Source organism: Hirschia baltica ATCC 49814 (genome assembly GCF_000023785.1).
Lineage (GTDB): Bacteria > Pseudomonadota > Alphaproteobacteria > Caulobacterales > Hyphomonadaceae > Hirschia > Hirschia baltica.
The window spans coordinates 1,439,830-1,670,515 of sequence record NC_012982.1 but is presented as its reverse complement, the minus strand read 5'-3'; the positions used below and the strand labels follow the sequence as shown (position 1 = coordinate 1,670,515).

The following is a 230,686-nucleotide window of genomic DNA, read 5'->3' as shown; positions in this document are numbered from 1 at the left end:
ATGTAATGACTGCACCTTTAGGGCCAGACGTGAGCTTGGAAATGCCAAGCTCTTTACACATATTTTTAACAGCAGTGACCTCAAGCAATTGCTTGGTTTCATCTGGAAGTTCACCAAATCGGTCAATCAATTCGGCTGCAAAGCTTTCACGCTCTTCCTCAGTTTCAAGATCAGACAAACGACGATACAATGATAGACGTTCAGTCAGATCAGCCACATAATAATCAGGGATAAGAACAGCAGCGCCAAGATCAATCATTGGTGACCAATCATCAGATGGTTCTACTTCACCTGTTTTAAGCGCATTTACAGCATCTTCCAGCATTTGTTGATACAGCTCAACACCCACCTCGCGCACATGTCCCGATTGTGCATCCCCCAGCAGGTTACCCCCGCCCCGCATATCTAGATCATGGCTAGCCAGCATGAAACCAGCGCCAAGACTATCAAGCGATTGCAACACTTTTAGGCGTTTTTCAGCTGTCTCTGAAAGCACCATGTCTTTTTTCGTCGTCATATAGGCATACGCACGAAGTTTAGAGCGCCCTACACGACCACGAAGTTGGTAAAGCTGAGCCAAACCAAATTTGTCAGCTCTATGGATAACGATAGTGTTGGCACGCGGAATATCTAAGCCAGATTCCACAATCGTTGTTGCAAGAAGAACATCGGCTTTACCATCATAAAAATCATTCATAATGTCTTCAAGTTGGCCCGATGCCATTTGTCCATGCGCAGACAAGAACGACACTTCTGGAACTTGCTCACGTAGAAAACGCTCAAGGAATGGCAGATCAGACACACGAGGCGCAATAAAATACGATTGACCACCTCGATAACGTTCTCTCAGTAAAGCTTCCCGCACAGTCACCGGATCAAACTCAACCGTATATGTACGCACTGATAATCGATCGATTGGCGGCGTGGCGATAATGGATAGATCACGAATACCCGTAAGCGCCAATTGCAGTGTTCTAGGAATAGGCGTTGCAGAAAGAGTTAGCACATGAATATCGGCTTTCATCTCCTTCATGCGCTCTTTATGCTTAACCCCAAAACGCTGTTCTTCGTCTACAACCAGCAAGCCAAGACGCTTGAATTTTACTTGTTTTGAAATCACTGCATGTGTGCCCACAACAACATCTGCGTCACCGCTTGCAAGCATTTCGCGTGTCGTGGTTTGCTCTTTTGCCGATACAAACCGCGAGAGCTGCCGCACCTTGATTGGCCACCCCTCAAACCGCTCTTTGAACGTTCTATAATGCTGACGTGCCAATAGTGTTGTCGGCGCGATAATAGCGACCTGCATCCCGCTCATTGCCGCAACAAAAGCTGTGCGAAGCGCGACTTCAGTTTTACCAAAGCCGACATCCCCACAAACTAAGCGATCCATCGGCTTACCCGATGCTAAATCACTCAGACAATCTTCTATAGCATTAAGTTGATCATCCGTTTCTTCATATGGAAAACGTGCACAAAACTCATCAAACAGACCATCTGCATCAGCAGTTTTCTCCGCTTTTCTCATTTCGCGTTCTGCGGCAATGCGAATAAGGTCGCCTGCCATTTCCATTATATTTTTCTTAGCTTTAGCTTTGCGAGACTGCCATCCCGCGCCGCCCAGCTTATCCATCGATCCTTCACCGGAATCTGCACCGTAACGGCTGATCAACTCTATGTTTTCAACGGGTAAAAGAATCTTATCGCCACCGGCATAAACTAGCTCTAAACAGTCATGCGGGGCTGATCCAACATCAACAGTCTGAAGACCCTCATACCGACCCACACCATGATCAATATGAACAATCATATCACCGGGAGACAAAGCGGCCGCTTCTGCAATATAACTAGCCGTTTTCCTCTTACGTTTGCGTGGTCTTGCCAGCTTATCACCCAGCATATCTTGCTCGGCGATGACAGCTAAGTCAGAAAACGTAAAACCAGATTCCATGGACGTTTCAACGATGACAGGTGCATTTGCAGCTTTCGCTGCTGACCAATCTTCAGCGCTCCGCACCTCTGGCAATCCATGATCTGACAGAACAGTTTTCAAACGATCTGCTGATCCCGCTGACCAAGCTGCAAACACCACTTTTCGTTTATTGGCTAAATGTTCTTTTGCTAAACTCACTGCTGCATCAAAAACATTGGCTTCTGGATTGGACCGTTCAACCGCAAAATCTTTGCCTGCGCGAGCACCGACAAATAGAACATCCTTCTTTCCTGGATTTTCAGAAGGATGAAAACGAACCACCGCACCTGAAGATCGCGTTAATTCAAATTCGTCTTTGGAAAGATAAAGCTTGTCAGGAGCCAATACTTTGGCATCCATGACATCACCGCCAGCAGCATGAACGCGGGTTTCAAAATAATCTTTAGCTTGTGCAATCCTATCCAACCCTACTGTTTCAGCCTGATTATCAAACCCTAACAGCGCATCATTACCGGCATATTCTAAAAGCGTTTCCAGCTTTTCGTGAAAAAGAGGAAGCCACTGGTCTATACCCTGCCTGCGTATTTTAGCGCGTGCAGCTTCATAACTAGGGTCACCACCTGGTGGCCCAAAGCTCTCAAGATAATTTCGACGAAATAAAGTAAGCGCTTCATCTGTGAAGAAGATTTCACTGACTGGTGCGAAAGCTATTTCTTTAAGATCGTTTGTAGACCGTTGGCTTTCAGCATCAAAAGAGCGGATAGATTCAAGATTATCTCCAAAAAAATCCAACCTCACCGGCTCAATTCTATCCGGCGGATATATATCGACAATACCACCGCGAATGGCATATTCACCCGGCTCACGAACGATGTCGGTTCGCGTATAACCATTAATCGTCAGATAATCCTGTAGTGCTTGCTGATCAACATCAGCGCCTATCCCGGCAGCAAAACTGGCTTCTGCCATTTTGGTAACAGGTGCAACTCGCTGAACAAGCGCATGAGCGGTCGTGACGACAAGAATTTTCTCTTTAGGATCTCTGTGAGATAATCTTGCAAGCGCAGAACAGCGCATAGCCGAAATGTGCGCCGTTGGGCTAACGCGATCATAAGGCAGACAATCCCAAGCCGGAAAATTGATCATTGCCATATGTGGCTGGAAGAATTTTGCTATTGATAACACTTGCAGAGCTTGGCGTTCATCACGCGCAACATACACGCCAACGCCTTTGCGTTTATTGATAGCTTCAACAAACACACGCACGTCCGCTCCAAATGGAGATTCATACGCGTCGATGGGCGCTTTTAGCCCTGCAATCGTATCCCAAACTTTCATTATATTCGTGGTCTCTTTTTATGAACTGCTAAAGCAGTCCTTTCTCTTTCATATGAGTGGGTAAATCGAATGCTTTCAGCATATCCATGACTTTACCTTGCAGCATTTCAGGTTCCTGCTCGCGACCAATAATCCAGCCATAAACATCTTGGTCGTCAGTATCGAGAAGTCGCTCGAATTCATCCAGCGCTTTTTCATCCATTTGATCGAGATGCTTACCTGCAAATTCACCCATCATCATGTCCATTTCTTTGAAACCACGATGGTTGGCTCTAAAGAGGAGTTTACGTCTGCGGGCGTCCATGTTCATCATCTCCTAAATTCGAATAAAGACACATAGGCATGTTTGAGGTAATTGTCAGGTCGTATGCGTCGCAATACCGTGAATTTATTTATGAGACCAGAAATCCTCTTTCCATTCTTTAAGGACCTCAAAAGCCTTCCTGGCATTGGTCCTAAAACTGCTCCACTCCTCCAAAGGCTGGTTGGCGGTGATACGGTATTGAATCTATTGCTGCATTTGCCGATTAATTGGATTGACAGAAGTGTCCGCGATTCATTCTTTGAAACAATTGTTGGTGAAATCGCAACAGTACGCGGTGTTGTTGATTCTGTCTTTGCTGGACAAGGTAATGCACCAACCCGTGTTCGCTTGTTAGACGATACTGGTTTCTTGACGCTGGTTTTCTTTCGCGCACAACCTGCTTGGTTGCAAAAACAGTTTCCAATGAACCAGGAAATGATCGTGTCTGGGCTGATCGAAGACTTTAACGGCCAGAGACAAATGGTGCACCCTGATCATGTCTGCAATCCAGCAAAGGGAGAAGAACCACCTGAAGTGGAGCCTGTGTATCGCCTGACTGCAGGTGTAACTTCCCGTCTGCTCCAAAAAGCTATTTCGGCGTCATTAGAAAACCTTCCTCAATTACCTGAGTGGATTGATCAAGCTTTCCTTGAACAAAAAAAATGGCCAAGTTTTGTAGATGCGCTCAAGCAACTCCATCAACCTGAAACATTAGATCAACCAGCTCTAAATCTTGCACATGAACGGCTGGCATATGATGAAGCCCTTGCTCGTGAATTCGCACTGAATGAAATTCGCCTCAATCGCCAAAAAACACCAGCAACTCCCATCCCCCGACACACTCACGCAACAAATAACCTACTCGAAGCCCTCAAATTCTCACCAACGCACGCACAATTGCGTGCATTTAAAGACATCCAAACTGACCTCGCACGTGAGCTTCCAATGCGCCGTATGCTGCAAGGAGATGTTGGAACAGGGAAAACACTCGTGGCCGCGCTTGCCATTGCTCAGGCAGCTGCTTCAGGTCAATTTTCGGCTTTTATGTCACCTACTGAAGTCCTTGCCCGTCAACAGGCTACTGCCTTACAAAACTTTTTAAAACCAATCGGTTATCGCTGCGAAGCCCTTACCGGAAGAGATAGCAAAAAACGCCGAAAAGAACTATTAGATGCAGTTGCCGCTGGGGAAATACACTGTCTTTCAGGCACTCAAGCTTTATTCCAAACGGATGTTCAACTTCCAAATCTAGGCTTGGTAATCATCGATGAACAGCATCGTTTTGGTGTAGCAGACAGGCTAAAACTAACCTCCAAAGGCAATGCTCCTCACATGTTGATGATGAGTGCAACACCCATTCCCCGTTCCCTTGCCGCCGCAATCAATGGTGACCTAGACACTTGTATTTTGGATGAAAAACCTCAACAAAGGAAACCCATCACAACACGCGTTGCTTCTGAAGAACGCATTGAAGATGTCATGATTGCTGTTGCAAAAGCAGCAGACCGCGGCGAACGCGCTTTCTGGGTATGTCCTGCAATTGATTCTGAAACAGCAGAAGATGCGTCCGTGATTGCGCGTAAGGAGATACTTCAAAAATATGTAAAACACCCCGTTGCCCTTGTTCATGGCAAAATGGCACCAGCAGAAAAAGATGCAGCCTTAGATGCTTTTCGAACGGGCGAAGCTAGTGTTTTAGTCGCAACGACAGTGGTTGAAGTTGGTATCGACGTTCCTGAAGCAACCATAATGGTTATTGAGCATGCAGAAGGCTTTGGCCTTGCTCAACTCCATCAGCTTAGAGGTCGTGTCGGACGTGGAGATAAAAGCTCTTCTTGTTTACTTCTATACAAACCGCCCTTGTCTGAAAGCGGTCAAAAACGTTTGAACACTTTGCGAGAAACTGAAGATGGTTTTCTAATTGCTGAGGCTGATTTTAAACAACGAGGCCCTGGGGACCTATTAGGGTTAAAACAATCAGGACTGCCAAACTTTAAAATTATAGACCTAACTCGTCACATTGAAATGTTCCAACTTGTTCGCAACGATGTGAAACAGCTACTTTCTGAAGGCCCAAATTCAAATCCTCCTCGGACAGAAGCAATAAGTCTTTTAAATGAATTATTTAAAACCGATATCGCTATAAAGTACTGAAAATTAAATCTTTTCAGACGGCACACCAAGGTCTTCTGTGTTTATCTCATCTTCAGTCAACTTTAGCTTCTCATCACCTGCTATTGATGCCACTGGCGGTTTGTTTGCTTTTGAATTACCAACTTCTGGAACCACTAAACCTGCTGATATTATGAGCTTTGCACCCTCTTCAACAGACATGTCCAAAACAACAAGATCATCACGCCGGATGTAAATTAAGAATCCCGACGTCGGATTTGGCGTCGTTGGTACAAATACACCTACCATACCCGGCATTTTTTTTGCCATATCGCCTCGAACCGATGCAGTTATGAAACCGACAGCCCATGCACCTTTTCGTGGGTATTCAAGCATCACCACTTCTTTGAAATTATCTGTCTGACTTGCTGCCAATGTTTCAAATATCTGTTTTATTGCAGTATATATATTACGAACAAGCGGAACACGACCAATAAGCCCTTCACCTGCACCAACTAAGGAACGGCCAATCAAATTCGCCGCTATTATCCCGACAAACAACACACTAACAAAAACAACGATTACCCCCAGTCCAGGCAATGCAAACTGAGTGTAAGTTTCAGGGTTCCACTGATTGGGAATCAATGGTTTTACTTTGTCATCAATGAAAGTAATGACACCCCAAATTAGACCAACAGTAATCGCAATCGGGGCAGTTACGACAATTCCAGTAAAGAAGCGAGAGCGCAACCAAGCCAATGGACCAACTCGTTTTTTTGGATTTAGATGAAACAAATGTTCTTCTTGTTTTGTGGTGTTCTTTTTAGACTTATTGAACATTTTACGCGCTTTACCCTATCCATCTCAAAGAGGTGACTTAAACGAAAACCAAACTATGAACCTATATAAGAACTGCTTGTGCAAGTTTCAAAAAGCGATCCCTAAGCATTGGTTAAAACACCATAATTGCAGCCGAAATATAGCAATATTCAATTAAATGGACATTTCTTCGTATTTTTATATTTTTTTAATCTCAATTCACGTGCCGTCGATTGTGATAGCTACACAACTAGCATGGTTTAAATTACAATATATTGTATATATTTGAAGAATTAGAATATCCCACTTGAAGGATTGAGCTTTTGGTTAAAAATTTTACTGGTTTAAAATTCACAGCTCTCAAATCGTCAAATTCAAAATTTTTGATTATTCTAACACTGTTAGGCTTTCTTATTTTCTGTACGTTGCTCTATTTGATAATTTATATGAGTGGAGCCAATGCTCGCTTTTTAAAATCAATAGAGCCTATTTCGTCTTTCACTCTCCCCAAAAGCGAACGCCCTGATTATCTAGCTCCAAGATCATGGGCACTATATCCTGAAACAAAGCCCGATGGAGCTTGGGAAACTCCTTGGGGCGTAGATGTTTTCTTTATTCACGGAACGACATCAGCCTCATCAGATGGATGGAATACCAATATTGACAATGTTGACTCAAAATTGCGTTTGCAATCTGAAATGCTTCCCAATTTTGCAGGGCCTTTTCAAAAATTTGCGCCAGTGTATGCCCCATTATATCGTCAGGTAACGCTTCACGGCGAGTACAATATCAATGAAAATTCTCAAAAAGCATTTAAACTGGCGTTTGATGACATCGACTCAGCTTTCCAAGTCTATATGGAGACGAGAAACCAAGGTAGAGCTGTTATTCTTGTTGGTGTCGGGCAAGGTGGCCTATATGCAAGGCGATTATTAAAGAAGCAATTTCAAACAGATCAAATGCAAAACCGTTTAGTTGCAACCTATTTAATAGAATCGCCGACTTCTGAAAAATTGTACTCAAACAAAAATAGCCCTTTTGAAATATGCTCTACTGATGAACAAACAGGATGCATCGCATCATGGAACACTATTAATGAAAATGATGTGGCGCGTACTAAGAACATTCTTTCACGCGCTGTTTATTGGGATGAGGCAAACAATATCGCACCAACAGGAGATGCAAAACTTATTTGTTTCAATCCAAGTATGGGAAATACAACGACTGAGTTAATTGGAGAAAAACTTCATAGAGGATCGGTAAATGCCAGCGAGCTTTTACAATTAGACGAAGCGGAAATAGTGGAAAATGCTATATCCAGCCAGTGTGTAAATGGTTTTCTAGTTGTAAGTCATACAAAAAATCAAAGTTTAAATACGCCGCCAAATAGTCTGGCACGCATGTTGGCACCACCTTATAATTTATTCTATTCTGATCTGGCGCATGACGCTGCTAAACGCGCTCGTATAACCAGTGCTTGGCTGGATAAGTATGGAGCAAAACCCGCACCTCCTCTTCCGCCAATTGAACGCATTGAAATTGCGCCTATTAATAAAATAGAGAAAATACTTGGCACAGAATAAGATAGCTTTTGTCGAATTCCGAAACTGTTAGGATACCTAACATCGTGCAGAATCCTAAACCATTGGAAATAGAATATGAATAAGCTCCCTCTTTCAGTCTTTATTATTGCAAGAGATGAAGCCGACCGTATTCTTCCTGTCATAAGATCTGTTATTGATTGGGTTGAAGAGGTTTTCGTCATAGACAGTGGTAGCACAGATGACACTGTAGAAGTGTCACGTAATGCAGGTGCTGACGTCGTTTTTAATGAATGGGCGGGGTATGGTCCTCAAAAAGTTTTTGGGGAAACACTATGCTCTCAAAAGTGGCTATTAAATATTGATGCTGACGAAGAAGTTAGTGATAGCCTTCGCAGGGAAATCACTTCAATGTTTGAAGGTGGACAAGAACCACCTCTGGCTGCCTATCAAATTCCTATATTAATATGCTTTCCATTTGATAAGGGGCCGCGCCCATTTGCTCCTTCAAACGATCCGATTCGTCTCTACAATCGAGAAAAAGCAGGCTTTAAATCTGAATTAGTGCATGATTCAGTTGTTCTAAAACCAAATGAAGTCAGCGGAAAATTGAAACATCATATTAATCACCGTTGTTTCCGATCTCATCACCATGCAATTGAAAAAATCAATCGTTACAGTAGCATGCAGGCAGAAGACATGATTAAAAAAGGCCGAAAACCATCGGTTCTTAGACTTCTAACTGAACCTATGACAGCCTTCCTTAAATCAATGTTTCTTAGACGATATGTTCTTTTTGGGGTGAATGGCTTCACCGAAAGCGTAATCTATGCGTTTGCACGGTTCATTAGATTAGCAAAGGCACGTGAAGCATGGAAACAACATGAAGCCAATCAGTCGCCAAGAATGCACGATTAGCTTCTAAAAAGTAATGAAAATGCTGCGGCATCTTTAGGAAAATTTCCTGCTTCCATACCAGACACCATAAGGCCTGAAACTGAAAGAACTAACCCCCAACACATAGTTGGAATCATGACGACAACAACAGCAACAACTGCTGATCTAATGAGCGTCGAACCAGCTCCACCCGGATCTTCTCCACCCGCGGCTTCCATGGCTCGAAGGATTTTCTCACCAAACACCATACACAAAACACCAATGGTCGGAAAAATTAACCCAAGCTCATATTGTTTAAAATAAACCATTAAAGCAACAGAAAGAGCGCAACCTAAAACAATAAGTATAAATAATATCGCACCAGACCATAAAGCCCTAAACAACTGCTTCTCGAGCGTATGCATGTGCACTCTCCTTTGGTATCCAAGGAATATAGCACATGCTCGTAAATTTTCGTTTCAAATAATGTTAGGAAATTATGAGAGGCTGTTAAACATCAAAATCCAGTCCGATGGCTGAAAACCTCTCACGACTTTCAGCCCATTTTTCTGAAACTTTCACGCGTGTAAACAAATGGATCGGCGTTTCAAAGATTTCTTGAAGATCCTTCCGCGCTTGCTGACCAATGTCCTTTATCGCACGACCACCTTTTCCTAGCACAATCTTTCTGTGTCCTTCGCGTGCAACATAGATAATCTGATCCACGCGAATGGAACCATCTTTGAAACGTTCCCAATTTTCTGTTTCAACGGTCATTTGATATGGTAATTCCTCATGCAAACGAAGCATAAGTTTTTCACGTGTTACTTCTGCAGCCAACAAACGGGAAGGCATATCTGCGGCCTGATCCTCCGGAAATAAAAAAGGACCGACGGGCATATTCCCTGCTATGTGATCCGCCAGTTGGCGGACGCCGCCGCCTCTTAGGCCGGAAATCATGAAGACATCTGAATACACACCTTCGTTGAATAATTCTTTTGAAATGGGTATGAGATCTTCGCGATCAAATAGGTCTATTTTGTTCAGTGCAAGAATTGCTTTTCGTCCAGACGCCTTCAGATCATCAATGATACGCTGATCATCAATTATCGTTTTTTTGTCTGCACCCGTGACCTTATCGTCAATCTTATGAGAACGAGAACTTGCATCAACAAGGTGAATGATTTGATCTGCACCTTCAGCTCCATCCCAAGCAGATTTCACCATAGCACGATCTAAACGGTGCTTTGGCGCGAAAATTCCGGGGGTATCCACGAGGACAACTTGAGCATCACCGCGCATCATCACACCACGCACTTGAAACCGCGTTGTTTGCACTTTGTGCGTTACAATTGAAACCTTTGCCCCAACCAACCGGTTTACCAATGTGGACTTACCGGCATTAGGCGAACCGATAACGGCTACAAAGCCAGCTCTAGTTTCACGAGGTTCCTGAAGGCTAGCTTCAATATCTTCTTTTTCGTATTCTTCTGGCTTATCGCTCAAGAAGTTTCTCCAACATTATTTAACATTGCACTTGCAGCAGCTCTTTGAGCTTCCTGCTTAGAAGAGCCTTCACCTTTTGCAGGTCTGACACCTTCGACACGCACTTCAACAGTAAAAACAGGTGCATGATCAGGACCTGTACGATCAATATTCTCATAGTTAGGCGCTGGCCGCCCATCACCTTGCGCCCATTCTTGAAGGGCTGATTTAGGATCACGAGGTACATCCGTGAGCGTCTTAAAATACTCTTTCCAGTATTTTACAATAAAGCGTTCAGATGCTGCTAACCCAGCATCAAGATAGATAGCACCGATCAAAGCTTCAGTAACATTCGCAAGCAAAGACGGTTTTGTTGTACCACCAGCAGAACTCTCAGAGGCATCCAATATCAAATACTGCCCCAAATTAATTTCAGCAGCGATTTTCGCACATGTATCACGACTAACCAAAGCATTCAAACGCGGGGCTAATCCACCTTCCCGCTCTTTTTCAAAACGCGTAATAAGCTGACTAGCCGCTACGAGACCAAGCACTCGGTCCCCTAAAAACTCTAGCCGTTCATTACTCCAGTCCGCAGCCTCGCCCGGCACAGCACTCGTATGCGTAAAAGCGCGATCTAAAAGACTTACATCTTTGAACTTGATACCGGCAATTTCCTGTATCGTCGCTCTAGCATCATTGTTCAATCTAGGCGGCGTTGACCGACGTACTCGATCTCTATTTCGACGACGTTTGCCAGTATGGCTTGAATTCGGTCTCGGCATTTACGCCCCTTGCACAGCAATAGCTTCGATAATCACCATAGCTTGAGCGTAGGGATAATCGTCTGTTATTGTCAGATGAATATTCGCCTTCATACCGTCTGGTGTCAGCTTTTCAAGGTATAGTTTTGCACCGCCAGAAAGTTCGAGGGTCGGTGCACCATTTTCCTGACGGGTGACACCTATATCCTGCCACCCAACGCCATTGCGCCAAATACCACTACCAAGTGCCTTAGCGCACGCCTCTTTAGCAGCAAAACGTTTTGCATAAGTATCTGCACGCCGTTTGCGACCATCAGCTAATTCTCTCTCTTGTTTCGTGAACACACGCTGCGTAAAGCGATCACCAAACTTAGACAGCGATTTTTCAATTCGCCGTATGTCAGTCATATCCTGCCCAATGCCCAATATCATGCTCAGGCACGCGCCTCATCAATTAACTCGCGCATGTGGCGTACCGCTGTTTCAAGCCCAACAAATATCGCCTCTCCAATTAAGAAATGCCCGATATTAAATTCGGCAATCTCAGGAATTTTCGCGACGGGGCCAATAGTATCATAAGTTAGGCCATGCCCAGCGTGAACTTCAATACCCCGACGTTTACCTTCAGAAGCAGCAATTTTCAGGCGCTCAAGCTCAATTTCTGCTTCTTGTGTTTCACCCGCAAACACGTGTTCAACATATTTTCCGGTGTGTAACTCAATGACGGGCGCGCCAATTGCTTCGGACACCGCAACCTGAACTAGGTCTGGTTCTATAAAGAGAGATACTCGAGAACCATTATCATTGAGACGTCGCACAAAGGGTGCCACGGTGTTATGAAGCCGTGCAACATCCAAACCACCTTCAGTCGTGCGCTCTTCACGTTTTTCTGGTACCAAACAAACGGCATGAGGCTTGAAATCTAACGCAATTTTCAGCATCTCTTCAGTTGTGGCCATTTCCAGATTTATAGGAAGTGACATTGCGCCACTTACTGCTTCAAGATCACCATCGCGAATATGCCTGCGATCTTCTCTTAAATGTATAGTTATGCCATCTGCGCCCGCATCCCGAGCAGCTTTTGCAGCCCGAGCAGGATCAGGCCACGCCCCTCCACGCGCATTTCGGATGGTTGCAACATGGTCAATATTCACCCCCAAGCGCGCAAAAGGTAATGCCATCTATTTTAATCCTCGACTGCCTGGCTTTATTGCAGGAATTTTCATTAGCTCAGGTGGTAAATCATTTTCATCATAGTCTGGGAAATCTACCGCAGCTAAGGAAACGAGTGGCAAGCCAACATCGGCTTCCCCATTGGAGCGATCAACGACACATGCGCCCCCGATAACATCACCATCGAATAAATTTAGAGCGTCAAAGGTTTCATGCATTGAAAGGCCAGTTGTTACAATGTCTTCGACAACAACCACGCGTTCACCCTTTTTAATATCGAAGCCACGACGCAATGTCATTTTACCATCTTGTCGTTCTGTAAAAATGGCACGACAACCAAGTGCGCGCGCTGTTTCATACCCCGGAATTAAGCCGCCTACGGCAGGACCACATACGACATCAATCTGGCCAAATTTTTCTGTCAGTTTTTTCGCTAATGCAGAGCACAGTGTTTCAGATGTTTTAGGATGAGAAAACACCAAAGCTTTTTGCAAGAACACAGGGCTTCTGCGTCCTGAAGACAAAATAAAATGTCCTTCAAGTAACGCATCCACCTTGCGAAATTCATTTAATACTTCTTCTGTGTTCACTTGCTTTTTTCCTTGTCTGAATCATTTTTGACTTTGCTATCATGTTCTAGTGAGCCACGAATACGATCAACGCTTTCAACAGCACTCAAAGCCCGAAGTGCTGCCAAAATTTGCGTCAATCTTCGCTTATCTTCAACTTCAACATCAAACTGAAAATCAAAGAAATCTTCATTCCGGTTTTTTATGGCGATATTGATAATATTACCATTAGCCTCTGAAATTGTTTTACAAACGGTCGCCAATGACCCTCGTTGATTTGATAGAGCAATAAGTATCCGACTAACCGCGAAAAAATCTGTGGACGCGATTGGACGCCAGCTTAGGTCCATCCAAACTTCTGGCTGACTATCAAAATCCATCAGTCTCTGACAATCAATCACATGAACATCGACACCCTTACCTGCTATTTGTACGCCAACGATACGGTCTCCGGGCAAAGGTGAACAACATTCAGAAAGATGCAAAGCAACACCAGGTATCAATTTTTCACCTGATAACAATGACTCCGTTTCATCGTCGTCAATTGCATGACGCCCTTCAAGCATCTCACTTTCAATGTGTTCAGGAAAGGTTTTTGATAATATCTCTTTGAGGTCTATAAATCCACGTCCCAGCTCTTCAAGAAGTTCCTCTGTTGTTGCCATACCACTTTGGACAGCGATTTGCCTGAACTTAATGTCAATTGGATCAAGCCCAATACGGCGCAATCCTAAATTCAGCTTTTGCCGTCCAAGTTTTGTAAACTCTTCTTGCTCTTTATCTCGTGTCAAACGACGTATCGCTGAGCGAGCCCTTCCCGTTACAACAAGACTACGCCAATTCGCCGGTGGCTCGACTCGCGGGCCACGTATAATCTCGATTGTGTCACCATTTTGAATCAATGTACGCAGCGGTCGCTCAATTCCATTGATGCGAACACCGACACATTCATCCCCAACGGCGGTATGCACCGTATAGGCAAAATCTAGGGGCATTGCGCCATCTGGCAACTTCACAAGACGCCCTCGCGGGGTAAACGCAAACACAGTATCTCGGAACATTTCCATTTTGGCATGCTCAAGAAATTCTTCTGGATCCGCACCATGTCCAAGCATATCAGCAAAGCTTAATAGACTATCTTCTGGATCTAGTCCTGCCTCACGAGCGCCATCCTTATCGAACCCGTAATTTTTGTTTTTATACCGCCAATGAGCAGCGATTCCTCGCTCTGCGATTTCGTCCATTTGTTTTGTACGAATCTGCAACTCTACACGCCGGTTTCCGGGTCCTTGAAAAGTTGTGTGTATGGATTGGTAGCCATTAGGCTTGGGAACGGAAATATAATCTTTAAATCGCCCAGACAGCGCAGCCCAATGCTGATGGGCAATACCCAAAGCGCGATAGCAATCTGCAACCGATGGCACAATTAATCGAAAAGCGAATATGTCACCTAAATCTTTGAATGAAATCGCTTTATTTTCAAGTTTACGCCAAATGCTATAGGGGCGCTTTAATCGTCCCCGAATATCGCCGCTTATCCCATTTACGCTCATTAGAACTTCAATGTCAGATTGGATGCGCTCAACATCTTCAACAGCATCCGCTGCCATTTCAGCCAATCGTCTTTCTATAGTTTCGCGTGCTTCTGGGTTTATGACCGCAAAGGCGATGTCTTCAAGCTCTCCAGCGAAAATAGATAACCCTGTTCGGCGTGCCAAAGGCGCATAAATATCTATCGTTTCTTGCGCAATGCGTATCCTGCTTTCAGGCTTTGGCATAAATTGAATAGTGCGCATATTGTGAAGTCTATCGGCGAGTTTGACGAGTAGAACACGTATATCTTTCGTCGTCGCTAATATGAATTTTTGAAAATTCTCTGCTTGTTTAGCAGCCCGGCTCGACGATTCTAATTGCGTGAGTTTCGTGACACCATCTACTATTTCGGCGATGTCTTTACTGAATAATTCTTCGATCTCTTCAAGCGTTACATCAGTATCTTCAACGGTATCATGGAGTAAGCCCGCGATAATGGTTGAATAATCTAGCTTAAGGTCGGTAAGAATTCCCGCGACAGATACAGGGTGAGCATAATACGGATCACCTGAGTGGCGTGTTTGCGCGCCGTGACGGACCATCGCAAATACATATGCACGATTGAGCGCGTCTTCATCCGCGTCTGGCTGGTATGCGAGAACGCGCTCTACTAATTCATACTGACGTAAAAAACGACGCCCTTTGCCTGTGGGTAGGCCAGGTTCGCGCAAGGCGGCATGGAGTTCTGACGTATCGTCAGCCATTTCGCCTCACTTTAGTATTTAGTAACGGTCTTCGCGTGCGTTCTCTAGCTCTGCTTGATACGCACGGATAACATCTTCTTCTGAACGTGTAGGCGCTGCCTGGAGAGCCAAACGATCTTCTTCTTTTTCAGCCTCTTCATTAGGCCGAACTTCTTGAAGCTCAGAAACATAGCTTTCTTTGACCAGGTCAAGATCCACGCCGTCACCAGCAATCTCACGTAGAGACACAACAGGATCTTTATCGTCATCACGATCTACAGTCATTTCCGAACCAGCACGGATCATGCGAGCGCGGTGACCAGCCAACAAAACAAGCTGAAAGCGGTTAGGTACTTTTTCGATGCAATCTTCGACGGTGACGCGTGCCATATATATGTTCTCCTGCCAAACGAACTGGATAAGCCAGTTCTTAACCAGACTCAACCCATTAATCATCGGTATTTTCATATAAATGCGATCAATTCATGACTATTTCAATTATTTGATATCAAAACGGTCCGAATTTTCTGCACGGCCAATGTTTTTGAGCTTTATGAACCATATATTCAATTGATGCCTCTTTTAATGGATGATGCCAATCAGGTGCAATTTCCATCAACGGCGATAGGACAAATGATCGAGTATGCATACGTGGATGAGGCAAAATCAAATTACTCTCATCAGTTGAAATTTTGACCTGACATCGAAAATCAATCAAATCTAAATCTAAAGTACGAGCACCATTTTTTTCTGTTCGAACCCTCCCATACTCATCCTCTATTTTAAGTAGCAAATGCATTAGTGCTTGCGCGTCATCGCAAATAAGGGCTAACTCGACCACAGCATTGAAAAATTCACCAAGATTAGGGTCTGGCCACGCGGGGGACACCCAAATACTAGATTTATGCAATGTTTTTATACCGGCACACTCAAGAGTGCGCAGGACAGATTGAAACAGGCCCGCACCTTCAAGCTGCTGTTCCTCATGATCAGTAAATGCGGAATTGCTTCCCAAGGCGACATATACGCCTCCCTGTCCGCGCCCATTTATAGTGTTGTCATTTGTACTAACCCGTGTTGTAGGGAGCAACATTTGTATGGCCTTTTATAAAGATGAGCGGATAGCCCTGTTTATTGACGGTGCAAACCTATACTCTGCCGCAAAAACACTAAACGTTGAACTAGATTACAGACGACTTTTGAGCGAATTTCGAAAAAAGGGCCGCCTACTACGAGCCTATTACTATACTGCTTTAATCGAAAATGAAGAATATTCGCCAATAAGGCCACTCGTCGACTGGCTACAATATAATGGCTATAATGTCGTCACCAAACCTGCCAAAGAATTTACTGACGCAGCCGGCCGTCGCCGCGTCAAAGGTGATATGGATGTTGAAATCGCAGTTGATATGCTCACATTGGCCGACAAACTTGATCATGCCATTTTGTTTTCTGGAGATGGCGATCTGACCGTTCTCGTAAAAGCTCTTCAAAACCGAGGACTACGCGTGTCTGTCGTCTCTTCCGTAAAAACACAGCCCCCCATGATCTCAGATGATTTAAGGCGCTCAGCAGACAATTTTATTGATCTAAGTGACTTAGTCAAAATAATTGGTCGTGAAAATGACGAATTGGAGGATGAGGAAGACTAGCTAACAATTTAGTCTAGACAATTCTTGTATACAAATCTGTTTGTAGGCCGCAATGAGACAACCAACAGAGGCTTCATGACTGAAAATTTTCCACCAGAAGCTCCTTCTGATTGTGACAGGTGTCCACGTCTCGTGGAGTATCTAGAAGAATACCGTGCAAAAGAACCTAATTGGTTTAACGCGCCTGTACCCTCTTTTGGACCATCAAACGCAAAATTGCTTATCGTAGGCCTAGCACCGGGTGTTACCGGAGCCAATCGGACAGCGCGTCCGTTCACGGGTGACTATGCTGGCGACTTGCTCTACGCAACGATTGAAAAATTCGGGTTTTCTAAAGGGAAATACGATTCTCGTTCAGATGATGGCCTAGAACTCGTAGACGCTATGATTACAAATGCGGTGCGCTGCGTCCCGCCTCAAAACAAACCTACCGGCCCAGAAATCAATAATTGCAGACCGTTTCTTGTTTCCAGAATGCAGCACCTACCACAACTGAAAGTCATATTGGCGCTTGGAAAAATCGCTCACGATTCAACAGTTAGAACGCTTGGTGGCAAATTATCGAATTACAAATTCGCCCATGCCGCTATCCATAAGCTTAACGGCCCCAATGGCGCACTAACAATGATAGATAGCTACCATTGCTCTCGCTATAATACGAATACGGGTCGCCTCACCACTGAAATGTTTGAAAACGTTTTTTCACGCATTCAATCCGAAATCCAAAAACAAAAAGCCGCACTTTGATTTTCAAAGTGCGGCTTTTATACCAAATTCAAACCAGACTTAAGTTAGAAACTTTTCACGAGCGCATTGATCTGAATCAACTCACTCATCAGTTTTTCAAGTTCAGATAAAATAACCATATTTGGTCCATCTGAAGGTGCATTGTCCGGATCTTGGTGTGTTTCAAGGAAAACACCTGAAACACCAACAGCAACAGCAGCCTTAGCAATAACGGGAACATATTCACGTTGACCGCCAGTGGAACCACCTTTTCCACCCGGTTGTTGGACGGAGTGAGTGGCATCAATAACAACTGGTGCCATGGCTGCCATTTCAGGTAGGCCGCGCATATCAGTCACTAATGCATTATACCCAAAAGAGGAGCCACGTTCTGTAAGCAAGACATCCTTTGCCCCCATAGAGATCAGCTTGTTTACGACATTTTTCATGTCCCAAGGTGCGAGGAATTGGCCTTTTTTCACTTTTACAACAGCACCAGTCTCCGCTGCAGCTTGTAGCATATCTGTTTGACGGCAAAGAAATGCTGGTATCTGAAGAACATCAACAACCTTGGCCACTTTTTCACACTGATCCGGCAAGTGAACATCGGTCAGCATTGGCAATCCAGTTTTATCCTTAACTTCAGCAAAGATATCTAACGCTTCATCTAGCTCCAGGCCGCGATAACCCGACATGCTCGTCCGGTTCGCTTTATCAAATGAAGTCTTATAAACGACTTGTGCGCCCAATTTGTCAGCTATTTCTAGAATTGCATTCGACATAAACAATGCATGTTCGCGGCTTTCTAAAGCGCAAGGCCCAAGAAAAAATGTCAGAGGAGCATCCGGTCCAATTTTGATATTCCCACGCGGGCAAGCAATTTCGACGGTAGAATTTAGAGCTTTAACGCTCGATGTGTCGCTCACAGCAGACTCCTCAACTTATAAATTTCTAGGCGCTATGTATGCATTCTCACACCAAATGGAAAGCCAAACCATCATATTGATATCAGAAACGCCATAGTAAACGTTATTCATTTGCCTATCATAGGGTGTCATCCAGACTGTTTAAAAGGAATTCTTCTGTGAATATTTTCAGACTAGCAACGCCCGCCGATATTGACGGCTTAGCTGCTCTTACCAGCTCATTAGGGGCCGGCCTCACAACAGTTCCTCGTACGCCTGAAAAAATAGCTGCTTATATTGATGAAACTCAGCGCTTTCTATCTGGCGACGAATCCGCAAACCGGATTTTCTTCGTTGTCGAAATGGACGGAAAAGTCGTCGGTATGTCAGCGATATTGCCCAGGCTTGGTCGTGAACGCCCCTATTGTAGCTTTAAATTGAGCCGTCACACACGGCGCTCTACGACCCCGAGCTTAAAAACAGCACATGATAGCCTACAATTTTCAACAGAATTCGATGGTAACACAGCACTCGCTACTCTGTTCCTCTCAAAAGAAGTGCGTGGCGGCGGTGTTGGTAGATTGCTCTCATTAGGTAGGTTGGCATTCATAGATCAACACAGAGATTTTTTTTCCAAAACTTTGATGGCCGATATTCGAGGATGGCTTGACGAAAATGGTGAAGCGCCATTTTGGAATTTTATCGCATCAAAATTCATAGACCTTCCATTTAAGGAAGCAGATGAACTTAGCTCTGAAGATGGACGCTTTATAGCTGAATTGATTCCAAGTTTGCCGATTCTCTTAAACCTCCTGCCCCCTGAGACACAGGACTTCATTGGACGACCTCATCGTTTGTCGGGCAAAGCTATGGACTTGCTTATGAATGCAGGTTTCAAAAAAACAGACCTATGTGACGTGTTTGACGGTGGTCCTGCCATTGAATGCGAGATCTCGGACACATCTATCGCAAGAACAGCAGTTCGGACCCAAACTTTGGATGACGATGTAGAAGGCGATTATTCCATGCTGTTCTCTGGTCATAAAACCGACTTTAGAGCGACAATTGCAAAAGCAGACCTTCGAAACAATGTGGCTCCCCAAAGCGTTGCCAATGCTTTTGAACTATCTGAAACGGCAAAACTTTGGATCGCTGCAACACGCCATAGCGACCGACTTGCCGACCTTGCTAGTGCCAACAAATAAGGAATTGCCATGACTCATGAAATCAATATCGACGGACTTGTTGGCCCAACGCATAATTATGGCGGCATGTCAGTTGGAAATTTGGCTTCTAAATCCAACAAAGGCCAAATTTCAAATCCGCAAGGTGCAGCCCTACAAGGGCTAGGAAAAATGCGAAAACTGATTGATTTGGGACTTACTCAAGCAGTTATGCCGCCGCAAGAACGCCCCTTCATGGCAGGTTTGCATAAGCTTGGCTTTACAGGCTCAGATGTTGACGTATTGCAGGCAGCTTATAAAGCAAGCCCAGTCCTAGTTAGTAATTACGCATCCGCTTCTTGTATGTGGACAGCAAATGCTGCGACGGTTTCGCCAAGTTGCGATACTGCGGATGGAAAGGTTCATTTCACACCAGCAAACCTTTCAGCAATGCCACATCGCAGTATTGAAGGACCGCAGGCCGAAACCATTTTGCGCAAATTGTTTGCTGACGAAAGCGCGTTTTCGGTACATGAAGCATTACCCGCAAACACGCTCTTTGGTGATGAAGGTGCTGCCAATCATAACCGTCTATGTAAAACTCATGCCGATAAAGGCTTAGAAGTCTTTGTTTACGGACGCGAAGCGCTAAACAATAGCGAGAATGTCGCTAAATTCCCTGCACGCCAAACATTAGAAGCGAGTCAGGCTGTTGCTCGTTTTCACGGGCTTAATGATGCAACCACCCTTTTCGTTCGTCAAAGCAATCGCGCCATTGATGCAGGCGCATTTCACAATGATGTAGTGTGTGTCGCTAATGGTCCGGTTTTACTGTTCCATGAGGCTGCTTTTGACGATTTAATTGCTTTGCAGGACATTATTCGGCGCAAAGCGGAGCCTTTAGGTTTTGATCCGGTTTTTGTGACTGCAATGAACAAAGACTTTCCTATCGAAGATGCTATCCAATCTTATTTTTTCAATAGCCAATTAATTACCCTGCCAAATGGCAAAATGGCGCTGATTTTACCTGCTGATGCACAGGAGAATGCAGCATCGAAAAGCTTTGCCGATGCTTGTGTGGCGGGCGACACCCCGATTGAGCAGGCTATCTACATGGATTTACGCCAAAGCATGCGTAATGGCGGCGGTCCTGCATGTCTGCGTCTTCGGGTCCAGCTCACCGATGACGAGCTCGCTAAAATGCACCAGCCAGCCATTATGTCCCATTCAAAAATAGATCGCTTAGAGACCTGGGTAAAAACCCATTATCGCGAAGCACTTGCGCCTGCTGATCTTGGCGACCCAAAACTGCTGAACGAAACGCGCGCTGCTTTGGATGAACTGACTCAGATCATGGATCTTGGGTCTATTTATGAATTCCAAAAGGCCGGAGCATATTCATGACATTAACAAAAGAAGATATTTTCGCGTTGGCAAAGAAGACTTCTGAAGATGTCACGGCTTTAGATTTAATTCATTCACGACATGACGCAATGATCGCAAAAACGGTTGAATGGGCTAAGATTAATACAGGCAGTTGGAACGCTGTTGGATTAGAAAGTTTCGCTCCCCTATTGGTGGAAGCTTTTGGCGAACTAGATGCCGTAGTAGAATCGCATAAAACGCCTGCCATCGAAAAGATAAACAACCAAGGCGACAAAACCTATTTCCAATCCGGGCCAGTTATCACTGTTACGTCTAGATCAGATGCACCTGTGCAAGTGGTTATGACCGGACATTACGATACTGTTTTTCCCGAAGGCACATTTGAAGACATCAAAGATATTGGTGATGGAAAGTTAAATGGCCCCGGTCTAGCCGATATGAAGGGTGGAATTGTTGTGATGCTTGAAGCATTAAAGGCTTTTGAAGCAGGCCCACACAAGGACAAACTAGGCTATTCAATCACGCTTAGCCCTGATGAAGAGACTGGAAATTTTGCAAGTGCGCCCTTTATTGCGAAAGCAGCTAAGACTGCACATATCGGCCTTACCTTTGAACCCGCTATGGAATCGGGTGCTATGTCTGGCGGCCGGAAAGGCTCTGCAATTTATGACATAGTCTTTAAAGGCCTAGCCTCCCATGCTGGACGCGCACCAGAGGCTGGTCGCAGCGCTATACTTGCAGCCGCAGAATTTGCTTTAGGTGTTGAAAAACTTGATGCCGCAATGGATACGGTAACCTTCAATGTCGGCGCAATAGATGGCGGCAATGCCGTAAATATTGTGCCTGACAATGCGGTGCTAAGATTGGGAATACGCGCACCCGATCAAACACGTGCTGATCTAGCAGTACGCTCCCTTCAAACCCTATTGAAGAAAGTTCTTAAACGCGACGGTATTTCAGCACAAATGATTGGCAGTTTCTATCGCCCACCTAAGCCACGAAATGCTGCGCAATCACGCCTTTTCGAAGTTGTAGATGCAACAGCAGGCGCACTCGGGCTGTCACTCACATTCCAAGATACCGGCGGTGTTTGTGAAGGCAATAACGTCTTTCAGGCCGGCACGCCCAATATTGACACACTTGGTGTTCGCGGCGGCAACATTCATTCGTCTGATGAATTTGTTGTTCTCGATAGCTTTGCCGAACGCGCAGGACTGACCACGCTCATACTGAACCGGCTTGCAGATGGTCGAATAGACGCTGCACACATTAAATCGCTCATGGATTAAGGGCTAAACCAATGACATTAGATACATATATAAATGGGGTCTGGAGCCAAGGTAACGGATCTGCTTTCGACAGCATATCACCATCAGATGGTTCGGTTGTCGGTAAATACCAGGCAGCGGATGCCGACCAAGTGAACAACGCTACAGCAGCAGCTCGCAACGCATTCGATACTTGGTCGTTAAAACCTCAAGAAGAGCGCGACACAATCTTAAAAAATTACGCTACCGCGCTTGGAAACCGTAAACAGGAAATAGCGGACGCAATTAGCCGTGATATGGGTAAACCTGCGTGGGAAGCCATCACGGAAGCCGGTGCAATGATTGCCAAAATTGCAGGGTCCATGACCGCTCAAAATGATAGAGCTGGAAGCTGGACAAAAGAAGCTGATTTTGGAGCTATATCTCTGACACACCGCCCCTTTGGCGTTATGGCTGTCTTTGGTCCATTTAATTTCCCCGGCCACCTACCAAATGGTCACATCGTTCCCGCACTCCTCGCTGGGAATACGATTGTTTTCAAACCTTCAGAACTCGCGCCCGGTGTTGCTAAAATTATGGTGGACGCTTTTGATGAAGCAGAATTGCCAGCTGGATGTTTAAACGTTGTCCAAGGCGGACGAGACACAGGTCAGGCACTTTTAAACGCAGATATTAATGGTTTGCTTTTCACGGGTTCACACCATACTGGAACGGCATTTCACAAGCATTTTGCAGGTCGACCAGATATTATGCTCGCGCTTGAAATGGGCGGCAATAACCCGCTTATCATTCACAAAACAGATGATATTGAAGCCGCCGCAGAAATTGTCTTCCAATCAGCCTTCGTAACAACTGGCCAGCGCTGCACCTGTACACGACGCTTAATTTTGCCATCTGAAAAGCAAGGCGATGAAATCCTTGCCGCGGTTATTGGTAAAATTGATGCAGTCAAAATTGGGCCGTGGGATGGGAAAGATGTCTATCTTGGCCCTCTGGTGTCTGCGCGTGCAGTAGAACAAGCAATTGCTTTCCAGAATGAACGCGTTGAACTCGGCGGAAACCTCATAAAACCTCTTTCAGATATGGTTGAAGGCACAGGGATTGTGCGCCCAGGAATCATTGATATGACGGATGCTGAAACGCCGCCAGATGAGGAATTATTTGGACCATTCCTGCAGGTTTACCGTGAAGATGATTTAGATAAAGCAATCAAATTAGCAAATGCGACGCGCTTTGGATTATCTGCGGGCGTCGTGACGTCTGATGATAGTGTTTGGGAATATGCACAAGCGCGCCTCAGAGTGGGTATTTTGAACCGCAACCGTCCAACAACAGGTGCTTCTGGTGCTATGCCATTTGGTGGCCCCGGCCTATCAGGCAACGCACGTCCAAGTGCATATTATGCAGCAGATTATTGTGCTTGGCCCCAAGCGCGCCAGATCGGTTAAATAGAACAAAAAGAAGGGCATCAACAACGCGTTGATGCCCTTTAAAAGGCACTCTATTGGAACCGTAAATTAATCTATGCAGCCAACAGGATTTAGCATTTTCAAACACTTCTCTATCGAGTGATTTTGCTGCATCTCATACAGTGCAAAAGGGTCTTGCACTGTTGCGCCCAGATCTTCCTCGAACTGTGCTTGATTGGCATCCGACGCATAAAGCTTTTCGTCATTGGAAGACAGATTTGATCTAAATATACCGGCTGCACTTACAGGAAGAAAATCTTGATAGGTAATGGGTATAGCTTCAACCAGTCCGTCACTTATTAACGCCTCCAATGATTGACGCAGACCACCGCTATTTGCGTCGACTTTGCCTGCTTGCGTGAGTTGATAATAAAAATAAGCAAGACCTTCTTTTCTCATGACGTCCCAATCATCTGGAAATGCCTGAAACTCATCCTTTAGAATATCAAAATAGCTTTTGGATTCAGGTGTATCCGTTTGTGATGATTTGTTTTTTGCGTTTGCAAGGAGTTCATCATAAAGCGCACGGCCTTTGGGCGTTAGTGCTATTCCACGCTGCTCTATCTCTCCAAATCGTGCAGTGTGTTTTCCCATAGTGTCTTCATCATTTTCGTCAGCAAATTTAACGGCTTCGTTCAAAGCTTTGAATGCCGTTTGACGCAATAAGATTGGACACTTTCTTAAGGGCGGGCCTTCGATAGAATCTTTAGGGTTCAAACCTCTGAGTGGCATACGTCTTTGCGCTTCATCGATATCAAGAACACGCGGTGTCAGATGATTGATATGCGGGCCGGCAAAGCTCACAATATCAGCAATAAGCGGATGCTGATCTTTTAGTGATTTGTATGTTGAGACATCAACACATGCCTTTGAATGCCAACGGAAAGTTTCCAACAACTCAGAAACAAACTCCTCTGCTTGCGAGTGAGATAGGCCTGACTTTATTTCAGCCTGCTCAATAAGCTCGATAGCCCTATTCGTCACGATTTGACGTTTGGACAGAATATCACCAGCAATATTTCTTAGCTTCTCGTCTGCAATGTGGTCTAACCGCAATAGTGAGGTAAAAATACGAAACGGGTTTTTGGCGAGCGCGTCGGCTTTTATGGGACGAAATGCTGTTGAATGGACAGGTAGGCCCGCAACAGAGAGGTCATAATACCCCACTGGAAACATTCCCATCACCGCAAAAGCGCGGCGTAATATGTGTAATTCTTCCGGTTTTCCTACCCGGATAGCACCATGACGTTCAGCATTTAAGGTGGAGATACCGCCTTCTGCTTCTATTTTATTTCTTACTTCAGAATTTTGAGCAATCGTTTCAGAATTGACGTCATCAACAATATCAACAAGGTCCGCATAGGCAGGGACTTCTTCGCGATACATTTTAGACATTGCAGCAGTAAAATGCTGACGGATATGGTCTGAACTTACATGTGTTTGAACCATAGCTATTCATAAACCTTTTCGGTTTTGCTTATGCTGCCTCGCTCATCTCTTCGCAATCCGATATGCTTATGTTCATCTGGGCGTGTCCAGTATCGCACATTTGCACCGTCATTCTCTGTTAGGGCTGTTGCTGCTTGAACATTTAGTGAGACAGATGTTTCATCGCATTCAAACTCACCAATCACAGCCCTAAAGCTGGACAATTTGGTAGAGCTGACCATCATCAATTTTGGGTCAATTGGTATGCTCTTGATGTTCAATCTGACATTCCGACTTTCGCGGATGGTTGCAAGGTCTTCAAATGAGGCTGACATGATTGGTCCAGCGTCAAAAAGGTCGACAATTGCAGTTTGTGAGAAGCCTTCTTTCATCAAGAGATGATAAGCGCCCACACCGCTTTCATGTGGTTGACCTATAGCTTTATGCGCTTCAGGCGGAAGGTTTTCTATGACAATAGGAGCTGTCGGTATCACTGCTTTCATGCCTTCATCATCGGCATGCGTGATGAATTCATCTGCTTCTTCAAAAGTCTTTTGTAAACGCGCTTTATGGACGCTTGAATAAAATGGTGATTTTCCGCTCGCATCCTGATTACCGCGCAATTCGGCAATGATTGGACTGGAAAATACTTCTGGGGCTGTCCCGATCAACATATAACGTGATTTAGCCAGATATCTGCCCAAACCGCCTTTACGATGCTCAGGATGCATAAAGAGAGACCCTACTTCCGTTGCACCGTCAAATGCGTGATCTGGGTCCAAATACAGAGCATTGCGAACATCTTTTGTCGGGTTTCCACGTCCATCTTTCATCACAAAATCGACAAATGGACGTTCAATACCGATTTTTGTTTTCACAGCGGCGCAACCAACAACTTTGCCCGTATTTAGCTCTTCCATCACCAGTAGGAATTTCTGAGATTTCTTTACATCTGGGTTTGCGAAACTCTCCATGGAAGCGTCAATATAACGCTTCAAATATTCCATATTGGGCTGTAAACTTGTGAAACCGGGTCCAGAGATTTGAGCAAGCGCGAAAAAGCCTTCAAGATCTGATGGATCAATCGCACGCACGACATATAATCCTGAGATAGATGACATGTTAAACCAACTCTTTCTCAGATTCCTGTGATTTCACGGATATCAGCGCTTTTCTCAAACGGTTGATCGCTTCTTCGACATCTACTGATGATACATTCAGAGCGGGAGCGAGACGCACAACATTGTCACCTGCAACCCCGATTAAAAGCCCCAAATCACGCGTAGCATCGCGCACAGCAATGTTGGAAACTGCAAGTTTTGCTCCTATAAGAAGCCCCTTACCGCGCACGTCTACAATTGAATCTGAAACCTCAGATTTAATAGCTTCAAAGCCATCACGGATCTGTTCGGAAACAGTTTCAACATGGCGAAGAAAATTGGGTTTGGAAATATGATCAAGAACGGCATGGCCGACAGCAACGGCTAAAGCATTGCCGCCATATGTTGTGCCATGTGTACCGGGCACCATATATTGCGCCACTTCTTCGGTTGAGAAAGTCATCCCTAGAGGAAAACCTCCCCCTACGCCTTTCGCGGTAGCCATCAAATCTGGTGTCGCATCTTGGGCCCATTCATGGGCAAATAGTTTACCTGTACGCCCTGCGCCGCATTGCACTTCATCATAGATTAATAATGCTCCAGCTTCCGTACAAAGTTTTCGCATCAATGTGAGGTCAGCAAGTGGAACGGGACGCAAGCCCCCCTCACCTTGAACAGGTTCAATTATAACAGCAGCTGTTTTGTCACTTAAGGCATTTTGAAATGCATTCATGTCTCCAAATGGCAATTTGGTATATCCCGGCAAAGCAGGACCAAAGCCTTTTAGATAATTTGGATTACCAGCAGCGTTTATCGTCGCATATGTGCGTCCATGAAACGCGCCATCAAAACCGATAATTTCGATTCGATCCGGCTCACCTTTTTCAAAATGATAGCGTCTTGCCGCCTTCAACGCGCATTCAACAGCCTCTGCACCTGAGTTCGCAAAGAAGATTCGGTCGGCAAAACTAAGTTCACAATAACGGTCAGCAAGCTCAGATTGACCAGGCACATCGAACATATTAGACAAATGCCATAGTTTTTGTGCCTGATTTTCGAGCGATTTTATCAAATCGGGGTGTGCATGTCCCAAAGTGTTGACCGAAATACCTGAAATAAAGTCTAAATACTCCCGTCTTTCTGTATCCCAGAGACGGACACCCTCCCCACGTTCAAATTGAATTGCTGGCGGTGCATAAGTTGGAAATATGTGACTACGACGTTGCATAAACTTCTCCCGTTTGGACTAAGCAGAGCAAATTTAAGAAACAAAAAACAGTATTCTTTTGTGCATATTGGGGTGGATTTTTATACTATTTAATGCTTTTAACATTCGCATTGCGAAATACGAGGATTCGAATGTCAATTACTGAAAAAGACGACCAGCTTATAAATGTCTTGCGAGAAAATGCACGAATGAGTGTTACAGATATAGCCTCCACCCTAGGTGTATCGAGATCTACTGCACAGAAACGATTAGAAAAAATTGAAGAAGCAGGCGTAATATCTTCTTATACAGTCGTGCTATCTGAAGCCTACCAAAAAGCACGTGTTCGCGCGCATATATCCGTCACGCTTGACGCTAAGAAGACTCACAGCGTCATTGCAAAGATCAAAGACAATACGTCTGTTGAAGAAATTCATTCAGTAAGTGGAGATTATGATCTCATCGTTATTGTGTCATCTACAACCGTCGAAATGCTCGACAAAGCCATTGACGGCCTTATCGAGATTGATGGAGTCGAACGCACAAGTACAGCTGTCATCCTATCTACTAAGCTAAAACGCTAAAATAGTAGCTTAATCTAGATTAAGAGCGTCTATTGCTTTGCGGGCTGCATCAGCAAGCTCGGGGCGGCAGATCAATAGATCAGGAAGATAAGTATCATCGCAATTATATTTGAATTCTGATCCATCCATGCGGCAGGTGTGCAATCCTGCTGCATTTGCGACGGCGATTGGTGCACAATTGTCCCACTCATATTGCCCGCCAGAATGCAGATAAATGTCTGCCTCGCCGCGCACAACAGCCATTGCTTTAGCACCAGCTGAGCCCATTGGAAGCAATTCAGCTCCCATAGCTTCGGCAACAGCTGTCGCCTCTTTACCAGGGCGAGAGCGTGACACCAACATTTTGGGCGGGTTATTCATCGGTTTTAGTGCAGGTGGCTGATCAGAGCGCAAGACTAAATCCATCCCCGGCAAAGCAACAGCTCCGATGGACGGTTTTCCATCTATAGATAGTGCGACATGCACCGCCCAATCAGTACGCCCTTCGCCATATTCGCGCGTGCCATCAACAGGGTCGATAATCCACACGCGTGACTTTTCAAGGCGTGATTTATCATCCTTACTTTCTTCAGACAGAACCGCATCATCTGGCCGCTGGTGCGCCAGTGCCTGCATCAAGAAAGCATTTGAGGTTTCATCCCCTGTTTTTCCTAATGCTTTTCCGTCGACTAGCCCCGACGCACGAACTTCTAAAAGTATCTTTCCCGCAGCGTCAGCAAGCTCTGCCGCTAATTGCGCATCACTTAGTTCACTCATAATGCCATCAACTTTTCAACGATTAGATCAGCGGCTTCATCCGCAGACATTTCAACGGTGTTTACCCGAATTTCTGCGTTTGCAGGGGCCTCATAAGGACTATCAATACCCGTGAAGTTTTTCAGGTTTCCAGCGCGCGCCTTCTTATAAAGTCCTTTAACATCACGCTGCTCCGCCACTTCAAGCGGTGTATCAACAAACACTTCGATAAATTCACCTTCAGTGAAAAGGTCACGCACCATTTGTCGTTCGGCTTGGAATGGCGAGATGAAGGCTGTCATGACGATCAAGCCAGCATCCGTCATGAGTTTTGCAACCTCACCCACGCGGCGGATGTTTTCAACCCGATCAGCATCGGTAAAGCCAAGGTCTCTATTTAGCCCATGACGCACATTATCACCATCAAGCAAGAATGTGTGCTTACCAGCAGCAAACAGTTTTTTCTCGACAAGGTTTGCAATTGTTGATTTTCCTGAGCCAGACAAACCTGTGAACCACAATAATCGCGCGGTTTGGTTTTTCTGGGCCGCATGAGCCTCACGATCAACATCTACAGCTTGCCAATGGATGTTCTGAGACCGACGCAACGCAAAATGGATCATACCTGCGGCAACTGTCGCATTCGTCATTCGGTCTATAAGGATAAACCCACCCATATCAGGATTATCGCTATAACTTTCAAACGTCACAGGTTTAGACGTTGATATGTTACACACACCGATAGAATTTAACTTCAAAGTTTTTGACGGCAACTGACCTGCGGTATTCACATTCACTTCATATTTGGGTTCAGTGATTGTGGCAGATACGGTGTTTGAACCTATCTTTAAAAGATACGGACGTCCTGACAGCATTTCTTCTTCTGCCATCCAGACAATTGTTGCTTCAAATTGATCAGCAACTTCAGGCGGCGCATCAGAAGCAGCAATGATATCTCCCCTAGAACAATCAATCTCGTCATTGAATGTCAAAGTCACAGATTGACCGACAGTCGCCACTTCAAGATCACCATCCATCGTTACAATGGACTTAATGGTAGATGTTTTACCCGATGGGAGTACCCGAATAGCGTCGCCGGGACGAACAGTTCCAGATGTTATCAGCCCTGAAAAACCGCGAAAATCCAAGTTTGGACGGTTTACCCATTGCACAGACATGCGGAAGTCGCGTTCTGCCATCAGTGTATCATTGAGCGGTGCTTCTTCGAGGTGCGAGATAAGTGTCGGACCAGTATACCAAGGTGTTGCTACGCTTTTGTCGACAATGTTGTCACCAGCAAGGCCCGATATCGGGATCGCGGTAAAAGCAGACATACCAATTGAGTCAGCAAATATTTTGTAGTCCGCAACAATTTCGTTGAATCGCTCTTCTTTATAATCAACAAGGTCCATCTTATTGACGGCAAGTACGACATTTTTAATGCCCAATAAGTTCACAAGGTAGGAATGGCGTTTTGTTTGTGTGAGAACACCCTGACGCGCATCAATCAAAATAACAGCAAGATCAGCCGTAGACGCACCTGTCACCATATTGCGGGTGTATTGTTCATGTCCTGGTGTGTCAGCAACGATAAATTTGCGTTTTTCTGTCGCGAAAAAGCGGTAAGCCACATCAATAGTGATACCTTGCTCGCGCTCTGCTGCTAATCCATCAACAAGCAGTGCAAAATCTATTTCTTGTCCTTGTGTACCGACAGATTTTGAATCATTTTCTAGGCTTGCCAACTGATCTTCAAAGATCATTTTTGAATCGTAAAGCAGACGACCGATAAGTGTAGATTTTCCATCATCCACAGATCCACATGTGATGAAGCGCAACATGGATTTATGCTGATGCTTTAGAAGGTAGGCATCAATATCCTGCCCTATAAGGGCTTCGGCTTCATAAGCTTTATCGGCATGAGTATTTGTTGTTTCAGTGGTCATTTTAGAAATACCCTTCCTGCTTTTTCTTCTCCATAGATGCTGATTGGTCATGGTCAATCGCACGACCTTGTCTCTCGGAAGTCGTTGTCAGGAGCATTTCTTGGATAATCTCTGGAAGGGTTGCCGCTTCAGACTCGACCGCACCTGTAAGCGGGTAACAACCAAGCGTTCTAAAACGAATAGACTTCATCTCAGGCACTTCACCGTCTTTAAGCGGGAAACGTTCATCATCAACCATGAGAAGCATGCCATCGCGTTCGACTGTTGGACGCATAGCGGCTTTATAAAGGGGAACAATGTCGATGTTTTCTAGGTGGATGTACTGCCAGATATCTAATTCAGTCCAGTTGGATATTGGGAAAACACGAATGCTTTCATCTTTAGCTTTGCGCATATTATACTGCTTCCAAAGCTCTGGACGTTGGTTTTTCGGGTCCCATCTGTGATTAGCTGTTCTAAACGAAAAGATACGCTCTTTTGCGCGAGACTTTTCTTCATCACGACGTGCGCCACCAAAGGCTGCATCAAAGCCATATTTTGTAAGCGCTTGTTTTAGCCCTTCTGTCTTCCACATATCTGTGTGAAGTGAGCCATGATCAAATGGATTAATCCCTTTTTCTTTAGCTTCAGGATTTTGATAGACAATCAACTCCATGCCTGCATCTTTTGCTGCTTTCTCTCGCAACTCATACATGGCTTTAAATTTCCATGTTGTGTCTACATGCATCAATGGAAATGGTGGCGGGGATGGATAAAAGGCCTTTTTTGCAAGGTGCAGCATCACAGCGGAATCTTTACCCACTGAATACAGCATCACCGGCTTTTCAGCCTCAGCTGCAACCTCACGCATGATGTGAATGCTTTCAGCTTCCAAACGCTGAAGGTGCGTTAGACGATCTTTGGAAATTTCGTTCTTCGACATTTATTCATCAATCTTCTTCGATTGCCACGCCTATCAATAAACAGGAGCAACTTTAATCTAGCTATTTGATGAAGAGATAATCAGTCGTCCAAAGTGACACAACTAGAATTACTTCTATTCCACTTATGTGTTATATTAGCGAAACTCAACTGATGTTCACCCCACCCAAAACTCAACTAATCTCTAATTGCAATATACAATTCCGTCAAAGTATTGGCCTTTGTTTCGATTGTTTTATTTTAAATAAAACAGAGACCAGAATAATAAATATCCTGATCAGAGAGTTTTAGTATAGAAATTCAGTTTTGAAGGGATTGTTATGCCTCTTCGCGCGTCATTGAAACAAAGACATCTTCTAGATCAGCCTCTTCTGTGGCGAGATCTTTAATACGTACTCCAGATTCACGCATACGATTTAATAGATCCATGACACGAGTCTCGTTTGCTCGATAGGAAACAATCAGTGCTCCGTCTGGGCGCATAGCAATATCCAAGTCTTTTAACGTTTCCGGTATTTCATCAATTGCCGTTTCTGGATGAACAATTAATTTTTTTCGATCCATGCGAGACAACAAAGTATCCGTACTCTCACACGCAATAACTTCTCCATGATTGATGATCGCAATCTGGTCGCACATCTCTTGGGCTTCTTCAAGATAATGCGTGGTCAGGACAATTGTTGTCCCTTTTGCGTGTAATTCTTTTACATATTCCCATAATTGACGACGCAGTTCTACATCTACCCCAGCTGTAGGTTCATCAAGAATTAGTATTGGCGGCGTGTGCACCATTGCTTTTGCAACCATCAAACGACGCTTCATTCCGCCAGAAAGTTGACGTACATATGCATCTTTTTTGTCGCCAAGCCCTAGCGCCTCAAGAATTTCATCTGATCTACGCTCTTTTTCTGGCACACCGTAAAAACCAGCCATAAGCTCCATACTTTCACGGGGTGTAAAAAATGGATCCATGTTGACTTCTTGGGGGACGACACCCAATGCAGACGCGACTTCACGAGGGTTCGTATCCAGATCATAATCCCATACTTTAACTTGCCCTTCGGATTTATTGACAAGTCCTGACATGATATTGATCAATGTTGATTTTCCAGCGCCGTTTGGCCCCAACAATCCAAAAATAGAGCCGCGCGGAATTTTAAGGTCAATCCCCTTGAGCGCACGCTTTGCTTCCATCTTCCCTTTGGCTTCATATGTTTTTTGAAGCCCTGTCAATTCTATAGCGAAGTCTGGAAAAGTGTTTTGAGAATTCATGTTTGGCTCCACTAACTTAGGGCGCAGCTGTAAATAATACCTGCTATTGTTTGTCATACACGTAGGTGAGAAGATGCTTCGTTAAAAGGGGGACGGTTATGATAAGATTCATTCACACGAAATATGTAGCTAAAACTTGCAGAATAATCATGCTCAAATAGTTTTATTAAAAGAATTCAGAGCCGTTATGCCTTTTCCAACTACAAATAGCTTGCTAATTGCATCGTAGTGGAAAGACAGAATCTTTCAGATCGACCCAAGCGACGAGGAATCAACCATAAATGTCACGCAAGTATTTTGGAACTGATGGAATTCGTGGGCCTGCCAATAAAGGCACTATGACACCTGAAGTCGTGATGCGGCTGGGAATGGCGTCGGCAAGCTATTTTAAACAAGATAATGAGCGTCGCCACACCGTTGTTATAGGAAAAGATACTCGCTTATCAGGTTATATGATCGAACCAGCACTTACCGCTGGATTTACAGCCGCTGGAATGGACGTGGTATTATTTGGACCATTGCCAACTCCTGGTGTTGCAATGCTTACACGATCTTTACGTGCAGATCTGGGCGTTATGATTTCAGCTTCTCACAACGCTTATCAAGACAATGGAATAAAACTATTTGGACCTGACGGTTTTAAGCTATCGGATGAAGCCGAACTTGAAATCGAATCGCTTATGGAACGCCCAATGGATGCAGATTTGGCTGCGTCTGCCAAACTGGGTAAAGCGAGCCGAATAGATGATGCACAATCTAGATATGTGGAAATCGTAAAAGCCACCTTCCCGCGCCGTCAGCGCTTGAACAAATTGCGCATTGTCGTCGATTGCGCACATGGGGCAGCTTATAAAGTCGCGCCTAAAGTTTTATACGAGCTAGGCGCAGAAGTCGTTTCTTTGGGTGTTTCACCAAATGGTTTTAACATCAATGAAGAATGCGGCTCAACTGATACGCGCGCGCTTTCTGAGGCGGTCTTAAAATACCGGGCTGACATAGGTATTGCACTTGATGGTGATGCTGATCGCGTCGTTTTATGCGATGAAAAAGGGATCATCATAGATGGTGATCAAGTTCTTGGTTTGATTGCTCAAAGCTGGAAAGAAGAAGGCAAGCTGTCCAAACCTGCGATATCAGCAACTGTCATGTCTAATCTTGGACTAGAAAACTTCCTAAAATCAATCGGCATTGAACTTCGTCGTACAAAAGTGGGAGACCGCTATGTTGTTCAGGATATGCGTGAAAACGGGGTAAACCTTGGAGGTGAGCAATCTGGTCACGTGGTGATGAGTGATTATGCAACAACTGGTGACGGTCTCGTCGCAGCTTTGCAAGTTCTTGCAGTTGTTTGCAAAACAGGAAAGCCAGTATCTGAAGTTGCTCATGTTTTCGATAAAGCACCACAACGCCTCGATAATATTCGTTACTCAGGCAAAGATCCGCTTACAACTAAAGCTGTTAAACAAGTGATGAAAGATGTTGAAGAAGAATTAGGCTCTAAAGGTCGTCTTGTTGTTCGCAAATCAGGAACGGAACCTCTCATTCGGGTCATGGCTGAAGCCGAAGAGGAATCCATGATGAATAAGGCGGTTGAAGATGTCGTTGCTGCGGTCAAACAAGCAATTGGATAACTGACAGAGTGAGTTTAGCATTGACGCAAAGCACAAACGCACTCTACCAAGAAGAAAAGTCAGCAACCCAAAAATCAGTTTTATCATGACACAAACACAAGACACAGATATTCAACACGAAATCATTGTTATCGATGGCCACAAGACCTCTTGTGATGGTGGTGGCGGAGCACTTGGTCATCCATTGGTCTGGTATGACATGGTCGAGGACGACATCGTCGAATGCAAATATTGCGACAGACGCTTTGTTCTTAAAGGTAGCGAGCAAGATCCAACTAAATAATAGTTGAAGACATATACGCAAAAAGGACGTTGATAAAATCAACGTCCTTTTTGTTATGCGGCTTTATTGAAGGCGCGTGACGTCAAATCCACCATCTTTCAACATTTGAACCACTGATTTGTCGCCAACAAGGTGAGCTGCTCCCACCGCTACGAAAAAGACGCCTTCTTCTTTTTCAACAACTCTATTCAACTCCACGACCCAGTTTTGATTCCGTTTTTCAAGCATGACTTCCATCATTTCATCAGAAGCCATTGAAGGATCAGACATTACGATGTCATGAAGCCCTGCAACATCTCCAACGACCCACGCATTGTCCATTGCGATAATTGTTTTGCCTATATCGTCGATTTGGCGAACCGTCTCCATCAACATATTCACTTGAACACTTTGATCCAAGTTTGCCATGAAAGAGAGCTGCTCTTCTGCGGTTTCAAAATACCGCAACTCTTTTCCTGCAGCTTTTGCTTCTGGGTGCAAAACCTGCTCGACACCAGATTCAGGGTCCTGCCCCATTGATTCGATTGTTTGTAATGTGATCGCCATTGCAGCGAACCATGGGCGCATTTTAGCAATAGCTGCGCTTGGCAAATTTAGGGTTTTAATCGCTTCCACGATTTCATCACGTTCTGAGGATGACAAAATAGAAAATAGATCTTCACCGATGGGCATAAAACCCAATTTTGATATTGCTCTTACTAAGGCGGGGTCTTGCCCAGAGACATCCGCTTCAAAATACACAATATCGGCTTGGTCGAAAATTTCGTTGAATTTGGTATTACGCCAAACCAGACTTGGCGGCAAAACATGCACTGTTCCAAAAAGATAGACAGTCGTGTCTTCATCTCCAGTGCGCCAAATCGCTGGGCCTTGAGCTTCAGTCGCACCATCATTTAGCTCAACTTTTTCTGCTGAACATCCTGCGGGAAGAATAAACAATGCCAACGAAGCCAAGATACCTATTAGATTTTTATTCATTACCCAGTCTCCAACTTCTATTATCGAACGCGTTGCGTAGCGCGCTTTTGGCAATGTCCACCACTATTTGGTTTTCCTACCTTGATGAATTTCCGACAAACAGCCTACTAGATAGGCATTTACCTAACTAATAACCAACTATTTCTTTTTGAATTTGACCGATTCAGCTTATAGGGTCAAAACTATTCCCGTATAAAGGGATAAGACGCACACTAGAACTTGCAAAAATGCTTAGTAATCGAGCCTATACAAATTAAAAACTTCATCTATAAGGTAAAAATGATAGCGCGATCATTTTGGTCTGTTTAGATAGAATTCTACCCGAATTAGTATTCTGATTGCGCCAAAATACCTTTGTCGAAACATGACATAGACTGATTTGAAGAGCGAGAAACCTGATGGCTGAATTCATTCCTGTAGATCCGTTTGATATAGTAATCTTCGGTGGAACCGGCGATCTATCCAAACGAAAACTAATTCCTGCACTATTTCATCGTTTCAAAGACAATCAAATTCCCGATGTTTGTAATATCGTGGGAACCGCTCGTAGTGAATGGACGCAAGATGAGTTTATTGCGTTTGCCCGTGAAGCTTGCCTCGAAGCCCAACAAGGCGAGTTAAACGACGAAAAATTTAACAATTTTGCGAAATTGCTTCATTACGTCCAAATCGACGCGACGGATCCTAAGTCAAACTGGGCAGACCTGAAAAAATGTGTTGCAAAAGATGATCGCCCTCGTGTTTTCTATCTAGCGATGGCTCCCCGTCTCTACACACCATTATGTAAAAACCTCGGCGATAAAGGTCTAGTGACCCCGACATCACGTGTGGTGCTGGAGAAACCCATTGGCCGCAATTTAGAAACAGCGCAAGAAATCAATGCTGGTGTTGGAAGCGTCTTTGAGGAAGATCAAATCTTCCGTATTGACCATTATCTCGGCAAAGAAACAGTTCAAAACCTTTTGGTATTACGTTTTGCGAACATGCTGTTTGAACCGTTATGGAATAGAAACACAGTCGATAATGTTCAAATCACTGTTGCCGAATCTGTTGGGTTAGAAAGCCGTGCGGATTACTATGACAACTCCGGTGCGCTAAGAGACATGGTCCAAAACCATCTATTGCAACTATTGTGTTTAACAGCAATGGAACCACCTAACTCACTTGACGCTGATGACGTGCGGACTGAAAAAATCAAAGTGTTGCGTGCGTTAAAATCATTTGATGCAGCTTCCGCGCGAGAATGCACTGTTCGCGCACAATACCGCGCGGGCACGATAAACGGCGCAACTGTTAAAGGGTATAAGGACGAACTTCCCGAAGAAAAGAAAAGCAGCCGGACCGAAACTTATGTCGCCCTAAAGACTGAGATTCAAAATTGGCGCTGGCAAGGCGTGCCTTTCTATCTGCGTACGGGAAAACGCTTACAATCTCGTCAGTCGGAAATCGTGATAAGATTTAAACCAGCTCCACATTCAATTTTCGGAATGCAAAGCGGTGCATCACCAAATAAGCTAATTATCAGATTGCAGCCCGATGAAGGTGTTCACCTATTCTTGCAGATCAAGGAACCTGGTCCGGGTGGATTGCGCGTAAAATCTCTACCTCTCAACCTATCTTGGGCTGACAATTTCATGATACGCTATCCAGACGCTTATGAACGTCTATTGATGGATGTCGTGCGTGGAAATCTTGCGCTATTTATGCGGCGTGAAGAAGTTGAACAAGCTTGGGTGTGGGCAGATTCCCTACTCGCAGCTTGGGCTGACGATGATAGACCTATGGAAACTTACCCTGCGGGTAGTGATGGTCCCTCCACTGCAGACGTGTTGCTTGCAAAAGACAATCGATATTGGAAGCGCTTAGACTCCGCTGAATAGACATTCAACATAAAATCTAGGCCACAGATTTGGAGACAGTCCCATGGCAGTTTCACCGATAAATAAAACAATAGCCGACGTAACAGACCGGATTATCAAACGCTCTGAAAAATCGCGAGCATCCTATCTATCATTGATGGACAGTCAGCGACCGACAGCCTCGGCGAGATCTCGTTTAACCGATGGAAACCTCGCTCACGCATCTGCTGCTTGTCCCATACATGATAAAAACGCGATGTTGGGCGCTGAATGGCCCAATATTGGTATTGTGACAGCCTATAATGATATGCTCTCCGCTCACCAGCCTTATGAAAAATATCCAGATATTATTCGGGCAGCAGCCAGAAAAGTTGGTGCGACGGCTCAAGTTGCTGGTGGGGTGCCAGCAATGTGTGATGGTGTCACTCAGGGGCAAGACGGCATGGAATTGTCGCTTTTTTCTCGTGACACCATAGCATTGAGCACCGCAGTGGCATTAAGCCACTCCACTTTCGATGCCGCATTATATCTTGGAATATGTGATAAAATTGTGCCGGGTCTGCTTATTGCAGCTGTACGATTTGGCTGGCTACCCGGTATATTCGTGCCTGCAGGGCCAATGCCTTCTGGTCTGCCCAATCCCGAGAAACAACGTATTCGTCAGCTATATGCAGCAGGCGAAGTCGGGCGAGACGCACTTCTAAAGGCGGAAAGCGAAAGTTATCACACTGCCGGAACATGTACATTCTACGGAACTGCAAATTCCAATCAAATGATGATGGAAATGATGGGCTTGCATATTCCTGGTGCTGCTTTTGTGCCTCCTGGTACAAATCTTCGTACTGCCCTGACGGAAGCAGCGGCTCAACAAGCTGCAGCTATATCTCATATGAAAGGTGAAGCGGCATACACACCAATTAGCAAAGTCATCGACGAACGCTCAATTGTGAACGCGGTCGTTGGCTTGATGGCTACAGGTGGCTCTACCAATAATGCTTTGCACATTCCAGCTATCGCTCGGGCAGCAGGTATCCTGATAAATTGGTCTGACTTCCAAGATATAGCTGATGTCACACCACTTTTATGTAAAATATATCCCAATGGCCCTTCTGATGTGAACCATTTCCATGCTGCAGGAGGAATGGGTTTTGTTGTTCGTGAGCTTCTTGCTTCTGGCCTCGTTCATAATGATGTAACAACTGTTGCAGGTGATGGCGGCTTAGAGCGCTATTGTGAAGAACCAACTATGAATGGTGAAACGCTCACATGGAAAGCTGCGCCTGAAGAAAGTTTAAACGAGGACGTTCTTCGTACAAAAGACAACCCTATGGCGAAAGATGGTGGTTTAAAACTCATAGACTGCCCTATCGGCCGCGGTATTATTAAAATTTCAGCAGTAAAAGAAGAAAATCGGAAAGTTTCAGCTCCAGCAGCTGTGTTCGATTCACAGCACGCCGTTAAAAATGCTTTTGAAAAAGGTGAACTACACCGTGATGTTGTTATTGTGGTGCGTTTTCAGGGACCGCAAGCGAATGGTATGCCTGAATTACACGGCCTCTCACCTATTCTGGGGCTTCTTCAAGATAAAGGCTTTAAAGTTGCCCTTATTACAGACGGTCGCATGTCTGGAGCTTCTGGGAAATTCCCAGCAATAATCCACATGGGACCAGAAGCTCTTGCAGGGGGACCAATAGCCAGCATCCAAGATGGTGATCTCATTTCGCTTGATGCAAATGCTGGGACATTAACAGTTCAACCCGACGACTTTCTCTCTCGTCCACGGGCCACTAGAGAAAAAGACCCTGGTATTGGTCTCGGTAGAGAAATGTTTGCAGTTTTCCGCAACGTTGCTGAAGAAGCGGAAAAAGGTGGCGGCATTTTTGGTATAATGGACGCTTAAACAAGATGGGAAAAGTCGTGTCTGAGTATGTAGTTGTCGGCGATGTAGGTGGCACAAATGTGCGTTTTGCTGTTTCAAAAGACCCTCGTCGCTACGGAGGTCCAACAAAAATTGAGCACTTTTGGAAATCTCCCAATGTAAAATATGAGACGTTTTCAGACGCATTAGATGCTTTTCTTGCAACAATAGACATCAAGCCCAAAAGAGCTGTTTTTGCCTTGGCTGGACCAATCCGTAACAACACTGTGACTTTAACTAATCATTCTAGTTGGCAAGTTTGCGGAGAAGAACTCGCAAAGCAATTTGGAATGGATCAAGTAGACCTTCTCAATGATTTTGCAGCAATGGCTCGCTCCATCCCTGAATTAGGTTTAAATTCTGATGGACAAGGATTGAAAACAATCTGCGAAGGCATTTCGGCACCCGGAAGACCCATTATCGTCGCTGGGCCCGGAACAGGGTTTGGGTTTGCGACACTTATTCCAAATGAAAATAAAACATGGCAAGTTCTACGTGGTGAGGGAGGCCATCAAGCTTTCTCACCGACGACAGCGCTAGAAGCAGATGTCTATAAGAGGCTTTTAGAAAAGGCGTCCTATGTTTCTATCGAATCAGTGAGTGCCGGTGTCGGGTTTAATCAACTTTTAGAGACCATGTTCGAAGTTTTTGGACAGACTCCTGAGAAACTTTCCCCTGCGACAGCACATGAACGTGCGAAATTAGGTGATAAAGTATGTGATGCCGTTTGCAGGATGAGAGCAAACACCGTAATGACGGCATACGGAAATGCCGTTTTGGCTAATGGTGCAAAAGGTGGTGTTGTTGCTGCGGGCGGTGTAACGACTGCTCTGATCGACTACATCAGCGCGCCAGAAGCCTTATCGCGCTTTTTCGATCGTGGGCCTATGTCATCTTATATGACTGATGTTCCAATATATTTAATCACCAGCGCCGAAGCGCCATTGTTGGGCGCAGCAGCATACTAAACGGATTTTGATATGACATGTGATATGAAACCAGTCTTGGAAGCTCTTACCTCCGCCCCTGTTGTTCCAGTGTTAACAGTGTCAGATGTCAGACATGCTGCTCCTCTTGCTCAAGCACTTTATAAAGGTGGTGTAAAATTTGTTGAGGTCACTTTAAGAACAGACGCGGCGCTTGAAGTCATTTCTGAAATGAAAGCTGCACAGCCTGAACTTATCGTCGGTGCTGGAACTATTTTAACGCCTGCCGATCTTGATGCCACATTAAAAGCTGGTTCTGAGTTTTCTGTTTCACCAGGTTGTACTCCTAAACTCGCAGCTGCACTTATTGAATCAGGCGTTCCTGCTTTCCCAGGTATAGCAACTGCGAGTGAAGCTCTTCAGAGAATGGAAGAAGGCTTTGAAGTCGTGAAATTCTTCCCAGCAGAAAAAATTGGTGGAGCGAGTGCACTTAAAGCATTGGTAGCACCCCTTCAAAATTTGAAAGTCATGCCAACAGGCGGCGTTAGCCCAAGCAATATGATGACGTATCTTGCAATACCAAATGTAGTTGCCGTCGGCGGTGGCTGGTTGGTAAGTGATGCTGCTTTAGCAAACAATGATTGGGATGGAATTGAAGCCACTGCCCAAGAAGCCATGAAAATAGCCAACAACTAAACTTTTCCTAGGACATCCCAATGAGCCGTTTTGCCTCCCCGACAAGCCGCCGTGCAAAAATAGTCGCGACACTAGGTCCTGGAAGCTCCGCACCCGACACAATCCGCCTATTGGCTGAAACTGGTGTAGATATTTTCAGATTGAATTTTTCACACGGCGACCATGAAGGACATAAACGTAATTATGATTATGTTCGTCTGGCTCAGGAAAAAGTTGGCCGTCCTTTAGGCGTACTTGCAGATATGCAAGGTCCCAAAATTCGTGTTGGGAGCTTTCCTGAAGGATATATCCGTCTCAGCATGGATGAAGAAATCAAACTTGTTCCAGGCAAAAAGTCTGATGAAGAGAATGTGATCCCAGTTCCTCACCCTGAAATCCTCAAAGTGATGGAAGTGGGAGACCAAGTTCTAGTTGATGATGGGAAAATTGTTCTAACCGTCACGAAAGCTGGTGATACACCATGGGTAAAATCTGACATACCTTGTAAAATTGGTGATAAAAAAGGGTTTACATTGTTAGGCAAAGCTCTGCCTGTTCCCGCACTGACCCCTAAAGATAAAGATGACCTTGAGTTTGCTTGTAGTTTGGGTGCTGACTTCATCGCGCTTTCTTTTGTTCAAACCCGTTCAGACCTTGAAGAAGCTCGTGCTTTAATGAAGGGACGCGGTCGTTTGGTTGCAAAAGTTGAGAAACCTGCAGCTATTGAAAACCTTCATGACATTGTTGATGGTTCAGATGGTATTATGGTCGCCCGTGGGGATTTGGGAGTAGAATATCCGCCTGAAATGGTGCCTATTCTTCAACGTCGTATTGTTCGTGCATCTCGCGCAGCTGGAAAACCAGTTATCGTCGCCACGCACATGCTGGAATCTATGGTGGAATCAGCTTCACCAACACGGGCAGAAGCCTCCGATGTTGCCACTGCTATCTACCAAGGTACTGATGCGATTATGTTGTCATCTGAAACTGCGGTAGGTCGCCACCCTGCAACAGCCGTTGCGATTATGGACCGCATCGTAAAAACTGTTGAAAATGATCGTGAATACGAAAAATCGTCAAGTAGTTTTGCCCCAAGCAGTGACAGTGACTCTATGGATGCTGACTTTGTGGCGAATGCTGTTGAAGATATGGCTACTCATAATAATTGTGAAGCCGTTTTCATTTCTACAGCTCACTTCTCTATCATCTCAAGGTTCTCACGCGCACGCTTGAAAAAACGCCTAATTGCGCACACGCAAGACAAAACCAAACTTGGACACATGTCCCTGTTCTGGGGGGTAGAGCCGCTTTCTAGTGCCGGTACGATGAGTGATATTGATTTGATCACAACGGTAAAAGAGCAATTAGGACCGGATGTATCCGGCAAAATAGCATGTGCATTCCAAACCAAAGGGCTTGATGATAATCTTGCTTGGCGCCTTGAGGTCGTGAACGTTTAATTCAACAGAAAGCCATTTCGCCACATTGACCAATACACAAGCGATTGATGCAAACACATCAAATTCCACACCTTTTCAGGAGGAGAGTGTTTGAAAGTATTGGTTATAGGTGGCGGAATAGCCGGATTGACGACAGCATTATGCTGCGCTGAACGCGGTATGCATGTTGTCATATTCGAACAGGCTTCAGAATTTAAAGAAGTTGGAGCGGGCCTTCAGCTAAGCCCTAACGGCACCCGCGTCCTATATAAGCTGGGGCTTCAAACACAGTTAGAAGATTTAGCATTTAGACCTAAATCGCTTGATATGAAGCTGGGTCATTCAGGTAAAAACGTTTTTTCAATTCCTCTAACTGACACTGAGACAAAGTACGGCTCACCCTATCTTCATATCCATAGAGCTGACCTTCTTTCAATCTTAGAAAAAGAAGTCAAAAATTCTTCCAAATGCGAAATTTATACTGACCACAAAGTCGTAAAGCTTGTCGAGAATGGGGAAAGCGCTTCAGTCACCTGTTCTAACGGGGCCGTGTATAATGGAGATGTTGTAATTGGTGCTGACGGTATTCATTCTATCGTTCGCGAACACATTGTAGGAAAAAACACCGCTCGTTTCACAGGTAATCTCGCTTGGAGGGCCGTCATTCCAACCAAAGATTTGCCCAAGGACTTAATTCCTCCGTCGGCTACCGTTTGGACTGGTGATAAACGACATGCTGTGACTTACTACCTAAGATCAGGTGAGCTTGTAAATTTTGTCGGAGTTGTTGAACAAGAAAGTTGGCAAAAAGAGAGCTGGACAGAACGCGGCAATCCGCAAGATTTAATTCAAGATTTCTCGAGCTTTGCTCCAGAAATACGAACACTCACCCAATCTATTGATTCATGTTTTAAATGGGCATTGCACGATCGAATGCCATTAAAAACTTGGACAAACGGTCGATTGGTCGTGTTAGGAGACGCTGCACACCCTATGCTTCCGTTCTTGGCGCAAGGCGCAGTTATGGGCATTGAAGATGCGGAAATTCTTGCCGCATGTTTAGAAAATTATTCTTGGTCTGAAGCCCTTAAAACTTTTGAGAAAATAAGAAAGCCGCGAACCAGCCGCGTCCAAGCGGGAGCCCGTGCGAATATGAACTTATTCCATCACGGCCAACCAATATCCCGATTAATTCATTACAAACCAATACAGATTGCTGCCCGATTATTTCCTAATTTTATAAACAACCGCCAAGACTGGCTATACAAATACAAAGCAGAAAACCCCAATTAGGAGATTAGAACTGTGTTAATTCTCGGCTAAAACACGAAAGCGATTGAACATCCGCTTTAGCAGTTGTACCGTGCCGATTAATGGGTTTTTAATAATTGTTGCAAATGGGACATCACCAACATGGTAATGACAATTCTGGTATTAGTTTGCGCAGTACTTTTGTTAGTATTGATCGGTCTCCTGATTTACCGAGCCTCCCGCACATTTGATGCAAACCCAAACCACACCTATGTGGTCCAATCTCAGGGCGAGATAGTCGGCGCGCTCAGGGAACCAGCGACACTGTGGGACCCGAAAATGTCAGTTTTACGAGACAAAGATGCTCCTGATATCACTTACCCTTCGCGCAAATCACAGACTGGTGAGTTTTTCACAAAATCTCTTGTAAATCGACGTACGGGTCGAATTTCATTGACTGTAAACACTTGTACACCCAAGCCATTTAGAAGTTTAACGCTCGACCGTCACCAATTGGAAATAACAGCCAATGTTGTCTTTCGTCTGGACATTGAACGTATCCATATTTCCAGCCAATTAGATAATTTTGGTGCTACTTTTGCCAACCGCATTGAAAATCTATTTGATAACGAAATTACACGATGCAATGACGAAGATATTCGCGCGCAACAAACTCGTATTGAACAAGCTGTCACACAGTCCTTACGGGAAATTGAAGAAGAATCCAAAGATGGAAACATGCTAAATGGCATGCCGCTTGGTATAAAAATATACGAAGCCAATTTCTCTTTTGTTGAAGTTGATACAATGGCTGAGGCGCAAGCTGCGCAGTCTGGGCCTGATGGTCGCCCTATTGGTCCGATTTGGATTGACCAACAACACATAGATAAACTTGCAGACACACTTGCGAATAGAGACCCAGAAGTCCGCAAAGCAGTCATGCGTATGATTGAACTTCAAACACGCCAAAATGTTGTTGAAATGCTGTGCAAATCTGGTGGTCTTGTGGCCTTCACAGCCAAAGAGCTAGGGCTGAACGATGTTCTAAGCGATGCCAAAGAAGAACGCGGTGGTGCAAATCGTATGACGGCACCTAACAAGACCAATGGTACGACTGCTCCAACACCTGATTTAGGCACTGATGCAGAAACAATTTCAACGGAAGAATCAAGTGCATCACGGGAAGTCGTTGAACGCGATTATTACGGGCGTCCCATCCCCAAACAGTAGAAATTATGCGTTTCAGTGGAATATTGAAATTTGTTTTCATCATATTAATCGCGCACAACATATTGATGGAAAACGATTTTGCAGACCTCTACTGCATTTAATCATTAAAATTTAAAATTGATTCCGTCTTATTAAGATTACGAAAACTACCTGAGTTCATTCTGACCCCTAAATAGTTTTGGCTAAATCCAATCATATGGGGGATTGAAATGAAATCATACGAGGTCTTAGCACGGCGATACTGTGCTTTTCTGGGTGAAAACCCTGATGAAGAAATAGAAGGTCTTCCAGTATGGCGCATAGCGCTTGCAGACCTGGAAGCAGCTATCAATGCTCTGGAGACCTTCGGTGTGTCAGCCAGATCACCGATGAATGATCACGAAATTCTGATTCCAAATGATGGCTCAGGAAACAAACCGGTGCCTCGACCAAATGGTCCGAAACTACGTCGAGTGGCTTAGTATTTATGGATTTCACTCTATTTCATCATAGATGATTACATTTTAAACTGAACGAATGATGCTTGCTATTTGACGAACCATAGCACGATCTTGTTCCTTCGTACTTTCATCTAACTGATCATACTCGACAAGACAGTTATGCAGTCTTGCTTGATTGTTTCGAACTGGGTCATATTTCCAACCATTCAACAACCGATCAAACATCCACCGTTTGTGCTGCAATTGCGCTAGTTTTTCAATTTCATATACATTGTCCAAATCGAGAAAATTGGCAGCAGCTTCGGGCAAATCTGTGCATTTATAGGAATGCCCTCCCTCACTCCCTTTTTCCAACCAAGCATTGAGATCAAACCCAGCTGCATCCAACGTTGCTCTAATGTGGCCAGCTACTCTCCGATTTGCAACGCGAAATTCTTCTTCTAATAAATCCCAGTCATTTGAGAGAACTTTGGCTTTATTGGTTTTGTTGAGCGTCTCTATATAGGTCTCATGAAATTTACGAGGTATCTCATCATAATCTGGGGTTAAAAGCTCAGTGCCATCCATCCCGTTTTCCCATGATCCAAAAGGAATGAGCGATAACTCGCTTAAAATATTGTGAGAATTGCATGTGTCAGAGGCATTCGCTTTCTGACCCAATTTGCCAGCACCCTGCCGCACTTTTTTCAATCCAGAACCTTCAGCTGAATTCACAAAAATCGGCGCATCAAACCATCCTTCTCGTTCTGCTCTATCTTTAATTGCAACAGCGCTGACCAATGGGTGCTCTTCTTCCTCAAGTGCGATATAAACCGCACATGCAGGCATGTCTTTACATCTTTGGATCAGATGCGCCTCTATCGTCGGAGACTTCAATGTGAGTTCACCTGCCATGAAAGCAAAGTCGACATAATCACTTAACCCTGGATGACGCGCCTTAAATGCCGCTGATTGTTTTTTGGCGTCTGGATCGATAATCGTTACAGCCATTCTGGCGGGCGCGTTGGATATCGACGTTATCAAAAACTCTCTCACCAATGCTTGCCCAAGATACCCAAAGCCAACAATAATAATATGCTGCACATCGGATTGTTTTCGACGCGCTAAAAGATATGGTGGATGAGCAAGCATAACCTCTCGCGCCGCACCAGAGACAAAAGAGAATGGCTTTAGATGCGTTGCAGGATCAGCTTTGCCTATACGTTCCAAAAGCCATGGGTCTGTAATATGCGCAAGAATTTCCGTGTCAGGATAGATATGAGCAATCTTTTGCGCTTCTGACCATGTTTCGACATCGCTGGACATCGCTACAATAACACGCCTTGCTCTACTGACTCCCGCTTTGACAAGATCAACTTTTAACCGGCCATCTGGCTTAAGCGTGTTGTGGCCAACATTACTATTTGTAATATGTGTGACTTTAACTTCTGCAAGAGTTGCATATTTTTCAGCTAGTTCATCATCTCCTAAAACGACATCATGATTTTTTCTCGCCCACATAAACAATCTTGATGCTTTGCCGCCGAGCGCAAAAATAAAAATTCTTCCAAACATCAATACAAAAGCAAATGAACCAAATAGGCGTGCTATTTGAAGCTTGGGAGGCATATCTTGAAGAGAAGTGGAAATATAAATATCTGACGCAAAAATAGACTTTACGCTCAATTGCACAGCTTCGATTATCGTTTGCCAGTTTCTGTCTTCATGGCTTCGCGGCACAAAGCCTCCACTACTCGGATCAAGCTGCCAATTCATCCACCCCAAATAACCACACACAATGGAAACTGAAGATACAATTACTAACAAAATCCAGTAAAGAAATGCAGACCGGTGAAGTCCAAGACTTTCAAATCGACGCAGAATAAATCTAACAAAAAGCATCACTATCCCAACGCGGATTTAAGATCGACTAAAATAAAACGAATTTATTCAGTATATCATACATATAGTCAGCACTCGTCTCTTCATCTTCAGAGTTTAGCTGAATCAATATATCGTCAAGACGAAAATATTCTCAAGGAGCTTTTATGGTCCAAGATTCCGAAGCTGAAATATTAGTCATTGCTCGTGTTATGCATGAAGCGGTGAGAGCTTTCCAAGCTGCGCACAACCAAGAAGCAATCCCTCATTGGAAAAAAGCTCCCAACTGGATGAAAAAAGCTTCTGTTGAAGGGGCCCGATTTAGAATTGAGAATCCAGATGCGTCAGAATCCGCCCAGCATGATCAATGGATGCAAGAAAAAAAAGACAATGGATGGGTTTATGGGCCGATAAAGGACCAAAAAGCCAAAACACATCCTTTATTGATACCTTATAAAGAACTTCCGCTAATAGAACGACAAAAAGACGCCCTAGTTGCAGGAATTATAACTGCTCTTACAAAAGCACTTTGAAGGGCTTTATCTATTTCGATTGGGAAGGATTTTGACCGCATGCTCTTTTAGCAAACTTATACTTGCCCAACTGACCAGTCCTGCAGAAATAGGATAGGCGTAAGCCAAGAATGCTTCACCCCAGTGATGCCCCAAGATATTGCCAATAATTGTACCCATTGGTGTGCTGAGAGCTGCTGCGAAAATTGCAAGGGTCAATGCAGGTATAAGGCGTTTCAATAATGAAAAGCACAAGATAAATGTAATCAGTCCTTCTGGCAGTTCATGCAGCACCAATCCAATGCCAGCAAATATCCCGCCTTCATGACTATGCCCAAACGACACAACGTAAATCATTCCATCTAAAAAGGAATGAAGAGCAATCGCAATTATTGGTGTTAATGTCACATGCCCAATGTGCTGAGTATCAACATGACCGACCTTATCCAAATACAAGCCCAACAAAAACCCTAGGCATATAAATAAAGATGCCAAAATTCCAAATGAAAGAGACTCAGGCAAAAGATGAGTTATAGCAATTAGACCTAACAAAAAACCTGCTAATATTGCCCCTATATGACTAAAACGTTCAGCAATAGTTCTGTTGAATGCTGCCAGCATGATACCGAGAAAACAGATTATTCCAGCTAATATTGAAAATGATAAAGCTATGGGAATGTCGAATTTGTTCTCCAAGATATGCACGAGATTTTCCACGTATTGAACTGAGCCCTTTTTCTTTTACTGAACTGAATTGCGTCGTTTTGTGCCACCATAGATTTATGGCCTTAACACATTTAATCGTTATATAGTAACACTATACAAAATGAGCAATCCACAAATACCTCGCACCGTAATATTACGTTGAAAAGTTGTTATATTCCAAAGGCTATTTGCATGACGACATTAGATGAGGCGATCCGAATCACCGACTTGAAATTTGGCTGGAAGAACGATCAAACTACTCTCGCTATTCCTAGTCTAGTTATTGAAAAAGGAAGTCGTACATTCCTTAAGGGCGATAGCGGTAGTGGAAAATCAACTTTACTCGGGATTATTGCGGGCATTTTAATACCGCAATCTGGCTCAATTGAAGTTTTCCAAGAGAATATCGTGGATTATTCCTCCTCCAAACGAGATAAGTTTAGAGCAGAACAGATGGGAATAATTTTTCAAATGTTCAATTTACTTCCTTATCTTTCGATATGTGAAAATATCTGCCTCCCATGTCGTTTTTCTAAATCCCGTGCCCGCACTGCTAAAATAGCGAATGGCACGATTGAAGAATCTGGCAAGGACCTCCTCAATCAACTTGGGTTAGATCCTAATATATATTGGAGCCGGCCAGTCTCAGAACTCTCCGTCGGTCAACAACAAAGGGTTGCAGCTGCCCGTGCGCTTATTGGTGGGCCCAATCTGGTTATCGCGGACGAGCCAACTTCAGCACTTGATACAAAGAACCGAGATAGCTTTATAAATCTGTTATCGGAAATAACCACAACTCATAATTCAACATTGTTATTTGTGAGCCATGATGAAAGCTTAGCTAATCAGTTTGAACACATTATCGACCTCTCTCAAATCAATCAATTCTCGGGAGAGTTGATACAATGAACCGCACAACCATTCTAAATCTCGCTTGGAAAAGCATTCTAGCCCGAAAAACAACGGCATTACTCACAATCATAGCGGTCTCATTGAGCGTTGCACTTTTTGTAGGGGTCGAAAAATCGAGACATTCAGCTCGTGCTAGTTTTGAAAACACAATATCTGGAGTCGACGCTATAGTTGGCGGCAGAACAGGGCCAATCAATCTCTTGCTGTTTTCTGTTTTCAGAATTGGTGATGCCACAAGTCCAATGTCTTGGGATTCATATGAAGCTATTGCCCATAGGCTTGATGTCGCATGGTCAATTCCCATATCTCTTGGCGATAGTCACCGCGGCTACCGTGTGCTGGGCACATCTTTAGATTATTTTGAGCACTACAAATATGGCAACAGCCAGAACCTAGCACTCAAAACTGGTGAACTTTTCAACCCACACAAACTTGATGTTGTCATAGGGTCAGATATTGCACGTCGTCTGGATTATGGTCTGGGTAAAAAAATCATTCTTTCGCATGGGATAGGTGATGTTTCATTCCATAATCATGATGAACACGCCTTCACGGTCGTAGGGATTTTAGCGCCCACAGGAACACCGGTAGATAAAACAATTCATGTGAGCCTTGAAGCAATAGAGACGATGCACTCAACGCCTGCTTCAGCTCACGCTACCCATGATGATGACGTAGAAAGCCGCGATGAGCACCACACTGAGCATGAGCATGAGCATGAGCATGAGCATGAGCATGAGCATGAGCATGAGCATGAGCATGAGCATGAAGTAGAACACAAACATGTTGAACCAGATACAATAAATGCAGCATTTATCGGGTTAAAATCGCGTGCTGCTGTCCTCAGGTTCAATCGCGAAGTCAATACATACCCAAATGAAGCACTTCTCTCCATTATTCCAGGAATGACACTCTCCTCTCTTTGGAGCATTGTCGGTTCAGCGGAAAAAGCGCTAAGCGCAATATCATTTTTCGTTGTCATTGTAGGGCTAGCGACTATCTTGATTACAATATTTACAAGCCTCAAAGAACGTCGCAGAGAAATGGCAATTCTGCGCGCTCTTGGTGCTGGTCCAGTCCATATATTTGCATTGATAATAACTGAAGCAATGCTCTTGGCTATTTGTGGAGCTGTTTTAGGCGTAGCCCTCATTCATTCCATTTTATTCTTTGTGGCCCCAATAATCGGTGCTCAATTTGGATTGACGTTAATTGGTATGCAGATCGGTGTGTTGGAATTTGCAACCATCATAATTGTAACATTGCTATCGGCAGTTATGTCTTTATGGCCGGCAGCACGTGCCACACAGAACACTCTTGCAGACGGACTTACAATCAAGGTCTGAATCATGACATATTTAACAGCTACCTAATCAGCATTAATTGTAGAAAGTACACAAATGCGTTTTAATCATTTATTCGTTGCTGCACTTGCTTCTTGTTTATCAATTGGCGGTCAAGCTTTTGCTCAATCGGCCTCAAATTCAGAACCCAGTGCAGAGCAAACTGAAATAGACCCGCTTGCTTACGTTTTACCAAAAGACAAAGACGAAACGTTTGAAATCGGCTGGGATGATCTTTTACCTCCCGGAGAAGCCGAGCGCACTGCTGCACAAATCCAAAATCAAATGCAATCGTTGTTTAATGTGACTGAAGGCGGCGAAAACGACGTTGCAATGCAATTTGGTACTCACAATACAGTGAAAATTTTGGACGGTCACAAAATCCGCATTCCCGGTTATACAGTTCCATTTGAATTTGGAAAAAATGCCAAGATCAAGGAATTTCTACTTGTCCCTTATTATGGTGCTTGTTTGCACGCACCACCGCCTCCGCCTAATCAGACAATATACGTCAAAACAGACAAGCCGATAAAACTAAAAGACCTGCAACAAGCCGTCTGGATTGAAGGCTATGTCCATATTGATAGCACCTACACCGATTTGGCAGAAGCTGCATACACCGTTTCCCTCACGGATTTAGAAGTCTATGACAATTAACAGAACACGCGTATTTCAAAAAAAACTATAATCCCACCAAAATTGTTGGAATTCCTACTTGCTCTCCCCTAGCAAAACCCGCTAGGAGAGTATTCTTGATCGAGGAGAGGTGGCCGAGCGGCTGAAGGCGCTCCCCTGCTAAGGGAGTATGCGAGAGATCGTATCGAGGGTTCGAATCCCTTCCTCTCCTCCAGTCACACACCAAAGATATGACAAGTTCGATCTCTCTCAATAAAATCTTCAAGACATAGTCAGATTAAACCACTCATTTTCGACTTTACCAGTTTTGGTAAGTTGGAAACATGAAAACCTACATCTATAGATGCTTTAGAACCTCGCCAAAAATCATTATACTCGTGAACATATTGTACGTCTGATTTCCACTCTGATTAAGAAATGTGAAAAACTAATTAGATGAACGTAGCGTTGATATTACGCTTGAAACATTATCCCATCACCCTTGTCTGATTTTGATTAGTATACAATGTCGGGTTGAAAAGAATTGCGGCAGCTGTTTTAACATTAATTGATGCAAAATTTTCACAACCACTACTTTATATCAGCTGCTAACATCTCAGTAACATTATATCTTCAATGAGATTGAAATGGCATTGCCAAGCACATTATATGATAAACTAATCGATATTCACACTGTATGTAAGCCAGTAGCGTCAGATCAGGAAATTTTACTGTATATTGATCGTACGGTCCTGAACGAATACACAAGCCCGCAGGCCTTCACTGGAATAAGAAACGCGAGCCGAAGTGTATATCGACCTAAAGCAGCACTCGCCGTTATCGATCATGTTAACTCCACCCACCCTAAAAGAACGACGACATCCTCTTTACAATCAGAGAATATTCAAATGTCTTATTTTGAAAAAAATTGCTCTGACTTCAATATTGAGTTATTTGATATTTATCATAAAAATCAGGGTATTGAACATGTAGTCATGCCAGAACTTGGTTTAGTTTTACCCGGTCTAATTATTGCTGCAGGCGATAGCCACACGACAACATATGGAGCCTTCGGTTCCATTGGGTTTGGTATAGGTACGTCTGATATTGAGCACTTATTGGCAACTCAAACTCTGCCGTACCAAAAACTTTTGAACATGAAAATAAACATAAGTGGGGAGCCACCAGCAGGAATATCCGCCAAAGATATTATCATGTCTATAGTCCGCAATATAGGAGCGGACGGAGCGCGGGGTTATGCTGTCGAATTCACAGGCCCTGCTATCACGAAAATGTCCATAGAAGGCCGTATGACCGTCTGCAACATGGCAGTTGAGTGCGGAGCAAGAGTCGCATTAATAGCACCAGATCATAAAGTATATGAATACCTAAAAGGTAAAACTCGCGCGCCACAAAACGAGCAAATGGATGAGGCAATACTTTATTGGCAAACTCTTCAAAGTTCACCTGATGCGATATTCGAAAAAACTATAGATATAAACATTAGAAACATCGAACCAATGGTTACTTGGGGAACTAGCCCAGATCAGGCTGTCCCCATTACGGGTTTCATCCCTAACCCGCAAAAAAGTAAAGATCCGGCAAACCAAAAAGCTATGGAACGCGCCTTAAAATATATGGGGCTTAAGCCAGGCACGAAGTTGACTGATCTTACTATTGATTTTGCTTTTATCGGGTCCTGTACGAATGCACGAATTGAAGACCTTCGTGCTGCTGCCAATGTTCTAAAAGGCAGGAAAATTGCCCCACAAATACGCGCAATGGTCGTGCCTGGGTCCAGCCAAGTTCGACAAATTGCCGAACAAGAAGGCATAGATAAAATCTTTATTGATGCTGGATTTGAATGGCGACAATCTGGCTGCTCAATGTGTCTAGCAATGAATGACGACATCATTGCCCCCGGGAAACGGTGTGCCCCCAGTACAAATAGAAATTTTGAAGGAAGACAAGGTGTAGATAGCCGAACACATTTAATGAGTCCTGAAATGGTCGCCGCCGCCGCCATCTCAGGTCACCTATGTGATGTAAGAAATATGCAGCCTACACATGCCTTTTGAATCATTCCTCCAGCATACAGGCATAGTGGCTCCTATGCCTGCCCAAAATATTGATACAGATACCATTATGCCTAAAACCTTTCTCAAAGGAATAGACAGAGAAGGTTTAGCTGAAGGTGTTTTCTATAACTTGCGCCATGACAAATTCGGGAAAATTAATCCAGATTTTATATTGAACAAAAAGCAATGGTTGAATTCTAAATTCATAGCTGCAGGTCCAAATTTCGGCTGCGGATCAAGCAGAGAGCACGCTGTCTGGGGACTACAACAATTTGGAATAAAGGCCATTTTCGCCTCATCATTTGCTGGCATATTCTTCGACAATTGCGCTAGAAATGGTTTGCTTGCTATCGAAATAAGCGAAGCCAATGTGAAAACATTGATGCATTGCGCAAACTCAGGTCGGCAACTCACAATAGACTTGAAAAGTCAGACAATCGAAACACCAGATACGACGATCAAGTTCGATATCAGCAACAAACGCAAACACATGCTTTTGAATGGGTTAGACGCCATAGATATGACGCTTGAGCGAAAACATGAAATTGATGCCTTTCAAGCAAAATACCTTACTAAATTTAGCTGGCTGACCTGAAACACTCGAAGGAATTTAATATGACCCCCCCCAAAAAAAGGTCGTCATCACGCAAAAGTTTTTCGACAAAGCAGCAATAGAATATCTGCAGACACACAAGATAGAGGTAGTTTTGCCGAAGCTACCAGTGGGTAAAACAGAAGCACAACTTGATAAAATAGATCTGCACAGTTTACTTGAAGGTGCCGGAGGTTGGATTGTTGGTCACGTTCACATTACGAGAGACGTGCTCGAGGGCCTCCCTGATTTAGCTATTATATCGCGACGCGGTGTAGGTTATGAAAAAGTGGATACTATAGCTGCAAAAGAATTGGGAAAAGTAGTCACCATTGCAGCAGGTGGAAATGATGCCTCTGTCGCCGACCAAGTCATCGGCATGATGATTTCTGTTGGACGTAGATTTCAGGAAGCGCAAAAATCAATGATCAAAGGTGAATGGGGCATACTTGTAGGAACGGAGCTTTTCCAAAAAAAAGTGGGGATTATTGGTTTTGGACGAACAGGTCGCAGTCTTGCCCAAAGGCTCAAAGGTTTTGAGGCACAAATATTAGTATCTTCACCAAGGCTAACGACACAAGACATCGAGGATTACAATTTATTGCAATCTGATCTTGATACCATCTTACGCGAGTCTGATTACATATCGATTCATGCCCCATTAACACGCGAAACTCATCATTTGATTGATGCAGAAGCATTGGGAAAAATGAAATCATCAGCAATATTAATAAATACTGGTCGAGGTGGATTGGTTGATGATAGTGCATTGCTTCACGCGTTAGAAAATAATCAAATCAGAGGTGCTGGTTTGGACGTGTACGAAAGTGAAAATGACCCATCCAAAAAAGCTATAACAAACTCCCTTTTATCGCTTCACAATGTTATCGCAGCACCACATGCTGGTGCGTCGACGGAAGAAGCCCTTCAACGCACCAATATGATCGCAGCTAAATGCGCAGTTGATGTCATATTAAATCGCAAACCTCCCAAACAATGTGTGATTGTTGATGGACGCAAACTGTAAGGATTTATCAGTTTCAAAATAGAAACTGAATATAGTCTCTACTATTGCAAAGATTTTAAAACCTTGCTCCATAGCCTTTCGGCCGCTGGCGATTGCCTAGCTGCAGCTCTCCACAATCGTATTTCGACAGGTATTTGTTGGTCAGATGCGCGAACCAACGAACCAGTTTCAAGATCATCAGCCACAATACTTAGGACAGTCCAAGCAATTCCTCGCCCCTGTCTGGCCATTGATGTCAACACACTCGCCAAATGAGATGTAAAAACAGGCTGTTTGCTAGGTGTGTCGATATTATCATCAAGGACGCACGAAAGTATTTTTCCCAATCCAGATTCAGGAGAAAAGCTCAACAGCGGCAAATTCCGGGGTTCTACAGTTTCTTTCAATTTCAAAGAAACGACAGGCAATAAAATGTCCTCACCTAATTTTACTGATTTAAACCCTTGCCCCAATTGAAGATTAGAATTTTCATGATGATGGCAGAGTAAAAATTGAGACCTACCTTCTTGCATAAGTTTTTCACACGCTAACATATGGTCTGCAGTAAGTTTCAAAGTAGTCGAAGCTGGCTCATCCTTTTCTAACTTCCGCAACCAAGTTGGAAAAAACGTCAAAGATAGAGCATGCGTTGCAGCAAAGTGAACCGTTTCAATTGAAGCACGTTCAATTGCACATGCTTCATTGCGACCTGCTTCAAGAGACCTAATCACCTGCTCAGCTACAATTGTGAAACTCTCGCCAGAAGGCGTCAATTTCATGGTATGAGTATCGCGATTTACAAGAGAAGTACCGACCCATTCTTCAAGTGATCGAATACGCCTACTGAAGGCTGATTGTGTAATATACCTGCGCTGTGCCGCTCGAGAAAAGCTACCTGCATCAGTAAGCTCCAGAAAATCCAACAACCATTCTGAATTCATTCAACCTCCTTGGCATGCTAGGGCTAAAAACATGATGCTCTATAAAGATCTATAACTAGTTGCGATTTAGTCAGAGGAAATGCAGCCAATCATACTAGATGCACTTCCGATTATCCGAACACTTCCTACCTAAAACGAGTACCAACTCGTAAAACTGTTCTAAAGTAGAATACTAAAAAGATATCCGGCCAAAAATAGAACTATCCCGCCTCCAATGCGTGATGAAATTTGCGCAAATGGATACAAAGCCATTCTTTTAGATGCACCCAACACTTCTAGATCTCCACTCCCACCTCTGTTAGCCATACACAGCCCTGCAGCGATCGCGGCTTCGATGGGGAAGAACTTAAATAATCTTGCACTTAGCCCTGCGCCAAGGCTGGCACCTATAACTATTGCTGCTGAAATAACGACATTTTGAATACTAAAGGCAGTAATAAGATCATTTAGGTCTGTCATCAAACCAACTGCAACCAATACCAAGACAATGAATGTTCTCATCCCCCATTCATTCACTAGCGCCAACGCGGAAACCAGAGACTTAGGCAGTAAATCCGAGACATTCAAGAAAACAAAAATCAAAACTGCCCAAGCAAAAAGGTGAACTTGTGGAAACAAAGAATATAACAACATCGCAAGTAACAACATTGCCACTGTAAAAAACAATGCACTGAGTGTACTCATTTCTTTGGTTGGTTCGGAGTTTTCTGTTGCGGGAGCTAACTCTTGAAAATTTTCATCGTCACTTAATTTGCCGTTTCCTGTCCAAGCTGGAAATGCTTGTCCGATTTTGTTCAGTACAGATGCCATCAATATAGCGACCATGTTTGCAATGGTTAAAACAGAAATTGCAAAACCATAATATTTTGCACCATTTTCTCCAGTAGCGTCAGCGTAAATTTCTGACATTGGTATCGCCCCTGCTCCATTACCTCCCCCCATAATTGGAAGCACATAATGGGTCACTATTCGTGCTGGCTCTACTTGAAAAAACCATCCGATAAGAACGCCAAGTACAACCGCACCAGAAATTGCAAAAAATATTACAGGCACCAATCCGACAACAGAGCGCATCAAAGATTTGCGATCAACTGAAAGTATCGTTCCCGCAACCAACCCAACTAGCAGGAGATACAAAAAGCGGTTGTCGATAACCGATGCTGTCAGAAACTCGCTTTCTTCTTTCGGTATAACACCAAAATGTACCAACACAGCACTCCCAAGGAATGCCATAATGAGTCCACCTCCCGCATACTCTTTCCAGATCGGTAATTTTTCACCAATCGAATATAGAACAAATCCGACAGACCACATAAGGGCAAACGCCCCAGGCAGACCTGCTTCCTGAATATGTCCAGAGATTAGAAAAATAGCGCTTAAGATAGCCATTATTCCAAAAGGAACGATAGCTATTCCAGCTAATTCAAACTCTACAATTTTCTTTATACTAGCGGTCAAAGTGTAATTCCCAAGTTTCAAAAATCTATAGGCCATGGCCACAAGACGCAGCTGTAGCAAGAATGTATCTGGCAATTCATTTCTTTAACTGCGCTGCGCTATTCAATCGATTGAACATCGCCCAGCGCAATTAAATTAAATCACATTTTCATTCACGAAATTCAGATATACCAATCAGTATGTATAGCTGGCTGTGAGACCTATTTGCCGAGGTGCGCCATATTGAGCAAACAGGGATGGACCAAGGCCCACTTGATGAACTCGATATGTTTCATCGGTTAGGTTTCGTCCCCAAACCTGAATGGAGAAACTGGTATTTGGCTCATATGTAAAAAATGCATCTAAAAGAGTTCGAGCTTTACGTACTTCCAAGTCATTATTGCTATTATCATCGAAAATTTTGCTCTGATAATTTGCATCCAAACCGATTTTGAAAGCCCCCCAACTAAACTGGTCTGAGTTATAAGCGGCAGAAAATGAAGTTGCATGCTCCGGCGTACGACTTAGTCTATTGCCTGCTAAATCGTCGAAGACTTCAGTTCCATCAGCAAGAAATTCACTCGTTTCAATAAACTGATCAAACGTAGCATCCAGATAAGTATACAATAAGCTGAGTTCAATATTATCTGTCGCTAAAAGCCGGAACTCAGTCTCAATACCATGAATCGTTGCATTTCCAGAATCTACAACAACGCGTGCACCACCTGAATTAGGAGTTGCATCATCAACAGATTGAATGGTTTGCAAGTCAGAGTAGTCTGAATAAAACATCGATACATTTGCACGCGCACGCCCATCAAAAAAATCTGATTTTACACCCAATTCATAATTCAAGACTTCCTCAGGAGCGACAGCATTTCGAGCAGTCGCAGCGTCAGGTTCTTCCTGAAAAGCACCAGACTTGAACCCAGTTGACACATGCCCGAACAAAAACAAATTATCACTTAATTGGTAATCGGACCCGATTTTCCATGTCCATTTTTGCTCGTCCGATATTCCAGGGTCGCCAAAAGTTGTATAATTATCACCCGGGGAAATAGCTTGGAAACGCTCTATCTCGTATTCTTTCGTTTCATCAGTGAACCTCAATCCCGCAGAAACATTCCATCGATCATTAATTGCAAAAGTGCCTTGACCGAAGATAGCCAGACTGTCTGTTTCATTCTTTGCTCTATATGTCTCGAGCGCGACAGGGATTAAAACGTCTGTTCCACGTAACCGATCAATTTCATCCTTCAGCACAAATACACCACCTACCCAGCTAAATGGTCCATCAATATTAGACGCCAATCGAAACTCAGCCGATAAAGAAGACGCGTCCTCCTGTTTTATGAGGCCAACTCCAGGAATGCCTAAAGCACCAGAAAATCCTGTTGCGGCATTACCAGCGACGTCGGTCCCATCTAAATCTTCTTCCGTGGTATTATCCAATGTCAAATATGAAACATACGTTGTAAGGTCAGCCCAGCCTAAAACACCCGTATTTAACTCAAGCTTGCTACCCCAAGTTTCTCGCTTCAAAAAATTATTGGAATCCGGATTTGCGTTCGTATCACTATCAACATCTTCATAATTAAATGGAAGCAAATTAAATCTAGCTGCTCCTTCAGAATCATCTTTCGTACCGGCTATGGAAAACAACAAGTCAGACGTTTCGCCTATATCAAACAAAGCATGGAAACGACCACTGAGACGATCTTCATCTTCAAGGGGCGCACCCGTATGAAAGTTTTTTCTGAACCCATTATTCTTCTTGGAACTTAAAGAAAGACGTGTCGCGACATGATTCCCTACAGGGGTATTTACAACAAAGTCAAAATCACGCTGACCAAACTCAGCAATGGTCGCTCTGGCTTTCAACTCGAACTCATCTTTAGGCTTGGCAGTAATAAAATGAATTGCTCCACCAACAACATTCTTCCCCCAGAGCGTGCCTTGCGGCCCTTTAAGCACTTCCAATCGTTCAAGATCAAACGCATCTACAGAAAGCATCGCCCCCCGGCCGATATAGACCCCATCAACAAACACAACAGAAGATGGGTCAGAGCCGGCTGACTGGTTCGAACTACCAATCCCCCTGATAAATGGCCGAGGTGTTGTTTTAGGAAATGCATCAATCGTCAACCCTGGCGTAGAATCAGACAATGCCTGAATATTATCTAAGCCTTTTTGATCAATCATTTCCCCAGAATAAGCAGTCACAGTTACAGGCACAGATTGCAATGTTTCTTCGCGCTTCTGAGACGTAACAGTCACTGTTGGTAGTGTTCGGATTTGTTGCTTTTGTGAAGCTTCTATTTCCTGAGCATTCCCAGGCAAAACTCCACCTAAAAACAGACTACTAAATGAGATTCCTGCGAGTAATTTTGCCTTTGTGTTGGACATAATGTTTCCTCCCGATATTTTTTTATTTGTTTTTTTCCACGCTATCAGAGAGCAAATGAGTTCTGGTGTATGAAATTTTACAAAATCTCAGAAAAATAAAAGGGAGGTACAGACGCTCATTGCAGCCTCGAATACATTAACCTATGCTTGGTCAATCAAAGAATTGAAATTCTATTCTACAATTTGTATTTATGTTTTTAGAATGATCTTTTGAAAACACTATTTCTATTAAATTTACATCGAATAGAAAAACAGATGCTTTGCACCAAACCACTCAATTTTGATGAGGTTTTCAAATCTAACGATTCAAACAAAAGCGTGAATTAAAATGCACATATCTACAAGACATAATTGGTTTGAAGAACTCTCTCCACCTGCAAAAGCCGAATTAACGAAACATATGAAAGTCATTTCATTTGCAGCTGGAGAACGTATCTTTGATACGGGCGCTACGGCACCAAACATATATCAAGTTCAGTCTGGGTATGTTAAATTATTCGCTGAACTTGAAGATGGTACAAATACTCTTTTAGCAATATATGTCCCAGGAAATATTTTTGGAGAGACACCTGTAATTTGTGGGCGTCCACTCAATCATACGACCATTGCCGCAACTGACGTTACGCTAAACCATATTCCCAAAGTTGATTTTGAAAGCTGTTTTAACCAATATGGTGAAGTTTCGAGAATTCTTTGCAAAAAACTAGCGTACATATTATCCTACGCTATACATTTTAAAAAAGCAAAAGCTCTCTACCCTATTTCCACCCAAGTACCATTAGTCCTCAAAAATTTGGTTGAATGCAGCGGCACAAAACGAATAGGCACCTCCCAAGAGATAGATATACCTATAACTATCGAAGAAATATCTAACTTTCTAGGCGTTACCCGGCAAACGGTTCAAAAAGAAATTACAACCTTGAAATCAGAAGGCATAATATCAAAAAATCTAGGTTTCTGGAAAATAGTAGATTTTCCAAAGCTTGCTGCTAAAGCTATGAAAACAGATGAGCCTAATTTACAAATATTCTAGTTAATATTTCGAATTCAAGCCACTACATAGATCTTTGTTGAGTACTTAAACCTCAAATATGCTCCTCGACCATATCATGTAAATGAACTTCAGATTCTAATAAATCAAAATGTATATTTCGCATTTTGTATGATTTCATTCTTTAACAAAGCCACCTTCAAAAGCATAATCAGCGTCCATCTACAGTTTCAAAATGGATTTGCTGCCCAATGACATACAATTGCTCCAGAAGTGAAGAATTTGCTATAAAAGTAAAGTTCTCCACCATTGCAAACGTCTTTCCTCAAACAACACTTAGCAAGTCATTTTGCGAATACATCAACCAACCCAATTTAAACTCAATTCAAAATTGGCGTTGAAAATAATGACAACAAAAATTTGAAACTTGTAGCTTCTATCCCTGCGCAACTTTCAGATTTCACAAACCAATAATTGATGAATTGTGCCCTTATAACTGCGAAAGATTGTCCATAATTATGAGTATTCCCTCCACAAAGCCAATAAAAATCATTGTTCCATGCGGCTCTCTAGGTGCTGGTGTTCGCGAAGAAGAGATAGAATATGGACTAGCTAGAGGTGCACAAGCAATCGCTTCAGATGCTGGCTCGACTGACAGTGGTGCTGCTTATCTTGCTACAGGCAAATCAAAAAATAGCCGCGGAGCGGTAAAAAGAGATCTTACCATCTTGATGCGAGCGCATGCCAGAGCAGGAATTCCAGTCATTATTGGAACCTCAGGACAAGCAGGAGGAGATCTAAATGTCGATTGGACTCGAGACATTTTGCTTGAAATCGTAGAAGAACTAAAAATTTCTCCTAAAATCGCGCTCTTATATAGTGAACAATCTAAATTTGATATCAAAGCCTACAATTCTGACGGACGCATCAAGCCCCTCTCTCCTCTCGGGGAATTACAAAATAAAACAATTGATTCATGTGACCACATCGTCGCTCTGATGGGAGTTGAACCCTATATTGCTGCGCTGGAAGCAGGTGCTGATGTCATATTGGGAGGCCGTTCAACTGATCCTGCCGTCCTTGCAAGTTTCCCTATTTGGAAAGGTGCAGGATGGGCACCCTCATGGCATGCAGGAAAAATTGGCGAATGTGGTGCACAATGCACTGAAAAAAGAGATGCTGCTGGCGTTCTACTAACAATAGATCACGACAGCTTTGAAGTTGAACCACTTTCAGTCGATAATTATTGCACACCTCAAAGTGTTGCCGCTCACATGTTATATGAAAATACAAACCCTTTTTTACTAACTGAGCCTGGCGGGGAACTTGATGTCAGTGATGCCAAATATGAAAAGATTCCTGACGGAAATGGTGTAAAAGTAACAGGAGCAAATTGGCACAAACGCCCCTATACAATGAAGCTTGAAGGGGCCGGAGGCGGAATGTTTCAAACAATAATGTTTGTGGGTATTCAGGATCCGGATGTTCTAATTGATGTTTCTGGGTTCCATGAAAGATTTGAAGAAGCACTTAATGCCAGAGCAAAACAATCTATTCCCAAGGAAGAGATCGATAATTTTCATATTTCCGTTCGAATGTATGGTTGGAATGCAATCGACGGTGCCCCTGTTCCGAAAGGTACTCCCCCACCCCGGGAAATAGGTGCTATGTTCGTCTCCACAGCGAGGACACAAGAGTTAGCCAACTCTATTGCACATGCCTGTAACCCATATTTTTTCCATTTTCCTGCTGATATGAATAAAGAATTGCCCAGCTATGGTTTTGCATTTTCTCCAGCTGATATCCCTCGCGGTCAAATTTTTGAATTTAAGCTCAATCACGTTATTGAAGTAGAAGACCCATTACAACTTGTGAGAACAATTTGGACTAAAGAACTTATTTCAGCAAACACGATATAAAAATACAGGAACAATAGTATGACCCTTTTACGCGACGTTTGCGAACACATCCGATCAAAGCAAGCTGGCCCATTTTGGGTAACAATCGACATATGGTTTAACAGTCGTGAAAACTTTGAGCGCTTTAAAGACAGTTTGGGAATTGCCCCAGATGTGTTCGAAAAACTCTATAATACAGATAGAGAATCAGTAAAAAAAATTGAGGTCGCAGATTTCAATCTTGTTAAAATTTCATACCCTCGTGCAACCCCACAAGGCGGAATGATAGAAAGAGATTTGCATTCTGGACAACAATGTATGCGCCTCTTGAATCAAAAACTCGACTAACGAAATTTTCCTCAACTCGACAATGCACTGCAATGTTTGCTTTTATCAGCAACCAGCAGTGCATTTTTTCTAATACTAGGAAACTTTAAATTTCACGAAACATCAATCGGAATGAACCAGAAGCATTCGCAACTTCTGAATCAAAATCAGCGGATGAAAGTTGAACCGAGATCTGTTGATCAGTCCAGTCCATATAAAACACATTCGCGTTGGCAGTTAAGCGACCATCCAGCCATTCACTTCTAAATGCAAGCTCATAATTCATCGCGAATTCTTGATCAAACGAGAAAGATCTAGCACGCACTAGGTTTGCCCCCTCCAGAACGATAAGCACGTTGCACGATGAAACTCGTCGAAATGTCCGAGTTCCAGTTCCATGTGACACCAGCTTTAGGCAAGAACGCTTCAAACTCTTGAGATGCGAAAGGCGGGTTACCAGAAGCTGCGTCTACCAAACTGAACAGATAGGCGGTTAATTGAGACACCACAAACCCCAGAGTTGGGTCGACGGTTGAATAAAAAGCGGCATCTGGAAGGTTTTCAGCACTTTCAACAGTAATGGTACTCGCAAAATCATTTGATATCTTTTCAACATTATAACGGACACCAAAGTGAACGGTTAGCTGATCTGACACACCATGGCGACCATCAGCAAAAAGTGCGGAACTCGTCGCAGCACGAGGGTCAGTCGTATCCGTTCCCAGCAAAATAGGGTCTGCAGGCCCGTATATTGAAAATACAGTGTCTGCGAAAGCAGCTGGCAACCCAAAACTACCATACTCGGTTGGCGCTGTTAAAAGGTGAAAAAACCATTGACGTTGATCGATACGTCACATTGGATGAATGATATCGAAATTTGTGTATAAAAAATGTAACGAGTTTATATCCGAAATCCCCAGTCTGCAGCCCGCTGACCCTCACCCCATCATCATTCAGCCCAAAAGATCCGCCCCGTGCGGGATAAACACAGGGCGGATACTCTCAATTATAAAGCTTTAGAAGTTAACCCAAAGCTTCAAGTTGAATCGACGTGGTTGCCCAGGAAACAATGATAGGAAATTTGCAGTGATAGTTTCCTGCTCGGTTAGGTTTGTACCGCGTAATTCCATACCCCACTCCCCTGTTTCATGGACATAACCGATCGAGAGATCGACATAATCCTCTGTTGGAGCACGGGAGGTGTTCAATGTGGAGACGTAATATGGCTCATTGTGGCGATACGCCAATGTAGACCGAACATTACCACCCAAGGCCGGAACAGCTTGATCGTATGTTATTCCACCAGCAAGCTGGAAGTCAGGCGTACGAACAGGCTCGGTATCTAAGGTTACCTGTGAACTATCTGGCACACCCGGTGTTGTAAGAACAGAACTGTACTTCGCATCCATAATTGCGCCATTTAAGAAACCTGAAAAGTTATCGTTGAAGACATATGCTGTCTCAAATTCAAGTCCTTGCGCTTCAAGTGTTCCAGCATTACGCGCCAAGCTAACAATTGCACTCTCTCCAGGAAGAATCACACCAGATGTAATTTGAAGATCTTCTGTTTCAATAGAATATAAGTTTGCATTCACACGAAGTCGGCTATCAAAAAATTCACCCTTCGTACCTAGCTCATATGACCAAGTGATTTCTGGATCAAATGGCAACACACGGTTAGGAGATGGTGCATTTCCATTCCAACCACCTGATTTGAATCCATTCGTCGCAGAAGCATAGAACATAAGATCTTCTGTCGCTGTATAAGTCAACGCGATACGAGGAGTTACACGATTCTCTTCAAGTTCTAAAGGAATTCCCTCAGCAACTAGATCCGCACTTGTGAACCCCATACCATCAAACCGCGCTGAACCATGGAAATCGAGGTTCTTGCGTTCATATGTATAACGAGCTCCCAATGTAAGAGTAAGCTGATCCACAATGTCATAGTCACCTTGCAAATACACCGCCGATGTCTCCACATCGTGTGTAAATGTATTGGAGGACAGAGTCACATATCCTGTAGGATCTACGCTAGCGTTAGCAGAAAACCCGTTGGTATCATAATCTGTGGACTCATTTAGATAGTAGAAACCTGCAACATAGCGAAAGCGTCCACCAAACAGAGAATCATCCCATTTAATTTCAAGTGATTCTTGTTCGTTTTGTGTATCGTCCGCAAGAATATAGCCTGCGTATGGATTCATAGAACTTCCGCTGTAATTATTGATGTAAGCGGAATCAAAAGAACGACGCCCAAAGATTATATCGAGCGAACCTGTATCGGTTGCAGCGTATGAAACTTTACCACTCAAACCGATTGTTTCAGTCAACGCACAGTTGCCGGCCTCTTCGATTAGAAGGATATCCACAACATCCCCATCACAATCAGTTTGCGGTAAACCATTGTAAGTATCGTAAAAAACTGGAGTTGTCGTAGTTTGATACGTGGATGATGCTTCAGGCAAACCTACAACACCAAGATATGTTCCGGTATCAGAAAAATATTCCACCGCTAGATCGACAGTCAATTTGTCTGTAGGCAAAAGACGTACATCACCGCGCAAACCGAAATTCTCTGCACCATTTAACGTATCTCCGGTGGCTTTGTTGTCTAAAAAACCATCGTCAGTTAAGTAATATCCAGAAACTTTAGTTAGGACTGTGTCCGAGACCGGTGCATCTATTGTACCTTTCACCAAATAACGATCATATGAGCCTGCGGAAACTTCAAAATTTCCTCCAAACTCTTCGCCTGGTTTAGCCATTATTACGTTAACAGCACCACCTGTTGTATTACGACCAAACAATGTTCCTTGAGGTCCACGCAAAACCTCCACACGCTCTGTATCTAGAAACGCATAATTATTTGCATTCTGACGAGCGATATAAATATCATCAACATAAGATCCCACTGGTGGATCGAACGTTGCAACTGATTGTGTATTACCCAAGCCTCGAATCCAATATGAATTAGCAGATGCAAGGCCAGCATTGTGAGATGCAATCATGGATGGAACATATTGTGCCAACTCCATAGTGTCATTCAAGTTTAAATCCGCAATCAACGTTTCATCAAACGCTGTTACTGGAATAGGCACATCTTGAATACTCTCAGTTCTACGTTGTGATGTCACAACAATAGTACCTAGTCGAGCTTTCCCGTCCTCGACAACTTCCGTTTCGTCCACGTCTTGCGCTGACGCAACCCCGCCCGCAGCTAGTATTGTAATACTAGCAACAGTGCTCATAGCTATATTTTTGACGCTCAGTTTCATTCCCGCTACCTTCTTTGCTTAATTGCTCTTAGGCAAGCAAATCTCCCGCCCACCGACTTTAAATATTGATATAACATTATAACAATTTAAATGTCATAGAAATATAACAAATGACCAATATGAATCTGTCAAGTCGTTGTTGCATATATTTTGCTAAGAAACTTATGCTGACTAATTTTGCACCACTCCAATTTTCTAGAGTTAAACCTTCACACTATTTCATCAGCATGAGCAGCTTTTAATTTTGGATATTTACCAAGAAGCAAAAGCAAAGCACCACCTGAAACGACGGCCATTGCGCCTCCAACAAGTGAGAATGAGTAAGTTCCAATTGTATCGTAGAAATGACCATATACGACCGGTCCCAACCCGCCACCGAGCGCTATAATTGCGTAAAAGCTACCATAAATCAGACCATACTGACGCTGACCAAAATACCTATTAATTAAATAGGCAAGTAGATCAAACTCGAAACCAGCGCCAAAACCTATTCCAGCCACAGCTAACGTTGCCATCATTGGGCTGACCTCAGAAAGAGACAGCACCCAACAACTTGCCGCAGGAATAAGTAGAATTAAAAAAGCACAGAGCGGAGCCCACACTCTATCAAGCATCCACCCCCCCATTAGCCGCCCAGCAATAACCGCTAAACCAAAACTTGCAGTTATCGCCCCTATCTGAGTCAACGCAAACCCATGAGTTCGCAGTATATTTTCTAAATTTGGGGTTGGTGCCGTGAGTGAGAATGCAATGAGTAGAAACGCACCTGCAAGCAACCAGAAATTCCGCTGCATTAACGCCTGCTTTAAAGTATATCCTTCGATATTTTCACGCTTCCCATTTTTGCCAAAATCCACCGACTGTATCTCATCTGGTTTCTTAAAGGACCTACGTTCTTTTAAAAAAAGAAGCACAACCGGCACACCAATCACTATCGGCAACAATCCAATTACAATAAATGCTGCCCGCCAACCAAAGCCTTCAATTAACCAAGCAGCAAATGGCTTAATAAGAAAACCTGTAATCCCTGTGCCAGCACTCGCTAGCCCAAGAGCTAACCCTTTGTGCTTATCAAACCAGCCATTCACAACATATGTCCAAGTCGCTGAGAGCGTACCCGCCCCTAGCACCGCCATCACAGCCCATTGAATATAGAAGATAGTCAAAGAACCCTTGTTTAGCGAAAGGCTCATAAAGCACAGACCGAAGCACAATAATGAAACTGAAGCCACCTTACGAGCGCCAAACAAATCGACAGCATATCCAGCAAATGGACTAACAATCATCACAACAATTGATTGAACAGCAATACTGCCCATCAATGAGGAAAAACTCCAACCGAATTCAGATGAGAGCTCCGGAGCAAACATACCGATCGTGTAAAAAGGAATAGGACTAAGCCCGACCGAAACGCCGATCATTGCAGCAACTACAACGAGCCATGCTCGCATTTGATTTGAACCATCCGCAGAGGTTTGGGAAACTTTTTCAAAAATAATATCACCGTTGAGACTAGACGTACGACCTCATTTATCGCACCAATAGTTATATTCTTATACCATTTGGTCATCATGCAAAGCTTTTTTTGTTGACTTTATGAAATAGAGAGCACGCAAACATGAATGATCAATCCCCTAACACAAACGCACAAACGCTAGGCATTCAGCGTGCCTACGTCCGTTCAGGGACACAAAATGTGCATTACCGAACAACGGGATCAGGGCCAGCCGTCGTGATGCTGCACGATTCACCAAGGTCATCTCGACTACATACGCAAACTATGCGCGCATTAGCTAATCACTTCACTGTCTTCGCATTAGATACACCCGGGTATGGTAATTCTGATCCACTACCCAAAAAGCAGCTTGCAATCTCAGACTTCGCGATAGCTCTTCATGATACCATACAGTCTTTGGGACTAGATGGTGCTCCAATTTACGCCACACACACTAGCGCAAAAATTGCTCTAGAATATGCTGCCAATCTAGCAAGCCATACTCATTTAATACTAGATGGCCTGTCGATTCCTAAAAGCCCAACGTCATCCGCATTTATAGACGCTTATATGCGCCCCTTTCAAAAGGATGACGCTGGTGGTTTTATTGCAAATGAATGGACGCATATTCGTGATATGCTTCGCTGGTTCCCCTGGTTTTCACCCTCCACACAAAACCGAATGCAGCTGGAAGTTAACGCAAACTGGATACAAGAATATACAATAGACCTATTTTCCGCAGGGCCACACTATTCCGACGCTTACGCTGCAGCGATGCGATACAACCCACTAGAAGCGCTAAGAAAAATTGAATCCCCAACAACGATAGGCGCACGCATCGATGATGTACTATTTGAAAGTTTGCAGCGCATTCCGAGAGAAGAAAACACCAACCTCGAAGTTGCCAAATTACCTGCTGATACTTCAGGCTGGTTAGATTGGATAATCAGCGAATTAAAAAAAGGCACCGTTACACAAAAAAAACAGCCAAGCAGCGTAAAAAAGACAGTCGGCAAAAGTGTCTATATCAACTCAGTAGCCGGTCAAATGCATATACATCAACTTGGAGAACATCCAACTGATACCATTCTTATACTAGACACGCCGACTTTAGTGCTTGGGCAGAGTTGGGCCGAGCAGTTGAAGGAAGACTTCCATATTCTTTTGCCTGAATTACCCGGTTTTGGAGAATCTGACCCTTTTACTTCTCCATCAGCAAACGCTTTCATAGATTCTCTTACTGACACTCTTGATGTGCTTGCAAAGGATAATGTTACAATCTTGGCGACTGGTTTATCTGCTCCACTTGCCATGAAGCTTGCAGAATGTTCTTCAGATAAAGTTTCTTCAATTATAGTCGACGGCGGCATTTCCGTAGCAGCATTTCCTGAGCCAATTCATGCTACAGATTTTACACCTCATTTCGATTTCAACTACTCTGGGTCTCACTTGCATGAGATTTGGCACATGCTTAGAGACAGCCAGACAAATTGGCCTTGGAACAATCGCCAAAATACCAGCATAAGAAAACTTACCCCCCTAATTAAACACGAAAATCTGTATGATAGTTTCTTGGGGATACTCAAACAACCAAAACACTATGCTGATGCGATCGATACTTGTAGAGAATTGGCGCATTCGCTGCCAAAGCTCCCCCATTCCAAGATGCTGTTTTTACATCTCGATAATGATCCAGCCTATATCGAAGTCGAAAAAATTGCGAGCACAATGCACAACGCAATTCTTCGAAAGCGTCCTCCATGCACGAAGGATGCAGCACTTATCGTGACTAATTTCCTTGAAAAATAAAAAATCTATATTGCCCTAAATGGAGCCTAAATTTATGTCCCAATCGGATGATCACATTTCTGAAACCGCCCCTCCTCCAAAGTTAAGGGCTGGTGCCTCGGATATTTCGTGGCCAAACCGCAGATATGCTTGGTATGTGGTTGCACTCCTTACATTAGCTTATGCTCTTGCTATTTTGGACAGGGTTTCAATTGCACTTTTGATTGAACCACTGGAAGCTTCATTACACATAACAGATACTCAATTTGGCTTGTTGCAAGGGTTAGCCTTTAGTTTGTTTTACAGCGTTCTAGGTTTACCTATTGGATTGCTCTGCGACAGAACAAAACGTACTCCCATTCTTACTGCAGCCCTTGCACTTTGGAGCCTCGCTACTATGGGGTGCTCGCTTGCAACAACCTTCGAAGAACTATTCTTCGCCCGTATTCTTGTGGGTGTCGGAGAAGCTGCCCTTGTACCTGCCGCGGCTTCTCTTATCGCAGATCTGTTTCCACCTTCAACCCGTCCTAAAGCATATGGTGTTTTCGTAACAGGGAGCTCTCTTGGTACAGCCGCAGCTTTTCTTTTCAGTGGATTATTTCTTCATCTATCACATGGATTAATCAATGACATACCTCACCTAGCAAGCAATTTTCAAAGCTGGCAACTTGTCTTCATAATGTGTGGTATGCCGGGGGTAGCTCTATCTCTTATCATGCTGCTCACCATGCGCGAACCTAAACGCCAAGGTGTAGAAACGACTAAAACTGAATTTAGTTTTAAGCCAATTTTCAAACTCTTTTCAAAACAACCAGTTGCATTTGCCACTTTAATAGGCGGTACAGTGCTAAACCTTGTTTGTGTATATGCTATTATTGGCTGGCTTCCGGCAATGTTCATAAGAGTTCACAATTGGGAAGCCTCAACCGCTGGCCAAATACTTGGATTGGTCGGATTACCAATCAGCTTATTTGCAGCAGCTAACAGTGGCTGGGTAATTTCATGGTTAAATAGCAAAGGTCGAACAGACGCCCCAATGCTTGCTGCCGCCGCATGCGGGATTTCCATGCTGATTTTCGGTACAGCAACCAGTTTGGCTCCGACAGGCCTACTTGCTATCATCGCATATGCCTTGAACGCATTATTCGTAAATTGGAATATCTCTGCTGTCTATTCCGGCGTCTCTCAAATATCTCCTAATCAGCTTCGTGGACAGGTTATGGCTCTGCATACAATTGCATCAAGCCTAATCGCCATGACAGCAGGAAACTTCTTTGTCGGTTTCCTGACAGATACGTTTTTTACTTCACCTGAAGGTATTTCATACGCCCTTGCAATCGTCTTTTTTACGTGTGGAACTGGCTCCGCTATTCTACTCACATTGGGACGTCATGCTTTCGCAAAAGCTGTAGCTGCAAACGAAGAAAAAGTAACATCCAATGACTAATATCAAAACAGAAACTATCCAGCAAACACACCTTAGCGAAACAATGATGCAAGACTTAATTGCAGTGCTTGGCGAAAACGGATTACTAACAGATGATGCTAGTTGCACACTAAACTCATCTGATTTGCTAAACCAATCTGGACAATGCTCTGCCGTCATAAGACCTGCAAATAAAGAAGAGTTGTCTAATGCCGTCAGCATACTCTCAAAAGCCAATATAGCTATGGCCCCCCGAGGCGGTGGACTGACGTATGTTAATGGTTATACGATGCCTAAAAACGGCTTTGTTTCAGTGGATCTTGCGAGAATGGATCGCATCCTCGAAATAAACGAACGCGACCTCTACATAACCGTTGAACCTGGAGCAACTTGGAGACAAATCTACCTCGCATTAAAGCCGAAAGGATTGCGTTTGCCATTCTTTGGAACTTTTTCAGGACGGGGCGCTACTGTCGGTGGCGGATTATCTAATGGTGCTCTTTTTTTAGGCACCGCACGATATGGCTCAGCAGCAGAGATCGTACTCGGTATGCAAATTGTGACGAGCGATGGCTGCCTACTTCGAACTGGACAACTAGCTGTCAAAAATGCAAAATCGCCTTTCTTCAGAACATTCGGGCCAGATATGACTGGAGTTTTTGTACATGATGCAGGTGCACTCGGAATAAAAGCGCAAGCCACCCTTCGTATGATACGAGAACCAGCCGTAACTGAATATCTTTCCTTTGGGTTTAAAGATAGAGCAGCAGCTGTAGAAGCTTTATCTGAAATTGGACGTAGTGAAGTTGCAGAAGAAGCTTATGTAATGGATCCCGACAAGACCAAAGCAGCTCTTTCAGCCGATACCGACCTTGTTCGTGATGCAAAAATGCTGGCAAAAGTTGTGCAACAAGAGAAGAACATTTTCCGTGGCATAAAAGCAGGTACGAAACTCGCAATATCTGGACGAAACATCGTTGAAGATGGATGTTTTTCCATGCACTTAGTACTGTCAGGTCGCAGTCGCCACGCAGTTGTACAAGATATGGAAATAGCGAGAAAAATCGCAGCGACCCTAAACGGTGAAGAATTGCCAGATTCTGTACCTCGTGCTGGTCGAGCCGACCTGTTTCCACCTTTGGACTCTGTTTTGGGACCAAATGCTGATCGTTGGATAGCGTTAAATGCAAAAATAGCTCACAGCGAAGCGCCAAGCCTCGTTGATGCTGTAGAAGCTTGCATTGATAAGAATATGAACGCCTTCAACCAACACGGTGTTGTTGTGTCAAGATTATTAACAGTGATAAGCAATCACGCTTTTAGTTACGAACCTGTCTTCAATTGGCAAGATTCATGGCTACCAATGCACCATGAAAAACTTAGCCCTGATGCCAAAAAGAAACTGACAGAGCCCAAACCAAACCCCAAAGCTAGAGAATTAGTCATGAATGTTCGTCAAGAAATAATTGATATATTCAGAGACTTTGGAGCTGCATCAAATCAAATTGGACGAACTTACCCCTATGCGGAAGTCCTTCATCCAGAACCCCTCAAATTACTACTCGATATTAAAGGGTCGGTTGATCCCCAAAATATTATGAACCCCGGTGCCTTAGGCATAAAGTAGAGAGTAGAAAATGAGTAGACCCCATATTGAATTTATTCAAACTCAAAATGTCGATTGGCAGTTAACAGTCGATGGAACATCTATTAAACTTCTAAATGCTGCACCGGGTAGTACTGATTCTACGTTATTGGTCAGGTATCCTCCCGGATACAACACTCCCTCTAGTATCAAAGATATGCCAGCTGAAGAGTATTTTGTACTCGAAGGAAGCCTTTTTATAGGGAATAGATTTTGTGAGCTTCATGCGTATGGTTTTCTACCCCAAAATGATCGTTCTCCTGCACGTTCTTCAGAAAAGGGCGCTACAGTCTTAATTTTCCGTCACGCTGAAAATGATCCTAATTGCCTATCAGATATTGCAGATCAGATCGAAATAGACACTCCCAAAATGCAATGGGATGTCTCAACATATGATCCGAAACTAAGCCACCTTCGCTTAGCACGAAAAGTGTTGCGCCTTGGTCCCAATGACAGCTGTCGTACTTTCTTGCTAGCGGGTATGCCCCATGGTGTACCAGATGATACAAAACTTCCAAGTGAGACACACGACCATTGTGAGGAAATGTTTATGATAGATGGCGGGATGTGGACGCCAGAAGGCTTAATGCATCCAGGTGCATACTTTTTCAGGCCTCCTCACATTGTCCACGGACCACATGTATCGGAGTTTGGATTTTTTCAAATTATGCGCTCACCTGGAGCAAATAAAATTGTAACCCATTGGTCAAAGGACAAACGGCCTCTGCCTATAGGAACCCCATACGCTCCCACTTTACCTATTGGTTCTCCAAAAAATTGGGGACGACCATATAGTATGGGCTCCAAATTTTAAAGCCAGAGCATTCATTCTAAAACTTTTTTAAAGGGCCACCGACACGTGGCCCTTTATAATTAATTTCAAAGTATAACTTATGATCTCGTAAGTTCCACAAGTTCATACCATGTCATCATGTACCCATCTACTCCACCCTTTAGAAAAATAGCATCCTCATCCGCAGTAACCCAACAGTGATAATCTGGATGCGCCTCACCACTCAACGAAATCATACCACCACTTTCATCAGTAAAGCGGTAATGATAGGCATCAAAAGTTCCAGCTTTCACAGTTACTTCTTCTTGTCCCTCAAAGACCAGCTCCATATTCGCTTCAGCAATTAACGGCGGTGATGCACCACGATGATCTGATGATGGAAGGAATGTTCTCAATTTATGTGTATGCGGGCCTTTAGATCTATCTACTTTCTTGGTAATATAAGCGTCACCGGCAATAGGGTGGGTTCCAAAGCCATCATAATACCCATTTGTTGGAACTTTCTGAGAAACACGACCGATAGATGGTCCGAAGCTTTCACACTCGATATGGTCGTCGAGCATTCGGAATAAACCTGCTCCCATAAATTCATCTCCAATCGTCAGACGCACAAAGCAGTCCATCGGATTGTCGTTTTCATCGACACTATATGTAATATCTCTCAAAACTGTTGGATCGGGATCTTCCAATTCACAACGAGCGCGTAGTGTTCTTTTTCCATCCTCATGCACAGTGAATGTAAAAAACTCTCTTCCCCGCTCTTCACCTTCTCTTCCCGGTTTGCGAGACGTATAGAGGATTTTTCCGTCTATTGTTCTGTGTTTCATAGAACACTCCTTTCATGTTAAAATTCAATTGTTACAAAGGTGTCGCGAGACCAAGATAGCTGGCCACTAAAACAAGTCCCCAAATCACCAACACCGCTGGTTGCGTCTGAGAAATAACATTTGCAATAGCTTGGTCTGAGTCGGGAGATGGACCGTCCATTTTCATTTCAGCAATAGCTGGACCTAAAGGCTTCAACATTCGCCGAACTATTAGCCCCATTAGAACACAGAGCGACAAGGCAATCATTTTGAAACCAATGAATATCGGAACATCTATAAATTTGATGAGACATGCCCCACCCGCAAGCAATAAGCCAATAAAAATCAAGTATCTGACTGCTAGATCAAGCTTGCGAAGAGATTCGCTCGGCCCTCCGTGACGTACGTGAAGCAACCAAGCTAGACCTAACCAAGCAAAAGCAAGAATCCACATCAACAGCATAAGTATCGGAGAAATAAATAACCAGGATTTTACTACTGCAAGAGTTAATCCTGTAGGGAGAGCAAGAATCAGTGCTGTCCGAGGGGCCATATCAATATCATTTAATATTTTTAGAGCCAACATTCTTTCAGAAACAGAACGTTTTGGATCAACAAGGAAACGCGAACCATAAAATGCCCCCAAGTCACCACCTAACCAATATACAGGTATCAAAATATGCAAAAGTGTAAGGAGCGCGATTTGCATTATACTTGCTCCTTTACAAGCTGAGGCAATTCACAACTAAAAAAATCCGTCATGACTTTTTTCCGTGTAGTCCCAAATTCATCCGCATCAAATCGAGGCAAAGCTTCAAAGCGTCCCCCCTTTAAGGCCTTTGCAACCTTTTGAGATGTCTCAAAAAGTGGATCATTTTCTCCCGCCAAAATAAGAGAAGGAACTGAGATAAGCGGTAGCCGTTCCCCAGCACCCCAACGAAAAGCAGCCCTGTAATTAAGGTGATAAGTTTCGCTAGCTTTTAGGACTTCAAGGACCCAAGCCCTAATATCCTCAGCGCTCCCAAGCCCATTATCACGCCGTCCTGCACGAGTTCGTTTATACCAAGGAAAAAAGAGATATTGATCACGACAGAACTGAAATATTTTGGATAAGTATGCTCCTTCAAGGTCAGCAGGAAAAGGAAACGCGTAATTTGCCATCAGATCGTCTAACTCTTCTGAAGTTAGTACCATCACCCCATCGATTATTAGGCGGTTGATTTTTCGAGGTGCAAGGATAGCAAGTTCAGCAGCTATAGTTCCGCCAGTGTGTGATCCGTAAAGGTCGACTTTTTCAAAGCCCATCACCTCACAGAAATTTAAAATGGAATGTGCCAAGTCAATTATCGTCGGCTCATCAAGCGGCAATGCATCACTATCACCATTACCAGGTGTATCTGGCGCTATGACCAACCGTGAATCGGAAAAATCTGAAATCAATTTTTCCAGCTGACGCGAACTTCCAGGAGACGCATGCAATAAGAGCAATGGTTTTCCTTCTCCAGCAGTACGATAATGTATCTGTCCATGCTCCACATCCACGAAGTGTCGCCGAATTTTATCTTTATACGTCAAGCCTACTCTCCTAAATTACATTGAACTTTCAAAATCATTGGGCACGTTCGATAACTTCCAACAAAGCCCCATCAGGTGACTTCATGACCCCAGTCATTCTGCCTTCATACAAGGCTCCATGACGTCTGACTGGTGAACAATCCCAATGTCCTTCCAACCGGCTAAAATCTGGATGTTCAATAGTTGTAATTGCTACTCCCGGAGGCAGTTCCCCTTGATGCTTTTCTCTCTCAGTCACTTCGCTTGGATATTGATCCAACTCAAGAAACACCTCTCCCCGCCATTTCACGGTTACAAGCTCAACTTTTTCATCTTCATGCAGGTCGAATGCGAGTGAAATCATTGAATAATGGATAGCAACAGGATCAATCATTTCGAAACCGAACACGCGCTCAATCCAAGCAATAGATTCTCGCAAATCGCGACATGCCAACACCATTATAAAAGGTCGATCGACAAGGGATTGTGGAACAGGAAGGCCCGTAGAGGGACCATCAGCTTTTATTTCCGTGAGATATATAACTTCATTATCTGGACCTCGCACTTGCATAGGTTTTACGGTTGGAAATCCATCTAAAGGCTTGGGTGCACCAATAATTTCAAAGGGTGATTCCACCATTCGTTTATTGACTTCTTCAACATCCTGTACACAAATTTCTGTCGCCGCCCAACCAAGCGTTCGGATTGGAGCGTAAGACTCGACTGTATCGCCTTGAATCAGTCTTAAAAAAACCTTCTGCCCAGAAGCAGGTTGCATAATTACGTACGGTTTTCCCGCACTGTTAGGTGCTCCCCAACTCGCAGCTAGACCAGCATTAATATTGCCGGTTTCAACAATTGAATACCCAAACCAAACTTCATATCGTTTGGCTGTATCTTTGACATTTTGAGCGATTAAGGTAGCGCATTTCAATAAGGTCATTTTTATTGTCCACAATTTGTGCCAGCAATAGGCAGCTGTTATCTATTCTTCATCACCTCAATGATGAGCGTTCAGGTCAACTCAAAGGTAGAGCCAAGGTCGATTGCGCCTGTGTTCTCGACGAAAGGCTTCAATCTCAGGCATATTTTTTCGAGTAAGTTCGATTAAATCTAGCGCTTCTAAAAGCATGGTTTGAGCACTACATTCTAAGCTAAATTCATACTCTTGCTCATCGACTGACAAACGCATGGATCGCATATCTAACAAGAAATCTTTTCCAGCTTTGGCTTGAATAGCTAACTCATCGATCGTTTCCTGATTGAGTACCACAGGAGCAATTCCATTTTGAATGCAATTTGCTCTAAAAATCGGTGCGAATGATGGGGCGATAACCGCTCGGAAACCATATTCAACAAGTGCCCACACAGCATGCTCTCGGCTTGAACCGCACCCAAAGTTATTGCCAGAAATTAAAAATTTCGCAGAAGAATACTGCTTCTGATTTAATTCGAATTCTGGATTTGGTATTCTCGTGTCCTGTTCGAGATAACGCCAGCCAGCAAATAACCCTTCAGCCAAGCCAGACTTTGAAACCGACCGCATCTCTCTGGAAGGAATGATAGCATCTGTATCTATATTCTCACGCACCAAGGGAACTGCATGTGATACAAGCTTAATTAGAGGTTTCATAAAATTCCTCCAAATCTTCTAAGCTTACAATACGACCCGCAATAGCTGACGCCGCGACTATTTCAGGAGACGCAATATGTGTTCTTGTATTAAGTCCTTGTCGACTCTCAAAATTCCTATTGGTCGAGCTAATTACCCTTTCCCGAGGACCAAAACTTTCTCCACCAGCAAAAAAACACATCGAGCAACCGGATTCACGCCATTCAAACCCAGACTCTCTAAAAATTTCATCCAATCCTTCAGCTTCGGCTTCTCGTTTAACTTGAGTAGATCCCGGTACACATATTGCGCGTACATTGGCTGCTATTGTCTGCCCTTTCAGGACCGCAGCAGCCCTACGCAGATCAGAAATACGACTATTCGTACACGAACCAATAAAAGCACCATCAATCGAAAGCTCTTTGAGTTTTTTTATACCCGTTAATCCCATATATTGAATGGCACGATCATACGTTTCACGACCATCACCTAATTTAAGACTCTCAAATTCTGGAATTTCTTCACTAATGGAAATGGCGTGTTGAGGACTATTCCCCCAAGTAACCATAGGACCTATTTGAGATGCATCGAACTGAAATGAAGTATCAAATTCGGCCTCTGCATCACTTTTTAGAGAAAGCCAATATTCGCTGGCCCTATCCCAATCTTCACCTTTTGGAGAAAACGGTCGGTCTTTTAAATAGGTCAGACTTTTATCATCTGGGGAAACAATTGCAGTAAAAGCAGACAGTTCCGTTGCCATATTGCAGAGCGTCATGCGGGCTTCCATATTCAGCCCAGAAACAGCTTCTCCAGCAAACTCGATAATGTGTCCCTTCGCACCAGCTGATCCAAGCTTACTTACTATATATAAAGCCAAGTCTTTAGCCGTAACGCCTTCGGACAAAGTCCCAGTTATATTAATCCTCATGTCCTTAGGACGTTTCATCCGAAGAGTTGCAGTTGCCAACACATGCTCAGCTTCAGTCGAGCCGATTCCCCAAGCTAATGCTCCAAAAGCTCCCTGGGTACAGGTGTGACTGTCTGGACAAACTAATGTACAGCCAGGCAAAACAATTCCTTGCTCAGGTGAAATGACATGAACAATTCCTTGGCGCGAATCATCCATATCAAACAATGTTATCCCGCCGATTTCAGTTTCTTCGCGAAGAGCTTGTAGAAACTCTTTGCCCGTCGGCATCATCGTATCATCAGTCCTGTTAGGAAACGTATCGACGATATGGTCCATCGTTGCGAAGACGGTCGAAGGAGCAAGCACATCCCGCTCCTTTTCACGAAGCCCTTTTAGAGCCACACCACCAGTTCTTTCGTGCAGCAAAAGACGATCGATTGCGAGAAGTTCGACATCACTATCGAGCGATGTCACAACGTGTTCATCCCAAATTTTTTGAGCAAGGGTTCGGGGTATTGATGGATTGTTCTGCGGGTTCATATAATTAACAATTCAAATTCCTAGTAAACGCATAAAGACAAAACTGATCACTCAATCATCTGTCTTCATTTTCGTTTCCTTCTAGCTGAACAATTTTTTGAGCACCCAGCTCATGAATGCGTTCTTGCGTAATCCCAATTTCCTCTAGGATATCTGCAGTATCCTCCCCGGGCTTACGTAAGTTCAATCGAACGCCTGGTAACTTGCCATCCATTTCCACTGGAACTGCAGGCAACCTTATTTCGTTTCCATTTGGTAAAACTAGATCCAATAAAGAACCGTTTGCATTAAGATGCTCATCTTCTAGCAAATCTTCAGGTCGGGCTATTGGAGCAAACGCAACAGCCGCCTCATTCAATTTCGCTAACAGGGCGTCTCGAGAGAAACTTAGAAACAACTCTCGGATTTGTGGAAGCAACTCTTCCCTCGCGCGGACTCTGTCATTATTTGTTTTGTATGCAGAGTTACTGGCAAGATGCATCAACTTAAATGTCGATGTAAAAGCTTCCCATTGAGAATCACTGACGACACCAACAAACACTTGTTCACCAGGAGAAGATGTCTCAAATACATCATAAATAGCCCACGCAGACGAACGCTCAGGCATAGGATTCGGTGCCACACCTGTTACTGCCATCTGAGCAATGTGCTGACCAACCATAAAAGAAGTGGTTTCAAATAAAGATGAGCATACATTTCCACCAACACCTGATTTAACTCGACGTTGTAATGCTGCCAAAATACCTATAACGCCAAACATTCCACCAGTTATATCAATAACTGATGCGCCTGCTCGCAGTGGTCGCCCAGGAGGCCCGGTCATATAAGCAAGCCCCCCCATCATCTGCGCCACCTCATCCAAGGCAGCCCGTTTCTGATAAGGGCCATTGAGAAAACCTTTAGCCGAGTAATACACAAGTCCAGGATTGCTTGTTGAAAAAACCTCTGGCCCAAGACCTAATTTGACCAGAGCACCCGGTCTGAAGTTTTCAATAAGTACATCTGACCTATTCACCAATTCCTTTGCAATTTCGATCCCTTCCTTGGATTTAAGATCGATTGAAATACTTCGTTTATTACGATTAAACATCGAGAAATAGCCCGACCCTGAACCAAGTAGTTGTCGTGTTCTATCGCCACCAATTGGCTCTACCTTTATAACCTCAGCACCAAGATCTGCTAAGATTACACCTGTTGATGGTCCCATGACCATATGACTGAATTCGACGACCCGAACACCTGAGAGTGGAAGTTCATCGTGATCATTATCAAGCTGCATTTTAAAATTCTCTCTCGACTCTATTCATTTAATTGTTATAGTTTAATACCAAATGGATCAACCGGAAAATGCAAATGAATATTTTGATCAGTGAGGTCGGCCCTAGAGACGGACTTCAAAATGTATCGTCAATTATGCCTACAACAGCCAAAAAAGCTTGGATTGACGCAGCTTTCGCCGCTGGCATTCGGGAGATAGAGGTCGGGAGCTTTGTTCCCGCCAAGCTGCTTCCACAATTAGCTGATACAAATGAAATTGTATCCTATGCAAGGCAAATTGAAGGATTAACAGTAGCTGCCCTAGTTCCGAACAGTCATGGAGCGCGCAATGCTATTAATGCAGGCACACATAAAATAACTTTGCCTCTTTCTTGCAGTGAATCACATAGCATTGCCAATCTGCGCCGCACACACGAGCAGGTGTTGGCAGAAGCGCGCAGTATTGCAAATATGATAGCGGAGCTACCAGCAAAATCTCGACCACATTTCGAGGGAAGTTTATCAACGGCCTTTGGGTGTACAATTGAAGGCAATGTTCCAGAAGACAAAGTCATAGAACTCGCTGAAGCACTCATGGAAGCAGGTTGCGACGAAGTTGGTCTCGCGGACACAACCGGTTATGCCAACCCAACGTCGGTGAAAGAACTTATCAAGAAAATATGGGGCGCTGTGGGGCAGGAAGCACTCACTGGAATACATCTTCATAACACTCGGGGGCTAGGTTTAGCAAATGCTTATGCAGCCTTAGAAGTTGGTCTAACAACTTTCGATAGTTCATTAGGTGGACTAGGAGGCTGTCCCTTTGCGCCGGGTGCAAGCGGTAACCTTGTCACTGAGGATTTAGTCTATATGTTTGAAGCTATGGGAATTTCTACGGGTATAGACTTAGAAAGTCTTTTCTCAGTACGTCGCCTTGTACAAGAAAGTCTACCAAGCGAAGAATTCTATGGTTTCGCACCAGAAGCCGGGCTTCCATTAGGCTTCTCTCCTACCACACCTTCTCTCCCTAATAATCAATTAGCAGGATCACGTTCATGAGTATAATTGGCACTAAGATGGTTTCAGATGGTCGTACCGCGAAGCAAATTTTTGAAGAAGTCATAAGCAATCCCTCGCGTGCCAAATTTGGTTTTGGTGATAAGCTTGCTATAGTTAATGTCGACATTCAAAATGCCTACACTCGGATAAATGAATTCAGTACAGCTTACGAAACTGACCCTCGGCAAATCGAATATGTGAACACTATTTCGAATTTAGCGCGGCAAAAAGAAATGCCTGTTATCTGGACGCATGTTGCATTTGCAGACAATGCATCCGACGCAGGCATTTGGGGTACAAGAACAGATACCCCCGACTCCCTTCAAAATATCAAATATGACAGTCGTCGACATCAATTCGATGACAGATGCGATATCCATAAAGATGATACTATTTATACAAAACGTATGCCATCGGCATTTTTTGAAACACCTCTACAAAGCCTGTTAGTTTGGTTAAAAGTAGATACTTTAGTTATCACCGGTGGCAGTACTTCAGGCTGTGTTCGCGCAACAGCTGTTGATGCATTATCACGTGGTTATCGCGCGATCGTTCCTATCGAAACGTGTGCAGATAAACATGAGAGTTTTCACTTTGCGAATTTAACTGACCTAGCGCTGAAATATGCAGATGTTGAGCCTGTAGAAACAGTCGTGAATTGGCTTGAGGCTCAAAAATGAATAATGGACAACCAGACCCTGGTCTCTATGAGTACAATGCTTACAGGAACCGTCCTAAAATAGAATGGCCTGATGGTAAAACTGTCGCTGTATGGGTATCTCCCAACCTTGAATACTATGAGTTAGATCCACCGGAAAATCCTATCCGTAAAAGCTGGAAAACTCCAGCTCCTGACGTAACTGGCTATTCTCATCGTGACTATGCCAATCGTGTAGGACATTGGCGTATGGCCGAGGTGATGGAGCAATATGGCTTTAAAGGGTCAGTTTCACTTTCAGTTGCCCTGTGCCAGCACATTCCAGAAGTCGTAGAACACGCCAACGAGCTAGGTTGGGAATTTTTTAGCCACGGTATATATAACACACGATATTCATATGGCATGAGTGAAGAACAAGAACGCACCATAATTGAGGACTCGATCAAAACAGTTAAAAACGCCACGGGACAAGACATCAAAGGTTGGTTAGCACCAGCATTAACGCATACACCAAGAACACTGGATCTCATTGCAGAATATGGTCTTACATACACATGCGATCTATATCATGATGATCAGCCTATGCCTGTATCTGTCAAATCCGGTAAACTAATATCCATGCCCTATAGCTTGGAAGTAAATGATCATTATGGCTTCTTCATCTATAATATGAGCCCTCGAGAATATGCAGATACTCTTATCCGTCAGTATGAACGTTTAGCGGCTGAAGGCGAAAATTCCGGCACAGTAATGTGCATTCCCTTACACAGTTATCTTATAGGTCAACCACACCGAATTGGACCATTCGCCGAAGTACTTCGCTACATCAAAGAGGATGGACGAGCTTGGATAACTCAAAGCGGTGACATAGCAGACCATTATCTTGCTAATTATTCCCATTTGGCGGGAGCTAAAAATGACTATTGATAACTCCTATATGATATACCGAAATCGTCGACGCGGTATGGATCACGACCTTTACAAATGGTCGAACATATTTTCTCGCCCTCCTTTAAAATGGCCAAATAACAAAAACGTACTTACTTGGATTGTCATTAATTTAGAATGGTTTCCAATTACGCCAAATGACACCCCATTCAAAGCGCCGGGACATATGCAAACAGCCTATCCTGATTTTAGGCATTACACATCTAGAGACTACGGTAATCGCGTAGGAATTTACCGCTTACTAGATGCACTAAAAAAAATTGACGCGAAGGTTTCTGTTGCCGTTAACAGCGCGATTGCTGAACGTTACCCTCAACTAGTAGCGGATATTTCCGCTGACGGACATGAAATCATTGCACATTCAACCGACATGAATGCAACCATTGCATCTGGCGTTGCGATAGAGCAGGAAGAAGCGCACATAATTAGATCTCTAGCCGTTATTGAAAAAGCCACAGGCAAACGCCCCATTGGTTGGCTTTCCATCGCGCGCTCTCAATCATTCAACACCCCAGAATTACTAGCTAATGCAGGCTTGTCATACATGTGTGATTGGGTAAACGATGAACTGCCCTATCTGATGAAAACCAAAGCTGGCGAAATTTTCAATTTCCCTCTGAATCATGAATTATCAGATCGACAAATCCTGAATGTCCAACAACATTCTGTAGATTCCTATGTGCAACAAATCAAAGATGCTTGGACATGGCTCAACTCTGAATCGAAGCAATATGGCGGGCGCATTTTACCACTAAACATAACACCATATATAATGGGGCTTCCCTATAGAATGGAAGCATTTGAACAACTTTTGTCTTGGCTAAAGACTCAGGAGCAAAATGACTTTGCAACGGGTACAGAAATACTCGAGACCATTAGTGTAAACTAAAGCATCACCGAATAGAAAGCATGTTTCAATGAGCAAGACTCTATATGAGAAGCTGTGGGATTCGCACGTGGTTTGCGACATCAGCACAGATGCTACACTTTTATATATTGACCGGCACTATCTTCATGAAGTGAGCACCCCGCAATCTTTTGAGGCACTTAAAACAGACGAATTGAACGTCAGGCGTCCAAAAACAAATATTGCAGTCGCAGATCACTCTGTTCCGACCATTCGTAACGGTCGCCCTATTGCAGACCCACAAGCTGCTGCTCAAATTGCCCTACTCGAAAGCAATTGCGAACATTTTTCAATCCCGTATATTCCTCTAGATAGTGATGAACAAGGAATTGTTCATGTAATAGGACCCGAACTAGGTCTCTCTTTGCCTGGAATGACTATAGTTTGCGGTGATAGTCACACATCAACGCACGGTGCTTTTGGAGCGCTTGCCTTTGGGATTGGTGCCAGCGAATGCGGAACTGTAATGGCAACACAATGCCTATTACAGAAAAAATCAAAGACAATGCGGGTGCACTTCACCGGTCAATTGCAGAACGGAGTTTCAGCAAAAGACCTTGCTTTAACCCTGATAAAAAAAATAGGAACTGCTGGTGCTGTAGGATACGCAATAGAGTTCACCGGACAACCAATAACAAACCTTTCAATGGAAGGTAGAATGACGCTGTGCAACATGGCTATAGAAGCCGGATCACGTACAGGTCTAGTAGCACCAGACGACATCACATTTGAATACATAAAGGGCAGACAAAATGCCCCGAAAGAAATAGACTGGAAACATGCACTCAAGCTTTGGAAATCTCTTAAAACAGACACTGAAGCACACTATGACAAAGAAATACAATTGTCCGTGGATGAAATAATTCCTCAAGTAACCTACGGCACGCGACCTGACCAAGGCCTTCCAGATGATGGCCACCTACCTTCTGGAAATACCAATGAAATCAGAGATGCATTGTCTTACATGGGGTTAGAACCAAACGCTGCTTTTTCAGATTTCAAAATTGATTATGCTTTTATTGGAAGTTGTACCAACGGCAGAATAGAAGACCTTCGAGCAGCCGCGTCTCAAATTCAAAATCGACACGTAGCAGAGGGTGTAATAGCACTGGTTGTTCCTGGCTCTGGCTTAGTTAAAAAACAGGCCGAAAAAGAAGGGTTAGACAAGGTATTTATTGATGCTGGATTTGAATGGCGCTCTCCAGGTTGTTCGCTTTGTGTCGCCATGAATAATGATCGCCTTCCACCAGGTAGTCGGTGCGCATCGACTTCCAATCGCAATTTTGAGGGCCGTCAAGGCGCTATGTCTCGTACGCATTTACTAAGCCCAATAATGGCGGCAGAGGCCGCCATTGCCGGTCACATTGTCCAAATAAAGAACCCCAATTGATGCAACCTCTTACCGTTATAAATAGCACTGCTATATCACTACCGGAACCTAACATAGATACGGATATTATATACCCAGCTCGCTTTCTAACTGACACTCGAAAAATTGGGCTTGGTGAGTATGCCTTTTACGATCGTTGTGCAAATGATCCTAATTTTCCAATTCATCGAAGAATAAAACAAGAGATTTTAATCACTGGCGAAAATTTTGGCTCAGGCTCCAGTCGAGAGCAGGCACCCTGGTCTTTAGCTGACCTTGGTTTGAGAGTACTTATCGCACCAAGCTTTGGAGACATTTTCTACGGAAATTGTTTTAGAAACGGTCTTCTTCCAATCCGCCTACCATCATCCGTTATTAACGAGCTTCATCAGTTTGCAAAAAAACAGGTTGTATTTGAAATAAATCTTATTGACTGCGAGATTAAACTCAATGTGGAAAACCGATCTGTTCAATTTGAAGTGCCATCAGATGGCCGAGAATCATTGCTCAATGGCTGGAATGAAACCACACGCATTCTTGAAAATTATACCAATGACATAATCGCCTTCGAGCAAAAGCAACGCTCGGACCAACCCTGGCTCTGGAAATAGAGAACCCTATGACTGACACAAGACTTAAAGATAAACTCCAGAAAGAAGACTTTTTTGTCGTTCCTGGAATTCACGACATGATTACCGCTGTCATAGCGGACCGTGTTGGCTTTGATATCGTTTACGGCACAGGGTATTGGTTAACCGCCTCCAGTTTAGGCTTGCCAGACGCTGGAATCGCTACCTACACGCAAATGTTGGATCGCATGTCGACACTAAAAAAGACAAGTAATGCAGCTTTGATTGCGGATGCTGATACTGGATTTGGCGGCCTGCTAAATGTTGCTCATACTGTGAAGGGATACGAAGCAGCTGGAGTATCTGCCATACAAATAGAAGATCAAGAATTTCCCAAAAAGTGTGGGCATACTCCATTCAAACGCCTCATACCCATTGAAGATATGGTTCGTAAGATTCAGGTAGCTTCAGATACAAGTGAAAATATGCTTGTTATTGCTCGAACAGATGCACGCCAATCTGAAGGCTTAGACGGAACACTTAGAAGACTGGAAGCGTACGCTCAAGCAGGTGCTGATATTCTCTTCCCAGAAGCGTTGACCAATGAAGAAGAAATGCGCAAAGCATGTAAAACATTTGATAAGCCAGTCATGGCCAACATGGCAAATGGGGGGCTGACACCTGTTCTCAACGGAAACACCTTAAAAGACATCGGCTATGCATTTGCTATTTACCCTTCTTTGACAAGTTTGATCTCAGCAGCAGCTGTCGAACAATCACTCATAAAATTACGTGACAATTTGGATGGTGAACCGGCTGACATGAAAATGTTTGATTTCAAAACTTTCTGCGAAATGATCGGCTTTAAAGAAGTCTGGGAATTTGAAAAAAAATGGGCTGATTAATTCGGTACCTATGTAAAATAAAAGCCCAGCCAGAATTTTCTGGCTGGGCTTTTATTTTATAACTTTTAATTCCAGAATGCTTCCTATTCCGCCGCTACATCAACTGAAGATTTCCATTGTGGTCGTTTCGGAGCTGGAAGCCCAGTCTCTGATTCACAATTCATTCGCAGTGTCTCAATATCTGGTCCATAGTTAAAGACACCTAACGCAGGACGTTCAGCCTTTATCTTCGCTCTTAGCATCTCTGTTCCATCAGGATCTACATTCCCTTCAGAATCAACAACAACACCATATTTTTTAGCGCCTTCAACTGTCACAAGACCTTGTATGACTTCTTGTCCCACTAATGCCGACTCACGGTCCAAGGGGTCACCCCAACCTCCTCCCCCCCAAGTGATAAAGTGCAGCACATCGTTTGCTTCTACAGCTAAGTCTTCGATCTTATTAGATATAATCGTCTGCGTTCCGTCTGATTTTTCTAATATTTTACGCGCACGCGCCCCTGGCTCACCGCCGTTCACACCCCAAGGAGGCACAAACCAGCGGTCGTCATGTATTGCAATTTGTCCTGGCTCAAGAAAACGGTATGACATTTTAATACCATTGCCGCCTCTATGCAGTCCAGCACCCCCACTATCAGCCACGGTCTCATAGTTTTCTATTACCATCGGAAAATACCGTTCTAGAAACTCATTCGGTATATTGGTAAAACCTGGCCATAAAGAGTGACCGTCAGGACCATCCCCTAATGGTCGACCAGGTATGCCTCCAAAGCCTATCTGGAAAAGTTGGAAGTATTCACCTTGCTTGTCATAACCTGAATAAAATAGGTGTGGTGAAGACGAAAACCCCGCAGCATTCAAGAATTCCGGTGTCTTCTGTCCAAGTAAAGCCCCTAGAACATCAAAAATTCGTCCTAACGCATGTGTGCGTCCGGAGAGGGCTGCAGGGAATTTTGGCTTAAGCAACGAGCCTTCAGGAATTCTTACATCTATCAGATCATAAAACCCATCGTTAAACAAAATTTGTGGGTCAAAAACCATAATCATATATATGCCGAAAAACATTCTCAGCATATTTTCATTTAATAAGAAATTTATGGATGCTGGACTCTGAGGGTCAGTACCATCAAAGTCAAGGACAACTTTCTCGCCTTCTCTCCACATTGTACATTTGATTTTGTATGGTCCGAACCCCATACCATCATCACAAATGTAATCTTCGAAAGATACAGGCTCTTTTCCAATAGATGAAGCTATAAGCGACTTCATTGCTTTATAATTTCTCTCGAGAAGTTCTTCACAAGCCGATACTAATACATCATCGCCGAACCGATCAGCCATTTCAATCACTCGATTGCGAGCCACTTTACATGATGCAATCAAGGCATTTAGATCCGCAGAACACCAATCGGGTGTACGGACCTGATGCATAATTAGTTTAAATACATCTTCGTTATATTGACCTTGTTTGTATAACTTGACTGGAGGTATACGCACTCCCTCCTGAAAAATACTTGTGGCGTCAATTGGCATAGAGCCCGGTACCTTCCCCCCAATATCTGATTGATGACCAAACATAGAAGTGTAAGCAATAAGACGACCATCTTTGAAAACAGGTAATAGAACTAGCCAATCATTTGAGTGACTAATTGCGCCACTTACTGAATATGGATCAGACAACATAATCAAGTCACCGTCTTCAACAGTTCCGTCATATCCGTCAAGGAAAGCACCTATATAACTCCCAAATTGACCGACAATCATTCTACCTTTGTGGTCAGCAATAAGTGGAAATGCATCCCCCTGCTCTCTAATACCCGGTGACATAGCTGTGCGAACCAACGTTGCATCCATTTCCACACGGGCGTTACGCAAAGCATTTTCGATAATGTCGAGAGTAACGGGATCAATATCAACCTGATCAAAGGGCGCTTCATTACTTTGAATAATTTGTGCCATCTGAGTTACTCCTTCAATGTAATTAAAATATTTCCAACTGAATCGACCGTCGCTTTACAATCGTCTTCAACGAGGGTTGTAGAGTCCATTTCCACAACAATAGCCGGACCTAGAATTTGATCTCCAGCACAAAGGCGCGAGCGCTCGTAAATTGCTGCAGACACCATTCCGCCATTTATCCAAAGCTCATGATCACGTATCTTAGCTGCAGACGGGTCTCCTGTACCTTCAGGTAATTTTGCTGCTTCAAGATCTGGAATAGGGCCGAGAGCAACTGCACGCAGGTTAACAATCTCATGCTCACTATCCATATTAAAGGTGAAAAGGCGATTGTGCTCCTCGTCGAAACGACCCGTTAGCCAAGACACTCCTTTTTCTCTTAAGTCTTCAGCACACAAATCCATCGGCACTTCGAATGCCTGCCCAGAATATCGCACATCAACTTCAAAAGTAACTGTAATATCGTCAGCATCGACACCTTCTTGTAACAACTCAGCTTTCGTTGAACCGGCCATTTCCTGCAAAATAGCTATAATCTCTGTTTGAGAGGTATTCGACACAAGTTTAGAGAACGATCTGGCAGCCTCGGTACGCATTCGAGTGGTTGCATCCCCCAGAGCACACAAAACGCCAGGAGATACAGGAGATATTGCGGGCCAACTCCCCATTAGTTTGGCCACAGCATTAACGTGCAAAGGACCAGCTCCCCCAAATCCCATTACTGCGAAATCTCGTGGGTCATATCCTTGTTGAACAGATACCATACGAAGAGCGCCAAACATATTCTCATTAACGATATCTATTATGCCGCGAGCTGCTTCATATAATTCTATTTTCAGAGCATCAGCGATTGTTTGAACAGCGGCTTTCGCACCTTCACGATCAAGCTCAAATGAACCACCCAACAAAGATTCAGGCAAATAGCCTAAGACAACATTTGCATCTGTCACGGTGGGTTGCACACCACCTTTACCATACGCGACAGGTCCTGGTACTGCTCCTGCGGACTCAGGTCCGACACGAAGCGCTCCTGTCAATTCTGGGACATAGGCAATCGAACCACCACCAGCACCAACTGTTTTAACATCAAGTGCAGACGCCCGCACAGACAAGTGTCCCACCTCAGTCGTCCTAACGCGTCTAGCCTCCAGGTTCTCAATCAATGCGACATCTGTAGAAGTTCCGCCAACATCTAAGGTAAGAATATTTCGAACTCCTGCATTTTTTCCTACCCAAATGGCTCCTGTGACGCCACCAGCCGGTCCAGACATGAGAAGATTCACCGGATGCTCTTCAGATTTTTGTGATGACATTAAACCGCCATCAGATCTCAACAAAGATAGGCGAGCATTCATGCCGGACTGAACAAGACTTTCCCTCAAATTTCTTACATAACGTCCCACAACGGGTCGAACTGCTGCATTAGCAACGGTTGTCAAAGTACGTTCATATTCCTGCATTTCCGGCAAAACCTGATGACTAAGAGAAAACGGGATGTCTGGAAGTATTTCTTTGATAAGCGTCCCAACCTGCCGCTCATGCTCGCCATTGAGATAAGCATTCATCAAGGAAACCGTTACTGCTTCAACATCACGATTTTTCAACAATTCAAGTTGAGCTCGAATATCAGCCTCATCGACAGGCCGGAATTCTTCACCCTTGGCATTCATACGGCCTTTTATTTCGAATGTGTCTTCCAGTGCAGCCATAGGTTCAGGTTTTGGCCATACAATCCAACCAGCAAGCCCACCTGGAACAAAACTGCGGGCGATCTGCATCATTTGCCGATAGCCCTCCGTCACGATTAATCCAACTCGGGCTCCCTTTCCTTCCAGAACAGCATTGGTTGCAACCGTTGTTCCATGCAACAGAACATCAACATCCGACGGCTTAATACCAGCTTGATCGCAGATCGCATTTACGCCAGTTAATATACCAACAGAACTGTCCGCAGGGGTTGAAGGGGTTTTATGACGCCAAAATTTTCCATCTTTCTCACTAAACAGAAGGAGATCCGTAAACGTTCCTCCAACATCAACACCTAGACGATAGGCCATTTGCAATCCTTTTTTTCTGACGAAACTCTATCGTGATACTCAATCACGCCAATTTTCACTTTGCAGGGTATCTCTTGCTGTCAGCTGAGATCTACGACGACTTTCCCCATTGATCGCCCTGACAAGAGCCGATCAACAGCGTCATACACACCATTCAACCCCTTAAATTGCGGCTCATCAAAAGTGACTTTGATGTCTCCTGCAGCAAACCTTTCAAACAACCAGGTACGCGCATCCGGCCAGTGATCAGTTAGTAATCCATTCATAAAACCACGTACTGATGCGCCTTTATAATAAAGTTTATTGGCTATCCGTGGGGCCGTAACAATTTCAGGTTCTCCTTCAAGGTCCTGAGCAGCTCCCCCAACAACTAACCGCCCATGAACAGCGATATTATCTAGAAAAGCATCGAATATGCTTCCGCTAACTGTATCTACGGCGACATCAAGGCCATCTTTGAATTCCGTACCGAGCACGTCTGCTACCGACTCGGTCTTGTAATCAATTACACGATCTGCTCCCAACCCTCGAACAAACTCTCCTTTAGTTTGCCCACCACAGACTCCGACTATTCTGCAATCATGCAGCTTTGCAATTTGAACAAGTAAATGTCCTAGCCCACCTGCGGCGGCGGATATTGCTACTGTTTCTCCATTCGCTAAAGCACCTGTCTGCTTAAGAGCTACATAAGCAGAAACCCCAGTTGAAGCTAAGACGAGCCATTCTGGACGAGTGTCTGGCACTTTCACAAAATATGATGCAGGTGCTGTATTCCATTGTCTGTATCCTGAGGGAAATCGAGTTGTAACAACTGCATCACCTTCAGATAAGCCGACAACACCTTCACCGCATGCTTCAACGACTCCTAGCGCTTCAACACCTGTCAAAGTAGGTAATTGCACAGAAACATAATCAACAGCGTTACGAGCAATCTGAGTGTCAAAAATTCCATTGATGCCGCAATAAAGGTTACGGACTTTAACCTCACCTAAATCAGGATCACGTAATTCTTGGCTTACTATTTTACTTGCTTCTCTAAAGGTACTGGCAAATTTCTGTAATTGAATTGCTGTGTAATTCGTATTCATGACAAGTCTCCGCGTGCTGGAAGTCCAAGAACTCCGGGATTAAGAGTTCCATTTGGATCCATCACTCGTTTGACCGCATTCAGTATCTCAATAGAAGTCTCATCGCGTGAATTCACGTAGGGATAGGTCCGGCCAATTTGAAAATGTCCGCAACCATATTTTTGAAAAATATCCAGAAGCTCTGAACGCAACAGTTTAACCAAATCAGTTGCAGCAGGGTTTTCCTGACGTTTGGTAAGCTTCTGGATATGTGAAGCCTCCATCCCGTCTTCATGTATCTCCCGCCATCCTTGTGGCCAGAAATAAACTGGTTCTATTATCAAAGCATTGGTCGACATAGATGTGAACAAAAAGCCAGTTTGCACACTCAAAGCTTTCATTTCTTCAGCATGAGCATCATATGCAGCTTGTACTTCATCAAAAATAGCCGGTGCATTCTTAAGAGAAGCTACACAATGAATAGGAACCCACGCTTCACCTGTTGGGCCAACCATACTATTTAATGCAGGAAATGGCATTGAACGAATTATTTTAGCAATTGAATTTTCGATCTTCTTTCCATTGAATTTCTGAACAATTCGTTCTGCCTCGCTCATGTCCCATTCAACGCCCGCACTTGAGCGGCCTTCACAAATGACATGAAGAGGATATTCATCAACTCCAACAATGTTTCGTCCACTTACAGCGATCTTAGAAGCGGACATAAGTCCTTTGAGTAAAGATTTTTCTTTGCCAACAACTGCCCCAAGTGTTTTCACATCAGCCGTTAAGCTGGCGCGCGTTAATCTAACTTTTGTCAAACCTGGATCAAACGCACAAAGTTCACAGGCAACTCCGGCCCGACTGAGTTCAGCCATAGCAAGCAAAAGATCTTCACCTGTCTTAAAAGAAAATGACGATTGCAGGTCATGATTTGGCATTGTCATTAGACGAAGTGTAATTTCTGCCTTAACCCCCAAAGCACCACAATCACCACAGAACAATCCTGCTAAATCTGGACCAAAGTGACGATAAAACGGCTCATCACCACCAACTCCGCGCGCACCAGTTCGGATAACAGAACCGTCAGCCGCCACTACAGTCATTGCAACAACACTCTCACTAGATGTACCGTGATGAGCAGCTCCGAACATCGCATTTAATTGTGAAATACCGCCACCAATAGTCGACTTCAACCCAGACATGGGCCCCCAAAATGGCGTCCTCAAACCCAGTGGATTTAAAGCATCATTCAATTGCTTCCACGTCACTCCAGATTCCACAGTGACGGTCATATCATCACGACTAATAGATAAAATCCGGTTCATACGGCTCATATCTAAGGATACTGTTCGAGGACCGGCTGGCACATAACCACCCGTATAGCTCATTCCGCTGCCTCGCGGCGCGATAAATGCACCAGCTTTATGGCTTAACGATAAAACCTCTTGTAGCTCCTCCAGAGAACCTGGAGACACAACCATATCGACCGTATGCTCAATTGGCAGCCATATGTCTTGACTATACAAATTTCGCGTTTCTGCATCAGTTTTAACATTCTCCCCTCCAATTAGAGAGGCAATGTCCAAGGCAAGCTTGGAACCATGTATCAACGGCACGGTGTCAGACATCTCAAAATCAACCAATTCTACAATCAAATCTCATTTGTACTAATGTTATGACATATTAATATTACGCGCAAGCACGAAAATGAGATGAATCTATTTCAGGCTAATTTTCGTGCAATCTTGGCTGCATTTTTTCCAGCAATGCCACCCAATACAACAGCAGTGGTCAATCCCATTGCAGGCAAATACCCCCAAGAAGACGGGCCAGATACAGATCTTGCTGCACCACCACCGGCGAAAAGGTTAGAAAACGAACGGCCGTCACGGCGTACAACCCTAGCCTCACTATCTATCTGTAAACCGCCCTGAGTGTGATATAGTGCACCAGTCACACGTATATAGTGAAAACTTTCAGAGAGTGCTGATACTGAGTTTGACCAATTACGTCCCAAAGAATCCGCTCCACCGTTTTCTACAGCATTACGAATTGACAGAAATGTATCTCTCAGACTCTGTTCAGATACACCCATTCGATCAGCCATGATTTCGATACTAGAAGCAGTTTGAATAACACCCAGCTTTTTTAATTCCTGCATTTCAGGAATATGCTCACATTCCCCACAAATACGGGCGTCAAAAACAACCCATCCGGTCCCGCCTGGCTGTTCCGATAAAGGCAAAACCATACCAGCAATATCATCCGACTCGTCAGTAAAACGCCTTCCAAGGGAATTCACAATTACCCCCCCTTCTATAAGAACATTTGGAGGTACAGAGATTCCAACAGGATCCGCCAACATTGCATATCCTTGATAACTACCCATATCTCCAACAGCCGCACCAAGACGCTCACCGATTAATACAGCGTCGCCTTCGCTACCCTCATGTCCATTAAATCGGAATGCTTTGGTTTCCGGCATGAATTTTTGCGTCATACTTTGATTTGCGCCAAACCCACCACTTGCAAGAATAAGCGCATCACATCCAATAGTTTGCGATTCACCATCTCCACCTTTAATGACAGCCCCAATAATTTCGCCATCATCACCAATGATTATATCTACCAGTTTCGTATTAAGCAGAACATCAACCTCGACATCACTTAATCGGCGATGAAACCACTGCACCATATCTTTACCAGAATGCCCCGCCCAGCCGTGTATACGAGCGCGTGAATTGCCGTAAGAAGGCTTAAATCGCAGATCAAGCGTCCATGGGAAGTTGTGACGCTGGACCAACCACTCTAAAGTTTTTGCAGACCCTTCAGATATTAACCGACTTATGACCGGATCCGCCATTCCCTTAGTCTTTTTTTGAATATCTTGAAAAAAGATTTCGGGACTATCTTCTATTCCCGCTTCTCGTTGAAAATGCGTTCCTGCAGCGCAAAAAAGTCCCTGTGACATACCTGTCGAACCAGTAGGATTGTCATCTTGCTCTATAAGCAACGGCTCTAATCCAGCATCCCTTGCTGCCAAAGCTGCCGCAGCACCGCACGCCCCGCCCCCCACAATAAGGACAGGAACTGAAAATTCAAATGTTTGCTTCATTATCGAGCTAGCTCATCGCCAAGGTCTTCAGAAGCAACATCAGTATTAGTTGCTGATGCTTCACCCCGCTGCTGAAGAACACGAAGTACACGCGATATGTATTCTTGAACCCATAAAGCTCGCTCGTCAGCAGCCTGCTTATCTGGAGTGTAATTCTCCACTTCTGCTCGCGTCAGTATACCCTTACTCTCAAGCAGTCGTTCAAGTGTATCTATTCGTTGCCGTGCAACTGTGAGCTCTTGCGAAACAGAAAGCGTTATAGCCAACACTGTTTCAACATCCTCATCCAAAAACCAAGGGCGTTTACCTGCTGGTTTTGCGCCAGCTTCACGAAGTGCAGCTTCAATGCTCATTACACTTTTCCTCCGATAACATGCCAAGCAGCTTTACGTCCAAAATCTTCGCTTTCATCTTCCGCTGCATCTGGAAACAATTCTTTATCCACCACGCCTGTCACTCCGCCGTGAATAATATTTTTAGCGTCAAACCCTGCATCGACCATCTGTTGAGTTAAGTCGATTTCATGCATACGACTCCAAAAAGGCTCATTGTTATAAAATGCATCCCAATCACGCATTGTTTGCTCAAAGATCGGCATGTTTGAAGTATATTGAGGTTGTTCTACATGAAGAACAATTCCACCAGGCTTGAGAAGGCGGCGCGTTTCATTGAATATATTTCGTAGAGCACTAGAAGAAAGCTCATGTAAAAACATAGTTGTTTGAATCCAATCAAAACTTGCATCTGGAAAACGCGAAAGATCCTCACCACTTGCTTGAACGAAACGAATATTTTCAACATTAAGAGACTTAGCTCTAGCAAGCGCGTATCTAAGTACCGGCGCCCCAACATCCACCACAGTCATTTGAGCATCAGGATATGCTTCTGCAATCGGCAAAGAACTATGGCCGACAGTCCCACCGATCTCTAATATATTTTTGGGGTGAAAATCCGGTAAATTCTTCTTTACCCAATTAACTACAGCCTTCCCACCGCCATCAGAATACTTCCCGAGCAATCCTGCTGTCGTCACAAACCCAGCATGATCGTAATTAGCACCATTTGTAACATCTCCGGCAAAATACTCACTGTGGTAACTTCCAGGCATACAATGGTGATCAACGCCCGAAACATATCTTGGAATAACAATCTCGGAATCTAACTCTAACCTATCATCATCGTTTGTAAGCTCTTTAGCAATTTCAGCTAATCGTTCACGCTGGCGTATCGCAGTCCATCTACCAGCCTGTTGACGCTGCTCCATAGTTGCTCGTCGTACCGCTGACCAGAAGCAAAAAATCGAATTTTCGAGCAAAGCTTTTCTTGCCTCATGACGGTTTGAGATGCCGTGCCCATGTTTTTTTTGAAACTTTGGTTGAACTTCTGTTTCATACGCCGCCCTCACACCAGGAACGATGCTGGTAGATAAAAAACGATTCATTTGAGCTAGGTAATTTATTCTTTCAACTTCATCATGGCTTGTCTCAGGAAAAACCGCATGACGACCAACAACACGATAATCTGGCGGCCCCTCATATACATGTGGCGAAGATTGAGAATTATGTTCCACGACAGGTTTCCTTTTTGGTATAATGATATAACAATATGTGCCAGACAAAACTCAATATGACAAGAGGGAGCACACTCATGAGAATTATCGTTCTATTGAATCTCAAACCTGGAAAAGATGAAGCTGACTATTTAAAGTGGGCAAAGGAAACAGATCTTCCAACTGTAAACAGCTTAGCTTCCGTCAAAAACTTCCAGATATTGAAAGCAATTTCACTCCTTGGAAATGATGGCCAGCCACCTTACCAATATATTGAGATCCTAGACATAGCAAACATGCCACTCTTCACAGAGGAAACACGCACAAATGTGATGACTAAAGTTGCAGCTGAGTTCAATGAATGGGCAACTCCAACCTTTATTATTACCGAAGACTTGAGTGATGCATCATGAGTAAACGTTTTCTAGGTAAAACAGCCGTTATTACAGGATCAGGCAGAAAAAATGGGCTTGGTGAAGCTATTGCTATAAGGCTGGCATCCGAAGGCGCAAACATAGTCTTATCCGATATCGGTAGTTCTCGTGATATGGCTACCCCAAAGAATATGATTGGTGAACAGTCTGAAATGGAGCAGATCACTGAAACACTTCAAAATCTGGGCGCGAAAGTCACTTCAAAAGTGTGCGATGTCCGAAACCGAGATGAGGTCTTTGCACTTGCTGATCACGCAGCCAGCAGCCATGGGAGCCTAGATATTTGGGTCAACAACGCTGGTATAGGTTATATTATGAAACCGCTGTTAGAAGTCACGTCTGAAGACTGGCGCGCAGTTATTGACGTAAATTTGACTGGTGCATTTTTTGGCACCCAAGCAGCTGCGACACAAATGATTCAGCAAGGCAAAGGTGGCCGCATCATCAACATAGCCAGTCAAGCAGCTAAAAGCGGCTTCCATAGCGCACAAGCCTACACCTCATCTAAGCATGGTTTAGTCGGTCTTGCCCGTTCTGCAGCTATCGAGCTTGGTGAACATGCTATAACTGTAAACAATGTCTGCCCAAACCATGTTACAACAGGACTGGGCGCTTGGCAAAATGAGTATTTTGCTGAAAAACAAGGCAAGACACTAGAACAATATATGAAAGACATGGCTTCCAGAATACCTCTAGGTCGTCCGGGCCTCCCAAACGATACGGCCAATGCAGTAGCATTTTTATGCAGTAATGAAGCAGAATATATTACTGCAGAATCCATGAATGTTTCAGGCGGTGAAGAACCACACTAGAACCACGAATAGGCGGCGGTTTTTCACCGCTGCCTATAAAAAATTTCAATTTTCTAAAACAGAAACAAGCTCTTGATGAACATCGCTGATGAGTTCGATTTTTTCTATAAAGTGAGTAAGCTTTAAGTCCGCTTCATCTATACCACCATATGACAAACATGACCTCACCTTTTCGAGGTGCTGCTTCCTAGAGAGAGGCCACTCAGGGGCCCCAAATTGTTTGTCAACTCGAACCTCAATCCTCCGACCGTTCGTAAGTTTCGCAATTCCAACCGCCGGAGCAAATGCAGACCAATCTGTTGTTCCGTCACTTTCAACAAATATCTTCTCGGATAAATTCAAAAGCTTTGGATCGTCCAAGTTAGAGCGGGTAAAGTCGGATAACGATACCCCCCCCTTATGCAAAACATTTGCACCGAGCCAAGCAAAACAAAGTCGAGCATAGCTTACACTCATACCGGAAAAGGGTCGCCTACCCACCAAACGTTCAATTAAAGGCGGCGCTCTATAAACAAACCGATCCAGTGACTCTGTTGTTAAATTTTCGCTTTCAACCATGTTTTGGAGCGCTACTATTGCTCCATGCGCAGCCCTTCCTGTCGGAAACGGCTTCCAACTCACTTCTTGAATTCGATGATACCCTTCTTGAATCTTTAATGTAGCATTTAAATCCGCATCATTCTCAAATAACGAAAAATAGCCAAACGGTCCTTCTAACGAATTGGATGGAGCTGGAAACCCAGCAACTGCCAAATCTACAGCTTCTATTGCTGAGCGAGCTGCTCCAGCAACCTGCAAGGCAAGAGTTGGTTTTCCTTCAACATGAGCCTGCATGGTACCACTACAAAAGGACAAGGCATGCCCGAATGCTTGCCGAACAACATTATACTTCAATTGCCGCATGTGAGAAACCGCAATGACCGCACCGAAAATCCCTGCAGTAGCGGGGCGAAAGAATTTCAAACTGCCATTTACTGCAACACCTAAAGACGCAACGACTTCTACCCCCGCAATGAGAGCCGCTAAAAATTGTCGACCATCAACAGGGGCTTCACCCGCTTCAGCTAACAAAACGGAAGCAACAGAAGCCATGGGATGCGCTACGGCTGGTTCATGAACACAATCAAATTCCTGACAATGAATCTGGTAAGCATTTACAAACGCAGCATAAGGTGCGGCCAACCGCACCCCGGACCGACCTAAAAGAAAAGAAGAACCATCTCCGCAACTCCATTTTTGTGCTTGCGCACTAACAATGTCGGCTAAAGGTTCATTACGTCCCGCCACACCAACCGCCAATGTATCATGAAGAAATGTCTTCGCAGCAACACGGCTGGCATTTGATATAGCCTCCCAATGAATAGCAAGAGCGCCCTCAATCAATCTTTGGGTTGCATTTTCGCTCATAATTCAACAAGCACTTTTCCCATATGCCCGCCAGCTTCAAGGTAAGAATACGCTTCAGGCGTTTGCTCAAAAGGAAAAACTCGATCGATAACAGGCTCAATCTGATTTTCCGCTGCGGCGTTTACCAAAGCACAAAGCATCTCACGACTTCCAGCAGCTACTCCATATAGGCCTAAGTTTTTACCTATAATTGAGCCATAGTTTGCTAACCCCGTCGTCGCGGCACCCGCTAAAGCACCAATAATAGCAATACGGCCAAGTGGAGCTGCTGCATTGATTGATTGAGCTAAAGTCGCCTGCCCCGCTGTATCGACCACAATGTCTGCTCCACCGTTCAAAGCATCAAAAACAGCAGCTCCCCACTCAGGGGTTTCGCGATAATTCACAGTTACATCTGCACCAAGCCTCTTCGCAGCATCCAGTTTTTCATCACTAGAGGATGTAACGCACACTTTTGCTCCGTGCATCTTGGCGATTTGCATGGCAGCAATAGAAACTCCACCAGTTCCAAGCGTTACAACTTTGTCACCAGCTTTAATTTTACCAATTTCTACCAATGCATTCCAGGCTGTCAGCCCAGCAGCAGATAAAGGCACCACTTGTTGATCGCTAAGTGAATCAGGAACCTTAACCAAAGCGCTTGCAGGTATTGATACAAACTCAGCTAACCAACCATCTTCGGTAACACCTACATCACGCGCAAAAACAGCTTGAAAAAAAGGACCTCGGCTCCAAGACACAAAGTGAGGTGCGATAACGCGATCACCTTTAACAAATCCAGTTACATCCGAACCAACTTCTTCGACGCAACCAACACCTTCAGAGTTAGGAATTCGGTCTGCAGGACGTTTAGGTCCATATTCACCACAAATAATCCTAACATCGCGATGATTTAAACAAACCATCTTCACTCGGACAATTACGTTGCCTGGCGTCACTTTTGGCTCAGGCACTTCAACTGCAGTTAAAGACGAAATCCCAGCCTGCGCTCCAATGTGATATGCTTTCACGACGTTCCTCAATTCTAGACTAATATCAATTTTTGCGGCTTCTGGCTAAATTCGCCAGAATTAGCATCATTTGTATTATAAGTATACCAATTGAAGCTTTGTGTCACTAGTGGTGTGAATTTAATCGAGACATCTTTGAAAGTATTATTTTGTAAATTAACTTCAATCGTCTAAAGCCGATCCATGCAACTCAATTCTGATGTTAAATTTATCAGCTCTATAATTGGCGACAGTAACGAGAAAAGGTTGCTCATCCTTATCATAAACTGTTCGACCTATTCGCAACAATGCATCGCGAGGCTCAAGCTCTAAAGCATCTGACAGGCGTGCATCAGCTAAAATAGCGCCAATAGTCTGCTCTGCCCGTTCAGCTTTATAGCCAGCAAAATCGAGGACTTTAAGAATCGGCATTTTGGACAAATTAATCGCGGTGATATGCTCAGCTAGACGAGCAGGAACATAACTCACGACATGCCCAAGCGGCTGCCCATCCATGCACCGAATACGAATAGCACGTACGACAGGTTCGCCTTTTTTTAACTGTAAAGCGCTTGCAATGGTAGGACTAGGAATCTCCTTGACAACCTCAACAACATTAACAGTGGTGCCTGCTCCCAGAGCCATAAGCGAGTCGAGCGCCTGATTTATATCACCTTCTATAGGTTTAGCAGGTGATCTAAAGATAACTCTAGTTCCAAGCCTTCTACGACGTTCCACAAAATTGTTCTGAGCCAATTCATTAAGAACCCGACGCGCTGTTATCCGCGAGACGCTGAATAATTCTGTCATTTCTTGCTCAGTAGGAAGGACACTACCATATGGTCTCTGGCCACTCAGTATTTCGTCACGAATCTGCAAATATATCTGATGATAGAGCGGCATCGGTGCATCTCGATCTACGACGGTTTTGCGTTCACCTAGATCTTTAGGTCTCTCATCCCTAACCACGAATTCCCACTCCTTATATCAATATTTCGTCCCCCATTATATTAATTAAGGAATCGAACCACTTCCATCAATCATTCATTCTAAATATCGATTGAGATGTCATTCATATATTACATATAATATAGATAAATAAACAACAATGTTACCCAGAAGATTGGTCCATCCAGATTGTAAGGCCACAGAAAAAGCTTGAAATAATCCAGTTACTCGAAATTCAAGTGTTTCTACTTTTACCAGATATTGCAGCAAAAACTGAATACGCAGCATCTAGTACATTCGTTCCAGGACCAAAGATATCTATAACACCAGCCTCTTTTAAAAAACTGTAATCTTGTTCTGGAATTACTCCTCCAACAAATATTTTTATATCGTCTCGACTTAACTTCTTAAGAACATCTATTAATTCTGGAACCAACGTCTTGTGCCCTGCGGCTAACGAAGAAATACCAATAGCATCAACTTCACTGATAATTGCAAGCTCAGCGACTTCATCTGGGGTTGAGAATAGATCCGTCATGTTCACCCCAAATCCCAAATCAGCAAAAGCAGTCGCAATAATTTTTGCGCCACGGTCATGTCCATCTTGCCCCATTTTTGCGATCAAAATTCGTGGTGCTGTGCCCTTTTCATGCTCATATTTTTGTATATTAGCTTGAATATTTATATAAATGGGATCTTCTTTATATGCATCTGAATACACGCCCTTTATCACACGTGTAATCGGTTGGTGCCGCCCAAACACGTCTTCCAAAGCGTTAGAAATTTCACCCAATGTAGCCCTCGCTCTCGCGCACTCAACAGCCGCTCTTAAAATGTTTCCATTCCCGTTTTCAGCGATATCTTTCAACTTTTCTAACGTTGAGTTACATGCTTGTGAATCTCGAACAACCTTTACTTTATTTATACGACTAATTTGGCTTTTACGAACAGCTGCATTATCTATTTCAAGAATATTAATCGGATCTTCTTCTTCCAACCGATATTTATTCACCCCGATAACAACATCTTCCCCTTTGTCGACACGGGCTTGTCTCTTCGCAGCGGCCTGTTCAATCTTCAGTTTCGGCAAACCTTTTTCAATAGCTTTCGTCATGCCACCTTCAGCTTCAATCTCATTGATCATATCCCATGCCTGATCAACTAAGCCTTGAGTAAGTGCCTCAACATAAAATGACCCTCCCAACGGATCTACCACGTCAGTCACACCTGTTTCATATTGTAAAATCAATTGAGTATTTCGAGCAATCCTAGCTGATGTTTCAGTTGGCAACGCAATAGCTTCATCGAAACTATTTGTATGCAATGATTGAGTGCCACCTAAAACTGCTGCCATTGCTTCGTAAGCGGTTCGCACAACATTATTGTATGGATCTTGTTCCGTCAAAGAAACCCCAGAGGTTTGACAATGCGTCCTAAGCATTTTTGATCTTTCAGATTTTGCTCCTAGATTTGTCATAATCTTTGACCATATCTGACGTGCAGCCCTTAATTTGGCTGCCTCCATGAACACATTCATGCCTATACAGAAGAAAAAAGATAAACGCCCAGCAAACGCATCAATATCCAAACCTTTCTTCTTAGCTTCCCTTACATACTCCATTCCATCTGCAAGTGTAAAAGCCAACTCTTGCGCCAATGTCGCCCCTGCTTCCTGCATATGATACCCAGAAATGGAAATGGAATTATATTTGGGCATGTCTTGAGAAGTGTATTCGATGATGTCCCCAATAATCCGCATGCTAAACTCAGGCGGGTAAATAAACGTATTCCTAACCATAAACTCTTTAAGAATGTCATTCTGGATCGTTCCCGAGAGCTTGGAGCGATCAACACCTTGCTCTTCCCCTGCAACAATAAACATTGCTAACACAGGTATAACTGCACCATTCATAGTCATTGAGACAGACATTTCATCCAACGGAATACCGTCAAACAATATTTTCATGTCTTCTACAGTATCAATTGCAACGCCGGCTTTCCCTACATCACCTGCAACTCGAGGATGATCAGAATCATATCCTCGATGAGTTGCTAGATCGAATGCAACTGATAATCCTTTTTGACCAGCTTTTAGATTTTTTCTATAAAACGCATTGCTCTCTTCAGCAGTAGAAAATCCAGCATACTGGCGGATCGTCCATGGTTGATTCGCATACATAGTGGCGCGTACACCACGCGTATAAGGTTCAAATCCCGGCAGTTCTTTTTCAATGGAATCTGGAACATCTCGTTTCGTATAAACTGGTTTTATCTTAATCCCTTCAGGAGTTGTTTTATTCAAGTCATCAATTTCGCGTCCCCGCAACTCTTTAGCACCCAGCTCATACCAATCTTCTAATGTTGGGACGTTCATTTCACGAACTCCATAATAACATCATCCACCGCTAAATTTTCACCAGCCTTGACGCTTATTTTAGATATGACGCCTTTCCTCTCCGCACGCAGAGTATTTTCCATTTTCATCGCTTCAACAACCGCAAGTGCCTGACCATCTTGTACTTCTTGCCCCTCATCGACGAGGATAGACACAACAACTCCCGGCATTGGACATAATAGCAAGTCCGAAGTATCCATCGGCATTTTTATAGGCATTAATTTTGCCAATTCACCGCCACGTTCCGTTCTTACTTTGACATCATATTCACATCCACGATGCCATATAAAAAAACCTTCAGGGCGAGGTTTAACATGGAAGCTGAAGCTCTCCCCATCGACGACAGCTTGCATCAGAGGCTGACCAGGTGACCAGTCTGTTGATATCTGATGATATTGAGAGTTTTCAACACCTTCATCTCTTATTTGGGAAACATATCGGCCATCTTTACGATCAATATCTATATTTAAGGCCTGATCACCAACCTCCACTTTCCAACATTGAGAAACTTGTCGACGGTGATTAGCTATGCTCCCAGATATTTGAGCTGCTCTCTGTTCTTTGAGCATCTGCATCAATGTGCAAATCGCGCCAATTTTTCTCTCACTATCTTTAGTAGGCACCCCTCCTTCAAAACCATCGGGGTATTCTTCGGCGATAAAAGCTGTCGTTATATTTCCACTTTCAAAGCGAGGGTGGTCATACACAGCCTGCAAGAAGGGAATATTGTGACCAATTCCTTCAAGTTCAAATATATCAAGTGCAGACCTCATTGCACTTATACTCTCTGCTCTTCCTTTTCCCCACGAACATAGCTTTGCGATCATTGGATCATAGAACATCGAAATTTCACCGCCTTCATATACGCCAGTATCATTTCGAATAATCGTACCATCCATATACAAACCTTCTTGGGGCGGCCTGTATCTTTTTAAACGACCAATAGATGGTAAAAAATTACGGTATGGATCTTCAGCATAAATGCGGCTTTCCATCGCCCAACCATTTAATTTCACATCACTTTGTTTAAAGTTCAATTCATCGCCATTAGCTGAGCGGATCATTTGTTCCACAAGGTCCACTCCAGTAATCAACTCTGTCACCGGGTGTTCAACTTGAAGCCTTGTATTCATTTCTAAAAAATAGAAATTTTTGTCACCATCAACAATAAACTCAACAGTACCTGCACTGTCGTAATTAACTGCACGCGCTAGAGAAACAGCTTCTTCACCCATAGCTTTACGTGTAACTTCGTCCAAAAATGGAGATGGCGCTTCTTCAATTACTTTTTGGTTGCGGCGCTGGATAGAACATTCACGTTCACCTAAATAGATGATGTTTCCATGCTTATCACCCAATACTTGAATCTCTATGTGTCGAGGCTGAGTTACAAATTTTTCGATAAAAATCCGGTCATCGCCAAAGCTGCTCTTAGCTTCGTTTTTAGAAGACTGAAAGCCCTCTCTCGCTTCTTCATCATTCCAAGCAATGCGCATTCCCTTACCCCCGCCACCGGCGGAGGCTTTAATCATTACCGGATATCCAATTTTATTAGATATCTTAACAGCGGCATCTGAGTTCTCGATCAAGCCCATATGTCCCGGTACCGTTGAAACGCCAGCTTGTTGAGCCAATTTTTTTGATGTTATTTTATCCCCCATAGCTTCGATAGCTTTGGGGTTTGGCCCAATAAAAGCGACCTTCAATTTGGCAAGCTTTTTCGAGAACTCAGAATTTTCAGAGAGGAAACCATATCCAGGATGCACAGCATCTGCACCCGATTGTTTAATCGCCTCTATAATCTTATCAATCACAATATATGATTGATTAGCCGGTGGCGGGCCAATATGAATAGCTTCATCGGCCATTTCAACATGTAGTGCATTTTTGTCTGCGTCAGAATAAACAGCAACGGTTTTAATTCCCATTTTCTTAGCTGTTTTGATGACCCGACAAGCAATTTCACCTCTATTTGCAATGAGTATTTTCTTAATCATAGAGGTAAATTTCCGTGTTTTTTCCATGGGTTACTGATTTTCTTATCTTTCAGTAATGCAAATGCCCGACTAATCCGCCGTCTCGTGTTATGTGGTTGAATAACGTCATCAATGTAACCACGCTCAGCTGCTCTAAATGGAGACAAAAACGTCTCTTCATAGTCAGCAATATGCTGGGCTGTTTTGTCTTCATTTTTTAGATCCTGACGATGCAAAACTTCAACAGCCCCTTTAGCGCCCATAACTGCGATTTGAGCTGTCGGCCAAGCGTAGTTGATATCCCCACGCAAATGCTTGGATGCCATAACGCAATAAGCACCCCCAAACGCTTTACGCGTAATCACTGTCACCTTCGGAACAGTCGCTTCACCATATGCATATAGGAGTTTGGCACCATGTTTGATGACGCCGCCATACTCTTGAGAAAGCCCAGGTAAAAATCCAGGCACGTCTACGAATGTTAAAACTGGAATTTCAAAACAATCACAAAAACGAACAAACCTTGCAGCTTTACGTGACGCATCACTATCAAGGCATCCTGCCAATACTGTTGGCTGATTAGCAACGACTCCAATTGTCTGCCCCTCAATGCGAACAAACCCACAGAGTATGTTTTTCGCAAAGTCTGCCTGAATTTCAAAAAAGTCGCTTTCGTCAGCCACTTTCTCTATCAGTTCACGCATATCGTAAGGAAGGTTAGGATTTTCGGGTACAAGCGTATCTAGACTGTCTTCAATCCGGTCAGAACAATCAAAGAAAGGTCGACTTGGCGTGCCCTCTCTATTGTTGAGAGGTAGAAAGTCAAACAATCGCCGAATCTCGGCGATAGCCTCCATATCATTGTCATAGGCTCCATCTGCAACTGACGATTTGGACGTATGCGTTTTTGCGCCCCCCAATTCCTCAGCTGTTACGACTTCATTGGTGACAGTCTTGAGAACATCAGGCCCGGTTAAGAACATATATGAGCTATCACGAACCATAAAAATGAAATCCGTTAACGCAGGCGAGTAGACCGCTCCTCCAGCTGATGGCCCCATAATTACACTTATTTGCGGGATAACGCCCGAAGCAAGTATATTGTTCTGGAAGACATCGCTATATCCAGCGAGTGCTGCTACCCCTTCTTGAATCCTCGCTCCACCGGAATCGCTAAGACCAATAATAGGTGCGTTATTTTTAAGAGCCATTTCTTGAATTTTGCAGATTTTTTTTGCGTGCGTTTCAGATAAAGAACCTCCATAAACGGTAAAATCTTGCGCATACACAAACACTTTTCGTCCGTTGATCGTTCCCCATCCCGTAACAACGCCATCACCGGGGATATGGCTTTTATCCATACCAAAATCTGTTGAACGATGTTTGATGAACATATCAAACTCTTCAAAGCTATCGATATCAAGCAATAGCTCAAGGCGTTCGCGTGCTGTCAATTTCCCTCTGGAGTGCTGGCTGTCTATCCGCGTTTTGCCTCCACCGAGACGAGCCTCTTCGCGACGCACCGATAATTGCTCAAGTATAGATTGCATACAAATCTCCAGATCCAACAATCCGAGACGTTAATGCGCACAGGCTCAAAGGAAGAGCTTTTTCTTGCGTAATTGCATTTTTGTTGATTTAACTCAATTAACAAAAGTTGATGTGTGCGAGTATTATGAAAAAACCTAAATTATTCATTGGTCACAAAATCCGAGAAGCTCGGTTAAAAAACCAGATGACGCAAAAAGCATTCGCGGAAGCTTTGAATGTCTCAACAAGTTATCTAAACCAACTTGAAAACAACCAAAGGCACGTTACCGCAGGGATATTACTCGCACTTGCTCAAACGTTTGGACTAGACCTTAAAACTTTGGGCGGGCGTGAAAGCGACATCCTCTTCAATGAACTTAAGGAAGCTTCAAAGGATGAACTCTCTCATTTGTCGGAAATAACGGAGAGAGAGTTAGCACTCGCCGTAAAACATGCCCCCCAATTTGCGGCGGCTTATTCTCAACTCTACAAAACAGCAAACCAACTAAAACACTCATTGATAGAATTTGACCAAGCAAAAGCTGATTTGGGGTTATTCCCCACACCATATGAAGAAGTCAGGGATTATTATCACTCAATAGACAATTACATTGATGAGATTGACAAAGAGGGTGAGAAACTTTCTCAGATAACACATGATCCAACACTGCCAATATTTGATAGATTACAAAAATATCTACAAGACACCCATCAAATAAAGGTCATCTTTGGCGGCAGTGCTGATTACCCAAACTCTATTCGTTATTTCGACACATCGACAAAAACACTCCACTTAAACCCTTCCCTCCCTCGCTCTAGTCAAACCTTTCAAATCGCGTTCACCATTGCCCTGATTGAGCAAGACCAACTGCTAGACCAAATATTATCAAAACTAGAATTCAAGCATGAAGAATCCTATCAAATCTGCCGAATTGGACTGGCAAACTACTTTGCGGGAAGCGTTCTTCTTCCCTATGAAAGCTTTCTCGAAAGAGCTAGGCTCGAACGATATGATATAGACCTACTTCGTCATCACTTTGGTGCCAGTAGAGAACAAGTTTGTCACCGACTATCAACATTACAAAGACCCGGAAATTTAGGAATTCCATTCTTCTTTGCTAGAATCGATCAAGCCGGAAATATAACAAAACGCCATAGCGCAACCAAATTGCAATTTGCCCGATTTGGCTCTGCTTGCCCACTATGGAATGCTCACCAAGCCTTTAGCTCAGGCTCTGAAATCATTCGACAACTCGCCCAAACAAGTGACGGAGAACAATATCTCAGTTTCGCATTTGAAGTACAATCAAGGTCTGGTGGCTTCAAGGACCCCGTAAGGCGTCACGCGCTCACATTAGGCTGTGAGGTAAGTTATCTTAAGCAAATCGTCTATGGCGATGGCCTAGATGCAAAAAATGAAGACAATTTCGATCCAATCGGTATTTCATGTAGGACTTGCGAACGCAAAAAATGCCACCAAAGATCCATTCCTCCATCAAGACATCAATTCAACGTCAATATTAATCAGAGAAACCTATTGCCATACGAATTATAGGGCGTTGCCTGACAGGAACGTATGAACAGAATATTTTTAAATGAAGATTTCTAAAAACTGATACGATGAAAACATACACCGTCTATTTTAAACTACCACTAAGACTAGAAAAGTTTGACTTTGATAATAACAAATACCGACAATTGAAAGGTAGAAAAAACATCTACCAAGCCGCCGCGCAATTTTGTCTCAGTATCCTTCAATTGATTGATTTTTCACTCCATATACGCTTTCTATGTCCTAAAAAGGATGAGTTTTTTACAAATACACAAGAAGGCTCATTTATAAAATAACAAATAAAAACAATCGGGACGATCAATTATGGGCTTCACATTCAAAACAACACCTCAGATTCGATTTGAACGAAATGGTGCAGCAAATATAGGTGCACTTGTGAAAAGCCGAATGTCACGCCCTCTTTTTGTGACAGATAAAGACATTCTAAAATTTGGTTTGGCTGAAACAGCCTTCACCAGCCTCAAAGAAGCTGGGGTTGAATTTGAGGTTTTTGATGGCGTGGTCGCTGATCCACCTGAAGCTGTGATAAACGAAGCAGTCGAATTTGCCAAAGCACACAACACGGACGGCGTGATTGGTTTAGGAGGTGGCTCATCATTGGATACAGCCAAACTCATCGCTGTACTTTTGAAAGGCAAACAATCCCTTCACGATATTTTTGGTGTTGATCAAGTTGAAGGCGACCGATTACCCTTAATTCTTCTTCCGACAACAGCAGGAACGGGCAGTGAAGTGACTGCTATTTCAATTGTTACAACAGAAGATGACCGTAAAGTCGGCATTGTGTCAGATCAACTCTATGCTGATGTGGCTATCGTCGACCCAGTGCTGACAATGACAGCTCCACGTAAGGTCACAGCAGCCACAGGTATAGATGCGATGGTACATGCCATCGAAGCGCATACATCTGTTAGATTGCGTAACCCTTTATCATCGACATTGGCCAAACAAGCCTTACAATTGATGTCAGCCAATTTAATCAAAGCATGTGACACTCCAGATGATATTGAAGCCAGAGAGGCTATGTGTATTGGAGCAACTTTAGCTGGGCAGGCATTTGCAAATGCACCGGTCGGCGCAGTCCACGCAATGGCATACCCGCTGGGTGCTTTATTTCATGTGCCGCATGGCGTTTCCAACGCGCTCATGCTCTCTCCTGTTCTAAAATTCAACTGTGAGAAAGCAGCCGAACAATATGCAGAATTAGGCCCTTATGTCGGTGTAAAAGCCGATGCGGATGCGTTTGTTGAAAAGATGATTGATCTTTGCAAACAAAGCGGTGTGCCACTCAAATTGCGAGATGTTGGCGTCAATCACAATGACTTACCGCGTATGGCGGAAGATGTAATTGCAAATACACGCCTCATGCAAAACAACCCCAGAGAAATGAGCTATGAGCAAGCATTGTCTCTGTACCAAGAGGTGCTTTGAGAGAATGGCTGGCCTATATAAAGGCCAGCCAATTACTATTATCTATTTGAAATAAATACGATTATAAAATCCTAAATGAGCTCACCATATCAAATTGATAAAGTGATTTTAGCTGTTTTCTAAAACTTCCGAGCATGCTCAGGTAATGCGCCAATTTGAGGAATTTCAATTTCTCGGACCATTCCTTTATGACGTTCTATCGCCCAAATCTTACGGGTATTTTTATCGGGGGAGAATGAGAAAGCCTGCGCCTCAGATTTCAGCTGAATTGTCGCCACATGTATCATGGTTGGCCCCATAGTCGGCATAGCCAATACATACATTTCCGGTTTATCATGCCCAAGAATATATAATAATCCGTCCGGTCCTAGAGCACCACCAGAAGCCGCATAAGGTGCCATTAAATCAGAGGCGTTTTTTGGGAACATCCAACCACCGGTGCGTCTCCATTTTTTATCAAAGGTTACAACGCTGGAATACTCATACCCCTTATGAGCAAGCCCGCCATTTTTAGAATAGTGAGCAAAACCAGCAATATAGCCATCTTCAATTTCATCAAACCATGTCAACGACCCCTCATCCCGCATTCCCAAAGAATGTGTTTGGATGTGCTTTAAGGTTGTCGCATCAAAAATTTCAATTGATGATCCCATAGGGGTTTGAGAATAATTTGAGTTCGCACACCAGATCTTTTGATAGCGTGCATAACAAGAATTCATATGCCGGATCAGCCCTTTATGAGGTGCAGTAAATCGTGCAACGATTTGCCCAGTATCACGGCGGTATTTTCCAATCACTGTGTTATCTATCGGATAGAAAAAATCAGCATCCACTGCGACCCCTTGATCAGCTTCCGGAGCAACATATTCTCTCAAAGTTGTAGCGACAAATTGTTGAACTGGTGGTGGAGTATAGGTGGTGATGTCTTCAAGTTCTGTGATTGTGGTATCAAATGTTTGTTGAATTGGTGTCGAGGTTGTGCAGGCAGCAACCCCAAACGCAGCTATCAAGACAATTAAACGATGCATTGCAAATTCCTAAAAAAGTAACCCACCCCGATTCCGGGGTGGGGTGATATTTTAATCGTTCGATTTAGAAGCCGTAGCTCAATCCAACATACACAGTACGACCCACATATTCAGCTTCAGTATTGCGAAGCTCAGATCTGCCTTGGAATTCAGTTGTCGGTTCGTCATTCAGGTTCACACCTTCAACAAAGACTTTGAAATTTTCCATGACTTCATATGATGCTTTTGCATCCCAACGACCAAACTCACCTTGATCCAAATTAAAGTCTGAATCTGATAAATTAATATCAGTTGCAAAGCTATCATTGTAAGCATAGCTGATTGAAGCATCGATACCGTGGTTTTGATAAAAAGCAGAGAATGCGTAGGAGCGTTCCGCCTGATTTAGCAATGGCAAAGTTTCACCATTCACTTCCGTTTCACCATCAAGGAATGTTGCAGAAACAGATGCACCAAAACCAGCTAGCGATGCAGGCAAGAAATCATCAAATTGGGTTTGAGCAATAAGCTCAAGACCTTTCAATTCACTTGAACCTGCATTTTGAGTTGTAGACACATTCAGCTCTTCAAGCCCAAGACCATCTACATCAATAGCACCGGTCAACCCACGAGCTGCAAGCGCTGCATTGATTTCAGAAACACCATTATATTTTTCGGAAAGACCAACAATGTCATTGGAGATATCTTTGATAAATACAGATGCTGAAAGCAAAGTAAGTTCGTTTGGATACCACTCAATAGATGCATCATAATTCCAAGAAACACGAGCCTCTAGGTTTGGATTACCAATATTGAGAGACCCTTGCCCTGCTTCATCTGAGAAGGAAGAACGCGGTGCAATTTGATCAAATTCAGGACGCCCCAGCGCACGTGTCACAGAACCGCGAACTTTCAGGCTATCGGTAACATCCCAATTGGCTAACAATGCTGGAAGTATGTTGACGTAATCACCACCATCCTCAACTTCTTGAGCGTTACCATCAACAAAGAGATAACCTGAGCTATCAATGTCTGTGGCTTCTACGCGAACACCACCGATTAGTTCAACACCGCCAAAATCATGACTTCCCATCACATAACCAGCTAATACGTTTTCAGTTATGCCATAATCAGATGCAAATTCAGATGAGAAATTATTGCCTTCGTTTAGTTCAAAAAATTCTGCATTGTTTGGGTCTGCAATAAATGCATTCATTGCATCGATATCCATAAGGATATTAGGACGACAACCACTTTCAATACAGTTTGTGAATGCACCATTTGTGAAACTATCTGATGATCCCAGATTCAGGTCGGATGCGCCGCCATCATAACGTGTGAGACTGTAATCCCATTCACGTTCAGTGCTCCGATACTTCATACCCGTTTTAATTTGGGTTTGATCATTCATGTCCCAAGTGACATTAAATTGCGCAGCAAGCGTGTCTTCTTCCATAGAACTATTTTGAAAGCGCGCACGGTCAAAATTGATAAAGCTTGGATCTTGGCGGTCCGGTGTACCAGCATCAGGTGTGATGGTGACGAGACCATCGCCATTGATTGTGAAAGTGTTTGGACCAAAATCCTCACCAGTTTCCCATTCCCAATAGGAATAAGGCTCTTCTAAGCTATTGGAACCAGAGTTTACTTCATAATCTATAGTCAAAGCATCTACGATATTCTCACCACCAATAGCGAAAGTGAAAACTTCTTTTTCAGGTTTTTCTAGGCGAATATTGGCTTGGATAGCGTTTTCACCAGACGTTCCTGATTCAGCACTTGTGAACACAATATCATTGTCAAAAACTTCGGCGTAACGATTGCGGTGCTGAAACTCTTCCCAAGTTGCATAAAACCCACGTGCGAAATATTTTGAGTTATCTGTCGGACGAAACTCAAGAACCCCATTCAGGTTTAAACGCTTGCGTCCAATAACATAGTAATTGTTCTTAACGGCTTCAGGCGCATATCCACCCACAGAATTTGTCGCTGCATCAGCATCATATTTTGCCCAATCATCCTGATAAAAACCAGGCGCAATATATTCACGGTCTGAAAGAGAGCCAGCAATCAACCATCCAAATTTTTTATCATCAGTCTTACCAGCAAGAGTGGCATCCAAACCATACGGGTTTGTTCCACCATATGCGTTATCTTGTGGTTCAATTTCTTCAAACCCGTAACGAACATTTGCATAACCATAGAAGTTTTCTTCACGGTCAAACGGAGATTTTGTCTCGACATTAACCGTACCACCAATACCTTGTGCATCCATGTCAGGTGTTGGGGCTTTGATCACCTGAACAGCGCCCAGCACACCGCCGGCAATGATATCTAGAGGCGCTTGACGCCCACCGCCTTCGACTTCTGGAGACCCTAGGTTTGCACCATTAATTGTGACATTATTAAGCGATGGGTTGATACCGCGAATTTGAACATAACGCCCCTCACCTTTTTCAACGAGCATGGATACACCCGCAAGCCTGTTTAGGCTTTCACCCACATTCTTATCTGGCAATTGACCAAGTTCATCCGCACTTAAAGCCTCAATGATTTGAGATGCGTCGCGCTTGTCCATGATGCCCTGCTTACGTGAAAGAAGAGAACCTTCAATCACAATCGTGTCCATCATTGATGTTTCGTCTTCTGTGGACTGAACGCTCTCTTGCGCGAAAGCGGGCAAGGTAAAAGCTGTAGAAAGCGCTAAAATAGATGTTTTAATCAGAGCCGTCTTCAAGACTAGGTTTTTCTTAGACATGGTATCCCCTCAGGTATAAATCAGAGCGGGTCAATCGCGCTCCAACCTTTAAGACGGAAGGAATTTCGCGATCTGTTTGACAGTTTTATGAAATGAAGTTTCGACCTCACGGATCAGAAAAATTCTAAAACCCGTAGCTCAACCCAAGATAAACAGTGCGTCCTACATATTCATGCTCAGTGTTCCAGCTTTCTCGACTGCCCTGAAACTCTGTTGTGGGTTCATTGTTGAGATTAACGCCTTCAAGAAATAATTTGACCCCATCGTTAAACGTGTATGAGAGCTTAGCATCCCAACGCCCAAATTCGCCTTGGCTTAAATTATCGTTTGGATTGTCATGATCAAAACGCGTCAGATAGCTGTCATTATAGGCATAGGAAATGGAGGCATCTGTCTTTTTATTTTGATATAAGAAAGACAATGCATATGTGTGATCAGCTTGATTTAGCAATGGAAATGATTGCCCATCAATTATTGTTTCGCCATCTAAAATGGTTGCATTTGCCGCTATGCTAAAACCACGAAAGAGGGATGGAAGGACAGAATCCAACCTTGTATTTAGCCCTAATTCTATGCCGGTCAAACGGCTACTTCCAGCATTGATAAATGATTGTATTTGTAAATTATCTAATCCACTTATCTGGGCATCGCTAATAATGTCTAATCCGCGCACATTCAATTCTGAACGAATATTATCTTCGCCGGCAATTGTTTGTGAAACCTCTACAATGTCGTCAGAAATATCTTTGTGAAACACATTCACATACAGCAATGACAAATCATTTGGATACCATTCAAAAGATGCATCATAATTCCATGATACACGCGCACTGAGATCAGGATTTCCTATCTGTAAGACTTCTCCTGCCTCATTCTCATACAAGTAAGAACGAGGTGCGATATCTGTATAATCTGGACGCCCTATTGCGCGAGATACGCTGGTGCGGACAAGCAGATTATGGTGCAAATTCCAAGTCGCGATAAGACTTGGCAACCAATTTGTATAATTGTCATTCTGTTTGATTAGTTTAGCTGCACCATCTGAAAGCAAATAGCCGGATGTTTCTACTTGCGTTGATTCAATGCGAAGCCCTGCAATTATATCAACAAATGAAATCGCCTTTTTCCCCATAAGATATAGCGCAAAAACATCTTCCTCTACCATGTAATCAGATGAAAACTCAGCCTGAAACTCCCCCTCTTCATCAAGTTGGAAATAGAGTGAATTAGAAGTGTCAGCATAGAATGCTTCTAAGGCGTTGATGTCCAATAATATGTTGGGGGCGCAAAGGCTCTTATTGCAGTTTTCAAAAGCGCTATGTGTGAAATTTGAGGAAGTTGCCAAATTCAATTGCGATATTCCAGAGAGGTAAACCGGCTCTGAGAAATCACGTTCACGGTGCGTTGAGCGATATTTAATGCCCGTTTTCAATGATGTATTAGCGCTGGAGAACCATTCTAAATCTCCACGAAAAGATGAAGATGTCTCCTTCATCTCACTTTCCAAACGATCAAGCGTTTCTAATTTAAAATAAGTCGGTGATTGTCGGTCCAACGCTTCTTCTTGCGGCGTCAGATGCACAATCCCTTTTGCATCTATAATGAAACTTTCTGGACCAAGAATAGGATCTGTTGCAAACTTCCAAAATACATTTGGTTCGGATATCTGGTTCTGGTTTGAGTTCAATTTATAACTCAAAACGAGGTTATCAAGATGATGTTCACCACCGCCAGCAATGGAAAATATCGTCTTTTTGGGTTCTTCAAGCCTCAGGTTTAGATTTGCGGCTACATTCTCCACTTCGCCAGTAGTAGGCGTAGTGAAGCTAAGCTCTTGTCCCAAAACTTCTTCATAGCGATTGCGATGCTGAAACTCCTCCCAGCGCGCCCAAAATGTTGTGGCATAAAATCTGTTTGTGTCATTTGGTCGATATTCTAAAACGCTGTTCAAATTGCGTCTTTTGCGGCCAATCACATAATAATTATTTTTGATCAGATTCGGAATTGCCCCAGTCTGATCTCCTGTTTCAGACGTGATCTGAGACCAATCATCCTGATAAATACCTGAAGCAACATATTCTCTTTCAGACATGGCTCCCGACAATAACATCCCCCACTTTTGATCCCTTGATTTTGCCGACAATGTCGTTTCCAATGCGAATGGATCAGATCCTCCATACGAATTCTCTAATGCTGAAATCTCTTCAAACCCATATTTAGCAGATACTTGCCCATCAAAATGACTGCTGCGGTCAAAAGGTGATTTTGTTTCGACATCCAACGTTCCACCGATACCCTGCCCATCCATATCGGGTGTTCGAACTTTTCGGATAACAACGCCGTCAACCACACCACTGGCAATCATATCCAAAGGGGCCTGACGACCGCCGCTCTCTGTCTCTGGCGACCCTATATTCGTCCCGTTTAGGGTTATATTATTAAGTGTTGGGTTGATGCCGCGAATTTGGAAATAACGTCCCTCTCCCTTTTCAACCAACATAGATACGCCAGGAAGCCGATTTATACTTTCACCGATATTGTTGGAGGGAATCTGTCCCAATTCATCGCTAAAGACACTTTCAGTAATTGTATCACTTAAGCGTTTGTTTTTCAGTGATCGAATATTTGACAGCATACTCCCCTTAAGGAGAACTGTATCCAGCACAAGTGGATCTAACCCTGTAAGAGCGATTGCTGAGCTCTGATCATTACCCTTATTGGCTAAAATTTCTGAGGGAAGCCGTGGGGCACTATTCTCTTTAGAATCTATTGAAATAGCTTCAATTATGTAAGAGCCAAGCTTATCTTGGTGAAAGCGTAATTGAGAGCCAGACAGGGCAGCTTCTAAAGCTTCTTGCGTCGTGAACTGCCCCACAACATAACCATTTGTTTTGTGGGCGGTGTCCTTATTCCTAAAAACCACATCAACATCATAGATCTTGGCAATTTCAAGGAGTTGGTCTGACAATAAGTCAGGCTTTAAATCTAACCAAACTGAGTCTTCTGCATGAGCAGGCAAAACAACATTGATACAAACGACACTCGCCGCCAGAAATAAATTCCGAAACATGCAAAGCCCCTCTTACATGCCTCTTATTATTCCAGAACTGTGTCAGTTATTTATCAGTCGCTTCGGTTCTTGAAATTTCGACCTCTCCTAGTGTATTTTTATGCACGTCGAGGCTGAAAAGCTCAGCTAAAGTATCAGAGAAAGCGTCTGGACCAGTAATTTCATACACGCCGGATACTTTCTCTGCTCCTAAATCAGGGTCATTCAGGATAATTCCGGCCTCAAAATAGCGATTAAATTCATCCACGACTTCAGAAAGCGACACATTGTCGAAATAGAGTTTATTTTCTCGCCACAGCGCGATTTTGCTTTCATCGATTGGGGCCAACTCCAAACGTCTGTCTTTCAAATCAAATGAAGCAATATTCCCCCTGCCAACCGCTGTGACCACATCATCATAATGTATCTCAACCAAACCAGTTTCAACGCTTAGGTCTACTTTGTTCTCTTGTTTATCAATTTCAAAAGACGTCCCTTTAACGACGAACTGCACGTCACCGGAATCAATGATGAATGGTTTGGATTTATCATGAGCGACATCCAAAAACACGCGACCACTCTTTAACGCCATCAAACGAGAGGATGATGTCTGTTCAAAAATAGCTTCGGACATACTGTCCAACCAGATACGGCTCGTATCCGCCAGTTCATAATTATCAACTCTGGTTTGGATTGCCTCCAGATGTATTGGAGCCTGTTGGTCATCGTTTCTGCCAATTTGAGGCACGAGAATGATAGCTATCGCTAATCCAGCAGCGATCAAAGCGCCCCATTTTGCATATGATGTGGACCGTTTAGGCTTGCGATTAAAGGCAATGACCTGACCTGTATTTTCGGCTTTTTGTTCAGCGAGAGATAAAAGCGCATAATATTGAGCAAGCGCTTCTGTTGCCATTTTATCTTTTGCCAACCATGCCTCAAACTGAATTTGTTGACTGTCGTCTAAACCGACTTCTAACAGGTTCGCCCAATCAACAGCTTCAGCCAGAATTTGTTCTGAAATCACTTTATTCTTATTTATTGTCATGATTTTGCCCAGACATAATTCATTAGTTTTGTATGCGACCTGTTGATGAGTTTCCTCACTCGCGCAATCGAAACATCTAGCTCCTCAGCAACTTGAGGCAATGTTCTTGATTGAACACGATGTAATTCAAAAGCATCACGTTCATCTTGCGGCAATTTTTGCAACCCTTCCTCAAAGCGACGATAGGATTCTTTTCCAGCAAGCTTATCATCAAGAGAGGTATCATCATTTGTCAGCGCTAAATCATAGATGGGAACATGCATTCCCGACTTCCGAGTGTGCGACGCCCTAAACCAATCAGACACTAAATTTGAAGCCATTGCGAACAAATACCCTTGGACGTTTCTACGTTCGCCTTCGATAGAAGAGGTAGTCAGAATTCTAGCTGCTAAATCATTTAAGCAATCTTCAGCATCTTGGTCAGAGGGCAATCTGGACCTTAAAAACCTCTTTAAAGCAGGTCGCAAGCTCAAATAAGATCGCATAAGATCGCTTTGAGTTTCCATCCTGTGTACTTTCTCTACTAACTGGACCATCCAACCCGCTTCGTCTGAACTCGCTTTTTAACAATTTGCAACTGTTTCAAATGGCAAATGACCAGCTAAATCTACAATTCACAAAACCTTCACACAAGGAGACAGTTTTCATCCGTCTTACATTCTTGAGGTGATATAATTTTGCTTTGATGATTTTTGATCTTCTAAATATCCATTTAGTTTGACGCGATTTCATACTGCCAAATTCAACCGCGCTTTAACCAATCCTATTTCCGACTCTAGAAGGGCAGTACCAAAACTTACCTTCCACTGAAAATAGTAAAGTCGATCAGCCTCTCGTTTTTAGGTCGTTAAAATTTTAAATATCTAGCTTTTTCTGCATATTTGAGAATAATTCGCAGTTGCATATGCGCTACGAAAAGAGTAGACCCTCCCCACGGCCACATGAGAATGATTATTAATTGCCTTTTGGGCAAGAGGGATAAAATGATAAAGAAACTGGTATTTCAAAGCGCAACCGCTATGGCCGTAGCATTGGCAGCACATCAAGTTGCATCGGCACAAGAGATTGAAAACACATCAGCGCAAGTATCCGATGGGGAATTTCTAGGGACACTTACTTTGGGGGAAAGTAAGCGTGACGTCCAAACAGACACCGCGACGCCCGTCACAACAATTGATCAAGAGGAAATCGAAGACCGCCAAGCAGGCACAATTGCTGAATTAATTGACTCTGTGCCCGGTGTTTCACTTGTGAACGGCTCGACCCCGTCTGGATCAGGTATCAATATTCGTGGTTTCGGTGCAAACGGCACCTACGGTACGGATCAAAAAGTAGCCATTCAAATTGATGGTGCCAGCGTCGGTTCTGAAGAATTATATCGCATTGGAACGCAGCTTTATACTGATCCAGCTTTATTCAAGAGTGTAGATGTCATTCGCGGAACGGTAGGTAGTTTCGAATACGGGTCAGGTATTGTCGGTGGTGTCGTCAAACTAACAACGATTGATGCCTCTGACATGATCAAGGACAACAAATCATTCGGTTTCCGTCAAACCCTCGGTTACGCCTCCAATGGTAATGGTTTCAATTCTTCTAGTACACTCGCACTTCAGCCCACTGAAGGGTTTGAGCTTCTAGGGAATTTCTCTTGGAAAGAGCAAGAAATACAAACCGACGGTAGCGGCAATGATATTACCAATACAGAATTTGAACTACCTTCATATTTGTTGAAAGCTAAATACAGCGCCGGATCACACAGTCTCGCTGCTAGCTATACACAATCTAATTCAACTGACCGTGATGTGCCATATGACTCATTTGGTTTATCAGGCGGCGGATTTGGTAATGTTGATAGAGACATCTCAACACAATCAGCTTCTTTGACATACAACTATGCGCCTGAAGAAAATGATCTAATTGATCTAGATGTTATACTTACTTATGCAAACCAAGAGATTGATCAGGAAAGTGTGAACCCTGGCGGATTTGCAGTTATCAATGCAGATCACCAATATGAAACAACAAAACTGACGGTCAAAAACACCTTTAATCTAGGTACTGAATCAATTGATCATGATTTAAGAATTGGTGCAGAAATAATCCAGAAAGATCGGCTTGATGCATCTTCTGCACCCGGCGGAACGGATGATCGAGTCGCACTATTCCTTGTTGATACAATCGACTTGCTAAATGGATGGAGCTTCTCTCCGGCTGTTCGCTATGAAACATCCACTATTGATGGCACACTCAATGATGATAGCGAGATTTCCTACGAAAATGATGCGTTAATGGGCGGCGCATCATTACGATATGAATTCTCTTCCGGATTTGCACTATTTGGGAGCTATGCACACACTGAAAACCTCCCAATTCTTGATGACCTAGAAAACGCTGTATACATGGAGCAGCCAGAGGTCGCTGATACATATGAAATCGGTACATCTTATGATCGAAGCAACCTTTTCACTGAAAATGACAATCTGTCATTTAAGCTGAACTATTTCGATACAACGCTTGAAGATGTTACCTCATACTCAGGTGTCACAGAAGTTGGTCTAACAGGATTTGAACTTGAAACATCTTATGCTCTTTCGAGCGGTTTCTATTCTGATTTGAACGCAACCATTTTTGATGCAGATGAAACGACAAGCTCTGGCAATCAGGTTGATTGGCGAAATTCTATCGCAGACAATGTACGCTTTACCCTCGGGAAACGCTTTGGCAGACTCATAGATGTAAGTGGTGAGATCGTCGCCGTTGATGAACTCGATACAAATGGCACAATCGATACTGGATATGTAACTGCGAATTTGCGCACGACCATTACGCCTCAAAACGGTTTCTTGGAAGGCTCTTCATTGCGGATTGGACTAGAGAACGCTCTAGACCAAAAATACACTCCAGCAATAGCGACACGTCCTGCGATCGGTCGCAATTTGAAAGTGACAATCTCAAAAGCGTTCTAATTTAGAAACGAAAACAGGAGCGACCAACACAGGGTCTGCTCCTGTTTTCAACATTCATATCTTAGAGCAATTCTTATGCATCCAATCGGAAATTCGCAAAATGACTTCAGGTAGTTCTTACTTTAGCTCTTTTGGTAAAATTTATGAAATGGGCGGGCCTGTGCTCGTTATTCTGGCTCTAACCTCAGTCCTTACATTCACGCTGATCCTTTATAAACTTTGGCAATTTTATACCAATGAGATTGGTCGACACAAATTACTAAAACAAGCCTTATTTCAATGGGATAATGGGCTGAAAGATCCGGCAAAAAGTGCGCTTGAGCCGAGCAAGCATTGTCTAATGCCCATGATACAATTGGGTATGTCGCTTCATGGCCGTGAGAATATCAACAAACGATTAGAATCTGAGGCTGAACAAGCTTTTCAACCATTTGAACGAGGGTTTCGAACGTTGGATATGGTTGCACAACTCGCGCCCCTACTCGGCCTTTTTGGAACCGTTCTTGGGATGATCGAAGCTTTCAGAGCATTGCAAGGCGCAGGCTCCCAAGTTGACCCAGCCATTCTTGCGGGTGGTATTTGGGTTGCTCTCATGACGACTGCTGCGGGATTGGCCGTCGCAATGCCGACATCAATTGCACTCTCTTGGTTTGAGGCTCAAATGGACAATGAACGTCGCTTTGCTGAGCACGCCATATCCACACTAGACACCCCTCAAGCTGCAGAACCCCAAATCAATACAGCAGAGGTTTCGCAATATGGCGCTTAAACGTGCGTATGTCCGCAAGCGAACATCAATTACATCACTCATAGATGTAATTTTTCTTCTGCTGCTTTTTTTCATGCTGGCATCCACATTCACAAAGTTCTCAGAAATCGAAATCAGCAGCGGTTCTCAATCAACATCATCTGTTCAAAATGAAGACATAATACGGCTCAATATCGGCGCTCAAAAAGTAACGTTAAACACGAGCGAGCAGTCTGATGATTTAGCTTACAAACATATTCGAGCTTTAAAGGCGAAGGGCCGAACTTTAATTGCAATATCGGTAAACGAAGATGTTTCAACCCAAAGACTGACAACGGTATTAACTCAGCTAAATGGCATTGATGGACTTCAGATAAATGTAATGGAGCCGCAATGAGAAAAGTTCAACGCGCCTCCAAACGTGAACCGATTATATCATTGATCAATATCGTTTTTCTGATCTTGATTTTTTTCATGGTCGCCGGCTCGCTTTCTGGTCCCAAACATGACTCTTTGGAATTCACTCAAACATCAGATCTAGACTGCTGTGTTCCTCCTGATGCGCTCATAATATTGCAAGACAATTCGCTATCTCATGAAGGGCAGGACAATGTTAGCTTGCATCAATACCTGCAGAGCCAGCCACCTGAAACCTCGGTGATAAAAATCCTTCCCGACAAAAACCTACCAGCGCATGACCTATTAAATCGGATCAAAGAAATTAAGACTCAGGGCGCTTTCCAGATAGTCATAATGACGGAGAATATTTCCCAATGACCCGTTCTAAAATTTTAAAAGCGAGCGTTTGTTTTACATTTGCCTGCTCTGCACATGCTAGTCTGCTCATAATTACCCCGCAAGCAGAACCAGAAACGGCGTTAGTCGCTGGCAGTTCGATGAGTGTAAATTGGAATAGTTCTTTCAACATCCCTCACTCAGTTGAAGCAACCCCATCTACGAAAGCAGACGACACAGAGGAGCCTACACAAAAAAGCCCACCTCCACCTCGCAAACAGATCAAGGACACAAAAACATCAATCAAACCTCCGGCAGCCAAATCAAAGCCGCCTAAGCCTGTAGAATTAAAGCCAGAAATTCCACAGGATAAGATTGCAATTCCCAAGCTTCCTGCAACGCCTCTACCGAAAACCAAAGCTGCAGTTAAAGAGAGCGTGGAGACACCCCCAACATCCAAACAAACATCTCAAACCGACACGACAAAAACGAACGATCCCGAAAATGCAAAAGATGCAGGTAAAACCTCATCATCCGCAGCAACACATAAAAAACATCCCAATGATGAAACCAAATTGGCAGCATCAAAAGCACAAAACTTCTCTAGTGCAGCCACACAATCAGCACACCGCAAACACAATAACACAGCAGTCGGCAACGCGGCAGAAAGCAATTATAAAGGTCTGGTATTGCAGCACTTAACACGGCGCAAAAAACCGCGTGCAACCAGCCCCGGCTCAGCATTCGTTGCATTCACCATCACACATGACGGTCAAATAGATGCAATTTCGATTTCAAAAAGTTCAGGATCAAACCGGTTTGATAGAGAAGCTTTGAAATTAATACGCAGAGCAAGTCCATTTCCCCTTCCTCCCAACAAAGCAAAAACTAGCTTTACTGTGGAAATAAAAGGCAAATAGAGGTCTCAGCACCTCTCATTTGTATCCAACTTATTCTATGCCTCAAAACAAAGGGTTCTAATCACGGCCACAGTGACTAGAACCCTCATTTTGTCGCTGCAATTATCTGAAAATATTCATGAAAATCGCAGCCACAATTTCAAACCGATTTACAAACGCAAACTTTTAGTATGCGTCTTTTTCGTCAATTTCATTGACGACACCATCAGCATTTGAATCTAAACGACTAAACATACGAACACCTGAAGCTTGGAATTCTTCTCGGGTGAGAATGCCATCTTTATCCGCATCCAGAATACCAAAGCGCACATATGCTTGCTTTAACTGCCTGTCACGTTGTTCAGCTAAGTCCTGAGCTAAACGGGCTTCATATTCAGCAACATATTCATCAACGAGAACCTGTTCGTCACTATTTGGGTCTCGTGCATCAAAACCAGCGTCACGTACTTTTTTATACTCTTCCTGACTGACATTTCCGTCTCCATCTGCATCATATGCATTGTAGAAATCAGCCTTTGAATGCCCACCACCTTTGGACACGCGTTTTGGTTTTGCATTTTCTTTATCTTTTGATTTTGTTTCACTTTTTGCACCAGTTACAGTTTCGGTGACTTCAACAGCTTCAGGAGCAGAAGCTGCAAGATCTGTTGTCGCGCATGCTGCTAAAGCAAAAACAGGTACTGCCCCTAAAAGGACGGATTTTAGAATATTCATAGGATTACCCCGATAATTAAGAATGATTTGATTAGCGTGTGACTTCGAAGGTCAGAGAGGTTGAATAGCTTCGAATATCTGTTTCCGAACCTGCAGGTGCCTCAGCACGATGACGCGTATACAAAAGATATACGCCAGGTTGCTCAAGGCTAAGATCTAGAATCCCATCTGAGTTTGTTGTGACTTGTTTCTTACCTTTATCATCGGAATAATGACCACCTTCACGCAGTAATTCCATGTCCTGATCAGCCATTGGCTGGCCATCAAAAGTCACTTTTAATTGAAAGCTTTCACCGACATACAATTCATTGGGGTGGCTCAGTGGATGAAATACCAAGCGGCCAATAGTTTCATTCACAGCACTATCTGTTGGTGCCCCTTTAGAAACATAAACATTGGCAACAGTCGCGGTTTGTGAGGTTACAAATGTCTCACCTTCGGCTAGCTCAACCTCAGCACCATTTTCACCGCGAGCAGCTTTAAGCTCTCCCGTTGCAGTCTGAATCATCTTACCTTTCCGGCCAAGACGCTCTCCCGTTGAAAATTTATAAGTTCCTGATTGGCTTATGGTATTTTCAAGAATTGTCGTTTGTTTCAATTCTACAACATTGTCATATGAATAGCGCACACCATTGGGCGCGATATAATGCCAATCACCTGATTTCACACCGACTTCAGGGTTTGAAAAATCTTCAGTGAATGAAGACTCAATTGTGATATTCTTACCTTGAGTAAAATCAAATGCATTAGGCCTCATAAAAGACGTATGTGCATATGCAGATGTGCTGCCCAAACACCAAATCCCGACACTAATCAAAGCCATTTTTTTAAACATAGAATTCTCTCCAATTTCTCCTAAACGTTCTTGTCAGACATATTTTGAGAATGCAAGTCATTATCATTATTTACATAGGCAAAATCATTGAATTTTTCTATTTCACGACACAAAAAAGGTGAGTATCCCGATAAAGAAAACAACACTTGCCCCGACCAGCTTCATGCTTGTTACCAAACGAAAACGCATCGTGAAAAATAGGAAAAAGCCAATAAGTGAAAGCGTCATGATAAAGACAGCAATTACATCAATCACAAATCTCCAAACTTTCCCGGCCTCTTTGCCGCGATGGAGGTCACGTATAAATCCACTTACGTTTGAACGCTTTGTTTCAAGCCGAGCCAAACCTGAATTTAGATCGATATGAGCGGTCGTATCCCCTTTTACGCCTTTAAAACGCAACATGGCTTCATCTTCAAATATTTCAGCATTTGCAAATTCCCCAGAGAAATTTGAAGCTTTCCTCAAAGCACTCTCCAAAAATTCTTCTGGATTGTCTTGCGCCAAAACATGCTCAATACTCTCCATAGGTAGAGAGACTTCCTGACTTATGGGTGTCGCTTTTGTTTTCAGCCATTCCGGATGATTGAGTAGCAAGCCAGTAACAGAAAAAAACATGAGCGCCATAAATGCAAAAGCAGATAGATAGTTATGAGCCGCTCTAGCAAATTTATAGATGACCGCTTTCTTTAATTTAGGTATCCTGAACCTATGAACCAGCGTTAGCGCATTATCAGTCATGAGCTTTTAGTCTTTGAAAAATCTATAGATATTTTACCAAGCTCAGACCCTGGGTCCACCGTCCAAACATCTGCTGTATTTGAGAGATTCACTGGCAATTTTACATATTGATGTCCGCCATGCTCTCTTGAGGCTTCAATATGTAGTATGTATTCACCCTGCTCTACTGGACGCCCGTGATCATCAACACCATCCCATTCAATATCATACACTCCCGGCGGTTTGGTTGGACGGGCTACATGATCAATCACCGCTGGCTGTTTTCTGCCAACACGGCGCCAATGAACATAATTTTCTTCAATCCATCGGGGACTATCGCCCAACATAAGCAAATGCTTGACTGGCTTGTTTTCAGCATCTGTCACCCAAGCAACGATATATGGATATTCATAATCACTGATATCGATTTCAGGCACGCTGTATTTTACACGCATTTTCCAATCAGGAGCCCATGGATTTTCAACACCTGCCTCAGCCGCGGTAATTACCTCAACTGGTACTCTTAATCCTTCCCACCCTTTACTTTTGAAAAGCGTTCCTCCTTTAGAAAAAATAAAGGTTTCAATACCTTCGTGAGTATTTGCATAAAGGAGGCTCTGCGAAATACCCATCACAGAAAAAGCTGTCGCTAAGGCATCGGCTTCCTCAGCAGATGGTGCAATCACTGAAACATAATCAACAATTTCCTGAGGGCGACCATTAAAAGGCGACACAATATGCGAATATGTCTGCCCAGATATGTTAAAGTCTCGTTGTCCTGCACCGCTTGTCGCTATCGCAGCATTTGCAACCCGCACCAAATCGTCAGGTGTTGAATTATCAGCACTATTTCCGGATGACACACCTACTTTTACAGCGCTCTCAGATAACTTTCCTAAAGTGCGGATATCACCCCCGATGTTTAGGACGACGCCCTGTACTCCATCTATTGCAAGTGCCGCTTGCGATGCTTTATCTATTATCTTCCCTTTAGCCACCGCATCAACATTGAGCTCAACACCTTCGCTCAATTGTACAAAACTGTTGGATTTAATGTCGATGAAGTTATTCAAAGCAACTGCATCAAGGAGAGGTTTGATTTCAGAATCACTTGGAAGAACCCCTGATTTTTCTGAATTTTTCCAAACCTTTACAAGCTTGCCCATTCCGCAATGCAAAGCACCATTGGTTTTCTCATGCCATGCTTTGCAAGCTGTAAGCAGCTCACTTAGCTCGGATGATACTTCTAATGATTTTCGATCGTTCAAGACAGCCAGTTCTGCATGACTATCTCTAGAGCTAAATATCTTTTCCAATCTGGATATTTCTGATCGCGCTTGCTCCCAAGCAAACTGCGCGACTTCTTGAGAGCTCGCCTCAACTGTCATTTTCACTTCAGTTCCCAAAACATGGTCAGCTTGGAAACTGTACTCATTCGCCAGGGCTGGCTGAACAATAGATGCCACCATAGCGGCTGCAATCACGCGTGAATAATTTGGAAAATACCGAAACGCCATTTTTTCTTCTTTTGAACTTGAAACATTTGACTTCGCAATGTTCACACAGGAGATTTCCCGATCGAAACACCACTTACTTGATAACAATTCTCATTCTCATGAAGATTAGTCAACTATTGCAATTGATTATTATTCTTAATAAAGGCGTTAGTCGTATCCAAACCCAATTTGTCAGCATTTACTTTTATTGCTGCATTACAAAATCAAACACTTTACATGATGATTTTTTGCGCTATATGGAAATTTACCAAAGATCGACCCAGAGACGATGAGTAAGCAAGGAGATCAGCGGTTCGTAAAGTTACGAGTTTCTCGTTTTTTGTGGATTTAGCTAGTGCTTACAATTTTCATCTTCGCATCACTTGATGCTCTCTCTGCGGAGGTCGCTTATGCCCGTTCCCCAGACCGTTAGCAAACCAAGTGACACGCCTGACAAGTCATTTATTGACGCAAAAACTGTGTTTAAACAAACTGGTACTAACCCTGCCCTAGGTCATGGAACTATCCAGACATCGACAAGTCGCGCATTGCAAAACTTCATTGCTGCTTATGATGGACCGACACCTCATCTTGTTGTTGAGCTGGACGTGGTTGAACGCAATTATAAAGCGCTTAAAACTGCATTGCCGCGGGCTAATCATCATTATGCGATCAAAGCGAATCCTCACCCTGATCTGCTTAAACGTTTGAACAAATTAGGATGTTATTTTGAATGTGCTAGCATTCAAGAAATCGACATGTGTCTGGCCGCTGGCGCGCAAGCAAAAGATATTCTTTACGGAAATCCGCTAAAAAAAGCGAGCGAAATCAAAGCTGCATATCAACGCGGCGTTGAACAATACGTTTTTGATGCAGCATTAGAATTAGACAAAATCATCACGCATGCACCGGGTTCAAAAGTGATTTGCCGGATCACGACCGATGGATCAGGTGCAGTTTCTCCTTTGTCTATCAAGTTTGGATGCCCTCCTGAAAAGGCCCTTGATTGGCTTTTAAAAGCTAATTCTAGTGGTTTGATTGCACACGGAATTTCATTTCACACAGGCTCTCAACAGCTAAACCCTGCTTCTTGGAATGCGCCAATACGCGCGGCTGCTGAAGTGTTTGAGGCATTGCGCAAGCAAGGCGTAGACACAATGAAAGTGCTCGATGTTGGTGGTGGTTTCCCGACAAACTATCGAAAAACTGTGCCGCCAATCACGACTTTCTGTGATGCTATTGCGCATTATGTCGCCAAGTATTTCAAAACAAATGCGCCGCTTATTTACACAGAACCAGGTCGCTATTTGCCAGCTGATGCAGGCTTCATTTTGGCAGAAGTGGTTTTGGTCGCCCCTAGCCATACCAATCCTGATATTCGTTGGGTCTATCTTGATATTGGCCGCTATGGCGGATTGGTAGAAACGCAAATTGATTACCCGGTTTATACACACCATGAAGGCGAAGTTGGTCCTGTGATTATGGCAGGTCAGACATGTGATTCTAATGATGTGATCTACGCTGAAGAATTTCGCTATCATTTGCCCAAAGCACTTACCCCCGGGGACCGCGTGATCCTCGCCCATACCGGTGTTTACACCACCACTTACTCAACCACGCTCAATGGTTTTCCAAACCTGACTTCCCAATGCATATAATTGCTCAATGCATCCTATTTGAAGGATTAAACTCGATGCATACAATATATCCTGAGACCTTTATCAAAGCGCACTGCCCAACTCATTTGGACAAAAGCAAACTTCCTACTCCAAAAGACATCGTGAAGAAAACAACACAGGAATTTGGTGTTGGTATATTTGCTGTTCGCGCTTTCAAACGCGGTGAAGTGATTGGAAGCTTTGTGGCTGAAGAAACAGATCAATTGCTACAACACTCATTACAACGTGCACCCAATGACAATTTGCACGACCCCTATTTCATTGGGATGTTGCTTCACAGCTGTGATCCAAATGTTGTGCTAGATATGCATGATCAGAAAGTATTCTGTGTGCGTGATATTGAAGTCGGTGAGCCATTATTCATGGATTACGCCTCCACAGAAGATGTATTGTTTAATCAGTTTGCTTGTATGTGTGGATCTTCAAACTGTCGTCATTGGGTCACTGGTCGCGCCGAGCTTGTCAGTGCTGATGGGCTTGCCTACATACACAATATGACTCATTCAAATGTGATAGCCATAGAAACACATGAGGACTTTGTCCATGCCGATGAACTTGAGGAAGTAGCGGTATATGGGCCGGCTCAACTCAAACAAAACGTCTTCGATGCCAGACATAATTAGATTTCAATAGTCAAGTTTGAAAGCCGAAATCACCAAGGCATTCAACTAACAATTATGAACCTTTCCCACGCGACAGAGCCGAATGGTTTCTGTCGCGTTTGGGCTTTTACGCAATATTTGGTTTACGGGCATTGAATTTGCACTATTGAACAGGAAACGAAAATTCACACTCGATAAAAGTTACTTGTTCAATGTCTGCTGTCTCTTCAAAAAACAATCAAAAATTTGCAGTTCCAAGTTTAACAAAAGAGACATCGCAATCTATAAAAATAGCCCGCGTTTTATGCATATTTTTCATGATCTACGTGCACGTAAACCCTGGCGTAGCTGCGTTCGCTTCATCTACAGAAGCCGTTCGTTTTTTTGATGAATTCAGATTTTTTCTTGTAAATTCAGTTGGCAGAGCTTCGGTTGCACTTCTTTCAATCATTTCGGGGTTTCTGGTTGTTTTCAGCCTCAGGAAAGCTGAGATACTTAAATTTGTCTCGCAAAAATTTTCTTCCCTGATAATTCCACTCATTTTTTGGAATGCCTGCTTTCTCTTCATCGTTTTTGTAATCGATAAATACCTGCAAGCTGGTTATTTGGAGCAATCACTCGGAGAGACTTTTAGCCTTTTAAAGCTAGGCGAGTATCTCATGGGAATAACGCAAGCACCTGTAAATATTTCACTTTCATTCCTGAGAGATATTTTTGTATGTGCGCTCTTCGCCCCAATACTTGTCATCCTATACCAGAAATTCGTACCCGCATTCATCGGTGTTGTTGCCGTATTATACGTTTTAGGTAGCTTCACTGCTCTTTTGATCACACCCAATATTTTGTTGTTTTATGCGATAGGCATGTTCTTGTGTTTACGTGGCCAAATTCCTAAAATTCCACTTTATCTAGAGGTTTTATCTTGGGCGTTATTGGCCGTTATTAGTCTCTTTATACTTGGAGATTCTCTAGATGTAGCCCGCGACATCTCCGAAAGAACAATAGACTTAGAAAAAAGAATTGAACTTGCTTTCCTATTGATCAGGTTTCCAGCCGCTATCGCTTTTTGGGGGCTTTCGATCCGCATATCCAAACTAAAGATTTCTCATTATATCTTAAAACTTGAACAATTTATCTTTATCATCTTTTGTTCCCACGTTTTAATCCTGACAATATGCTGGGGTGCGTGGCAAAAGTTGCTGGGAGGGTATTACGATCCCGCCTATCCTGTGTTTTTCCTACTTGGACCAATATTAGTTGCAATAATTGTTGTGCCTGTTGCAATCGTTCTCAACAAATTGCTACCGCCAGTTTTTGCACTGATAAATGGTGGTCGTACCTTGCCACCAACACGCCAAAGCAGATTTTAACCCTGTAAAATGCAGTGATTTAAAAAGGAAACGAAAGTTGGTTGTTCACAGTATCAGAACCACTCTCAATCAATCCTGTCAGCGTTAAACCTAACAGTCTGATCGGTTTGATCGGCCTTGGAAGATGGCCCAACAATAATTGGGCTGACACGTCCAAATGTTCGATTTCGGTGATGGAATGCTCTAAAGTATGAGATCGTGTAATCTGTTTGAAATCAGAAAATTTCACCTTCAACACAATTGTATGTCCAACTGCATTGGCACGCTCAATACGTTCCCATAACAGGGTGATCAGTTTTTCTGTTTCAGTGAGAATTTCTTCTTTTTCAAAGAGATCTTTTGAATAAGTGCGCTCTACACCCACTGATTTTCGTATTCTATTGGGCTGAACAATTCTATCATCCTTCCCACGTGCCGCAGCATAATAGTAATCCGCGCTATTCCCAAAATTCTGCCTTAGCCATGATAAATCTGCTTTTTTTAAATCAGCACCTGTTAGAATCCCAAGACGTTCCATTTTCTTTGCCGTGACTGGACCCACACCGTAAAAACGACGAATGGGTAAACCAGCCACAAATTGCTCTCCGCTCTTTGGGGGTATCACACATTGTCCATTGGGTTTGTTTTCATCGGATGCAAGTTTGGCAATAAACTTATTGTATGAAACCCCAGCTGAGGCTGTCAGCCCTGTCTCTTTCAATATCTCGGCACGTATCTCCATTGCGATTTGCGTGGCCGACTCAATGCCCTTTAAATTATCCGTCACATCCAAATAAGCTTCATCTAAAGATAGAGGCTCGATCAAGTGCGTGTATTGAGCAAAAATATTTCGTATTTGGTTGGATACAGATTTGTAGACATCAAATCTTGGAGGCACAAAAATCAGATCGGGACATCGTTTTTTAGCAGCAACAGAAGCCATCGCAGACCGCACGCCATATTCACGCGCTTCATAACTAGCCGCAGCCACCACACCGCGCGCTTCGCCACCACCGACAGCGACTGGCTTTCCTCGCAGTGTCGGGTCATCCCTTTGCTCAACGGATGCAAAGAATGCATCCATGTCGATATGTATGATTTTGCGCGAATATTGCTCAGACACGTTTTAATCTCGTGACATCAAAACAAAATATTATTTGAATAATATCAGACATTTATCTTCACTTTTTCTTCGCGCTATAGCTGCCATTACCAACAACTATTCTGGGCTATCCATAGCAAGAATAAGCTGGCTAAAGCCTTCAATCATCAAGTTGAAATTTTTTATAGACAATCTTTCATTAGTTCCATGTATGCCATCAATGTCATGCACAGAATAATCAACGGGCGTGAAGCGATACACATTGTTTGAGATTTGGCTGGCATAGGCTGCGTCTGTACCGGCTAGGACCAGCGCAGGCACAGGACGTGCGTTATCGCCCGTTTTATTTGCCAATGCCGCTAATAATGCAAACGGCCGATTATCCGTGGGCGAAATAGGTGAAGGTTCGCGGAAAATCCCTTTATTTCTTGCTTGAATACTCACCCCTTCAATTCCACCAATAACATTCTCGACATGCTCTATAACATCACCCGAAGAATCCTCAGGGTGAATTCTAAAATTTACTGTTGCAGTGGATTTTTGTGGCAGCACATTCTCTTTAACCGAACCAGTAAGCATGGTGGGAGCAGTCGTTGTTCTGATCATTGCATTCATGGATGCTATTTCACCAAATTGTGCATTCACTAATCCGCCTGTGATCCACGTATTGGCTAAAACAAACCGCTTCATGAAGGACATTTCAGGGGCTACAGCTTGGAAAAAATCAGACACTTGCTTAGAATTTAAGTGTGATGGCATTTGCGTTTTTTCTAGTGCTAATAACGCTTTAGCCAGCTGAATATTAGCTGAGTTTTTGGGTGGCAAAGACGAGTGCCCGCCAGCTGATTCAGACGCCAGATCTATGGTCATATAGCCTTTCTCAGCTATCCCGATCAGGCCTAGTGGAGCATCAAATCCAGCCATATCATTAAGAACAAAAAAGCCTTCATCAACCACCATTTCAGGACTAATTCCGCGCTCGCTCAATAAGCCAACACCAGCCTCGGCACCCGTTCCTGCGACTTCTTCATCATGTCCAAATAATAAAATCAGTGTTCGATTAGGCTGAAAATTAGACTTTATCAGCGCTTCAACTGTTTCCATAATTCCAATTATGGATGCTTTATCGTCTTGTGTGCCTCGCCCGTATATATACCCATCTGCGATATCACCAGAAAAAGGTGGACGATCCCAGTCGCTTAAAGTGGCGTCGTCAACAGGAACGACATCCTGATGTGCCATTAACATAAGCGGATCAAGAGATTCATCTCGGCCTTGCCACGTGTACAATAGACTATAATCAGCCACGTATTCACGCTGTAGGTTTTGGTGCACTAACGGGTATTCAGTTTCCAGAAAGGTGTGAAATTCCAACCATGGCTGAGCCGCTTCTAGCGTTGCCGGATCACCTCGATTGATCGTTATGGTTTGAAAACGCACAGATTCTTGTAAACGCCTGATTGCTTCGGGCTCGTTATAGGACACTGGCGCAGGAAGTTCTACGAGAGCCATCTCTTCACTAGTTCCGTAGGAGAAGGTTCGGATCAGCATTATGGCAACAATCAAAACAAGCGTGATGATAAATCCATAAATCACTTTGAAAAGCATGCGTCATTCCTCCTGTAAGGCCGTTGTTTTAAATAAGTTTCATTCGAATAAAACGGACATTCATTACACACAAAAGCACCCCATAAAGAATGTCACCTTCTTCAGAAAAATGGCAACCACCCCGCAAAGGATGATTGCCACCAATTTAACGACTAATTATTCAAACCATTACCAACGTTTGCGAAGTGTAATCCCGTATGTTGCTGGCGCATTTGGATATCCGTTTACTGAACCAGCTTGCGCTGTTGTCGGGAAAGCAGATTGAGAGAATTCATGGTTGGTGATGTTACGTCCCCAGAAACTCGCTTCAAATCCATTATCCATACTGAATCCCAGTGATGCATTTAGCAATTTCACTTCTCGGCTCATAAGGTCAGCCGATACATTATCTACAATCTGGATTTCATCTTCATATTGATAGTCTGCGCGGATGAAACCCATTATGCCTTGTGAAATCTCCTCTTCAAACAATGCTGAGAATGAAAGAGACGTTGTGTGGATACCAGCTGGCTGTTCACCAGACAGATCTGTCGGACCACCAATTCCCGGAGCATTCTGGAAGTCTACATATTCTGGATTTTGCACTAATCCAGCAAACCCAAGCGTCAATTGATCAATCGGCATGTAAGTCGCATCAATTTCAATACCTTGTGTGGTTTGTTCACCCGCATTTGCCAACACAAACCCAGTTCCTTGGAAGATTGTAGATTGGAAACCTTCAATCGTCTGGTCAAAGAGCGCGATGTTCACTGTACCTCGGTCAAAGACTGCTTTTGCGCCGATTTCAAAAATTTCAACTTCTTCAGGAGACGCAAACCGTGTACCCGCTCCGCGATTGTTCGGAATTAGGCCAGCATTGCCTAGAGCAGCTGCATTCGCAGCTGTATATGAGCTATCGCGGGTTAAGTTCCATGATGTCGCTTTAAACCCTGTTCCATAGCTTGCATACACATTGATATTATCCGTCGCATCATAAGCTGCACGCACAGTGTAGGAAAGCTTGCTATCGCTAGAGGTACCATCTTCAAATGCGTTTGGAAGTGCAACAAATCCCGGAAGGAATTGTAACGGAGCCAAACCGCCAGCAATAGATGGTGCAAGTGATGTTCTTAAATTCGCTGCAACGCCCTGTTCAGTTGCAGGTGTATTTGCCTGTATAGCTGCAAATTGAGCCGCCGCGACAGGATCACCTCCCACTAACGCAGCCTGCCATGCACCTATATTTGCCGGTGTCGCATCTTGCCCAACCACTGCTCCAAACAAGGTTCCGAACACAAGATCATCAAATTGGGCAGGGACTAAACCGCCTGTTAATTCAGGAAGATCTAGTGCACGGAAAACATCCGGCGTAACGACTGCAGGGTTTGTGAATAAAGCATTGAAATCAATTGATGAAAATAGGTCGTTATTGACAGCAGAAGCAGTCACTTCTTTCTCATCATTCACATAACCCAGCCCTGCCGTCAAAGTCAGTTTATTGGTTGCATACCAGTCAACTTGACCAAAAATGTTATAACTCTGGTTTTCTTGTGTGAAGGTTTCAAAAGTTCCCGTTCCGGGCTCATGAAATTGAGCACCACCTAGCAATGGTTCAATGGAAGAAATCAATCCACCTGCAAGAGCATCAGCATAAGCAGCAAATCCGGGCCCATAAGTTACATTGCTATTTTTATCGAGCGACTCGTCATAGTAAAAACCACCAACAAGCCAATCTATTTTTTCAGATCCACCAGCAAGTCTAAGTTCTTGCGTAAAAGTATCGATTTCCCATTCATTTATATTGCTTGCAATGAGAGGTGCACTTGTAAAGTCGACATCACCATCACTTGCTGATTCCTGATTACGTACAGAAGAAATAGACGTTAGAGTTGCCCATCCCAAATCCCAATCAGCTTGAGCTGAGACACCTGAATTCTCAACCTTACTCCGAGGCGTAATGTCCACAAACGTCTCATAACCATATGGGTTTGTTGGGATTTCACCGCCTAAAGCTTCTATAACTGCGCTAGTGGGACCGTTTACATAATTTGGTGTGTAACAACAAATTTCGTCGATCTTGTCGTAATCTGCGATCAAACGAATCGACAAATCATCACTTGGTTCAAACAATAACTGCCCTCGCACCATATTGCGGTCGCGGTTGTTTAAGTCTTCTCCAGTGGCAAGATTATTCACATAGCCATCGCGCGTGTTTACAGATCCTGCAAGCGAGAACGCCAGACTTTCACTTATAGGGCCTGATACATAAGCTTTAGCGATTGCTTGGTTATAATTTCCGTAAGTCCCTTCAATTTTACCTTCCCAATCAAAGGCAGGTTTTTTAGTCACAAGGCTAACAACACCTGCGGAAGCATTTTTACCAAAAAGTGTTGATTGAGGTCCACGTAATACTTCAACTCGTTCTACATCTGGAAAGTCACCCAAACTGCCTGCAGACCTTGTGCGGAAAACACCATCAATAAAGACAGCAACTGACGGCTCGATTCCAACATTGTTACCGCCGTTTCCAAATCCACGGATACTAAATGTTGTGTTTGCTGCACGCTCCAGCTGACCAACGCGTAAAGAAGGAACGATAGACTGAAGATCCATAACATCGACAATCTGCGCCTTTAGCATTTCTTCGCTATCAACAACAGATACAGCAATAGGTACATCTTGCAATGTCTGTTCACGCTTTGTTGCCGTTACGACAACTGTACCCAAAACATTCTTACTTTCCTGTACATTTTCTTCAGGGGCACTTGTTGTTTCTTGCGCGATTGCCGCCTGTGAAGACAATGCCATCGCCATAACTGAAGCAGACGCAATTATTGATTTACGCATTTTTATTTCCTCCATTATTCGAAACACGTGCCTTGGCCGGTCTCGTAATTATTTTTATGAATCAAGCATAAACGTGGAAAATATTACCAGTCTTATCATTGTAAGGCGAATTATTTATCACCTCTTGCAATTACCCGTAGTTGTGACAGTTTTATCACTATACACAGGCCAGTTTTTAGATTGGGTTGGACAGCAAAATAATGTTTCATACACCTGATACGACTTCTAAAAATCCCGCAGATTTGTTTCAAACCCTGACGAAACAGGGAATCGGAACAAATTGGGGTAATTTCAATGAAACGGTAAGCCGTTCTCTTGGCGACATTGGAGCGACACGGGAGTTTCATTGCGATTACATGCATGGAAATTCTAAGGTTTTTCAACCAATGCAAGGTGTAACCATCACCATGCAAACAATCGTCGTCACAGACCCCAAAGAGACAATAAAGCTGACTTTATATCCGTCTGACAAACTCTATATAAATGTCGTTCTTGAAGGTGAATTCAACCTGCTCACAGATAAAACCGCTGCGACGATTAAAAAAGGATCTTACCTACTTTATCGCCAAACAAGAGAATCACACTGCGACATCCAGATAGATCCAGCTAGGCCTCTGTCTTTAGTTTATCTCGCTTTTTCTCCTGAGTGTTTAGAATCGATTGCTCAAGTATTAAAAACACCTGTCCCGAAAGTTATCAGAGCATCGGAAATGCTAAAATTATGGGGCAAAGAAACGCCAATAGTCGGCACAAACACAGCCCTCCTGAGGTTTGCAAAATCTTTGGCTGAGACATCTGATTATGATAAATTGTGGCCTGTTTTTCTAAAGAGTAAGATTTCCGAACTTTTTTGTATCCTAACGGCATTTGATTCTCTCATCAGCGAAACACTGGTAGCACCGTCCCAAATCTCCAGTTTGAATAGAATTAGCAAAGTGTTGAATCTATTTTTAGAAGATCACCTTCAAATCCCTTCATCCTCGGCAATTGTAAAATCGCTAGGGTTAGAGAAACAGATATTAGACAAGGATTTTGAAGATGTTTATGGATTAAACTTCCCAGATTATTGCAATGTCATCAAATTCCAGATGGTATATAGGCGCCTGTTAAGGTCAAACATCTCAATAACAGCATTAGCTTATTGGGCAGGTTACAGCCACACAGCAAATTTCTCACGTGCATTTCAAAAACACTTTGGTGTTAGCCCTCGCACGGCAAGACTTTCTGCTAAAGATACTCGACATGTTTTCGATAAAGAAGACTAAATGTTTGCTAAGGACTGAGACACTCGCATAAAGATGCCCATCTTCGAGATTGGCATTGGCGATGCATTAAAGCCAATAGTTCAGACCAATAAGCGATTACAAGTCAGAATTATTATTTTGATTTATTAGGATGTTATTTGCGATAATCATTCTCCTCTCCAAGTCCGCAAACTTAGAGAGGAGAATGGCGCGAGAGACGGGGTTCGAACCCGCGACCTCCGCCGTGACAGGGCGGCACTCTAACCAGCTGAGCTACTCCCGCGCATCGCCCAAACTTTGAAATATCATTGTTTGGAGCGCTGTGTTTAGTCTTTAACGCCCCTAACCGTCAAGCACTTATTTTTCTGAAAAGTGCTTTTTTTCAAATTATTTTATTGCCCCTCACAAGAAGTCGCTCCACCGACAGGAATTACCATTTTCCAACCATCTGTGCTGTTTAAACGAATTGAAGCTTTTGTAATTTGTGAACCTCCTTCACTAGGAGATGCTTCGTTAATCGTCACTTTCATCTCGACATTGTTAAGCGGCGACTGAAAAACTTGTTCAGTATAGTGAAGATCCACCACATCACCTTCTGTTTTAGTTCTGATCAAAATAGTTTCTTCGCCATTTAAAATCACTTTCGCAGTCCCCTTGGCCGCTTCAGCGAAAAACACAAACCTTGGTTCCGGTCTGGAAGCAAAAAGGAACAAACCACAATCACCGATATCCAAAGTTTGCCTTGGCAATTCCCCTAATTCGTAGAACTCATCAAAATCATTTTCGACTTGGGTTTGAGCAGGTGGTTCTATTTTTTTTGAAGCCGTGGAAGCACACCCCCCAACCAACACCAAGAAACTCATCAATCCTATTTTGGCTATTGATTTACGCATATTGAAATTCCTTCCCAAACAGGTGGTATTTATGGTGTTTGTGTTTCGACAGAAGACAAAGAATAGTAAAATTCATCCGAAGCAGCCTGCCCTTTAAACCCATAGCTAATCAGGGCATTTGAAAGTCTCGGATTTTGAGTTTTAACGCTAGCTTCAACATCATATGTGTTGTCGCTTCGCAAAACGGCTTTCGCTGAAATTTCATCTAGTCCAGTTTGGTTTTGCAGAGTGAGTTCATAATCATCTCCGACACAAACAATACGGCCGTCCATCGCAGGTCCATCCCACGCCCAAGAGCGCCCAACGACAGTCAAAAGATCAGTTTTCAAACCGCCTGCAGCTTCTATGCAATTTCCTGCAGCACCAATTTTCAAATTAGAGATGGATAGGTTCAAAGTCGACGGTGATCGTCTCAACTGCGCATCGAGATGTTTGAATGTATTGAGTTGAATTCTCGCAAACGCGTCTTTTATTTCTAATTCTCGGTTCAGCCCTGTAACAATCAGGCCTTTTCCATTACCAGCGGCACCGACAAACTCAAAAGACGCTGCCGGTTTCAACTGCAGCAAGCTTATTGCGTTCAGGTTTAAATTTACTTGCCCTATTGCCTCACCGCCAACATGGACATCCGACAGGCTACCACGCCAAATTGTTCCGACAGCCCGATCAAATTGAATCCCGTTAGATTGTAATCCAATCGCCTGTGTCACAACACGCAAAGGCAGATAAGCCAGCAAAGCGATGACTAAGGCCACCACAAAAAAAGAAAAACCAGAAAGCAAGCGCATGCCTGTTAATTCCCCCGACTAACGAGTACATTAGCATTCACTGTCACTGTATCCTTATTCATTCGGATGGATGCTTTATTGACGGAAATGCCATGATTGATTTCAAGGTCAGTCAGCCAAGCATAAAGTGACTGAGGATCAATTTCTTCAATCCATAATGTCAGATCACCATTTGATGTTGGTTCAATTCGGCTGATATCAATACCAAATACAGCAGAACTATCGGATACGACCCCTTGCACAGGTCCAGCTGAAACCGCGTTTACCTGCCGAGGACTATTTTCATACACACGTAATGTTTGAACCACTTCTGAATGCGAAGAAGCTTGAGACAAATACCGTTTTGAAGCACGGTCACGAAATTCAACCGAAGGCCCAAAAATAAATTGAAACAATACGATAGTCAGGGTCAAAACAAGACAAATGCTCAGTAATAATTTTTCCCTCGGCTCTCTCGCAGCCCACCAGTTCTTTATCATTACAATGTCACCGTAATTTCTCCGGCGCGCCGGTTTCCTATTTGCCTAGAACCACCTTCACGGAACGTGCCACCCAAATTCTCAATTATTTCTCTAAATTGCGTGAGCTGTTCATAATCTTCATAGACAATACTTGCCTGAATTTCTCTGCGCCGCGCATCATATCTCAATGCATCTAAGCTAATACCATCGACATCATTAATGCCCGTTGAGATCAGCCCTGATAATTGCAAAAAGGCTGATGCTTCACCATTGCCAGAGGTCAGCGTCTTTAGCTGTGCCTTGGGGTTTACGATTCGCTTCACATCAGGAAAAACACGTTTGACATCTGCTTCTATGGTCGCTTGCAGGGCTTTTGCTTCCCGATTAAATGCAATACCTTCAACGAAATTAAACGCTGCCATCGCCAGTATCGCAGCGGCGGCCAAACCAACCGGCAAACGCCACTCTTTTAAATCGAGTTTCCCACCTAAATTGCGCGCTTCAAACTGTCCTTGCTGAAGTGAGAATTTTTCTTTGACAGCCTGCACTGCCAAAACATCTAACGGGTCCACGCCGCCTTCTGAAAAATCACGATAGGATAATTGATCCAATTCCGCGATATTATCATTCTGACTAACGCCCGAAGCAATTATTTTATCCAACAATTTTGAGTCAAAACCAGTATCAAAACAAGCACCCCAGTGCCCGTATCGAAAAACGCTTCTATCCACCAAATTTGCGCAACTTATTCTCGCGTCTTCAATTGGTAGACAAAAATAATCAGGAACAATTTTCGTAGCAACAAGCCCTGCCCGCTTCACGGTATCAGACCAATACACCATTTTCTCATTGGTAATCACACTTAGTGTGTAGCGTTTCGTACCCGTATCCCCATATGCAATACTAACATGCTGATCCTCTATTTCTGCGCTCACATCATCTTCGATAGCAAAGGGAGCAATAGAGCGTAATTGCGCGTTACTTTTAGCCGAAAGTGGTGTCCTGAATGACGCAATTTCCTGTCCCTTTAAGACAAGGATAAATTTATCATGTTTGACACTAGATAAATCCTCAAACGCAGATTCTCCACGCGCATGTATTGTTCCTGTTTCAGACACAACACGCCAATCACAGCTCTGACCAGGGTCTTTTTTTGCAAATGCGACAAGACAATTACCCATCAGAAACTTCCATATCTACGTGAAATGACCGTGATGTCCCCGCCCTGGGATATTTGCAAGATAGAATGCAAACTAATCATGGTTTGATAATAGCTAATTTGCGCATTCAATTCAAAAAAATCAGATGCAAGCGCATAATACTGTCTTTGTTCTATTGGCATGGCATCTTCTCCAAATACAGACAAAGAAAAAAATTCATCTAAACTGGAAAAACCACTGACAGGCCTTTCAGCGAGAATGTTATTAACTGCCACCTCATCAAACTGCTTTCCCAAATAGCCTAGAATAAGCGGTAAATCCTGTATTGTCAGTGTGTTCACATTCAACTTGGTCAAATTCAAGCTAGGCCGCACACACAACCATGGCCGTAATTTTTCAACCATATCTGGCTCAAACCCTTTAATCACCTTCAGTTCGCTAACATCTGCCAATAAGGTTGAACCCGTTCTATAAGGAATTGCGGATATCGCATAATCAGCATCTTCAGCGCCCCCATATCTGGGGGTGGAGTCAGTATCTATCCAATCGACCACACTGTTTGCCAAAGCAATAGATTCTGCATTTGATATGCCTGTGTATTCAAGAAGATTGGCGAACTTCTCAATTGATACCTCATCAGCAATCAAGGTCTCATTGTCTTCAGTCTTCACAAGCGCATTCAAATTGAAGCAATTTGCTCCGTCTTTGACCTGACCTTTTATTGTTCCCCCATCAATTGGGAAAAACAACGGTTTTTGTGTCCATCCGTCCAGTTCTGGATAGCGAGCATTATCTTGTCCTGAATTTACTTTTCGAGCAGCTTCAATTGTGGACATGGCCAGCTGTTCTGCTCCCAGCGCATACAGTCTAGCTTGCTCTCTCTGGCTGAGATTACTGGTGAGTTTCATTGAAAAACGTAGATTTTCTATGACGGCAAGCGCTGTAATAGACATAACCGATACAATGAGAAGAGCCGTTATTAATGCAGCCCCACTCTGATCTAAATGCACGTCCTTGATCGTGTTCTGAATACACTTCTTAAGCATGTTAATACCCCGCCGGAGTATAAAACAGCATACGGACAGGACCGTATCGGGCTGAATGCAAGATCAAGCCGACAGCAGCGGGAGCCGGTATTGCATTGGATGCAGACATTTGCCCAATCCATTTATCTGTCCACAATAAGCCATCATAAAACTCAATCTGCGCAGAAGCGAGATTGGTCAATAATTCTCTTTCTAAAATCGGCGTATCGGTTGCAGCATCCACTCTAGACCTTGTTCTTCTGCTAAGAACACCATTTTCAAAGCGATATTCAACATGCTGCAATGATGAGGAAGCGGCGGTCAAACCAGGCATTTCATTTCCGTTTCGCACAAAACTCATCAGGGAGACATTATCAAGGTCTGCTCCACCGACAAAAACACTTTCAGCTTTAAAGCCAAATTCGTCTCTTGCAGTTCTTGAAACGATTTGCGCAAGGTCATTTTTGATAATTGCTCTTGCTTGCTCAATATCTTGAACTTCTTCAAGAACATATTCGAGCGTTTCTTTTGATGAAAGCGTATCATCAAGCATAACAAGCCCCATCACAGATAAAACACCCATGATAAAGGTCGCTACCATCACCTCAATAAGTGTAAAACCTGCCTCATCCGTCATCACAAAGACTTCCGTTTAAAGGCAAATAAGACAGTCTCTATATTTTCGGAATCAAGCTCATCTGGCTCATACACTCTTGTTTCGATTTTTATCTGCTGCAGCAAAGGATTGGGCGTTGTCGATATTGTTTTGCGCCAAGTCCATTCGCGCCCACCAAGTGCTATTCGTCCGCTGGACTCTCCATTTTCCAAAGGCTCTCTTTGAATTAAGGTCATAGTCATTTCATTGTCAGCAATAATGGAGGCCAGCATTCGGCGTTCAATAGCTGCAGCACCGCGACTATTTTCTGAAGACACGTGAATTAAACCAATAGCAGCAATCGCAAAAATGCTTAGAGCGGCCAACACTTCAATTAAAGTGAAACCATCATCGTTTTGCTTGTTCAGCAAACCTTGTTTAGAAAGCGATACAGGCAACGTCATCTAATCACCCGTTCTGCCACAGGTATAAAGATCAATTGCCCGCTTGCATTCAACTTGTGCACTGAATCAAAATCAGCGGCGGTTATTTCTATTTCCGCAGGTGTTGCTTCCCCAGTAGGAAAAAACACTAAAGGCGGTTGAGCTTGAACATCTTGATCTTCAGTGAATTTTCTCTCGGTCTCCATACCTAATAGAGTTACGCGCACGGTCAGATCTTTGGTCTCTTTGCTCTTTTCCAAAGCGCGTGATGTACCATTCAAAGCAACCCAATCGCCGCCATGATAGCGTTCAAATAAATTCATGCCCTCAACATGGGTCCAGCTTACAGCTTCCCCGCTTGCTATCGCTTCACGCGACAATGAAGCAATTGCCAAGGTCAACTGCTCAGCCTCTGCTCGGCTATCGGTCTGGCGCTCAGGCATAGACATGACGACGACACCCGACATCAGCCCGATGATAAAAATAACGACAAGCAATTCGACAAGCGTAAACCCAAACTCACCTTCGTTTTTGTGAAGAGGATTTAGTTGGTCCAATTTCCAATATCCGCATCAAGTTCTTCACCGCCCAGTTGCCCATCAGCTCCTAGTGAATAGATGTCGATTTCGCCATGTTCGCCGGGGTAAACATACTGATAAGCATTATTCCAAGGATCCAATGGTAGACGTTTGATAAAACCACCTTTGGGATATAGCGCCGGATTGGATAAATCATCCGGTGCAGTAACCAACGCCTCAAGCCCCTGCTCTGTCGTTGGATAATCGATTAATTGCAGCCGGTAGCGGTCTAAACTGCTTTCAAGAGCGGCTATATCTACTTGAGCCTTTTTAACGCGAGATGTATCTACATTACCCATCACGTTTACAAGCACGACTGTTGCGAGCAATCCCATGATGAAAACAACAACCATCAACTCAACAAGTGTAAACCCTTCCTCACCTGTCTCTACTGGAGACTTGTAATCCTCATCGATACGCTTGTTTGCATCTTGTTTTATCATCACCATCACCTTCTCCATGCCAGCTATATCAATGCGCCGGAATTCAATTGTAATATCGGCAGCATAATCGCCAATATTATTAACATCACCAAACCACCCATCACGACGGTAATCAGTGGCTCTAATAGTCCCAGCGCAACACCGGATGTTTTTTCAAAATCCCGCTCAAGATATTCGGCGCCCTTATCAAACATAGCACCAAGATCACCACTTGCTTCACCACCAGCCGCCATATGCGTCACAAGCGGTGGGAAAGCACCAGTCCGGGCCATTGACTGGCTCAGCGAACCACCTTCACGAACATCTTCAATAACTTTCTCGACTGCATCGCGCAAAATCAGATTAGGTGTGGTTTCTCGGGACGCTCTAAGACAATCAAGAACAGGTGCCCCCGATGATGCAAGTGTCGCAAAAGTTCTAGCAAACCTTGCTGCGGCAACACTTCTGACAACTTCGCCAATAATCGGAAGCCCAAGCACGAGACTATCCAAGCGCCGTTTAACAGCATCAACTTTACTCATATGACCCAGAACAAACACACCAACTGCACAGGCACCAAACAGAACCAACCCATAAGCTTGCAAAAATTCTGAAATATTCACCATGATTTGCGTCAAAAGCGGAAGCTTTTGGCCCATAGTATCAAATTGCTCAACAACACGAGGAACCACAAAAACAAGAAGCGCAACCACAACCATCAATGCGACGACCGCAACAACCATCGGATAAATGAGCGCAGACACGACTTTACCGCGCATCTCCTCGCTTTTTTCCTGATAATCAGCCAACCTTGCCATAACAGCGTCTAATGCACCCGCACTTTCACCTGCCGCGACTATCGAGGTATATAGCGGCGGAAAGGCGCTGCTTTGACTCGACATAGCATCAGATAAAGGCTGACCTTCAACCACATTGGACCTGACATCCGCTAAAACTGAACGCACCGCATTTTTTCTGGATGTATCACCCACAGCCGCCAACGCTTCTTCAACTGGCGTCCCAGAGGAGATCAGCATAGCTAATTGTCTTGTTAGTAATACATTGTCTTTAATAGATAATTTTTGGCCGCGCGTTTCTTTTTGGGCTTTAGCTTTGCTCGTTTCCACATTGACAGGCGTTAAACCTTGCCGGCGCAACTCTCTTCGAGCTGATTTCAATGTATCTGCTGAAATAACGCCTTTTTGCTTTTTTCCATGAGCGTCAAGCGCCTGATATTCAAACGCTGCCATCAGAGTCTCTCGCTTGTCTTACCACACGCAGGACTTCTTCAGATGAAGTCAGGCCATTACGAACATGCTCAACTCCGCATGCTTGCAACGTCGTGGAATTTGAAAAAGCATAATTTTCAATATCTTGTTCTCGCGCATTGTCGTGGACCATACTCCTCAACTTGGCGTCCATCTCGATTATTTCATAAATTCCTAGGCGCCCTTCATACCCCTGATCATTACAATGCTCACAGCCTTTGGGGTGATACAAAACATCAACTTGATTGCGCGATAAACCAAGCAATTCTAGTTCGGCATCTTCAGGCTTGTATGGAACACGGCAATGAGAACAGAGCCGTCGCACCAAACGCTGAGCGACAACGGCTGTTAAGGTTGAAGACAGCAAAAATGGTTCAACCCCCATATCCCGCAATCGTGTCACGGCAGCTGCAGCAGAATTTGTGTGCACTGTGGACAACACCAAATGCCCCGTCAAACTTGCTTGCACCGCAATTTGGGCCGTCTCGCCGTCGCGGATCTCACCAATCATCACAATGTCTGGGTCTTGTCTAAGTATCGCGCGTAAACCCGCAGCAAACGTCATCCCGACCTTTGTGTTGACTTGCGTCTGGCCAACACCGTCCAATCCGTATTCAATAGGGTCTTCAACCGTCAAAATATTGCGGGACTGATCATTTAACAGCGTTAAAGCTGCATACAATGTGGTCGTTTTACCAGATCCAGTCGGACCGGTAACCAGCACAATTCCATTTGGCTGTTTTAGAGCTTTCTTTAAGGTCTGGAGCATTGCCTCAGGCATGCCCAAGTCTTCCACATCCAGACGCGCAGACTCTTTATCCAGCAACCGCATAACCACGCGTTCGCCATATCTTGCAGGCAATGTAGAAACCCGAACATCAATGGGACGTCCGCCCAAAGACAGAGAAACGCGCCCATCCTGAGGAACTCTTTTTTCTGCAATATCAAGACGCGCCATAACTTTGATACGAGACACCAGCAGAGGCGCAACGCGGCGTGATGGTGTGAGAACTTCTCTCATCACCCCATCGACGCGCAAACGCACAGACAATCGATCTTCAAAGGGTTCAATATGTATATCAGACGCTTTGGTACGTACCGCTTCGGCGATTAGTCCATTGATGAGCCTGATAACAGGGGCGTCATCAGAAGTGTCCAGCAAATCGGCGTTTTCAATCAAACCAGCGGCAAGACTATCTAAATCACCTCTTTCATCCAATGCATCATCTATGTCGGATGAATTAATACCATCACTTGAGTAGATTTCAGATAAATAGCGATCAAATTTTCTACGGTCTAATTCTACGATTGTGAGAGGCTGATCAGCGATGCGGCGGGCTTCAAGAATCGCTAAGGGGTCAGCATCTTTACGCATGCCCATGCACGCAGTTTCACCATCAAGATAAAGGACTAATCCTTTTTCTTTTGCAAAACTATAATTCAACCGCTTTTCGGCGAAAACACTCACACGCTAACCTCTACTCAACAAAACACTATTCTTCGGTATCGACCCCTAATACCTCTTTCATAAACACATCTAAACCCGCGCGTTCACTGCGAGACGCTGACATTTGTTCTTGGCGAATATATCTATATTTTTGATCCGTGGCGCGCTGCATGGTTTCAGCATCACGTACAATAGTTGGTTTCAAAAACACCATCAAATTGGTACGTTTTTTTGTCGTTCCTTCCGAAGAAAACAACCGCCCAACCCCTGGAATGTCACCCAACAAAGGTACTTTGGAAATGTTTAGTGTTTCTTCTTCTTGGATCAAACCACCAAGCACGACAATCTCACCATCATCAGCCAAAATCGTGGTGTTAATCTCGCGATTATTGGTAATGAAATCTGTGCCGTCTATTGAGTCAAATATAGATGAAACTTCTTGGCGTAAGTTCAGTTTAATACTGTCGCCTTCACCAATTTGAGGTTCAACCTCCAACGTCACCCCAAGCGGTTTACGTTCAACCGTCCTGAATGGATTGGAATTGTTCGTTCCCAAGGCTTCACCCGTTGTGATCGGGACTTCCTGACCAACTGTGATTGAAGCTTTTTCATTATCCATCGTCAAAAGGTGAGGCGTAGAAAGAACATTAGATGTAATGTCAGAGTCGACCGCATTTATAATCGCTCCAAATATTGTTCCATCTGATGATTGCCCACCAATTCCAAGCAAACCACCTGCACTGCCTAATAATGAGCTGATTGCAGCGCTACGAAGTGATGAAACAGTTTCCTCACCAACAGTGTCTGAATCCAGAGCAAGTGCCCCGGCCAGAGATAAGACATTCGTTGTTGATCTTGTGAAATTCGTTGCCGCAAATGGAGTTGCAGAACTACCTGAACCTGACAGCACAAACTCAAGACCTAATTCACGCGCTGCATTGTCAGATAACTCAACAATAATCGCCTCAACAAGTACTTGTGAACGGCGTTGATCCAGCTCTTCAACCACTCTCTCTAATTGGCGCAGCACCATTGGGGACGCACTCACAACAAGAGAATTTGTGGGTTCATAAATGGCAATTTTTGGAACGCTCGACGCGTTGGCACCAGGTCTGGCTTGTTCTGCTAATCTCTGCCCCATCATTTCAAGAATAGGTGCTATATCTTTCGCTTCGGAATGCTTCAAAGATAGAACTTTTAAAGATGCATCATCTTCCCTGTTGGCGACATCAAGGTTTCGCACAATCTCATGGACTTCAGCGACGTCTTTTATGTCACCTTTGACGATCAAAGAGTTATTGCTCTCTACCGCAGTTGCCGTGACCTTAAAGCCAGCTGAACCACGTCCCGTACTCTTCATACTATTGACAGTATTTGCCATTTCTGTGGCCGACATATTTGTCAGCGCTATCGTCAAGGTTTCAGATTGATCTTCATCTATCTGCGCAACGACTTTGCGAACCCTTGAGATATTGGCTGCATAATCAACGACAATCAGCGTATTTGACTCACCACTTGCAGTCAGTTGCCCCTGCGGGTTAGTGATCGGTTTAATCATTTTAGCTGCTTCAGTCGCGTCAAAATTACGCAAACGAATAACTGCCGTTTCAAATTGATCACCACCTACAGATGGACGCGCTAAACCAGCCTCCGCAGACGCTGATTGTTCGGGCACAATTTTATAAACACCGCCACGTGAGGGAATGGCTGTAAATCCATGTACTCTCAAAGTAGAGAGAAAAACCTGAAACACTTCTCTATTCGTCAATGGTGTCTGAGAGGAAACACTTACGCGCCCTCTCACACTTGGATGCACAACAAATGTATGACCAGTGATCGCTGATACATCATCTATCAATACAGATATATCGACATCTTTGAGATTCATGACGTGAACGCTGGTTCCATCCGCGCGCACGCTGGTTTCACCTAATTCATCGGCGATCGCTTGCTGACCCATTGGCGCAATAAATCCCCCAAGCATGGCCAAAGCTGCGCCATGTAGAACCTTATTTCTTTTTGAAACCATAATCCCTACTCACCCGCTTCAACGTTAATCTAGCACGTTGATTGTCAGCCTCACTGGTTGCCCATTTCGAATAATATGTATGACCACTTGAGAAGACTTCCCTAAGGAATCCAATAAATCCTCATAATCGGTCGTTTCGTTCAAACTGAAATCATCTATTGCTTTAACAATATCTCTCGCCTGTAAGCCAGATTGAGAAAAAATCTGACTATTCAAAGGAGAAACAGATACACCATTCACACCATCAAACACGACCGGCTCAAACCGAGCCCAGTTCATAAGATTTTCTATATCTGATCGCGCCATACTGGCGTCTAAGAACTGCGTATCAACGACAATTGGTATAGACGTTTCAGTCCGTTCGTCTGAGTTCGTTTTTAAAATCTCTGCTCGATCAGGTGTAGACCTCACAACGCTTTTATTTTCCGCAGCCAGAGATTTTATGCCGATATTCTCATCATGAAAGTTTGATAAGCGCTCTACGCGGCCGGCACGCGATAATAAAACGCCATCCAGATATATGCTTTTGACTGTTACGTCCTGAAGACCCGATACCGCATCACCTACGAAATAGCGTTTCTGAATATCTTTTCCGGTAGAAATAAAAGCGACGCCGCTACCCTGCCCATCTGCACGCACACCGTTAAGCGTTATATCTAACTCAGTTTCTGGCGCATCCGGGTGATCTTCCAATATCAAGTCAATATTTTCTTCACCTTGCACAGTTTTAAAGGGAGTCACACGCGACAACATGCTCACATCAATAGCACTTATATTATTGCGACCAAGTTGCGCAGGTGAGAGGCTTGGCATTGCTACCCCTCCATGAATACCCGCCAAAATGAGCCAGAAAAAACGCGCACAAACAAAGGCTATTGCAATGATCGAAAAAGCAACCAACAAAAAGCGAACCACACGCTGTATCAGCGGAGACACCATTTCGAGATTGGAAACGCTCAATGACATACACTGTAACCTTTTGACCTCTGCTATGTCTAAAGCAAAGACCGAACTTGAATATTGGACAATCAATTCTCCAATAAATGAAATCTATTCGTGAAGAAACACTCTTCTACTTAATAGTCTATCTAAAAAAGTAGCTACAAGACACTAATATCCTGTAGCTACTCAAAGTTAAGTCTCTAATAAACTTAGAATACCACTAGAACTTAGCAGTTACGCTTGCGGAAATACTTGTTCCACGATCGTAAGTGTAGAAATCAGTTTCACCTACATCACCTTCACTGACTTGAAACTCTTTATGTTCCTCATCAAGAAGGTTTCTAGCGCTCAAGCTGAATGTAAAGTCACGTCCCACGATTTCTACATCATGTTTGTAAACAAGATCCAACTGAATGCCCGGGTCTTCAACGATATCAGGAACTGTGTTTCCTGCGTTGCTTAGACCACGTTGCAGAATACGTTCGTCTACCCAACCAGCAAGCAATGTAAGTTGGTCATTTGGACCTTCCCAACCAAATTGCAAGTTCAAGATGTGCTCTGGTGTACCCTGTAGTTTGGCACCATCCAAAGCAAAGTTTGAAGCTGAAACAACTGTACGAGAAATCGGGTCATACAATGTTTCGCCAGCTTCAGCCTGAACCTCTGATTGTGTGTATGTATAGTTCGATGAGAACATCCAATTGCGATCAGCAAACCACTGACCAGGAATTGGCATGTCAAACTGCGTGCGATATTCTAATTCACCACCCAATAACTCAGCCTTTGGTGAGTTAATAAATGTCGTTTCAAACACAAATGTTGAAGTTGAGAATTGAACTTCTTCAATCGGATTCAAGATCTCTTTATAGAAACCAGCAATCGACACAAATTGGTTGCGACCGAAATAATATTCCAATCTCGCATCATAGTTGGTCAACTCACTGTCGATCAAACCATCACTACCACGATATACGCGATCTGTATCTGGATCAGTATAACTTGCACGTGCCAATTCACGGAATTGAGGACGCGCAATTGTTTGAGAGTATCCCAAACGTAGCTGCAAATCATCCGCGAAGTTCCAGTTGATCAATGCACTTGGAAGCAAGTATTCATTTTCCAAGTTCACATCACCCGTACCCGGGTTGCCAAAACGGTCGAATGTACCAACAGTTTGCTCGGCTTCTTCGTAACGTACACCCAGTGTTGTTTGGATGAAGTTAGTCAAATCAACTTCAGCTTCAACATAAGCAGCCGAAACATCTAAAGAAGCTTTGTATGAGTCAGTTGTTGACGGAAGTTCTTGCAGAACAAAGCGTGCGTTATTGATATTGTCAGGTGAGAACAAATAGTCAGTTCTTGCTTCTTCAACATCGTCTGGCAAAGAGTTACCACCGGCAAAGCGGAAACCGTAAAATTCATAATCACGTTCAGTGGAAGAGTAATCAAAACCACCAGACAATTGCATTTGACGATCGCCGTCAAAATCAACAGTGTAAATTAGGTCACTTCCAAAGCTTCCTAGTTCATCTTGAAGGTATGAAAAATTGATGGAATTTGCATTTGCCAATGAATATCTTGGCACACCATCATCACCATAAAGACGACGAACTGATCTTTCATATGGTGCATCACGAGATGATTCAGAAAGAGCCCCTCTCCAATTGAATTGGAAATTGTCTATTTCGTGCTCTCCACGCAATTGGAAGAAAGTAAGCTCGCGCTCATACCAACCCGTAGATTCATCAAAAACAATACCAGTACCCGGCGCGTTAAAGTCACTTCCAGTATCTATTTGCGCTTCTTTAGTTGTCGAGTGAACATAGAACAAAGTTGCAGCAACCTGGCTCATATCCCAATCAAACGTCAAAGATCCAAGCGCATTTGTCGTGACATCCATGGCTGTTTCAAGCGTGTTGATCTCTGAACCTAGCACACCACCTTGCACGAATTGGCGCGTAATATCTTTCGTTGTCCATTCCTGATCATAGCCTGCAACACCAACGAAACCAATACCTACTGAACCTAACTCATAATTACGTCCAAGAGAGATTGAACCTTCATAATTTGGTCCAAGCTTTCCGTTTTGAATAACGCTTAAAGGAGAGTTTACAAGGCTCTCACCAACCGTTTCTATTTCAGAATCGCTAAATTCTTCAAGACGTTGATCAGAGCTCAATACTGTCTGAAGAGCAGAAGGGATTTCACGCAATCCATCATCATATCCCGTCCAATCAGAGTCACTACCACTTACGAAATAACCTTTTTCGGCAGTCGTAACAGTATCACCACTCACACCAAATTTTAGTGTGGTGAAGTTTTCAGAAGGACGAGAAATCGTCTTTAGATTGATTAGACCACCACCAAATTCACCCGGCGCAGAAACAGAGAATGTCTTCTCTACAGAAGCACCTTCAAGAATGTTTGATGGAAACAAGTCCAAAGGAACAGTTCTTCTCAAAGGCTCAGGACTTGGCAATTGAGAACCGTTCAACATCGAAGCAGAGTACCGGTCACCAAGACCACGAACAAAAGCAAACTTATCAGAAACAATACTCAAACCACTCAAGCGTGTAAGAGCTAGAGCCGCGTTTGAATCACCAGTCCGAGCAAGATCATCGGCAGAAAGAAAAGTTGCAACTTGAGATGTTTCACGCTGTGGATCAGGTATAAATTCACCACGGATTACAATCGTATCCTGACGCGCGGTATCTACGTCGTTTGCTTCTTGGGCTGAAACAGCTGGAACAGCTAGCACAGCCAAGGAAGTCGTCAATAAAAGTCGACATGTATATTTTGATAACATTGGAGGTGAAACCTTTTAAAATTTCGAGCCCGATCCGATTATTCGCAGTATGAGCGACAGTCGCAGGCTAATTTAAGAAACGAAAAATTCCGGAGAAAGAAAAACACCTCTCTCCGGAACAGTTTTCAATTAGGCTACTAACAAGGGTCGCTAGCTTCCAAACCGCATGACCAGCCTTTCCACCAGTTATCATCAGCGTCTTTAACAGCACCAATGTAAGTTGTGGCTTCTAGGTCAGCATCAACAGTCGATGGGTCCATCGCAATTACTGCATTCTCAGCAGCACCATTCACAAAGATGTTGGACAATGTTGTTGATGCTTCTGAGTTGTTTGCATCAGCTGCAACAGCAGCAGCTGCAATACCAGCTTCAGAGTTTGCGGTGTCTAGTGAAGCCGTACAGTTAAACAATACTGATTGGAAACTTGGGTCAGCACTTGCTGAGTAAGATCCGTTGCCGTCACCGGCACTTGCTTCAAAGCGGAAACACTCTTCATTGTGGTTTACCACACCATTCATGTATTTACCGATTGTTCCAGTGTTCAAACGGAAAGCGTTTCCATTGTCACCAGTTGAACCAGATACGAATGTGAAGTTAGCAATTTTAGCATCAGAGAATGGTGCAACATATCCACCAGCACTTGAAGCTTCTACAATGTTGTCACCACCATCATCGCGCTGCACAACGATAGCGTATTGAATTGTACCGTTATAACCATTGTCAGTGTCGATTGAGTCGTCATCATTACCAGTCAGAACAAGGTGTTTAACGTTTACTTCACCACCGAAGAATTCAACACCATCATCTGAGTTGTTGTGAACTTGGATGTAATCAACAACAGTACCTGAACCAACACCACCGAATGTAATACCGTTCAACTCGTTACCAGAGGATATCTCGTTACCCGCGTGCTTTACAACAGTGTACATAATAGAACCACTACTATCTGTTGAAAGCGCTCCACCATAAATACCGTCTGGAGCTGTCACACCCTCTACAGCATTCACACAACTTGCTGTTCCTGGTGTTGTTACACCTGGACAATTGTTGATTGGTGCACGTCCAAGAATAACCAATCCACCCCATTCACCGATTGCATTTTCAGCATCGATTTGAGTGTCTCTTAGGTCTGCTTCTGATGTGAATATAACTGGGTTTGCTTGAGTTCCGTTTGAGTTCAATTTAGAACCACGGTTTACGACTAGATAATCTGCACCAGAGTTACCAAAAATTGTCACTCCAGATTCAATTGTCAGAACAACAGCATCACCATCAGTTGCAGTGCCATCAGCACCGACATCGACACCGACATCAACACGTCCATCCAACTCATAGATGTTACCACGTGTAAGGCGTGTGTCTTCATTCACAGTACCAGAAACACGACAGATATTCTTGCCATCAAAATCTTGGCCACTGTCTGTTGTACCTGTCGGACAAGACACATCACCAAATAGTCCAAACGTCCAACCAGTTGCCCAGTTGTCAGTCGCTGATTCAGTCGCACTAAATGCACCAACATAATCTGTTGTGATAAGGTTAGAGTTCACAGCGTTAGGATCAGCAGCTGTTACACCAGCCTCTGCTGTTCCTGGGAAGAAAACAGATGAAAGCGTGCTTGTTGTGATCGTGTTGTTTGCATCAGCTGCTACCGCTGCGGCGGCAGTGCCAGATTCTGAATTGGCTGTATCAAGTGAAACAGCACAATCAAAAAGAACTGATTGAAAGCTTGGGTCATTTGCAACGGAGTATGCAGAAGTTGCGTCTTGACCAGCACTTGCTTCAAAGCGGAAACACTCTTCGTTGTGGTCAACAACACCGTTAATGTATGTACCAATTGTTCCAGTGTTCAAACGGAAAGCGTTTCCATTATCACCAGTCGAACCAGATACAAATGTAAAGTTAGCAATGGTAGCATCAGAGAATGGTGAAACATATCCACCAGCACTTGAAGCTTCTACGATGTTGTCACCACCCTCATCACGTTGAACAACCGCCGCAAACTGAATTGAACCAGCATAACCATTATCTGTATCGATGGAGTCATCATCGTTACCTGTCAGCACAAGGTGAGTAACATTCACATTACCACCGAAGAACTCAACACCATCATCAGAGTTGTTGTGAACTTGAATGTAGTCAACAGTTGTACCTGAACCCACACCGGCAAAAGTAATACCGTTTAGCTCGTTACCTGAAGCAAGCTCGTTACCAGCGAAACGCACTTGAACATATTTTAGAGTACCAGAACTATCAGTTGTGTCGTTACCACCGTAAATCGCGTCAGGCGCAGTCACACCTTCAACAGCGTTTACACAACCAGCTGTCCCTGGAGCCACACTACCAGTACAGTTATTGATAGGTGCATCACCTAAAATAACCACACCACCCCACTCACCAGTGGCATTTACAGTGTCGGTTTGTGAACCTTCAAGGTCAGCCTCTGAAGTAAACACGATTGGTTGAGTTTCTGAACCGATTGCTTCGATCTCAGATCCACGGTTTACAACCAGATAGTCTGCACCAGAAGCACCAAAAACAGTTACACCCGGCTCAATGATTAAGCGACCATAGTTTGCTGTTGGTGTCGCACCAGTTGTCACACCAGCATCTGTTCCAACGTTAACACGACCGTTCAACCGATACGCAATACCGTCAACTGCCGCCAAAGTAAGTGTACCATTGATTGTACCAGAAACTTCACAAACAGTCGTAGAATCAATTGGGTCTAGCGTGTTAAAGCCTGTTGGACAGGAAGCAGTTGCACCGTCACCTCCACCGCTTCCACCATCAGACCCACCACCTGTCGCAGGTGTTCCAGCGTCAGTCGCTCCTGGCGAAGTAATATTTGAACCTTGTGTACAAGCGAAAACTGCTAGACTAGCAGCACCGATTAGCAATGCGTGGCGAAAATTCTTAACCGAAGTCATATGGGTAAACCCCCTAACAGAGTGGCGTGAAGCAAAACTTTTGCTTTAAAGTGACAAACCGCCCCTACGGCTTAAACGTCACTAAAAAGGCCTCTGCGATATCGCACACCTATATGACAGTCATGTTACAGCTCTGCGTTTCTGGGCCGACTGCACCCAGATTAAACCACTCAATCTTCTAATTTCTTCTCCTCACCTATAATTGCTCTTAGATAGCCATTTCACAAAAAACGGCATATACAATATAGTAACTCATTGATTTTTAATTTAATTTTATATCATCATGTAAAAATGCCTGATAATCACATTTTTATTGAAGGACCCAAAAGCCACACTACCCAGAAACCAAATGCCAAATGCGGACCGAATGCGATTCGAACATCACCGCGAATTTGCCTTTGCTTCAAACTTTTCAATCCCACCAAAACTAATCCTGAAACAGCCGCTATTAATAAGATATATGGCAATGCGACCCAGCCTGACCATGCACCTGCTGCGGCAAGCAATTTGGCGTCACCCATCCCCATTCCGGCCACGCCTTTACGCACTTTATGCAAATAGGACACGCCAACAATAAGACCATATCCAACCGCGCACCCAATGACATGGTGATGCAAATCCTCCAATTTAAAGACGCTTGCCCAAACCAGCCCCGCAATCAAAAGTGTGTATGTCAATAAATTGGGTAAGATATGGCGTTCGATATCTACAAAAGACATCCAAGACAGAAAGATAGCGATAAATATACTTGGATAAAAAAACTCAAGCGGCAGACAAACCAGCGCTGTCAGCATCGCAAACAATGCCACGCTAGCACACAATATATATCGAATATTAGATTTTAACTTCAGCCGCTCATCCATAAAGATATCCTTTAACGGACAAGTTTTAAGATTTGCTATTCAGCCACATCTTCAAATGGTGCGATAGTTACACTTTCACCACACCCACATGCATCGGTCTGGTTTGGGTTTCTAAAGACAAATTTGGAATGAAGTGGCGACACTTCATAATCAATCTGCGAGCCCAGCAAAAACAACACAGCTTTTGCATCCACAACGATCTCAACATCATTGTCAGCAACCCGCTCATCAAGAGGCTCAGGCGCTTGTGCATAATCCATGACATATTCCATGCCAGCACATCCGCCATTTTTGACGCCAACGCGCAAAAATCCTGCACCACGTTCTGACATAATCTCTTTGACGCGCTTAGCAGCAGCGTCTGAGAGTGTCACTATTTTGGGTCTGGGTCTTCTAGCCATGATACTTATATGTGCTTTGTGATTATCAATTACAACATGTTCAATTGAAGGCGTGCTTCATCTGACATGCGCGATGCATCCCATGGCGGATCAAACACAAGACTAACCTTACAAGTGTGAACACCATCAACCTTAAGAACAGCCTCTTCAACCCAGCCAGGCATCTCTCCGGCCACAGGGCATCCAGGCGCAGTCAATGTCATTTCCACATCAGCATGACGATCATCATTCAAATCCACTTTGTAGATAAGCCCAAGCTCATACACATCAACAGGGATTTCAGGGTCATACACTTCTTTAATGCGCGCAATAATGCCATCAGTGATACGGTTTAATTCATCCTGAGGAATAGGTCCCTTAGATGCTGGCACTTCTGGCGCATCTGGTTCAATTACATCGCGTTTTACATCGTCTGCCATATTCATCTCTATCTATGCCAATAACATGGCTCGCGCTTTATCCAGCGCTTCCACAAACATATCAGCTTCTTCTAGTGTATTATAGACCCCAACGCTTGCACGCGCCGTTGCACTTACCTTTAAATGGGACATTAAAGGCTGAGCGCAATGGTGACCGGCACGAATTGCCACACCATACCGGTCCAAAATCTGTGCCAAATCGTGCGGATGTGTTCCCTCAATTGAGAAAGTCAGCACCGGCCCTTTATCTTTGGACATCCCATATATCGTCAGACCATTTATACCGCGCACGCCTTCAGCCAAGCGTTCGTAAACAGCTTTTTTATAAGCTCTAGCTTCAGGCGTTACAAACTTTTGCATCCAAGCAACAGCCGCCCCAAACCCAACAGCTTCTAAAATAGCAGGTGTCCCAGCTTCAAAGCGATGAGGAGGTGTATTGTAGGTCACACTTTCGCGCGTGACCAAATCAATCATCTCGCCGCCGCCTTGATAAGGCTGCATATTGGCTAATATGTCCAACTTACCGTAAAGCGCACCAATACCCGTCGGGCCATACATTTTGTGCGCAGAACACACATAGAAATCAACATCCATTACCTGAACATCAACGTCCAAATGCACCGCCGCCTGACAGCCATCCAACAAGACTAATGCACCAGCTGAGTGCGCTTCTTTGATAATTGTTTTGACGTCAGGTACCGTACCCAGCACATTCGACATATGTGTCACAGCAACAAGGCGCGTTTTTTCAGACAATTGAGACCGAAAACTCTCCATATCTAGAGAGCCATCTTCTTCAATTTCAATCCATTTGATGACTGCACCAAAGCGTTCCCGCAAAAAATGCCATGGCACGATGTTGGAGTGATGCTCCATAACCGAAACCATAATCTCGTCACCCGCTTTGATCGTCGCACCTAATCCAGACGCAACAAGATTAATCGCTTCGGTGGCACCTTTGGTAAAGATGATCTCATCGACAGATTTTGCATTCAAATGTGAACGCACAAGCTCACGTGATTTTTCAAATGCATCCGTCGTTTCATTCGCAAGGGTATGCAATCCGCGGTGAACATTTGAATAAGCGGTGCGCGCTTGATTAAACATTGCATCAAGTACGTAATCAGATTTCTGAGCTGAAGCTGCACTATCAAGATAAATTAGCGGCTTATTTCCTATCTTGCGTTCAAGAATAGGAAATTGCTCTCGAATGTTTTGAATATCAAATTCTGATTTTAAAGAGACTTCATCAGCCATTGGCGCGCCTCCTCTTCCAAAGTATCACGCAAACCATCATCGTTTATGTCTGCAAATGCTTCCGCGATGAAACTTTGCGTCAACATGGCTTTTGCTGTGATTAATGGAATACCGCGCTGACGCATATAGAAGAGCGCTTCTGCATCCAACGCGCCAGCAGTATTTCCATGCGCACACTGCACATCATCTGCATAAATCTCTAATTCAGGCTTGGCATTCACTTCCGCGCCATCTTCAAGCAGCAAAGTATTGTGCGCCATAGATGCGTCAGTTTTCTGAGCGTCGCGTGCAACGTAAAATTTGCCTTGATAGGCACCTTTTCCGCCTTTTTTTACAGCACCTTTGGTCACCTGACTTGTCACACAATGACCAGCTGAATGTCTCACAAAACTTGTAAAGTCTGCATGGCGTTTATCATCAAGCAAATAAGCTGCATTCAAAATTGCTTCAGCATCAGGCTCACGATGAATGAGGCGCGTCTCTATCCGGCAAAGTTTGCTACCTGTTGCATAAGCTGTCTGATTGAATTTCGTACCTTCATACAAATGCACATTCGCCGAAACAATTTGAACAGCATCGACGCCAGCAGACTGATAGATAACGCGATCGACCTTGGCACCTTTTTCAAGATTGTATTCCAAAACAACAGATGAAAAACCGCCTTGGTTTAAATGCGTTTCAACAATGGTAGCAGAAGCACCCTCACGCAACAAAACCTCGACATGCGCGTAACAATCTTTTGCATCTGCATCGACAATTATTCGCAACGGACTCGACAATTTTGCGCCAATTTCGATCGTCAAAACGCTCGGACCAGTCGCCAAAGCGGATGCAAGCGCTCCCATCGGCAATTCTTCAGCGGCCGCAAATGCAGGTGCATCAATATTCTCAGTCCAACGCACACCAGCGGGCCGTTTTGCAGGCGCTTCCAACCCATTACGAGTAAATCTAAATACAGGCGCATCTACATCCGCAAATACATCTTTGATCGACAGATCAACCGCCGCCTCAACTGGCTTTAGTGCAGCCCGCAGATCAGACCAGCGCCAACCTTCTACACGCCGATGCGGAAGACCTTTTTCAGCAAACGCCTCAAAAGCTCTTGTGCGACGTGCATCAGACTTTAACCCCTGAAAAGTTTCAATAAATCGACCTTCAGCTGGGCTTGGATTTTCAATCAATGTGGAAACAGCTTGTTCGCTCACGCACTCGCCTCCGCTAGTACGCCATCATAGCCTTCATCTTCAAGACGAAGCGCCAATTCAGGACCGCCTGTTTTGATGATCTTCCCATCTGCAAGAACATGTACTTTATCTGGTTTGATGTGATCAAGGAGGCGCTGATAGTGCGTAATCACAAGCATACCACGATCTGGCGCACGCAATGCGTTTACACCTTCAGACACAACACGCAGCGCATCAATGTCCAAACCAGAATCTGTTTCATCTAGAATCAAGAATTTAGGCTCAAGCATCATTGCTTGGAAAATTTCCAAACGCTTTTTCTCACCACCAGAAAAACCAACATTGAGCGGGCGCTTGAGCATATCAGCATCAATCTTCAATACTTTGGCGATCTCGCGGGCTTTGCGTAGAAAATCAGGCGCTGAGATTTCCTCTTCGCCGCGCATTTTACGTTGTGCATTCATAGCCGTACGCACAAATGTCATCACTGGCACACCTGGGATTTCAAGCGGGTATTGGAAAGACAGATATAAGCCTTTAGCTGCGCGCTCCTCCGGGTCCATCTCCAAAAGGTTTTCGCCGTTCAGCTCAGCTGTTCCAGACGTTGCTTCATAACCATCACGGCCAGTCAGCACATAAGACAGAGTCGATTTTCCCGCACCATTGGGCCCCATAATGGCGTGTACTTCACCTGCAGGCACATTAAGGCTTAGGCCTTTAATAATTTCCTTGCCTTCGCCGTCTTCTTTTTCAACGCGAGCGACGAGTTCATTTAGGGCTAGCACGAGATGTTACTCCAACAGTCTTTTAGTGTTCCATTTAGATGGGAACTGGTTTCTATTTCACAATACCCGACAGGGTTAGTATGTTATTTCGTCACAGGGTCAACCGGAAACAGCCTTTAGGTTTAACCAACGCTACCTTCGAGGCTGACTTCGAGAAGCTTCTGCGCTTCAACAGCAAATTCCATGGGCAATTTCTGAATAACGTCACGCACGAACCCATTGACGAGAAGCGCCACAGCTTCTTCTTCACCCAAGCCACGCTGGCGACAGTAGAATAACTGATCTTCAGATAGGCGCGTTGTCGTGGCTTCATGCTCAAGCTGAGCATCTGCACGTTTGTTTTCGATATAGGGCACGGTGTGCGCACCACATGTCTGACCGATCAGCAAACTATCACATTGCGTAAAGTTGCGAGACCCTTTGGCCTTACCGCCTACAGACACCAAACCACGATAGGTCGAGTTTGATTTACCGGCTGATACACCTTTGGAAATTATACGCGACTTGGTACGTTCACCAAGGTGGATCATCTTCGTCCCTGTATCGGCTTGTTGATGACCATTCGTGACAGCGATAGAATAAAACTCACCAACACTATCATCACCGCGCAAAATACAGCTTGGATATTTCCAAGTCACCGCAGAACCAGTTTCAACTTGTGTCCAAGAGATCTTAGATCGTTTTCCGCGACAATCACCGCGCTTGGTCACAAAGTTATAAACGCCGCCCTTGCCATCAGCATCACCAGGCCACCAGTTTTGAACGGTTGAGTATTTAATTTCAGCATCATCAAGCGCAACAAGTTCAACAACAGCCGCATGAAGCTGGTTCTCATCACGCATAGGTGCCGTACAGCCCTCTAGGTAGGAAACGTAAGCACCTTCATCTGCAATGATCAAAGTCCGCTCAAACTGCCCAGTTCCTTGTGCATTCATACGGAAATAGGTCGATAATTCCATCGGGCAACGTACACCCTTGGGAATGTAGACAAATGTCCCATCGGAAAAGACCGCACAATTTAGCGTCGCGAAAAAATTGTCAGACTGAGGCACAACCGTCCCAAGGTATTTTTTCACCAACTCAGGATATTCAACAATCGCTTCAGAAATCGACATGAAGATCACGCCGGCTTTTTTCAGCTCTTTTTGAAATGTCGTCACCACCGACACAGAATCAAACACAGCATCCACAGCAATACGTGGTTTCTCGCGTGCTTCAGCCGCAGATTCAGCAGCACCTTCCACACCCAGCAAAACTTCTGCTTCACGTAATGGAATACCTAGTTTTTTATAGGTTTCCAGAATCTCTTCGGGCACGTCATCAATAGACTCGTATTTTGTTTGCCCTTTGGGCGCTGCGTAATAATAGGCATCCTGATAATCAATCTTTGGATAATTCACCATCGCCCAGTCAGGCTCTTCCATGGTGAGCCAGCGCTCATATGCTTGCAAACGCCATTCAAGCATCCATTCAGGTTCATTCTTCTTCGCAGAAATGAAGCGGACAGTTTCTTCACTTAGACCTTTAGGTGCAAATTCTTGTTCAATATCAGTGGTAAAACCAGCATTGTAATTATCCGATTCCAACGCACGCGCTGCATCAACTGTCGCCTGATCAACGCCATCTTTTACGATATCTTGTGCACGTGTGTCGTCGGCCATCAGGCAGTCTCCTTATTCGGGATATTCATGTTTATCCCTTTTCGCTGCGCCGCTTGTAACCATGCGTCGCCAGCTTTATCAAAATCTGTATCTTGTGAGGCCCAACCAAAGCTGAGCCTGATTGCACCTTGTGAGAGTTCCTGCGCAACTCCCATTGATGCTAAAACATGTGATTGCTTCACCTTGCCAGATGAACATGCTGAACCCGATGACACAGCAACGCCAGCAAGGTCCATAGCCATCACTTGGGTCTCAGCTCGCAAACCTTCAACACTGAGGCAAGATGTATTTGCCAATCGTGGAACATTTTCAGCAAATACCGTCACATTTGCCACAGTTTTCAAGCGTTTTTCCAGTGTATCACGTTTTACGGCAAATTCCTGAAATTTCTCTAAGTCTTGAAGTGATACGTCTACCGCCGCCGCAAATCCCGCTGCACCAACAAGATTCTGCGTTCCTGAACGACGCCCTAATTCCTGACCGCCACCAAGTAATGTCGCTTTAAACGGTGCACCTGCACGCACATAAAAAGCGCCTATACCCGATGGTCCGCCAACCTTATGCCCCGACAAGGTCATGTAATCTATTTCACCATCCAGCACAGAAACAGACATCTTGCCGACACCTTGAACCGCATCACAATGGATTAAACCATCAGCTTCATGAATTAGATTTGCAGCAGCTTCCACGGGCTGAATCGCGCCTGTTTCGTTATTTGCTAGCATCAAAGAGAGCAAAGGCTGTCGCCCTTCATGGGGCCAATTTTCTAGTAATTCCTTTAGCCACTCAAGATCTATCAATCCATCTGGCGTCACTTGCGCTTTTATTGCGTCTGGCAATTGTGCCAACACAGCATCATGCTCAAACCCGCAAACAATCGGCATTAATAACGGTTCTTGAAGACGAATACCATTGAGTATCGCAGCATTGGCTTCTGTGCCGCCACTCGTAAAGGTCAGGTCTTCGCGGCAAGCCCCAATAGCGCCCGCAACCACTTCCCGTGCATTCTCAAGACATGCGCGTGCAGCACGGCCTTGGCCATGCACGGATGAAGGATTTGCCCCTATGTCCATAGCTGCAATCATCGCGTCTTTAGCCTGCGGCCTTAAAGGTGCGGTTGCGTTATAATCGCAATATATGGCGTCAAACTTCGCCAAAACTTGAATTCCTATAATCTTTCCAAAACGCCGGACATGCCTTTAACATTACCCGACAAAACATCACTGATAGACACACCAGACAGAAATTGAATTATGTGAAGACGCAGCTCACGCCAAAGGTCATGTGTGGCACATCTTTCCAACCGCCCGGTACATGGTTTCCCTCCCATTTCACCGCAACGTGTCGTCTGAATTGGTTCATCAACGGCGACGATAATCTGACTTACCATGGTTTTTGAGGCGTCATTTAACAACAAATAACCACCGCCCGGCCCACGTACACTTTTCACGATGTTTGCTTTTCTCAGTTTGGCAAACAATTGTTCCAGATATGAGAGTGAAATCTTCTGTCGTTCAGCGATATCGGAAAGAGAAACCGGACCGTCCATATCGTTTGACGCAAGATCCACCAACGCCATAACAGCGTACCGACCTCTAGAACCCAATTTCATTAAACTCTCCTGCAGACTATTTCAGGCTTAAATATATACCCGATGAAATTAGTCAAGTAATAGACCAATTACAAACTAGAGTCAGAAAAACTTGTAATTTACCCACAGAATAGGGTATCGCCTGTTTTCTACATTTTATTGGTTTTAGAAGGATTCCGTTTATGCCAGAAGTCATTATCCCTGGTCCTGCCGGTCGCATTGAAGCCCGTTACGAAGAATCCGAGATCCCCGGCGCTCCTATTGCCCTTATCTTGCACCCTCACCCAAAAGCGGGAGGAACTATGCAAGACCCTGTTGTTATTACGCTTTATGAAATGTTCGCTAAGCGTGGATTTTCTACATTACGTTTCAATTTCCGTGGTGTTGGTCGCTCTCAGGGGTCATTTGATGCAGGTCCAGCAGAGCTGTCTGATGCGGCATACATTCTTGACTATCTCGAATCAATAAATGACAGCGCCCGCGCTTGTTGGGTTTCGGGTTATTCATTTGGTGCGTATATTTGTCTTCAACTTTTGATGCGCCGCCCTGAAATCGATGGTTTCATCGCCGTATCACCACCAGCAAACCATTATGATCTCGCATTCCTTGCGCCTTGTCCGGCATCAGGAATAATCATAGCTGGCGATAAAGACGGTGTCGCAGCCCCTTCTGATATTGAGCGCTCACTCACAAAAGTGCGTGTCCAAAAAGGTGAAGAGATTGAACGCGCCATCGTTCCCGGCGCAAACCATTTTTATCAAGACAAACTTGAAGAGCTTGAAGCGACAGCGGCTGAATACCTCGACCGCCGTCTCGCCGCTGCAAACCCAAGTACACTCCCATCAATCGAAGAACTCGAAGACGAGATCGACGATTTTGATGAAGAAGAATAAAGCACAGCTTTAAGATATAGATTTATCTCTTACGGGTGGTTGCTATATGGCGGCCACCCGTAATTGGTTCTGGAGCACCTGTCGTTTCAGGAAAACTTATTGGTAGCTCCAACGCCGAGCGTGCCGCCAGAAAAGCGAATGCTTCTGCTTCTATCGCATCTCCTCGCCAGCCAATACTTGATGCATCAATTAGGGCATCGCCTAATTCATCTCGAAGATATTGCATAATGAGAGGATTGTGACGCCCACCTCCGGTTGCCACCACCATTTCCGGCTTTTTCGGCATACTCGACAAAGCTTGTAATACGGTTCGCGCGGAGAAGGCTGTGAGTGTCGCTGCACCATCCTCGAAGGACATATCAGATACCAATTTTTCAGCAGAAAAATCATATCTGTCGAGTGACTTTGGTGGCTTGGTCGAAAAATAGGGGTGTTTTAGCCAGTCTTTAATTTTCTCTTCGTGCACTTTGCCAGCTAAAGCAAATTTGGCATCAGCATCGAATGCGCCTTTTCCATGCTTTTCAATCCACTCATCTATCGGCCCATTTCCCGGTCCAGTATCAAAGGCAATTGGCGGCTGATCACTTGTTTGCCAAGTGAAATTGGCGACTCCACCAAGATTTAGCACTACGCCTGTAAATTCATTTTGATTGCGTTTAGCAGCTTCCATATCCAAAAGCGCGGTGTGATAGATTGGCGCCAATGGCGCACCATGCCCTCCAGCTTCCATATCAGCTGTACGAAAATCATAAACAACAGGAATGCCAAGCTCTTTAGCCAGCAATTGACCATCTCCTAATTGGAGCGTCTTTCCCTTCTGACCATCAAGAGGAGGCGAATGCAAAACCGTCTGCCCATGAAAGCCAGCAAGAACAGGTGTCTCACCTCCCCCAAACTGCATGAGTTTTTGTGCAGCCTCAGCATGAGCCAGCGTCATCAAGCGCTCAGCCTTATCAAAACTCTTTGGACGAACGCCTTCCCAATTCCATTTTAGGGCATCTTGTGTTGCTTCTGCCAGCACTTTCCTTTGAGCATTCGTATAGCTAATCGTAATCCACGACCCAAGCTCTTCGATACGCTCACCATCTGTTTTAACAAGCGCAACATCGACGCCGTCAAGAGAAGTTCCACTCATAAACCCAAGCACCCATTGAGGACCGGTTTTAAACAATTGAGCTAATTGGCTAGACATTACGCCTCTTCCCTCTTTCAAAGCTTGCATCTCTTGTGTTAATCGCCCAACTCAATCTAAGGAGACGAATCTTATGGCCGACGATGCCTTCATGCCTCAATCTGAATTATTACGCACTCTTTTTGAGCGCGGATATGTCTATCAGATAACAGATGAAGCAGGTTTGGATGAATATGCTAAATCTGAAATGCCCATTGCATATGCCGGCTATGATGCAACTGCTTCAAGTCTACATGTAGGTCATCTTGTATCTATTATGATGCTGAGACGCCTTCAACAAGCTGGTGGTAAACCTATCGTCCTTATGGGCGGCGGCACGACAAAAATCGGTGATCCGACTGATAAAGAAAAATCTCGCCCGATTCTGACCGAAGAAGAAATTCAGAAAAACATTAATGGCATTAAATCCGTATTTGAAAAATTCCTGACTTTCGGGGATGGACCAACAGATGCTGTCATGGTCAATAATGATGACTGGCTAGGTAAGATCAACTATCTCGAATTTCTGCGCGATTACGGGAAACTGTTCACCATCAACAAAATGATTATGCAGGACACTGTAAAACGCCGCCTCGAAAACGAACAACCTTACACTTTCCTTGAGTTCAATTATGCACTTCTGCAAGCATATGATTTTGTCGAACTAAACCGCCGCCTTAAAGTACGCCTTCAACTTGGTGGTTCCGACCAATGGGGTAATATCACCAATGGTACAGAATTGTGTCGCCGCGTAGAGAATGTTCAAGCCTTTGGGTTCACAACGCCCTTATTGACAACCGCTTCCGGTGTTAAAATGGGTAAAACAGTTGGCGGAGCTGTATGGCTCAATGCTGACTTGAAAAGTCCATATGACTATTGGCAATTCTGGCGCAACACAGAAGACGCAGATGTTGGAAAATTCCTGAAACTGTTCACCGACCTTCCATTGGATAAGATAGCAGAACTTGAATCGCTTAAAGGTGCACAAATCAATGATGCTAAAATTGCGCTAGCTGATGCGGCGACAAGTATGCTCCACGGAGAAGAAGCCGCCAAAGAAGCTAATGCCGCAGCTGCGAAGGTATTTGCCGAAGGCGCGACAGCAGACGGTATGCCTTCCTTTGATGTTGCAATGTCGGAAATTGAATCTGGCTATAGCGTGATTGACGGTTTTGTCGCGTCAGGACTCGCCAAATCGAAAGGTGAAGTTAGACGTCACATTAAAGCTGGTGCTGCAAAATTAAATGGTGAAACCATCACTGACGAGCTTGCGACAATAGGCACAGCCGATCTTGAGAGCGACAACACTGCTCGCTTATCAATTGGTAAGAAAAGACACGCTCGTTTAACAGCGAACTAACAAAAATTGCCCACAACCTCGATAGATTGTGGGCATTTCAATCACTTAAAACGATACTAAAACTATCTAAGAGCCGCAGGTAAACAACGCGACTTACCAAATGAGACATAGTCTTCATATTGCCCTGCTGTAGCCTGAGTAACGCTCACAAGCTGATCATATCCAGCGTAATTTTCTGTTCCGGGTACACCCCATTCAATTCGCGAAGCAACAGACAATTCAGGAATAAACGTTGTTGTTTCAGGTACATCAAAAGTTGTTTTAACGTCAAATGCTGGCAACGCTCCGAATCCGATATCCTCAGATATTTTTGTCGAAACAACAGAAACATCCACAGGAATGGGCTTTCCGGCTAAATCCGTACCGCTTAATATTGTGCTATTTCCCTGTTGAATAGGCCACAATGTCTGTAGGGACTGCCGTTCGGATGCGCTCGGCATTACATCACCACATACTTGCCAATAAACCCCTGAAAACTCTAGGAAAAAATCTTCTTCAGCTGGTTGTTTTCCCATCTCTGAAACATTTGCATAAAGCGCGTAATCACTTCCAGATTCAACGACCACCTGCTTAAGATTCAAATCAGGTTCGCCAGCTGCATAAGCGGTATATTCTAAAACAGTCCCAACTTTAGGAGGGGTATATACTGAATAAGGTGAAACTTTATTCGCTGTTCCGGTCGCACAACCAGCCAACAAAACCAAACTCAATGTCGATGCTGCAAAGATACGCGTCATGATATTTCGCTTTCGCAAGTTTTTCTTACCAATATTCTTTAACACTAGGGAAAACATTTTCCTCAGAATATAGTCAATAGAATTCTCCAATGACGATATATCTGAATTACTAACCCTAATGACCGATAGCGGCATGCTCGTTTGCTGCACAAGCAGCTTTCAACAACCCTATTGTGGCAGATGCACCCGCCCCTTCAGAACACCTAAGCCCCAGATCTAACAATGGTTTTTGTCCCAAACGATCTAAAAGCGCTTGATGTGCAGGCTCAGACGACAAATGACCTGCTAGACAATGATCAGCAGCTCCGGGCTTCATTGCATGCACAAGTGCAGCTGCGACACAGGTTGAGAAAACATCCAATATAACTGGAATACCCTGCATACGGGCGGCGATAATTGCTCCAACTAGCGCCGCAATTTCCCTACCGCCGACCCGACGTAATATCTCAAGAGGATTGCTTAAGTTTCCACGATGAGTCGCCATCGCCTTGCGAACCACTTCAACACGCGCATCAATAACCTCAGACGAGACCCACGCCCCAGCACGCACCCAATATGTAGCATTCCCGCCAAACATGGCACACGCCACAGCAGCAGCAGCCGTACCGCCACCAACGCCCGTTTCTCCTAATACCAGCAAGTCCGGTTTTTCAGCAATTGCTTCCATACCAAAGGCAATTGTCGCAGCTGTTTCTTTTTCCGACATAGCCGGACCTTCGGTAAAATCGGCTGTCGGTTTTTCGACCGCCATTTCAAAAACACGCAATCCTGCACCACCAGCTGCAGCTATATGATTGGTCGCAGCAGCCCCTGTGCGCAACATTTCAACCATTTTTTGGGTGCTTGCTTTGTCATGTGAAACAATACCATGCTTTGCAACCCCATGAGAGGAAGCATAAATAGCAACCATTGGGCGTTCGACTTTGGGAATCGGGGTCCCTTGCCATTGCGCCATCCATGCTACTATTTCACTCATACGGCCCAAACCACCTGGTGCCTGCATCAATCGTTTTTGTCGATCTTCAGCCGCTTGTTTTGCTGCCAAATCACCGTTTGGTGCACTTTCAACAAGAGCACGTATATCATCTAGAGGCGACATGATTCCGTCCAGTTCTAGACCAAAAATTGTAAGCGAGACTCATCTATGCCCGTTTCGATGCGTTCGATCAACTCCTTTTAGGTAGAGTATTATTGATTTTGGGGTCGACTTCATCTTTGTTTTGGTCAACTTATTCACTATTCTCTATCTGCGCTTGAAAGCATTACTGTGATCCAGTCTCCGTGCAAAAATATATGCGAACTTGATAGTTCTCACACGAAATGCATCAGCTGCCACCGCACTCTGATCGAAATCGAAAATTGGTCCCTGATGACTCAGCAGGAACGACGAGATATTTTGGTTAAATTACCTGATCGTGCCGAAATATTTTTGCAAAGCAAAAGTGAAAATGCAAATGGGCAAGAGTTAAAATGATATCAAGAATACTCACTGCAGCCGCACTCATCCTAGCAACGCTAATCTTAATTGCTTTTCTGACCAATGGTAGTTTTCAAAGCCAAGACGGAAAAGACGTCTCAATTGTCAGAATTTCTTTGCTTTGTGGTTACCTCCTTTTGATATCAGGAGGAGTGTATGGCGCATTTAAAACAAATGCTGCTCAAATGTTTAAATACGCGATTGTGTGGGCAGGAATAGCAGGCTTAATAGCACTCATTTATCAGGTGATGCATTGAATAATAAATTTGGATCTATTCTCATCGTTTTCATAGCAGCCTTTGCGATTGCAATAGGGCTTAGAGAACGTATTGAACGTGAGGAAGCTTTTTCTGCACGCAATGAACAAGTGCAAACAGCTGTAAAATCACCCAAAGCAATGAACCAGTTTGAAATACAATATCCTGGCGAACTCGCTGCATCATTACGCAAACAACCAGACGGTCACTATTGGGCAAAGGCTAAGGTCAATAATAGATATCAATTAGACTTCATGGTGGATACAGGCGCTAGCATTTGCGTTCTCACACCCGCCGATGCAAGGCGCCTTGGGTATGACTACTCAACAATGGAAAAAGACATCAAGATCACAACAGCTTCGGGAACAACTTATGGTGCATCCGTCACGCTTGACCGCCTAGAAATCGGACGTGTAATGCTCAAAAATATTGATGCAGTTGTTCTGGATGATAATCTGGAGCAATCCCTTTTAGGCATGTCATTTCTTGAGAGACTAACAAAATGGGAAGTATCTAAATCTGCGATTATCATTCATCAATAATGGTGACTTCAACACACAAGTTTTACTCTTCAGCCACAAAGCCAGCAGCCTCATCGACAATTGAAATCGCCTCTACACCTTTTGCTCCTGGAGCATTTTCAGACAAATAGCGACGCCATTTTTTTGCGCCGCGCTTCCCATTAAAAAGCCCCATCATATGGCGAGTGATCGCATGAAGATGCGTACCTTTTTCTAGTTGAGCTTTGATATATGGACGATACGTAGCCAACGCTTGATGCTCTGAAACATCTGGAGTCGTTTCACCAAACACCAATCTATCTACTTGTCCCAAAATGTGAGGTGTGTGGTATGCAGCACGTCCTAACATGACGCCATCAAGACAAGACAACTGATCTAAACTAGCTTCCATATCAACTAACCCGCCATTGAGCGAAATTGTTAGATCTGGACGAGCCTTTTTTAATCTAACCACCAAATCATAATCTAAAGGTGGAATATCTCTGTTTTCTTTTGGGCTTAGCCCTTTAAGCCATGCTTTTCGTGCATGCACGATAAACACCTGACACCCGGCATCGGCAACTGTGTTCACAAAAGAAAACAACCGCTCATTTGGGTCATCGTCATCAATACCGATACGGCACTTTACAGTCACAGGAATATCGACAGCATTTTGCATCGCAGAAATACATTCAGCGACGCGCTCTGGTTGGGCCATTAAACACGCACCAAAAGCTCCTGACTGCACGCGATCTGATGGGCAACCGCAGTTTAAATTGATTTCACTATAGCCATAATCTTCACCCACTTTAGAGGCTTGAGCCAGCTTGATAGGGTCTGATCCACCTAACTGCAGAGCTAAAGGTTGCTCGTCAGGATTAAAGCCGATCAAATACTCTAAATCTCCGTGCAATAATGCATCTGCAGTGACCATTTCAGTGTACAGCAACGCACGCTTGGTAAACGCACGATGGAACATCCGGCAATGCCGATCTGTCCAATCCATCATCGGCGCGACAGAAAATCTATAAGAGTGATTGTAAATCATTCATTCAATTCATTCAGAAAATTAGAGCGTGAACTAGCTATCTCTTATTGCGTCATAGCATTTAGACACAGCAGCAGAGGCGTATAGCTTAATCAGCAATAAGGTGCAAATTCCGAGCGCTCTACTGAATAGCTTTGTGTACAAGCCTCCTGCGGCATTCAGTGAAATTAGTTATCCGCCCGTAACAGACATAGTACGCGGTGAAGATGGTGTATCAATTTTTGCTTCGTCGAAATCATGACGTTCAGGCTTATTTCTCAATGCCCTGTTCAGCAATCTATTCATCGTTTCATCAGTTTGGTCATCTCTCAAAGCCGCGCGTAAATCCTCGCCCTCTTCGTGCCCCAAACATGTATACAAACGCCCAGTACATGTCATACGGATACGGTTGCAAGTCGCGCAGAAATTATGAGATAAAGGAGAAATAAATCCGACTCGCCCGCCCGTTTCTTCAACGCGCATATACCTAGCTGGCCCACCCGTGCTGTCTTCTAGCTCAGTGAGCGTCCAATGTTTATTAAGCTGCGATTTCACTTCCTGAAGTGACAAAAATGATGAAGATCTGTGCGTCATTTCCTCACCCAAAGGCATGACCTCAATCAAGCTGAGATCAAATCCATTTTTATGAGCCCAGCTAATCATGCTTGGAATTTCGTCAGCATTCGCATCTGCCAACGCAACAGTATTGATTTTAACTTTAAGTCCAGACTTAGCAGCAGCATCTATGCCTCTAAGCACTTGCGGGAGCGCATCTCTTCGCGACAGGCGCTCATAAACATTTCGATCAAGACTATCTAGCGATATGTTAATCCTCTTAATGCCCATATCCGCCAAGGCTTGTGCATTTGCTTCTAATTGTGTTGCATTGGTTGTGAGTGTAAGCTCTTCTAAACCACTGCCCAATCTCTCTGCAAATTTTGATAACAAGCGTATAGCGTCTTTTCGCACCAATGGTTCACCGCCGGTCACGCGAAGCTTTGTAATTCCACGCGCAATAAAAGCATCAACAAGCCTCGTTAATTCTTCAAAAGAAAGAACATCCGATTTAGGTAAAAATTGCATACGTTCAGGCATGCAATACGTACAACGCAAATCACACCTATCCGTTATGGATAGGCGCAAATAGCTAATTGTTCGATTAAACCGATCTTGAAGAATGGTCTGATCAACAGGTGCAATTGTGTCCTTCGAGCGAACATCTATTGTCGGTGTTTGCACAGCCGCTTTGGTTTCTATCAGCCTATATACCATTCAGTGTTTAATCCGTCATTTATCCACTACAGACGTGTAGATGCCTGCTTAATCGCACGACGTATTGTCATATAGGTTGCACAACGGCACAAGTTTCCACTCATGGCATCATAAATATCCTGATCTGTTGGAGTTGGGTTTGACTCCAGCAGCGCGACCGCCGACATAATTTGTCCAGATTGACAATATCCGCACTGAGGCACGTTCAAATCAACCCAAGCATCGCGGATAGCTTGAGCAGCTTTCCCCTCTTTGCCTTCAATCGTCGTCACTTTCGCGCCATCCAGCGCATCGTGCGGAATTGAGCAAGAGCGCGTTGGCTCTCCATCCAAGTGTACAGTGCACGCACCACATTGTGCCACACCACATCCAAATTTTGTGCCTGTCATTTTCAAATGATCACGCAACACCCACAATAGAGGTGTACCTGCTGCTGCATCAACTGTTTCGTTTTTGCCGTTAATATTGATCGTAATAGCCATGGTTACATCCTCCCTTAAGCGTCTTCTGTTCTATTTAGCGGCAGCACATAATCATCAGCGCCGATAATCGGTAAATTTCTAAATCTTTTCCCCGTTGCAGCATAAATAGCATTAGCAAGTGCAGGTGCAGCTGGTGGAGTAGGCGGCTCACCCACACCTGCAGGCGGCGCATTAGATTCAATGATTTCAACTTCAAACGTACGCGGCGCTTCTTCCATGCGTAGCAATCTCCAATCTGGGAAGTTCGCTTGCTCTACAGCACCGTTTTTCATAGAAATTTTACCATAGAGCGCATTGGAGAAACCGAAAATCGTTCCACCTTCAATTTGGGCTTTTACGTGAAGTGGATTGACTACAGTTCCAGCATCCATCGCCACCCAAACACCCGGAATGCTAAGATTACCTTCATCATCAACTGCCACTTCGACAACAGTTGCAACATAAGTTAGGAAAGAACGATGAACGGCTATTCCTAAACCATGCCCCTTAGGAAGTTCACGTCCCCATTTCGCCATCTCAGACACACGATTGGCAACATTCGTCAGTCGAGCTGTATCAAGAGGGTATTCTGTAGCATCCGCACCATAGTTTGGGTATTGCGTTTGCTCATCCTTGTTTGGGTCCATGATACGTGGCGCACCAATCAGCTCAATTAAAAAATCCTTCTGATCTCGCCCTGCTGCTACAGCCATTTCAGCGACGAAACTTTGATTGGCAAAAACAGTGTGAATATTTGCAACAGAGCGTAACCAACCAACGCGCACATTTGCTTCTGCTTTAACACTTTCAACCTGTAGATTAGGTACATCAAATGCGACATCCACAGCCCCTAGTCCCATCTCAAATCCGGTTGCTTCATCTGCACTGGGATTAAAAATAGATGTGAGAGACGGGAATGCGGCGCGATTAAGATAAGAAATACACTTACCATCCGCATCCAAACCACCTTCAAAACGATGCACACTTGAAGCATGATAATATCCATGTTGAATTTCATCTTCACGTGTCCAAACAACCTTAACCGGTTTGCCCAACTCACGAGACAGCAAGGCAGCTTCCACTGCGAAATCACATTTGGATTTTCGTCCAAAAGCACCGCCCAACCAAGTTGGATGAACTTTGATTTTTTCAATATCGACGCTCAACAAATCGGAGATGGTTTTTCGCGTTGTCTGAGCGTCCTGAACACACGCCCACACCTCCAATTCACCGCCGATCCACTCTGCTGTCGCGCTAGGTGGCTCAATCGGAGAATGAACAAAAAACGCCGTTTGATATTCCGCTGTTACCTTTGTTTCAGCCGCAGCAAATGCTTGAGATACATCTCCACGTTTTCTGTGAATAGTACCAGACGTATTTGTTCTCTCACTTAATACCTTCGTAAAAGCTTCAGAATCAAATCCAGCATTTGGTCCCTTATCCCATTCAATCGACAATGCCTGTCTACCCTGAATGGCCGCCCATGTATCTGTCGCAATCACGGCTACGCCGCCAAGCGCTTTAAACATGACAGGCACGGTAGCAGCTGGCAATTCGACCGTTTTCAAAACACCTTGAACCGCTAGAGTGTCAGAATCATTATACGATAGCACTTTGCCAAGGACTTGAGGTGGGCGTGAGATCACCGCATATACCATTCCAGGCCGCTGAACATCTTGGCCGAAAATGCCTTCACCTTTTACAATTTTTTCAACAGTAAGAGATGAAATCTCTTTACCGATAAGCCGCCACTCATCTCTTGATTTTAGCTTAATTTGATCCTCAGAAGGAACTTGTAAATTACCGGCCGCTTCCGCCAATTGGCCATAAGTCAATGTCTTCTTACTCGGTGTATGCGTCACAATGCCTTGCTCGGCATAACACTCACTTAATTCAACACCCCAATGATTTGCAGCTGCTTGACACAGCATTTGGCGCATTGCGGCACCTGCAACCCTTAAACGATGGAAGTTGAACCGAACAGAGCGTGAGCCATCTGTGTTTTGGTCACCATATTTGGGATTCCCGAGAGCTTGAACAATCTCAACCTTGTCCCATTCCGCTTCTAATTCTTCCACGGTAATTTGGGCCATGGAAGTCCATGATTGTTGTCCCATTTCAGCGCGGTGACATGTGATTTTGACTTTGCCATCTGCTTCTATTTCAATCCACAAGGACGGTGTGGCATCTCCACCCCTAACTTCCTTCAAAGGGCTTGGACCAGCAGGCGTTGGTGGGACTGGATCGATCAAAATTTCTTCAGCTTTGGAACATCCAACTAGAGAAACACCAATAACGAACAAGCTGGTTCCTGAAATAAAACCGCGACGGCTTAAATTCACAGGCACGACATTTTTGGAAGTGTCAGGCTCATCGGATATGTTGGACTTTATTGCCATCTCATTCATTAAATCAGAAAACATGCTTCGTTATCCTTTCATACACACCCATTTGACACTTTCGCCATTTGGTATTTTTGACCCTAAATTAGAGTAGCTCATTACCCATACAAAATTGGTTTTATTTCACCAAAATCGCTCTACAACCAAAACTACAGCTTTGAACTAACACCAAAATCTCACGCATGTGTTATGTCATCACCAATTGCGACCAAGATCGAGATGAACTACACACTTTGTGTGCAGTATTGCTTATTAAAGAGCCACTATCACTTGATCCTGCTACCTATAAATCACCGATAAACCGGCCTATATTAGAGTAAACAGAATATGTTACAGATGTCACACATCGGATTTGTTTCGTCAACAGAACATCCTTCTGACGTGATCACAGCTGCGTTATCTATGTTGTCTGATGGGTATAAATGCGCCCTTGTTTTCGTAACGGATATTCTAGGCGGAGCCGTGCGCGCACGCGGAGCAGTGATGGTTGTATGCGAAAATGGCAATCATGCAGGCTATTTATCGGGCGGCTGCATTGATGCTGATGTCAAATTACAGGCTCAGAACGCGATCAAAGACTCTAGCTTCAAAAAGCTACGTTATGGAGAGGGATCCCCTTTTTATGATTTAAAGCTTCCTTGCGGTGGCGCTATAGAAGTCTCGATTTGTCCAAACCTCGCACCAGCCGTTTTAAACGCAATCGTTCAAACACTTGAAAACAGAAAACCAGTAGACATAAAACTGGGAACACTTGGTCAGGTGCTCATAAACAACGATACGAATTTGATTCAACCTCCCAATCCAAGCTGGAATAACGAATCTTTTTCCGTGCGCTATCAACCCAAACTCAAATTACGCATAGCAGGTCGCGGCGCTGACCCTCTAGCTTTGTATCAAATATCACGCTCTGCCGGCATTCCAGTTACACTCTGGTCCCCTGATGAAGAGACATTGTCAGCTATTTGTTCCAAAGGTGAGGAAAATTGTACTCATTTGAAAACGCCTCATAGCTTACCCAAAAATACAGATGACCAATGGACGGCTTTTGTATTGATGTTTCACGACTCTCAATGGGAAACCCCAATATTACAAAATGCCCTATCGGGTAACGCCTTCTATATCGGAGCTGTTGGAAGTAAAAAAACACACGCTAAACGTGTTGAAAAACTCCTTGAATGCGACACACCCAAAGCTGACATAGATCGCATTCATGCGCCAATTGGCTTAGTTCCTTCTTTGAGAGACGCGTCAATGCTAGCAATATCTTCACTAGCTGAGATAATTTCTGAATTCCAAAAGTGCCATCAATAAAATGACACCTCCTGAGCTAACAATTGTTTTACTCGCCAGCGGGTTATCAACCCGATTTTTAAAGGGCGACAAATTGCTTGCGGAAATCAATGCCAAAACCATACTTGAACACACAATAGAAAGCTTTTCCGAGCTGTCTGCAGTAAAGAAATTAGCCGTCGTGGGCTCTCAACAATATCAGCGTAGCAATCTGCTCAAGCAAAAAGGATGGAATATAGTCGAAAATCCAAATCCTGAATTGGGCCAAGGGCATTCTATAGCATTGGCGGCAATACACATTGTTACTTCAAAGAAACCAACAGATGTACTTATATGCCTAGCAGATATGCCTCTCATTCCCGCTCATCATTTCAAGAAACTTAAAGATGCGCGAGATGAACAAGCCGAAATCATTTACACCCAAACAGACGATTATATTGGCCCCCCAGCATTATTTAGAGCACATCTATTGCCAACTCTACAACTGCTCACCGGCGACACTGGGGCTAAATCAATATTGCCAGCAAATACACAAACCAAACGCATTCCATTACATTCTGATCTTGCGTTGGACATAGATACAGAACATGATCTCAACAAAATGAACCAATACCTAAATTAGTCACTGAGCGCATTCAAAAAAACAATGACACAAGCGCCCAATCAAAACTTAAATAACAAGCCAAACGCGTTTAATGAACTCGAGCAAATTGCGAGCATCTTATCTCATGACGTTAAAGGCAGTTTTCATCACATAACTTGCTTTACCGACCTCATCAGAAAAGAACTAGATGCTGGCAATATAGAAGTTGCTCAATCTTACCTATCAATTATTGATCAAAGCGCTGACAAATTATCTCAAATAATCTCAGAACTCGTTGCCTACGCCAACTTGCACAAGTTGGTAAAACACGAAACACGTACGAACCTAAAATCGTGCTTACATGCAGCCATAGATAAATTAGCCCCCACAATAGCTCAAACGTCGAGCACTATTCACATCGATGTATCAGGTGAGCTACGCATCGATACAGCACTTATGACTCAGGTTTTTGTGCACATATTAGAAAATGCGATCATATATAAGCATCCAAATCGGTTGCCAGAGATACATATTTCTAGCGATCACTCAGAAGAATTTCTGACCATTAGCATAAAAGACAATGGCTCTGGAATTCCTCTAAAATTTCAAAACCAAGCGTTTGATCTCATGCGAAGATTTCATACCGCCCCGCAATATACAGGCCACGGTGTCGGACTTGCAAAATGCAGACGTATAATAGAATTGCACGGTGGAACTATCAATTTGGATTCTGAATACGTTGATGGTTGCAGAATTTTGATAACTTTCCCCATAGATCATAAAACGGCATAAAAAAACCGCCTCCCAAATTTGAGAGACGGTTTCTTTTAATTTAAAACAACAAAACCTTATGCAGGTTGGATGTTGTCCACAGCCATTTTTCCGCTGCGTTTGTCTTGTGCAGTATCAAAAGATACTTTTTGACCTTCTGAAAGGCCGTTCATGCCAGCACGTTCAAGTGCAGTAGCGTGAACAAACACGTCGTTGCCGCCATTGTCAGGTGCAATAAAGCCGAAGCCTTTAGTGTCGTTGTAAAATTTTACTGTTCCAGTTTCCATGAAACGCTCCTGTATTTTGTAGTGAGGTACGACAACATGTCACGCCTCGGTAGTTCGAGTTTCTTTGGAGGTTTCTAAACTTACGACACACAAACGCCGTTTATGCCTGAATTTCCGGCCAAAATTCGAGCCCTAGATATGTATCTTCTATAAAAAATAGCAAGCCTAAAACGACAAAAGAATGAGATGAATTCGTGTTTTCATTGAATAATCATACAAACACACCCCTTTTTTCCACTATTTCACACCTAAACGCACTTGCTTGCTAAGCATTCCCACGCCGAAACTACAGTAAACATCTACCCAAAATGAGATTCGCACTCGCGAAACCATACCTCAATATAGAATTTAGTCATTGTGACGGGCTCAAATTATTCCCGTTTTAGGTATCTTCAAAAGTCACTCACTTGAGACAATGGTCAGAAATCGATACCTTTTCCCTAATCCCCTATTGATGTGAGATTAAATTGACCCAATCAGTATACCAGGACTTCAACGGCCCCATAGCCGAAATAGTGCTCAACAGACCCCAAAAACGAAATGCTTTATCTATTGATATGTGGGCCGCCATACCACCCTTAATTGATCAGGCCGAAAACAATAAAGAAATTAAAGTTGTTATTCTTCACGGCGGCGATGCTGGCAATTTTGCAGCTGGAGCGGATATTTCTGAATTTGCTAAGATCTACAATACTCCAGAAACAACCAAGGCATCGGGCGAAACAATTGCAAAAGCACTCCACGCCATAGAAAATTGCAGCAAGCCTACTATTTCGGCGATAGATGGCATTTGTGTAGGAGGGGGTGTAAGCCTTGCAATGGCAACAGATATACGCATTGCAAGTGAAGATTCCAAATTTGGCATAACGCCTAGCAAGCTGGGAATTGTGTATCCGGTTGGAGACACAAAGCGTCTCCTGCGTGCTGTAGGCGCTGCAACAGCAAAAGACCTTCTATTCACGGCAAGGCTAATTCCTGCACAGGAGGCTCTCGACAAAAAGCTAATCGACAGACTTGCGACCGACCAGACTGCATTACAATCCGCCAGAGCTCTGAGCCATGAGATCTCCAATGTTTCTCAGTGGTCGCTGAGAGCAACTAAGAAAATGATCAATGGGATAATGAACGAAGGATGGGATTCTAATTCAGAAGAGGCTGAAGCGCTTTTCTTGGAAGGATTTGCAAATGAAGACTATCAAGACGGTCACAAAGCATTTTTAGAAAAACGTCCTGCCAAGTTTACATTCAAATAGCTTCATTGAACAATCAATATTCAAATCACCAATTCAAGCTAAAAACTCAATACACTTTCAGAACACACATCAATGACCGCAGATATAGAAATTCTTGTCTGCTTTGTAACTGAGTGATACAATAATGTTTGGATATCTCTTAGATGATTGTGTCTCTTTCAGGGGGAAAGTATTAAACTAACCCCCTGAAGAGATTGGTGAGCCCGACAGGGATCGAACCTGTGACCTATTGATTAAAAGTCAACCGCTCTACCGACTGAGCTACGGGCTCTCAAGTGAGAGGCCGCAACATATGTATCTAAGCTGATGACGTCAACAATATAATTGCGCTTTTTAAATATTTTTTTTACGCCACTTTTTTGGTGTAATTTGCAACGATAATATCTCTATAGACCACCAGAGAAATTGAGTAGCATATTATGAAAAAAACGTTTCTATTCATATCACTAATTCCACTGTTATATATTTCCTCTTGCGCTTCTTCCTCCAAATCTACCGATCAGACTGAAGAAGAAAAAAGCGCTGTAAACGTCGCAGTGACACAAACGGGAGACGGAATTGGCGATGCCACTTTTCAACCCTTAACAGATTTAAACCTACGTCGCGAAACGATTCCTCAAATTCTACAAGACTTATCCACACCCTATGAAGCGGTTGGGATAGGGTGCGATACAATTATGTATGAAGTCATCCAACTAGATAACATTCTCGGCCCAGATACTGACAGCACATTAGAGGTAGAGGAAGAAACTCTTAGCGAAGAAGCTGGAGAAGAAGTCGCTGATTTCGCCCTAGACACAGTAAGAGGTTTTACGACTGACGCGATACCATTTCGAAGCCTTGTTCGTCGCGCAACTGGAGCAAAAAAATACGATAAGAAAGTCAGAAGGGCTTATGAAATGGGATTAAAAAGACGCGCTTATTTGAAAGGCATTGGTCACGAGCGGCATTGTCTCCCACCAGCGGCCCCCTATTTATACGAAAAACAAATAGACAAATCACCTATAGAATACAGAAAAGCAGAGCCAGATTGATCACCTGCCTTCGAATATAAAAAGGCCACTTCGCATAATTTGCAAAGTGGCCTCAAAATTCAAAAATGCAATTTATTTTCTATGCAAGTACAGCTTTGATGATTTTACCCGGCTCGCGCGGCGGCTCACCTTTAGGAAGCGCATCTACGTTTTCCATGCCTTCAGTCACTTCACCCCAAACAGTGTATTGACCATCAAGGTAAGATACATCGTCTAAACAGATGTAAAACTGACTATCAGCTGAGTTGGGATCTTGCGCTCTAGCCATAGAACATGCACCGCGAACATGCTTACCAGAATTGAACTCAGCCTTAATCTTCTTACCGCTTCCGCCCATGCCATTGCCTTGAGGACAACCACCCTGCGCAACAAACCCGTCAATAACACGGTGAAATGTTAGACCATCATAAAAACCTTCACTTACAAGCTCTTTGATCCGCGCAACATGGTTTGGCGCTAAATCAGAGCGAAGATTGATTTTCACATCACCTTCAGCAAGTGTAAAAACGAGCGTGTTTTGAGAATCGCTCATAATATTTATCCTTCTTTATCTTCAGAAACAAAAACGACAGATGGTGTCTGCGGCAGACTACACACATCTTTATCGCGCCCCATTCTATCTAGAAACAGGCTGAACATTGGACCATCATTGCGCATAACCCACGCTTCAGGGCGATCTTTGGGGGCAAGATCCGAAACCATCACAGCAGAAACCAAAATGTCTGGGCGCTCTGGTGGCTCACCAATCGTTAGAGATTTAGCAACATCCAACCCTTCTAACATACGTCCCCATGATGAATATTTACGGTCGAGAAATCGCGACTCATCGCGCATAAGAAAAAATTGATCTTTCCCACTATTTGGATCATTTGTACGCGCCATTGAAACAACACCTGCACAATGCGGCATCCAGCTCTCTACCCGCTTGTCTTCAGAGTAATTAGCAAGTTCATCTTGTCTCGTTTCAATCGGAAACCCATTATAAAACCCAGTATACTGACTCTTAGTCTGATCTTCTTCATTGATCACGGTAAGCACAATTGATTTTGGATCACGGCGAAATACAAATTCACCATCTACAGCCTCTAAATCAGGTTCGCGCCCTAAAGTAGCAGCAATATCACCACCTTGCGCCATAAATCCGGAAATAACGCGGTGAAACTTAGTTCCACTATACAAGCCTGTTCGCACAACTTTACGAATTTGCGCTACGTGGTTTGGTGCAATTTCCGGCGCAAGCTCAATATACACGACACCTTTTGTGGTTTCGAAAATCACAAGATTATCTGGATCAACTGACCGCCAGTTTTCAGGATCTGCTTGAACAGACTCTTTTGTGTATTCAACTTGTGCCATTGCCATAGGGGCGAATGCGCACACACCAATAGTGGCCAATGATAAGGCAATTTTTTTAATCACAGCAATTCCTGCTCTACTTCGTTTTACCATACTTAGCGTATAGACGTTGGCTTACACCATCTGGAACGAAAAGGTCTATGTCCCCATCCAGTCTAGCAATCTCTTTTACCAGTCTGGAAGAAACAGCTTGATGCTCTGGGTCAGCCATTAGAAAAACAGTTTCAATGCTGCTATCCATTTTCTGATTCATTGCAACCATCTGAAATTCATATTCAAAATCAGATACAGCACGCAAACCGCGCACAATAGCATGAGCATTACATTGGTCCGCAAAATGAATAAGAAGGTTGTTAAAAGGCTTCGCCTCAATAACCGCATCTTTTGCAAACTCGGCTGTTTCCTGCAAAACCATTTCTACACGTTCTTCAACGCTGAATAATGGCCCTTTTGACTCGTTCACTGCGACGCCAATCACCAATTTATCAACAAGCTTTACAGCTCTACTGATGATATCCATATGGCCATAAGTTATCGGGTCAAATGTCCCGGGATATAAACCTATTTTCATTTGAGCGTCGCCTCTCCCGATTGGAAACCACTTTGCGGCACCCGCAAAATTATGACCGATCGTTACTCTTGCTGGTCGTTAGATGAGTCATTGGTTTCTGAATTTGGCTCACCTTCTGGTGCACCATCAATGGCTACATCAACAATTTCAGCGCTGCCGTCAACATTCTCCTCGGTTTCATTTTCGTCTACATCGCTTTCTTGCTCAGCGAGACGCTCCACAGACACAACACGTTCTTCACCACTCGTGCGCAATACTTTCACACCTTGAGTTGCACGTCCCGCAATCCGTATCTGCTTGGCTGGTGTCCGAATAAGTTGCCCTGCATCAGTCACCAACATGATCTCATCCCCATCTTCAATCGGGAATGCGGCAGCAAGACGGCGCCCAGCATTGAGTTTGTGCGCAATCAACCCTTTTCCACCGCGTCCAGTCACACGATAATCATAAGCTGAGGCACGTTTTCCCATACCATCTTCAGTTATCGTCAGTAGGAATTCTTCTGCGGCACCCAATTCAGCAATGCGTTCAGGAGAAAGCGCTGCTTCATCACCCTCATCATCTGCATCAGGTTCCGAAACAACATCTATTTCGGTATCACCCTCTTCTTCACCCAATGCACGACGCATCGCTGATGCATGTTTAAGGTATGCGCGAGCCTCAGGCGATGTGATATCCATGTGACGCAAAACAAGCATTGAGATGACTTCATCTCCATTCGCCAAGCGAATTCCACGCACTCCAGTAGATGTCCGTCCAGTAAACACACGTACGTCTTCGACTTTGAAACGGATACATTGGCCCAAAGCCGTCGTTAGCATGACATCATCATCTGGAGAACAAATCTGGACGCCAACAATACCGTCATCACTACCAGCAACTTGCGCTTCATCTAACTTCATCGCGATTTTACCATTACGGTTTACTTGCGTGAAATCTGAGAGTTTGTTTCGGCGCACACCACCCGAACGCGTCGCAAACAATATGTTCATGTTTGCGCGTTCTTCCTCATCTTCAGGAAGCGGCATCACGGATGTAATCGTTTCACCTTTATCCAGAGGAAGCAGATTTACCAGAGCTTTACCGCGTGATTGCGGTGTACCAAGAGGCATACGCCAGACCTTGGTTTTGTAAACCATACCAGTAGAGGAGAAGAAAAGAACTTCCGTATGTGTGTTGGCGACGAAAAAGCGCGTAACGGCATCTTCTTCTTTTGTCCCCATACCAGAACGTCCACGACCACCACGATGCTGCGTCCGGTAGATAGAAAGAGCTGTCCGTTTAGCATATCCGCCATGAGTAAACATAACGACCATGTCTTCTTTCTCAATGAAGGCTTCGTCGTCCATGTCCAATTCAGCTTCAATGAACTGAGACCGCCGTGGGATAGCAAATTCTTCGCGTACAACCCGCAATTCTTCGGTGATTATTTCCATCACGCGAGGACGTGAAGACAATATGTCTAGATAGTCTGCAATCCTATCGGCTAGACCACGTGCTTCATCGCCAATTTCATCACGTCCAAGCCCTGTTAGGCGCTGTAGACGCAAGTCAAGAATAGCGCGAGCCTGCTCTTCAGAAAGTCTAATTTCACCTACTTCATTTGCAACAGTTCGACGATCTGCAATCAAATTGATAAGCGACAGCATATCCTGAGCTGGCCAGGCTCTATCCATCAATTTCTCACGTGCTGTTGATGGATCTGGAGAATGGCGAATAATTTTGATGACCTCATCAATGTTGGCCACGGCCAATGCCAAACCAACCAACAAATGCGCTCTAGCACGTGCTTTATTGAGTTCGAATTTTGTCCGGCGAGCAACCACTTCCTCACGGAAGATGATAAAGGCCTGCAGAATAGCTTTAAGAGACAACAACTCTGGACGCCCGCTATTGAGCGCAAGCATGTTCATTCCAAAAGATGTCTGCAATTGTGTGTATCTGAAGAGCTGATTGAGGACCACTTCGGGCGACGCATCGCGCTTGACTTCAACAACCACACGAACACCATCACGGTCACTTTCATCGCGCATGTCCGCAATGCCTTCAATGCGTTTATCACGCACTAATTCCGCGATCTTCTCAATCATAGACGCCTTGTTTACCTGATAAGGAATTTCAGTAAAAACAAGAGCTTCACGACCATTTTTTAATTCTTCAATTGAACTTTTTGATCGCATAATAACTGATCCACGACCAGTCATTAGTCCGGACCGAGAACCTGCCCGACCAATGATCAATGCACCTGTTGGAAAGTCAGGTCCAGGCACGATTTCCAGAAGCGCTTCATCATCAATATTTGGATCTTCAATCATCGCAATTGTTGCGTCGATGACCTCTCCAAGATTGTGAGGCGGAATGTTGGTCGCCATCCCCACAGCAATACCACCACCACCATTGACAAGTAGGTTTGGAAACCGCGCGGGTAGGACGATTGGCTCTTTCTCAGAGCCGTCATAGTTTTCCTGAAAATTGACCGTGTCTTTGTCAATATCAGCGAGAAGGTGGTTTGCTACCTTTTTAAGTTTGACCTCTGTGTAACGCATGGCAGCCGCAGGGTCGCCATCCATTGATCCAAAATTTCCCTGGCCATCCAACAAAGGAAGCCCCATTGAGAAATTTTGCGCCATCCGCACTAGCGCGTCATAAACAGATTGGTCACCGTGTGGGTGATATTTACCAATTACATCACCAACCACACGAGCAGACTTTTTATACGCTTTGTCGAATGTATAACCCTGCTCACTCATCGAGAACAGAATACGGCGATGCACAGGTTTCAAACCATCACGCACATCTGGTAGTGCACGACTAACGATCACGCTCATCGCATAGTCCAGATAAGATTTTTTCATCTCATCTGAAATATTTATAGGTGATACACCATCTTCGCCCGCGTCGAAACGAACAGGTAGCTGAGGATCGTCCGGACCACCAGCTTCCCCATTGGCAGCGTCTAAGCCATTTTCAGGGTTTTCGTTTTCTGGATTTTCAGTTTCGTCAGACACGCGCAATTCCTACCTACTAAGACGAGCGCATAAAGTGCGCTCCGATTCTATAGATTCGTAGATTAGTTTACGACGCTTTCTGTCATATTACCAAACACTGTTGTGCTGTTCTGAGGTGAAACACGCACTTTTCGGTAGCTAAAATGTATTTTTTCGTATTCTGAGGCGCCTTAGAGACATTTTCATCACAATTCGCTGGTTACCAAGGAAAATACAAAACAGGTATCAGGCTCCCTTTATTTGGATTTTTCTACATAAAGAGCATAAAAAAACGCCGACCTTTCATCTAAAACAAAAGATCGGCGTCATGCATTTTAAATATAAAGGACTTACAGCCTAGATACTAGAATGGAATTTCGTCGTTCAGGTCAGCTGAGAAATCTTCGCGTGGGCCATCAACTTGACGCGGTGAACTATCACCATAACTTCCACCGTCTTCACTCACGCCGCGACCACCGCTTGGCCCATCGCGACCATCCAGCATTGTCAGCGTTGAACCAAAATTACGCAAAACAACTTCAGTTGTGTATTTTTCTTGACCTTGGTTATCAGTCCATTTGCGGGTTTCAAGCTGGCCTTCAATATAAACCTTAGAGCCCTTTTTAACATAGCGCTCGACGATTTTCACCAAACCTTCAGAGAAAACAGCCACGCGGTGCCACTCTGTTTTTTCTTTTCGTTCACCGGAATTGCGGTCTTTCCAGCTTTCAGACGTCGCCACAGTAAAACTGGCCACAGAGCCACCATTTGGGAATTGGCGTATTTCTGGGTCTCGCCCCAGATTGCCCACTAGGATAACTTTATTTACTGATCCGGCCATGTAATCGTCTTTCCACTCGGCTATTCATTTAATCGGCAGACAATATACGCCTCCCACATACTATTCTAGCACTGTTATTCACTTGAAACCATTTGTTAACAATAATTTTGATTAATGTTCTCTTTATGTTCTATAACCCGAGAATTCAATTGTAAAGAGAGCAAATCACTACTGACAAAAACGTGTCATCAAACACCTTCCATTCCAGCAAACGATAAGAAAAATTAACTCACACGAGTTTCCCTTTTCGTTCTCCTATTCTATGTCTTGTACATAAGCTGCGGCAATTACAGAGTCGTTTGCATTAGATAGACCAATCTAAAGATCCAAAACTTCAGAGCGAAATCATGTCTACAGAACTAAAATCTATCCGCGTTCGCGGTGCAAAAGAACATAATCTGAAAAATGTAGACATAGACATTCCCCGCAATGAACTTGTGGTCATGACAGGATTATCTGGATCTGGAAAATCCTCATTAGCTTTCGACACAATCTACGCAGAAGGCCAGCGCCGCTATGTAGAAAGCCTATCGGCCTATGCCCGCCAATTTCTGGAATTAATGCAAAAGCCAGATGTTGAATCGATTGAAGGCTTGTCGCCAGCCATTTCCATCGAACAGAAGACGACATCCCGCAATCCCCGCTCTACAGTTGCCACAGTTACTGAGATTTATGACTATATGCGCCTACTCTGGGCGCGTGTTGGTATTCCTTATTCGCCAGCAACAGGTTTACCCATCCAAAGCCAAACCGTCACACAAATGGTTGATCGCACAATGCAGATGGAAGAAGGCACACGCCTTTATCTTCTGGCCCCAATCGTGCGCGGCCGCAAAGGCGAATACCGCAAAGAATTTGCCGACCTTTTAAAACGTGGATTTGCGCGTGTAAAAGTTGATGGTGAATTCTATGAACTAGAAGATCCACCAACACTCGATAAAAAATTCAAACACGACATCGATGTGGTCGTTGATCGCATAGTCGTTCGAGACAATATGAAACAACGTCTTGCCGAAAGTTTTGAAACAGCGCTTGAACTCGCAGAGGGTTTAGCTGTCGCTGAACTTGCAACCTTAGAAGAAGGCGAAACCACGCCAAAACGGATCATTTATTCATCCAAATTTTCATGCCCCGAATCTGGTTTCACCCTACCTGAAATTGAACCTCGGCTATTTTCTTTCAACAACCCATTTGGTGCATGTCCGTCATGTGATGGATTGGGTGAACAGCTAAAAATGTCTCCGGCCTTGATCGTGCCCGATCACAGTAAAACGCTTGAAGGCGGCGCAATTGCACCTTGGGCCAAGTCTTCATCGCCCTACCAAATTCAAACTTTACGCGCCATATCTCGTAAGTATGATTTCAAATTGGAAACACCGTGGAACAAACTTTCAAAAAAGATCCAAGACATTATCCTGTTTGGAACAGGCACAGATGAAGTTGATTTTGTTTATGATGATGGTGCACGCCGTTATGAAGTCACAAAAACATTTGAAGGCGTTATCCCAAACCTAGAACGCAGATGGCGTGAAACCGATTCAACTTGGGTGCGTGAAGATATTGCAAAATATCAAGGCTCAGCACCCTGTCGCGCCTGTGATGGCTTCCGTCTTAAACCAGAAGCACTGTGTGTAAAAATTGGCGATGAACATATTGGGCACATCACACAGCTTTCCATCAAAAATGCCAAAACTTGGTTTGATAACGTTGAAAGCAAGCTTTCATCTCAACAAATCGAGATTGCGACACGTATTCTCAAAGAGATCAGGGATCGCCTTAAATTCCTCAATGATGTTGGCTTAGACTATTTGGGATTATCGCGATCATCAGGCACGTTATCAGGTGGTGAAAGCCAACGCATCCGATTGGCCAGCCAAATCGGGTCAGGCCTAACTGGTGTCCTCTATGTTCTAGATGAACCCTCTATTGGTCTTCACCAGCGAGATAATGAACGCCTTCTTGAAACCCTGCGTCATTTGCGTGACCTTGGAAATTCTGTTCTCGTCGTTGAACATGATGAAGATGCAATTTTGACAGCAGATTTTGTGATTGATATGGGGCCGCGCGCCGGTGTGCATGGCGGGGAAGTGGTTGCTGCTGGAACGCCGGCCGAAGTTCAAGCAAACCCAAACAGCCTTACCGGAAAATATCTAAACGGGGTTGAAGAAATCGCAATCCCCAAACGTCGTCGCTGGGGAACCCGTACAAAGAAGGTTTCTCTAAAAGGCGCAACCGGCAATAATTTGAAAAATGTTGATGTTGAAATTCCGTTGGCAACTTTTACATGTGTTTCCGGTGTATCAGGTGGCGGTAAGTCAACACTCATTATTGAAACACTGTACAAAGCGCTCGCACGCAAACTTCAAAACACCTCGGCTGCACCCGCGCCTTTTGAAAGCTTAGAGGGATTGGAACATCTCGATAAAATTATCGATATTGATCAATCACCAATCGGACGTACGCCCCGCTCAAACCCAGCCACATACACCGGTGCCTTTGGTCCAATCCGCGATTGGTTCACAGGTCTACCTGAAGCCAAAGCACGCGGATATAAAGCAGGCCGTTTCTCTTTCAATGTGAAGGGCGGGCGCTGTGAAGCATGTCAGGGTGATGGTGTCATCAAAATCGAAATGCACTTCCTGCCCGATGTCTACGTCACCTGTGAGGAATGTAACGGAAAGCGCTATAATCGCGAAACACTCGAAATTCTCTACAAGGGCAAATCTATCGCCGATGTACTGGATATGACGGTGGAAGAAGCCAAAGGCTTTTTTGCGGCTGTACCGGGCATTCGCAACAAAATGGAAACACTCTACCGCGTTGGCCTCGGTTATGTGAAAGTTGGTCAGCAAGCTAACACATTGTCTGGTGGTGAAGCACAACGCGTGAAACTCGCGAAGGAATTATCGCGCCGCGCCACTGGCCGCACCATGTATATCCTTGATGAACCAACAACCGGTCTACACTTTGATGATGTCCGTAAACTTTTGGAAGTTCTTCAAGAGCTGGTAGACAATGGCAATACAGTTGTTGTGATTGAGCATAATCTTGATGTCATCAAAACAGCCGATTGGGTCATTGACCTTGGCCCAGATGGTGGCGATGGCGGCGGTGAAATCGTGGCTGTTGGTACACCCGAAGATATTATCAAAATTGATGCGAGCCACACTGGCCGTTTCCTTAAAGAAACACTGGAACGCCAAGCAGAACGCAGTGCGCGCCAGAAAGAAATTCTCAAAGCAGCAGCGCGTGCAGAAATCACTGCTTCTGAAGTCGCAGACTATGAAGCAGACGAAAAGCTTAAACGCAAACCACGCGCACCTGCAAAAACCAAAGCGCAATTGGCTGCAAAAACATCCAAAGCTAAAACAACGCGCAAGAAAAAAGCTCCAACCAAATAAGGTTGGAGCTTTAAAGCAATCTTATGTCTTCAAACCAGATAGGTTAGCTTTCAGAAGCTTTTTTACTAAGAGCTTCAAGCTCTTCATCTGACGGACGCAAACCTTTATAGAGATACGCAATCAACGAGATGCTGACGATTGATATCACCGCGTTTATAAAACCTTCGATAGAACCAACCGCAAACAATTGCGCCAAACTAGCCTCATGCAGTTTGTCTTTCGCTGCGCCACCTAAAATCAATAAATTCGTCACACCAATGATAATTCCACCCACTAGTACCATTGGAAATATCGCTAAAAGCAAGGAGGCGACAATTCTCCAAAAGTTTCCTTTTGCAAAACTCCATGTTTGAAACACCATCATTCGTTTTTCGGAAATCGTTGCTGCAGTAACAAATGTCAGGCGTACGCTCACAAAAATCAGTCCACACAAAAACAGCAGAGCTATAACCAGCAAGATAGGTCCATTACCTGTTCCCAATGCAGCAGCAAACTGCTCCATAAACAGATCTGGATTGGTTGATGCAAGCTCAGGATCTAGCCCGCTACTTGCGACAAGGATGGATGCTGCGGCAACAAGCAAGATAGCCAGAAAACCACCCACAATACCAAAAATCAAAACCAACGATAATGTAACGCCAAGAACGCGAATTTCATCAATACCGAAACCAATCCCAATAGGCGGATTATATTCATCACGAATAACGTGTCGATAAATCCCAACACCAACAACAATGCTAGTCAGCATAAAGATACAAAAAACGCCAAACGCTGTAAAACCAGAATTCACGCCATTGCTAGCATCTATTGCGGTACGCACGGATTGCATTTGATACCAAGCAGACACGCCACCCAACAAAATACACGCAGGGATCCAACGCTGCCAATTAGCAGCCAAGTATTTGTAGGCAACACCAATACTTTCCAAAATTGGCACTTTGCCCGCTGGTACTTCTGACATTTCAAAACCTTATTTTGCTTAATTTCGCTGTAGCTTCTTCATACATTGCTTAAGCTGTAATTGTGACCGTGGCTATCGTAACGACTACTAAAAAAATGGTTACAATGAAACTCCCGCACCACATTATAAAAGCCCTCAAAAAAGATGTTATTCGGCCGCTATCAAACACGACGCGTAATGTTCTGTACAAATATATAAATGGATAGAATATCAGCACGAACACAAAAATTTCTGACAAAAACTTTGGTAATACAAAACTTACCGTCATTAAAATAAACAACATTGTCAGAAAATGCAGCGAAAGCACGACATGGTCATATAAATACACACCACGCTTAAACGGATACAACACGCCAAGCCCAATAACCATGAAGGGAAGCAACAGAAAAGCGATACGTGGAGCCCAATTTTGGACCAATAACCAGAAACGTTGAGGCTCCTTCAGGAGGATGTTTATATTCTCTGTCACTAGTTGAGAATAAGCTTCCATCCCTTCTCCAAAGTTCAAATCGTCGACTGAAAGTTCTTTACTTTCAATAGCCTCTGGATTCTCGCATATCTCTTCCCATTTAGCAGCGGCTTCAGGATCTTCCTTAATCTCTGCACGCGCCTCTTCACAGGCTTTGGCAGCATTTGGAGCTAGATTAAAGAGGTTTTCCACATCATCACCAGATGCCCCAACAACAAAAAAAGTTGTAAAAAACAGCAGACTAGCAACTAAGTAAAGCCGAAATGGGGGCACATGTGAGGCGCGTTTTCCATCAATATAATGACGCGTAATCCTACCCGGACGAAGCAAAAGCTGCGGCAAAGTTCGCCACAAACGGCCATCTAATGATAAAAAATCAGATACCCCCTCAGCTACAAGCGACCAGATAGGTCTTTGAAAATCATCAGCTAATTGCCCACATTCATGGCAATATCGACCGGTAAGAGCGGTCTTACAGTTTTGACAATTGGTAAACTTTGGCTTGTTTTTTTTACCGGCCCGTAAAGAGCGCGCCAACCCCCAAAGGCCCCCAGCTTCTATTTCACTACTCATATGTTGCCCCAAGGATTTCCAACATCTGCCGCGTTCTAAATTGTCTACAAAGACTCACCCAAAATGAACCGATTTATCGTGTAATTTAACAAAAACACCTGATAAAAGGATCAAAAGTGTAATAACCACTACCCCTACTTTAAAAGCTGTGTTTTTAAAGGCAACTTTCATATCCCTACCCCAGTGAGATAATACCAGCTAATGACGCAACTAGACAATGACGCCAATCAGAAATCAACCCTAGCACCTATCCACGTTATTGGCGGCGGTATGGCGGGATGTGAAGCTGCTTGGCAAGCGGCTAATCTGGGTGTGCCTGTAATTCTACATGAAATGCGTCCTACTAAAAAAACTGAGGCACATCAAACAGATGGATTAGCTGAGCTTGTGTGCTCAAACTCCTTTCGTTCCGACGATTTTGAAAATAATGCTGTTGGGCTTCTTCATGAAGAGATGCGCCGCGCTAACGGCCTTATCATCTCCACAGCGCATGATCACCAAATACCCGCTGGCTCCGCTCTCGCTGTTGACCGGGATGGTTTCTCCCAAGCCGTTACAGCTAAAATACAAGCCCACCCTCTTATTACGATTGAACGCGAGGAAGTCCCCGGCATCCCTCCAGCAGAATGGGACAGTGTTATTATAGCAACCGGCCCTTTGACGTCTCCTTCTATGGGAGAGGCCATAAAGGAATTAACCGGGGAAGACGAGTTATCCTTCTTCGACGCCATAGCTCCGATCGTTTATTATGATAGCATTGATATGAGCAAAGCGTGGCGACAATCTCGCTATGATAAACCTGGTCCGTCGGGTGAGACTGATGCTTATGTCAACTGCCCGATGAATGAAGAACAATATCTGGCCTTCCTTGAGGCATTGAATAATGCACCAAAAACTGAGTTCAAAGAATGGGAAAAAGACACACCCTATTTTGAAGGCTGCTTGCCTGTAGAAGTTATGGCTTCTCGAGGCCCTGAAACACTGCGATACGGCCCATTGAAACCCGTGGGTTTAACAAACGCACACCAGCCTGATGTCAAAGCACATGCGATTGTTCAGCTGCGCCAAGATAACAAGCTTGGCACACTTTGGAATATTGTCGGCTTCCAAACAAAAATGACTTATGGCGCTCAAAAAGACGTATTGCGTATGATTCCAGGTCTTGAAAATGCCGAGTTTGCGAGACTTGGTGGTATCCACCGCAACACATTTATCAACAGCCCTAAAGTGCTAAACAACAAGCTACAACTTAAAAACCAATTGCGCATTCGCTTCGCTGGACAGGTTTCCGGCGTTGAAGGTTATGTTGAAAGTGCAGCGATGGGATTATTAGCAGGACGTTTTGCTGCATTTGAACGCCTAGGCAGAGAAATAAGCCCTCCACCAGAAACGACAGCCCTAGGCTCACTAATATCCCATGTCACAGGTGGACACCTTATAGGTAAAGCAACATTCCAACCTATGAATGTAAATTTCGGCTTATTTCCAGACATAGATTTTGCCAAAGCAGATCCAGAAACAGGGAAAAGATATCGCGGCAAAGATAAAAGCCGCGCCAAAAAGAGAGCACAATCCGCACGAGCACTCAAAGACATTCAAGAATGGCTAGGAACACAGAGTTAGAAAACACTTATGCAACGAGCTCCAAATCTAGGGAATTTGCACCTCAGTGCATTTCCTTGGATTTCAATTTAGCTTGGCAAAAGCGCAATATTACACCAGTAGTCTACAATCACTTTCGCAATGTGATCATAACTTTTGATGTCAAAGGGTTTTTGGATATACGTACTAACGCGAGAAAGATAAGCTGCATTTACATCTGATTGCGCTGCCGAAGTCGACATCATTATCACCGGAATATTATGCAACTTAACATTGTCGCGAATTCGCTTCAAAAACTCAATACCGCTTTCGCCTGGCATATTGAGGTCAGTAATAATCAGGTCGGGGAGATATTCACGCTCTTCTAGCAATTGAATAGCTTTTTCACTTCTAAGGGAACAAACTAAATCCACGTTCGGAATCACCTTTAAAAGCGCTTTTTTTATAAACAACTGATCGATTGGGTCATCATCAACCAGCAAAATTTTGAAATCAGATCTCACTACTATTTCCTACAAACACGCATAAAAGATCTGCCGCTGCCCCTTCTCAAGCACCAGAACTTAAGTTAACTATTAAAAACGTGGAAAATCTTATGTTTCCTTGAGCGGATAGATAACAGACGCTGCGCGTGAAAACAACAATTCAGCAAACAGACTAAATTCTCTCTATTTCAGACACTTGATCAAATATGAAAAATATTTAATTTTTCTGAGTGGGAAAAATCAGTGAATTTCTACCCTAAATGCATGTGCGTTCCAAAACTGAATATAAAAACCAACTTTCATAACCTCAAATTAGCAATAACAGCATTTGTCCTTTTCTCTCTCAATTGCTTGAGCGCTCGCAGGGAAGTGATCAAGTTTCATAAATTTTGACCTCGCAACACATAGGAATCTATCATTCTACTATGATAGTTCAGTGCTAAATCATACGTTCAAATGAAAGCTCCTCCTATGAAATTACTTAGACGATTGAAATTATTGATTGCTGTTTCCTTTTCATTTGGTCTTGTCTCTTTTGCCCCATTAGCCGTAGCGGATCAGCCAGAAACACGACCTAAAATAATATTCTTCGATGTAAATGAAACGCTTCTCGATCTAGACGCCATGAAGTCATCCGTGAGCGAAGCTCTGGAAGGCCGCGAAGATCTAATGGCGTTATGGTTTTCTACCATGTTGCATCACTCCCTCGTTGATACCAGCACAGGCCAATATCACAGCTTTGGAGACATTGGCGTAGCCGCCCTAATGATGGTTGCCGAAAATAACAACATCGAGATCACGCCAGAGGCCGCCAAATCCGCCATAGCTACACCGTTGACTTCCTTGCCACCCCACCCTGATGTGATTGGCGGGCTCCAACGCCTAAAAGCAGCTGGCTACACAATTGTAAGTCTCACAAATTCGTCTAATGCTGGTGTAAAAGCTCAATTTGAATTTGCAGGTCTTACCCCCTATTTCGACCAACGCTTAAGCATTGAAGACATTGAAATCTACAAACCCAATCTAGCCGCATATGACTGGGCGTTGAAAAAAATGAATGTCGAGCCACATGACGCTATGCTTGTTGCAGCGCATGGTTGGGATATTGCCGGAGCCAAAGCAGCCAACATGCAAGCCGTATTCGTAGCCCGTCCGGGCAAAGCTCTCTACCCACTCGCCAAAGAACCAGACTTCATCGTAAATGGTATCGATGAATTGGCTGACAAGCTCATCAAATAAAAAGTAGCCTAGGAAGGTTTGCTACCTAGACTTTGCTTATCTTCCCGCTGGCCATCGCTTTAAAGATACTCCACCGGCGCCCTAAAGGGGAAATGCCTTTGCCTGTCATATAGGCAGGCATTGTCGCCACATACAAAACAGCCCCGCCAAATTCCGGTGGTATAGTCGGGAAAGCTTGCTGAACAGCTTCAAGGCGAGGCGCAGCACATGGACTACCTATACGGGCAGAAACATATCCACGCCCACAAGCAGCGATCGCATCCTGATAAGGCTCAATCTCTAGTCTCAAAATTTTAGCAGCACATAGAGCAATCCAAGCGCCTGTCTCCATACGCGGTGGCTTGTCGGCATTCTCTATACCATCCAACACATCATCATATGCATTCAGCAACCCATCTACCATTGGCTGCATATCCGGCATGTCGCAAAACTCATCTTTCAGCGCCAAAGCCAAATCATGGGAGCGCACAACACTGCCTGAAAATATTTGATCTAAAACCTCACGCCACCATTGTACGCGGATTCTACCGAGCATCGGTTCTGATACACCTAAGGCACGCTCCAACTCATGTACCAAAGAATAAAAAGCCACAAGTATGGCTCTTTTGCTCTTTGGAGCGTATCTACTGGCCAACCATCGATCTTCATCCGAAGATTTTAGTTTATTTTCCAGCTCTTCGTTAGGTGCGCGGATTTGGGGGCTAGTCGTATTGGTCATGAAACCATATATGGACAGTAACGTTATATATCTAGCTGTTCATTTAAAAAAAGAGGACATACCAATGGCTTTCGAACTTCCTGCACTCCCATACGCAACAGATGCACTAGAACCTCACATGTCTGCGAACACTTTTAGCTTTCACCACGCAAAGCATCACAACGCATATGTGACAAATTTGAATAAGATGATTGAAGGCACTGACTTCGCAGGCAAATCACTTGAAGAAATCATCAAGTCTTCTGATGGCGGTGTATTTAACAATGCGGCTCAAGTGTGGAACCACACATTCTTCTGGCACTCAATGAAACCACAAGGTGGCGGCGAGCCAACTGGTGCGATCGCCGACAAGATCAATGCAGATTTTGGGTCTTATGCTGCATTTAAAGAAGCTTTCGCTACAGCTGGTGCGACTCAATTTGGTTCTGGTTGGGCTTGGCTTGTCCTTGCAAACGGCAAACTAGAAGTGCGCAAAACTCCAAATGCTGAAACACCTCTTACAGAAGACGGTGTAACACCGCTTCTAACCATGGATGTTTGGGAGCACGCATATTACCTAGATTACCAGAACGCACGTCCAGTTTACATTGAAACCTTTCTTAGCGAACTCGTGAATTGGGACTTCGTAAACCAGAACTTGGCAGACGCTAGCTAGGATCACAGTTAAAAGCCAAATTTTAAAAGGCCGCTCTGCTATATGCAGGGCGGCCTTTTTTTAACTATCCATGTTTTGAATATAAAAAAGCCCGCCAAATTTGACGGGCTTTCCCAACAATGCGCTCATAGAGACTGGATAAATCAACCGCCTTAAGCTGAACGAACTTTCTGTAAGAAATCTACAACGGACGTTTGAAGCCCATCAGCTTCGCCGGCCAAACCAGTAGATGCACTCTCTACCTGTTGTGCACATTGGCCGGTTTCAGATGTTGTTGCACTCAGAGACTGCACTGAATCATTAACTGTTTGAGCGCCGCTCGCTGCTTCTTGAGCTGACCGGGAGATTTCCATTATTGCTGCACGCTGCTGATCCATTGCAGAAGCAATCGATGAAGAAATCGTATCAATATCACTAATCAGTGTAGAAATCTTGTTCATAACAGAAACAGCACCACCAGAAGCTTGCTGTATGCTTGCTATCTGACTTGCTATTTGTTCAGTTGCTTTACTTGTTTGGCTTGAAAGTTGTTTCACTTCATTCGCAACAACCGCAAACCCCTTACCGGCTTCACCAGCACGCGCTGCCTCGATAGTCGCATTGAGTGCAAGCAAGTTTGTTTGGCCTGCAATATTGTTAATAAGATCAACAACTTCCCCAATCGCTTCTGCTTCGCGATCCAGGCCTTTTACGCTTTCACTTGAAACATGCATTTCATCAACAGCTTCTTTTGCTATCTTCGTTGAATGCACGATCTGGTTTGCAATTTCTGCGATAGAAGCTGACATTTCTTCAGCGGCAGACGCCACAGTGTTCACATTGTGAGATGCTTGATCTGCAGCACCGGCAGCTGCTCCAGTTTCATGTGTTGCGTTCTCAGCTGAACCACGCATGACCGCGGCAGTATTTTGTAATTCTGAAGTTGCTCGAGACATAACTTCAAATGTATCGCGCATTTTGCCGTCGAAATCTTCGATAAAGCTATCAATCTGACGTGTACGTGTCTCACGCTCAGCAGCTTCAACTTTTGTTTGTTCTTCAAGACGCAAACGCTCGCGACCATTTTCCTCAAACACGCGTAGAGTTTGAGACATTTGGCCGATTTCGTCTTTTCCGTCAGTGCCTGACATATCAATATCAAACTCACCATCAGCCAAACGTGCCATGGCATTGTTGAGTGCTGTCAAACGTTTGGAAATACGGCGATCCACGTAGAAGAAACCAATCAATCCAGCACCTGCTAATGATGCTAGTGTCATCAAAATAAGCAAGGTAATCGCTGTTGTATTTGTACCCAACGCTGATTTTGCTGTAGCTTCAGCATCTGCTCTAATTGTCTCTGCGAACGAGATGGTAGATGCTTGTAATGTTTCAGCAGCGGAATTTGCTTGCTCAGCTATCGCTTCAGCTTGCAATACAGATTCAAGCACCTGCGTCTTCATTGACGCAATCGTACTGTCACCTTCAGCAAAAGTGACAAGACTTTGCACAGCGTTTTTCAACTCTCCTGAGGCCACGCCACCGAGAATCGCAACATTCACTGTAATTTCATCGACCTGATAAAGTAATTCTTCTTCGATAGAAGTGATGCTATCAACAGTTTCCGCAAGCTCAATTTCACCGTAAAGTGAGTTCATAGTATTTGCGGAGAGGCTAATACGCAAAAGGGTTTCGATATCACCTTCTTCTGCAGTATCTAATTGGCCTTCAACAGCGGCCACCACGTCGCTTCTAAAATCACGCACATCGTTCATTGCAGAGCGCAATCTACCATCTACAGCAATTCTTTGCGTCACAACGCTGTTTAGCGAGTTTACAGCATTTTGCATTTCATCAATTGCTGCACCAACTTGCGTTAAATTTCCTACGTCTTCAGCAGCCGCTAATTCTGCGATATTCGCATCAATGTCAGCAAGGTAACTCACCAGCTCATCAAGAGAACGAGATCGCTCAGTTTCACTGACAACTCCGGCAAAACCTTCTGTCGCAGCCTTAAGAACACTAGATGAAGTTCCCATATCATCGGCAGCTTCTAGAAGCGGCAATTTTTCTTCGACAACATCTGTTAAACCAGCACTGGACGAATTCAGAGCGGAGATTGAAATCCCTGAGGCTCCTGCCAACGTCACTCCGGCTGCTGCAAACGCTGCAGGTAGCCGCACCCTAATCAAATTGTGATTTAACTTAGACATTATCTTTTTCAGCCCCCAGAGCTTCTAAATTTTTGATTTTTAATCAAACGGACCACTAAAGCGCAGTCCGTTTGATTATTATATTTTAAAGCTGAAAGTTAATCGTTACGTTAATGCCAGCATCTGGAGAACCTGATTCAAATTTCCATTGGCTCAGCGCTTTAATTGCTGCTGCATCAAATACACCAGGAATACTAGCGTCAGTAACAGCTACATTTTCAACTTTTCCAGCGTCATTTACATCGAAAGACAATGAAACAGAGCCTTCCAATTCACGGCGTTCAGCTCCACGTGGATATTCAGGAGCAACTTGTTTTACTACTTTAGCTTCAGCAAGTGCTGGAGCAGCACCACCAAATACAGATGCAACTGATAGAGCAGCTGCTGACAATGCAAATTTCAACTTCATGGTTTCACCCTTAAAACAGATATAGTGATACGTTTTTTTTGAATGACTGAAACATATAATGAATCAGCCAGACATACGCTTACACGGGCAAATATTGACCTCTGAGTTGCAAATGTTAGGTTAATTTAACTACCAAAATTACAAATATGTACTCATCCAAACGAATTTTTAGATCGTTTTTACTAGTCGAAACAATGTAAACAATTGATATAAAACAATTTTATCCAGCAAATAAATTTCGCAAGAAATTTAAAACACACATCAACCCTAAAATGTAATGTGCCTAAAAAGCACGTATAGGACGTTAAATTCTGGCTCCATAGCTTCAAAAGCTGAGAATATTCAAATTCATGTTAACAAATGAATTCAATAAAAAGGGCATCCATTCAACAATAGATGCCCTTCATAATATTTTTTATAGTACAAACCGCTGATTTATACCGCTATACTTGTGCGCCATGAGGTGCGTTTTCATTTTCACCACCACCTATACTTCCACGACGAAGGCCTGTGTGAAGCAATATTGCCGATGCGATAAAGATGGACGAATAAGTCCCAATAAACACACCCCAAATCATGGCAAAAGAGAAGCCCCGCAAAACCTCACCACCCAGTAGGAAAATGGAGAATAGAGCAAGCAAAGTTGTTCCTGATGTTAGCAATGTACGAGATAGCGTCCGATTTATAGACATATCAATTACATCAGTATCAGACATTTTTTTATACCTGCGCATTTCCTCACGCACACGGTCATACACAACTACGGTATCATTCATAGAATACCCCACAATTGTTAGCAGTGCCGCAATTGTAGATAGATTGAACTCAAATTGCGTCACCGCAAACATACCAATTGTCAGAATTACATCATGTATAAGCGCAAGTACCGCTCCAATAGAGAATTGCCATTGGAACCTGAACCAGATGTAAAGAAGCATCAATCCAAGCGCAACAACTAGCGCCATGATACCGTCCTGCAAAAGTTCACCCGATACTTTCGGACCTACAGCCTCTTTACGACGCTCTTCAATGTCACCGAATTTGTCTTTCAGTGCAGAAAGTATTCCGCTTGCTGTTGCTTGTACAGCAGCCTCTACAGCCTCGCCTTCAGCATCTGGAGCTTTGGTTTTGATCAATGCGATCGTCGTGCCTGTCTCTTCCGCTACTAGATTATCTTTAATCTCAGTAACCTCGACCCCATCCAAATCAAGTTCAGACAGAGCATCTCTGATTTCGCCAATGTCGACTTTTGTTGATGTCTCGATCTCAATCACAACACCACCAACGAAATCGATACCAAAGTTAAGCCCTCGTGTTGCGACCATTGCAATAGATGCAATAATAAGAACTAACGACAAAGCAAAAGCACCAAACCTAAGTTTCATAAAACCAATTTTTGGCTCAGTAGGAAGGTATTTCAATAACATAATCTCTCTTCCTATACTGGTAGCTTTTTGGGACGAACAGTTCGCACCCAATCAGCCATAAACATACGTGTCAAAACGAACGCAGTGAATACAGAGGTAAAAACACCTATTCCCAAAGTCACCGCAAACCCTTTTACAGGACCTGACCCAAGCCAGAATAAAACGGCCGCCGCAATTAGGGTCGTTAAGTTGGCATCCAATATTGTTGAACTTGCCTGCTTATATCCTATTTCTATGGATGTAATGGGAGAACGACCATTTTTATGTTCTTCACGGATGCGTTCAAATACAAGAACGTTTGCATCAACGGCCATACCGATCGTTAGGATAATACCAGCAATACCAGGCAATGTTAGGGTTGCACCCAATCCTGACAAAGACCCAATGATGAGCATAATATTTGCTGCAAGAGATATAACCGCAAACACACCCCACAAACCATAGGCAAGAATCATAAAGATTGCGACGAGCGCCAGACCAATAGCGGATGCTGTCGTCCCTGCGCGAATAGAGTCTTCACCCAACCCCGCGCCTACCACTCGCTGCTCGACGACTTGGAGCTTAGCTGGTAACTCACCCGCCCTAAGCACGATAGCAATTGCGTTCGCTTCCTGAATTTCAAACGAACCTGTAATTCGACCAGATCCACTCAAAATAGGGGAACGTACACTTGCTGCAGAAATCACTTGCCCATCAAGCACAATAGCAAAACTATCATTGATGTGCTCAGAGGTAAAATCTCCAAAAACCTTTGGTCCGCGCCCTTTTAGAGTAAAGTTAATTTGTGGACGGTTGTTTTCATCAAAACCTTGTGACGCAGTTGCAAAATCAGCACCCGTCAGAATGGGGTCTTCGTGAACGACATATTCGCGCGCAGAATAAGCATCTTGGCGCTTTACCTTCCCCAAACGTGGCTCATCTAACCGATACTGGGATGCATCAGCAGTTTCATCAACAAGATTAACGGTCATAACACCCGCACGTTGAATCAGCTCTATCAATTCAGTCGGATCGTCCAACCCTGGAACTTCAAGTACAATTCGGTTTGATCCCTGTCTTTGAATATTGGGGTCGGTTGTCCCTGAGCCATCAACACGTCTACGAACGACTTCAATAGAATCGTTCAGGGCTTCAACTTCAAGCTCTTCCAAACGAGCCGATGAAAACGTAACATTCATCACGCCGTTTTGCTCAGAGATATTTAAACTTTGCTGTCCGCCGATTCCGCCAACAGGAGAAGATAACTCACGCACCCGCCTTTTTGCTTCATCAATTTGGGTTGGTTCCATTACACGAAACCGAACACCACCATCAACAACTTCTCGGCCACGGAATTTCACATTATTGGGCTTTTTAATAAGCGTTCGCTGAATATCCCGAGAAAGTTCCAGCAACCTATTTTGTTGCAATTCCTCTGGATCCACCTCCAGCAGTAGATAGGAACCGCCTTTAAGGTCCAAACCTAATTTTACAGTTTCAGATGGCATAAATCCTGGAAGCCCAGCGCGTTGACCTGCATTCAGCAGATTCGGCAGGCACAACCAAGCTCCTAGCAAAACAACGCCAATCACAAGAAGGCGTTTCCAAAGAGCAAATTGCAACATAATTTAGCGACTCTAGCTTTTAGAAGTATCGTTAGCTGGCTGAGGTGTGTTTTTACCACGGACCTCAACAATCATAGCGCGAAGCACGCGAAGTTTTACACCCTCGCCCGCATCAATCACAACTTCAGTATCTTCGACACGTGTGATTTTACCAATAAGTCCGCCAGTCGTGACAATTGTATCGCCCTTTACGACAGCATTCACCATCGCCTGATGTTCTTTTTGGCGCTTTTGCTGAGGACGAATCATTGTGAAATACAAAATCACAAGAATACCAGCGAATGGTAGCATTTGAAGCAATGGAGAAGGTTGACCGGCTGCGCCATCAGCGCTGGTCACCTGAAAAATTAGCGGTGCGATAGACATAAACGCCTCTTAAATTATTCCTTAGCCATTTCCGTTTGGAAACGAACGTGCGCCAACCCAACTGACACCAGTGTGGATAGACGCATTCAAGCCGCGGACTATATCGTCAGGTCACAACAATGCAATGTGCTGATACGCATTGGTTTATCATGTTGATGCGTTAAATTGACCGTTTGGGTAATAAATGTGACGCAGGATCTATCGGAGACTTCCCTCGACGCAACTGAAAATGCAATTGGGGACGATCAACTGATCCAGTTTCTCCAACCTTTGCAATCGCCTGCCCTTGTCGAATCGGTTGATTTTCTTCCACCAGCAATTCTTCAGCGTGAGCGTAGGCGCTGACCCAGCCGTTACCGTGGTTTATGAGGATTAGGAGGCCGAAACCTGGTAATTCGCTGCCGGCATAGACGACATATCCATCAGAGGCCGCTTTTATTGTTGATCCGGCACGGGCGGCGATATTGACGCCGTCATTTATTTTACCATTTGGCATTTGCCCGTAAGTTTTTATGATATTCCCATTCACCGGCCATACAAAACCTTTTGCATCTCCGGGTAAATCAATTTTTTCACTTGTTTTTATTGCAGAAACTGGAGCCGACTCGTCAAAACGGCCCAGTGCTTCATTTTTCACAGCTAATTTAGCCGAATCGACAGCAAGGCCGGGACCTGCTTGTTGGTCTCCCCCCAATTGAACAGCGGTAGGAGAAGACGCTGTTGCAGTTTGTCCTACAATTGGAGCTGCAATTCCCTTTGATTCACGCAAGATTTTATCGCGGGCTTTAGCTGATGCGATGGCTGTTGATTCTGATGCAAAAGAATCTCTGGCTAAACTTGGTAAAATCATCTGATCGCCGGGATAAATGGTCCACGGCTTTGGCAATCCATTCATATTTGCGAGCGAGCGGGTATCGACATTATAACGTCGTGAAATGGCGTATAAAGTCTCCCCTGTTTCCACGACATGTATATTTGGAGGCGGCAAATGCACGAAACTTCCAACTTCCAGACGAAATGGCGGTTGCAGGTCATTTGTTTCAACCAATGCCCGCAAAGCCACCCGATAACGCGTCGAAAGACTGTATAATGTATCTCCTGCTAGCACTTCCACCTTATCTCCAACCGGCAATTCAGATACGGAAGCATTTGTATATGCTGATATATTTGAAGGCTGAGAATAAACTGATGCCGTAGAAGTGTTGCTTACTAAAGTTTGTTGATGCTGTGAATGCGATAATGATTGCATGGACGCCGCATTATCATATCGACCTTCATCCATTCCCATTAAATCTTCATTGGAGAAACTCATTTCTCCTGCGCCAGAAAGTTCACGCTGTTTGAAAGAATGATCAACAACACCAGCGCCGATTAGTGCTCCGCCACCTGCAACTCCTCCTGAAAGCGGAGCCATTGGTGTCGCATAAATATTTGCTATAGGAGCAGCTGCCGGAAGAGAACCAACGGCTAGATGGGGGATAGTTTGCGGCATTCCAGAATTTGCGTAATTTGCCGAGGTGCCGAATTGTTGTTGGTTTAATGACGAGTTTGTGTCGACTATTTGTGTTCCCGCTTGGCCATAAGTGACGGGTGGGTAGCGAGTCTGTGCGATTCCCTGTTGATACACACCTGTACTTTGATGAGTGACATATTTTTGTTGGGCTGATCCGGCTTGGGAATAAATTTCTGGCTGAGAATTGTTTATCGCATTGGCCCGAGCTTGTTGTTGAGCTACTTGCTCAGCGGCCAATCGTTGTCTCTCTGCTTGCTCACGCGCCTGAGCAACTTTTTCGTAATATTGCGTATCGGGCTGACCAAGCGGGGAGCCTTGTGTCACTGGTGCATAATCTGCACCTTCAGGAATTCTATATTCGCTATATCGAGCCGCTGAACGAAATTCGACGGGTGCAGTTTCCCGCGCCTGTGCAATTGCCGGCGCGCACCAACACATACTTAGAACACATGCCAGAACCAGCTTTATGGTTAAGACTGATCTGGTAGAAAGCCGTTTTTGTTCACTCATTTATTAACTGACAAACAGACAAAATGTTCGTCCCTCACCGCATTAAAGTTCTCTTGCAGTGCCAATAATGAGGGGTAAAAACTTAGAAGCCCCTAACGTGGTTAGTTTTTCGACTTGATTTCCGACTCTTTTATAAACATTTATCTGTTGTGAGCCGTCTTTTTCTACCGGCGCAACCAATATGCCCTCGGATTTCAACTGTTGCGCCAAAGTGTAAGGCGGGCGACTAATTGCACCCGTAAGTATGATACGATCAAATGGCGCACGTTCTTGCAGCCCTTCCATGCCATCGCCATGGAATAAGCGAATATTGTCTAGCTCCAAAGATAACAGTGTTTCGGCTGCTTTTTCATGCAGGGTTCTAAAACGCTCTACGGTGTAAACCCGTTTTGCAAGCAAAGATAAAATCGCGGCTTGATACCCAACTCCGGTTCCCACTTCTAAAACATCGTGATCAGGCTGAACATTCAGCGCTTGCAGCATTTGGCCGACGACAACAGGGAGGGAAAGTTCCTGTCCGCACGCAATTGGGACTTTTAAATTGTCATAAGCCATGTCGCGATATTCGGGAGGCACAAAAACAGCGCGCGGCGTTTTTTCAATCGCGCTCATCACACGATTGTCCCGCACACCGGCTTGACGCAGCAATAAAACAAGCCGCGCAGCTCTAAATGGATCCACTACACTCAACGGTCAAAGACCTTTTATAATTCGCCAAAAGACTCAATTAGCGTATCACGATAAGCATAATGCGTTAAATCGACATGTAATGGAGAGATACTGATCTTGTCTTCATAGATGCAACGCAGGTCAGTTCCACCCGGAGGATCAGATTTGGGACCACCATGTGAGAGCCAGTAATAATCACGGCCACGCGGGTCTGTTCGTTTTTCTGAATTCACAATCGAAAAATCACGCAAGCCTTGTGATGTGATTTCCGTGCCTTTGACATCTTCAATTTCACAATCAGGAAAATTGACATTCATCACGACGGATTTTGGCCAGCCAGTTTCCAATAGGCGCTTGACCACTTTAGGGCCAAAATGTCGCCCTGTGTCCCATGCCATAGATTTGCCTTTTCGAAAGCCCTTCGTTTGGGAAAATGCAATGCCCGGAACACCCATGAGCATGCCCTGCACAACCGCACCAATCGTGCCAGATTGCGTTGTATCTTCACCGACATTTTGACCGTTATTGACGCCTGATAGAATCAAATCTGGTTTTTTATCAGTTAGGATGTGCTCTATGCCTAAAACCACACAATCTGTTGGTGTGCCTTCAATGCGGAAACGCTTTTCTCCGCGTTGATCAATGCGAACAGCTTCAGAGACAGTGATAGCACGGCCCTGCCCTGATTGCTCAACCAGCGGGGCGACCATCCACACATCATCAGAGATAGACCTTGCAATCTCTTCCATGACTACAAGACCCGGTGCATCTATTCCATCGTCATTTGTAACAAGAATACGCATTATTTAATCACCTCTACACCGCCCATATAAGGCACAAGTGCTGCTGGCACTTTGATAGAGCCATCTTCTTGCTGATAGTTTTCAAGGACCGCCACGAGTGTGCGACCAACAGCAAGGCCAGAGCCGTTTAATGTGTGCACAAATTGTGTTTTTGGTTTTTTGTTGTCTTCAGTTGGTGCCGGCTTAAAGCGTGTATTCATACGGCGCGCTTGGAAATCACCACATGTCGAACAAGAAGAAATCTCGCGGTAAGTATCTTGAGACGGCAACCACACTTCGATGTCGTAAGTGCGCTTTGCACCGAAGCCGATATCACCTGTACATAGGTTTACCACGCGGTATGGCAATTCAAGTTTTTGCAAAATCGCTTCTGCGCAGCCTGTCATGCGTTCTAATTCAGCGTCAGATTCTTCTGGCTTGGTGATGGATACCATTTCCACTTTCGTGAATTGGTGAAGCCGGATCATGCCTTTTGTATCACGTCCAGCAGAACCAGCTTCAGAGCGGAAACATGGGGTTGCCGCCGTCATTCGGATTGGCAATTGATCTTCAGCTAAGATTTGTTCGCGCACGAGATTTGTGACTGGGACTTCGGCTGTTGGGATAGTATAAAAGTCATTTGTCGTTTTGAACAAATCTTCTTCAAACTTAGGCAATTGCCCTGTACCCACAAGCGCGTCATCACGTACTAAAAATGGCGGTGACACTTCTTGATAACCATGTTCATCTGTCTGCACATCAAGCATGAATTGCGTTAAAGCGCGCTCAAGCTTAGCCATTTTGCCGCGCAGCGCCACAAAGCGCGCACCAGAGATTTTAGCGGCGGCTTCAAAATCCATCAGGGCAAAGCCCTTCTCGTCTTTTAGCTTTTCACCAAGATCGGCATGTTCCTGCGCTGTAAAAGCCAATTTATTTGGCTCGCCCCAGACGCGCACTTCAGTATTGTCGTCTTCATCTTCGCCATCGGGCACGTCATCATAGACGATATTTGGCAGGCCAAGCAGAATGGCATCTAGCTTGGCGCGCACGTCTGATTCGGTTTCACCGATTTTTTCCATTGTGGCTTTGGCATCTGCGACTTCAGCCATTAGGCGCTGGGCTTCATCTTCATTGCCTGTGGCTTTGGCTTTACCGATTAGTTTAGATGATTTGTTGCGAATTTGCTCGGCATCTTGGATTTGCTGAACGGCTGCACGCAATTGCTCGTCTAATGCCAGTATATCTGAGACCACATCGCCCAATCCCGACTTGCGGCGGTTCCAGCCATTTATATAGGCATCTGGATTGTCGCGAATGGCGCGGATATCGTGCATGGGAAGGCTCCTAAAAGGCGTAAACTCGTCTGGATATTCTATATGGGGAAGGCAATAGCATTATTCGCAAGAAATAACAGCCATATTGGCGAAACTCGCGAAGCAATCTGTTTATCGGAATAGACGCTCACATACAAATCACACGCTATTGAATTGTGAGTGAGCGATAGATGGGGTCTTATAGCCATAAATGAGCAATCAAGGGGCTGGCAGATGAACTATATCAGGAAATATGGACATTGGGTGATATCTATCTATATCGCTGTAATTTTTCTGGATTCACTACGTTTCAAATTTACGAATGCGCCTGAAACGCAGGTGATTTTTGGTAAGCTGGATGCATGGGCTGACACATTTGGTGGGGGCGGGATATTTTCGCAAACGGGGCTGTTTAGCCAATATGTCATTGGTAGCGCGGAACTTGTTGCATCCGTATTGATTCTGGCAGGATTATTTCTTGGCTATAAAACAATGCATGGTTTGGGCGCGCTGATTGGTGTGGCGGTGATGACCGGTGCGATCAGTTTCCATCTGTTCACGCCTTTAGGTATTGATCCAAACAATGATGGTGGCGGATTGTTTTTTGCAGCTATTGGTGTGTGGTTGGGATCCATCGCGATTGCATTTATGCGCCGCAAGGAATTGCTGAAATTGGGCTGCGGGGTCGTTGGTTCAGTGTTGAGCAAATGATCAAGCTAGCCTGCTGAACAAGAGCGTCAATCACACTAAATATTGAGGCGCTCTTCTTCAGCTTCGTCTTTTTTCTTCTCGACAAAAGCAGCTGCGATAATGCCCAGCTCAAACAAGAGATAGACAGGCAATGCCAATGCGATTTGTGAGAATGGGTCTGGCGGTGTCATGAACATTGCGATGAGGAATATACCAAAGATCGCGTATTTACGGCTTGCACGCAAAGTCGACACTTGCACCACACCAGCACGTGCGAGCAATGACATGATGACCGGTGTTTGGAATGCCAAACCAAAAGCTGTGATCAAAGATATAGACAAATCCACATAGGGTTTTGCTTTGGGCAAGAATGTGACGCCTTCAAATTCCTGATTAAACGCAAAATGCATCACAAATGGCAGGATCATGAAATACACAAGCGCTGCACCTGCAACGAATAGGAATGGTGTGATCGTGATGTAAGGCAACATGGCTTGGCGTTCGGATTTGTATAATCCGGGAGCAACAAAGCTGTAAATTTGCCAAGCAACAAATGGAAACGCCACAGCAAGCCCTGCAAGAATTGCCAATCGCAATTTGATGAACAAAATCTCAAAAGCATCAGTAAAGATAACACCGTCAATGGCATTTGCGGCACCAAACTCGGCTTTTGCTTTGTCAAACGGCAACATGAGGAAATCAAACATGTGCTGTGCAAAAATAAATGCGATCAGTGAACAAACACCCACTGCTATAAGAACACGTACCAAACGGGTACGCAGCTCTTTAAGATGATCCATTAAAGGCGCTCTACTCGCCTCCACATCTTCATGCCCTTCTGGACCTGAATTGCTAGTTTTCGTTTGAATATCGGTCATGATGTGGCTTTATCACCGATCTTTTTTGAATCAGTTTGAATCGACTGATCTTCGAGGATTTTTTTAGCTTTTAAAGCATCAGTTTCGGAGACCTCAGATTCTATAGCCTCAGTTTTGGTTTTTTCTGGTGGGGCTATTTCTGCTTCAGCATTGGTCTTTTCAAAGTCGGATTTCATTTTATTGACAGCTTCACCGGCATCTTTTGCAATGTCAGCGTCAGTCTGTTCAAACTCTTTTTGCATGTCATCAAGGCCGGACTCTTTTTTGAGCGCCTCAACTTCTTTACGAAGTTCATCTAGCTCGGCCTGACGTCCCAATTCATCAAAGCTCTGTCTGAATTCAAATGCCATCATACGAAGCTTACCGGTAAAGCGTCCGAACTTGCGCATCATCAACGGCAAATCTTTCGGCCCGACAACTACGAGCGCTAGAATGCCTAATAACAACATTTCCGAAAAGCCGATTTGCGGAATCATTTACGCAACTACTCCATAGGCGAGCAAGAAAAAGCACCTGCCCTGATCATCGGCACTACGGCCAAATGATATCGCCACTCAATATTAAACTTCTGTTTTATCTTTTTTGGGCGTGATGTTTATTGTTTCGCCGTCTTCAAGCGCTTTGGGAGATTTTGGAGCAGGCTCCTTACTCTCTTCATCATCCTTCAAACCTTGACGGAAACTCTTCATGCCGTTGGCAAGATCGCCCATGATTGAGGAGATTTTACCTCGACCACCAAACACTAGCAGAGCTATTACGAGTACAATTATCAACTGGAAAGGACCAGCTCCACCAAGACCAAACATTGCTCAAACTCCTACATTCTGCAACTTCGTCGTATTCCCTAGACCAATACCTAATTTAAATCAGCCCCCGCCGCAAACAATCACAGAACACATTTCTGTTTTATTGAGCAAATGAGTTGATTATTGATCATCTTCTTTGGAAAAATCTGTATGAAATTCCGCTGGTTCAGTCAAACCATCTTCAATTGAGTCGATGATTTCAAGCAAATCTTCATCGGCTTCAGACTCGCTAGGGCGCGGCATATCAAAATCATCGGGGATATTGGCAGATAATAACCCAGCAGCTTTCATCTCCTCGCGTCCGGGAAGAGAATCCAATCCATCAATTCCAAAATGTTCAAGGAAGGCATTAGTTGTGCCATATACGACTGGTCGCCCGGGCGTTTTTCGTCGTCCGCGTAGCTTGATCCAATCCATTTCCAGCAATACATCCAGCGTGCCTTTGGACACCGCCACGCCGCGAACATCCTCAATTTCAGCGCGTGTGCACGGCTGACAATAAGCGATGATAGACAAGGTCTCCATAGCAGCTTTTGAGAGCTTTTTTTCTTCTTCTCGTGTTTCTTCAAACAAAAATGCGAGATCAGGCGCAGTTTGAAAACGCCACCCCCCCGCAATCTCCATCAATTGGATGCCTCGCCCTGCATAGGTTTTTTGTAATTGCATGAGAATATCAGCGACATCAACTCCTGGAGGCAGCATTTCGACTAATTCACCTGCTGCAATAGGAATGGTTGTGGCAAACAATATCGCCTCTGCACGTCGAAGCGCATCAATGCCGATTTCTACTGGATCAGAATGATCACTTTCGGCATCACCATCCCTTTCGATCACTTTGTAGATATCATTTCCCAGTATTGCATGAGCCACTTCCATCGGAATATCGGCATCCTGATCGCCATCGGTATTTTCAGCGATGGGCATTTTTTGTTTTGGAGGCTTTTGTTTTTGCTGACGCGACAGAGCCGCTACAACTTTGCGGATTTCTTCGGGATCTGATTTATCTGTCATATCTGTTCCGCAATTTAAGAAGCTTTATTCTCGGCTTGTGCCCGCCTGACATACACATCAGACAAGGCGGCATCCTGCCTCATATCAACTGCGCGGTCACGGGTTAGCTCAAGGGCTGCAGCAAAATAGCTCGCTGTTATAGATTTTCTAGGCGTTTCATCGGGTTCGCCACTAGGCGCGCTCAGACCTTGAATTCTTGCCCAGTCGTCTAGTTGGGGCACAATTTTTTTCAACGATTTGCGTGCGCTTTCCAAAGCGAGCACGGGTTGTCGGCGAACAATATGTGAGCGCACCCGGGTTTTTCGAGATTGAATATTTCCAAACGCCTTCATCAAATCATAAATGCTGGCATCGTAAGTGACTTTTTTATTGATCCGAACGCGCTCAGGCATACCTCTCACAAAAACATCCCGCCCTGTGATATTAAGCGCATTTAATTCAGTGGATGCATTGCGCATAGCCTCTAGCCTAGCGATCCGAAATGATAATCGGCGCGCCATCGCACCTGCTTCAGGTTCTAATTCGGATTTTTCATCCAATTTGGGCAATAGAAGTTTGGATTTCAGATAGGCTAACCACGAAGCCATAAGTAGATAATCGGCAGCCAGTTCTATGCGATGGCTCTTCGCTTCTAAGATAAATTCGAGAAATTGTTCTGCCAATTGCAAAATAGAAACTTGAAGCAAATCAACTTTCTGACGGCGGGACAATTCTAACAATAAATGCAGTGGACCTTCATAGCCATGAATATCGACCGTAAAAACATCTTCTGGCGCTGCATCTTCTACTTTGCGCGAAGCATCTCTCAAGTGTTGATCCTGAGCGAGCTGCATTAAGCCATCGCCCGACCAGTTGGATCTTCTCCGACCTCGTGAAGCGATATTTGCCCAAGCAAATCATCAAAGCGTCGCCGTCCTGCATCAATATCAAATGGCTGACGGTGCAATGTTGCATCTTCGGCGATTTTCGCTCTTTCTTCTGACCGCCCGACTAAGCGCGGACAGGCAGAAGCCACTTGCCTCATCTGCATCAAAATAGCATCAGGGTCTTTTTCAAAACCAGCACAATGAAGCGCGATATCGCACCCAGCATCAAAACTTGCTCTTGCACGGCTTTCTAAAGTGCCACCAAGCGCTTTCATGCCAAGATCATCACCCATTAAAAGACCATCAAAACCTATACGTCCACGAATGACATCTCGAATAACTTTTGTTGAGATTGTTGCAGCAACATCTGGGTCAAATGCCTGATACGCAATGTGAGCAGTCATTGCCATGGGGGCATCACTTAATGCAGCGAAGGGCGCAAAATCTTTCTCTAATTCTTCGGCACTGGCATCAACAACAGGAAGTGCTTCATGACTATCTTGTTTCGCGCGGCCATGTCCGGGTATGTGTTTTATAACGCTCGCAACACCGCCATCCATGAGTCCTTTAATAGCAGCAGAGCCAATTTCAGCCACTTGTTGCGGCGAAGATCCAAAAGCACGATCTCCAACAATATCATGCGCATCATGATGCAATAAATCTAAAATTGGCGCACAATCGGCAAATATACCTAGAGGCTGAAGTTCAGCGGCCATCAATCTGTGACCAAGCCAAGCAGCTTCTTTACCCAGCTCAGGCGATTTTTGGTACAGTCTTGCATATGCTTCACCGGCAGGAAATTCCGGCCACTCAGGTGGGCGCATACGGCGAACTCTGCCGCCTTCCTGATCTATAAAAACAAGACAAGGCCGCCCCAGAGCAGACCAAATTGCATCCACAAGCGCACGTACTTGCTTTCTTGATTTAACAGAGCGACCCATGAGAATAATTCCCCACGGGTTATGCTGTGCTAAAAAGATAGCTTCTTCATCCAGAAGTTCAGGTCCGGAAACACTCAGAATGCATGCTTTGGGTGCGCTCATTTTTTCTCTGCAACAATACAATCTCCCCCGCTCGCTTTGAAGGCTTTACAGAAGACATTCGCATCTGCACGAGAATCAAAGCTGCCGGCTTGTACACGATGCCACACCCCCTTGGGCCCAAGGTCAACGGTCTGAACGTGTCTCTGTGCGTTTTCAAAGAGATTTGGGGCTTTTTTTCCTGCATTTTTCCAAACATCGTCGACTGCATCGACGGTTTTAACCGCTGCCAGCTGCACAACAAAGCCGCCATCTACCGCAAATTGATGTGAGACACTTGCCGGTTTAGGCGGAACAACACGTGGTTTTGGTTGCTGAATAGGCGTGATATTTATATCGGCTGATGATGGTTCAGCTGGTTTCTTGACGACAGGTGCAGGTTTAATTTCTTCCGTTATGACGGTTGAACCAGCTGGTTTTGAACCAGGACGCAAATCAACAGGTTTTCCGCTTTCACCAAGTTGACGCGTCTGAGGCTGCGCACGTCTTACCTCGGGCATGCTTGGAGAAATAGATTTTGAAGCCAACCCATTTGCCTGATTAGCATCAATGGCGACATTCTCAAGAACAGGAACAGGTTCTTCACGCACAGACATTTCTGCAATATCTGTTTCGGCACGGGCATCTCCACCGACCTGATCAAGCACCCTAATATCTGTATTTCTATCTGCATTTCCGCCAGGATCTAAAGGACGCATTTTAAAAGCACCTTCAGATGCAATCTGCGGCAATGCTGTGCTATCGGAATGGCGTACACCCTGTTTATAGGCGTTCCAAACCACGACACCAAAAACAGCTATCACCCCTAACGTCATGGCCAATATCAGTGGGCCACGATTATTCTCGTTCGGCATCTCATAGCCACCGTTTTCGTCAGGCAAAACGGCAAATGCCATATTATCATTCTTTGTTTGGTTGGGTCTACGGTCTGTCATTTCAAATGCCTGCAAGGATACGTTTTTTTGACGCGTCGCTTTTCCAATCGGTCAAAATTTCAATCTTTAATATCCAGTTTAAGCAAATATGGTTTATGCGACCTAAACCAGATCAAATAAATTCTTCTCCGACTTGGCAAAGATCAGATCATTGAATCTAGGTTAAACAACCGCCTGTGTTCTTCAATCGCATAATTATCGGTCATGCCTGCAATATAATCACAAACTATTCTCGCACGGCGATCGCCTGACGTCTGCTCTGCATCCTGCCTCCATGGGGGCGGCAATGTGTTTGGTTCGCGATTAAACAACTCAAACAATTCCTTCAAAATGCGCCTTGCCTGTGAGCGCATACGATTGACTTTGAAGTGTTTATACATCCGCTCATATAGGAATGCGCGCAAAACACGCTGCTTATCATCAAGACGTTTGGAGAAAGCAATAACTGGCTCGTCCAGATTTCTGATATCTTCCGCGCTTTGAGGGTTGTGCTTTTTCAAACGCCGGCGTGATTCTTTGACAAGATCATCAACCCAAATACCGATTAAACGCCGCACAGCTTCAGCGACTATCAGCTTCTCATCGAGAAAAGCATATTCTTTGCGAACACCTTTAAACACATCGCCAACAAGGGGAACTTCGCAAATCTCATCTACTGTAAATAGGCCAGCAGCAATTCCATCATCTATATCGTGATTATTATAGGCAATATCGTCTGCAAGCGCTGCGACTTGTGCTTCTGGTCCTGCAAAAGTGTGAAGCTCGAGATTTTCTAGTTGAGGATAATCCAAAAAAGCCTGAGGAAGCGTGTCTATAGATTTGCCATCAGTTAGAACAGGACCATTGTGTTTAACCAGACCTTCAAGCGTTTCCCAACTCAGATTTAAGCCATCAAATGTCGGATATCGTTTTTCTAGTTTCGTCACAACACGCAGTGTCTGGGCATTGTGATCAAAGCCATTATATTCTTGCATACACGCATCAAGTTCATCCTCTCCCGCATGCCCAAAAGGTGGATGACCAATATCATGGGAAAGGGCCAAAGCTTCAGCAAGATCCTCATCTAGGCCCAAAGTTCGCGCGACAGAACGTGCAATTTGCGCGACCTCCAACGAATGCGTCAAACGCGTGCGGTAAAAATCACCTTCATGCGCCACGAAAACCTGCGTCTTCTGTTTTAAGCGTCTAAATGCAGACGAATGAATGATGCGATCTCTGTCACGCTGAAAACAAGTGCGCGTCGCCGAAGGCGCTTCTTCATGTGCACGCCCACGCGTTTGCAGCGGATCACTTGCATATATGGAACGCTGGGGGGGTACAAATGTTTCAACCATTAAGTTTGATTTCCAGAAAAGCTTTTAATTTCGACCCGCTGATATTACATATCTCATAAGTGGCGGTTTATAATCATAAGATTAATAACGCCAAGTTTATTGATTGGGTTTAGTTACAATTATGCAAGATAAAGTCACCATTACTGCTTCAGCTGCCGATCGCATTAAATTTATCCTAAAGGATAATGGAAATGCGTCCATGCTCCGTATAGGCGTACTTGGCGGTGGATGTTCAGGTTTTTCATACACTTTCGATTTTGCAAATGAAACAAATGAAGATGATATCGTATTCGAACGCGATGATGCCAAAGTCGTTATTGATGAAACGAGCATCCCATTCCTTGAAGGATGTGAAATAGATTTCGTAAATGAACTTATCGGTTCGTCATTTAAAATAAACAACCCCAATGCAACGGCATCTTGTGGGTGCGGCACCAGTTTTTCAGTCTAAGGCTGACCGTTTCAATAACATCACTACTTATCCTGATTTTTACGTCGTCGTGCGTTCAACCAACTTCCAATCCCAACGCCAGCTGCGACCCCTAGTATGGCTGGCGGGCTGATTATATTAAATAGAAACAGCATAAAACCTAGAAGGGCGCCCATCGCGACACCAACAAATCCTTCTTGAACAGGGTCAAATTGGAATTTATTCGGCTGGTTCATCGCCTTCACTCTTGTTAAAAGGTTGCACATCCATCGCCTTTTCCCGAGCCAGTTTGCGTCTCACGACCTGAATAATCACTAATACTGACACCAATGCTATAGCAATGACTGGCAACCATTTATGAGCTTGATCTTCACCTGCCAACTCGCCAAAAATGTAAAAAAATACGAATGTTATACTGATATACATCGCGCCAGAAAAAATGATGAAAAAGGCAAATTTTGGAAATGGTGCGTGAAAAAAACCTGAAGCAACATAAAAAGGAATACGTGTTCCAGGTATGAACCGCACAATCATAAGACTGGATGCCAAATGGTTTACCACACCATCTCGCGCCTTTTTTACCGTCGGTTTATCAGCATATTTTTTTGCCCATTTATGCGAAACCGCAGCCCGACCTGCCCAATATTTCCATAAATCACTAAAAGTTAGACCAGTGATTATCGCTGCACCAAGAAACCACGGTTCCCCCAGTCCTGTAACAGCAGCTGCAGCAGAGCCAATAACAGCTGCATCCTCTTGAATAAATGGCAATATCAAGAAGCAAGCATAAATGCCCCAAGGATAAGCTTCGAAAAATGAAAGTAAAGAATCTAACATCACACCAGCCACTATAACAATTGATGAGACTGATTGCATCTGAAGCGCAGTGGAGCAACAGAAAATCTCATTTCAACGAATGGCTCTTTTTATAAAGACTGCTCAATTTAGTTAAAGATTATTCCGTTTATTTGAATATTTACATGCTCGCCATGAAAGGTTCGCCAAAATTCTGCTTGATCATTGCCCACACATAATCAGCTAAAATACTAGCACCAACGCCATTTAGGTGATTGCTATCATGATAAATCACTTTGCCATCAAACATGCGCAAACAGGTTGATTGAGTTTCTGGACAGAACACAGATGTCGGGTCAATAAACAAGTGGCCTTCTTGTTCAACACGTTTTTTCAAAACACGATTTACAGCGCTTGCACGCTCTTTAGATTCCATTCGCGTCAAACCCTCACAGGATTTTTCCGAATGGTCTTCACTAATTAGGTAACTAGGACGCACAATACATTGACTAGAATCCAACCCTGGATAGGGAATAGCACCAATAACGACAAGCTTACTGCCAGCATTTTTAAAGTGCGCCAAAGTATTATCTAGCCCCACTCTAAATGCATGCTGAGAAGGCTCAATACCGTCAGGTGAGCCATCTTGAAAACCAATACGTGTTGGAGGCTCACCCTCAGCATCAATCCCCCACCAATATTGCGCAAACCGAGCATGAATTACGACAATCTGAGAAGGCACGTCAGCAACTCTGGTAAGGTTTTCTTCAAAATCACCAACCTTCCATTCGCCTCCATAAGTTGTCACCCCTTTGAAAGGCAAAACACCATATTGTCTGACTAAAACTGCGCTCAGATCATCGGCTTGAACCAAAGCCTCAAACCCTTTTGCAAACTCCAACGCATGGCTATCACCAATAACAACAATGTCTGGATCTTTTTTAGGTTGACCAAAAGCACATGCAGTCTCGGCCAGAGATTTAAAATTTGCACCACAATGTATTGATAGATGAGTTTCAAGATTCGCTTCTTGCCTCGCTTCGGACAAGCGCCAATTCCAACCATTCTGATATGCTATCAAGCTTCCAGAAAACCCGATTGCCATGACAATACTTGAGACGACAAAACCAACTAAGCGCACCTCGCCTTTCTGATTCCCCGCCCAAGGTAAACGAAAACGTTCTTCGACCAGTCGATACATTAACTCAGCCAGCAGCATGGAGACACCTGCGAGAATAATCATTTCCCACGCATTTAAGGGACGAAATGCCCAATATCTGTATAGAATTATGAGCGGCCAATGTATCAAATACAAAGAATACGATGTCTGACCAAGTCTTACCAAAGGTCGACTTCCCAATAATACACGTGATGCAGACGTGCGAATACCGATAAGCAGAGCACATGTTGCTATCGTTGGTAAAACGGCCCGAATAGCATTGTAATTATCCGAGGACAGCAGGAACATTGACATGCCCAGCAGCACAATACCACCAACAAAAAATAGCCAATGCAGCTTCTCCGAAATGAAAATGTCGCCATTTTTTCCGGGCAATAAAAGCAATATGGCAATGCACCCTCCGGCCGCGAACTGCCAAACCCTAAAAATACTCAAATAGAAAGCTGCACTTGGATAGCCGTCCTGAACATAGACAGAAGCGAAAAAACTAACAGCTCCGATAAACACCATTACAAAGAACGCAGTCCATCGACTATAATAGAAAATCCACGAGACCAGAGCCATCACCAATGGCCAAGCCAAATAGAACTGAACTTCAACGCCTAGTGACCATGTATGCAATAATGGCCTAACGTGTTTTCCAGCAGAAAAATAACTACTGTCGATCCAAAAATACCAGTTCGCCAAAGACACTGACGAATACACAGCGGATTCAGCGGTTTCAGAAAAATGCTTGGGGCTCATCACAAGAAAAGCCCCAATGAGCGTCAACACAATCGTCAGGAAAAGCGCAGGCAGTAATCTACGGCATCTGCGAACCAAAAATTCTGTATAATCAAATTTGGCTTGTTCAAATTGAGACAATAATATTCTGGTTATCAGAAAACCACTGATAATATAAAAGACATCGACCCCAATAAACCCACCATGCAGGCCAGTTGCACCGAGATGATATAAAAGCACAGCCATGACCGCAATTGCTCGCAAACCATCAAGCGACGGTTCATAACCTGGCTTTTCAAGCTCTATGAGGCCGTTAGGGGACTTCATCATTTAGTATTTAGCCCTCAAGACCTTCACCACAAAGCTAACTCATTACATTAACAATCAGCTGTAACAAATAGAAAATAAAGATTTTTTCGCAAGAAAAACCCTTCACCCAAAAGAGAAGGAATTCCAAATTACAAAACCGTTATTTCATTTGAAAACCAATGTCTGCTCGAAAACAGATCAGTATGACTAGCTTTCCACTGAATTGACTGAAGCAAACTTCAGACCAAAACCAGTGCTAGGTCGAAGTGATTACACATGCGATATAAATGAGATGTAAGCTGGGATATAAAAGCATCATATTTCAAGAATGCTTATCATGTATGCACGGTTGCAAATTGATTGGTCGGGACGGCAGGACTTGAACCTGCGACCCCTCGCCCCCCAGGCGAGTGCGCTACCGGACTGCGCCACGCCCCGACAAATCAAGATGGGTCTTATAAGTCAGAGAGGCCTAACTGGCAATTAGCAATAGTCGTGTTTTCGTGTTTTATAATGGATCAAATTTGGACTATTCCAATAAAAAAAGCCTTGATTTCTCATTACAGAACACAAGGCTTTCAATAAATGAATATCCAAATATCTAGGACGTTTTACGCACTTCATCCAAACGCGATTTAAGCCCTGTTAGATCTTCAAGCAGACGATCAAGTCTCTCACGGGGAACATTGCTATGTTCTTTAATAGCAGCTTTAAATGCACCGCCCTCAACTGCGTTCCGCACAACATCTTGAAGGTCACGAACAGATTTTCCGGCAGTCACAGGAGTCATGTTAAGGCTCTCTTCACTTAGAAGTGTTTCAACCGGTGTAGAGGCAAGATAACGCTGCGCGCCTTTAATTGTCATACCACGCTCGTGCAACAGAATCTGAATAGCACGAATAGTCAGCATATCCTCTGGGCGATAGAAACGTCGTTTATCAGCTCGCTTCATCGGTGTTATCTGTGGAAATTTTGTCTCCCAGAAACGTAGTACATGCGTTTTCAACCCGAGCTCTTTAGCTGCTTCACCAATTGAGCGGAAAGCCTCGGCTGATTTATAGCCGCGTACTTTGCGGCGGCCAGATGTAACTTCGTTAGATAATTTCGCTTTGGTTTCTTGAGATGCGTATGCGATTTCTAGATCGTCATGGACAATCTTAGCTGCAGTGGCGTTCATTATTTTTCCTTAGAAGCAAGCGCAGCTTCCACACGACGACGCATCAGAGGCGACGGTTTAAATGTGACAACGCGGCGCGCGGTGATGGGGGCTTCTTTTCCTGTTTTAGGATTACGCCCGACACGCGCATTTTTGCGCCTTACGACAAAATTTCCGAAACGTGCTAGTTTTACGGAGTTATCCGCGACTAATTCTTCACAAACCATCTCGAGCACTCTCTCGAGATAATCACTAGAATCTTGTCTGGTGAGGCCAACCTCCGACACCAGCTTGTCAACGATATCCGCGCGAGTAATAGTTTTTTCAGTCACGCCAGCAGCTCCCATTTAATAACTAAGCATAACGCGGATTGCTGACTTTGTTAAGAGTGTTCATAATAAAAAATGAATGATTACATTTATTTACTATTCATTAATTAAAGTCGAAACAGTGCAGCGCCCCATGAGAGTCCACCACCGATCGCCTCGATCAGCACTAAATCTCCCTTGTTAAGCTTGCCAGATCTGTTCAACTCACTCAACGCAAGCGGCACAGATGCAGCAGAAGTATTTCCGTGTCTGTCTACAGTAGATACGATTCGATTTTCTTCAATCCCTAGATTTCTCGCAACGGCAGAAAGAATTCTCTGGTTTGCTTGATGGGGCACAATCCAATCAATGTTTTCCAGTCCGATATCAGTATCTTCTACGACCTGACGCACCGATTCGGAAATCTTATTCACCGCATGTTTGAACACTTGGTTTCCGACCATCCGCAAATGCCCAACTGTCTGCGTTGAAGATGGCCCACCATCAACATGAAGCAAATCAACATAGCGACCATCAGTACGCAAATGAGCGCCTAACACACCACTTTCTCCAGCTTCATCAGGGTCTTGTCGCTCCAGCACAACCGCACCTGCGCCATCGCCAAACAAAACGCATGTTCCGCGATCAGACCAATCAATAATGCGGGAAAAAGTTTCTGCACCGATAACAAGAGCGCGTTTAAATTGACCACGCGCCAGATAATTGTCTGCAGTTGCCATCGCGAACACAAAACCAGAGCACACTGCCTGAACATCAAATGCGGCGCCGTTTGTAACCCCAAGTTTTGCTTGGATAATTGCTGCAGTCGCTGGGAAAGTTTTATCAGGTGTCGCTGTCGCACAAATGATTAGATCAATATCATCAACACTTACGCCAGCATCTTTCATAGCAGCATGTGCAGCATGTACACCCAGATCAGACGTAAGTTGATCATCCGCAGCGATGTGGCGCGATTTTATACCTGTACGTTCGGTGATCCACTGATCATCAGTATCTACCATTTTTGACAAATCTTCATTTGTCAAAACGCGTTCCGGCAAATAACCGCCTATACCTGTAACAACAGAACGATACTCAGATTGGAATGTGGTCAATGTCTACTCTGCCGCCTCAGTCTCACTCAAATTTTTCTTTTCATTCTCTTCCACGACCATCTTCAATCGTGCAAGACTTGGTTCGATAAATTCAGCAAAATGGCAACTACCCATATCTGCAGCAACACTGATTGCTTTTTCAAACCCGAATGCATCGGTACCGCCATGACTTTTAACAACAATACCTTTTAACCCAAGAAACACAGCACCATTGGCTTGTCTTGGATCAATTTTTTCTTTCAACCTGTTTAGCGCTGGCTTGGCAATTAAAGCGCCTATTTTTCCAAATAGGCTAGACGTTAGCGATTCCCTTAGGAATTGCCCAATCAACTTCACTGCACCTTCAGCCGTTTTCAAAGCAACATTGCCCGTAAACCCATCAGTCACAATGACGTCGGCTTTACCAAAAGAAATGTCATTGCCTTCAACAAAACCAATATAATTTAGTGTCATTTCAGGTTCGTTCAGCATCGAAGCGGCATAACGCAATGTGTCATTGCCCTTCATGTCTTCAGACCCAATATTTAGCAGCGCAACACTTGGTTCTTTTTTATGATGAACTGCTTTTGCGAAAGCATCTCCCATAATAGCAAACTCAGCCAATTGTTCTGCGTCTGCGGTGATATCAGCCCCAAGATCCAACACGGCGATTAAGCCACGTTCAGTTGGCCAGCTAGCACATAACGCCGGACGATGAATACCTTCCATCGTACGCAGGATCAGCTTTGCCATCGCCATTAATGCGCCTGTATTTCCAGCTGAAACAACAGCCGAAGCCTCTCCCTTTTTAACGGCTTCAATCGCGCCCCACATAGATGTACCTTTACCCTGACGCACAGCTTGCGCGGGTTTAGCTTCCATGGAAACACTTTTATCTGTATGCCTGATTTCCGATCTGGATTTCGCGTGTTGCGTAGCATCCAGAAGAGGCTTCAGAACTGACTCATCTCCGAAAACTAAAAAGCGTGTATCCAGATTAGATTTCGCGAAGCGCTCAATTCCAGCGATGACCATTTGCGCGCCGTCATCGCCGCCCATTCCATCGATAGAAATGACTTGAGTTTCAGTCATTCATTTCGTCCGTTTTACTAACTTTATACCAGCCCTATTATCACGTATAATCAAGTTAGCTAGTCTTTGAATGCCATTCGGCGACTTCTTCAACCTTCGGCCACTCGATTTTACCGCTCAACAAGCTTTCCTCTTTTTGATTATCAAAACTTGCTGCCGCCTCTCCAATATATCTGGTGAGCACTTGAGCAAACCCTGCATCTAAATTGATATTTCTAGTGATTGCGTCCTTTAAAGCATCCGATGAACCAGCGTTCAAAGCATCATCATAAGCTTTTGCGCGTCCGTAAAATGATTCGCCGATAACGCGGACCTTTTTGCCGACCTTCAAATCCCCAGTTCCAATCTCGCGCAGGGCATCGTCAAAACCAGAAAACAATTCGTTGAAAGTATCTTGAGCCAGATCATTTCCAGCATCACCAAATTCCCTAAGCCGGCGTAAAACCAAGGCCGAATGAAGACAAACGACCTCAAACCGTCCCGAAAACGTGTCATCCACTTTACCCTCACCAAAGAAACTTGGTTGGAGGGAATGTTCCATAATCGCCATATGAAGGGCTTCTGGAATGTGTTTTGAGCTTTTTTTTCTAAGAAATATACTTTTCAGCAGTCCCATTTGCTTTACTCCGCTTGCCAAACAATACCTACAACAGCTACCAACGCTTTGACGAGTTGGAGTCCTCATATGGTCAAGTTTAAGATTTTTACAGCCTGTGTCGCAGTTCTTGCGTTAAATGCTTGTCAGGCATCACGTAATTTCCACGGCTATTTGCCCGATCAAGTCCGCCCTGCTGAAATTGAACCTTCAGTTGATACACGTTCGACTGTTATTGCCCGTTTGGGCTCGCCGTCAACAACAAGTATATTCGACGATAACCTTTGGGTCTACATGTCTGCAACACGAGAGCAGCTAACTTACCACCGCCCAAAGGTTGTGAAGCGTAACATTGTGGCTATTCAATTTGATGATTCAGATCAGGTCGTTGATGTTCTCACATACGACCTAGAGGCAGGCGAAGTGATAGACTATGTCTCTCGCGAAACCCCTACACGTGGGCGCCAGCTTGGAATTCTTGAGCAATTATTTGGCACGATTGGCGCAGGTCTACCATCAGGTATTGGTGATGACCTTAATCGCGGCCCCGGGCAATAATAAAACCCGGACCATACGCAAACCCAATTTATATCAAAGCTGCTAGCCTAATTCTTGGCTAGCAACTTGAAGGAATGTAATCGAAGAGAAAGCCTCTTCGCCCAATTCACGATTTACGGTTTCGACAAAGAGCTTTTCAGCTTTTTCTTCATCAATGCGCGTGTAATTTCCTTCAAGGTGGACACTTTGACGATGCGCCGCGCGCAGAACAACGTCGCGTACGATATGCGCCTTTTCACGAAAATCCCATATTCCCTTGCCATCCGCAACGAGCATACGTGCATTCACGTATAAGTAATTTACCAACACACGATCTTTATCAAACACAGGAAAAACCATCGCATTCAGTTCAACTGAGCGATTGATTTCTTTCTCTTCTTTTTTATTGGCACTATCGCCAGCAGCATAAGCTGCACCACTAAATCCGGTCGTGGAAATGGCTAACCCAATTGCACAAAATGCGAATGTTTTTGAAATGGCGCGCATTGAAAAAGACATAGAATTCTCCTGAATTACTATGACAAGCCTAACCCAAAGAGGTTTCAACTCCGTTAGGACTTCGTATTATTTTAGTGATTTAAAACTCTATCAGGATTTGAGTTTACCCTTAAAAATGCTTCCAACCGTCACTTTTTATGGGAATCATTGTTCCATTTGGTCGTTGTAACGACACGCCTTGGCCAGTTTGCATTGTTCCAATCTTGGTTATTTCCAAACCATATTGCAAACTAGCCCGCAAAATGACTGCCTTGGCTTCAGGTGGAGCTGTAAACACAGACTGATAGTCATCGCCTTTCGTTACGAGCTCCAACCTTGAGACCTTTTTTTCAGCTAAACATAATTTAGCTGCACTACTAAAAGGGACTTCATCCAAGTTGATAATTGCTTGAAGATTCGAGGCTTTTGCAATGTGATTAATATCCGCCACAAGCCCATCAGACACATCCGCACTGGCATGAGCAACTTCCGATATCAACTCGGCAATGGCACTGTCTGGAATCTCTGGCACGCGATAGCGCCACGCCAACAAAGCCACATCTTCAGGGCGGCTCAGAGATAATTCACCCATAGCTGCTTTCAGCCCTAAATAGCCATCACCTATAGAGCCTGTCACCCATATATCATCGCCCTGTTTGCCGCCTGACCGCAATATAGGGCCAGTTTGAGGGCAGTGTGCGAGTAAAGTGAGTCCAAGCGTCAATGGGCCTGAAGTGGATGTTGTATCACCGCCCATGAGCGAGATACCCCAATGCTCTAAATCCGCTTTCAGTCCGTCCGCAAATGAACTGAGTTGACGGACATCACGCCCACTAGGCCAAGTTAAAGATAACACCGCCGCCCAGGGCGTTCCGCCTTTGGCGAGGACATCAGAAATATTCACGCGCAGGAGTTTTTGCGCAACTGTTTCAAGCGGATCTTCACTTAAAAAATGCACGCTCTCAACTAAAGTATCGGTCGTGATAATAAGTTGACGCCCAGCAGGTGGGTTTAAGGCTGCAACATCATCTTTCAAACCGAAAGCATCTGGAGATATTGCTAAAGGCGCGAAATAAGTCTTGATCAGATCAAACTCATTCATGCCTCGCCATCCTTAAACTAGATTATAACTGAAACCTTTACCGCTCAGATTTTACGCTGGCTTATCGCGCACATCTTCACGTACGTTTTCAAGCAAGGCATTTATAAAACGCGGTTCCGCATCATCAAAGAAAGCATGTGCGATAGAAACATATTCATCGAGAATAATTTGAGCTGGCAAATCATCGCGTTTCATCAACTCATATACACCCGCACGCAAAATTGCGCGTGAAGTCGCGTCTAAACGTTCTATCTTCCACCCATCAGCAAGACGTTTAACAATCGCTAGATTGATGTCGTCTAAAGATTCAATGACACCTTCGACTGTATTTCGGAAAATTTCGGGATCTGCTGCCTCGATTGGCCGCCCCTCATCATCCAGACCAATACCGTCTTCACAATAATCTTCAATAACAGCACGACCAGCGCGTCCAGTTTGCTCAATTTGATAAAGCGCCTGCACAGCTGCCAAGCGCGCACCTGAGCGGCTTAATTTACGAAGTTTACGCGCTGCATCTTTATCTATTGCCGGTTCATTTGTCATCTACACATCCACATCTGAAAAATGGTGAGATAAATTCACCATAGCAACGCAGGCATCAACAATTTCTTGGCCTTTGTTTTTCTGTTTTCTATCGGCACGCACCCAAGCTTGATCCTGATTTTCAACAGTTAAAACACCAAAGCCTATTGGTGTTCCCAATAATGAAATGTCCATCATTGCACGCGCAGTTTCCCCACAAACATAATCATAGTGAGAAGTTTCACCACGAATAACGCAGCCTAGACCAATAAATCCGTCAAATTCAGCTGCATCCATTGCCATGCGAATAGCTGCAGGAATTTCGAAAGCACCAGGCACTTCTATCGTTTCATAGGTCGCACCAACTCGATCAAGTGCTTCTTCTACACCAGCTTCAAGCTCAAGCACGATCTTCTCATAATAACGTGAAGTTACAATCAAGATGTGAGGGGCAATATCGCTCATCGTCTATTCGTCTCCAGAAAACTTTCGCCATCCCTCTACCGACAATCCGTACCCGTCAAGACCAGGAAGTGAAGAAGGGCCATGATTGCTTATCAAAATCATTTTGCGCACGCCAAGATCTTTTAAGATTTGAGCACCGATACCGTATTCACGCAATGGCGCAGATGGATCAGGCTTCCCATCATCTACACCCCCTAGCCGCGTCACGAGATCAGCTTTCGTTCCCATACGAACAAAGACCGCAACGCCGCTTTCATCAGAATCACCAAGGGTTTTGATGGCTTTTTTGACCATGTCTTCTCGACCACCAGCTTGTCCTAAAACATCGGTGAGAAAATCAACACGATGAACACGCACAAGTGTCGGTTCATCCCCTGATATTCGGCCTTTGACCAAAGCGACATGCTCTGTATCATCAATCGTGTTTTTAAACACGATTAACTTAAACTCACCGCCATAAGCAGATTGGAAATCAGTTTCAATTTTACGCTCAAGGAAACGATCTTCACGGCGACGATAAGCAATCAAATCAGCAATCGTACCAACTTTCAGACCATGAAGTTGCGCAAATGAAACCAATTCCGGCAAACGTGCCATTGAGCCATCATCATTCATGATTTCACAGATGACACCCGCAGGATAAAGGCCGGCTAATCTAGAAATATCGACTGCAGCTTCTGTGTGCCCTGCACGCACAAGAACACCTCCGTCTCGTGCGACAAGCGGAAACACATGGCCAGGAGACACAATATCAGCAGGCCCTTTTGTCGGATCTATCGCCACAGCGATTGTATGGGAGCGGTCATGCGCTGAAATACCGGTGGTCACCCCCTCTTTGGCTTCAATAGAAACAGTAAAAGCGGTCTGCATACTTTCACGGTTTTCTCGTGCCATCATATCTAGATCTAAGCCACGCGCACGTTCGCGATTCATCGAAAGACAGATCAAACCACGACCAAATTTGGCCATAAAATTCACCTGATCGGGCGTCGCAAATTGCGCAGGTATTATTAGATCACCTTCATTTTCGCGATCTTCTGCATCCACAAGGACGTACATTTTACCATTACGCGCATCTTCGATGATCTCTTCGATCGGCGAGATTGCAGTTGAAAAATCTTCTGACATTCAGTTTTTATTCCTTACCGAGCATACGCGCGACATAACGTGCGAGCATGTCTGCTTCCAGGTTCACTTTTCGACCCGGTTTCATTTCACCAATTGTTGTCACTTCCCAAGTGTGAGGAATAACAGCAACTTCAAACCAATCTATGCCATTTTCTATACCAACAGCTGCAATTGTCAGAGACACACCATCAATTGCGATGGACCCTTTTTCAGCAACATATTTAGAAAGTACAGCCGGAATAGAAAAACGAATACGCCTTGAACCACCTTCCGGCGTGATAGACATAACCTCGCCGACACCATCTACGTGACCAAATACAAAATGGCCACCCAGCTTGTCACCCAGCGCTAAACTTTGCTCTAGGTTTACACGCGTTCCGCCGCGCCATTCACCAAGCACAGTACGGTCGAGTGTTTCTTGCACAGCTTCCACATCAAACCAGCAACCTTCATCATTCTGGTCAAAGCCAACAACGGTCAGGCACACACCAGAATGCATTATAGATGCACCCATCTCAATAGAATCAACAGGATAGGCGCTCTCAACTCTAAATCTGCGTACACCATTGTCATCTTTGACATCAGCAATACGACCCAAATCAGTTACAAGACCAGTAAACATGAAGGAAACTTTCTTTTGGGTTCAGAGTTAAGACCGGAGCGTTACTAGGTCTCATTTAGGTGCAGTGCAATAGAATGTCCAATTGATGTATCTAAAGTTTTTTTGAAAAACTTTCCCACACATCTTCACCTAAAACCTCTAGGCGAATACGTTCCCACGCGGAAACTTCATTGAGACTTTCAATCTCCAGAGACGCTAAACAGGCGATTCCATCCCCCCCAATAACTATTGGCGCTCGAAACCATTCTATGTGGTCCACCATATTTGCTTTTAGAAAAGATGCTGCGAGTTTACCGCCACCTTCTAGGAAAATGGATTCGATGCCCTCTTCGGCGCAACGTGCAAGCAGAGCACGTATTGAAACCCCACCTGCTGGCGCAATTGCAAGGCTCCAAACTTCTACGCCTTCAGCAACAAATGGTATCTCGTCTTCTTCTTCCATGTGCAAACCAGACACCAATATCGTGCGATATTCTCTCGCGGTAGTGACGAGTTTATGTGTCATTGGTGTGCGTAAACTGCTGTCGACCACCATACGTATTGGTTGTTTTGTGGGTTCTGGGTCCAGTCTTACTGTTAACATCGGATCGTCAGCCAGAGCTGTTCCAGAGCCGACCAAAACAACATCATGTTGCGCTCTTAATTCATGGACACGCGTTCGCGATTCAGCACCCGTAATCCACTGACTATGACCTGACCGGGTCGCTATGCGACCGTCCATAGATGTCGCAAGTTTTAGCGTGACTTTAGGAAAGACTATGTCACTCATTCTTGATCGGATTCACCTAATTCGGTGTCCAATTCCGCGCCCAATTCTGCCATGTGTTTTTCGATAAAGCGCGCAAAATCTGATGGATTTTTGAAGTCTCGATATACTGAAGCATAGCGAACATATCCTACAGGATCGAGCGTTGATAAGGCTTCCATCACCAAGCCACCAATTTCAACAGATGTGACTTCTTCTTCTGCAGAGCTTTCTAACCGGCGAACAATTCCAGAAATCATTTGCTCGATTTGTTCTTCATCAACAGGACGTTTTTGCAGGGCAATTTTTACGGATCTGGACAATTTTTCGCGATCAAAAAGAGCCTTTTTGCCATCGCGTTTTAAGACCATGAGGTCACGCAATTGCACACGTTCAAAAGTTGTGAAGCGTCCACCGCAAGTTTGGCACCCACGGCGACGGCGCACAGCTGTGTTTTCTTCGGCAGACCGACTATCGCGAACCACTGTATCGCTCGACTGACAAAAAGGACAACGCATATGCTCTCACTTCCTATTATATGCCCATTTCAACTGATTCGCTGAAATGGGCATTTTATTATTGGGTAGTCTAACGCCTAAAGGGCTTGGCCAGCAATTGCACCATCATAGATTGGGAAGCGTGCTGTCATTGCGATGACCTCACTTTTCACACGATCTTCAATCGCTGATGAGTCTTCACCAGACGCAACTGCATCAACAATTTCGACGATCCAACGTCCAACTTGTGTAAATTCGTCAACGCCAAATCCACGCGATGTAGCAGCTGGTGAACCAACGCGAATACCCGATGTTACCATTGGCGGCGCAGGGTCAAATGGAACACCATTTTTGTTACATGTGATGAAAGCACGCTCTAGCGCTTCTTCAGTGTCCTTACCGTTTACGCCTTTCGGACGTAAATCAACCAGCACCACATGCGTGTCAGTTCCACCAGAAACAATATCAAGCCCACCTTCTTTTAGAGCAGCAGCCATGGCTTGCGCATTCGCGATGACTTGTTTTGCATACTCTTTAAATTCTGGTGTCAATGCTTCTCCAAAAGCAACTGCTTTACCCGCAATAGCATGCATCAAAGGACCACCTTGAATACCAGGGAAGATGGCTGAATTCACTTTCTTTGCAATATCTGCGTTATTCGTCAAAATCATTCCACCACGCGGGCCGCGCAATGTTTTGTGTGTTGTTGTTGTTGCGACATCAGCATAATCAAGTGGGTTTGGGTGTTCACCCGCAGCGACTAGACCGGCAAAGTGGGCCATGTCTACCATAAAGAAAGCGCCGACTTTATCAGCAATTGCGCGGAATTTTGCAAAATCAATCTGACGCGGATATGCCGAACCACCGGCAATAATGAGTTGTGGTTTGTGCTCTAATGCTAGCGCTTCCACTTCATCAAAATCAATCAAATGATTGTCTTCACGCACACCATATTGAACAGCATTGAACCATTTACCTGACTGGTTTGGTTTTGCACCATGCGTTAGGTGTCCACCAGCTGCCAAGCTCATCCCAAGTATGGTGTCACCGGGTTTGATCAAAGCTTGAAAAACACCCTGATTCGCTTGTGAACCAGAAGACGGCTGTACATTTACATATTCTGCATTGAACAATTTTTTTGCACGGTCCCGTGCTAAATTCTCTGCAACGTCCACAAACTCACAACCACCATAATAACGACGGCCAGGGTAACCTTCAGCGTATTTGTTTGTTAGGACTGAGCCTTGAGCTTCAAGAACAGCTCTGGACGTAATGTTTTCAGATGCAATTAACTCAATTTGCTGGGTTTGACGCCCAAATTCATCACCAATACTTGCAAATACGTCTGGGTCAGACTCTTTAAGTGATTTTGTGAACAAGTCTTTAGCAGACACAGTCATCGGATTCTCCAAACTTGGGACTAACAATCTTTGCCAAATCAGGTAAGCCTTTGCGCACCAATTGGCAAGTTTCCCGACTTTGAATTTGCCTCAACTCATTTTATAGAAAACAACAACGATTTACTTATAAGTTATTGATCAAAACGAACACTAATACTTGTATAGAGCCAATAAATTTGGCATTGCATGGCAATCAACATTATAAAAATGTCTTTCTGGAAAGAATACATGACAGACGAAATAGAAAATAAACTCCTCTCCCAAAACGAAATCATGCGTATGACATCTGCTATCGTGTCTTCATTCGTTTCAAACAATCCAGTTCCTACGGATAACTTGCCGGATGTTATCAGGTCAGTCCACAAAACCGTAACCAATCTGGCTCAGCCGCAAGAATCAAAGTCTGACGAACGCCCTAAACCAGCTGTTCCCGCCAGCAAATCTATTACTGAAGAATATATTGTTTGTCTCGAAGATGGCAAAAAGCTGAAAATGCTGAAACGTTATCTAAGATCCCGCTACGATATGTCACCCGATGAATACCGCCGGCGCTGGGGATTACCATCCGATTATCCCATGGTGGCCCCAAGCTACACCGCAAGACGTTCTGAATTTGCGAAAAAAATCGGTCTCGGAAAAGGTGGTCGAAAGTCCTAAAATCCGAATCAAATATGCATAACCGTCAAATGCCGATCCGATTATTCATTGGGTCGGCATTTTCATTTCGCACTAAACAATAATTCCGCGACGATTATCTGGCTTTTTAGCTGCTTCCTGAGCTTCTTGTTTTGCGCGATTTTCTGCTTGCCTTTTCCGTACATATGCAAGTTTTTGACGGGAAATCAGTGTAATTTCAGCTTCAGGCGTGTTTACCGGTGCCATAAAAGACACTTCAAGGCCGTCCAATGCATCTATTGCTCGAACTTCCATAGCGTTGCCGACACGTGCAAACTCTAAATATATTTGGCCCGTTTTGCTCATACCCGTCACAATAACGCTATTGGCCAAATGGGACAAATACAAACAAGATTATTTCTGCTCTGAGATAGGTAGAAATATAGATTCCGAACCGTTTACGCGACGCGCTCTAATCCCAATTGCGCCCAAATTGCCAACAATGCAGCAACAAGTTCATCCATCATCTCTTCAGTGTGATTTGGAGACGGTGTAAATCTTAGGCGC

Annotated in this window: 211 protein-coding genes and 4 tRNA genes (2 of these 215 running past the window's edge); 73 read left to right on the top strand and 142 right to left on the bottom strand. The window is 44.1% G+C overall.

Features of this window, described 5'->3' with window-relative positions; translation table 11 throughout:
• Nucleotides 1–3,271 carry the 5' portion of a transcription-repair coupling factor gene (gene mfd, locus HBAL_RS07915; protein WP_015827418.1) on the bottom strand. Its footprint begins 188 nt before the window's first position, so the window shows 3,271 of its 3,459 coding nt (coding positions 1–3,271); the start codon lies at nucleotides 3,269–3,271; the stop codon falls past the left edge of the window.
• A gap of 28 nt (nucleotides 3,272–3,299) precedes the next feature.
• Nucleotides 3,300–3,575, bottom strand: a complete 276-nt coding sequence (locus tag HBAL_RS07910) for a succinate dehydrogenase assembly factor 2 (protein ID WP_015827417.1) — start codon at nucleotides 3,573–3,575, stop codon at nucleotides 3,300–3,302.
• A 90-nt stretch (nucleotides 3,576–3,665) separates the two neighbouring features.
• Here HBAL_RS07910 and recG point away from each other — a divergent pair, with 90 nt between their 5' ends.
• Nucleotides 3,666–5,729, top strand: coding sequence for an ATP-dependent DNA helicase RecG (gene recG, locus HBAL_RS07905; protein ID WP_015827416.1), 2,064 nt, complete (start codon nucleotides 3,666–3,668; stop codon nucleotides 5,727–5,729).
• Nucleotides 5,730–5,732: 3 nt separating this feature from the next.
• On the opposite strand, the gene HBAL_RS07900 is transcribed toward recG, so the two are convergent.
• Nucleotides 5,733–6,527 (bottom strand): DUF502 domain-containing protein, encoded by a 795-nt coding sequence (locus HBAL_RS07900; RefSeq protein WP_015827415.1) that lies wholly within the window; start codon nucleotides 6,525–6,527, stop codon nucleotides 5,733–5,735.
• Nucleotides 6,528–6,952: 425 nt separating this feature from the next.
• Here HBAL_RS07900 and HBAL_RS07895 point away from each other — a divergent pair, with 425 nt between their 5' ends.
• Nucleotides 6,953–8,089: a DUF3089 domain-containing protein gene (locus HBAL_RS07895; RefSeq protein ID WP_149037385.1), complete on the top strand. Its 1,137-nt coding sequence runs from the start codon at nucleotides 6,953–6,955 to the stop codon at nucleotides 8,087–8,089.
• Between the two features lie 75 nt (nucleotides 8,090–8,164).
• Entirely contained in the window at nucleotides 8,165–8,965 is an 801-nt protein-coding gene (locus HBAL_RS07890; protein ID WP_015827413.1) for a glycosyltransferase family 2 protein, read from the top strand.
• Here the strand turns inward: HBAL_RS07890 and HBAL_RS07885 are convergent.
• From HBAL_RS07885 to folK, 9 genes are all read right to left on the bottom strand, one after another.
• Complete coding sequence (locus tag HBAL_RS07885; protein WP_015827412.1) at nucleotides 8,962–9,348, bottom strand: hypothetical protein; 387 nt, start codon at nucleotides 9,346–9,348, stop codon at nucleotides 8,962–8,964. The genes HBAL_RS07890 and HBAL_RS07885 overlap by 4 nt on opposite strands.
• An 85-nt stretch (nucleotides 9,349–9,433) precedes the next feature.
• Nucleotides 9,434–10,429, bottom strand: coding sequence for a GTPase Era (era, locus tag HBAL_RS07880; RefSeq protein WP_015827411.1), 996 nt, complete (start codon nucleotides 10,427–10,429; stop codon nucleotides 9,434–9,436).
• The gene (gene rnc, locus HBAL_RS07875) at nucleotides 10,426–11,193 is read right to left on the bottom strand and encodes a ribonuclease III (protein WP_015827410.1); all 768 of its coding nucleotides are present in this window, start codon (nucleotides 11,191–11,193) and stop codon (nucleotides 10,426–10,428) included. The genes era and rnc overlap by 4 nt, the downstream gene beginning before the upstream one ends.
• The gene (acpS, locus tag HBAL_RS07870; protein WP_015827409.1) at nucleotides 11,194–11,604 is read right to left on the bottom strand and encodes a holo-ACP synthase; all 411 of its coding nucleotides are present in this window, start codon (nucleotides 11,602–11,604) and stop codon (nucleotides 11,194–11,196) included.
• A gap of 2 nt (nucleotides 11,605–11,606) precedes the next feature.
• Nucleotides 11,607–12,353, bottom strand: a complete 747-nt coding sequence (locus HBAL_RS07865; protein ID WP_015827408.1) for a pyridoxine 5'-phosphate synthase — start codon at nucleotides 12,351–12,353, stop codon at nucleotides 11,607–11,609.
• Nucleotides 12,354–12,935, bottom strand: coding sequence for an orotate phosphoribosyltransferase (gene pyrE, locus HBAL_RS07860; protein ID WP_015827407.1), 582 nt, complete (start codon nucleotides 12,933–12,935; stop codon nucleotides 12,354–12,356). It lies immediately after the preceding gene.
• Entirely contained in the window at nucleotides 12,932–15,211 is a 2,280-nt protein-coding gene (locus HBAL_RS07855) for a RelA/SpoT family protein (protein WP_015827406.1), read from the bottom strand. The genes pyrE and HBAL_RS07855 overlap by 4 nt, the downstream gene beginning before the upstream one ends.
• A gap of 18 nt (nucleotides 15,212–15,229) precedes the next feature.
• A complete protein-coding gene (rpoZ, locus tag HBAL_RS07850; protein ID WP_015827405.1) occupies nucleotides 15,230–15,580 on the bottom strand; it encodes a DNA-directed RNA polymerase subunit omega in 351 nt (116 codons plus the stop codon).
• A 118-nt stretch (nucleotides 15,581–15,698) separates the two neighbouring features.
• Nucleotides 15,699–16,283 (bottom strand): 2-amino-4-hydroxy-6-hydroxymethyldihydropteridine diphosphokinase, encoded by a 585-nt coding sequence (gene folK, locus HBAL_RS07845; protein WP_015827404.1) that lies wholly within the window; start codon nucleotides 16,281–16,283, stop codon nucleotides 15,699–15,701.
• 4 nt (nucleotides 16,284–16,287) lie between these two features.
• On the opposite strand from folK, the gene HBAL_RS07840 reads away from it, so the two are divergent.
• Together HBAL_RS07840 and HBAL_RS07835 are read left to right on the top strand one after the other, a co-directional pair.
• Complete coding sequence (locus HBAL_RS07840; protein ID WP_015827403.1) at nucleotides 16,288–16,842, top strand: LabA-like NYN domain-containing protein; 555 nt, start codon at nucleotides 16,288–16,290, stop codon at nucleotides 16,840–16,842.
• 75 nt (nucleotides 16,843–16,917) lie between these two features.
• Nucleotides 16,918–17,589 carry a uracil-DNA glycosylase gene (locus HBAL_RS07835; RefSeq protein WP_015827402.1) on the top strand — a complete coding sequence of 224 codons (672 nt, stop codon included), beginning with the start codon at nucleotides 16,918–16,920 and terminating at the stop codon, nucleotides 17,587–17,589.
• Nucleotides 17,590–17,633: 44 nt separating this feature from the next.
• Here HBAL_RS07835 and kdsA read toward each other — a convergent pair whose 3' ends face one another.
• Nucleotides 17,634–18,494, bottom strand: a complete 861-nt coding sequence (gene kdsA, locus HBAL_RS07830; protein WP_015827401.1) for a 3-deoxy-8-phosphooctulonate synthase — start codon at nucleotides 18,492–18,494, stop codon at nucleotides 17,634–17,636.
• A 158-nt stretch (nucleotides 18,495–18,652) separates the two neighbouring features.
• Here kdsA and HBAL_RS07825 point away from each other — a divergent pair, with 158 nt between their 5' ends.
• From HBAL_RS07825 to astD, 4 genes are read left to right on the top strand one after another with little or no spacing between them, the layout of a single operon-like run.
• Nucleotides 18,653–19,678 carry an arginine N-succinyltransferase gene (locus tag HBAL_RS07825; protein ID WP_015827400.1) on the top strand — a complete coding sequence of 342 codons (1,026 nt, stop codon included), beginning with the start codon at nucleotides 18,653–18,655 and terminating at the stop codon, nucleotides 19,676–19,678.
• Nucleotides 19,679–19,687: 9 nt separating this feature from the next.
• The gene (gene astB, locus HBAL_RS07820) at nucleotides 19,688–21,040 is read left to right on the top strand and encodes an N-succinylarginine dihydrolase (RefSeq protein WP_015827399.1); all 1,353 of its coding nucleotides are present in this window, start codon (nucleotides 19,688–19,690) and stop codon (nucleotides 21,038–21,040) included.
• A complete protein-coding gene (locus HBAL_RS07815; RefSeq protein WP_015827398.1) occupies nucleotides 21,037–22,311 on the top strand; it encodes a hydrolase in 1,275 nt (424 codons plus the stop codon). The genes astB and HBAL_RS07815 overlap by 4 nt, the downstream gene beginning before the upstream one ends.
• 11 nt (nucleotides 22,312–22,322) lie before the next feature.
• Nucleotides 22,323–23,738 carry a succinylglutamate-semialdehyde dehydrogenase gene (gene astD, locus HBAL_RS07810; RefSeq protein WP_015827397.1) on the top strand — a complete coding sequence of 472 codons (1,416 nt, stop codon included), beginning with the start codon at nucleotides 22,323–22,325 and terminating at the stop codon, nucleotides 23,736–23,738.
• 69 nt (nucleotides 23,739–23,807) lie between these two features.
• Here astD and hglS read toward each other — a convergent pair whose 3' ends face one another.
• The 3 genes from hglS to HBAL_RS07795 are packed head-to-tail and all read right to left on the bottom strand — an operon-like array spanning nucleotide 23,808 to nucleotide 27,515.
• Nucleotides 23,808–25,208 carry a 2-oxoadipate dioxygenase/decarboxylase HglS gene (gene hglS / locus HBAL_RS07805; RefSeq protein WP_015827396.1) on the bottom strand — a complete coding sequence of 467 codons (1,401 nt, stop codon included), beginning with the start codon at nucleotides 25,206–25,208 and terminating at the stop codon, nucleotides 23,808–23,810.
• A gap of 2 nt (nucleotides 25,209–25,210) precedes the next feature.
• On the bottom strand, nucleotides 25,211–26,308 hold the full coding sequence (locus tag HBAL_RS07800) for an arginine N-succinyltransferase (protein WP_015827395.1): 1,098 nt from the start codon (nucleotides 26,306–26,308) through the stop codon (nucleotides 25,211–25,213).
• A 1-nt stretch (nucleotide 26,309) separates the two neighbouring features.
• Nucleotides 26,310–27,515, bottom strand: coding sequence for an aspartate aminotransferase family protein (locus tag HBAL_RS07795; protein ID WP_015827394.1), 1,206 nt, complete (start codon nucleotides 27,513–27,515; stop codon nucleotides 26,310–26,312).
• 131 nt (nucleotides 27,516–27,646) lie between these two features.
• Here HBAL_RS07795 and HBAL_RS07790 point away from each other — a divergent pair, with 131 nt between their 5' ends.
• Nucleotides 27,647–28,078 (top strand): Lrp/AsnC family transcriptional regulator, encoded by a 432-nt coding sequence (locus HBAL_RS07790; RefSeq protein ID WP_015827393.1) that lies wholly within the window; start codon nucleotides 27,647–27,649, stop codon nucleotides 28,076–28,078.
• 9 nt (nucleotides 28,079–28,087) lie between these two features.
• Here HBAL_RS07790 and HBAL_RS07785 read toward each other — a convergent pair whose 3' ends face one another.
• The 4 genes from HBAL_RS07785 to HBAL_RS07770 form a co-directional block, all read right to left on the bottom strand.
• Nucleotides 28,088–28,834 carry a 3'(2'),5'-bisphosphate nucleotidase CysQ gene (locus tag HBAL_RS07785; RefSeq protein WP_015827392.1) on the bottom strand — a complete coding sequence of 249 codons (747 nt, stop codon included), beginning with the start codon at nucleotides 28,832–28,834 and terminating at the stop codon, nucleotides 28,088–28,090.
• The gene (gene cysN / locus HBAL_RS07780) at nucleotides 28,831–30,759 is read right to left on the bottom strand and encodes a sulfate adenylyltransferase subunit CysN (RefSeq protein WP_015827391.1); all 1,929 of its coding nucleotides are present in this window, start codon (nucleotides 30,757–30,759) and stop codon (nucleotides 28,831–28,833) included. Before cysN ends, HBAL_RS07785 begins: the two co-directional genes overlap by 4 nt.
• Before the next feature lies 1 nt (nucleotide 30,760).
• Entirely contained in the window at nucleotides 30,761–31,681 is a 921-nt protein-coding gene (gene cysD, locus HBAL_RS07775) for a sulfate adenylyltransferase subunit CysD (protein WP_015827390.1), read from the bottom strand.
• Nucleotides 31,682–31,998: 317 nt separating this feature from the next.
• On the bottom strand, nucleotides 31,999–32,952 hold the full coding sequence (locus HBAL_RS07770) for an ABC transporter ATP-binding protein (RefSeq protein ID WP_015827389.1): 954 nt from the start codon (nucleotides 32,950–32,952) through the stop codon (nucleotides 31,999–32,001).
• Nucleotides 32,953–33,233: 281 nt separating this feature from the next.
• On the opposite strand from HBAL_RS07770, the gene glmM reads away from it, so the two are divergent.
• Together glmM and HBAL_RS07760 are read left to right on the top strand one after the other, a co-directional pair.
• Nucleotides 33,234–34,583, top strand: a complete 1,350-nt coding sequence (gene glmM, locus HBAL_RS07765) for a phosphoglucosamine mutase (RefSeq protein WP_015827388.1) — start codon at nucleotides 33,234–33,236, stop codon at nucleotides 34,581–34,583.
• 85 nt (nucleotides 34,584–34,668) lie between these two features.
• Nucleotides 34,669–34,866 (top strand): zinc-finger domain-containing protein, encoded by a 198-nt coding sequence (locus tag HBAL_RS07760; RefSeq protein ID WP_015827387.1) that lies wholly within the window; start codon nucleotides 34,669–34,671, stop codon nucleotides 34,864–34,866.
• A gap of 63 nt (nucleotides 34,867–34,929) precedes the next feature.
• Here the strand turns inward: HBAL_RS07760 and HBAL_RS07755 are convergent, their stop codons facing one another.
• Nucleotides 34,930–35,844, bottom strand: coding sequence for a TraB/GumN family protein (locus HBAL_RS07755; protein ID WP_015827386.1), 915 nt, complete (start codon nucleotides 35,842–35,844; stop codon nucleotides 34,930–34,932).
• A 398-nt stretch (nucleotides 35,845–36,242) separates the two neighbouring features.
• Here HBAL_RS07755 and zwf point away from each other — a divergent pair, with 398 nt between their 5' ends.
• From zwf to HBAL_RS07715, 8 genes are all read left to right on the top strand, one after another.
• Nucleotides 36,243–37,724: a glucose-6-phosphate dehydrogenase gene (gene zwf / locus HBAL_RS07750; protein WP_015827385.1), complete on the top strand. Its 1,482-nt coding sequence runs from the start codon at nucleotides 36,243–36,245 to the stop codon at nucleotides 37,722–37,724.
• A gap of 43 nt (nucleotides 37,725–37,767) precedes the next feature.
• Nucleotides 37,768–39,603, top strand: a complete 1,836-nt coding sequence (edd, locus tag HBAL_RS07745) for a phosphogluconate dehydratase (RefSeq protein ID WP_015827384.1) — start codon at nucleotides 37,768–37,770, stop codon at nucleotides 39,601–39,603.
• Nucleotides 39,604–39,620: 17 nt separating this feature from the next.
• Complete coding sequence (locus HBAL_RS07740) at nucleotides 39,621–40,589, top strand: glucokinase (protein ID WP_233356765.1); 969 nt, start codon at nucleotides 39,621–39,623, stop codon at nucleotides 40,587–40,589.
• Between the two features lie 24 nt (nucleotides 40,590–40,613).
• Complete coding sequence (eda, locus tag HBAL_RS07735) at nucleotides 40,614–41,243, top strand: bifunctional 4-hydroxy-2-oxoglutarate aldolase/2-dehydro-3-deoxy-phosphogluconate aldolase (RefSeq protein WP_041302132.1); 630 nt, start codon at nucleotides 40,614–40,616, stop codon at nucleotides 41,241–41,243.
• A gap of 20 nt (nucleotides 41,244–41,263) precedes the next feature.
• Nucleotides 41,264–42,682, top strand: coding sequence for a pyruvate kinase (pyk, locus tag HBAL_RS07730; protein WP_015827381.1), 1,419 nt, complete (start codon nucleotides 41,264–41,266; stop codon nucleotides 42,680–42,682).
• A gap of 90 nt (nucleotides 42,683–42,772) precedes the next feature.
• Nucleotides 42,773–43,954, top strand: coding sequence for an FAD-dependent oxidoreductase (locus HBAL_RS07725; protein ID WP_015827380.1), 1,182 nt, complete (start codon nucleotides 42,773–42,775; stop codon nucleotides 43,952–43,954).
• A 120-nt stretch (nucleotides 43,955–44,074) separates the two neighbouring features.
• Nucleotides 44,075–45,142, top strand: a complete 1,068-nt coding sequence (locus HBAL_RS07720) for a hypothetical protein (protein WP_015827379.1) — start codon at nucleotides 44,075–44,077, stop codon at nucleotides 45,140–45,142.
• A 209-nt stretch (nucleotides 45,143–45,351) separates the two neighbouring features.
• Entirely contained in the window at nucleotides 45,352–45,603 is a 252-nt protein-coding gene (locus HBAL_RS07715; protein ID WP_015827378.1) for a hypothetical protein, read from the top strand.
• Between the two features lie 42 nt (nucleotides 45,604–45,645).
• Here HBAL_RS07715 and HBAL_RS07710 read toward each other — a convergent pair whose 3' ends face one another.
• Nucleotides 45,646–47,463, bottom strand: coding sequence for a RyR domain-containing protein (locus tag HBAL_RS07710; protein WP_015827377.1), 1,818 nt, complete (start codon nucleotides 47,461–47,463; stop codon nucleotides 45,646–45,648).
• Nucleotides 47,464–47,609: 146 nt separating this feature from the next.
• Here HBAL_RS07710 and HBAL_RS07705 point away from each other — a divergent pair, with 146 nt between their 5' ends.
• Nucleotides 47,610–47,975 (top strand): RyR domain-containing protein, encoded by a 366-nt coding sequence (locus HBAL_RS07705; RefSeq protein ID WP_015827376.1) that lies wholly within the window; start codon nucleotides 47,610–47,612, stop codon nucleotides 47,973–47,975.
• Nucleotides 47,976–47,981: 6 nt separating this feature from the next.
• On the opposite strand, the gene HBAL_RS07700 is transcribed toward HBAL_RS07705, so the two are convergent.
• Nucleotides 47,982–48,659: a ZIP family metal transporter gene (locus HBAL_RS07700; protein WP_015827375.1), complete on the bottom strand. Its 678-nt coding sequence runs from the start codon at nucleotides 48,657–48,659 to the stop codon at nucleotides 47,982–47,984.
• Between the two features lie 192 nt (nucleotides 48,660–48,851).
• Here HBAL_RS07700 and HBAL_RS07695 point away from each other — a divergent pair, with 192 nt between their 5' ends.
• The 7 genes from HBAL_RS07695 to HBAL_RS07665 all read left to right on the top strand — a co-directional run bounded on the left by HBAL_RS07695 (nucleotide 48,852) and on the right by HBAL_RS07665 (nucleotide 55,226).
• Nucleotides 48,852–49,568, top strand: coding sequence for an ABC transporter ATP-binding protein (locus tag HBAL_RS07695; protein WP_015827374.1), 717 nt, complete (start codon nucleotides 48,852–48,854; stop codon nucleotides 49,566–49,568).
• Complete coding sequence (locus tag HBAL_RS07690; protein WP_015827373.1) at nucleotides 49,565–50,917, top strand: ABC transporter permease; 1,353 nt, start codon at nucleotides 49,565–49,567, stop codon at nucleotides 50,915–50,917. The genes HBAL_RS07695 and HBAL_RS07690 overlap by 4 nt, the downstream gene beginning before the upstream one ends.
• 54 nt (nucleotides 50,918–50,971) lie before the next feature.
• Nucleotides 50,972–51,571: a DUF3299 domain-containing protein gene (locus HBAL_RS07685; protein WP_015827372.1), complete on the top strand. Its 600-nt coding sequence runs from the start codon at nucleotides 50,972–50,974 to the stop codon at nucleotides 51,569–51,571.
• A gap of 103 nt (nucleotides 51,572–51,674) precedes the next feature.
• Nucleotides 51,675–51,764, top strand: a tRNA-Ser gene (locus HBAL_RS07680).
• A 412-nt stretch (nucleotides 51,765–52,176) separates the two neighbouring features.
• Complete coding sequence (gene leuC, locus HBAL_RS07675) at nucleotides 52,177–53,607, top strand: 3-isopropylmalate dehydratase large subunit (RefSeq protein WP_015827371.1); 1,431 nt, start codon at nucleotides 52,177–52,179, stop codon at nucleotides 53,605–53,607.
• The gene (gene leuD, locus HBAL_RS07670; protein WP_015827370.1) at nucleotides 53,597–54,202 is read left to right on the top strand and encodes a 3-isopropylmalate dehydratase small subunit; all 606 of its coding nucleotides are present in this window, start codon (nucleotides 53,597–53,599) and stop codon (nucleotides 54,200–54,202) included. Before leuC (HBAL_RS07675) ends, leuD (HBAL_RS07670) begins: the two co-directional genes overlap by 11 nt.
• Nucleotides 54,203–54,248: 46 nt before the next feature.
• Nucleotides 54,249–55,226, top strand: a complete 978-nt coding sequence (locus HBAL_RS07665; protein ID WP_041301484.1) for a phosphoglycerate dehydrogenase — start codon at nucleotides 54,249–54,251, stop codon at nucleotides 55,224–55,226.
• 41 nt (nucleotides 55,227–55,267) lie between these two features.
• Here the strand turns inward: HBAL_RS07665 and HBAL_RS07660 are convergent, their stop codons facing one another.
• The 3 genes from HBAL_RS07660 to HBAL_RS07650 all read right to left on the bottom strand — a co-directional run bounded on the left by HBAL_RS07660 (nucleotide 55,268) and on the right by HBAL_RS07650 (nucleotide 59,989).
• Nucleotides 55,268–56,146: a LysR family transcriptional regulator gene (locus tag HBAL_RS07660; protein WP_015827368.1), complete on the bottom strand. Its 879-nt coding sequence runs from the start codon at nucleotides 56,144–56,146 to the stop codon at nucleotides 55,268–55,270.
• Nucleotides 56,147–56,305: 159 nt separating this feature from the next.
• Nucleotides 56,306–57,604 carry a 2-hydroxycarboxylate transporter family protein gene (locus tag HBAL_RS07655; protein WP_159098033.1) on the bottom strand — a complete coding sequence of 433 codons (1,299 nt, stop codon included), beginning with the start codon at nucleotides 57,602–57,604 and terminating at the stop codon, nucleotides 56,306–56,308.
• Nucleotides 57,605–57,778: 174 nt separating this feature from the next.
• Entirely contained in the window at nucleotides 57,779–59,989 is a 2,211-nt protein-coding gene (locus HBAL_RS07650; RefSeq protein ID WP_015827366.1) for a TonB-dependent receptor, read from the bottom strand.
• A 328-nt stretch (nucleotides 59,990–60,317) separates the two neighbouring features.
• On the opposite strand from HBAL_RS07650, the gene HBAL_RS07645 reads away from it, so the two are divergent.
• The 3 genes from HBAL_RS07645 to HBAL_RS07635 all read left to right on the top strand — a co-directional run bounded on the left by HBAL_RS07645 (nucleotide 60,318) and on the right by HBAL_RS07635 (nucleotide 63,226).
• Nucleotides 60,318–61,022, top strand: coding sequence for a Crp/Fnr family transcriptional regulator (locus HBAL_RS07645; RefSeq protein ID WP_015827365.1), 705 nt, complete (start codon nucleotides 60,318–60,320; stop codon nucleotides 61,020–61,022).
• 476 nt (nucleotides 61,023–61,498) lie between these two features.
• On the top strand, nucleotides 61,499–62,899 hold the full coding sequence (locus HBAL_RS07640) for an acyclic terpene utilization AtuA family protein (protein ID WP_015827363.1): 1,401 nt from the start codon (nucleotides 61,499–61,501) through the stop codon (nucleotides 62,897–62,899).
• 18 nt (nucleotides 62,900–62,917) lie between these two features.
• A complete protein-coding gene (locus HBAL_RS07635; protein WP_015827362.1) occupies nucleotides 62,918–63,226 on the top strand; it encodes a DUF4387 domain-containing protein in 309 nt (102 codons plus the stop codon).
• A gap of 85 nt (nucleotides 63,227–63,311) precedes the next feature.
• On the opposite strand, the gene HBAL_RS07630 is transcribed toward HBAL_RS07635, so the two are convergent.
• The 4 genes from HBAL_RS07630 to HBAL_RS07615 all read right to left on the bottom strand — a co-directional run bounded on the left by HBAL_RS07630 (nucleotide 63,312) and on the right by HBAL_RS07615 (nucleotide 67,934).
• Nucleotides 63,312–63,530: a TonB-dependent receptor gene (locus HBAL_RS07630; protein ID WP_041301481.1), complete on the bottom strand. Its 219-nt coding sequence runs from the start codon at nucleotides 63,528–63,530 to the stop codon at nucleotides 63,312–63,314.
• Nucleotides 63,520–63,990 (bottom strand): TonB-dependent receptor domain-containing protein, encoded by a 471-nt coding sequence (locus tag HBAL_RS07625; RefSeq protein WP_041301478.1) that lies wholly within the window; start codon nucleotides 63,988–63,990, stop codon nucleotides 63,520–63,522. Before HBAL_RS07625 ends, HBAL_RS07630 begins: the two co-directional genes overlap by 11 nt.
• Before the next feature lie 231 nt (nucleotides 63,991–64,221).
• Nucleotides 64,222–66,483, bottom strand: a complete 2,262-nt coding sequence (locus HBAL_RS07620) for a TonB-dependent receptor (RefSeq protein WP_015827361.1) — start codon at nucleotides 66,481–66,483, stop codon at nucleotides 64,222–64,224.
• Nucleotides 66,484–66,692: 209 nt separating this feature from the next.
• A complete protein-coding gene (locus tag HBAL_RS07615) occupies nucleotides 66,693–67,934 on the bottom strand; it encodes an MFS transporter (protein ID WP_015827360.1) in 1,242 nt (413 codons plus the stop codon).
• Nucleotides 67,935–68,101: 167 nt separating this feature from the next.
• Here HBAL_RS07615 and HBAL_RS16315 point away from each other — a divergent pair, with 167 nt between their 5' ends.
• The 4 genes from HBAL_RS16315 to HBAL_RS07595 are packed head-to-tail and all read left to right on the top strand — an operon-like array spanning nucleotide 68,102 to nucleotide 73,651.
• Entirely contained in the window at nucleotides 68,102–69,787 is a 1,686-nt protein-coding gene (locus HBAL_RS16315; protein ID WP_015827359.1) for an alpha/beta fold hydrolase, read from the top strand.
• A 34-nt stretch (nucleotides 69,788–69,821) separates the two neighbouring features.
• Nucleotides 69,822–71,213, top strand: a complete 1,392-nt coding sequence (locus HBAL_RS07605; RefSeq protein ID WP_015827358.1) for an MFS transporter — start codon at nucleotides 69,822–69,824, stop codon at nucleotides 71,211–71,213.
• The gene (locus HBAL_RS07600) at nucleotides 71,206–72,819 is read left to right on the top strand and encodes an FAD-binding oxidoreductase (protein WP_015827357.1); all 1,614 of its coding nucleotides are present in this window, start codon (nucleotides 71,206–71,208) and stop codon (nucleotides 72,817–72,819) included. The genes HBAL_RS07605 and HBAL_RS07600 overlap by 8 nt, the downstream gene beginning before the upstream one ends.
• Before the next feature lie 10 nt (nucleotides 72,820–72,829).
• Entirely contained in the window at nucleotides 72,830–73,651 is an 822-nt protein-coding gene (locus HBAL_RS07595) for a cupin domain-containing protein (protein WP_015827356.1), read from the top strand.
• Between the two features lie 77 nt (nucleotides 73,652–73,728).
• On the opposite strand, the gene HBAL_RS07590 is transcribed toward HBAL_RS07595, so the two are convergent.
• The 7 genes from HBAL_RS07590 to HBAL_RS07560 form a co-directional block, all read right to left on the bottom strand.
• Nucleotides 73,729–74,457 (bottom strand): DUF3108 domain-containing protein, encoded by a 729-nt coding sequence (locus tag HBAL_RS07590; RefSeq protein WP_015827355.1) that lies wholly within the window; start codon nucleotides 74,455–74,457, stop codon nucleotides 73,729–73,731.
• A gap of 31 nt (nucleotides 74,458–74,488) precedes the next feature.
• Nucleotides 74,489–75,145: a hypothetical protein gene (locus tag HBAL_RS07585; protein WP_015827354.1), complete on the bottom strand. Its 657-nt coding sequence runs from the start codon at nucleotides 75,143–75,145 to the stop codon at nucleotides 74,489–74,491.
• Nucleotides 75,145–76,011, bottom strand: a complete 867-nt coding sequence (locus HBAL_RS07580; RefSeq protein WP_015827353.1) for an alpha/beta fold hydrolase — start codon at nucleotides 76,009–76,011, stop codon at nucleotides 75,145–75,147. The genes HBAL_RS07585 and HBAL_RS07580 overlap by 1 nt, the downstream gene beginning before the upstream one ends.
• 34 nt (nucleotides 76,012–76,045) lie before the next feature.
• The gene (locus HBAL_RS07575) at nucleotides 76,046–76,933 is read right to left on the bottom strand and encodes a VOC family protein (protein ID WP_015827352.1); all 888 of its coding nucleotides are present in this window, start codon (nucleotides 76,931–76,933) and stop codon (nucleotides 76,046–76,048) included.
• 81 nt (nucleotides 76,934–77,014) lie between these two features.
• On the bottom strand, nucleotides 77,015–77,623 hold the full coding sequence (leuD, locus tag HBAL_RS07570) for a 3-isopropylmalate dehydratase small subunit (RefSeq protein ID WP_015827351.1): 609 nt from the start codon (nucleotides 77,621–77,623) through the stop codon (nucleotides 77,015–77,017).
• A complete protein-coding gene (gene leuC, locus HBAL_RS07565; protein WP_015827350.1) occupies nucleotides 77,607–79,055 on the bottom strand; it encodes a 3-isopropylmalate dehydratase large subunit in 1,449 nt (482 codons plus the stop codon). Before leuC (HBAL_RS07565) ends, leuD (HBAL_RS07570) begins: the two co-directional genes overlap by 17 nt.
• A 55-nt stretch (nucleotides 79,056–79,110) precedes the next feature.
• A complete protein-coding gene (locus HBAL_RS07560) occupies nucleotides 79,111–80,334 on the bottom strand; it encodes a CaiB/BaiF CoA transferase family protein (protein WP_015827349.1) in 1,224 nt (407 codons plus the stop codon).
• A 74-nt stretch (nucleotides 80,335–80,408) separates the two neighbouring features.
• On the opposite strand from HBAL_RS07560, the gene HBAL_RS07555 reads away from it, so the two are divergent.
• From HBAL_RS07555 to HBAL_RS07525, 7 genes are read left to right on the top strand one after another with little or no spacing between them, the layout of a single operon-like run.
• Nucleotides 80,409–81,371, top strand: coding sequence for a hydroxymethylglutaryl-CoA lyase (locus HBAL_RS07555; RefSeq protein ID WP_015827348.1), 963 nt, complete (start codon nucleotides 80,409–80,411; stop codon nucleotides 81,369–81,371).
• A complete protein-coding gene (locus HBAL_RS07550; protein ID WP_015827347.1) occupies nucleotides 81,368–82,051 on the top strand; it encodes an isochorismatase family protein in 684 nt (227 codons plus the stop codon). The genes HBAL_RS07555 and HBAL_RS07550 overlap by 4 nt, the downstream gene beginning before the upstream one ends.
• Nucleotides 82,048–82,956, top strand: coding sequence for a polysaccharide deacetylase family protein (locus HBAL_RS07545; protein ID WP_015827346.1), 909 nt, complete (start codon nucleotides 82,048–82,050; stop codon nucleotides 82,954–82,956). The genes HBAL_RS07550 and HBAL_RS07545 overlap by 4 nt, the downstream gene beginning before the upstream one ends.
• The gene (locus HBAL_RS07540) at nucleotides 82,946–83,866 is read left to right on the top strand and encodes a polysaccharide deacetylase family protein (protein ID WP_015827345.1); all 921 of its coding nucleotides are present in this window, start codon (nucleotides 82,946–82,948) and stop codon (nucleotides 83,864–83,866) included. The genes HBAL_RS07545 and HBAL_RS07540 overlap by 11 nt, the downstream gene beginning before the upstream one ends.
• 28 nt (nucleotides 83,867–83,894) lie before the next feature.
• Nucleotides 83,895–85,274 (top strand): 3-isopropylmalate dehydratase large subunit, encoded by a 1,380-nt coding sequence (gene leuC, locus HBAL_RS07535; protein WP_015827344.1) that lies wholly within the window; start codon nucleotides 83,895–83,897, stop codon nucleotides 85,272–85,274.
• Nucleotides 85,274–85,864, top strand: coding sequence for a 3-isopropylmalate dehydratase small subunit (gene leuD, locus HBAL_RS07530; RefSeq protein WP_015827343.1), 591 nt, complete (start codon nucleotides 85,274–85,276; stop codon nucleotides 85,862–85,864). Before leuC (HBAL_RS07535) ends, leuD (HBAL_RS07530) begins: the two co-directional genes overlap by 1 nt.
• An 8-nt stretch (nucleotides 85,865–85,872) precedes the next feature.
• A complete protein-coding gene (locus tag HBAL_RS07525) occupies nucleotides 85,873–86,727 on the top strand; it encodes an isocitrate lyase/PEP mutase family protein (RefSeq protein ID WP_015827342.1) in 855 nt (284 codons plus the stop codon).
• Between the two features lie 83 nt (nucleotides 86,728–86,810).
• Here HBAL_RS07525 and HBAL_RS07520 read toward each other — a convergent pair whose 3' ends face one another.
• The 7 genes from HBAL_RS07520 to HBAL_RS07490 all read right to left on the bottom strand — a co-directional run bounded on the left by HBAL_RS07520 (nucleotide 86,811) and on the right by HBAL_RS07490 (nucleotide 96,500).
• Nucleotides 86,811–88,688, bottom strand: a complete 1,878-nt coding sequence (locus HBAL_RS07520; RefSeq protein WP_015827341.1) for a hydantoinase B/oxoprolinase family protein — start codon at nucleotides 88,686–88,688, stop codon at nucleotides 86,811–86,813.
• 5 nt (nucleotides 88,689–88,693) lie between these two features.
• Nucleotides 88,694–90,745, bottom strand: a complete 2,052-nt coding sequence (locus tag HBAL_RS07515; protein ID WP_015827340.1) for a hydantoinase/oxoprolinase family protein — start codon at nucleotides 90,743–90,745, stop codon at nucleotides 88,694–88,696.
• An 80-nt stretch (nucleotides 90,746–90,825) separates the two neighbouring features.
• The gene (locus HBAL_RS07510) at nucleotides 90,826–91,833 is read right to left on the bottom strand and encodes a zinc-binding dehydrogenase (protein ID WP_015827339.1); all 1,008 of its coding nucleotides are present in this window, start codon (nucleotides 91,831–91,833) and stop codon (nucleotides 90,826–90,828) included.
• A complete protein-coding gene (locus HBAL_RS07505) occupies nucleotides 91,830–93,443 on the bottom strand; it encodes an FAD-binding oxidoreductase (protein WP_015827338.1) in 1,614 nt (537 codons plus the stop codon). Before HBAL_RS07505 ends, HBAL_RS07510 begins: the two co-directional genes overlap by 4 nt.
• Before the next feature lie 95 nt (nucleotides 93,444–93,538).
• Nucleotides 93,539–94,930, bottom strand: a complete 1,392-nt coding sequence (locus tag HBAL_RS07500; protein WP_015827337.1) for an FAD-dependent oxidoreductase — start codon at nucleotides 94,928–94,930, stop codon at nucleotides 93,539–93,541.
• On the bottom strand, nucleotides 94,930–95,283 hold the full coding sequence (locus tag HBAL_RS07495; RefSeq protein ID WP_015827336.1) for a hypothetical protein: 354 nt from the start codon (nucleotides 95,281–95,283) through the stop codon (nucleotides 94,930–94,932). Before HBAL_RS07495 ends, HBAL_RS07500 begins: the two co-directional genes overlap by 1 nt.
• Nucleotides 95,283–96,500: a class I SAM-dependent methyltransferase gene (locus tag HBAL_RS07490; protein WP_015827335.1), complete on the bottom strand. Its 1,218-nt coding sequence runs from the start codon at nucleotides 96,498–96,500 to the stop codon at nucleotides 95,283–95,285. The genes HBAL_RS07495 and HBAL_RS07490 overlap by 1 nt, the downstream gene beginning before the upstream one ends.
• A 77-nt stretch (nucleotides 96,501–96,577) precedes the next feature.
• Here HBAL_RS07490 and HBAL_RS07485 point away from each other — a divergent pair, with 77 nt between their 5' ends.
• Entirely contained in the window at nucleotides 96,578–96,892 is a 315-nt protein-coding gene (locus tag HBAL_RS07485; protein WP_015827334.1) for a hypothetical protein, read from the top strand.
• Entirely contained in the window at nucleotides 96,889–97,725 is an 837-nt protein-coding gene (locus HBAL_RS07480; RefSeq protein WP_015827333.1) for an SDR family NAD(P)-dependent oxidoreductase, read from the top strand. The genes HBAL_RS07485 and HBAL_RS07480 overlap by 4 nt, the downstream gene beginning before the upstream one ends.
• Nucleotides 97,726–97,770: 45 nt before the next feature.
• On the opposite strand, the gene HBAL_RS07475 is transcribed toward HBAL_RS07480, so the two are convergent.
• From HBAL_RS07475 to HBAL_RS07450, 6 genes are all read right to left on the bottom strand, one after another.
• Nucleotides 97,771–99,132, bottom strand: a complete 1,362-nt coding sequence (locus HBAL_RS07475) for an MmgE/PrpD family protein (RefSeq protein WP_015827332.1) — start codon at nucleotides 99,130–99,132, stop codon at nucleotides 97,771–97,773.
• A complete protein-coding gene (locus HBAL_RS07470) occupies nucleotides 99,129–100,142 on the bottom strand; it encodes a zinc-dependent alcohol dehydrogenase family protein (protein WP_015827331.1) in 1,014 nt (337 codons plus the stop codon). Before HBAL_RS07470 ends, HBAL_RS07475 begins: the two co-directional genes overlap by 4 nt.
• 162 nt (nucleotides 100,143–100,304) lie before the next feature.
• On the bottom strand, nucleotides 100,305–101,090 hold the full coding sequence (locus HBAL_RS07465) for a GntR family transcriptional regulator (protein ID WP_015827330.1): 786 nt from the start codon (nucleotides 101,088–101,090) through the stop codon (nucleotides 100,305–100,307).
• Between the two features lie 214 nt (nucleotides 101,091–101,304).
• Nucleotides 101,305–103,443, bottom strand: a complete 2,139-nt coding sequence (scpA, locus tag HBAL_RS07460) for a methylmalonyl-CoA mutase (protein ID WP_015827329.1) — start codon at nucleotides 103,441–103,443, stop codon at nucleotides 101,305–101,307.
• Nucleotides 103,440–105,461, bottom strand: a complete 2,022-nt coding sequence (locus HBAL_RS07455) for an acetyl-CoA carboxylase biotin carboxylase subunit (RefSeq protein WP_015827328.1) — start codon at nucleotides 105,459–105,461, stop codon at nucleotides 103,440–103,442. The genes scpA and HBAL_RS07455 overlap by 4 nt, the downstream gene beginning before the upstream one ends.
• Nucleotides 105,458–106,990 (bottom strand): acyl-CoA carboxylase subunit beta, encoded by a 1,533-nt coding sequence (locus HBAL_RS07450; RefSeq protein ID WP_015827327.1) that lies wholly within the window; start codon nucleotides 106,988–106,990, stop codon nucleotides 105,458–105,460. The genes HBAL_RS07455 and HBAL_RS07450 overlap by 4 nt, the downstream gene beginning before the upstream one ends.
• A gap of 125 nt (nucleotides 106,991–107,115) precedes the next feature.
• Here HBAL_RS07450 and HBAL_RS07445 point away from each other — a divergent pair, with 125 nt between their 5' ends.
• Nucleotides 107,116–108,525: a helix-turn-helix domain-containing protein gene (locus HBAL_RS07445; protein WP_041301476.1), complete on the top strand. Its 1,410-nt coding sequence runs from the start codon at nucleotides 107,116–107,118 to the stop codon at nucleotides 108,523–108,525.
• A 318-nt stretch (nucleotides 108,526–108,843) separates the two neighbouring features.
• Complete coding sequence (locus tag HBAL_RS07435; protein ID WP_407635709.1) at nucleotides 108,844–109,974, top strand: iron-containing alcohol dehydrogenase; 1,131 nt, start codon at nucleotides 108,844–108,846, stop codon at nucleotides 109,972–109,974.
• Between the two features lie 119 nt (nucleotides 109,975–110,093).
• Here HBAL_RS07435 and HBAL_RS07430 read toward each other — a convergent pair whose 3' ends face one another.
• The 5 genes from HBAL_RS07430 to HBAL_RS07410 form a co-directional block, all read right to left on the bottom strand.
• Nucleotides 110,094–111,002: a hypothetical protein gene (locus HBAL_RS07430; protein WP_015827324.1), complete on the bottom strand. Its 909-nt coding sequence runs from the start codon at nucleotides 111,000–111,002 to the stop codon at nucleotides 110,094–110,096.
• A gap of 64 nt (nucleotides 111,003–111,066) precedes the next feature.
• Nucleotides 111,067–113,739, bottom strand: coding sequence for a TonB-dependent receptor (locus tag HBAL_RS07425; protein ID WP_015827323.1), 2,673 nt, complete (start codon nucleotides 113,737–113,739; stop codon nucleotides 111,067–111,069).
• Nucleotides 113,740–113,863: 124 nt separating this feature from the next.
• A complete protein-coding gene (locus HBAL_RS07420; RefSeq protein ID WP_015827322.1) occupies nucleotides 113,864–116,809 on the bottom strand; it encodes a TonB-dependent receptor in 2,946 nt (981 codons plus the stop codon).
• A gap of 46 nt (nucleotides 116,810–116,855) precedes the next feature.
• Nucleotides 116,856–117,836 (bottom strand): FecR family protein, encoded by a 981-nt coding sequence (locus tag HBAL_RS07415; RefSeq protein ID WP_015827321.1) that lies wholly within the window; start codon nucleotides 117,834–117,836, stop codon nucleotides 116,856–116,858.
• Nucleotides 117,833–118,372, bottom strand: coding sequence for an RNA polymerase sigma factor (locus HBAL_RS07410; protein WP_083773117.1), 540 nt, complete (start codon nucleotides 118,370–118,372; stop codon nucleotides 117,833–117,835). Before HBAL_RS07410 ends, HBAL_RS07415 begins: the two co-directional genes overlap by 4 nt.
• A 447-nt stretch (nucleotides 118,373–118,819) precedes the next feature.
• On the opposite strand from HBAL_RS07410, the gene HBAL_RS07405 reads away from it, so the two are divergent.
• The 5 genes from HBAL_RS07405 to HBAL_RS16310 all read left to right on the top strand — a co-directional run bounded on the left by HBAL_RS07405 (nucleotide 118,820) and on the right by HBAL_RS16310 (nucleotide 123,205).
• A complete protein-coding gene (locus HBAL_RS07405; protein WP_015827319.1) occupies nucleotides 118,820–120,802 on the top strand; it encodes a TonB-dependent receptor domain-containing protein in 1,983 nt (660 codons plus the stop codon).
• 100 nt (nucleotides 120,803–120,902) lie between these two features.
• Nucleotides 120,903–121,571: a MotA/TolQ/ExbB proton channel family protein gene (locus tag HBAL_RS07400; protein ID WP_015827318.1), complete on the top strand. Its 669-nt coding sequence runs from the start codon at nucleotides 120,903–120,905 to the stop codon at nucleotides 121,569–121,571.
• The gene (locus HBAL_RS07395; protein ID WP_015827317.1) at nucleotides 121,561–121,947 is read left to right on the top strand and encodes a biopolymer transporter ExbD; all 387 of its coding nucleotides are present in this window, start codon (nucleotides 121,561–121,563) and stop codon (nucleotides 121,945–121,947) included. The genes HBAL_RS07400 and HBAL_RS07395 overlap by 11 nt, the downstream gene beginning before the upstream one ends.
• Nucleotides 121,944–122,327 carry an ExbD/TolR family protein gene (locus HBAL_RS07390; protein ID WP_015827316.1) on the top strand — a complete coding sequence of 128 codons (384 nt, stop codon included), beginning with the start codon at nucleotides 121,944–121,946 and terminating at the stop codon, nucleotides 122,325–122,327. Before HBAL_RS07395 ends, HBAL_RS07390 begins: the two co-directional genes overlap by 4 nt.
• Entirely contained in the window at nucleotides 122,324–123,205 is an 882-nt protein-coding gene (locus tag HBAL_RS16310; protein WP_015827315.1) for an energy transducer TonB, read from the top strand. The genes HBAL_RS07390 and HBAL_RS16310 overlap by 4 nt, the downstream gene beginning before the upstream one ends.
• A 165-nt stretch (nucleotides 123,206–123,370) precedes the next feature.
• Here HBAL_RS16310 and HBAL_RS07380 read toward each other — a convergent pair whose 3' ends face one another.
• The 4 genes from HBAL_RS07380 to HBAL_RS07365 all read right to left on the bottom strand — a co-directional run bounded on the left by HBAL_RS07380 (nucleotide 123,371) and on the right by HBAL_RS07365 (nucleotide 127,036).
• Entirely contained in the window at nucleotides 123,371–123,919 is a 549-nt protein-coding gene (locus tag HBAL_RS07380) for an EF-hand domain-containing protein (protein WP_015827314.1), read from the bottom strand.
• Between the two features lie 31 nt (nucleotides 123,920–123,950).
• Nucleotides 123,951–124,754 carry a DUF4198 domain-containing protein gene (locus HBAL_RS07375; protein ID WP_015827313.1) on the bottom strand — a complete coding sequence of 268 codons (804 nt, stop codon included), beginning with the start codon at nucleotides 124,752–124,754 and terminating at the stop codon, nucleotides 123,951–123,953.
• 102 nt (nucleotides 124,755–124,856) lie between these two features.
• A complete protein-coding gene (locus HBAL_RS07370) occupies nucleotides 124,857–125,495 on the bottom strand; it encodes a PepSY-associated TM helix domain-containing protein (protein WP_015827312.1) in 639 nt (212 codons plus the stop codon).
• The gene (locus tag HBAL_RS07365; protein ID WP_015827311.1) at nucleotides 125,492–127,036 is read right to left on the bottom strand and encodes a DUF2271 domain-containing protein; all 1,545 of its coding nucleotides are present in this window, start codon (nucleotides 127,034–127,036) and stop codon (nucleotides 125,492–125,494) included. Before HBAL_RS07365 ends, HBAL_RS07370 begins: the two co-directional genes overlap by 4 nt.
• A gap of 344 nt (nucleotides 127,037–127,380) precedes the next feature.
• Between HBAL_RS07365 and HBAL_RS07360 the strand changes: the two genes are divergently transcribed.
• The 3 genes from HBAL_RS07360 to HBAL_RS16990 all read left to right on the top strand — a co-directional run bounded on the left by HBAL_RS07360 (nucleotide 127,381) and on the right by HBAL_RS16990 (nucleotide 130,621).
• The gene (locus HBAL_RS07360; protein ID WP_015827310.1) at nucleotides 127,381–128,628 is read left to right on the top strand and encodes a type III PLP-dependent enzyme; all 1,248 of its coding nucleotides are present in this window, start codon (nucleotides 127,381–127,383) and stop codon (nucleotides 128,626–128,628) included.
• Between the two features lie 35 nt (nucleotides 128,629–128,663).
• Nucleotides 128,664–129,272, top strand: a complete 609-nt coding sequence (locus HBAL_RS16305; protein ID WP_015827309.1) for an SET domain-containing protein-lysine N-methyltransferase — start codon at nucleotides 128,664–128,666, stop codon at nucleotides 129,270–129,272.
• Between the two features lie 191 nt (nucleotides 129,273–129,463).
• Complete coding sequence (locus HBAL_RS16990; protein ID WP_015827308.1) at nucleotides 129,464–130,621, top strand: acyltransferase family protein; 1,158 nt, start codon at nucleotides 129,464–129,466, stop codon at nucleotides 130,619–130,621.
• Nucleotides 130,622–130,640: 19 nt separating this feature from the next.
• Here the strand turns inward: HBAL_RS16990 and dinB are convergent, their stop codons facing one another.
• From dinB to HBAL_RS16300, 3 genes are all read right to left on the bottom strand, one after another.
• Nucleotides 130,641–131,723: a DNA polymerase IV gene (dinB, locus tag HBAL_RS07345; protein WP_015827307.1), complete on the bottom strand. Its 1,083-nt coding sequence runs from the start codon at nucleotides 131,721–131,723 to the stop codon at nucleotides 130,641–130,643.
• Between the two features lie 96 nt (nucleotides 131,724–131,819).
• Nucleotides 131,820–133,310, bottom strand: coding sequence for a M20 family peptidase (locus HBAL_RS07340; protein WP_015827306.1), 1,491 nt, complete (start codon nucleotides 133,308–133,310; stop codon nucleotides 131,820–131,822).
• Nucleotides 133,311–133,478: 168 nt separating this feature from the next.
• A complete protein-coding gene (locus HBAL_RS16300; protein WP_015827305.1) occupies nucleotides 133,479–136,136 on the bottom strand; it encodes a TonB-dependent receptor in 2,658 nt (885 codons plus the stop codon).
• Nucleotides 136,137–136,336: 200 nt separating this feature from the next.
• On the opposite strand from HBAL_RS16300, the gene HBAL_RS07330 reads away from it, so the two are divergent.
• Nucleotides 136,337–137,401: a helix-turn-helix domain-containing protein gene (locus HBAL_RS07330; protein ID WP_015827304.1), complete on the top strand. Its 1,065-nt coding sequence runs from the start codon at nucleotides 136,337–136,339 to the stop codon at nucleotides 137,399–137,401.
• A gap of 185 nt (nucleotides 137,402–137,586) precedes the next feature.
• Here the strand turns inward: HBAL_RS07330 and HBAL_RS07325 are convergent.
• The 25 genes from HBAL_RS07325 to HBAL_RS07205 form a co-directional block, all read right to left on the bottom strand.
• Nucleotides 137,587–137,663, bottom strand: a tRNA-Asp gene (locus HBAL_RS07325).
• 109 nt (nucleotides 137,664–137,772) lie between these two features.
• A complete protein-coding gene (locus HBAL_RS07320; RefSeq protein ID WP_015827303.1) occupies nucleotides 137,773–138,273 on the bottom strand; it encodes a hypothetical protein in 501 nt (166 codons plus the stop codon).
• Nucleotides 138,274–138,302: 29 nt separating this feature from the next.
• Nucleotides 138,303–139,061: a type II secretion system protein N gene (gspN, locus tag HBAL_RS07315; RefSeq protein ID WP_015827302.1), complete on the bottom strand. Its 759-nt coding sequence runs from the start codon at nucleotides 139,059–139,061 to the stop codon at nucleotides 138,303–138,305.
• Between the two features lie 5 nt (nucleotides 139,062–139,066).
• Nucleotides 139,067–139,540 (bottom strand): type II secretion system protein GspM, encoded by a 474-nt coding sequence (gene gspM / locus HBAL_RS07310; protein WP_015827301.1) that lies wholly within the window; start codon nucleotides 139,538–139,540, stop codon nucleotides 139,067–139,069.
• Entirely contained in the window at nucleotides 139,540–140,703 is a 1,164-nt protein-coding gene (gene gspL, locus HBAL_RS07305; protein ID WP_015827300.1) for a type II secretion system protein GspL, read from the bottom strand. Before gspL ends, gspM begins: the two co-directional genes overlap by 1 nt.
• Nucleotides 140,703–141,728: a type II secretion system minor pseudopilin GspK gene (gene gspK / locus HBAL_RS07300; protein ID WP_015827299.1), complete on the bottom strand. Its 1,026-nt coding sequence runs from the start codon at nucleotides 141,726–141,728 to the stop codon at nucleotides 140,703–140,705. Before gspK ends, gspL begins: the two co-directional genes overlap by 1 nt.
• Nucleotide 141,729: 1 nt before the next feature.
• Nucleotides 141,730–142,344 carry a type II secretion system minor pseudopilin GspJ gene (gene gspJ / locus HBAL_RS07295; protein ID WP_015827298.1) on the bottom strand — a complete coding sequence of 205 codons (615 nt, stop codon included), beginning with the start codon at nucleotides 142,342–142,344 and terminating at the stop codon, nucleotides 141,730–141,732.
• On the bottom strand, nucleotides 142,344–142,766 hold the full coding sequence (gene gspI / locus HBAL_RS07290; protein ID WP_015827297.1) for a type II secretion system minor pseudopilin GspI: 423 nt from the start codon (nucleotides 142,764–142,766) through the stop codon (nucleotides 142,344–142,346). Before gspI ends, gspJ begins: the two co-directional genes overlap by 1 nt.
• On the bottom strand, nucleotides 142,763–143,302 hold the full coding sequence (locus HBAL_RS07285; RefSeq protein ID WP_015827296.1) for a GspH/FimT family pseudopilin: 540 nt from the start codon (nucleotides 143,300–143,302) through the stop codon (nucleotides 142,763–142,765). The genes gspI and HBAL_RS07285 overlap by 4 nt, the downstream gene beginning before the upstream one ends.
• Nucleotides 143,290–143,772: a type II secretion system major pseudopilin GspG gene (gene gspG, locus HBAL_RS07280; protein ID WP_015827295.1), complete on the bottom strand. Its 483-nt coding sequence runs from the start codon at nucleotides 143,770–143,772 to the stop codon at nucleotides 143,290–143,292. Before gspG ends, HBAL_RS07285 begins: the two co-directional genes overlap by 13 nt.
• A gap of 17 nt (nucleotides 143,773–143,789) precedes the next feature.
• Entirely contained in the window at nucleotides 143,790–144,995 is a 1,206-nt protein-coding gene (gene gspF / locus HBAL_RS07275; RefSeq protein WP_015827294.1) for a type II secretion system inner membrane protein GspF, read from the bottom strand.
• Entirely contained in the window at nucleotides 144,982–146,481 is a 1,500-nt protein-coding gene (gspE, locus tag HBAL_RS07270; protein WP_015827293.1) for a type II secretion system ATPase GspE, read from the bottom strand. Before gspE ends, gspF begins: the two co-directional genes overlap by 14 nt.
• A 25-nt stretch (nucleotides 146,482–146,506) precedes the next feature.
• Nucleotides 146,507–148,489 carry a type II secretion system secretin GspD gene (gene gspD / locus HBAL_RS07265; protein ID WP_015827292.1) on the bottom strand — a complete coding sequence of 661 codons (1,983 nt, stop codon included), beginning with the start codon at nucleotides 148,487–148,489 and terminating at the stop codon, nucleotides 146,507–146,509.
• Nucleotides 148,490–148,513: 24 nt separating this feature from the next.
• On the bottom strand, nucleotides 148,514–149,455 hold the full coding sequence (locus tag HBAL_RS07260; RefSeq protein ID WP_015827291.1) for a type II secretion system protein N: 942 nt from the start codon (nucleotides 149,453–149,455) through the stop codon (nucleotides 148,514–148,516).
• Between the two features lie 196 nt (nucleotides 149,456–149,651).
• On the bottom strand, nucleotides 149,652–152,237 hold the full coding sequence (locus HBAL_RS07255) for a TonB-dependent receptor domain-containing protein (protein ID WP_015827290.1): 2,586 nt from the start codon (nucleotides 152,235–152,237) through the stop codon (nucleotides 149,652–149,654).
• A 137-nt stretch (nucleotides 152,238–152,374) separates the two neighbouring features.
• A complete protein-coding gene (locus HBAL_RS07250) occupies nucleotides 152,375–155,167 on the bottom strand; it encodes a hypothetical protein (protein WP_015827289.1) in 2,793 nt (930 codons plus the stop codon).
• A 302-nt stretch (nucleotides 155,168–155,469) separates the two neighbouring features.
• Nucleotides 155,470–156,030 carry a prepilin peptidase gene (locus tag HBAL_RS07245; RefSeq protein ID WP_049763130.1) on the bottom strand — a complete coding sequence of 187 codons (561 nt, stop codon included), beginning with the start codon at nucleotides 156,028–156,030 and terminating at the stop codon, nucleotides 155,470–155,472.
• A gap of 35 nt (nucleotides 156,031–156,065) precedes the next feature.
• Entirely contained in the window at nucleotides 156,066–156,431 is a 366-nt protein-coding gene (locus HBAL_RS07240) for a HesB/IscA family protein (protein WP_015827288.1), read from the bottom strand.
• Between the two features lie 29 nt (nucleotides 156,432–156,460).
• Complete coding sequence (locus HBAL_RS07235) at nucleotides 156,461–156,850, bottom strand: SUF system Fe-S cluster assembly protein (protein WP_015827287.1); 390 nt, start codon at nucleotides 156,848–156,850, stop codon at nucleotides 156,461–156,463.
• A 12-nt stretch (nucleotides 156,851–156,862) separates the two neighbouring features.
• On the bottom strand, nucleotides 156,863–158,107 hold the full coding sequence (locus HBAL_RS07230; protein WP_015827286.1) for an aminotransferase class V-fold PLP-dependent enzyme: 1,245 nt from the start codon (nucleotides 158,105–158,107) through the stop codon (nucleotides 156,863–156,865).
• Nucleotides 158,086–159,312 carry a Fe-S cluster assembly protein SufD gene (gene sufD / locus HBAL_RS07225; RefSeq protein ID WP_015827285.1) on the bottom strand — a complete coding sequence of 409 codons (1,227 nt, stop codon included), beginning with the start codon at nucleotides 159,310–159,312 and terminating at the stop codon, nucleotides 158,086–158,088. Before sufD ends, HBAL_RS07230 begins: the two co-directional genes overlap by 22 nt.
• Nucleotides 159,309–160,076, bottom strand: coding sequence for a Fe-S cluster assembly ATPase SufC (gene sufC / locus HBAL_RS07220; RefSeq protein WP_015827284.1), 768 nt, complete (start codon nucleotides 160,074–160,076; stop codon nucleotides 159,309–159,311). Before sufC ends, sufD begins: the two co-directional genes overlap by 4 nt.
• Nucleotides 160,077–160,198: 122 nt before the next feature.
• Nucleotides 160,199–161,737, bottom strand: a complete 1,539-nt coding sequence (sufB, locus tag HBAL_RS07215; protein ID WP_015827283.1) for a Fe-S cluster assembly protein SufB — start codon at nucleotides 161,735–161,737, stop codon at nucleotides 160,199–160,201.
• Nucleotides 161,737–162,894: a cysteine desulfurase family protein gene (locus HBAL_RS07210; protein ID WP_015827282.1), complete on the bottom strand. Its 1,158-nt coding sequence runs from the start codon at nucleotides 162,892–162,894 to the stop codon at nucleotides 161,737–161,739. The genes sufB and HBAL_RS07210 overlap by 1 nt, the downstream gene beginning before the upstream one ends.
• Nucleotides 162,895–162,905: 11 nt before the next feature.
• A complete protein-coding gene (locus tag HBAL_RS07205) occupies nucleotides 162,906–163,349 on the bottom strand; it encodes an Rrf2 family transcriptional regulator (protein WP_015827281.1) in 444 nt (147 codons plus the stop codon).
• Between the two features lie 161 nt (nucleotides 163,350–163,510).
• Between HBAL_RS07205 and HBAL_RS07200 the strand changes: the two genes are divergently transcribed.
• Entirely contained in the window at nucleotides 163,511–164,221 is a 711-nt protein-coding gene (locus HBAL_RS07200) for an alpha/beta hydrolase (protein ID WP_015827280.1), read from the top strand.
• A gap of 22 nt (nucleotides 164,222–164,243) precedes the next feature.
• On the opposite strand, the gene HBAL_RS07195 is transcribed toward HBAL_RS07200, so the two are convergent.
• Nucleotides 164,244–165,413 (bottom strand): anhydro-N-acetylmuramic acid kinase, encoded by a 1,170-nt coding sequence (locus HBAL_RS07195; protein WP_015827279.1) that lies wholly within the window; start codon nucleotides 165,411–165,413, stop codon nucleotides 164,244–164,246.
• 73 nt (nucleotides 165,414–165,486) lie between these two features.
• Between HBAL_RS07195 and tyrS the strand changes: the two genes are divergently transcribed.
• A complete protein-coding gene (gene tyrS / locus HBAL_RS07190) occupies nucleotides 165,487–166,752 on the top strand; it encodes a tyrosine--tRNA ligase (protein WP_015827278.1) in 1,266 nt (421 codons plus the stop codon).
• Nucleotides 166,753–166,814: 62 nt separating this feature from the next.
• Here the strand turns inward: tyrS and HBAL_RS07185 are convergent, their stop codons facing one another.
• Together HBAL_RS07185 and HBAL_RS07180 are read right to left on the bottom strand one after the other, a co-directional pair.
• Nucleotides 166,815–167,489, bottom strand: coding sequence for a hypothetical protein (locus tag HBAL_RS07185; protein WP_149037381.1), 675 nt, complete (start codon nucleotides 167,487–167,489; stop codon nucleotides 166,815–166,817).
• 115 nt (nucleotides 167,490–167,604) lie between these two features.
• Nucleotides 167,605–168,588: a nicotinate-nucleotide--dimethylbenzimidazole phosphoribosyltransferase gene (locus tag HBAL_RS07180; protein WP_015827276.1), complete on the bottom strand. Its 984-nt coding sequence runs from the start codon at nucleotides 168,586–168,588 to the stop codon at nucleotides 167,605–167,607.
• A gap of 168 nt (nucleotides 168,589–168,756) precedes the next feature.
• Between HBAL_RS07180 and HBAL_RS17035 the strand changes: the two genes are divergently transcribed.
• The 3 genes from HBAL_RS17035 to HBAL_RS07170 are packed head-to-tail and all read left to right on the top strand — an operon-like array spanning nucleotide 168,757 to nucleotide 169,765.
• Nucleotides 168,757–168,963: a DUF1289 domain-containing protein gene (locus HBAL_RS17035; protein WP_407635706.1), complete on the top strand. Its 207-nt coding sequence runs from the start codon at nucleotides 168,757–168,759 to the stop codon at nucleotides 168,961–168,963.
• Nucleotides 168,960–169,223, top strand: a complete 264-nt coding sequence (locus tag HBAL_RS07175) for a hypothetical protein (protein ID WP_015827275.1) — start codon at nucleotides 168,960–168,962, stop codon at nucleotides 169,221–169,223. Before HBAL_RS17035 ends, HBAL_RS07175 begins: the two co-directional genes overlap by 4 nt.
• Nucleotides 169,220–169,765 carry a retropepsin-like aspartic protease family protein gene (locus tag HBAL_RS07170; protein ID WP_015827274.1) on the top strand — a complete coding sequence of 182 codons (546 nt, stop codon included), beginning with the start codon at nucleotides 169,220–169,222 and terminating at the stop codon, nucleotides 169,763–169,765. The genes HBAL_RS07175 and HBAL_RS07170 overlap by 4 nt, the downstream gene beginning before the upstream one ends.
• Nucleotides 169,766–169,787: 22 nt before the next feature.
• Here the strand turns inward: HBAL_RS07170 and dusA are convergent, their stop codons facing one another.
• The 4 genes from dusA to HBAL_RS07150 all read right to left on the bottom strand — a co-directional run bounded on the left by dusA (nucleotide 169,788) and on the right by HBAL_RS07150 (nucleotide 174,906).
• Nucleotides 169,788–170,771 (bottom strand): tRNA dihydrouridine(20/20a) synthase DusA, encoded by a 984-nt coding sequence (gene dusA / locus HBAL_RS07165; RefSeq protein ID WP_015827273.1) that lies wholly within the window; start codon nucleotides 170,769–170,771, stop codon nucleotides 169,788–169,790.
• Nucleotides 170,772–170,942: 171 nt separating this feature from the next.
• On the bottom strand, nucleotides 170,943–172,022 hold the full coding sequence (moaA, locus tag HBAL_RS07160) for a GTP 3',8-cyclase MoaA (RefSeq protein ID WP_015827272.1): 1,080 nt from the start codon (nucleotides 172,020–172,022) through the stop codon (nucleotides 170,943–170,945).
• 26 nt (nucleotides 172,023–172,048) lie between these two features.
• The gene (locus tag HBAL_RS07155) at nucleotides 172,049–172,504 is read right to left on the bottom strand and encodes a (2Fe-2S)-binding protein (protein WP_015827271.1); all 456 of its coding nucleotides are present in this window, start codon (nucleotides 172,502–172,504) and stop codon (nucleotides 172,049–172,051) included.
• Nucleotides 172,505–172,518: 14 nt separating this feature from the next.
• On the bottom strand, nucleotides 172,519–174,906 hold the full coding sequence (locus HBAL_RS07150; protein ID WP_015827270.1) for a xanthine dehydrogenase family protein molybdopterin-binding subunit: 2,388 nt from the start codon (nucleotides 174,904–174,906) through the stop codon (nucleotides 172,519–172,521).
• Between the two features lie 306 nt (nucleotides 174,907–175,212).
• Between HBAL_RS07150 and HBAL_RS07145 the strand changes: the two genes are divergently transcribed.
• Genes HBAL_RS07145 through HBAL_RS07135 form a run of 3 tightly spaced genes read left to right on the top strand, consistent with a single transcriptional unit; the run spans nucleotide 175,213 to nucleotide 177,550 of the window.
• Complete coding sequence (locus HBAL_RS07145; RefSeq protein ID WP_015827269.1) at nucleotides 175,213–176,196, top strand: XdhC family protein; 984 nt, start codon at nucleotides 175,213–175,215, stop codon at nucleotides 176,194–176,196.
• Between the two features lies 1 nt (nucleotide 176,197).
• Entirely contained in the window at nucleotides 176,198–176,797 is a 600-nt protein-coding gene (locus tag HBAL_RS07140; protein ID WP_015827268.1) for a nucleotidyltransferase family protein, read from the top strand.
• Nucleotides 176,798–176,821: 24 nt separating this feature from the next.
• On the top strand, nucleotides 176,822–177,550 hold the full coding sequence (locus tag HBAL_RS07135) for a sensor histidine kinase (RefSeq protein WP_015827267.1): 729 nt from the start codon (nucleotides 176,822–176,824) through the stop codon (nucleotides 177,548–177,550).
• Between the two features lie 56 nt (nucleotides 177,551–177,606).
• On the opposite strand, the gene HBAL_RS07130 is transcribed toward HBAL_RS07135, so the two are convergent.
• A complete protein-coding gene (locus HBAL_RS07130) occupies nucleotides 177,607–177,816 on the bottom strand; it encodes a cold-shock protein (RefSeq protein WP_015827266.1) in 210 nt (69 codons plus the stop codon).
• A 467-nt stretch (nucleotides 177,817–178,283) separates the two neighbouring features.
• Between HBAL_RS07130 and HBAL_RS07125 the strand changes: the two genes are divergently transcribed.
• Nucleotides 178,284–179,069 carry an enoyl-CoA hydratase/isomerase family protein gene (locus tag HBAL_RS07125; RefSeq protein ID WP_015827265.1) on the top strand — a complete coding sequence of 262 codons (786 nt, stop codon included), beginning with the start codon at nucleotides 178,284–178,286 and terminating at the stop codon, nucleotides 179,067–179,069.
• A 195-nt stretch (nucleotides 179,070–179,264) separates the two neighbouring features.
• Here HBAL_RS07125 and HBAL_RS07120 read toward each other — a convergent pair.
• Nucleotides 179,265–179,340: transfer RNA gene (locus HBAL_RS07120), tRNA-Lys, on the bottom strand.
• A 148-nt stretch (nucleotides 179,341–179,488) separates the two neighbouring features.
• On the opposite strand from HBAL_RS07120, the gene HBAL_RS07115 reads away from it, so the two are divergent.
• Nucleotides 179,489–180,103, top strand: a complete 615-nt coding sequence (locus tag HBAL_RS07115; protein WP_015827264.1) for a hypothetical protein — start codon at nucleotides 179,489–179,491, stop codon at nucleotides 180,101–180,103.
• 79 nt (nucleotides 180,104–180,182) lie between these two features.
• Here the strand turns inward: HBAL_RS07115 and HBAL_RS07110 are convergent, their stop codons facing one another.
• The 5 genes from HBAL_RS07110 to ssb form a co-directional block, all read right to left on the bottom strand.
• On the bottom strand, nucleotides 180,183–180,635 hold the full coding sequence (locus tag HBAL_RS07110; RefSeq protein WP_015827263.1) for a peptidylprolyl isomerase: 453 nt from the start codon (nucleotides 180,633–180,635) through the stop codon (nucleotides 180,183–180,185).
• Nucleotides 180,636–180,640: 5 nt separating this feature from the next.
• Entirely contained in the window at nucleotides 180,641–181,522 is an 882-nt protein-coding gene (locus HBAL_RS07105; protein ID WP_015827262.1) for a peptidylprolyl isomerase, read from the bottom strand.
• Between the two features lie 13 nt (nucleotides 181,523–181,535).
• Nucleotides 181,536–182,030 (bottom strand): pantetheine-phosphate adenylyltransferase, encoded by a 495-nt coding sequence (coaD, locus tag HBAL_RS07100; RefSeq protein WP_015827261.1) that lies wholly within the window; start codon nucleotides 182,028–182,030, stop codon nucleotides 181,536–181,538.
• Between the two features lie 62 nt (nucleotides 182,031–182,092).
• Nucleotides 182,093–185,038, bottom strand: coding sequence for a DNA gyrase subunit A (gene gyrA, locus HBAL_RS07095; protein WP_015827260.1), 2,946 nt, complete (start codon nucleotides 185,036–185,038; stop codon nucleotides 182,093–182,095).
• Between the two features lie 343 nt (nucleotides 185,039–185,381).
• On the bottom strand, nucleotides 185,382–185,858 hold the full coding sequence (gene ssb, locus HBAL_RS07090) for a single-stranded DNA-binding protein (RefSeq protein WP_015827259.1): 477 nt from the start codon (nucleotides 185,856–185,858) through the stop codon (nucleotides 185,382–185,384).
• Between the two features lie 347 nt (nucleotides 185,859–186,205).
• On the opposite strand from ssb, the gene uvrA reads away from it, so the two are divergent.
• Nucleotides 186,206–189,259, top strand: a complete 3,054-nt coding sequence (gene uvrA / locus HBAL_RS07085) for an excinuclease ABC subunit UvrA (RefSeq protein WP_015827258.1) — start codon at nucleotides 186,206–186,208, stop codon at nucleotides 189,257–189,259.
• A gap of 43 nt (nucleotides 189,260–189,302) precedes the next feature.
• Here uvrA and HBAL_RS07080 read toward each other — a convergent pair whose 3' ends face one another.
• Nucleotides 189,303–190,220: a hypothetical protein gene (locus HBAL_RS07080; protein WP_015827257.1), complete on the bottom strand. Its 918-nt coding sequence runs from the start codon at nucleotides 190,218–190,220 to the stop codon at nucleotides 189,303–189,305.
• 49 nt (nucleotides 190,221–190,269) lie between these two features.
• Nucleotides 190,270–191,262: a DUF3667 domain-containing protein gene (locus HBAL_RS07075; protein ID WP_015827256.1), complete on the bottom strand. Its 993-nt coding sequence runs from the start codon at nucleotides 191,260–191,262 to the stop codon at nucleotides 190,270–190,272.
• A gap of 201 nt (nucleotides 191,263–191,463) precedes the next feature.
• On the opposite strand from HBAL_RS07075, the gene trmFO reads away from it, so the two are divergent.
• Nucleotides 191,464–192,885: a methylenetetrahydrofolate--tRNA-(uracil(54)-C(5))-methyltransferase (FADH(2)-oxidizing) TrmFO gene (trmFO, locus tag HBAL_RS07070; RefSeq protein ID WP_015827255.1), complete on the top strand. Its 1,422-nt coding sequence runs from the start codon at nucleotides 191,464–191,466 to the stop codon at nucleotides 192,883–192,885.
• Between the two features lie 68 nt (nucleotides 192,886–192,953).
• Here trmFO and HBAL_RS07065 read toward each other — a convergent pair whose 3' ends face one another.
• Nucleotides 192,954–193,367 carry a response regulator gene (locus tag HBAL_RS07065; protein WP_015827254.1) on the bottom strand — a complete coding sequence of 138 codons (414 nt, stop codon included), beginning with the start codon at nucleotides 193,365–193,367 and terminating at the stop codon, nucleotides 192,954–192,956.
• A gap of 453 nt (nucleotides 193,368–193,820) precedes the next feature.
• On the opposite strand from HBAL_RS07065, the gene HBAL_RS07060 reads away from it, so the two are divergent.
• Nucleotides 193,821–194,588: a haloacid dehalogenase type II gene (locus HBAL_RS07060; RefSeq protein WP_041301467.1), complete on the top strand. Its 768-nt coding sequence runs from the start codon at nucleotides 193,821–193,823 to the stop codon at nucleotides 194,586–194,588.
• A 25-nt stretch (nucleotides 194,589–194,613) separates the two neighbouring features.
• Here HBAL_RS07060 and HBAL_RS16295 read toward each other — a convergent pair whose 3' ends face one another.
• A complete protein-coding gene (locus HBAL_RS16295) occupies nucleotides 194,614–195,306 on the bottom strand; it encodes a squalene/phytoene synthase family protein (protein WP_015827252.1) in 693 nt (230 codons plus the stop codon).
• A 64-nt stretch (nucleotides 195,307–195,370) separates the two neighbouring features.
• Here HBAL_RS16295 and HBAL_RS07050 point away from each other — a divergent pair, with 64 nt between their 5' ends.
• Nucleotides 195,371–195,961 (top strand): superoxide dismutase, encoded by a 591-nt coding sequence (locus HBAL_RS07050; protein WP_015827251.1) that lies wholly within the window; start codon nucleotides 195,371–195,373, stop codon nucleotides 195,959–195,961.
• A 152-nt stretch (nucleotides 195,962–196,113) separates the two neighbouring features.
• Here the strand turns inward: HBAL_RS07050 and HBAL_RS07045 are convergent, their stop codons facing one another.
• From HBAL_RS07045 to serS, 9 genes are all read right to left on the bottom strand, one after another.
• Nucleotides 196,114–198,153 carry a methyl-accepting chemotaxis protein gene (locus tag HBAL_RS07045; RefSeq protein ID WP_015827250.1) on the bottom strand — a complete coding sequence of 680 codons (2,040 nt, stop codon included), beginning with the start codon at nucleotides 198,151–198,153 and terminating at the stop codon, nucleotides 196,114–196,116.
• Between the two features lie 85 nt (nucleotides 198,154–198,238).
• Nucleotides 198,239–198,562 carry an energy transducer TonB gene (locus HBAL_RS07040; RefSeq protein WP_015827249.1) on the bottom strand — a complete coding sequence of 108 codons (324 nt, stop codon included), beginning with the start codon at nucleotides 198,560–198,562 and terminating at the stop codon, nucleotides 198,239–198,241.
• A 443-nt stretch (nucleotides 198,563–199,005) separates the two neighbouring features.
• Entirely contained in the window at nucleotides 199,006–199,989 is a 984-nt protein-coding gene (secF, locus tag HBAL_RS07035) for a protein translocase subunit SecF (RefSeq protein ID WP_015827248.1), read from the bottom strand.
• An 11-nt stretch (nucleotides 199,990–200,000) separates the two neighbouring features.
• The gene (secD, locus tag HBAL_RS07030; RefSeq protein WP_015827247.1) at nucleotides 200,001–201,593 is read right to left on the bottom strand and encodes a protein translocase subunit SecD; all 1,593 of its coding nucleotides are present in this window, start codon (nucleotides 201,591–201,593) and stop codon (nucleotides 200,001–200,003) included.
• A gap of 12 nt (nucleotides 201,594–201,605) precedes the next feature.
• Nucleotides 201,606–201,959 (bottom strand): preprotein translocase subunit YajC, encoded by a 354-nt coding sequence (gene yajC, locus HBAL_RS07025; RefSeq protein ID WP_015827246.1) that lies wholly within the window; start codon nucleotides 201,957–201,959, stop codon nucleotides 201,606–201,608.
• Nucleotides 201,960–202,119: 160 nt separating this feature from the next.
• Nucleotides 202,120–203,982, bottom strand: coding sequence for a LysM peptidoglycan-binding domain-containing M23 family metallopeptidase (locus tag HBAL_RS07020; RefSeq protein ID WP_015827245.1), 1,863 nt, complete (start codon nucleotides 203,980–203,982; stop codon nucleotides 202,120–202,122).
• 42 nt (nucleotides 203,983–204,024) lie between these two features.
• Nucleotides 204,025–204,663 carry a protein-L-isoaspartate(D-aspartate) O-methyltransferase gene (locus tag HBAL_RS07015; RefSeq protein WP_149037497.1) on the bottom strand — a complete coding sequence of 213 codons (639 nt, stop codon included), beginning with the start codon at nucleotides 204,661–204,663 and terminating at the stop codon, nucleotides 204,025–204,027.
• 23 nt (nucleotides 204,664–204,686) lie between these two features.
• Complete coding sequence (gene surE / locus HBAL_RS07010) at nucleotides 204,687–205,454, bottom strand: 5'/3'-nucleotidase SurE (RefSeq protein ID WP_015827243.1); 768 nt, start codon at nucleotides 205,452–205,454, stop codon at nucleotides 204,687–204,689.
• A complete protein-coding gene (serS, locus tag HBAL_RS07005) occupies nucleotides 205,454–206,767 on the bottom strand; it encodes a serine--tRNA ligase (RefSeq protein ID WP_015827242.1) in 1,314 nt (437 codons plus the stop codon). Before serS ends, surE begins: the two co-directional genes overlap by 1 nt.
• A gap of 213 nt (nucleotides 206,768–206,980) precedes the next feature.
• Between serS and HBAL_RS07000 the strand changes: the two genes are divergently transcribed.
• A complete protein-coding gene (locus tag HBAL_RS07000) occupies nucleotides 206,981–207,457 on the top strand; it encodes a hypothetical protein (protein WP_015827241.1) in 477 nt (158 codons plus the stop codon).
• Between the two features lie 35 nt (nucleotides 207,458–207,492).
• On the opposite strand, the gene tatC is transcribed toward HBAL_RS07000, so the two are convergent.
• From tatC to HBAL_RS06960, 8 genes are all read right to left on the bottom strand, one after another.
• Complete coding sequence (gene tatC / locus HBAL_RS06995; RefSeq protein WP_015827240.1) at nucleotides 207,493–208,314, bottom strand: twin-arginine translocase subunit TatC; 822 nt, start codon at nucleotides 208,312–208,314, stop codon at nucleotides 207,493–207,495.
• Nucleotides 208,311–208,790 carry a Sec-independent protein translocase protein TatB gene (gene tatB, locus HBAL_RS16290; protein WP_015827239.1) on the bottom strand — a complete coding sequence of 160 codons (480 nt, stop codon included), beginning with the start codon at nucleotides 208,788–208,790 and terminating at the stop codon, nucleotides 208,311–208,313. The genes tatC and tatB overlap by 4 nt, the downstream gene beginning before the upstream one ends.
• A gap of 84 nt (nucleotides 208,791–208,874) precedes the next feature.
• The gene (gene tatA, locus HBAL_RS06985) at nucleotides 208,875–209,120 is read right to left on the bottom strand and encodes a twin-arginine translocase TatA/TatE family subunit (RefSeq protein WP_015827238.1); all 246 of its coding nucleotides are present in this window, start codon (nucleotides 209,118–209,120) and stop codon (nucleotides 208,875–208,877) included.
• Between the two features lie 120 nt (nucleotides 209,121–209,240).
• Nucleotides 209,241–210,131, bottom strand: coding sequence for an SMC-Scp complex subunit ScpB (gene scpB / locus HBAL_RS06980; RefSeq protein WP_149037380.1), 891 nt, complete (start codon nucleotides 210,129–210,131; stop codon nucleotides 209,241–209,243).
• Between the two features lie 14 nt (nucleotides 210,132–210,145).
• The gene (locus HBAL_RS06975) at nucleotides 210,146–210,964 is read right to left on the bottom strand and encodes a segregation and condensation protein A (protein WP_015827236.1); all 819 of its coding nucleotides are present in this window, start codon (nucleotides 210,962–210,964) and stop codon (nucleotides 210,146–210,148) included.
• Nucleotides 210,964–212,040, bottom strand: coding sequence for a beta-N-acetylhexosaminidase (gene nagZ / locus HBAL_RS06970; protein WP_015827235.1), 1,077 nt, complete (start codon nucleotides 212,038–212,040; stop codon nucleotides 210,964–210,966). Before nagZ ends, HBAL_RS06975 begins: the two co-directional genes overlap by 1 nt.
• The gene (locus tag HBAL_RS06965; RefSeq protein WP_015827234.1) at nucleotides 212,037–212,972 is read right to left on the bottom strand and encodes an SPOR domain-containing protein; all 936 of its coding nucleotides are present in this window, start codon (nucleotides 212,970–212,972) and stop codon (nucleotides 212,037–212,039) included. The genes nagZ and HBAL_RS06965 overlap by 4 nt, the downstream gene beginning before the upstream one ends.
• A gap of 143 nt (nucleotides 212,973–213,115) precedes the next feature.
• The gene (locus HBAL_RS06960) at nucleotides 213,116–214,306 is read right to left on the bottom strand and encodes a deoxyguanosinetriphosphate triphosphohydrolase (protein ID WP_015827233.1); all 1,191 of its coding nucleotides are present in this window, start codon (nucleotides 214,304–214,306) and stop codon (nucleotides 213,116–213,118) included.
• A 121-nt stretch (nucleotides 214,307–214,427) separates the two neighbouring features.
• Here HBAL_RS06960 and erpA point away from each other — a divergent pair, with 121 nt between their 5' ends.
• Complete coding sequence (erpA, locus tag HBAL_RS06955) at nucleotides 214,428–214,757, top strand: iron-sulfur cluster insertion protein ErpA (protein ID WP_015827232.1); 330 nt, start codon at nucleotides 214,428–214,430, stop codon at nucleotides 214,755–214,757.
• A gap of 23 nt (nucleotides 214,758–214,780) precedes the next feature.
• Here the strand turns inward: erpA and HBAL_RS06950 are convergent, their stop codons facing one another.
• The 9 genes from HBAL_RS06950 to HBAL_RS06910 form a co-directional block, all read right to left on the bottom strand.
• Nucleotides 214,781–214,972 (bottom strand): hypothetical protein, encoded by a 192-nt coding sequence (locus tag HBAL_RS06950; protein ID WP_015827231.1) that lies wholly within the window; start codon nucleotides 214,970–214,972, stop codon nucleotides 214,781–214,783.
• Entirely contained in the window at nucleotides 214,956–215,573 is a 618-nt protein-coding gene (locus HBAL_RS06945) for a DedA family protein (protein WP_041302095.1), read from the bottom strand. The genes HBAL_RS06950 and HBAL_RS06945 overlap by 17 nt, the downstream gene beginning before the upstream one ends.
• Nucleotides 215,574–215,712: 139 nt before the next feature.
• Entirely contained in the window at nucleotides 215,713–217,764 is a 2,052-nt protein-coding gene (locus HBAL_RS06940; RefSeq protein WP_015827229.1) for an acyltransferase family protein, read from the bottom strand.
• 340 nt (nucleotides 217,765–218,104) lie between these two features.
• Nucleotides 218,105–218,181 (bottom strand) — tRNA-Pro (locus HBAL_RS06935).
• A gap of 163 nt (nucleotides 218,182–218,344) precedes the next feature.
• On the bottom strand, nucleotides 218,345–218,920 hold the full coding sequence (locus HBAL_RS06930) for a MerR family transcriptional regulator (protein WP_015827228.1): 576 nt from the start codon (nucleotides 218,918–218,920) through the stop codon (nucleotides 218,345–218,347).
• Entirely contained in the window at nucleotides 218,920–219,231 is a 312-nt protein-coding gene (locus HBAL_RS06925; protein ID WP_015827227.1) for an integration host factor subunit alpha, read from the bottom strand. Before HBAL_RS06925 ends, HBAL_RS06930 begins: the two co-directional genes overlap by 1 nt.
• Nucleotides 219,232–219,335: 104 nt before the next feature.
• Entirely contained in the window at nucleotides 219,336–220,322 is a 987-nt protein-coding gene (locus HBAL_RS06920; protein WP_015827226.1) for a beta-ketoacyl-ACP synthase III, read from the bottom strand.
• Nucleotides 220,323–220,325: 3 nt separating this feature from the next.
• On the bottom strand, nucleotides 220,326–221,393 hold the full coding sequence (plsX, locus tag HBAL_RS06915; protein ID WP_015827225.1) for a phosphate acyltransferase PlsX: 1,068 nt from the start codon (nucleotides 221,391–221,393) through the stop codon (nucleotides 220,326–220,328).
• 55 nt (nucleotides 221,394–221,448) lie between these two features.
• Entirely contained in the window at nucleotides 221,449–222,009 is a 561-nt protein-coding gene (locus tag HBAL_RS06910; protein ID WP_015827224.1) for a ubiquinol-cytochrome C chaperone family protein, read from the bottom strand.
• Nucleotides 222,010–222,078: 69 nt separating this feature from the next.
• Here HBAL_RS06910 and HBAL_RS06905 point away from each other — a divergent pair, with 69 nt between their 5' ends.
• Nucleotides 222,079–222,546: an outer membrane protein assembly factor BamE gene (locus HBAL_RS06905; protein WP_015827223.1), complete on the top strand. Its 468-nt coding sequence runs from the start codon at nucleotides 222,079–222,081 to the stop codon at nucleotides 222,544–222,546.
• Nucleotides 222,547–222,588: 42 nt separating this feature from the next.
• Here HBAL_RS06905 and HBAL_RS06900 read toward each other — a convergent pair whose 3' ends face one another.
• The 9 genes from HBAL_RS06900 to glyA form a co-directional block, all read right to left on the bottom strand.
• Complete coding sequence (locus tag HBAL_RS06900; protein ID WP_015827222.1) at nucleotides 222,589–223,044, bottom strand: hypothetical protein; 456 nt, start codon at nucleotides 223,042–223,044, stop codon at nucleotides 222,589–222,591.
• Nucleotides 223,045–223,153: 109 nt separating this feature from the next.
• On the bottom strand, nucleotides 223,154–224,125 hold the full coding sequence (thiL, locus tag HBAL_RS06895) for a thiamine-phosphate kinase (protein ID WP_015827221.1): 972 nt from the start codon (nucleotides 224,123–224,125) through the stop codon (nucleotides 223,154–223,156).
• A gap of 51 nt (nucleotides 224,126–224,176) precedes the next feature.
• Nucleotides 224,177–224,668 (bottom strand): transcription antitermination factor NusB, encoded by a 492-nt coding sequence (gene nusB, locus HBAL_RS06890; protein ID WP_015827220.1) that lies wholly within the window; start codon nucleotides 224,666–224,668, stop codon nucleotides 224,177–224,179.
• The gene (gene ribH / locus HBAL_RS06885) at nucleotides 224,669–225,112 is read right to left on the bottom strand and encodes a 6,7-dimethyl-8-ribityllumazine synthase (RefSeq protein WP_015827219.1); all 444 of its coding nucleotides are present in this window, start codon (nucleotides 225,110–225,112) and stop codon (nucleotides 224,669–224,671) included.
• 3 nt (nucleotides 225,113–225,115) lie between these two features.
• Nucleotides 225,116–226,240 carry a 3,4-dihydroxy-2-butanone-4-phosphate synthase gene (gene ribB / locus HBAL_RS06880; RefSeq protein ID WP_015827218.1) on the bottom strand — a complete coding sequence of 375 codons (1,125 nt, stop codon included), beginning with the start codon at nucleotides 226,238–226,240 and terminating at the stop codon, nucleotides 225,116–225,118.
• 7 nt (nucleotides 226,241–226,247) lie between these two features.
• Nucleotides 226,248–226,862, bottom strand: coding sequence for a riboflavin synthase (locus HBAL_RS06875; RefSeq protein WP_015827217.1), 615 nt, complete (start codon nucleotides 226,860–226,862; stop codon nucleotides 226,248–226,250).
• 91 nt (nucleotides 226,863–226,953) lie between these two features.
• On the bottom strand, nucleotides 226,954–227,631 hold the full coding sequence (locus tag HBAL_RS06870) for a RibD family protein (RefSeq protein ID WP_041301463.1): 678 nt from the start codon (nucleotides 227,629–227,631) through the stop codon (nucleotides 226,954–226,956).
• Nucleotides 227,628–228,125 carry a transcriptional regulator NrdR gene (gene nrdR / locus HBAL_RS06865; RefSeq protein WP_015827216.1) on the bottom strand — a complete coding sequence of 166 codons (498 nt, stop codon included), beginning with the start codon at nucleotides 228,123–228,125 and terminating at the stop codon, nucleotides 227,628–227,630. The genes HBAL_RS06870 and nrdR overlap by 4 nt, the downstream gene beginning before the upstream one ends.
• A gap of 77 nt (nucleotides 228,126–228,202) precedes the next feature.
• Entirely contained in the window at nucleotides 228,203–229,504 is a 1,302-nt protein-coding gene (gene glyA, locus HBAL_RS06860) for a serine hydroxymethyltransferase (RefSeq protein WP_015827215.1), read from the bottom strand.
• A gap of 228 nt (nucleotides 229,505–229,732) precedes the next feature.
• Between glyA and HBAL_RS06855 the strand changes: the two genes are divergently transcribed.
• Entirely contained in the window at nucleotides 229,733–230,161 is a 429-nt protein-coding gene (locus HBAL_RS06855) for a MucR family transcriptional regulator (protein WP_015827214.1), read from the top strand.
• A gap of 72 nt (nucleotides 230,162–230,233) precedes the next feature.
• Here HBAL_RS06855 and HBAL_RS06850 read toward each other — a convergent pair whose 3' ends face one another.
• Both HBAL_RS06850 and hemA read right to left on the bottom strand, forming a co-directional pair.
• Nucleotides 230,234–230,485 (bottom strand): DUF6898 family protein, encoded by a 252-nt coding sequence (locus tag HBAL_RS06850; RefSeq protein WP_015827213.1) that lies wholly within the window; start codon nucleotides 230,483–230,485, stop codon nucleotides 230,234–230,236.
• Nucleotides 230,486–230,577: 92 nt separating this feature from the next.
• Nucleotides 230,578–230,686, bottom strand: the 3' end of a protein-coding gene (gene hemA, locus HBAL_RS06845; protein WP_015827212.1) for a 5-aminolevulinate synthase. It continues 1,112 nt past the right edge of the window; only the last 109 of its 1,221 coding nucleotides appear in the window; its start codon lies off the right edge, out of view; it ends in the stop codon at nucleotides 230,578–230,580.

Excerpts from the sequence above, each read along its gene's own strand:
- HBAL_RS07175 (WP_015827275.1), top strand. The coding sequence starts at position 168,960 with ATGATATCAAGAATACTCACTGCAGCCGCACTCATCCTAGCAACGCTA.
- HBAL_RS07695 (WP_015827374.1), top strand. The coding sequence starts at position 48,852 with ATGACGACATTAGATGAGGCGATCCGAATCACCGACTTGAAATTTGGC.
- HBAL_RS07595 (WP_015827356.1), top strand. The coding sequence starts at position 72,830 with ATGAGTAGACCCCATATTGAATTTATTCAAACTCAAAATGTCGATTGG.
- HBAL_RS07370 (WP_015827312.1), bottom strand. The coding sequence starts at position 125,495 with ATGACTGATAATGCGCTAACGCTGGTTCATAGGTTCAGGATACCTAAA.
- HBAL_RS07715 (WP_015827378.1), top strand. The coding sequence starts at position 45,352 with ATGAAATCATACGAGGTCTTAGCACGGCGATACTGTGCTTTTCTGGGT.
- HBAL_RS16310 (WP_015827315.1), top strand. The coding sequence starts at position 122,324 with ATGACCCGTTCTAAAATTTTAAAAGCGAGCGTTTGTTTTACATTTGCC.
- glyA (WP_015827215.1), bottom strand. The coding sequence starts at position 229,504 with ATGACTGTGTCTGCTAAAGACTTGTTCACAAAATCACTTAAAGAGTCT.
- scpB (WP_149037380.1), bottom strand. The coding sequence starts at position 210,131 with ATGACAGATAAATCAGATCCCGAAGAAATCCGCAAAGTTGTAGCGGCT.
- pyk (WP_015827381.1), top strand. The coding sequence starts at position 41,264 with ATGAGCCGTTTTGCCTCCCCGACAAGCCGCCGTGCAAAAATAGTCGCG.
- gspN (WP_015827302.1), bottom strand. The coding sequence starts at position 139,061 with ATGCGCTTGCTTTCTGGTTTTTCTTTTTTTGTGGTGGCCTTAGTCATC.
- HBAL_RS07505 (WP_015827338.1), bottom strand. The coding sequence starts at position 93,443 with ATGTCTGACACCGTGCCGTTGATACATGGTTCCAAGCTTGCCTTGGAC.
- HBAL_RS06870 (WP_041301463.1), bottom strand. The coding sequence starts at position 227,631 with ATGAGTGACATAGTCTTTCCTAAAGTCACGCTAAAACTTGCGACATCT.
- HBAL_RS07760 (WP_015827387.1), top strand. The coding sequence starts at position 34,669 with ATGACACAAACACAAGACACAGATATTCAACACGAAATCATTGTTATC.
- HBAL_RS06900 (WP_015827222.1), bottom strand. The coding sequence starts at position 223,044 with ATGTCTTTTTCAATGCGCGCCATTTCAAAAACATTCGCATTTTGTGCA.
- erpA (WP_015827232.1), top strand. The coding sequence starts at position 214,428 with ATGCAAGATAAAGTCACCATTACTGCTTCAGCTGCCGATCGCATTAAA.
- leuD (WP_015827370.1), top strand. The coding sequence starts at position 53,597 with ATGCCTTTTGAATCATTCCTCCAGCATACAGGCATAGTGGCTCCTATG.
- HBAL_RS07690 (WP_015827373.1), top strand. The coding sequence starts at position 49,565 with ATGAACCGCACAACCATTCTAAATCTCGCTTGGAAAAGCATTCTAGCC.
- gspJ (WP_015827298.1), bottom strand. The coding sequence starts at position 142,344 with ATGACGGATGAGGCAGGTTTTACACTTATTGAGGTGATGGTAGCGACC.
- glmM (WP_015827388.1), top strand. The coding sequence starts at position 33,234 with ATGTCACGCAAGTATTTTGGAACTGATGGAATTCGTGGGCCTGCCAAT.
- HBAL_RS07420 (WP_015827322.1), bottom strand. The coding sequence starts at position 116,809 with ATGTTTCGGAATTTATTTCTGGCGGCGAGTGTCGTTTGTATCAATGTT.
- gspG (WP_015827295.1), bottom strand. The coding sequence starts at position 143,772 with ATGGTGATGATAAAACAAGATGCAAACAAGCGTATCGATGAGGATTAC.
- HBAL_RS07450 (WP_015827327.1), bottom strand. The coding sequence starts at position 106,990 with ATGCAATCTATACTTGAGCAATTATCGGTGCGTCGCGAAGAGGCTCGT.
- ribH (WP_015827219.1), bottom strand. The coding sequence starts at position 225,112 with ATGAGCGATATTGCCCCTCACATCTTGATTGTAACTTCACGTTATTAT.
- HBAL_RS07720 (WP_015827379.1), top strand. The coding sequence starts at position 44,075 with ATGGTAATGACAATTCTGGTATTAGTTTGCGCAGTACTTTTGTTAGTA.
- HBAL_RS07140 (WP_015827268.1), top strand. The coding sequence starts at position 176,198 with ATGACACCTCCTGAGCTAACAATTGTTTTACTCGCCAGCGGGTTATCA.
- gspK (WP_015827299.1), bottom strand. The coding sequence starts at position 141,728 with ATGCTTAAGAAGTGTATTCAGAACACGATCAAGGACGTGCATTTAGAT.
- HBAL_RS07585 (WP_015827354.1), bottom strand. The coding sequence starts at position 75,145 with ATGCAAATCGCGCTCCTTACACTTTTGCATATTTTGATACCTGTATAT.
- HBAL_RS07130 (WP_015827266.1), bottom strand. The coding sequence starts at position 177,816 with ATGGAAACTGGAACAGTAAAATTTTACAACGACACTAAAGGCTTCGGC.
- HBAL_RS07600 (WP_015827357.1), top strand. The coding sequence starts at position 71,206 with ATGACTAATATCAAAACAGAAACTATCCAGCAAACACACCTTAGCGAA.
- HBAL_RS07525 (WP_015827342.1), top strand. The coding sequence starts at position 85,873 with ATGACTGACACAAGACTTAAAGATAAACTCCAGAAAGAAGACTTTTTT.
- HBAL_RS07545 (WP_015827346.1), top strand. The coding sequence starts at position 82,048 with ATGAATAATGGACAACCAGACCCTGGTCTCTATGAGTACAATGCTTAC.
- tatA (WP_015827238.1), bottom strand. The coding sequence starts at position 209,120 with ATGTTTGGTCTTGGTGGAGCTGGTCCTTTCCAGTTGATAATTGTACTC.
- HBAL_RS16300 (WP_015827305.1), bottom strand. The coding sequence starts at position 136,136 with ATGCGTAAATCAATAATTGCGTCTGCTTCAGTTATGGCGATGGCATTG.
- gspD (WP_015827292.1), bottom strand. The coding sequence starts at position 148,489 with ATGGTTTCAAAAAGAAATAAGGTTCTACATGGCGCAGCTTTGGCCATG.
- HBAL_RS06975 (WP_015827236.1), bottom strand. The coding sequence starts at position 210,964 with ATGCAGCTCGCTCAGGATCAACACTTGAGAGATGCTTCGCGCAAAGTA.
- hglS (WP_015827396.1), bottom strand. The coding sequence starts at position 25,208 with ATGGTTCAAACACATGTAAGTTCAGACCATATCCGTCAGCATTTTACT.
- trmFO (WP_015827255.1), top strand. The coding sequence starts at position 191,464 with ATGACGCAACTAGACAATGACGCCAATCAGAAATCAACCCTAGCACCT.
- HBAL_RS07510 (WP_015827339.1), bottom strand. The coding sequence starts at position 91,833 with ATGAATACGAATTACACAGCAATTCAATTACAGAAATTTGCCAGTACC.
- rnc (WP_015827410.1), bottom strand. The coding sequence starts at position 11,193 with ATGCCGAGACCGAATTCAAGCCATACTGGCAAACGTCGTCGAAATAGA.
- HBAL_RS07865 (WP_015827408.1), bottom strand. The coding sequence starts at position 12,353 with ATGGCATTACCTTTTGCGCGCTTGGGGGTGAATATTGACCATGTTGCA.
- HBAL_RS07360 (WP_015827310.1), top strand. The coding sequence starts at position 127,381 with ATGCCCGTTCCCCAGACCGTTAGCAAACCAAGTGACACGCCTGACAAG.
- HBAL_RS07540 (WP_015827345.1), top strand. The coding sequence starts at position 82,946 with ATGACTATTGATAACTCCTATATGATATACCGAAATCGTCGACGCGGT.
- ribB (WP_015827218.1), bottom strand. The coding sequence starts at position 226,240 with ATGTCAGAAGATTTTTCAACTGCAATCTCGCCGATCGAAGAGATCATC.
- HBAL_RS07910 (WP_015827417.1), bottom strand. The coding sequence starts at position 3,575 with ATGGACGCCCGCAGACGTAAACTCCTCTTTAGAGCCAACCATCGTGGT.
- tatB (WP_015827239.1), bottom strand. The coding sequence starts at position 208,790 with ATGATTCCGCAAATCGGCTTTTCGGAAATGTTGTTATTAGGCATTCTA.
- HBAL_RS07320 (WP_015827303.1), bottom strand. The coding sequence starts at position 138,273 with ATGCGTAAATCAATAGCCAAAATAGGATTGATGAGTTTCTTGGTGTTG.
- HBAL_RS07550 (WP_015827347.1), top strand. The coding sequence starts at position 81,368 with ATGAGTATAATTGGCACTAAGATGGTTTCAGATGGTCGTACCGCGAAG.
- HBAL_RS07815 (WP_015827398.1), top strand. The coding sequence starts at position 21,037 with ATGACATTAACAAAAGAAGATATTTTCGCGTTGGCAAAGAAGACTTCT.
- thiL (WP_015827221.1), bottom strand. The coding sequence starts at position 224,125 with ATGAATGAGTTTGATCTGATCAAGACTTATTTCGCGCCTTTAGCAATA.
- HBAL_RS07615 (WP_015827360.1), bottom strand. The coding sequence starts at position 67,934 with ATGCGAGCATGGCTCGTTGTAGTTGCTGCAATGATCGGCGTTTCGGTC.
- HBAL_RS07395 (WP_015827317.1), top strand. The coding sequence starts at position 121,561 with ATGGCGCTTAAACGTGCGTATGTCCGCAAGCGAACATCAATTACATCA.
- nrdR (WP_015827216.1), bottom strand. The coding sequence starts at position 228,125 with ATGCGTTGTCCTTTTTGTCAGTCGAGCGATACAGTGGTTCGCGATAGT.
- HBAL_RS06940 (WP_015827229.1), bottom strand. The coding sequence starts at position 217,764 with ATGATGAAGTCCCCTAACGGCCTCATAGAGCTTGAAAAGCCAGGTTAT.
- HBAL_RS07605 (WP_015827358.1), top strand. The coding sequence starts at position 69,822 with ATGTCCCAATCGGATGATCACATTTCTGAAACCGCCCCTCCTCCAAAG.
- HBAL_RS07145 (WP_015827269.1), top strand. The coding sequence starts at position 175,213 with ATGTTACAGATGTCACACATCGGATTTGTTTCGTCAACAGAACATCCT.
- HBAL_RS07045 (WP_015827250.1), bottom strand. The coding sequence starts at position 198,153 with ATGTCTAAGTTAAATCACAATTTGATTAGGGTGCGGCTACCTGCAGCG.
- HBAL_RS07500 (WP_015827337.1), bottom strand. The coding sequence starts at position 94,930 with ATGAAGCAAACATTTGAATTTTCAGTTCCTGTCCTTATTGTGGGGGGC.
- HBAL_RS07515 (WP_015827340.1), bottom strand. The coding sequence starts at position 90,745 with ATGGCCTATCGTCTAGGTGTTGATGTTGGAGGAACGTTTACGGATCTC.
- moaA (WP_015827272.1), bottom strand. The coding sequence starts at position 172,022 with ATGGTATATAGGCTGATAGAAACCAAAGCGGCTGTGCAAACACCGACA.
- surE (WP_015827243.1), bottom strand. The coding sequence starts at position 205,454 with ATGCGTATTCTTGTTACAAATGACGATGGAATAGATGCACCGGGTCTT.
- HBAL_RS06950 (WP_015827231.1), bottom strand. The coding sequence starts at position 214,972 with ATGAACCAGCCGAATAAATTCCAATTTGACCCTGTTCAAGAAGGATTT.
- HBAL_RS07115 (WP_015827264.1), top strand. The coding sequence starts at position 179,489 with ATGAAAAAAACGTTTCTATTCATATCACTAATTCCACTGTTATATATT.
- HBAL_RS07195 (WP_015827279.1), bottom strand. The coding sequence starts at position 165,413 with ATGTCTAGCCAATTAGCTCAATTGTTTAAAACCGGTCCTCAATGGGTG.
- HBAL_RS16305 (WP_015827309.1), top strand. The coding sequence starts at position 128,664 with ATGCATACAATATATCCTGAGACCTTTATCAAAGCGCACTGCCCAACT.
- leuD (WP_015827351.1), bottom strand. The coding sequence starts at position 77,623 with ATGAAACCTCTAATTAAGCTTGTATCACATGCAGTTCCCTTGGTGCGT.
- HBAL_RS07230 (WP_015827286.1), bottom strand. The coding sequence starts at position 158,107 with ATGGCTGATGAAGTCTCTTTAAAATCAGAATTTGATATTCAAAACATT.
- HBAL_RS07480 (WP_015827333.1), top strand. The coding sequence starts at position 96,889 with ATGAGTAAACGTTTTCTAGGTAAAACAGCCGTTATTACAGGATCAGGC.
- leuC (WP_015827344.1), top strand. The coding sequence starts at position 83,895 with ATGAGCAAGACTCTATATGAGAAGCTGTGGGATTCGCACGTGGTTTGC.
- HBAL_RS07795 (WP_015827394.1), bottom strand. The coding sequence starts at position 27,515 with ATGCAACGTCGTAGTCACATATTTCCAACTTATGCACCGCCAGCAATT.
- HBAL_RS06850 (WP_015827213.1), bottom strand. The coding sequence starts at position 230,485 with ATGAGCAAAACGGGCCAAATATATTTAGAGTTTGCACGTGTCGGCAAC.
- HBAL_RS07380 (WP_015827314.1), bottom strand. The coding sequence starts at position 123,919 with ATGAATATTCTAAAATCCGTCCTTTTAGGGGCAGTACCTGTTTTTGCT.
- ssb (WP_015827259.1), bottom strand. The coding sequence starts at position 185,858 with ATGGCCGGATCAGTAAATAAAGTTATCCTAGTGGGCAATCTGGGGCGA.
- HBAL_RS16315 (WP_015827359.1), top strand. The coding sequence starts at position 68,102 with ATGAATGATCAATCCCCTAACACAAACGCACAAACGCTAGGCATTCAG.
- rpoZ (WP_015827405.1), bottom strand. The coding sequence starts at position 15,580 with ATGGCACGCGTCACCGTCGAAGATTGCATCGAAAAAGTACCTAACCGC.
- HBAL_RS07400 (WP_015827318.1), top strand. The coding sequence starts at position 120,903 with ATGACTTCAGGTAGTTCTTACTTTAGCTCTTTTGGTAAAATTTATGAA.
- HBAL_RS07705 (WP_015827376.1), top strand. The coding sequence starts at position 47,610 with ATGGTCCAAGATTCCGAAGCTGAAATATTAGTCATTGCTCGTGTTATG.
- gspI (WP_015827297.1), bottom strand. The coding sequence starts at position 142,766 with ATGACGTTGCCTGTATCGCTTTCTAAACAAGGTTTGCTGAACAAGCAA.
- HBAL_RS07390 (WP_015827316.1), top strand. The coding sequence starts at position 121,944 with ATGAGAAAAGTTCAACGCGCCTCCAAACGTGAACCGATTATATCATTG.
- HBAL_RS07710 (WP_015827377.1), bottom strand. The coding sequence starts at position 47,463 with ATGCTTTTTGTTAGATTTATTCTGCGTCGATTTGAAAGTCTTGGACTT.
- folK (WP_015827404.1), bottom strand. The coding sequence starts at position 16,283 with ATGTTGCTCCCTACAACACGGGTTAGTACAAATGACAACACTATAAAT.
- acpS (WP_015827409.1), bottom strand. The coding sequence starts at position 11,604 with ATGATATTGGGCATTGGGCAGGATATGACTGACATACGGCGAATTGAA.
- HBAL_RS06910 (WP_015827224.1), bottom strand. The coding sequence starts at position 222,009 with ATGGGACTGCTGAAAAGTATATTTCTTAGAAAAAAAAGCTCAAAACAC.
- serS (WP_015827242.1), bottom strand. The coding sequence starts at position 206,767 with ATGCACGATATCCGCGCCATTCGCGACAATCCAGATGCCTATATAAAT.
- dusA (WP_015827273.1), bottom strand. The coding sequence starts at position 170,771 with ATGATTTACAATCACTCTTATAGATTTTCTGTCGCGCCGATGATGGAT.
- HBAL_RS07555 (WP_015827348.1), top strand. The coding sequence starts at position 80,409 with ATGAATATTTTGATCAGTGAGGTCGGCCCTAGAGACGGACTTCAAAAT.
- HBAL_RS07185 (WP_149037381.1), bottom strand. The coding sequence starts at position 167,489 with ATGACGCGTATCTTTGCAGCATCGACATTGAGTTTGGTTTTGTTGGCT.
- HBAL_RS07340 (WP_015827306.1), bottom strand. The coding sequence starts at position 133,310 with ATGCTTTTCAAAGTGATTTATGGATTTATCATCACGCTTGTTTTGATT.
- HBAL_RS07000 (WP_015827241.1), top strand. The coding sequence starts at position 206,981 with ATGAACTATATCAGGAAATATGGACATTGGGTGATATCTATCTATATC.
- HBAL_RS07155 (WP_015827271.1), bottom strand. The coding sequence starts at position 172,504 with ATGGCTATTACGATCAATATTAACGGCAAAAACGAAACAGTTGATGCA.
- HBAL_RS07785 (WP_015827392.1), bottom strand. The coding sequence starts at position 28,834 with ATGAGTGAACTAAGTGATGCGCAATTAGCGGCAGAGCTTGCTGACGCT.
- HBAL_RS07520 (WP_015827341.1), bottom strand. The coding sequence starts at position 88,688 with ATGGCACAAATTATTCAAAGTAATGAAGCGCCCTTTGATCAGGTTGAT.
- cysD (WP_015827390.1), bottom strand. The coding sequence starts at position 31,681 with ATGTCGAAGAACGAAATTTCCAAAGATCGTCTAACGCACCTTCAGCGT.
- HBAL_RS06875 (WP_015827217.1), bottom strand. The coding sequence starts at position 226,862 with ATGTTTACTGGTCTTGTAACTGATTTGGGTCGTATTGCTGATGTCAAA.
- HBAL_RS07485 (WP_015827334.1), top strand. The coding sequence starts at position 96,578 with ATGAGAATTATCGTTCTATTGAATCTCAAACCTGGAAAAGATGAAGCT.
- coaD (WP_015827261.1), bottom strand. The coding sequence starts at position 182,030 with ATGAAAATAGGTTTATATCCCGGGACATTTGACCCGATAACTTATGGC.
- HBAL_RS07415 (WP_015827321.1), bottom strand. The coding sequence starts at position 117,836 with ATGACAATAAATAAGAATAAAGTGATTTCAGAACAAATTCTGGCTGAA.
- HBAL_RS06945 (WP_041302095.1), bottom strand. The coding sequence starts at position 215,573 with ATGTTAGATTCTTTACTTTCATTTTTCGAAGCTTATCCTTGGGGCATT.
- HBAL_RS07410 (WP_083773117.1), bottom strand. The coding sequence starts at position 118,372 with ATGGTCCAGTTAGTAGAGAAAGTACACAGGATGGAAACTCAAAGCGAT.
- HBAL_RS07180 (WP_015827276.1), bottom strand. The coding sequence starts at position 168,588 with ATGTCGCCTCTAGATGATATACGTGCTCTTGTTGAAAGTGCACCAAAC.
- yajC (WP_015827246.1), bottom strand. The coding sequence starts at position 201,959 with ATGTCTATCGCACCGCTAATTTTTCAGGTGACCAGCGCTGATGGCGCA.
- HBAL_RS07800 (WP_015827395.1), bottom strand. The coding sequence starts at position 26,308 with ATGTCATCTATCTCAGGATTATATGTCGTGCGTGCGATTGATCCATCA.
- tyrS (WP_015827278.1), top strand. The coding sequence starts at position 165,487 with ATGGCCGACGATGCCTTCATGCCTCAATCTGAATTATTACGCACTCTT.
- scpA (WP_015827329.1), bottom strand. The coding sequence starts at position 103,443 with ATGAACGTCCCAACATTAGAAGATTGGTATGAGCTGGGTGCTAAAGAG.
- HBAL_RS07075 (WP_015827256.1), bottom strand. The coding sequence starts at position 191,262 with ATGAGTAGTGAAATAGAAGCTGGGGGCCTTTGGGGGTTGGCGCGCTCT.
- HBAL_RS07150 (WP_015827270.1), bottom strand. The coding sequence starts at position 174,906 with ATGTTTTCTGATTTAATGAATGAGATGGCAATAAAGTCCAACATATCC.
- HBAL_RS07885 (WP_015827412.1), bottom strand. The coding sequence starts at position 9,348 with ATGCATACGCTCGAGAAGCAGTTGTTTAGGGCTTTATGGTCTGGTGCG.
- HBAL_RS07405 (WP_015827319.1), top strand. The coding sequence starts at position 118,820 with ATGATAAAGAAACTGGTATTTCAAAGCGCAACCGCTATGGCCGTAGCA.
- HBAL_RS07250 (WP_015827289.1), bottom strand. The coding sequence starts at position 155,167 with ATGACTTCGGTTAAGAATTTTCGCCACGCATTGCTAATCGGTGCTGCT.
- HBAL_RS07430 (WP_015827324.1), bottom strand. The coding sequence starts at position 111,002 with ATGCATCGTTTAATTGTCTTGATAGCTGCGTTTGGGGTTGCTGCCTGC.
- HBAL_RS06855 (WP_015827214.1), top strand. The coding sequence starts at position 229,733 with ATGACAGACGAAATAGAAAATAAACTCCTCTCCCAAAACGAAATCATG.
- HBAL_RS07755 (WP_015827386.1), bottom strand. The coding sequence starts at position 35,844 with ATGAATAAAAATCTAATAGGTATCTTGGCTTCGTTGGCATTGTTTATT.
- HBAL_RS07050 (WP_015827251.1), top strand. The coding sequence starts at position 195,371 with ATGGCTTTCGAACTTCCTGCACTCCCATACGCAACAGATGCACTAGAA.
- HBAL_RS07635 (WP_015827362.1), top strand. The coding sequence starts at position 62,918 with ATGACCCTTTTACGCGACGTTTGCGAACACATCCGATCAAAGCAAGCT.
- HBAL_RS07205 (WP_015827281.1), bottom strand. The coding sequence starts at position 163,349 with ATGAAATTGGGTTCTAGAGGTCGGTACGCTGTTATGGCGTTGGTGGAT.
- HBAL_RS16295 (WP_015827252.1), bottom strand. The coding sequence starts at position 195,306 with ATGACCAATACGACTAGCCCCCAAATCCGCGCACCTAACGAAGAGCTG.
- astD (WP_015827397.1), top strand. The coding sequence starts at position 22,323 with ATGACATTAGATACATATATAAATGGGGTCTGGAGCCAAGGTAACGGA.
- plsX (WP_015827225.1), bottom strand. The coding sequence starts at position 221,393 with ATGACTGAAACTCAAGTCATTTCTATCGATGGAATGGGCGGCGATGAC.
- HBAL_RS07890 (WP_015827413.1), top strand. The coding sequence starts at position 8,165 with ATGAATAAGCTCCCTCTTTCAGTCTTTATTATTGCAAGAGATGAAGCC.
- HBAL_RS07645 (WP_015827365.1), top strand. The coding sequence starts at position 60,318 with ATGCACATATCTACAAGACATAATTGGTTTGAAGAACTCTCTCCACCT.
- HBAL_RS07425 (WP_015827323.1), bottom strand. The coding sequence starts at position 113,739 with ATGTCTAAGAAAAACCTAGTCTTGAAGACGGCTCTGATTAAAACATCT.
- HBAL_RS07200 (WP_015827280.1), top strand. The coding sequence starts at position 163,511 with ATGCCAGAAGTCATTATCCCTGGTCCTGCCGGTCGCATTGAAGCCCGT.
- HBAL_RS06905 (WP_015827223.1), top strand. The coding sequence starts at position 222,079 with ATGGTCAAGTTTAAGATTTTTACAGCCTGTGTCGCAGTTCTTGCGTTA.
- eda (WP_041302132.1), top strand. The coding sequence starts at position 40,614 with ATGAAACCAGTCTTGGAAGCTCTTACCTCCGCCCCTGTTGTTCCAGTG.
- HBAL_RS07040 (WP_015827249.1), bottom strand. The coding sequence starts at position 198,562 with ATGAAGTTGAAATTTGCATTGTCAGCAGCTGCTCTATCAGTTGCATCT.
- HBAL_RS07560 (WP_015827349.1), bottom strand. The coding sequence starts at position 80,334 with ATGCAGCTTGATAATGATCACGATGAACTTCCACTCTCAGGTGTTCGG.
- HBAL_RS07020 (WP_015827245.1), bottom strand. The coding sequence starts at position 203,982 with ATGAGTGAACAAAAACGGCTTTCTACCAGATCAGTCTTAACCATAAAG.
- HBAL_RS07650 (WP_015827366.1), bottom strand. The coding sequence starts at position 59,989 with ATGTCCAACACAAAGGCAAAATTACTCGCAGGAATCTCATTTAGTAGT.
- HBAL_RS07060 (WP_041301467.1), top strand. The coding sequence starts at position 193,821 with ATGAAATTACTTAGACGATTGAAATTATTGATTGCTGTTTCCTTTTCA.
- edd (WP_015827384.1), top strand. The coding sequence starts at position 37,768 with ATGGCAGTTTCACCGATAAATAAAACAATAGCCGACGTAACAGACCGG.
- HBAL_RS07330 (WP_015827304.1), top strand. The coding sequence starts at position 136,337 with ATGTTTCATACACCTGATACGACTTCTAAAAATCCCGCAGATTTGTTT.
- HBAL_RS07475 (WP_015827332.1), bottom strand. The coding sequence starts at position 99,132 with ATGAGCGAAAATGCAACCCAAAGATTGATTGAGGGCGCTCTTGCTATT.
- HBAL_RS07575 (WP_015827352.1), bottom strand. The coding sequence starts at position 76,933 with ATGACCTTATTGAAATGCGCTACCTTAATCGCTCAAAATGTCAAAGAT.
- leuC (WP_015827350.1), bottom strand. The coding sequence starts at position 79,055 with ATGAACCCGCAGAACAATCCATCAATACCCCGAACCCTTGCTCAAAAA.
- HBAL_RS07855 (WP_015827406.1), bottom strand. The coding sequence starts at position 15,211 with ATGGCTGACGATACGTCAGAACTCCATGCCGCCTTGCGCGAACCTGGC.
- cysN (WP_015827391.1), bottom strand. The coding sequence starts at position 30,759 with ATGACCACTGAAACAACAAATACTCATGCCGATAAAGCTTATGAAGCC.
- HBAL_RS07495 (WP_015827336.1), bottom strand. The coding sequence starts at position 95,283 with ATGAGCATTGAAGCTGCACTTCGTGAAGCTGGCGCAAAACCAGCAGGT.
- HBAL_RS06965 (WP_015827234.1), bottom strand. The coding sequence starts at position 212,972 with ATGACAGACCGTAGACCCAACCAAACAAAGAATGATAATATGGCATTT.
- HBAL_RS07895 (WP_149037385.1), top strand. The coding sequence starts at position 6,953 with ATGAGTGGAGCCAATGCTCGCTTTTTAAAATCAATAGAGCCTATTTCG.
- HBAL_RS07240 (WP_015827288.1), bottom strand. The coding sequence starts at position 156,431 with ATGGCTAGAAGACCCAGACCCAAAATAGTGACACTCTCAGACGCTGCT.
- HBAL_RS07080 (WP_015827257.1), bottom strand. The coding sequence starts at position 190,220 with ATGTCAGAAGTACCAGCGGGCAAAGTGCCAATTTTGGAAAGTATTGGT.
- HBAL_RS07110 (WP_015827263.1), bottom strand. The coding sequence starts at position 180,635 with ATGAGCGATTCTCAAAACACGCTCGTTTTTACACTTGCTGAAGGTGAT.
- HBAL_RS07445 (WP_041301476.1), top strand. The coding sequence starts at position 107,116 with ATGAAAAAACCTAAATTATTCATTGGTCACAAAATCCGAGAAGCTCGG.
- gspL (WP_015827300.1), bottom strand. The coding sequence starts at position 140,703 with ATGGGTAATTGTCTTGTCGCATTTGCAAAAAAAGACCCTGGTCAGAGC.
- uvrA (WP_015827258.1), top strand. The coding sequence starts at position 186,206 with ATGTCTACAGAACTAAAATCTATCCGCGTTCGCGGTGCAAAAGAACAT.
- recG (WP_015827416.1), top strand. The coding sequence starts at position 3,666 with ATGAGACCAGAAATCCTCTTTCCATTCTTTAAGGACCTCAAAAGCCTT.
- HBAL_RS06960 (WP_015827233.1), bottom strand. The coding sequence starts at position 214,306 with ATGGTTGAAACATTTGTACCCCCCCAGCGTTCCATATATGCAAGTGAT.
- HBAL_RS16990 (WP_015827308.1), top strand. The coding sequence starts at position 129,464 with ATGTCTGCTGTCTCTTCAAAAAACAATCAAAAATTTGCAGTTCCAAGT.
- HBAL_RS07260 (WP_015827291.1), bottom strand. The coding sequence starts at position 149,455 with ATGTCATTGAGCGTTTCCAATCTCGAAATGGTGTCTCCGCTGATACAG.
- sufB (WP_015827283.1), bottom strand. The coding sequence starts at position 161,737 with ATGGCCGACGACACACGTGCACAAGATATCGTAAAAGATGGCGTTGAT.
- secD (WP_015827247.1), bottom strand. The coding sequence starts at position 201,593 with ATGTTGCAATTTGCTCTTTGGAAACGCCTTCTTGTGATTGGCGTTGTT.
- tatC (WP_015827240.1), bottom strand. The coding sequence starts at position 208,314 with ATGACCGATATTCAAACGAAAACTAGCAATTCAGGTCCAGAAGGGCAT.
- HBAL_RS07835 (WP_015827402.1), top strand. The coding sequence starts at position 16,918 with ATGACTGAAAATTTTCCACCAGAAGCTCCTTCTGATTGTGACAGGTGT.
- HBAL_RS07620 (WP_015827361.1), bottom strand. The coding sequence starts at position 66,483 with ATGAAACTGAGCGTCAAAAATATAGCTATGAGCACTGTTGCTAGTATT.
- HBAL_RS07685 (WP_015827372.1), top strand. The coding sequence starts at position 50,972 with ATGCGTTTTAATCATTTATTCGTTGCTGCACTTGCTTCTTGTTTATCA.
- HBAL_RS07245 (WP_049763130.1), bottom strand. The coding sequence starts at position 156,030 with ATGGATGAGCGGCTGAAGTTAAAATCTAATATTCGATATATATTGTGT.
- HBAL_RS07790 (WP_015827393.1), top strand. The coding sequence starts at position 27,647 with ATGTCAATTACTGAAAAAGACGACCAGCTTATAAATGTCTTGCGAGAA.
- HBAL_RS07375 (WP_015827313.1), bottom strand. The coding sequence starts at position 124,754 with ATGTTTAAAAAAATGGCTTTGATTAGTGTCGGGATTTGGTGTTTGGGC.
- nusB (WP_015827220.1), bottom strand. The coding sequence starts at position 224,668 with ATGACAAATGAACCGGCAATAGATAAAGATGCAGCGCGTAAACTTCGT.
- gspF (WP_015827294.1), bottom strand. The coding sequence starts at position 144,995 with ATGGCAGCGTTTGAATATCAGGCGCTTGACGCTCATGGAAAAAAGCAA.
- HBAL_RS07900 (WP_015827415.1), bottom strand. The coding sequence starts at position 6,527 with ATGTTCAATAAGTCTAAAAAGAACACCACAAAACAAGAAGAACATTTG.
- HBAL_RS07640 (WP_015827363.1), top strand. The coding sequence starts at position 61,499 with ATGAGTATTCCCTCCACAAAGCCAATAAAAATCATTGTTCCATGCGGC.
- zwf (WP_015827385.1), top strand. The coding sequence starts at position 36,243 with ATGGCTGAATTCATTCCTGTAGATCCGTTTGATATAGTAATCTTCGGT.
- HBAL_RS07255 (WP_015827290.1), bottom strand. The coding sequence starts at position 152,237 with ATGTTATCAAAATATACATGTCGACTTTTATTGACGACTTCCTTGGCT.
- HBAL_RS07660 (WP_015827368.1), bottom strand. The coding sequence starts at position 56,146 with ATGAATTCAGAATGGTTGTTGGATTTTCTGGAGCTTACTGATGCAGGT.
- leuC (WP_015827371.1), top strand. The coding sequence starts at position 52,177 with ATGGCATTGCCAAGCACATTATATGATAAACTAATCGATATTCACACT.
- astB (WP_015827399.1), top strand. The coding sequence starts at position 19,688 with ATGACTCATGAAATCAATATCGACGGACTTGTTGGCCCAACGCATAAT.
- HBAL_RS07590 (WP_015827355.1), bottom strand. The coding sequence starts at position 74,457 with ATGAAACACAGAACAATAGACGGAAAAATCCTCTATACGTCTCGCAAA.
- gspM (WP_015827301.1), bottom strand. The coding sequence starts at position 139,540 with ATGATAAAGAACTGGTGGGCTGCGAGAGAGCCGAGGGAAAAATTATTA.
- HBAL_RS07235 (WP_015827287.1), bottom strand. The coding sequence starts at position 156,850 with ATGGCAGACGATGTAAAACGCGATGTAATTGAACCAGATGCGCCAGAA.
- HBAL_RS07770 (WP_015827389.1), bottom strand. The coding sequence starts at position 32,952 with ATGAATTCTCAAAACACTTTTCCAGACTTCGCTATAGAATTGACAGGG.
- HBAL_RS07455 (WP_015827328.1), bottom strand. The coding sequence starts at position 105,461 with ATGATTAAGAAAATACTCATTGCAAATAGAGGTGAAATTGCTTGTCGG.
- secF (WP_015827248.1), bottom strand. The coding sequence starts at position 199,989 with ATGTTATTGAAATACCTTCCTACTGAGCCAAAAATTGGTTTTATGAAA.
- HBAL_RS07135 (WP_015827267.1), top strand. The coding sequence starts at position 176,822 with ATGACACAAGCGCCCAATCAAAACTTAAATAACAAGCCAAACGCGTTT.
- leuD (WP_015827343.1), top strand. The coding sequence starts at position 85,274 with ATGCAACCTCTTACCGTTATAAATAGCACTGCTATATCACTACCGGAA.
- HBAL_RS07840 (WP_015827403.1), top strand. The coding sequence starts at position 16,288 with ATGGCCTTTTATAAAGATGAGCGGATAGCCCTGTTTATTGACGGTGCA.
- HBAL_RS06930 (WP_015827228.1), bottom strand. The coding sequence starts at position 218,920 with ATGAACGCCACTGCAGCTAAGATTGTCCATGACGATCTAGAAATCGCA.
- nagZ (WP_015827235.1), bottom strand. The coding sequence starts at position 212,040 with ATGAGCGCACCCAAAGCATGCATTCTGAGTGTTTCCGGACCTGAACTT.